The 185,559-nt window shown below is 42.8% G+C and carries 187 protein-coding genes and 2 pseudogenes; 116 read left to right on the forward strand and 73 right to left on the reverse strand.

Annotated features, from left to right (window positions below; all coding sequences use genetic code 11):
- The first annotated feature begins 314 nt into the window (after positions 1–314).
- Together AC1DV1_RS11250 and AC1DV1_RS11255 are read left to right on the forward strand one after the other, a co-directional pair.
- Complete coding sequence (locus AC1DV1_RS11250) at positions 315–1,379, forward strand: glycoside hydrolase family 5 protein (protein ID WP_477358842.1); 1,065 nt, start codon at positions 315–317, stop codon at positions 1,377–1,379.
- Between the two features lie 62 nt (positions 1,380–1,441).
- The gene (locus AC1DV1_RS11255) at positions 1,442–2,422 is read left to right on the forward strand and encodes an acyl-ACP desaturase (protein WP_477358846.1); all 981 of its coding nucleotides are present in this window, start codon (positions 1,442–1,444) and stop codon (positions 2,420–2,422) included.
- Between the two features lie 166 nt (positions 2,423–2,588).
- On the opposite strand, the gene AC1DV1_RS11260 is transcribed toward AC1DV1_RS11255, so the two are convergent.
- Both AC1DV1_RS11260 and AC1DV1_RS11265 read right to left on the reverse strand, forming a co-directional pair.
- A complete protein-coding gene (locus tag AC1DV1_RS11260) occupies positions 2,589–4,208 on the reverse strand; it encodes a mechanosensitive ion channel family protein (protein ID WP_477358849.1) in 1,620 nt (539 codons plus the stop codon).
- A gap of 46 nt (positions 4,209–4,254) precedes the next feature.
- Positions 4,255–4,581 (reverse strand): hypothetical protein, encoded by a 327-nt coding sequence (locus tag AC1DV1_RS11265; RefSeq protein WP_477358853.1) that lies wholly within the window; start codon positions 4,579–4,581, stop codon positions 4,255–4,257.
- A 187-nt stretch (positions 4,582–4,768) separates the two neighbouring features.
- Here AC1DV1_RS11265 and AC1DV1_RS11270 point away from each other — a divergent pair, with 187 nt between their 5' ends.
- A complete protein-coding gene (locus tag AC1DV1_RS11270) occupies positions 4,769–5,788 on the forward strand; it encodes an aldo/keto reductase (RefSeq protein WP_477358856.1) in 1,020 nt (339 codons plus the stop codon).
- A 71-nt stretch (positions 5,789–5,859) separates the two neighbouring features.
- A complete protein-coding gene (locus AC1DV1_RS11275) occupies positions 5,860–6,453 on the forward strand; it encodes a hypothetical protein (RefSeq protein WP_477358859.1) in 594 nt (197 codons plus the stop codon).
- A 5-nt stretch (positions 6,454–6,458) separates the two neighbouring features.
- Here the strand turns inward: AC1DV1_RS11275 and AC1DV1_RS11280 are convergent, their stop codons facing one another.
- The 4 genes from AC1DV1_RS11280 to AC1DV1_RS11295 form a co-directional block, all read right to left on the reverse strand.
- Entirely contained in the window at positions 6,459–6,734 is a 276-nt protein-coding gene (locus tag AC1DV1_RS11280) for a hypothetical protein (protein ID WP_477358862.1), read from the reverse strand.
- A 120-nt stretch (positions 6,735–6,854) separates the two neighbouring features.
- Positions 6,855–7,619 carry a DUF4846 domain-containing protein gene (locus AC1DV1_RS11285; protein ID WP_477358865.1) on the reverse strand — a complete coding sequence of 255 codons (765 nt, stop codon included), beginning with the start codon at positions 7,617–7,619 and terminating at the stop codon, positions 6,855–6,857.
- The gene (locus tag AC1DV1_RS11290; RefSeq protein ID WP_477358867.1) at positions 7,616–8,338 is read right to left on the reverse strand and encodes a M23 family metallopeptidase; all 723 of its coding nucleotides are present in this window, start codon (positions 8,336–8,338) and stop codon (positions 7,616–7,618) included. Before AC1DV1_RS11290 ends, AC1DV1_RS11285 begins: the two co-directional genes overlap by 4 nt.
- Before the next feature lie 46 nt (positions 8,339–8,384).
- Positions 8,385–8,951, reverse strand: coding sequence for a pentapeptide repeat-containing protein (locus tag AC1DV1_RS11295; RefSeq protein WP_477358870.1), 567 nt, complete (start codon positions 8,949–8,951; stop codon positions 8,385–8,387).
- Positions 8,952–9,288: 337 nt separating this feature from the next.
- Between AC1DV1_RS11295 and AC1DV1_RS11300 the strand changes: the two genes are divergently transcribed.
- Positions 9,289–9,900: an RDD family protein gene (locus tag AC1DV1_RS11300; protein ID WP_477358873.1), complete on the forward strand. Its 612-nt coding sequence runs from the start codon at positions 9,289–9,291 to the stop codon at positions 9,898–9,900.
- A 13-nt stretch (positions 9,901–9,913) separates the two neighbouring features.
- Here AC1DV1_RS11300 and AC1DV1_RS11305 read toward each other — a convergent pair whose 3' ends face one another.
- Entirely contained in the window at positions 9,914–10,129 is a 216-nt protein-coding gene (locus AC1DV1_RS11305; RefSeq protein WP_477358876.1) for a hypothetical protein, read from the reverse strand.
- A 37-nt stretch (positions 10,130–10,166) separates the two neighbouring features.
- On the opposite strand from AC1DV1_RS11305, the gene AC1DV1_RS11310 reads away from it, so the two are divergent.
- From AC1DV1_RS11310 to AC1DV1_RS11325, 4 genes are all read left to right on the forward strand, one after another.
- Positions 10,167–10,361 (forward strand): DUF2683 family protein, encoded by a 195-nt coding sequence (locus AC1DV1_RS11310; RefSeq protein WP_477358879.1) that lies wholly within the window; start codon positions 10,167–10,169, stop codon positions 10,359–10,361.
- Positions 10,352–10,609: a Txe/YoeB family addiction module toxin gene (locus AC1DV1_RS11315; protein WP_477358882.1), complete on the forward strand. Its 258-nt coding sequence runs from the start codon at positions 10,352–10,354 to the stop codon at positions 10,607–10,609. The genes AC1DV1_RS11310 and AC1DV1_RS11315 overlap by 10 nt, the downstream gene beginning before the upstream one ends.
- A 188-nt stretch (positions 10,610–10,797) precedes the next feature.
- Positions 10,798–12,846 carry a (E)-4-hydroxy-3-methylbut-2-enyl-diphosphate synthase gene (gene ispG / locus AC1DV1_RS11320; protein ID WP_477358886.1) on the forward strand — a complete coding sequence of 683 codons (2,049 nt, stop codon included), beginning with the start codon at positions 10,798–10,800 and terminating at the stop codon, positions 12,844–12,846.
- A 9-nt stretch (positions 12,847–12,855) separates the two neighbouring features.
- Positions 12,856–13,773 (forward strand): helix-turn-helix domain-containing protein, encoded by a 918-nt coding sequence (locus AC1DV1_RS11325; protein WP_477358889.1) that lies wholly within the window; start codon positions 12,856–12,858, stop codon positions 13,771–13,773.
- Positions 13,774–14,263: 490 nt separating this feature from the next.
- Here the strand turns inward: AC1DV1_RS11325 and AC1DV1_RS11330 are convergent, their stop codons facing one another.
- The 3 genes from AC1DV1_RS11330 to AC1DV1_RS11340 form a co-directional block, all read right to left on the reverse strand.
- Positions 14,264–14,665, reverse strand: coding sequence for a VOC family protein (locus AC1DV1_RS11330; protein ID WP_477358892.1), 402 nt, complete (start codon positions 14,663–14,665; stop codon positions 14,264–14,266).
- 15 nt (positions 14,666–14,680) lie between these two features.
- Positions 14,681–15,076 (reverse strand): energy transducer TonB, encoded by a 396-nt coding sequence (locus AC1DV1_RS11335; RefSeq protein WP_477358895.1) that lies wholly within the window; start codon positions 15,074–15,076, stop codon positions 14,681–14,683.
- Between the two features lie 125 nt (positions 15,077–15,201).
- A complete protein-coding gene (locus tag AC1DV1_RS11340; protein WP_477358898.1) occupies positions 15,202–15,519 on the reverse strand; it encodes a hypothetical protein in 318 nt (105 codons plus the stop codon).
- Positions 15,520–15,688: 169 nt separating this feature from the next.
- On the opposite strand from AC1DV1_RS11340, the gene AC1DV1_RS11345 reads away from it, so the two are divergent.
- Positions 15,689–20,005 (forward strand): hybrid sensor histidine kinase/response regulator, encoded by a 4,317-nt coding sequence (locus AC1DV1_RS11345; RefSeq protein WP_477358901.1) that lies wholly within the window; start codon positions 15,689–15,691, stop codon positions 20,003–20,005.
- Positions 20,006–20,099: 94 nt separating this feature from the next.
- The gene (locus AC1DV1_RS11350) at positions 20,100–21,836 is read left to right on the forward strand and encodes a thiamine pyrophosphate-dependent enzyme (protein ID WP_477358904.1); all 1,737 of its coding nucleotides are present in this window, start codon (positions 20,100–20,102) and stop codon (positions 21,834–21,836) included.
- A 7-nt stretch (positions 21,837–21,843) separates the two neighbouring features.
- Here the strand turns inward: AC1DV1_RS11350 and AC1DV1_RS11355 are convergent, their stop codons facing one another.
- Genes AC1DV1_RS11355 through AC1DV1_RS11370 form a run of 4 tightly spaced genes read right to left on the reverse strand, consistent with a single transcriptional unit; the run spans position 21,844 to position 26,642 of the window.
- Positions 21,844–23,154, reverse strand: a complete 1,311-nt coding sequence (locus AC1DV1_RS11355; RefSeq protein ID WP_477358907.1) for an acetylxylan esterase — start codon at positions 23,152–23,154, stop codon at positions 21,844–21,846.
- 24 nt (positions 23,155–23,178) lie between these two features.
- Positions 23,179–24,066, reverse strand: a complete 888-nt coding sequence (locus AC1DV1_RS11360; protein WP_477358910.1) for a hypothetical protein — start codon at positions 24,064–24,066, stop codon at positions 23,179–23,181.
- Positions 24,067–24,076: 10 nt separating this feature from the next.
- Positions 24,077–25,435 (reverse strand): acetylxylan esterase, encoded by a 1,359-nt coding sequence (locus tag AC1DV1_RS11365; RefSeq protein WP_477358913.1) that lies wholly within the window; start codon positions 25,433–25,435, stop codon positions 24,077–24,079.
- Positions 25,410–26,642: an acyltransferase family protein gene (locus AC1DV1_RS11370; RefSeq protein ID WP_477358916.1), complete on the reverse strand. Its 1,233-nt coding sequence runs from the start codon at positions 26,640–26,642 to the stop codon at positions 25,410–25,412. The genes AC1DV1_RS11365 and AC1DV1_RS11370 overlap by 26 nt, the downstream gene beginning before the upstream one ends.
- Before the next feature lie 167 nt (positions 26,643–26,809).
- Here AC1DV1_RS11370 and AC1DV1_RS11375 point away from each other — a divergent pair, with 167 nt between their 5' ends.
- Positions 26,810–27,682, forward strand: a complete 873-nt coding sequence (locus tag AC1DV1_RS11375; RefSeq protein ID WP_477358919.1) for a hypothetical protein — start codon at positions 26,810–26,812, stop codon at positions 27,680–27,682.
- A gap of 32 nt (positions 27,683–27,714) precedes the next feature.
- On the opposite strand, the gene mnmL is transcribed toward AC1DV1_RS11375, so the two are convergent.
- The 7 genes from mnmL to AC1DV1_RS11410 all read right to left on the reverse strand — a co-directional run bounded on the left by mnmL (position 27,715) and on the right by AC1DV1_RS11410 (position 34,540).
- Complete coding sequence (gene mnmL / locus AC1DV1_RS11380) at positions 27,715–28,668, reverse strand: tRNA modification radical SAM protein MnmL/YtqA (RefSeq protein WP_477358922.1); 954 nt, start codon at positions 28,666–28,668, stop codon at positions 27,715–27,717.
- 77 nt (positions 28,669–28,745) lie between these two features.
- The gene (locus AC1DV1_RS11385) at positions 28,746–29,525 is read right to left on the reverse strand and encodes a DUF5995 family protein (RefSeq protein ID WP_477358925.1); all 780 of its coding nucleotides are present in this window, start codon (positions 29,523–29,525) and stop codon (positions 28,746–28,748) included.
- Between the two features lie 112 nt (positions 29,526–29,637).
- Complete coding sequence (locus AC1DV1_RS11390) at positions 29,638–30,474, reverse strand: DUF7003 family protein (protein ID WP_477358928.1); 837 nt, start codon at positions 30,472–30,474, stop codon at positions 29,638–29,640.
- Between the two features lie 175 nt (positions 30,475–30,649).
- Positions 30,650–31,645 (reverse strand): MBL fold metallo-hydrolase, encoded by a 996-nt coding sequence (locus AC1DV1_RS11395; protein ID WP_477358931.1) that lies wholly within the window; start codon positions 31,643–31,645, stop codon positions 30,650–30,652.
- Positions 31,646–31,721: 76 nt separating this feature from the next.
- Positions 31,722–32,552 (reverse strand): alpha/beta hydrolase family protein, encoded by an 831-nt coding sequence (locus AC1DV1_RS11400; RefSeq protein ID WP_477358934.1) that lies wholly within the window; start codon positions 32,550–32,552, stop codon positions 31,722–31,724.
- Between the two features lie 10 nt (positions 32,553–32,562).
- Positions 32,563–34,089 carry a GNAT family N-acetyltransferase gene (locus AC1DV1_RS11405; RefSeq protein WP_477358937.1) on the reverse strand — a complete coding sequence of 509 codons (1,527 nt, stop codon included), beginning with the start codon at positions 34,087–34,089 and terminating at the stop codon, positions 32,563–32,565.
- A 76-nt stretch (positions 34,090–34,165) separates the two neighbouring features.
- Entirely contained in the window at positions 34,166–34,540 is a 375-nt protein-coding gene (locus AC1DV1_RS11410; protein ID WP_477358940.1) for a DoxX family protein, read from the reverse strand.
- A gap of 167 nt (positions 34,541–34,707) precedes the next feature.
- On the opposite strand from AC1DV1_RS11410, the gene hemA reads away from it, so the two are divergent.
- The gene (gene hemA, locus AC1DV1_RS11415) at positions 34,708–35,934 is read left to right on the forward strand and encodes a glutamyl-tRNA reductase (protein WP_477358943.1); all 1,227 of its coding nucleotides are present in this window, start codon (positions 34,708–34,710) and stop codon (positions 35,932–35,934) included.
- A 173-nt stretch (positions 35,935–36,107) separates the two neighbouring features.
- On the opposite strand, the gene AC1DV1_RS11420 is transcribed toward hemA, so the two are convergent.
- The 4 genes from AC1DV1_RS11420 to AC1DV1_RS11435 all read right to left on the reverse strand — a co-directional run bounded on the left by AC1DV1_RS11420 (position 36,108) and on the right by AC1DV1_RS11435 (position 39,490).
- Complete coding sequence (locus AC1DV1_RS11420) at positions 36,108–37,106, reverse strand: ABC transporter ATP-binding protein (protein ID WP_477358946.1); 999 nt, start codon at positions 37,104–37,106, stop codon at positions 36,108–36,110.
- A gap of 163 nt (positions 37,107–37,269) precedes the next feature.
- Entirely contained in the window at positions 37,270–38,118 is an 849-nt protein-coding gene (locus AC1DV1_RS11425) for an outer membrane beta-barrel protein (RefSeq protein WP_477358949.1), read from the reverse strand.
- 30 nt (positions 38,119–38,148) lie between these two features.
- The gene (locus AC1DV1_RS11430) at positions 38,149–38,958 is read right to left on the reverse strand and encodes a hypothetical protein (RefSeq protein WP_477358952.1); all 810 of its coding nucleotides are present in this window, start codon (positions 38,956–38,958) and stop codon (positions 38,149–38,151) included.
- Positions 38,918–39,490: an RNA polymerase sigma factor gene (locus AC1DV1_RS11435; RefSeq protein WP_477358955.1), complete on the reverse strand. Its 573-nt coding sequence runs from the start codon at positions 39,488–39,490 to the stop codon at positions 38,918–38,920. Before AC1DV1_RS11435 ends, AC1DV1_RS11430 begins: the two co-directional genes overlap by 41 nt.
- Positions 39,491–39,654: 164 nt before the next feature.
- Here AC1DV1_RS11435 and AC1DV1_RS11440 point away from each other — a divergent pair, with 164 nt between their 5' ends.
- The 6 genes from AC1DV1_RS11440 (at position 39,655) to vapC (ending at position 43,016) form a co-directional block, all read left to right on the forward strand.
- The gene (locus AC1DV1_RS11440; protein WP_477358958.1) at positions 39,655–39,885 is read left to right on the forward strand and encodes a hypothetical protein; all 231 of its coding nucleotides are present in this window, start codon (positions 39,655–39,657) and stop codon (positions 39,883–39,885) included.
- A gap of 2 nt (positions 39,886–39,887) precedes the next feature.
- Complete coding sequence (locus AC1DV1_RS11445) at positions 39,888–40,211, forward strand: type II toxin-antitoxin system VapC family toxin (protein ID WP_477358961.1); 324 nt, start codon at positions 39,888–39,890, stop codon at positions 40,209–40,211.
- Between the two features lie 62 nt (positions 40,212–40,273).
- Positions 40,274–41,539 carry a metal-dependent hydrolase family protein gene (locus AC1DV1_RS11450; protein ID WP_477358964.1) on the forward strand — a complete coding sequence of 422 codons (1,266 nt, stop codon included), beginning with the start codon at positions 40,274–40,276 and terminating at the stop codon, positions 41,537–41,539.
- A 28-nt stretch (positions 41,540–41,567) separates the two neighbouring features.
- A complete protein-coding gene (locus tag AC1DV1_RS11455; RefSeq protein ID WP_477358967.1) occupies positions 41,568–42,335 on the forward strand; it encodes a hypothetical protein in 768 nt (255 codons plus the stop codon).
- Positions 42,336–42,429: 94 nt separating this feature from the next.
- Entirely contained in the window at positions 42,430–42,609 is a 180-nt protein-coding gene (locus tag AC1DV1_RS11460) for a type II toxin-antitoxin system VapB family antitoxin (protein WP_477358970.1), read from the forward strand.
- The gene (vapC, locus tag AC1DV1_RS11465) at positions 42,609–43,016 is read left to right on the forward strand and encodes a type II toxin-antitoxin system VapC family toxin (protein ID WP_477358973.1); all 408 of its coding nucleotides are present in this window, start codon (positions 42,609–42,611) and stop codon (positions 43,014–43,016) included. The genes AC1DV1_RS11460 and vapC overlap by 1 nt, the downstream gene beginning before the upstream one ends.
- Here vapC and AC1DV1_RS11470 read toward each other — a convergent pair whose 3' ends face one another.
- The 8 genes from AC1DV1_RS11470 to hemC form a co-directional block, all read right to left on the reverse strand.
- Positions 43,017–43,550 carry a CopD family protein gene (locus AC1DV1_RS11470; RefSeq protein WP_477358976.1) on the reverse strand — a complete coding sequence of 178 codons (534 nt, stop codon included), beginning with the start codon at positions 43,548–43,550 and terminating at the stop codon, positions 43,017–43,019.
- Between the two features lie 81 nt (positions 43,551–43,631).
- Positions 43,632–44,657 (reverse strand): uroporphyrinogen decarboxylase, encoded by a 1,026-nt coding sequence (gene hemE / locus AC1DV1_RS11475; protein WP_090643151.1) that lies wholly within the window; start codon positions 44,655–44,657, stop codon positions 43,632–43,634.
- Positions 44,658–44,822: 165 nt separating this feature from the next.
- The gene (locus tag AC1DV1_RS11480) at positions 44,823–45,344 is read right to left on the reverse strand and encodes a hypothetical protein (protein WP_477358979.1); all 522 of its coding nucleotides are present in this window, start codon (positions 45,342–45,344) and stop codon (positions 44,823–44,825) included.
- Between the two features lie 3 nt (positions 45,345–45,347).
- Positions 45,348–46,055, reverse strand: a complete 708-nt coding sequence (locus AC1DV1_RS11485) for a response regulator transcription factor (RefSeq protein WP_090643161.1) — start codon at positions 46,053–46,055, stop codon at positions 45,348–45,350.
- Positions 46,056–46,211: 156 nt separating this feature from the next.
- Entirely contained in the window at positions 46,212–47,081 is an 870-nt protein-coding gene (locus tag AC1DV1_RS11490) for a sensor histidine kinase (protein ID WP_147052978.1), read from the reverse strand.
- Between the two features lie 39 nt (positions 47,082–47,120).
- Positions 47,121–48,491, reverse strand: a complete 1,371-nt coding sequence (hemL, locus tag AC1DV1_RS11495) for a glutamate-1-semialdehyde 2,1-aminomutase (protein WP_477358982.1) — start codon at positions 48,489–48,491, stop codon at positions 47,121–47,123.
- A 168-nt stretch (positions 48,492–48,659) separates the two neighbouring features.
- Positions 48,660–49,631 (reverse strand): porphobilinogen synthase, encoded by a 972-nt coding sequence (gene hemB / locus AC1DV1_RS11500; RefSeq protein ID WP_477358985.1) that lies wholly within the window; start codon positions 49,629–49,631, stop codon positions 48,660–48,662.
- A 343-nt stretch (positions 49,632–49,974) separates the two neighbouring features.
- Positions 49,975–51,570, reverse strand: coding sequence for a hydroxymethylbilane synthase (hemC, locus tag AC1DV1_RS11505; RefSeq protein ID WP_477358988.1), 1,596 nt, complete (start codon positions 51,568–51,570; stop codon positions 49,975–49,977).
- A gap of 279 nt (positions 51,571–51,849) precedes the next feature.
- On the opposite strand from hemC, the gene AC1DV1_RS11510 reads away from it, so the two are divergent.
- Positions 51,850–52,848, forward strand: coding sequence for an NAD(P)H-quinone oxidoreductase (locus tag AC1DV1_RS11510; RefSeq protein WP_477358991.1), 999 nt, complete (start codon positions 51,850–51,852; stop codon positions 52,846–52,848).
- On the opposite strand, the gene AC1DV1_RS11515 is transcribed toward AC1DV1_RS11510, so the two are convergent.
- Positions 52,833–54,179: an SGNH/GDSL hydrolase family protein gene (locus tag AC1DV1_RS11515; RefSeq protein WP_477358994.1), complete on the reverse strand. Its 1,347-nt coding sequence runs from the start codon at positions 54,177–54,179 to the stop codon at positions 52,833–52,835. The two genes, AC1DV1_RS11510 and AC1DV1_RS11515, sit on opposite strands and share 16 nt — an antisense overlap.
- 275 nt (positions 54,180–54,454) lie before the next feature.
- Here AC1DV1_RS11515 and atpD point away from each other — a divergent pair, with 275 nt between their 5' ends.
- From atpD to ilvA, 15 genes are all read left to right on the forward strand, one after another.
- Positions 54,455–55,960, forward strand: coding sequence for a F0F1 ATP synthase subunit beta (atpD, locus tag AC1DV1_RS11520; RefSeq protein WP_477358997.1), 1,506 nt, complete (start codon positions 54,455–54,457; stop codon positions 55,958–55,960).
- Positions 55,961–56,046: 86 nt separating this feature from the next.
- Entirely contained in the window at positions 56,047–56,301 is a 255-nt protein-coding gene (atpC, locus tag AC1DV1_RS11525) for an ATP synthase F1 subunit epsilon (RefSeq protein WP_477359000.1), read from the forward strand.
- A gap of 525 nt (positions 56,302–56,826) precedes the next feature.
- Positions 56,827–58,536 (forward strand): dihydroxy-acid dehydratase, encoded by a 1,710-nt coding sequence (ilvD, locus tag AC1DV1_RS11530; RefSeq protein ID WP_477359003.1) that lies wholly within the window; start codon positions 56,827–56,829, stop codon positions 58,534–58,536.
- 106 nt (positions 58,537–58,642) lie between these two features.
- Entirely contained in the window at positions 58,643–60,382 is a 1,740-nt protein-coding gene (ilvB, locus tag AC1DV1_RS11535) for a biosynthetic-type acetolactate synthase large subunit (RefSeq protein ID WP_477359006.1), read from the forward strand.
- Between the two features lie 42 nt (positions 60,383–60,424).
- Positions 60,425–61,027 (forward strand): acetolactate synthase small subunit, encoded by a 603-nt coding sequence (gene ilvN / locus AC1DV1_RS11540; protein ID WP_477359009.1) that lies wholly within the window; start codon positions 60,425–60,427, stop codon positions 61,025–61,027.
- 215 nt (positions 61,028–61,242) lie between these two features.
- Positions 61,243–62,301: a ketol-acid reductoisomerase gene (ilvC, locus tag AC1DV1_RS11545; RefSeq protein ID WP_477359012.1), complete on the forward strand. Its 1,059-nt coding sequence runs from the start codon at positions 61,243–61,245 to the stop codon at positions 62,299–62,301.
- 222 nt (positions 62,302–62,523) lie between these two features.
- Positions 62,524–63,936, forward strand: a complete 1,413-nt coding sequence (leuC, locus tag AC1DV1_RS11550) for a 3-isopropylmalate dehydratase large subunit (RefSeq protein ID WP_477359015.1) — start codon at positions 62,524–62,526, stop codon at positions 63,934–63,936.
- A gap of 259 nt (positions 63,937–64,195) precedes the next feature.
- Complete coding sequence (locus AC1DV1_RS11555) at positions 64,196–64,606, forward strand: GxxExxY protein (protein WP_477359018.1); 411 nt, start codon at positions 64,196–64,198, stop codon at positions 64,604–64,606.
- Positions 64,607–64,722: 116 nt separating this feature from the next.
- A complete protein-coding gene (leuD, locus tag AC1DV1_RS11560; protein ID WP_477359021.1) occupies positions 64,723–65,310 on the forward strand; it encodes a 3-isopropylmalate dehydratase small subunit in 588 nt (195 codons plus the stop codon).
- Positions 65,311–65,373: 63 nt separating this feature from the next.
- Positions 65,374–66,177 carry a class I SAM-dependent methyltransferase gene (locus tag AC1DV1_RS11565; RefSeq protein ID WP_477359024.1) on the forward strand — a complete coding sequence of 268 codons (804 nt, stop codon included), beginning with the start codon at positions 65,374–65,376 and terminating at the stop codon, positions 66,175–66,177.
- Positions 66,178–66,224: 47 nt separating this feature from the next.
- Positions 66,225–67,298 (forward strand): 3-isopropylmalate dehydrogenase, encoded by a 1,074-nt coding sequence (gene leuB, locus AC1DV1_RS11570; RefSeq protein ID WP_477359027.1) that lies wholly within the window; start codon positions 66,225–66,227, stop codon positions 67,296–67,298.
- A gap of 22 nt (positions 67,299–67,320) precedes the next feature.
- Positions 67,321–67,707 carry a hypothetical protein gene (locus AC1DV1_RS11575; protein ID WP_477359030.1) on the forward strand — a complete coding sequence of 129 codons (387 nt, stop codon included), beginning with the start codon at positions 67,321–67,323 and terminating at the stop codon, positions 67,705–67,707.
- A 3-nt stretch (positions 67,708–67,710) separates the two neighbouring features.
- The gene (locus AC1DV1_RS11580) at positions 67,711–68,493 is read left to right on the forward strand and encodes a class I SAM-dependent methyltransferase (RefSeq protein ID WP_477359033.1); all 783 of its coding nucleotides are present in this window, start codon (positions 67,711–67,713) and stop codon (positions 68,491–68,493) included.
- A 233-nt stretch (positions 68,494–68,726) separates the two neighbouring features.
- Positions 68,727–69,893, forward strand: a complete 1,167-nt coding sequence (locus AC1DV1_RS11585) for a 2-isopropylmalate synthase (RefSeq protein ID WP_274211852.1) — start codon at positions 68,727–68,729, stop codon at positions 69,891–69,893.
- A gap of 2 nt (positions 69,894–69,895) precedes the next feature.
- On the forward strand, positions 69,896–71,146 hold the full coding sequence (gene ilvA, locus AC1DV1_RS11590; RefSeq protein WP_477359036.1) for a threonine ammonia-lyase IlvA: 1,251 nt from the start codon (positions 69,896–69,898) through the stop codon (positions 71,144–71,146).
- Positions 71,147–72,051: 905 nt separating this feature from the next.
- On the opposite strand, the gene AC1DV1_RS11595 is transcribed toward ilvA, so the two are convergent.
- Positions 72,052–74,286, reverse strand: coding sequence for a glycosyl hydrolase family 28-related protein (locus AC1DV1_RS11595; RefSeq protein WP_477359039.1), 2,235 nt, complete (start codon positions 74,284–74,286; stop codon positions 72,052–72,054).
- Between the two features lie 593 nt (positions 74,287–74,879).
- Between AC1DV1_RS11595 and AC1DV1_RS11600 the strand changes: the two genes are divergently transcribed.
- Positions 74,880–75,890 carry a hypothetical protein gene (locus tag AC1DV1_RS11600; protein WP_477359042.1) on the forward strand — a complete coding sequence of 337 codons (1,011 nt, stop codon included), beginning with the start codon at positions 74,880–74,882 and terminating at the stop codon, positions 75,888–75,890.
- A 269-nt stretch (positions 75,891–76,159) separates the two neighbouring features.
- Here AC1DV1_RS11600 and AC1DV1_RS11605 read toward each other — a convergent pair whose 3' ends face one another.
- The gene (locus AC1DV1_RS11605) at positions 76,160–76,699 is read right to left on the reverse strand and encodes a hypothetical protein (protein WP_477359045.1); all 540 of its coding nucleotides are present in this window, start codon (positions 76,697–76,699) and stop codon (positions 76,160–76,162) included.
- 1,154 nt (positions 76,700–77,853) lie between these two features.
- Here AC1DV1_RS11605 and AC1DV1_RS11610 point away from each other — a divergent pair.
- From AC1DV1_RS11610 to AC1DV1_RS11635, 6 genes and pseudogenes are all read left to right on the forward strand, one after another.
- A complete protein-coding gene (locus tag AC1DV1_RS11610) occupies positions 77,854–78,801 on the forward strand; it encodes a heme-binding domain-containing protein (protein ID WP_477359048.1) in 948 nt (315 codons plus the stop codon).
- A 4-nt stretch (positions 78,802–78,805) separates the two neighbouring features.
- On the forward strand, positions 78,806–79,273 hold the full coding sequence (locus AC1DV1_RS11615; RefSeq protein ID WP_477359051.1) for a hypothetical protein: 468 nt from the start codon (positions 78,806–78,808) through the stop codon (positions 79,271–79,273).
- The gene (locus AC1DV1_RS11620; RefSeq protein WP_477359054.1) at positions 79,270–80,316 is read left to right on the forward strand and encodes a sensor histidine kinase; all 1,047 of its coding nucleotides are present in this window, start codon (positions 79,270–79,272) and stop codon (positions 80,314–80,316) included. The genes AC1DV1_RS11615 and AC1DV1_RS11620 overlap by 4 nt, the downstream gene beginning before the upstream one ends.
- Complete coding sequence (locus tag AC1DV1_RS11625) at positions 80,297–81,064, forward strand: LytR/AlgR family response regulator transcription factor (protein WP_477359057.1); 768 nt, start codon at positions 80,297–80,299, stop codon at positions 81,062–81,064. Before AC1DV1_RS11620 ends, AC1DV1_RS11625 begins: the two co-directional genes overlap by 20 nt.
- A 119-nt stretch (positions 81,065–81,183) precedes the next feature.
- Positions 81,184–81,438, forward strand: a complete 255-nt coding sequence (locus AC1DV1_RS11630; protein ID WP_477359060.1) for a hypothetical protein — start codon at positions 81,184–81,186, stop codon at positions 81,436–81,438.
- 688 nt (positions 81,439–82,126) lie between these two features.
- Positions 82,127–82,291: pseudogene (locus AC1DV1_RS11635) on the forward strand (ATP-binding domain-containing protein); the annotation flags it as partial.
- Positions 82,292–82,341: 50 nt separating this feature from the next.
- Here AC1DV1_RS11635 and AC1DV1_RS11640 read toward each other — a convergent pair.
- Positions 82,342–83,235 (reverse strand): MBL fold metallo-hydrolase, encoded by an 894-nt coding sequence (locus tag AC1DV1_RS11640; RefSeq protein WP_477359063.1) that lies wholly within the window; start codon positions 83,233–83,235, stop codon positions 82,342–82,344.
- Positions 83,236–83,617: 382 nt separating this feature from the next.
- On the opposite strand from AC1DV1_RS11640, the gene AC1DV1_RS11645 reads away from it, so the two are divergent.
- Positions 83,618–86,026 (forward strand): ABC transporter permease, encoded by a 2,409-nt coding sequence (locus AC1DV1_RS11645; RefSeq protein WP_477359066.1) that lies wholly within the window; start codon positions 83,618–83,620, stop codon positions 86,024–86,026.
- A 90-nt stretch (positions 86,027–86,116) separates the two neighbouring features.
- A complete protein-coding gene (locus AC1DV1_RS11650; protein ID WP_477359069.1) occupies positions 86,117–86,467 on the forward strand; it encodes a nuclear transport factor 2 family protein in 351 nt (116 codons plus the stop codon).
- A 130-nt stretch (positions 86,468–86,597) separates the two neighbouring features.
- Here the strand turns inward: AC1DV1_RS11650 and AC1DV1_RS11655 are convergent, their stop codons facing one another.
- The gene (locus AC1DV1_RS11655; protein ID WP_477359072.1) at positions 86,598–87,857 is read right to left on the reverse strand and encodes an NAD(P)-binding domain-containing protein; all 1,260 of its coding nucleotides are present in this window, start codon (positions 87,855–87,857) and stop codon (positions 86,598–86,600) included.
- 127 nt (positions 87,858–87,984) lie between these two features.
- On the opposite strand from AC1DV1_RS11655, the gene AC1DV1_RS11660 reads away from it, so the two are divergent.
- Together AC1DV1_RS11660 and AC1DV1_RS11665 are read left to right on the forward strand one after the other, a co-directional pair.
- Positions 87,985–88,737: a hypothetical protein gene (locus tag AC1DV1_RS11660; RefSeq protein WP_477359075.1), complete on the forward strand. Its 753-nt coding sequence runs from the start codon at positions 87,985–87,987 to the stop codon at positions 88,735–88,737.
- 166 nt (positions 88,738–88,903) lie between these two features.
- Positions 88,904–89,527: an NUDIX hydrolase gene (locus AC1DV1_RS11665; RefSeq protein ID WP_477359078.1), complete on the forward strand. Its 624-nt coding sequence runs from the start codon at positions 88,904–88,906 to the stop codon at positions 89,525–89,527.
- Between the two features lie 65 nt (positions 89,528–89,592).
- Here AC1DV1_RS11665 and AC1DV1_RS11670 read toward each other — a convergent pair whose 3' ends face one another.
- The 4 genes from AC1DV1_RS11670 to AC1DV1_RS11685 all read right to left on the reverse strand — a co-directional run bounded on the left by AC1DV1_RS11670 (position 89,593) and on the right by AC1DV1_RS11685 (position 93,015).
- On the reverse strand, positions 89,593–90,294 hold the full coding sequence (locus tag AC1DV1_RS11670; RefSeq protein WP_477359081.1) for a carboxypeptidase-like regulatory domain-containing protein: 702 nt from the start codon (positions 90,292–90,294) through the stop codon (positions 89,593–89,595).
- A 200-nt stretch (positions 90,295–90,494) separates the two neighbouring features.
- Positions 90,495–91,481, reverse strand: coding sequence for a LiaI-LiaF-like domain-containing protein (locus AC1DV1_RS11675; RefSeq protein WP_477359084.1), 987 nt, complete (start codon positions 91,479–91,481; stop codon positions 90,495–90,497).
- Between the two features lie 4 nt (positions 91,482–91,485).
- Positions 91,486–92,079 carry a PspC domain-containing protein gene (locus tag AC1DV1_RS11680; RefSeq protein ID WP_477359087.1) on the reverse strand — a complete coding sequence of 198 codons (594 nt, stop codon included), beginning with the start codon at positions 92,077–92,079 and terminating at the stop codon, positions 91,486–91,488.
- Between the two features lie 231 nt (positions 92,080–92,310).
- Entirely contained in the window at positions 92,311–93,015 is a 705-nt protein-coding gene (locus AC1DV1_RS11685) for an SDR family oxidoreductase (RefSeq protein ID WP_477359091.1), read from the reverse strand.
- A gap of 213 nt (positions 93,016–93,228) precedes the next feature.
- On the opposite strand from AC1DV1_RS11685, the gene AC1DV1_RS11690 reads away from it, so the two are divergent.
- From AC1DV1_RS11690 to AC1DV1_RS11715, 6 genes are all read left to right on the forward strand, one after another.
- Positions 93,229–93,960, forward strand: a complete 732-nt coding sequence (locus tag AC1DV1_RS11690; RefSeq protein ID WP_477359094.1) for an MlaE family ABC transporter permease — start codon at positions 93,229–93,231, stop codon at positions 93,958–93,960.
- On the forward strand, positions 93,957–94,709 hold the full coding sequence (locus AC1DV1_RS11695) for an ABC transporter ATP-binding protein (RefSeq protein ID WP_477359097.1): 753 nt from the start codon (positions 93,957–93,959) through the stop codon (positions 94,707–94,709). The genes AC1DV1_RS11690 and AC1DV1_RS11695 overlap by 4 nt, the downstream gene beginning before the upstream one ends.
- A gap of 186 nt (positions 94,710–94,895) precedes the next feature.
- Positions 94,896–95,249, forward strand: coding sequence for a four helix bundle protein (locus AC1DV1_RS11700; protein WP_477359100.1), 354 nt, complete (start codon positions 94,896–94,898; stop codon positions 95,247–95,249).
- Between the two features lie 149 nt (positions 95,250–95,398).
- Positions 95,399–96,289: a class I SAM-dependent methyltransferase gene (locus AC1DV1_RS11705; RefSeq protein WP_477359103.1), complete on the forward strand. Its 891-nt coding sequence runs from the start codon at positions 95,399–95,401 to the stop codon at positions 96,287–96,289.
- Between the two features lie 123 nt (positions 96,290–96,412).
- Complete coding sequence (locus AC1DV1_RS11710) at positions 96,413–97,480, forward strand: hypothetical protein (RefSeq protein ID WP_477359106.1); 1,068 nt, start codon at positions 96,413–96,415, stop codon at positions 97,478–97,480.
- A gap of 177 nt (positions 97,481–97,657) precedes the next feature.
- Positions 97,658–98,620, forward strand: coding sequence for a Gfo/Idh/MocA family protein (locus tag AC1DV1_RS11715; RefSeq protein WP_477359109.1), 963 nt, complete (start codon positions 97,658–97,660; stop codon positions 98,618–98,620).
- A 518-nt stretch (positions 98,621–99,138) separates the two neighbouring features.
- Here the strand turns inward: AC1DV1_RS11715 and AC1DV1_RS11720 are convergent.
- The gene (locus tag AC1DV1_RS11720; protein WP_477359112.1) at positions 99,139–99,987 is read right to left on the reverse strand and encodes a metallophosphoesterase family protein; all 849 of its coding nucleotides are present in this window, start codon (positions 99,985–99,987) and stop codon (positions 99,139–99,141) included.
- Positions 99,988–100,041: 54 nt separating this feature from the next.
- Positions 100,042–101,283 (reverse strand): alkaline phosphatase family protein, encoded by a 1,242-nt coding sequence (locus AC1DV1_RS11725; RefSeq protein ID WP_477359115.1) that lies wholly within the window; start codon positions 101,281–101,283, stop codon positions 100,042–100,044.
- Between the two features lie 126 nt (positions 101,284–101,409).
- On the opposite strand from AC1DV1_RS11725, the gene AC1DV1_RS11730 reads away from it, so the two are divergent.
- Together AC1DV1_RS11730 and AC1DV1_RS11735 are read left to right on the forward strand one after the other, a co-directional pair.
- The gene (locus AC1DV1_RS11730) at positions 101,410–103,083 is read left to right on the forward strand and encodes an ArnT family glycosyltransferase (protein ID WP_477359119.1); all 1,674 of its coding nucleotides are present in this window, start codon (positions 101,410–101,412) and stop codon (positions 103,081–103,083) included.
- Between the two features lie 56 nt (positions 103,084–103,139).
- Positions 103,140–104,357 (forward strand): serpin family protein, encoded by a 1,218-nt coding sequence (locus AC1DV1_RS11735; RefSeq protein ID WP_477359122.1) that lies wholly within the window; start codon positions 103,140–103,142, stop codon positions 104,355–104,357.
- Between the two features lie 122 nt (positions 104,358–104,479).
- On the opposite strand, the gene AC1DV1_RS11740 is transcribed toward AC1DV1_RS11735, so the two are convergent.
- Positions 104,480–106,948, reverse strand: a complete 2,469-nt coding sequence (locus tag AC1DV1_RS11740; protein ID WP_477359125.1) for a M1 family aminopeptidase — start codon at positions 106,946–106,948, stop codon at positions 104,480–104,482.
- 164 nt (positions 106,949–107,112) lie between these two features.
- On the opposite strand from AC1DV1_RS11740, the gene AC1DV1_RS11745 reads away from it, so the two are divergent.
- Together AC1DV1_RS11745 and AC1DV1_RS11750 are read left to right on the forward strand one after the other, a co-directional pair.
- Complete coding sequence (locus AC1DV1_RS11745; RefSeq protein ID WP_477359128.1) at positions 107,113–107,367, forward strand: type II toxin-antitoxin system Phd/YefM family antitoxin; 255 nt, start codon at positions 107,113–107,115, stop codon at positions 107,365–107,367.
- 67 nt (positions 107,368–107,434) lie between these two features.
- Entirely contained in the window at positions 107,435–107,629 is a 195-nt protein-coding gene (locus AC1DV1_RS11750; protein WP_477359342.1) for a Txe/YoeB family addiction module toxin, read from the forward strand.
- Between the two features lie 78 nt (positions 107,630–107,707).
- Here AC1DV1_RS11750 and AC1DV1_RS11755 read toward each other — a convergent pair whose 3' ends face one another.
- Complete coding sequence (locus AC1DV1_RS11755) at positions 107,708–109,129, reverse strand: C45 family autoproteolytic acyltransferase/hydolase (protein ID WP_477359131.1); 1,422 nt, start codon at positions 109,127–109,129, stop codon at positions 107,708–107,710.
- Positions 109,130–109,265: 136 nt separating this feature from the next.
- Positions 109,266–110,291 (reverse strand): hypothetical protein, encoded by a 1,026-nt coding sequence (locus AC1DV1_RS11760; protein ID WP_477359134.1) that lies wholly within the window; start codon positions 110,289–110,291, stop codon positions 109,266–109,268.
- A 330-nt stretch (positions 110,292–110,621) separates the two neighbouring features.
- Between AC1DV1_RS11760 and rplC the strand changes: the two genes are divergently transcribed.
- The 31 genes from rplC (at position 110,622) to AC1DV1_RS11915 (ending at position 126,546) form a co-directional block, all read left to right on the forward strand.
- Complete coding sequence (gene rplC, locus AC1DV1_RS11765; RefSeq protein WP_477359136.1) at positions 110,622–111,239, forward strand: 50S ribosomal protein L3; 618 nt, start codon at positions 110,622–110,624, stop codon at positions 111,237–111,239.
- 1 nt (position 111,240) lies between these two features.
- Complete coding sequence (rplD, locus tag AC1DV1_RS11770) at positions 111,241–111,873, forward strand: 50S ribosomal protein L4 (RefSeq protein ID WP_477359140.1); 633 nt, start codon at positions 111,241–111,243, stop codon at positions 111,871–111,873.
- Between the two features lie 2 nt (positions 111,874–111,875).
- Positions 111,876–112,166 carry a 50S ribosomal protein L23 gene (gene rplW, locus AC1DV1_RS11775; protein WP_090643376.1) on the forward strand — a complete coding sequence of 97 codons (291 nt, stop codon included), beginning with the start codon at positions 111,876–111,878 and terminating at the stop codon, positions 112,164–112,166.
- An 8-nt stretch (positions 112,167–112,174) separates the two neighbouring features.
- The gene (gene rplB / locus AC1DV1_RS11780; protein ID WP_477359143.1) at positions 112,175–113,002 is read left to right on the forward strand and encodes a 50S ribosomal protein L2; all 828 of its coding nucleotides are present in this window, start codon (positions 112,175–112,177) and stop codon (positions 113,000–113,002) included.
- Positions 113,002–113,268 (forward strand): 30S ribosomal protein S19, encoded by a 267-nt coding sequence (gene rpsS, locus AC1DV1_RS11785; protein ID WP_076377419.1) that lies wholly within the window; start codon positions 113,002–113,004, stop codon positions 113,266–113,268. The genes rplB and rpsS overlap by 1 nt, the downstream gene beginning before the upstream one ends.
- Before the next feature lie 6 nt (positions 113,269–113,274).
- Positions 113,275–113,703 carry a 50S ribosomal protein L22 gene (gene rplV, locus AC1DV1_RS11790; RefSeq protein ID WP_477359146.1) on the forward strand — a complete coding sequence of 143 codons (429 nt, stop codon included), beginning with the start codon at positions 113,275–113,277 and terminating at the stop codon, positions 113,701–113,703.
- 6 nt (positions 113,704–113,709) lie between these two features.
- Positions 113,710–114,624, forward strand: a complete 915-nt coding sequence (gene rpsC, locus AC1DV1_RS11795; protein WP_477359149.1) for a 30S ribosomal protein S3 — start codon at positions 113,710–113,712, stop codon at positions 114,622–114,624.
- Between the two features lie 48 nt (positions 114,625–114,672).
- Positions 114,673–115,095 (forward strand): 50S ribosomal protein L16, encoded by a 423-nt coding sequence (gene rplP, locus AC1DV1_RS11800; RefSeq protein WP_090643396.1) that lies wholly within the window; start codon positions 114,673–114,675, stop codon positions 115,093–115,095.
- Between the two features lie 125 nt (positions 115,096–115,220).
- Positions 115,221–115,430: a 50S ribosomal protein L29 gene (gene rpmC / locus AC1DV1_RS11805; RefSeq protein WP_090643399.1), complete on the forward strand. Its 210-nt coding sequence runs from the start codon at positions 115,221–115,223 to the stop codon at positions 115,428–115,430.
- 20 nt (positions 115,431–115,450) lie between these two features.
- Positions 115,451–115,705: a 30S ribosomal protein S17 gene (gene rpsQ / locus AC1DV1_RS11810; RefSeq protein WP_477359152.1), complete on the forward strand. Its 255-nt coding sequence runs from the start codon at positions 115,451–115,453 to the stop codon at positions 115,703–115,705.
- 1 nt (position 115,706) lies between these two features.
- Positions 115,707–116,075 (forward strand): 50S ribosomal protein L14, encoded by a 369-nt coding sequence (gene rplN, locus AC1DV1_RS11815; protein ID WP_073405786.1) that lies wholly within the window; start codon positions 115,707–115,709, stop codon positions 116,073–116,075.
- Positions 116,076–116,077: 2 nt separating this feature from the next.
- Complete coding sequence (rplX, locus tag AC1DV1_RS11820) at positions 116,078–116,422, forward strand: 50S ribosomal protein L24 (protein ID WP_147052923.1); 345 nt, start codon at positions 116,078–116,080, stop codon at positions 116,420–116,422.
- Positions 116,422–116,985 (forward strand): 50S ribosomal protein L5, encoded by a 564-nt coding sequence (rplE, locus tag AC1DV1_RS11825; protein ID WP_090643407.1) that lies wholly within the window; start codon positions 116,422–116,424, stop codon positions 116,983–116,985. Before rplX ends, rplE begins: the two co-directional genes overlap by 1 nt.
- Complete coding sequence (rpsN, locus tag AC1DV1_RS11830; RefSeq protein WP_090643411.1) at positions 116,978–117,247, forward strand: 30S ribosomal protein S14; 270 nt, start codon at positions 116,978–116,980, stop codon at positions 117,245–117,247. The genes rplE and rpsN overlap by 8 nt, the downstream gene beginning before the upstream one ends.
- Positions 117,248–117,447: 200 nt before the next feature.
- On the forward strand, positions 117,448–117,846 hold the full coding sequence (rpsH, locus tag AC1DV1_RS11835) for a 30S ribosomal protein S8 (protein WP_477359155.1): 399 nt from the start codon (positions 117,448–117,450) through the stop codon (positions 117,844–117,846).
- A 16-nt stretch (positions 117,847–117,862) separates the two neighbouring features.
- On the forward strand, positions 117,863–118,420 hold the full coding sequence (rplF, locus tag AC1DV1_RS11840) for a 50S ribosomal protein L6 (protein ID WP_477359158.1): 558 nt from the start codon (positions 117,863–117,865) through the stop codon (positions 118,418–118,420).
- Between the two features lie 5 nt (positions 118,421–118,425).
- Complete coding sequence (rplR, locus tag AC1DV1_RS11845) at positions 118,426–118,779, forward strand: 50S ribosomal protein L18 (protein ID WP_259097369.1); 354 nt, start codon at positions 118,426–118,428, stop codon at positions 118,777–118,779.
- Between the two features lie 12 nt (positions 118,780–118,791).
- A complete protein-coding gene (gene rpsE / locus AC1DV1_RS11850; RefSeq protein ID WP_090643427.1) occupies positions 118,792–119,310 on the forward strand; it encodes a 30S ribosomal protein S5 in 519 nt (172 codons plus the stop codon).
- A gap of 6 nt (positions 119,311–119,316) precedes the next feature.
- Positions 119,317–119,496 (forward strand): 50S ribosomal protein L30, encoded by a 180-nt coding sequence (rpmD, locus tag AC1DV1_RS11855; RefSeq protein WP_147052922.1) that lies wholly within the window; start codon positions 119,317–119,319, stop codon positions 119,494–119,496.
- Positions 119,497–119,500: 4 nt separating this feature from the next.
- Positions 119,501–119,947 (forward strand): 50S ribosomal protein L15, encoded by a 447-nt coding sequence (rplO, locus tag AC1DV1_RS11860; RefSeq protein WP_477359161.1) that lies wholly within the window; start codon positions 119,501–119,503, stop codon positions 119,945–119,947.
- A 7-nt stretch (positions 119,948–119,954) separates the two neighbouring features.
- Entirely contained in the window at positions 119,955–121,295 is a 1,341-nt protein-coding gene (gene secY / locus AC1DV1_RS11865; RefSeq protein WP_147052921.1) for a preprotein translocase subunit SecY, read from the forward strand.
- A 6-nt stretch (positions 121,296–121,301) separates the two neighbouring features.
- Positions 121,302–122,093, forward strand: coding sequence for a type I methionyl aminopeptidase (map, locus tag AC1DV1_RS11870; RefSeq protein ID WP_477359164.1), 792 nt, complete (start codon positions 121,302–121,304; stop codon positions 122,091–122,093).
- A gap of 63 nt (positions 122,094–122,156) precedes the next feature.
- Entirely contained in the window at positions 122,157–122,375 is a 219-nt protein-coding gene (gene infA, locus AC1DV1_RS11875) for a translation initiation factor IF-1 (RefSeq protein ID WP_090643449.1), read from the forward strand.
- Positions 122,376–122,382: 7 nt separating this feature from the next.
- Positions 122,383–122,499 (forward strand): 50S ribosomal protein L36, encoded by a 117-nt coding sequence (gene rpmJ / locus AC1DV1_RS11880; RefSeq protein WP_074487407.1) that lies wholly within the window; start codon positions 122,383–122,385, stop codon positions 122,497–122,499.
- An 89-nt stretch (positions 122,500–122,588) separates the two neighbouring features.
- Positions 122,589–122,966 (forward strand): 30S ribosomal protein S13, encoded by a 378-nt coding sequence (rpsM, locus tag AC1DV1_RS11885; RefSeq protein WP_090643454.1) that lies wholly within the window; start codon positions 122,589–122,591, stop codon positions 122,964–122,966.
- Between the two features lie 128 nt (positions 122,967–123,094).
- Entirely contained in the window at positions 123,095–123,484 is a 390-nt protein-coding gene (gene rpsK, locus AC1DV1_RS11890) for a 30S ribosomal protein S11 (RefSeq protein WP_090643458.1), read from the forward strand.
- A gap of 64 nt (positions 123,485–123,548) precedes the next feature.
- Positions 123,549–124,157: a 30S ribosomal protein S4 gene (rpsD, locus tag AC1DV1_RS11895; protein ID WP_477359167.1), complete on the forward strand. Its 609-nt coding sequence runs from the start codon at positions 123,549–123,551 to the stop codon at positions 124,155–124,157.
- A 95-nt stretch (positions 124,158–124,252) separates the two neighbouring features.
- On the forward strand, positions 124,253–125,245 hold the full coding sequence (locus AC1DV1_RS11900; protein ID WP_090643464.1) for a DNA-directed RNA polymerase subunit alpha: 993 nt from the start codon (positions 124,253–124,255) through the stop codon (positions 125,243–125,245).
- A gap of 197 nt (positions 125,246–125,442) precedes the next feature.
- Positions 125,443–125,988 (forward strand): 50S ribosomal protein L17, encoded by a 546-nt coding sequence (gene rplQ, locus AC1DV1_RS11905; RefSeq protein WP_477359170.1) that lies wholly within the window; start codon positions 125,443–125,445, stop codon positions 125,986–125,988.
- A gap of 70 nt (positions 125,989–126,058) precedes the next feature.
- Positions 126,059–126,313: a type II toxin-antitoxin system HicB family antitoxin gene (locus AC1DV1_RS11910; RefSeq protein WP_477359173.1), complete on the forward strand. Its 255-nt coding sequence runs from the start codon at positions 126,059–126,061 to the stop codon at positions 126,311–126,313.
- A 14-nt stretch (positions 126,314–126,327) separates the two neighbouring features.
- Positions 126,328–126,546 carry a type II toxin-antitoxin system HicA family toxin gene (locus tag AC1DV1_RS11915; protein ID WP_477359176.1) on the forward strand — a complete coding sequence of 73 codons (219 nt, stop codon included), beginning with the start codon at positions 126,328–126,330 and terminating at the stop codon, positions 126,544–126,546.
- A 107-nt stretch (positions 126,547–126,653) separates the two neighbouring features.
- On the opposite strand, the gene AC1DV1_RS11920 is transcribed toward AC1DV1_RS11915, so the two are convergent.
- Positions 126,654–127,190: a GNAT family N-acetyltransferase gene (locus AC1DV1_RS11920; RefSeq protein WP_477359179.1), complete on the reverse strand. Its 537-nt coding sequence runs from the start codon at positions 127,188–127,190 to the stop codon at positions 126,654–126,656.
- Positions 127,191–127,913: 723 nt separating this feature from the next.
- On the opposite strand from AC1DV1_RS11920, the gene dnaK reads away from it, so the two are divergent.
- On the forward strand, positions 127,914–129,815 hold the full coding sequence (gene dnaK / locus AC1DV1_RS11925) for a molecular chaperone DnaK (protein WP_477359182.1): 1,902 nt from the start codon (positions 127,914–127,916) through the stop codon (positions 129,813–129,815).
- A 185-nt stretch (positions 129,816–130,000) separates the two neighbouring features.
- On the opposite strand, the gene AC1DV1_RS11930 is transcribed toward dnaK, so the two are convergent.
- The 3 genes from AC1DV1_RS11930 to AC1DV1_RS11940 all read right to left on the reverse strand — a co-directional run bounded on the left by AC1DV1_RS11930 (position 130,001) and on the right by AC1DV1_RS11940 (position 132,827).
- Positions 130,001–130,699, reverse strand: a complete 699-nt coding sequence (locus AC1DV1_RS11930; protein WP_477359185.1) for a response regulator transcription factor — start codon at positions 130,697–130,699, stop codon at positions 130,001–130,003.
- Position 130,700: 1 nt separating this feature from the next.
- The gene (locus AC1DV1_RS11935; RefSeq protein ID WP_477359188.1) at positions 130,701–132,305 is read right to left on the reverse strand and encodes a sensor histidine kinase; all 1,605 of its coding nucleotides are present in this window, start codon (positions 132,303–132,305) and stop codon (positions 130,701–130,703) included.
- Positions 132,306–132,419: 114 nt separating this feature from the next.
- The gene (locus tag AC1DV1_RS11940; protein ID WP_477359191.1) at positions 132,420–132,827 is read right to left on the reverse strand and encodes a hypothetical protein; all 408 of its coding nucleotides are present in this window, start codon (positions 132,825–132,827) and stop codon (positions 132,420–132,422) included.
- A 146-nt stretch (positions 132,828–132,973) separates the two neighbouring features.
- On the opposite strand from AC1DV1_RS11940, the gene pdeM reads away from it, so the two are divergent.
- The 5 genes from pdeM (at position 132,974) to AC1DV1_RS11965 (ending at position 139,096) form a co-directional block, all read left to right on the forward strand.
- On the forward strand, positions 132,974–133,639 hold the full coding sequence (pdeM, locus tag AC1DV1_RS11945; RefSeq protein ID WP_477359194.1) for a ligase-associated DNA damage response endonuclease PdeM: 666 nt from the start codon (positions 132,974–132,976) through the stop codon (positions 133,637–133,639).
- Between the two features lie 162 nt (positions 133,640–133,801).
- Entirely contained in the window at positions 133,802–134,584 is a 783-nt protein-coding gene (locus AC1DV1_RS11950; RefSeq protein WP_477359197.1) for a succinate dehydrogenase cytochrome b subunit, read from the forward strand.
- 160 nt (positions 134,585–134,744) lie between these two features.
- A complete protein-coding gene (locus AC1DV1_RS11955) occupies positions 134,745–136,679 on the forward strand; it encodes a fumarate reductase/succinate dehydrogenase flavoprotein subunit (protein WP_477359200.1) in 1,935 nt (644 codons plus the stop codon).
- A 125-nt stretch (positions 136,680–136,804) separates the two neighbouring features.
- Positions 136,805–137,590: a succinate dehydrogenase/fumarate reductase iron-sulfur subunit gene (locus tag AC1DV1_RS11960; protein WP_477359203.1), complete on the forward strand. Its 786-nt coding sequence runs from the start codon at positions 136,805–136,807 to the stop codon at positions 137,588–137,590.
- A 132-nt stretch (positions 137,591–137,722) separates the two neighbouring features.
- Positions 137,723–139,096 (forward strand): hypothetical protein, encoded by a 1,374-nt coding sequence (locus AC1DV1_RS11965; RefSeq protein ID WP_477359206.1) that lies wholly within the window; start codon positions 137,723–137,725, stop codon positions 139,094–139,096.
- 60 nt (positions 139,097–139,156) lie between these two features.
- On the opposite strand, the gene AC1DV1_RS11970 is transcribed toward AC1DV1_RS11965, so the two are convergent.
- On the reverse strand, positions 139,157–139,909 hold the full coding sequence (locus AC1DV1_RS11970) for a hypothetical protein (RefSeq protein WP_477359209.1): 753 nt from the start codon (positions 139,907–139,909) through the stop codon (positions 139,157–139,159).
- Positions 139,910–140,696: 787 nt separating this feature from the next.
- On the opposite strand from AC1DV1_RS11970, the gene AC1DV1_RS11975 reads away from it, so the two are divergent.
- The 3 genes from AC1DV1_RS11975 to AC1DV1_RS11985 all read left to right on the forward strand — a co-directional run bounded on the left by AC1DV1_RS11975 (position 140,697) and on the right by AC1DV1_RS11985 (position 144,282).
- On the forward strand, positions 140,697–142,145 hold the full coding sequence (locus AC1DV1_RS11975; protein WP_477359212.1) for a circularly permuted type 2 ATP-grasp protein: 1,449 nt from the start codon (positions 140,697–140,699) through the stop codon (positions 142,143–142,145).
- 107 nt (positions 142,146–142,252) lie between these two features.
- Positions 142,253–143,188: an alpha-E domain-containing protein gene (locus AC1DV1_RS11980; protein ID WP_147052910.1), complete on the forward strand. Its 936-nt coding sequence runs from the start codon at positions 142,253–142,255 to the stop codon at positions 143,186–143,188.
- Between the two features lie 113 nt (positions 143,189–143,301).
- On the forward strand, positions 143,302–144,282 hold the full coding sequence (locus AC1DV1_RS11985) for a transglutaminase family protein (RefSeq protein WP_477359215.1): 981 nt from the start codon (positions 143,302–143,304) through the stop codon (positions 144,280–144,282).
- 215 nt (positions 144,283–144,497) lie between these two features.
- Here the strand turns inward: AC1DV1_RS11985 and AC1DV1_RS11990 are convergent, their stop codons facing one another.
- The 5 genes from AC1DV1_RS11990 to AC1DV1_RS12010 all read right to left on the reverse strand — a co-directional run bounded on the left by AC1DV1_RS11990 (position 144,498) and on the right by AC1DV1_RS12010 (position 148,631).
- Positions 144,498–144,986, reverse strand: coding sequence for a TlpA family protein disulfide reductase (locus AC1DV1_RS11990; protein WP_477359218.1), 489 nt, complete (start codon positions 144,984–144,986; stop codon positions 144,498–144,500).
- Positions 144,987–145,028: 42 nt separating this feature from the next.
- Positions 145,029–146,048 (reverse strand): Gfo/Idh/MocA family oxidoreductase, encoded by a 1,020-nt coding sequence (locus tag AC1DV1_RS11995; protein WP_477359221.1) that lies wholly within the window; start codon positions 146,046–146,048, stop codon positions 145,029–145,031.
- Positions 146,049–146,159: 111 nt separating this feature from the next.
- The gene (locus AC1DV1_RS12000; RefSeq protein ID WP_477359224.1) at positions 146,160–146,840 is read right to left on the reverse strand and encodes a metal-dependent hydrolase; all 681 of its coding nucleotides are present in this window, start codon (positions 146,838–146,840) and stop codon (positions 146,160–146,162) included.
- A gap of 104 nt (positions 146,841–146,944) precedes the next feature.
- A complete protein-coding gene (locus AC1DV1_RS12005) occupies positions 146,945–147,259 on the reverse strand; it encodes a YbaB/EbfC family nucleoid-associated protein (protein WP_147052802.1) in 315 nt (104 codons plus the stop codon).
- Between the two features lie 154 nt (positions 147,260–147,413).
- Positions 147,414–148,631 (reverse strand): serine hydrolase domain-containing protein, encoded by a 1,218-nt coding sequence (locus AC1DV1_RS12010; RefSeq protein WP_477359227.1) that lies wholly within the window; start codon positions 148,629–148,631, stop codon positions 147,414–147,416.
- Positions 148,632–148,742: 111 nt separating this feature from the next.
- On the opposite strand from AC1DV1_RS12010, the gene AC1DV1_RS12015 reads away from it, so the two are divergent.
- The 3 genes from AC1DV1_RS12015 to AC1DV1_RS12025 are packed head-to-tail and all read left to right on the forward strand — an operon-like array spanning position 148,743 to position 151,103.
- A complete protein-coding gene (locus AC1DV1_RS12015) occupies positions 148,743–149,744 on the forward strand; it encodes a tetratricopeptide repeat protein (RefSeq protein ID WP_477359230.1) in 1,002 nt (333 codons plus the stop codon).
- Between the two features lie 40 nt (positions 149,745–149,784).
- Entirely contained in the window at positions 149,785–150,807 is a 1,023-nt protein-coding gene (locus tag AC1DV1_RS12020) for a tetratricopeptide repeat protein (RefSeq protein WP_477359233.1), read from the forward strand.
- 2 nt (positions 150,808–150,809) lie between these two features.
- On the forward strand, positions 150,810–151,103 hold the full coding sequence (locus AC1DV1_RS12025; protein ID WP_477359236.1) for a hypothetical protein: 294 nt from the start codon (positions 150,810–150,812) through the stop codon (positions 151,101–151,103).
- 75 nt (positions 151,104–151,178) lie between these two features.
- Here the strand turns inward: AC1DV1_RS12025 and AC1DV1_RS12030 are convergent, their stop codons facing one another.
- Both AC1DV1_RS12030 and AC1DV1_RS12035 read right to left on the reverse strand, forming a co-directional pair.
- Positions 151,179–152,396: a CehA/McbA family metallohydrolase gene (locus tag AC1DV1_RS12030; RefSeq protein WP_477359239.1), complete on the reverse strand. Its 1,218-nt coding sequence runs from the start codon at positions 152,394–152,396 to the stop codon at positions 151,179–151,181.
- 184 nt (positions 152,397–152,580) lie between these two features.
- Entirely contained in the window at positions 152,581–154,437 is a 1,857-nt protein-coding gene (locus AC1DV1_RS12035) for an alpha-amylase family glycosyl hydrolase (RefSeq protein WP_477359242.1), read from the reverse strand.
- Between the two features lie 202 nt (positions 154,438–154,639).
- Here AC1DV1_RS12035 and AC1DV1_RS12040 point away from each other — a divergent pair, with 202 nt between their 5' ends.
- The 5 genes from AC1DV1_RS12040 to AC1DV1_RS12060 all read left to right on the forward strand — a co-directional run bounded on the left by AC1DV1_RS12040 (position 154,640) and on the right by AC1DV1_RS12060 (position 158,997).
- Positions 154,640–155,422 (forward strand): LytR/AlgR family response regulator transcription factor, encoded by a 783-nt coding sequence (locus AC1DV1_RS12040; protein ID WP_477359246.1) that lies wholly within the window; start codon positions 154,640–154,642, stop codon positions 155,420–155,422.
- A gap of 188 nt (positions 155,423–155,610) precedes the next feature.
- Positions 155,611–157,005, forward strand: a complete 1,395-nt coding sequence (gene fumC, locus AC1DV1_RS12045) for a class II fumarate hydratase (protein ID WP_477359250.1) — start codon at positions 155,611–155,613, stop codon at positions 157,003–157,005.
- Between the two features lie 227 nt (positions 157,006–157,232).
- A complete protein-coding gene (locus AC1DV1_RS12050; RefSeq protein WP_477359253.1) occupies positions 157,233–157,661 on the forward strand; it encodes a hypothetical protein in 429 nt (142 codons plus the stop codon).
- Positions 157,661–158,455, forward strand: coding sequence for a S1/P1 nuclease (locus AC1DV1_RS12055; protein ID WP_477359256.1), 795 nt, complete (start codon positions 157,661–157,663; stop codon positions 158,453–158,455). The genes AC1DV1_RS12050 and AC1DV1_RS12055 overlap by 1 nt, the downstream gene beginning before the upstream one ends.
- 98 nt (positions 158,456–158,553) lie before the next feature.
- Entirely contained in the window at positions 158,554–158,997 is a 444-nt protein-coding gene (locus tag AC1DV1_RS12060; protein WP_477359259.1) for a low molecular weight protein-tyrosine-phosphatase, read from the forward strand.
- Between the two features lie 667 nt (positions 158,998–159,664).
- Here the strand turns inward: AC1DV1_RS12060 and AC1DV1_RS12065 are convergent.
- On the reverse strand, positions 159,665–160,174 hold the full coding sequence (locus AC1DV1_RS12065) for a GNAT family N-acetyltransferase (protein ID WP_477359262.1): 510 nt from the start codon (positions 160,172–160,174) through the stop codon (positions 159,665–159,667).
- 430 nt (positions 160,175–160,604) lie between these two features.
- On the opposite strand from AC1DV1_RS12065, the gene hisS reads away from it, so the two are divergent.
- Positions 160,605–161,978, forward strand: coding sequence for a histidine--tRNA ligase (hisS, locus tag AC1DV1_RS12070; protein ID WP_477359265.1), 1,374 nt, complete (start codon positions 160,605–160,607; stop codon positions 161,976–161,978).
- Positions 161,979–162,454: 476 nt separating this feature from the next.
- Here hisS and AC1DV1_RS12075 read toward each other — a convergent pair whose 3' ends face one another.
- Positions 162,455–163,060 carry a hypothetical protein gene (locus AC1DV1_RS12075; RefSeq protein WP_477359268.1) on the reverse strand — a complete coding sequence of 202 codons (606 nt, stop codon included), beginning with the start codon at positions 163,058–163,060 and terminating at the stop codon, positions 162,455–162,457.
- 235 nt (positions 163,061–163,295) lie between these two features.
- Complete coding sequence (lon, locus tag AC1DV1_RS12080; RefSeq protein WP_477359271.1) at positions 163,296–165,770, reverse strand: endopeptidase La; 2,475 nt, start codon at positions 165,768–165,770, stop codon at positions 163,296–163,298.
- Positions 165,771–166,135: 365 nt separating this feature from the next.
- On the opposite strand from lon, the gene AC1DV1_RS12085 reads away from it, so the two are divergent.
- The 3 genes and pseudogenes from AC1DV1_RS12085 to AC1DV1_RS12095 all read left to right on the forward strand — a co-directional run bounded on the left by AC1DV1_RS12085 (position 166,136) and on the right by AC1DV1_RS12095 (position 167,935).
- Positions 166,136–166,777 carry a tetratricopeptide repeat protein gene (locus tag AC1DV1_RS12085; protein ID WP_477359274.1) on the forward strand — a complete coding sequence of 214 codons (642 nt, stop codon included), beginning with the start codon at positions 166,136–166,138 and terminating at the stop codon, positions 166,775–166,777.
- Positions 166,778–166,831: 54 nt separating this feature from the next.
- Positions 166,832–167,667: pseudogene (locus AC1DV1_RS12090) on the forward strand (Rpn family recombination-promoting nuclease/putative transposase).
- Positions 167,668–167,671: 4 nt separating this feature from the next.
- Positions 167,672–167,935: a hypothetical protein gene (locus AC1DV1_RS12095; protein WP_477359277.1), complete on the forward strand. Its 264-nt coding sequence runs from the start codon at positions 167,672–167,674 to the stop codon at positions 167,933–167,935.
- 7 nt (positions 167,936–167,942) lie between these two features.
- On the opposite strand, the gene AC1DV1_RS12100 is transcribed toward AC1DV1_RS12095, so the two are convergent.
- Together AC1DV1_RS12100 and gpmI are read right to left on the reverse strand one after the other, a co-directional pair.
- Positions 167,943–168,503, reverse strand: coding sequence for a hypothetical protein (locus AC1DV1_RS12100; protein ID WP_477359282.1), 561 nt, complete (start codon positions 168,501–168,503; stop codon positions 167,943–167,945).
- A complete protein-coding gene (gene gpmI / locus AC1DV1_RS12105; RefSeq protein ID WP_477359285.1) occupies positions 168,490–170,013 on the reverse strand; it encodes a 2,3-bisphosphoglycerate-independent phosphoglycerate mutase in 1,524 nt (507 codons plus the stop codon). Before gpmI ends, AC1DV1_RS12100 begins: the two co-directional genes overlap by 14 nt.
- Positions 170,014–170,199: 186 nt before the next feature.
- On the opposite strand from gpmI, the gene AC1DV1_RS12110 reads away from it, so the two are divergent.
- The 5 genes from AC1DV1_RS12110 (at position 170,200) to AC1DV1_RS12130 (ending at position 174,129) form a co-directional block, all read left to right on the forward strand.
- Positions 170,200–170,598, forward strand: a complete 399-nt coding sequence (locus AC1DV1_RS12110) for a DUF4783 domain-containing protein (protein WP_477359288.1) — start codon at positions 170,200–170,202, stop codon at positions 170,596–170,598.
- 279 nt (positions 170,599–170,877) lie between these two features.
- Positions 170,878–171,723 (forward strand): carboxylating nicotinate-nucleotide diphosphorylase, encoded by an 846-nt coding sequence (gene nadC, locus AC1DV1_RS12115; protein ID WP_477359291.1) that lies wholly within the window; start codon positions 170,878–170,880, stop codon positions 171,721–171,723.
- A 127-nt stretch (positions 171,724–171,850) separates the two neighbouring features.
- On the forward strand, positions 171,851–172,498 hold the full coding sequence (gene plsY / locus AC1DV1_RS12120; protein ID WP_477359295.1) for a glycerol-3-phosphate 1-O-acyltransferase PlsY: 648 nt from the start codon (positions 171,851–171,853) through the stop codon (positions 172,496–172,498).
- 5 nt (positions 172,499–172,503) lie between these two features.
- Entirely contained in the window at positions 172,504–173,307 is an 804-nt protein-coding gene (locus AC1DV1_RS12125; protein WP_477359298.1) for a M48 family metallopeptidase, read from the forward strand.
- A 96-nt stretch (positions 173,308–173,403) separates the two neighbouring features.
- On the forward strand, positions 173,404–174,129 hold the full coding sequence (locus AC1DV1_RS12130) for a YqjF family protein (RefSeq protein WP_477359301.1): 726 nt from the start codon (positions 173,404–173,406) through the stop codon (positions 174,127–174,129).
- Positions 174,130–174,142: 13 nt separating this feature from the next.
- Here the strand turns inward: AC1DV1_RS12130 and AC1DV1_RS12135 are convergent, their stop codons facing one another.
- The 7 genes from AC1DV1_RS12135 to AC1DV1_RS12165 form a co-directional block, all read right to left on the reverse strand.
- Positions 174,143–175,405, reverse strand: a complete 1,263-nt coding sequence (locus tag AC1DV1_RS12135; protein WP_477359304.1) for an anthranilate synthase component I family protein — start codon at positions 175,403–175,405, stop codon at positions 174,143–174,145.
- An 81-nt stretch (positions 175,406–175,486) separates the two neighbouring features.
- Positions 175,487–175,852, reverse strand: a complete 366-nt coding sequence (locus tag AC1DV1_RS12140) for a hypothetical protein (RefSeq protein WP_477359307.1) — start codon at positions 175,850–175,852, stop codon at positions 175,487–175,489.
- Between the two features lie 113 nt (positions 175,853–175,965).
- Positions 175,966–177,243, reverse strand: coding sequence for an adenylosuccinate synthase (locus AC1DV1_RS12145; protein WP_477359310.1), 1,278 nt, complete (start codon positions 177,241–177,243; stop codon positions 175,966–175,968).
- The gene (locus AC1DV1_RS12150; protein ID WP_477359313.1) at positions 177,243–177,869 is read right to left on the reverse strand and encodes a nucleotidyl transferase AbiEii/AbiGii toxin family protein; all 627 of its coding nucleotides are present in this window, start codon (positions 177,867–177,869) and stop codon (positions 177,243–177,245) included. Before AC1DV1_RS12150 ends, AC1DV1_RS12145 begins: the two co-directional genes overlap by 1 nt.
- The gene (locus tag AC1DV1_RS12155; RefSeq protein ID WP_477359316.1) at positions 177,824–178,117 is read right to left on the reverse strand and encodes a DUF6922 domain-containing protein; all 294 of its coding nucleotides are present in this window, start codon (positions 178,115–178,117) and stop codon (positions 177,824–177,826) included. Before AC1DV1_RS12155 ends, AC1DV1_RS12150 begins: the two co-directional genes overlap by 46 nt.
- 2 nt (positions 178,118–178,119) lie before the next feature.
- Positions 178,120–178,587, reverse strand: a complete 468-nt coding sequence (locus tag AC1DV1_RS12160) for a Fur family transcriptional regulator (protein WP_477359319.1) — start codon at positions 178,585–178,587, stop codon at positions 178,120–178,122.
- A 192-nt stretch (positions 178,588–178,779) separates the two neighbouring features.
- Complete coding sequence (locus AC1DV1_RS12165) at positions 178,780–181,002, reverse strand: RelA/SpoT family protein (protein WP_477359322.1); 2,223 nt, start codon at positions 181,000–181,002, stop codon at positions 178,780–178,782.
- A gap of 108 nt (positions 181,003–181,110) precedes the next feature.
- On the opposite strand from AC1DV1_RS12165, the gene AC1DV1_RS12170 reads away from it, so the two are divergent.
- From AC1DV1_RS12170 to bshB1, 3 genes are read left to right on the forward strand one after another with little or no spacing between them, the layout of a single operon-like run.
- On the forward strand, positions 181,111–181,725 hold the full coding sequence (locus tag AC1DV1_RS12170) for a DUF4294 domain-containing protein (RefSeq protein WP_477359326.1): 615 nt from the start codon (positions 181,111–181,113) through the stop codon (positions 181,723–181,725).
- A gap of 2 nt (positions 181,726–181,727) precedes the next feature.
- Positions 181,728–182,228: a glutathione peroxidase gene (locus tag AC1DV1_RS12175; RefSeq protein WP_477359329.1), complete on the forward strand. Its 501-nt coding sequence runs from the start codon at positions 181,728–181,730 to the stop codon at positions 182,226–182,228.
- A gap of 13 nt (positions 182,229–182,241) precedes the next feature.
- A complete protein-coding gene (gene bshB1 / locus AC1DV1_RS12180) occupies positions 182,242–182,961 on the forward strand; it encodes a bacillithiol biosynthesis deacetylase BshB1 (protein WP_477359332.1) in 720 nt (239 codons plus the stop codon).
- A gap of 78 nt (positions 182,962–183,039) precedes the next feature.
- Here the strand turns inward: bshB1 and AC1DV1_RS12185 are convergent, their stop codons facing one another.
- Positions 183,040–183,477 (reverse strand): hypothetical protein, encoded by a 438-nt coding sequence (locus AC1DV1_RS12185; RefSeq protein ID WP_477359335.1) that lies wholly within the window; start codon positions 183,475–183,477, stop codon positions 183,040–183,042.
- Between the two features lie 197 nt (positions 183,478–183,674).
- A complete protein-coding gene (gene lat, locus AC1DV1_RS12190; protein ID WP_477359339.1) occupies positions 183,675–185,006 on the reverse strand; it encodes an L-lysine 6-transaminase in 1,332 nt (443 codons plus the stop codon).
- Positions 185,007–185,559 lie beyond the last annotated feature (553 nt).

Consider the following 185,559-nt stretch of genomic DNA (forward strand, 5'->3'; position numbering starts at 1 on the left):
TATAAGTGAGGTATTTTTCCTTACAATAAATATTTGTATACCAACATCGGGCTCATATATAAAATAGACTATACTAAAAAGCGGGTAAAGGAATATACTCATCCAATCAATGTTGTTAGTTTGGAACCACGCTTTTTTTGAGGTCTCTTTGATTAACTCTTCTTTTGTAATTTGAACAAACATTATTCGCTATCTTGAAAATATAAATTAAAATGAAGGCTTGAACTAATTAATTGGTGATGAATATAATATGCTTGCGAAACAAAAATATATGTTTTAAGCTGCTTTTAAACTTTTTGTTAATATTATTATGCATGACAACAAGCTGCCCAGTTGCAAAAAGCAGTCCAAAATATATGCAGGTGCGGGCACTCGCCTTCAGGCGGGCTGCAAGCCTTAACAATGGTATCAGTTTTTCATGGCTCGAGCAAACATGGAACAAAAATCCGCTAAGCCAGGGCGCTATAAAAGATGCTGATTTTGCGTTGCTGAAAAGGCTTGGTTTTAGGAGCATACGGCTCCCAATAGCTTTTACATACTTTGAAACGGCACACATACCAACCGAAGAAATATTGGGATACATTGATAAAGTGGTTAAGCAATGCCATAGGTACGGATTTAAATTGGTATTGGGTTACCATTATGGCAATTTAAATGATACAAACAGCAATGCCGAAACCCTGAAAATTATCAATTTATGGGCGAAACTTGCTAAAAGGTATGCGAATGTGAGTGCCGATGATTTGTTTTTTGAATTATATAACGAGCCACCCCACATGAACCCCAATGTGTGGAAAGATGTAGCCTATAATGTTGTAACAGCATTGCGTAAAGTTGATAAAAAACGCACGTTTATTATTGGCGCCAGCAATTATAACAGCATATATGAATTAAGCCGTTTTGTAAGGCTTGCCGATGAAAATATTATATACACATTTCACTTTTACGAACCTTTCTTTTTTACCCACCAGGGGGCCAGTTGGGTAGGCAACCAGGTTGCCACAACCGGGGTATCATTTCCTTATAGTGCGGAAAATTTTCCAGTACTTGATCCCAGGGCCAAAGGTACCCCCGGCGAAAGTAACCACGAAATGTACCGGCGCGATGGTAACGAACAGTCGGTAAATGATAAGCTGCAAATTGTGAAGGAATGGGGCGATAAATATGACGTGCCAATAATATGCGGCGAATATGGCGTGTATAATAAATACGCAGATTTAGGCAGCCGGTGCAGGTATATTAAAGCTGTGAGGTCGGCACTAAAAAAACTGGGTATTCCAGGGATGCTTTGGGACTATAATGGTTCCTTTTCGATATTCACGGGCAAACCTTCGACGGATAATTTGCCTGCGTGTATGAAAGACGCAATAGCTTATTAAGCCTTAAAATGATATAACTTTATTGTGGTTTAAATGTTACCTTTGAACACTAATAATTTGTTATGGAATTTTTTGTAGAAAAACGCAGGGAAGTAATGAGCCACATTGAAAAATTCATGCTCGAAAAGATGTATGATTTTTTAAAACCTGTTGATACGATATGGCAGCCCTCTGATTTTTTACCCGATTCTTCAAGAGATACCTTCTTTAACGAAATTAAAGAACTACAGGAAAGCGCACAGGGGCTGAGTTACGATCTTATTGCTGTATTAGTAGGCGATACCATTACCGAAGAAGCGTTGCCAACCTACGAATCATGGCTTACTATGGTTGATGGTGTTTCGAAGAATGAAGATGGCGGCTGGATGAAATGGACACGCCACTGGACTGCCGAAGAAAACCGCCACGGCGATTTGCTTAACAAGTACCTTTATTTATCGGGCCGGGTTAATATGCGCATGATGGAGGTATCTACCCAATACCTTATTGCCGATGGTTTTGATATAGGCACAGGTACCGATCCGTACCGCAACTTTATATATACCTCTTTCCAGGAGCTGGCAACCAACGTTTCGCACAGGCGTGTGGCATCGCAGGCTAAAAAAGATGGCGATACTTTATTGTCAAAAATGTGTGGTGTAATTGCAGGCGACGAGGCGCGCCACGCCAAAGCCTACAAATACTTTATCGAAAAAATATTTGAGGTTGACCCTAACGAAGCCATGATAGCCTTTGAGGATATGATGCGTAAAAAAATTGTAATGCCGGCCCACTTCCTGCGCGAAGTAGGTTTAAAAATAGGCCAGACTTTTGGTCACTTTACCGATGCCGCCCAGCGTTTAGGTATTTATACCGCTATTGATTATGTTGACATATTAAAAGAGCTGATTGAAGACTGGCACATTGAAAGTGTTACCGACCTTAACGAAAGCGGCGAAAAAGCCCGTGATTATATCATGAACCTGCCAACCCGTTTACTACGCGTTGCCGACAGGATGAAAAACCCCATGCTGGAGTACAAGTTTAGCTGGATAAACGGATAAGGTTTTAAACCCATAAGATTTTTGTAGAGACGCATTACATGCGTCTTTTTTTTGTTTAGGGATATATGGTCTTCCCAATAGTATCCGGACGTCCCGATAGGGCAAAAGGGCGGAAGACCCGCGGTGAAACGAAAGCGAAATGAAACTTGTTTTGCATTAAATGTGTCTACTCCACCTTAAACCCCGGTTTAGCATACCCTTCGGCCACATATCCTCCCGGAATCTGGATATGGTTGCCATCCCTTAACGACGTGTAATGCGGCGACATGATCTCCACACCGGCTTCGTTAAACTTATCCTGTATGTTTTGATGCAACCGCGAATAAATGCCGGCCATTTGGTTTGATAAAGCGGTATAAGCGTTAAGCTGGTAACTCACATTAAAATCGTTGAGTGCGGTTTGCAGTACAAAAGGTTTTTTATCGGCCAGGATACCATCCGTAGCTTCGGCAGCAGCTATTAAAAGATTGTGCACTGTTTGCCAGGGAACATCGTAACCAATAGTAACTGTAGTATTTAGTATCAGCCCCATGGTATTAGCCACAGTAGTATAGTTGGTGGTGTGGCCGCTTAATATGGTGGCGTTTGGTATTGTAATGTCTTCGTTTTTGATGGTGCGCAGGCGGGTAACCAACAGGTTTTTTTCTACCACATCGCCCATAACCTCACCCACTTTTATGCGGTCGCCAATTTTGTAGGGGCGCATATAGGTAAGCACAATGCCCGCTACCATGTTGGATATGGCCGACGATGACCCTAACGAAAACAATATCCCCAGGAAGACAGTAACCCCTTGAAAAATCTTTGAATCGGAGCCTGGCAAATAAGGGAAAATCACCACAAACATAAACGCGAAAAGCAACACCCTGATAATGTTATAAGTTGGCATGGCCCATTCGGCATAAAAACCTTTAATAGTAAAATTGCCCAGGGCTATTTCGTTGGCTATAAATTTTACCAGCTTAACAATATAACGGGTTACCAGGTAAATAACCGCAATGGTAAGCAGGTTGGGGATATAATGTACAATAGCCAGCAATATGCTTTTAAATGGCGTAACCACATAGCCCAGCAACTGTACCGAAATGGGTTTTGAGGATGGAAAAATATAAAACAATACAGGTAGTGCAAGGTACACCAGCAAAATAATAACAACGATACGTGCTATGCGCAGCAAGCCGGTAACAACGGGCAGCAGCCGGTGCGCGTAAACCACTGGCGCTCCCTGTGATGCCAGTTTATCCATCCGGGTTTCCCAGGCCTTTAATAGTTTTAGCTTTAACCAGCGCGAGGCTTTAAACAGTGCCCATATAAGCGCTATTAACAGCACAATAACGGCTGTGGCTTCTAAAATATTAACTACCACCTGTTTGGTGCCATTATTGGTAAAGTAGTTGCCCAGTTTTTGTTTAAGGATGAGTAAATAGCTGGCGGCAAGTTGCGGGCGGTTAAGTTCGGTAAAAGTAGCATCCTGGTTATTTATGGCCATCACAATTTGCGAGCTGTAATAAATAACCGATAATGTACTGTCGTTTTTTAACGTAAGCGAATCGGGGTTAAAATCCATCCGCGCTACGAGGGCCTCAATCCGTTTGGTAACTACGGCGGCGCGTTCCTGCACGTTAAACAGGCCCTGCCCGGTATACAATTTAAGCAGGGTATCGCGGTTAATGACAACCGGCTCGCCCCGCAAAGGGTCCGGCGCTTTGGCTTTAACAGGCGCTTGCGCGTTCAGGTTGACCGATGCTAATAAAAAACAGATCAACAGGTACCATATATTACGCATAGGTAGTTTTTCTGTTAAAGCTAAAAATTATATTTCAAATTTTCGCTTAGCCTTCCTGCACAAGGTCGGTGCCGTACTTACCCGCCACATCGGCAAACAGGTCGTTCAGGATAGATTCTACCGTCAGGGAGTTTACATCGTCAACATAGTGTTCATTACGGGTAATATGTAGTTCCTGCCCAACTATCTCAAGTTTGAACAAAACACCATCGTACAAATCATGCTGGCTTATCTCAATAACATCGTTATGCCCGCTGATGGCAAAGTTAACATCAACCTGCCTGCGTTCGTGAAAAAGCGCGTTAAGCTTATGCTGCAATATGTTAAATAACTCGTGGATATGTATCGGGGTATGGAGTGTTATAATTTTCATGGTAATACATTTGTATTGTTTAATATTACAAAGCACCTTTGTTATTGTTTGAGCCCCACCCAAACCCTCCCCCAAAAGGGAAGGCTTTAAATTTTCTTACTTAGGTGTATGGGGGCTAACTGATAAAATCGATAAACTAAAAAATAAAAATCTCCCCCTGAAAGGGGGAGATTTAGAGGGGGCTCCTATGAACTACAAATTACTCGGCCGATCGGGCCTTAAAGTTTCTGAACTGTGCCTGGGCACTATGGGTTTTGGCACCGAAGGCGGCTGGGGTGCCGATGCGGCAACCAGCTTTGCCATTATGGATGCCTATGCTAACGCAGGAGGTAATTTCCTGGATACCGCCAATGTTTACAAGCTGGGCACCAGCGAAAAGATCATAGGCGATTATATGAGCAATCACGACCGTGATTATTTTGTGCTGGCAACAAAGTATTCCTTAAAGGATAACGTAACCAACCCCAATGCATCCGGCAACAGCCGTAAAAACATGATGCGCAGTGTGGAGGAAAGCCTGAAACGCCTGAAAACTGATTTTATTGATGTTTTGTACCTGCACATATGGGACAATATTACCCCCATTGATGAGGTACTGCGCGCTATGGACGACCTTATAAAACAAGGTAAAATTACCTATGCCGCTATAAGCGATACGCCCGCCTGGGTGGTAGCCAAAGGCAATACCCTTGCCGAACTCATAGGCTGGAGCCAGTTTATAGCCTTACAGGTTGAGTACAGCCTGCTGGCCCGCACTGCCGAGCGCGAGCTGATACCCATGGCCAAACACTTTGGGATGACGGTTACACCCTGGGCACCGCTTGCCGGAGGCGCACTTACCGGTAAATATTTAAAAGGCGATAAAGGCCGCATAAAACCCGAAAGTAACCGGCTGAATGCCCGCGCCGAAAAGATTACAAAAGTAGTGATGGAAGTTGCGGCCGAATTGGGTGTATCAGAAAGCCACGTTGCCCTAAACTGGACCCGCCAGCAATATTTTTCGTGCATCCCCATTGTGGGTGCTACCAAGGTAGACCAGCTGCTTGATAATTTAAAAACAGTTGATGTTACCTTGAGCGCCAACCAGATGAAACGGCTGAGCGATGCCAGCGCAATTGAATTAGGTTTCCCCGGCGATTTTTTTAACGAAGAGGCAGTTAAAAATAACAGCTTCGGCGGGTTTTATGACAGGGTGGAGAAAAGGTAAATAAATTTTAATAATAGTTTTTTGAGCTATATATTTAGGCGAAGCTTTATCACATATGCTTTGCCTTTTTTATGAAAAAACCTATCCTTTTATTACTGTTGCTATTTGCTGTTTTTAAAAATGTTAAAGCCCAGGAACTGGTATCTTCAGAACAATTTCAGAAGCTGATAGGTTATTTAAATGATGAAAACTGGAAAGATGCCGCCGATTTATCTGAAACCTATTTGAAAGCTATTCCCGATGATAAAATTGATTGGGATGCTGCGGCCATTGTTAGATATATGTGCCTTACTTCCGAATCGGGATTGATGAATTTAGGAAAAATTACCCAGCAGGAGGCCTTGAAAAGAGTAAGCAGCTTTGCTGGCCATACAATTATTTTTCCATGGCGGTCAGTAACTGTTGCTTTCGGTATGAATAAAATAATGCCTCATAATGATAAAGCTGACACCTTAATGGTTACCGCCACCAATAGGAAGGCCACGTCGATATTTGCCTTTGAATATATAGTACCGGTGCCGGGAATATCGTTGGATGATTTAAAAAGCTTTGCAGGTAAATCCTGTAGGGTTAACGGCACATTAAAATCGGTAAGTGTTGAAGGACATATATTGCCGAGATATAGGTTATTGATTGATAAAGCAAGTTTGAAATTTGGCGAATAAACCCTTTATTGAAGGGGTTGGCCATCATTGGTATGCGTCTCGTGATGTGCGTGGTGGTCATGGCGCGTATCCTTGTGATTATCCTGCTGAAGATTTTGTTGCTTTGTACGTTTCCGTTTAAGATAACGTCTTAAGCGACTGAAAGCCAGTTGTGCTTTTCTAATAAACCGCGAATCCCAGTGATCGAATTTTCCCATTAAGGCCATAGTGCCAAATATGATGAAGCCACCTATAACCACGATAACAAAAATGTGCAGGCCATTTATAAAAAACTCTCTCATGATCATTATTGGTTAACTATACATTCAATAGCAATACCCATGCCCCTTTTTGTAAATGCAATTTACCTGAACGGTGCATGCAAATGTATAAGGAGAATGTAGGCTAATAAATGACGGCGATCACTCAAAACGTTTTAAGTATGCAGGGCTCACCAATTCGCCATAAAGGATGTTGGCTGGTTCATCAAGGCTAAACCAGGGGTTTTCCTGGTATTGGAGCAGTTGGATGCTTTGGGCAGGCATGTAGCTTTGCGCCAGCAGGAATTTTTTATGATGGGCGGCATCCTCTATTACATCCATCACTATAAAACAATGCCCCGGCGAGCCGCCTTTAATAAACACATCGCCGGTTTTTAAGGTTGATGGATTGCTTACGGTTTTCAATTCCTTTTGCAGCGATAAGGTGCCGGCATAGCTAAATACCAGGGTCATGTACCGCATAAAGTTATCGTAACTATAATCTTTTTTGGCTTTTAGTATCCAATGATCATTATTGTAACGGTAACCATTGGCATAATGCACAAAATCGCAGCGGAAACCACTGGTAAAGTTGAAGGATATGTCATCGTACTTCTTCTGGCTGTACAGGTACTCGCCGCGCAGGCGCATTACAGCATCGGCACATTGCTGCAGGTCGTATTTACCAACACTCAAATCAACTATGCCCGCGGTATAACCCTCCGTACGGGCCACCTTACCCTGGTAGGTAAGGCATTGCGATCCATTAGGTTTCAGCGGTACATTCTGTAGCCAGGCACTGAAGCTACCGGGCGCTACGGCACTTTGTTTATAACCTGTGGGTGGCTTAAAACGGGTGATAACATTATCGGTTTTAACCGGGCTGCTCATCAACCCTATTATTATGAGCATTAAAATCGCCTTCATAATGTTTTAGCTTTTTTTAATTGCTGATAAGGGTTAAAGGGCACAGGGATATCATCAACCAGCCGGAAGGCCGAAAAATGCAAATGTGTTGGCGAACGCTTTTTATAAGCGTTGTAGCCGGTGCGGCCAACCTCGGCTATTTTTTGGCCAGGCTTAACTTCGTCGCCGGGTTTTACAAAGATGGCGCTGTTATGGGCGTAGTAGGTAATTACTCCTGAATAGTTGTGATATATCCAAATGTACCTGCCTCCACGCAAACTGCTTGCCGGCTCCCATTCATTACTACAGGCGATAATAATGCCATCGTCTGCCGCCACCACATTTACTGGTTTTTGGGTACGGTCATCTATACAATCCTGGTTTCTATCGTTAATAAAAATATCGTGCGCTGGGTGGGCAGCGTGTTTATTGCCGTCGATATAACGATATCCTTTGTCAAAATAGCCATCACCATTGCCACCTACGGCGTGATAGTTATAACCCTGTAAAGGAAAAATCCATGCAGGTTCACTTATCCTGACTTCGCTGCGTGTTATCAGTGCGTGTTGAATGTGGGCAATCAGTTCTTTGAATTGTTGGGCTGCTAAGGCCTTTGTTGTTGGTGTTTTTAACACTTCGCTATTGAAGCTATTGAATTTAGCGCAGGCAATCTCAATCTCTTGAGCCGTCGCCACAAAACAGGCTGCCAATAATCCAACAAATAGTACAATTTTTCGCATAAGGTTTATCTTGGAGAATACATATAACTAAATATCTGCCAGAATATTATCCCTCAATTTTAATATCGTATTTGGCCAGCAGGCCAGGCAGACCATGGAGCGAGAACATAGCTTTTTTAATCATATTATCATCCGGGTCGATGGTGTAGTTGTAGGAGCTGCGCAGGTCGGCTCCTTTGAGTATCGTGCGGCTGAAAAAAGCCCGGTTAAGGTTGCAGTTGATGAATTTGGCTTCGGTTAAATCTGCTTCGGTGAGGTCGGTCTCCGTCATGGAGCAATCGGTAAACCGGCCTTTTTTGTTTTTCTTTTTGTAAAAGATGGCGTTATCTAAAATGCAGTTCTCAAAGTACACTTCGAACAGAAAGTCGCGGGCTTTGCCAAAGTTTAGTCCGCTCAGTTTGCAATCTTTAAACCGGATATTCTGGAAACCGGTATCGGTGGCATCGGCCAGCGCCAGGTTGCAGCCATCAAATACACAGTCGATAAAAACTAAACCGTACAGGTTGGCATGAGACAGATCGCAGCTAACGAATTTACAGTTTTCGTACGTATGGTTGCGGCCGGTAAGCTGCGTGGCAGGGGCTTTGGTAAATGTTTCGTCCTCGTAATGCATGGTAGAATAGTATCAAGTCGCAAGTATCAAGTATCTTGAGAAGTATCAAGTAGCGAGTATCAAGTATCAAGATTTTTTTTGGATAGTTGAGCGCGAAATAATAAATAAAAGGCAAGGTACTTGATGGAAAAAGTAGCAAGTATTTAGTATCAAGTATCAAGATTTTTTTGGATAGTTGAGCGCGAAATCTTAAATAAAATGCAAGGTGCTTGATGGGAAAATTTGAATTAAATGACAATACTTTTTAAAAGTCTTGATACTTGATACTCGCTACTTGATACTAATTTATTTGTAACTTTTCGCACCAAAAGTATTCTTAACAGAAAATCTCCTGCACATGCATCCAAACTACATTTTAGTGATCAATGGCAAGCCCGAAGGGCCTTTCAGTATTGATGAGCTAAAAGCCCGGAAAATAAAACCTGCCGACTTTGTAAAAACGCACGAAATGCCCGATTACAAGGAAGCCCAGGAAATTGCCGAACTGCGGGAACTTTTCGGCTTTGCCAAACCCGCCCTGCTTATGCAGTATTTCGGTAGTTTTGATCAGCGATTGCTGGCTTCATTTTTAGATTGGTTTATAATTTTTGGCGCATTTGTGGTGGTTATTTTTGTGGTGGTATTGTTGATATTGCAGGATAAGGAAACGCGCATGACAGCCAGCTTTGGCTTATTGGCCTGCATACCATTTGCTAAAATTATTTACCACATGGTGATGGAAAGCTCGGCCAAACAAGCCACCTACGGCAAACTGATGCTCAAAATAAAGGTGGTGGACATGAATGGCGACCGCATTACGTTTGGCAAAGCCGTAGCCCGTAACCTGTGCAAAATATTCTCTGTACTTACTTTTTTTATCGGCTACCTCATGGCCTTTTTTAACAAGAAGCAGCAATGTTTACATGATATGATGGCCGGCACACTGGTGATTAAGGAGAGGTTGTTTTGAGGGGGATAGTTAATCAGGCTTTCAGAAATTTGGCTTTGATGGTTTCGAAGGAAACGTATTTGGTTGTATCATCTTCCTCCTCATCCAACATTTTATCTATCATACTTTTGTACCCTTCGGTTACTTCGAGTGTTAAATGTCGCTTATGTAATAAATCCTCAAAGTCGGTTATCGGAATAATTGCAGCGGTTTTTTCGCCTTTATAATTAGTTATAAATTGGGGCTTCATTCATCAAATTTAATCAATTAAATGCTTAAATTTGAATATGGAAACGCTAATTGTACATCCGCAAAATAAAGAGCAACTGGATGCTTTAAAAGCTTTTATGAAAGCACTTAAAATTTCATTTGAGGCCGAAAAACCTTATGATCCTGAATTTGTGGCGATGATTTTGCAAGGAGAGGAAGATATCAAAGCCGGAAAAGGAATTAAGGTTGATATAGATAATCTATGGAAGTAGTTTTTACTCCTAAAGCTTTAACTCACCTTGATGAATGGCGACAAAGTGGCAACGTTGGTATTCAAAATAAAATTCACGAACTTCTTGTCTCTATAAAAGAGTCGCCTTTTAAGGGAATTGGTAAGCCGGAGCCATTGAAACACAAACTTTCGGGTAAATGGTCAAGGAGGATTAATGGCGAACACAGGATTGTTTATAGTTTGGACGGTAATACTATAAACATATACTCATTAAAAGGACACTATTAAAAGTCTATCTACCTTATCCTTACCAACCGATACTTCAATTTACCCAAAACCAATTCTGTTGAGTCGTTATTTTGGGTACATCTAAAATGCAGATTTATCCTAACCGTCCCATTAATTTATCATTTACATCCAAACAACTTATTCCCCAACATAATCGTTAAATTTGCAGCTTATTAATTATCCGCTGCATGAATACTGATGCTGTTAAATTGCTGCAAGGCCGTTATTGTAATTCGTTAACCCAATATTCGCGTTTTGTTACCCGCGAGGTAAACATTGGCGATGTGCCCATGGGCGGTAATAACCCCATCCGCATACAAAGCATGACTACTACCGATACCATGGATACTATGGGTACGGTTGAGCAATCTATCCGTATGGTTGATGCCGGCTGCGAGTATGTACGTATTACTGCACCCAGCATTAAAGAGGCCAAAAACCTGGCCGAGATAAAAAAACAGCTTCGCGCCCGTGGGTACAATGTACCCCTGGTGGCCGATATCCACTTTACGCCAAATGCTGCCGAGGTAGCTGCCCGTATTGTCGAAAAAGTACGCGTTAACCCCGGCAACTACGCTGATAAAAAGAAATTCGACCAGATAGATTATACCGACCTGGAATACCAGGGCGAACTTGAACGCATTTACCAAAAGTTTGCGCCACTGGTAAACATTTGCAAAGAGTATGGCACCGCTATGCGCATTGGCACCAATCACGGTAGCTTAAGCGACAGGATCATGAGCCGTTATGGCGATACCCCGCAGGGCATGGTTGAATCGGCCATGGAATTTATGCGTATGTGCGAAACGCTGAATTATTATAATTTGGTAATCAGCATGAAATCGAGCAATCCGCAGGTAATGGTGCAAGCCTATCGCCTGCTGGTAGAAACCATGGTTGCCGAAGGCATGAACTACCCCCTGCACCTTGGCGTAACCGAGGCCGGCGACGGCGAGGATGGCCGCATAAAATCAGCCGTAGGCATAGGCACCCTATTGGAAGACGGCCTTGGTGACACCGTCCGCGTATCATTAACCGAAGAACCAGAAGCAGAAGCACCGGTGGCTATTGAGTTGGTGAAACGCTACTCTTTGAGGGAAAAGGTTAAAGGCGAAAGGTTAAAGGCAAAAGGCAATGAGATTATTACAGATCAGAACCTTTCACCTTTAACCTTTTCCCTTTCACCTCAACAACACAGCCCCTACGAATACAAAAAACGCCACACCTATGAGGCCAATGCTTTCATTGGCGGACACATGGTGCCAAGGGTAGTGCTTGATCTGTCAAAAAAGAACCTGAAAGATCCTGGTATTATGGCGGATGCCGGTTATATCTACTCGGCGTTGCTTGATAAATATAACATGGCCGAGCAATCGGTTGATTTTGTTTACCTGGCTGATGAATTGCCCTCGTTTAATTTACCGGGCAACTTAAAACAACTTTATAACTACCAAACCTGGTTAAAACTGGCCGATAAAACCCTTTGTCATCCATTATTTACACTGAAAGAATATATCGGGGCCACTAACAAAACATCAGCATTAAACATGGTGAAACTTTTTCCGGAAGATATTGATTCGGAAGACTTTGGCTCGTTACCGTTTGATAATTCGCTGGTATTCGTTTTAGAAACCAACGCCCTGCACGGCATGGCCGACCAACGCGGATTCTTTTTCAAAATGGAAGAACTGGGATTGGATGTGCCGGTTATAGTAAAAAGGAGTTATGAGTTTGGAGTTATGAGTACTGAGTCGGAACATGAAAACTCAGCACTCAAAACTCAAAACCTACAACTATTTGCCGCCACCGACCTTGGTGCTTTATTGGTTGATGGCTTTGGCGATGGCATTTGGATTGAGGCACCTGAGGTTGATACCAAAGTGATCACTTCTACCGCCTTTGGTATTTTGCAGGCTACACGCTCGCGCATTTCCAAAACAGAATATATCAGTTGCCCAAGTTGCGGGCGTACCTTGTTTGATTTGATGATTACCACGCAGATGATCCGCAGCCGCACAAGCCATCTTAAAGGCTTGAAGATTGGTATAATGGGCTGCATTGTAAATGGTCCCGGCGAAATGGCGGATGCTGATTATGGCTATGTTGGTTCGGGTACTGATAAAATCACCCTTTACCGCGGTAAAGAAGCCGTAAAGAAAAACATCAGCGCGGCAAACGCTTTAGATGAACTTATTGGCATCATTAAGGACGACGGAAACTGGGTTGAGCAGGAATAAACCTAATGTATGAGCGATAAGATCACCGTTTTAGATATTCCATCAACGCTAAAAAAACACCTGGCATCGGTAGGTGATAACGCGCCAGATTTTGGAATTATTAACGACGGTTGGAACCAGGACGATTTTGCAGTGCTCAATAACCAGCCGGGCCTTACGCATGGCCTGCCTGTTAAAACAGATTATTATTCGGTTATTTTATGTTTAAGGGGCAGCTGTAAAAAAACAATCGGCCACTTCGTGTTCGAGGTGTATACCAATTCTATCCACCTGGTATCGCCCCAGTTTATAACTTCCTATGAAGATGCCTCGCCCGATTTGTTATTGTACGAGGTGTTGTTTAAAAAAGAATTCCTGACCAATAACCTGCTTAAGGAAAACATACTGGATAACCTGCTGGAGGTAAACCCCGATTATCCGCCAATTTATGGTCTGTCGCAAAAAAACTGCGCCTCGTTAAAAGCCCTTTACGAAAAAATAAGCGACGAAAGCCGGGAGAAAGGCGCTTTTCATTTACCTATATTACGGTTGCTGTTAACAGATTTACTTTACGAAATGAACCGGGCTTGCGAAAACTGCCTGCTGCATTCAACCCGCCACCTCAGCAAACAATATCAGCTGGTTTATAAATTTAAAAAGCTGGTTGAGGATCAGTTCCTGACCCTTAAAACGGTGCAGGAATATGCCGATGCTTTGTTTATATCGGCAAAATATTTAACCGAAATTGTAAAGGCCGAGACAGGCCAAAACGCCCTGCATGTTATCCATAACCGGATGTACCTGGAAGCGCAATACCTGCTCTCGTCGTCTGGCCTCAGCATAAAAGAAATTGCCGAGCGACTGAACTTTGATAACAGTTCGCATTTTAGTCGTTTTTTCAAACGTTTTGCCGGTAATAATCCCTCGGAGTTTAAGCAGCTTCAATAAAATTCTCTCCATTTAGCTCACCCCAATCGCCGTTATGACTATCGGCTGACGGTAATAACCGGCCTCAGGAAAAATTGGTTGTTAAAACCGATTTATTGAGATTGATGCGCCCTGCTATGCGCAGTACCTTTGATATGTCAATCAAACAACACGATCATGAAAAAGGAAAACATAGAACTCATAAAAAGCAGGTTACTGCAATTGTACTTTGGTACCTACCAGATATTAACTATCATTTACAGGTAATAATAAAGCTTAAAGCAGAATGCTTAAGGCTCAAAGCCGATGCACGGTTGTAACAGCCGGCTATATATACATAAATAATTAAGAACTATAGGTAACAAACACTACAAAAACAAGCAGCCGTTAAAAGGCTTCACTATATATTGGTACATAAAAAAGGGGCAGACTTATAACAAGTTTGCCTTTTTTGTTTTTAATTAATAGCATTGGTAAAAGGAAACAATGGCGCTTCGCGTTTTACTAACAGTCAGGCCTTTGTTCCGGGTATCGGGTTGTGGCACAGCTCCCACAAATTATCTTCCGGGTCGGTAAAAAAGCCGCTGTATCCACCCCAAAATGTTTGCGCGGGCCTCTTTACAATCGTGGCTTTTAACCTGGCCAATACCATAAAATTATCGTCGACTTCCTTTGCTGAATCAAGGTTGATGGTGAAATAACAACTGTTATTCTTTTCTCCGTGCGATGGTATCCCGGTATAATCAGCAAACAACGCCTCGGTGCACAATGTAAGTACAGATGTTTTCAACTTCAGCATTAAAACACTTTCGTTTTCGGCGAGTATTTCCCAGCCTAAAACACCGGTATAAAATAGCTTTAATTGCTGCAAATTTTTAGCAGCGATAGTAACAGCGCTAAGTACTTGCTTCATAAATAGAGTCGGGCTTCAACTGAAAGTAACTGGCGTGGTGTAGGCTACTCTGCGCGCAACGCCATTTTGCGAACCCGGCTTCCATTTTGGCGAAAGTTTGATAACACGCACTGCCTCTTTATTAGCCTCGGCACTAAGCCCTTTAATTACTTTAATATGGTTTAGCTTTCCAGTCTTTTCCACAACAAAATACACCAAAACTTTGCCTGATACCCCTTTTAATGGCCGCAATTTTGATTTTATAAACGCCGTAAGCTTATCCTGCCCGCCCGGAAACTGAGGCAGCACTTCGCCAGGCTCCGCGGTAACGGTGTTGGTTTTAACTGTATCCTTTTGTACATTGGCAAATGAATGTTGTCCTATAAAACAAAAGGTAAAAATTGCGATGATTGGTGCAAGGTTAAATTTCATATTCCCTGGTATTAAAGTAAATTCTGTATTTATATTTTATCTGCAAACCCTACCATAACAATAAAATACACACTTTGTTGGCATATGGATAATTTGTTTAATTGGATTGGCATGTTACTAGCTTGTTAATCAATAGTGTTAAACTCTGCAAACATGTTTCCGGCCTCGGCAAGGCTGTTTAGGTTTACATAGTCGCATACCTCTGCATACTCGGCCCACAACTGGTGTACAACAGGGTTGGCATGTGCCTGCCTGATGGCATCGGCCGATAGCCACTCAAAAACTTCTATTACGGTGCCATCAGCGGCTTCCATAATTATGGCTTCGCGGTTAGTAACAAGCCCTTCGGCCCTTAAACGCCGTACATGGGTTTTGGTGAGTTCTTTCAACTCCAGGGCTTTGCCGGGCTTGGGTTTGTAAGCTACAATAACTATGCGTGCCATAAGGGTTTTATTAAATATAATAATATGAACCGGATCTTGATGCGCTTGTTCATATACGCCTAAGTGTCAATTTTTTAATAAATATATAAAATGTTACTTAATGCCAACTTTACTTAAAAGCAATCGTATAAAAACAGCATAAAGCTAAATTAATTTTTTTTATATAGTGATGATTAAACCGCACAGATGGTTTACATTTTTGGTTGGGGGGCTTGTATTGTTTGCAGGCCTTTTATCCCCGAAAGATGGTAAAACACAAGCGCCCGAAATAAAATTTAAGCAAATCAGTATCGAGCAAGGCTTGTCGAACAGTTATGTTTTTGCAACGCGGCAGGATAGCCGTGGCTTTATGTGGTTTGGCACACAAGATGGCTTAAACCGTTACGATGGGCAACAAATGGTTGTTTACCGCAACATCCCGGGCGATAAACATAGTTTGAGTGACAACCTGATCAAGTATATTTACGAAGACAGCAACAAGGTTTTATGGATTGGCACATTAAACGGACTAAATAGCTTTAACCCGTATAGCAATACATTTACGCGTTACAATCACGAGGCAAAAAATAAAAATAGCATTAGCGGAAGCATGATAGCTTGCATTTTGGAAGACACACAGCATATTTTATGGGTGGTTTCTGAAGATGGCGGCCTTGATATATTTAACCGGCAAACAAAGCTGTTTACTCATTTTACCCACAACAAAAAAGTTGGCAATAGCATTAGTGCGGGAGCTGTCCATTACATTTTAGAAGACAGGCAGAACAGGCTTTGGATAGCAACTGATTCTGGTTTAAATGTGTACAACCGCCGCACAAAAAAATTCAGCCTGATAAAAAACAAATTTGGCCCCACAGCTAATGATATACAATCTATGCAGCTGGCCCGGCATGGTAAACTTTGGCTGGCCACTAAAACTGCCGGGGCGATTGTTTTCGATCCGCAAAATAGTTCCTTTAAGCAGTATCAACATATTCCGGGATCGGCTGGTAGCCTATCGGGCAACGAAATAACACTTGCGGGTTTGCTTATTGACCACGACGGCCATGTTTGGATAGGTACCATCAACGAAGGACTTAATCTTTATAATCCGGCAGATGACAGCTTTTACCACTATACCCATAAGTTTTATGATCCGACAAGCCTTGCACAAACCTCGGCATCGGGTTTGTTTGAAGATAACCAGGGCAACTTATGGGTTGGTACGGGCCGCGGAGGTATCAGCCTGTACACACCGGCTGCCAACAGGTTTAACACTTACCGGCAGGAAAAAGCCCCCAATAGTTTAAGCTTCAGCGATGTTAAGTCGTTTTGCGAAGACAGCGAGGGTAATATCTGGATTGGTACCGATGGGGGCGGGCTAAATCTTTTTAACCGGGAGAAAGCATCGTTTAAACATTTCAGATACAACGAGGCCGACCCGGCCAGCATTGGGTCGGATGCTGTGCTTGATATTACCGAAGACCGCGATAAAAACCTATGGATAAGTACCTGGGCCGGCGGGCTAAACCGGCTCCGCCCGGGGAGCACCAGGTTCACTCGTTTTAAAAATAATCCGAATGACACAACAACCATTAGCTCGGATATGGTATTTAAAACCTTCCAGGATAGCGAGGGTAACCTGTGGGTAGGCACTTTTGGCGGGGGGCTTAACCTGCTGGATGCTAAAACCCACCAATTCAGGCGTGTTACCAAAGACCCTGATGGCGTTACCAGTTTTTTAGGCAATAACGTTTTTGTGATTAACCAGGATAAAGCCGGCAATGTTTGGTTTGGCGGCGACGACGGCGGGTTAAACTGCTATAATTTAAAAACCAGGCGGTTCTCGCATTATTTTAATGGATCGGCCAAGAAGCCCGATATCAGGGTAATATTTACCGATCATAAAGGACGCTTGTGGATCGGTCAAACGGGCTTGTATCTTTTTGATGTGAAAAAAAACGCATTTGCTCCTTACAGCCAACAGCCAGAGCTGCTTGATGATGTGATTAAGGGTATAACCGAAGATGAATTTGGCAACCTATGGGTGTCGGCTAATGACGGCTTGTCTATGTTTAACCCGGATAAGCACACCTATAAAAAATTTAATATTCATGATGGGCTGCAGGGGATTGAATTTGAATCCAATTCGTTTTTAAGGGCAAAAGATGGCGAAATGTTTTTTGGCGGTACAAAAGGGCTTACTACTTTTTATCCTAAAAACATCAAAATCAACACCTTTCTTCCGCCTGTTTTTATTACAGGGCTTCAAATTTTTAATAAAACCATCGTTCCGGGGCAAAAGGATTCGATATTAAAAACCGATATTTCTTTAACCAGGCAACTGCAGTTAAACTACAAACAAACATCACTTACGTTTGAATTTAACGGGCTGAATTATGTAATACCCGAAAATAACAGCTATGCCTATAAGTTGGAAGGGTTTGATACAAGCTGGACAACTGCCGATGCCACAAAAAGAGCTACCTATACCAATCTTGATCCGGGTACTTATACATTCAGGGTAAAAGCGTCAAACAACGATGGCTTTTGGAACCCCAAAACTGCTTCGGTTCAAATTATTATAACCCCCCCGTACTGGCAAACGCTTTGGTTCCGTATTTTGGCTGTGCTAACCTTTATCGTTGGCATTTATTCCTATTACCGCCACCGTATCGATGGTATCAGCAAGCAAAAAATAGCGCTTGAAAAGCAGGTTAAAGAACGGACTGCCGATATTGCCAATAAAGCCGAAGAACTGCAAACGCAATCAGAAGCACTACAGGCGCAGGCCGAAGAACTACAGGCGCAATCAGAAGAATTACATTCGTTAAATACCGAATTGACTATAAAATCAGATAAACTGCTTGAGCAGGCCGATGACCTGACAGTGCTTAACCAGCTGCTTACCGAACAAAAACACCAGGAACATTTGGCCCGCGAAGAAGCCGAAAAAGCTAACCTGGCAAAAAGTACTTTTTTGGCCACCATGAGCCATGAGATACGCACGCCAATGAATGGTGTTATAGGAATGGGATCATTACTGGCCGAAACCAACCTTGACAGCGAGCAGCGCGAGTATACCGATACGATTATCAATTGCGGCGAGAGCTTGCTGAATGTGATTAATGACATCCTTGATTTTTCTAAAATAGAATCAGGGAAAATTGAAATTGAACATGAGGATTTTGTGCTTCGTAAAAGCATAGAAAATGTGATGGATGTGTTCTCGACCAAAATTGCCGAAAAACATATTGATTTAATTTACGAAATAGATACGGATGTACCGGCATGTATTGTGGGCGACGAGCTTAGGCTTAAACAGGTTTTGATAAACCTGGTAAGTAACGCCATAAAGTTTACCGAGAAGGGAGAAATATTCATAAGGGTGTTTGCTGCATCAAAACCTCATGACGGTAATATACTGATAGGCTTTAGTGTTAAGGACACCGGTATTGGCGTTCCTGAAAACAAGTTATCAAATTTATTTAAGCCTTTTAGCCAGGTAGATTCTTCAACCACCCGAAAATATGGCGGTACCGGGCTTGGTTTGGTAATTAGTAAAAAGCTTGTTGAGTTTATGGGCGGCGAGATATGGGTTCAAAGCCTGCCTTCAGAAGGTTCGGTTTTTAACTTTACTATTAACGCCGGGGTAAGTAATGCCAAAGCGCCCCGCGACGATATGTATACTACCGTGGGTTTTACGGGGGTGCATGTATTGATTGTAGATGATAATAAAACCAACCTCAAAATTTTAAAAAACCAGCTTGAAAACTGGGAAATGAAAGTTACTGCAACTACTTCGGGTAAAGAAGCCCTTAACCAATTGATAACAGACAATAGCATACAATTGGTTATTACCGATATGGAAATGCCCGGGATGGACGGCGTTGGCTTAACCAAATCAATAAAGAGCATTAATGAATTAATGCCGGTTATTATGCTTAGTTCAATAGGCGACGAAAGCAGGAAAAAATTTCCGGGATTGTTTACTGCTATTTTAATAAAGCCCGCTAAGCAGCAGTACTTATTTAACAGCCTGCAAATAGCGTTAAACTTAAATAATAACACCCCGTTGCCTGAAGATAAAAGCAAACAGATGCTTTCGGTTGATTTTGCGGTGCAAAACCCGCTTAAGATACTTGTTGCAGAAGATAACCCTATAAATCAGAAATTGATACAGCGCATTTTAATTAAGCTGGGTTACGTACCAGAAATGGTTCAAAATGGTTTTGAAGTTTTGACTGAAATGGAAAAAAATGATTTTGATGTAGTACTGATGGACATACAAATGCCTGGGATGGACGGACTGGAAACAACCGCCAACATCAGAAAAAACAACAGGCCGCAACCCTATATTATTGCTATGACGGCAAATGCTATGGCCGAGGATAAAGAAATATGCCTGCAAGCCGGCATGGATAACTACATTGCCAAGCCGATGAAGCTGAACGAGATCATTGATATGTTGAAAAACGTTTCGGCCACTTATAAGCAAAAAGCCTGATGGCCGTGTAAAATATTTTATCAGCAATAACGGATAAATTGCAAACCCTTGCCCTGTAATTTGGTTAAGCTATACGGAGATAATCAAAATTACCATGGCAAAAAAAGTTGCAGACCAATTGGTGCAGATGTTGGTAGATGCCGGCATCAAAAGAATTTACGCGGTAACAGGCGATAGCCTTAACGAAGTAAATGATGCCGTAAGGCGCGAAGGCAGTATTCAGTGGGTTCACGTTAGGCACGAGGAAGCCGGTGCCTATGCCGCAGGTGCCGAAGCACAGCTAAACGGACTTGCCTGCTGCGCCGGCAGCAGCGGACCGGGCCATGTGCATTTAATCAATGGGTTGTATGATGCCCACCGCTCGGGTGCGCCGGTTATAGCCATTGCATCAACAATTGCAAGCTTTGAGTTTGGTACAAACTATTTCCAGGAAACCAATACCACTAAGCTATTTGATGATTGCAGTTATTATAACCAGATAGCCACCACACCAAAACAATTGCCGCGCATGCTGCAGGCCGGCATCCAAAGCGCCTTGCATCAAAAGGGGGTTGCCGTAATTGGTCTGCCGGGAGATTTATCCGGAATGGATGCCGTTGAAATAGAAACATCAACTCAAAACTTTAACATTATCCCGCTTATCCGACCCACAGATGCCGACTTACAAGAGTTAGCCGCGTTGGCTAACCGTTATAATAAGATCACTATTTTTTGCGGTATCGGTGCCGCCGATGCGCATGACGAAGTAGTGGAGTTATCACAAAAACTGAATGCTACGGTAGCCTATTCGTTTCGTGCTAAAATGGATATCCAGTATGATAATCCTAATGAAGTGGGCATGACGGGCTTGCTTGGCCTGCCATCGGCTTACCACAGTATGCATGAGTGCGACCTGCTGATCCTGCTGGGTACCGATTTTCCGTATACACCGTTTATGCCTGCAGATTGTAAAATAGTGCAGGTAGATATTAAGCCCGAACGACTTGGCCGCCGAGCCAAAGTTGATATTGGTTTATGCGGAACTGTGAAAGATACATTGACAGCGTTGATGCCACTCATTACCCAAAAACAAGATGACAGCTTTTTGCAGGCCCAGCTAAAAGTGTATGCCGATGTAAAAGACAAAATGCAAACCTATGTGGACGATAGCGGCGAAACCGATAAAATTCACCCAGAATTTGTGGCTCATGTACTGGATAAACTTGCCGCCGAGGATGCGATTTTTACAGTAGATACGGGCATGTCATGCGTGTGGGGTTCGCGTTATATTAATGCTACCGGCAGGCGTAAAATGATAGGCTCCTTTAATCATGGATCGATGGCCAATGCTATGCCCCAGGCTATAGGCGCGGCGCTTGCGCGGCCAGGGCAGCAGGTGATAGCCCTTTGCGGCGACGGCGGCCTTTCGATGCTTTTAGGCGATCTGGCAACCATTGTTCAATACAAATTGCCTGTTAAAATCATTGTTTTCAATAACCGCTCATTGGGCATGGTAAAGCTGGAGATGGAAGTTGCCGGCCTGCCCGATTGGCAAACCGATATGTACAACCCCGATTTTGCACTGGTTGCCCAGGCTATGGGCATTAAGGGCTTTACCGTTACCGAGCCCGGCGATGTAAGACAGGCTATAAGTGATGCCCTTGCTTTTGACGGCCCCGCGTTGTTAAACGTTTTTACCGACCCTAACGCCCTGGCCATGCCGCCGAAAATTGAACTGAAACAGGTTGCAGGCATGGCCGTTTCCATGACTAAATTAATGCTTAACGGCCATATGGACGAGGTATTGGATACCGTTAAGGCCAACTATAAGCATTTGAAGGATTTGTTGTAATGTTGTTTTAAAACAAGCCAAACTTATCCCGCATCATGTGACCATCTTTCAGCACATAGGTTGTGGCTACTTCGTGGCCAAGGTCTTTAAAAACCATTATCCTGCGGTACTTGCCGGGGATGAGGTTGTAAAAAGCATATTCGTTGTTAGGGGGGGCCAGGTGGTCGAGCAAACCGATACCCAGCAGGATGGGGGTTTGAATGTTTTGCGCAAAGTTTTTGATGTCGAAGTAATCCAGGTTGTCTAATACCTTATCAAATTTAACCCCTTTTTCGCCTGCATATTTGTGTAAATCGTACATAGGCCAGTCTTCCTGGTCGGCAAGGTTGCGGATATCACTCAGGATAGGATTTTGTGATGAGATGAGTTGCACTCGATTATCCAACCCCGCTACCGCAGCGGCAAAGAAACCGCCCAGGCTACCACCGGATACCTCAATACGTTTAGGGTCAAGCTCGGGCCGCGAATAGATGAAATCAATGGCGCGGATACAATCCATAATGGCTCCACGGAGAACGTATTTGTTTTTATCCTCAGCATTCAGGCTAATATAATCAGGTCTTTTAGGATGAATTACATCGCGGCTGTTGCCCTGGCCACGTACGTTAAGGGTAATAATGGCAATATCATCATCCTCACCTAACATGGGTTTTAAATCAACCTGGTAGCCCGGCAATGCTAAAAGGGTGGTAAAACGCCTGTTCTTGATAGTGGTTTTAGGGATTGTTAGCCAGCCGCGAACAGTGATATTGTCCAGCGAGCGCATCTCTATTAAGTAAACCTTGCGGTTTTCTGTTTCCTGATCGGCTTTTTCGGTCATCTTGAATTGCGGATTAACCGCAGCTAATTCGCTTTTGGTAGTTTGCCAAAAACTGTCAAAATCAGCAGGGCGGCCATGCTGCGATTGGATCTCTTCCGGGCGGATGCCAAACACACGGCGTGTTGTATCGTCATAATCAGATACATTGATCATAAAATTGATCTTGTAAAATCCCGGTTTTTGCTCGGGTATGGTAAAATCGAAGCTGGTGTTGCTGTGTTTGGACAGGCTTACTTTCCTGCTTTCTTTTGCAACTGTACCCCCGGCTGGCGTAAGGGCTATGTAAGATACGGTACCTGTTTGTGGTGCATCGGTAGCATTTTTTACCGTAAAGGTATAACTGGCCTGGCCGCTAAAAATGGCATCTTTACTGCCCGCAATAAGCGTGGTTGATACTTCCTGATCGGCCCTATGAACAGTTGTTTTAGCATTCGCGCTGCCCATTATTAACAATATGGCGAGTTGTAACACCAGGATAATGGATTTTAGGCTGTTCATAATTCGTATCAAATATATATTATACTACCGGGTATCTAACCTGTAATTCAACGATGCCGAAAGGCTTGTTCCTGCACCTGTATTGCGGCCGGTTATAAAAGTTCCGCCGGTTAAAAACAGCGATAAGTTTTTAGTAAATGCATGCCCGTAGCTTGCCGACACCTGGTTAAACGCAAAGTTTTTACTGGTATTAGGATTGGCCGAAATAAGTGGGTTAGGATTTATAAATGAATTATTGCTGGTGGCGTAAAAGCCGCCAATACTTATCGAAAGCTGCTCCTTGAATTTTTTGTCGAGTGTTAAACCAAAGGTTAGGTTATACCTGTCCTGGAAAACCGATTCGCTTCCAAAATATTCGCGAACGGCATTTTCGGCAACAAAATAGCTTTGTTTGCCAAACAAATGCCCACTGCCGGCAAAGGCAAGCTTAAGTTCCGATCCATAGTATCCATAGCCCAGGCTTGCATTATTGCGGTAGGTAGGGATTATACCGGTCGCTTTTATACTGAAATAGTATTTGTAATTGATGTTGGCCAGGTAATATTTCAGGCCGATTTCAATATCCTGTAAACCCGATGTGGTGATGGCATGGGTTAGGCTATCGGTACTAAAGTAGTTCATGGAATAGGGCACCAGGGCAGATAGGGTAAACTTTCTGCTGATGCCATATTCGCTATAAAACGCGTAACTTACAGAATGAAAACGCCCGTTATCATCAAATGCCCGCCGGTGGCTTGTTGAATCGAATTGTTTGTTAGCAAAAAAGTAACTTACCGATGGCGATAAAATAAACCGGCCCGGCCTTACCGGAAAGCCATCGGCATAGCCGTTGCGTGGCGCAAAAGCCATTAGTATTGCCACTGCAAGCAGGTATTTAAATAGCTTTTTGTTAAGGGTTGTGTTTTTATCCATAGGTATATCTTTAAAATAATCCAAAGGTATCGCGCATCCAGGCACCTTCGTAATCCTTATATTTTTGGCTCACCTCGTGTCCCAGGTCTTTAAATACCATAACTTTTTTATTGGTATTTAGCGAGTTGTAAACCGCAAAGCCGTTGCCCGGCGGCACATAGGGATCAAGCAAACCCAAACCCAACAGAATAGGGCACTTAATATCAGTTGCAAAGTTTTTTGTATCGTAGTATTCCATGTTATGCAAAACCTGCTCAAATGTTACACCAGGTTTGCCGGCAACATATTTCCTGATATCTTTTATTGGCCATTCAACGGTACCAACCAAATTGTGCACATCGCTCAGGATAGGGTTTTGGGCCGAGCAAATGGTTACCCGGTTATCCAATGCTGCAAGAGCAATAGCCAGGTAGCCGCCCATACTGCCGCCTGTAGCCAGGATTTGATCGTGCCTTAACTCCTTACGCGAGTAAATAAAATCAACCGCACGTACACAATCCATAATTACGCCCCGCATCACATATTTATCCCTGTCTTCAATATTGTATGATATGAAGGCATCGCGTTCGGTATGTATAACATCGCGGCTATTGCCCTGGCCCCTGGTATTAAGCGTGATGATCACCAGGTCATCGTCGCGCCCTACAATAGGTTTCAAACTCACCTGGTAGCCCGGTAACCCTAAAAGTACCGAAAATTGTTTGTTTTTGTTACTGTTTTTAGGAACGGTCATCCAGCCGCGGATAGTCAGGTTATCCAACGATTTCATTTCAATGAGGAAAACCCTGCGGTTATCAGTATTTTGTGATGGATCCTCAGTTACCTTAAATTGTGGTTTTACTTTAGCCAGTTCGGCTTTGGCATTCGCCCAAAAGCTATCAAAATCAGCAGGTTTTGCAAATGCAGATTTAATCTCGTCGGCCCTGATACCAAAGGCCCGGCGGGTGGTATCGTCATAATCAGATACGTTGATCATCATATTAAGCTTATAAAACCCAGTTTTAAGCGCGGGGATTTCAAAGCTGTAGTGCTCCGCGCTTTTTTTGGCAATTTTTACGGGTTTTGAAAGGGCTTTAACCTTTACACCCTTTTCGTCGGTAATAAGGTATGATACGGTGCCTTCCTGTTGGGTATCATAGGTGTTTTTTACGTCGAAGGTGAATGATGCAACCGAATTAAATATACCCTCTTTGTTATTAATATTTAATATGGTTGATACGCTTTCCTCATCTTCTTTTTTAGGGTTAACAGGGGAATCGTGCTGCGCAAATACCTGCTGAAAAGCTAATAACGCCCCGATTAATATTAAGTATCTTTTTAATTTACGCACCATAATATATTCACTAAGCATTGATGTTTTCCGGTTCATTTTCGGGCTTACGCGATTTGTTTTTAATCAGAAAATCTGATTTACGGATATAATGGTTTAAAGGTTCCTCTATTAGTTTGAATAAAGTGATTGAAATTATGTTTAAAACGATAAAAGCATACACAAGGTTTAAACTATCGTACTCAAATGGCGAATGCCACTCCACCCCCCATTTATCATAAAGTGCAAAAGTATAATCATTAAGCCAGTTAAAGCCAAAATGTAAAAAGTTGTACATGTAACCCAAGTGTACCAGGTAAAATATATAAGAGCTTTTGCCCAGCAGTTCCACAAACGGGGTGGCCAGGATCTTTTTCAGCAAGGTTGTCTCGGTAAGTATACCATAAAAAAACAACGTAATTGATAAAGCCAGCAGGTAGTTGTTGGTGATAATGCCCAACGGGTTATGCAGGCCGGCTTCCTGTCCCTGAGGAATAGGTAGCACCGACATGATCCATACGCAAACGAAAATCAGGATAAAGCCCAGGTAGGTGAGTTTCTTTTTGCTGTTACCATCCGGTTTTTGTCTGCGTACAATAAGGGCAAGCTGTATGCCCGCAAAAAACTCAAAGCACCGGCCCAAAAAGGTATACAACATCATGAAAGTGAAGTTGCCAAAAAAGCCATACCAGTTAACATGGCTAAATATTAATACAAGTACAACGCCCAGACCGGTAACAGCAATGGGCTGGATATAAAACTTTTTGTATTTGGTAGCTATCAGGAAAATGAAAGGCGCCGAAAAGTAAAAGCATTCTTCAACCGTTAACGACCAGCCCTGCGCTACGCCGGTAAATTTAAGCTGATCAAAAAAGCCCCGCAAAAAAACAATGTTCATCAGGAACATGGCTATAGGGTTATGCCCGGCAGTAACAATTTGATTGTTGGTAAAATAAAAGGCAATGAAAGCGCCGATGGTTAAAATGGCATACATGGGATATATGCGTGCAACCCTGTTTTTAAGGTACTGCTTAAACCAGTCTTTGGTAAGTTTAAAACTATCAAAATACCTGAAAGCAATTAAAAAACCCGATAATACAAAGAAAATTGTAACCCCAATGTGGAACTCGTTAAAAAAGCGTTGCACAGAGTGAGGAAATTTTTCATCAAATACATACGCAAAGTGCGATATAAAAACCAGGTAGGCAGCCATTGCGCGTACACCGGTTAGTGCTGGAATATAATTTTGTTGCGCTCGTTGTGACAAAACGTATCTAAGTTAGAAATTTTCGATGGAATTTTTCAACTATGGGTTAACAAAACTGGTACCAAACAGGAATATAACAGGCACGTCTATTTGTTATCCACGCCAAAATAGCTATCGCAATGTTGCAAATTGAAAATATTTTATATTTTAGTTGCTTACTAGACTTTATGCGCAAACTATTACCATCGTTGCTTTTGCTTTTTTGTTTTAATAACCTGCGGGGGCAGGAAATCATAGAACAATTTTTAGGCATTGATAATTTTCCGAATAAATTTATTATAGCAAACAAGGTTGTACGTAGAGTTAAGTATGAATATAAACTGAACGGCCATGGTATTGCTGATTCTACTTATATGGGAGCCATAAATTTCAATTATAACAATGAAGGGCATCTTACCGACCAGGTTCACTTTGATAAAGACAATTATTTGGACGAGAAATACATGTATTTTTACTATGATTTTGGCTTGATTAGCAAAAAGATTGAATACGAATACCCTAAGCGAAAGTTGTATCCCGAAAGTTTAAACATGACTCATGAGTTTGCTTATGATAGCATAGGCAGATTGCAATATCATGTAAGTTATAATCAGGATACATTGTTTGTAAACCGTGATAAAAGAGATTATGATGCTAAGGGACGCCTTTACCGGATTACAAAGACGACTAATAATTTACCTACATATGTATCCAATATGGCCAGTTACAATGAAGATAATAACCTGGAAGTGATAGACTACTTCTACAAACAAAATACGCCTGACTTTAGCTATAAGATGAACACAGATACAACAGAGCAGGGAGATAAAATTATCAATATATCTAAAATTGTACCTGGAAAAGATGAGGATTATTGGTGCACCTACAAATTTAACCGCTATAATCAATGCACTGAAATAATAGGGTTTGACGTTGTTGGTTTGCAGAAAACCAAGTACACCGAAAAATTAATATATAACACAGACGGCACTTTGTATACCATGATTTTTTATATCAACAAAAAGATGCGCAGGATGTATAAGTTTTACTACCATAAATAGCAATGAGTTTGGTGTTGCTATCGTGAAAAGGATTAAACCAACGCACTTCCCTGTACCACACCACGGCTCAGTATTCTTTGATCAATATAATATTGGATCTCCGATTTTTTTAAGCCCCAGTTTGGTGCTATCAGCAGTTCGCGGTCGCTTAAGCCAAACAGGCGCTGGATCACGATATCGGGGCGAACGCGGGGAAGTAGTTCGCATAAAAAGTCGGCATATTCGTCAATGCCAAATAGTTTAAACGGTTCGCGTTTGTATTTTACACCCATTACCGATCCTTCTACAATATGCAGGTGATGGAATTTTACAAATTTTATCTGCGGGAAACGATTTATCTCATCGGCATATTTAAGCATCATTTCATGTGTTTCCCAGGGGAAACCAAAAATGGTGTGCACACAAATATCCAGTTTGCTGTTCTCAACCAATTTAAGGGCTTTTACCAATTCCTCGTGATCGCAGCCACGGTTTATCTGGCCCAGGGTTTCGTTGTATATCGATTCCATGCCCATTTCAAGGTCAACGTCAAACCTATCGGTGTAACTTTCCAGCAGGGCAATTTTTTCGGCATCAATACAGTCGGGGCGTGTGCCAACGCTCAGGCCAACAATATCTTCGGTGCCGTAGCTCAGCGCCTCATCGTACATCATTTTTAAATAATGCGTGGGGGCATAGGTATTGGTGTTGGGCTGAAAGTAGATGATAAATTTATCGGCCTTATTGCCTTTGCGGGCACGTTCCATGCCTTCTATCACCTGCTGGCGTACCGTAGGGGCATTGCGGCTAACCGATGGGGTAAACGAATCAACATTGCAATAGGTACAGCCGCCATAGCCCTTGCTGCCATCGCGGTTGGGGCAGGTAAAGCCGCCATCAACAATTACTTTAAATACCCGGTGGCCTTTATATTTTTCTTTAAGCCAGGGGCCGTAATTGTTGTAACCCTTTTCCCAAACCGCTGTTTTCTCTCCTGTTAATTGCATTGTGCCGCAAAGATAAGGAATTTGTTGCAGCTGCGTATTGCGGGAAATTACAGACGATAAGTCATTTACCTTAACAATCAGTTCACTTTCAAATAAGCCTTTTTATACTCATTTAGTACGGTGGTTATTTTTGATGGATTTCTCCACTCAAATAAATGGATTATCCAAACCGTAAAGCTTAACAAACCTACCGGGGCTACAATGCCCAGGCCAAGTTTGTTGATATCGGCATCGCGGCTGCTTACCAGGTTAAGGTAATCCTGGCCGCTTCGCGTATAAAGATCCTCGGCAAAACACCAGGCGCCATCGCGGGCATTACCAAGAGCAAATTGAATTAGGATGGAGTTGTTCTGCGCGTGCAAACCGGCTAATGACATTAATGGGGATACCTGGTTTAGCTCGGTAATAACCTCATAAGTGAGGGCAGATAAAATGGTGTTAATGGCATTAAAATCGTTATGCACCTGGGCCAGTGGTTGGTTAAAAGCCTGCGCGGTTTCAACAACTGCAATACCCAAATCAAGGTTAATATGCGCGTTCATGCCGATAAGCAAGTGTTGCAGTACCATTTTTCGGGGTTTATCAAATATGCCGAAAGCAAGCGTCCACGATGCCGAGGGCTGTTGTTTTTGCTGCCATTGACGATAGGCCGTAATATATCGGCTTGCAAAAGTAACATCCAGTTGCTCCATTCTTTTGCCATCCTCAAACTCGCCGGCCAATATTCCCTCCTTTACTTTACAGGTTACTTTGTGGTACAGGGCAGCAAAATACCCGGCCCGGCTGCCGGTTTGTATGGCATCGGCAATGATGGTTTCCAGTTGTGTTATAATTTCATCAATAGTTGTAGCTTGCATAGGTAATTGGATATTGCCAGGTGTTTAATGGAGCTAAATATAGCTTAATAAGCTGGCAAAACTGCAAGCGCATGTGCCTATACAATTTGTAGATGATGACAGGTATATAGCCTTACAGGGAGCCGGATTCCGGCCAGTTTTTCCAATGCGAATTTGGTGCGATGGTTGGTTGGTATAAAGAAATATCGCCGGTAGCAATTACTGCCGCCAATTGTTGCCATGTTTCGTAACTGCCGGGGCGGTTATTTTCCCACTCTTCCATATTAAACCGGGCTGTTTTTTCCTGATGCTCCCTGATCATGTTTTGAATAAATTCCTGCGTGAGATCGAACATGCTAAGCCTTTCGGCAGAGTCAAAAGGAGACCGCGTTTGGGTAAACTCTTTATGGTACCACTCATCAAGCACCAATATTTTTTTAAGACCGGGCGGGATTGATTTGTATAGCTCCTCATCAGTAGCCCTGAAAAGGTGGGCGTGATCAATTACTGCCAAACGTGCGGCCTCTATTATTTGTATTTCATCGGGCTCGTATTCGGCCAGGGTTATCCCTGCTTTATCGTAATCTGCCTTGTTGAATGAAAGCGGAACTTTTTCGCCTCGTACAATCCAGAAGTCGGCATCCGGGAGCAGTGCTTCAATGTCGGTGGTTGAGTCAAAAGATTTATCGTCGATGGGATAATTCCTATAGGTATTAACAGAATGGCCATCGTAGTTTTCAAGGTTGATAAGGCAGTTGCCAAAGTAAAAAAGTTCGGAAGTGATATATGTACCCCTCGGATTGTAACCAAGTACTTCGGCTGCTACTGCCCACTCGTCATTATCTCCACGGAAGATGTTCAGCCTGCTGTCGATAAGGAAAATATACGGGTGGCTTAGCGTTATGAAATAGTTATAACTAATAGCATTGCTGTGATCAAGCGTATGTAGGATATCGGCGGGGTGAAGCATAACCTGGTTGTTTGTTGCATGAAGTTACGATATGGAAGATGAATTTTGCAGTTTGTTCAAGAAAAATATATTGGATAGATCCCTGAATTAGCGACGTACCGACGGGCTATAAACCTCAAAAGCCGGTTTCGTAAAACCAGCTTTTGTTTGAATTTTTAAATCGCTTTCCTGGGTGCTACATAAACTTTTTCCACCAGGCCGAATTATAAGGGCCTTTAACTTCGGTGGGCTTACCCGGTTCGGGTACAAAAAGGTCTATCTTTTTATCTTTGGCAAATTTTTCCAAACGTTCAACCGGCTCGTACCAGGCGTGTGGCGCCAGGTTAAACGTGCCGTAGTGTATAGGCATCATGAGCTTGCCTTTTAGGGCTATGTGGGCATTTGTAGCATGATCGGGACCCATGTGGATATCCGGCCAGTATTTGCCGTAGGCGCCTACCTCAAGCATCGTTAAATCAAACGGGCCAAAGGCCTTGCCAATCTCTGCAAAACTGGGCGACCAGCCAGAGTCGGCTCCAAAATAAATATTATGTTTTGGGCCTTTTATTACAAAGCTTGCCCAAAGCGTTTCGTTACGGTTTACCACGCCCCGGCCCGAAAAATGCCTTGATGGGGTAGAGGTAACAACAACCTGGTTCCCTATCAACACGCTATCGCCCCAATCCATCTCAAATACAAAATTCTTAAATATGCCCCATTTTTCAAGATATTGGCCTACACCAACCGAACAGTAAAAAGGGATATCGGTTCCTGCAAAAAATTTAATCGTATCCTTATCCAGGTGGTCGTAATGGTCATGCGAAAGCAGCACCGCATCCAGTGGTGGCAAATCTTGTAATGCAACGGCCGGTTTAAAAAAGCGCTTCGGCCCAAAATATTTGGAAAATGACGCCCTATCGCCCCAAACCGGGTCGGTAAGGATACGTTTGCCATCTATTTCAATCAATATGCTGGAGTGGCCAACCCAGGTAATGCGCAGGCCGCTTTCCGGCGCGTCGTTATAAATTGTAACGTCGGTTTTAAACGGACCTATCGGTTTTTTTGGAGAGTTCTCGGCTTTATTGCCCATATACTCGCGTAAAATGGGAATCATTTTTCCAAAACCTGCCTCGTCGGTAGGGATAACGTTGATGTATTTTTTTGCCTTTTTGCGGGATCCTTCTAAACTCATGGAAACAATAATAGTACTTATACGGGGTGTGATAACTTTAACACAAAAAAGTTACGATAGATTGTTGCTGCCGGTTTTATTTACTTAAAAATGATATTGTTGTATCGCAAAATGCAATTAGCGATGCGGGCAAAACATCGCTTAAATAAGGATGGACACCGCCAAAAGTATGGTCGCCGCCAGGCAAAATAAAAAACTCAGCATCGGGATGTGCTGCATACAATTCTTCGGCATGGCTTAACGGAACGGTGGGATCTGCATCGCCGTGCATCAATAGCCAGGGCTGCTTAACTTTTACTGCCTGTGCCAATATATCCAGGCGTTTAGGATGCTTATCCAAATCGCCCAGCAGGGTAGATTTTAAGGGCATTTGTTGGCCTGTACGTTTATTGGGCATGTAAATAATGCCCTGCAAACGCCATTGTATTTCTATTTCTTCGGGCCAAAGGTTATAAAAGCTTGATATAGACGCCATGGTAACCAGTTTTTTTATCCGGCTATCCTCTGCCGATTTAATGATGCTGATACCGCCGCCCATGCTGTGGCCAATAAGGTAAACCCCACTGGCCGTTGCCATGCCCGATCCGCTACAGGCAAAATCAATAATGGTATCCAAATCCTCCAGCTCTATCGAAAAGGTATTATCGCTAAAAGCTATCAGGTCGGCAAAATCAAGCGGGTTATCAGGCGTGGTACCATTATGCGAAAAATTGAATTTAAGGTATTTAAACCCGGCATTGGCAAAGTAGGCGGCCACTAAATTATGCGTGCCCCAGTCTTTAAAACCTTTAAAGCCATGTGCGAAGATAACTATTGGTGCATTTTTAAAAGCGTCATCGTAAGTTACGTCTATCAGCATGGGCCGGCCTTTGGCACCGGGGAGTGTATAATTATCTTTACGGATCATGGGGTTAAAACTATACTTTTTTCCCGTTAAAAGTAATATTATACAAATCGGTCCGGCGGTCTTTCAAATTTTGTACGCTGCCGTATTCATGCAGTTCACCCAGCAGTGAAAGGTCTACGTCGGCTATTACAATCATCTCGCTGTTTGGCGTGGCTTCAGATTGAATTCCGTTGGTAGGGAAGCCAAAATCCGACGGCGTAAATACCGCCGACTGTGCGTAGCTGATGCCCATATTATTTACATTGGGCAGGTTGCCCACGCAGCCCGCTATGGCCACATAACATTCATTTTCGACGGCCCGCGCCTGCGAGCAAAACTTAACCCGGTTATAGCCGTTTTGGGTATCGGTTAAAAATGGTACAAACAGGATCTGCATGTCCTGGCTGGCCAGTATCCGCGATAACTCCGGGAACTCCACATCGTAACAAATCAGGATGCCTATTTTGCCGGCGTCGGTTTCAAATACTCTAACCTCGTCGCCGCCACGAATACCCCATGAACTGATCTCGGATGGGGTAGGGTGAATTTTATAAACCTCTTCCATGCTGCCGTTGCGCCTGAACAGGTAGGATACGTTGTATAACGAATCTTCAAAAATGGTAGGCATGCTGCCCGCTATAATGTTTACATTGTATGATACCGCCAATTTTGAAAATTCTTCGATGATGGGTTGGGTATATTTGGCCAGTTCGCGCATGGCTTTGGCACTGTCCATGTGGTTGTAATCGGCCATCAATGGAGTGCCGAATAACTCGGGGAACAGTATAAAATCTGCCTGGTAATCGCTTACCGCATCTACAAAATATTCGGCATGTTTTAACAGTTCGCTAATGTTATTGTACGGGCGCATCTGCCATTGCACCAGGCCTATGCGTACCACTGTTTTTTGATTAATAGCGGTGTTTATTTCCTCATAATATACATTGTTCCACTCTATCAGCGTAGCAAATCCCTTGCTGCGGCTATCTTCGGGCAGGTAATTGCGCAACACTTTACGTACGTGAAAATCATTTGCCAACTGGAAGGATAGGGTAGGGTCATATATCTCCTTATATTTTACCTTATCAATATACTGGCGGGGGGTAAGATCGTTCTGGAATTTTTGATAATTAGGTATGCGGCCACCGGCAATAATGCTTTTCAGGTTCAGCTTTTCGCACAGGGCTTTGCGGGCATCATAAAGGCGGCGGGCCAGGCGCAAGCCGCGGTATTTTGGATGGATAAATACATCTATGCCGTATAAAACATCGCCCTTATCGGTATGGGTTTTAAAGGTACTATCGCCGGTAATTTGTTTGTAGGTATGGTTATCGCCAAATTTTTGATAATCGACAATGATGGCCAACGCGCAACCTACCACCACATCGTTCACGGTTACACAAATTTGCCCTTCGGGGAATATTTTGATGAGCTTCTTAATGGAGTTGGCGTCCCAGTAATCCTCATCCATATCCATGTATGCCGATTTCATCGACTTTTTTAATTCCTGGTAATCCTGTACTTCCAGGTTACGCATTTCAACACTTTGCAAATCCATATTGTACTTTTAAGATGCTGTATCCTTAAATAAAAAACCCGGTGATTTGTTTTGTCCTTAAGATAAGCCTTTGATGTTAATTTTTGCGGTGCCACCAAACCCACAGCATCAATACCGGTTGTAAAATTAAGCGTCCCCAGGCAAAAAGTGGTGTTACGGTTATGTTACCTAATTTAAAAGGCGCATCAATAAGCATTTGGATATGAACCGGTAAAAACGCAGCCAGCATCAGCATAATACCATATACCGCCCAATGCCTTGTTTTGGGCCATATCAGCATAAGCGCAAATGATATTTCTGCTATCCCGGCAATAATGTTCATTAAAACCGGGAAGGGTATATAATGCGGAATGATTTGGATGTAGGATTCGGGGTTTATGAAATGATTTATGCCCGCAAACGTATAACCAACCACCAGTATGAACAGGCTAACCTTTTTTAATAAATGCATTTGTTCAATATACATAATTTTGCGATGTATTGTTTTGAGCAGTTTTTATGTGGTTTTTCGGTCATTTTGGCTAATTTATAACCATTCTAAATACTTCTGTTTGACAAAGTGTTGACATTGCATCGCATATATAGTGATATTTTTGTTCGGTCAAATTTAAAACTGCTTTGAAGTATTTAAAGGTTATTGCTTTTACACACAAACAGATTGAACTGAAGGAAATAGGAAGATTGGTGGTTTGCCAGGAAAATCTAACTGAAAAGCTTCAACAGGTTAAAACTCAATTTGGAATACCGGAAATATTCTATCTGGCTACATGTAACCGTGTGGAATTTGTTATGACTACCCCACAGGTAGTTGATAAGAACTTTGCCAAACGTTTTATTGAAGCTTTTAACACCGAGCTGTGTGAAAACTCCCTGAGCACTTTCATGGATGGCGCTTCTATTTATGAAGACCAGGAAGCTATGGTACACCTGCTGCGTACTTCATGCTCGTTAGAGAGTTTGATAGTTGGCGAAAAGGAGATACTGGCCCAGCTACGCAAAGCCTACGAACACTGCAAAGAAGCAGGCCTTACCGGCGATGGACTGCGCATGATCATGAATTGTGTGGTTAAAACAGCCAAGGAAGTTTATACGCATACCAATATTTCAAAAAATCCTATTTCGGTTGTCTCGTTAGCTTATCGTAAGCTTAAAGATTTAAACCTTTGCTCAAACGCCCGTGTATTGATTATCGGGGCCGGCGAAACCAACCGCAATTTATCTAAATACCTTCAAAAGCATAAGTTCAGCAACTTCGCGGTTTTTAACCGTACTGTTTCAAAGGCGGCTGAACTGGCCAAAGACTTAAACGGTGAGGCATTTGACCTGGAGGCGCTTAAGACATACAACAAAGGCTTCGACGCCATTATCACCTGCACATCGGCAGTTGAACCTATCATCACTACCGAAATTTACCAATCGCTGCTTAATGGCGAAACCGGCAAAAAAACCATCGTTGATTTGGCCATCCCTAACGATACCGCTCCCGAAGTTTTAGAACAATTTCCAGTTAACTTTATCGAAGTACATTCATTAAACGAGGTTGCCAAACGTAACCTGCAGGAGCGCTACCACGAACTGGTACACGCCGAAGGTATTATTGAACAAAATATAGCCGAGTTTTTAACCCAACTGAAACAACGCCGCATTGAAGTGGCCATGCGCCAGGTGCCCGAGAAGATAAAAGAGATCCGCAACACGGCCATCAATTCTGTTTTTGCTGATGAAGTACAAAGCATGGACCAGCAATCGCGTGATATCCTGGAAAAGGTGATTAACTACATGGAGAAAAAATATATCAGCGTGCCCATGATTATGGCTAAAGATATATTGATTAATGAGAATTGATTTCCATTAATTTGCAGCTGCAGCGGGTTTAAAGAAGTATAACCCGTGGTAATACATAAATTAAGCTTCCAGCTTAATTTACCCTAATAATTTTCATGGACGATAATTTAAACTGGAAGCTTAAATGGTGTAAACCACGAGTTACGCTTCGCTAAACTCGTGGCGGCTATTAATTAATACTCCAGCCACTTCCAAAACCTTACAGAAACCATATCTCCTTCTTTGTAACTATCGGGTTCTCCGTTTGATACGCGGAGCAGTACGCCCTCTTTTTCGAGTATCAGGTCTTCATAAAAACCACGGAAAAGGATTTGTTTTATTGTCCAGCTTTTGGTTGATGAGATCAGTTTGATCCTTATCCAGTCGGGATAAATTACCACATGTTCTTTTATGGTTTCGATACCGCAAATCTGCGCGTCGGCAGCGCTAAGCACGTTACAGTTGCTTAACAGTTGGGCGGTATACAAATGCTGCGGGTGTTGATACAACGTTTTTGGATGTCCCTGTTCCACAATTTGCCCGTTTTTTATCACTACCAGTTCATCGGCCATAGATAGCACCTCGGCCGGGTCATGCGACACCATGATCACTGTAATACCAAGCTCTTTTACAATTTGCCTGATGTCCTGCTGCAAACCCTCGCGGAACGAGGTATCAACCTGGTTAAACGGCTCATCCAGTAATAACACCTGCGGGCGGGTAATTATGGCTCTTGCAATGGCCACGCGCTGCTTCTCGCCGCCACTCAGGTCGGCCACCCGTTTGTCGGCCATGTGGAGCATGTTAAGCTGTGTTAAAATTTGCTCGGTTTTTTCCTTTTTTGCCTTTAGGTCGGTTGCCGGCAGCATGGCCGCTACGTTATCCCAAACTTTGGCAAACAGGTTCAGGTCGTCGGTATGTTGGGTAACCATTTTCATGGCATCGTGGCCGGGAATCAGTTTTTCTTCGGGACCCCAAATGCGGTCGCCTTTAAACTTAACAATGCCTTCATCAGGAGAAAGCAGACCGTATAATAATCGCAGCAGCGTGCTTTTCCCGCTTCCGCTTTCGCCAATAATAGCCGTTATTTTTCCGGGTTGGATAGAGATATTTGTAGTTTTAACACCGGCCGCCTGTTTACCGGGATATATTTTACTTACTGCAATAGCCTGCAAAAAAGGGATGTCTGACATTAAGGCAAAGATAGTAGGATTAAGTTGATTAAGTAAGTGGTTGATTGGGTTGAGTAGTTGATTATCCTGGATAAATAAATTATCTGATAACCCTATTTTAACTCAATTAACTCATTCTAACCTAATCAACCCAATCCAACTTAATCAACCACTCACCATTTCATTAAAATCCCAGCGTCAACCCGAAGCTGAAATTCCTCAACCCTTCCTGGGCGGGGCTGTTTTCAAACATATCATTAAAGTAGTATTTGGCGTAGATGCCCATGATGCCGTAGCCCATGCGGATGAATGCGCCTTTGCGCAGTTTGGCAAAATGGTAATCGTCATCAAATTTTTGCTTGCCGCGTTCTTCGCTTATTTGTTTTACGCGTCCGTTAAGCAGGATGCCAACCTCGGGCCCAACAACCAGGCGGAAGTAGTTACCACGGCTATCCTCATGACTGCGATAGTAGAATGATAAAGGGATGCGCAGATAGCTTGACGAAAAACGGTTTTTGCTGAAGTGGATGCTATCCGGCAAAAAAGTTAACACAGGCGCATTACGTTGTATGGTAATATCCTGGCGCAGGCGAATGTTGGTCCAATCAAACCCACCCGAAACATATATTTTAAAGGCGCTGTTAAAACGGTAACCAAACTGCACCACATCAAAACCAAAGTTGGCTGTTTTAGCCTGGCGGTAACTGAGGAACTTATTTTTTTCAGATAAAGTAAAGCTGCCGTTGTCAACCAGGGTAGCAAAGCCAAGGTCGATCCTTGAAAAGGTAATGCCGAAAGAAAAACCGGGGGCTTTTGTCCTTTGTACCTTTGTGCTGTCGTTGCTATATGGAGATACATAGGGCACATCGCGACCAAGCCCTAATTTAACTTTGATATGTTTTTTGGTTACAATAGTGGTATCTGTACCCGTTTTGGTCGAGTCGACTATAGTGGTTGTGGTAGTTGTGGTGGTTTGGGCAAAGCCGTAGCTTGCTGCAACGCATAGCATTGCCGTTAAAATTAAGCGTTTCATATTATCGGGTATATATTTTTTCTTTAGATTTTATTTTTCTTTTTTTACTTTAATGATGCCCAGGTTTACACCGGTAATGGTGGCATCGTCCTCATCGGTATTGCTAAATTCAATGATCTTATCTTTGCGCTTATCAACAGCGGCAATCATTACATTAAACACATCGCCCAAACTGCGGATCTTATGCTTTTTTGCCGGCGTTGCTGGCTTAATAGTTGCCACTTCTGTTGGGGCAACGGGCGATTTAATACTTGCAAAAGCCGGCGTTTCGTCAATATGTTTTTGGAATATCCTGGTAACTGTATCTGGCTGTACAGTAACTTTTACTTCCTGCTTGTTAGTTGCCGATGCTAATACCGGCTGCTGATCGTCGGGCTTTGCAATATCCCTGGCAGGCGCGGCTGTAACCGGGGCTGTTGTAACCGCTTTTTTATTCGGTTTGTGTATGCTGATAGCCGCTAAACTATTAGCCGGGGCTGCCACCGCCTTCTCTGGCTGTTTACCGGCAGCAGTTTCGGGCTGTGTTGCCTGGATCGGCCCGGCAACCGTTTTTGGTTGTATCGGATGGCTGACACCTGCCAGCCCATCTTTTTTAGGGTTGATTGTTTTTACTTCTTTAGGGATAAATAAAACACCGGCGGTTATCATTAAAACCGCTGCCGCGGCAATACTCAGGTATGGCAGCCATACCTTTTTGCGTTTGCCTGCATCCAATTCGCCGGTAATCCCTGTCCACACGTTTGCAGATGGTTCTATCTCGTAGTCGTTTAATGCCGATTGAAATAGCTTGTCCAAATCCTTATCCTGCATATCCATAGCTTTTGCTCTCCATTTTTGCAATTTGTTCTTTTAATATCGTTCTCGCCCTTGATAGCTGCGATTTTGATGCCCCTTCGGTGATGCCTACAATTTCGGCAATTTCTTTGTGTGCATAACCCTCCAAAGCATACAGGTTAAATACAATACGGTAACCCGGTGCCAGTTGCTGTATCAGCCCCATCAGCACTTTGGCATCAAGATTGGCGGCAGCTATCGGGTTAACCGATGGCTCGGTGCCTGCTTCGTCTATATCAACCACCTGCATCATTTTGTGGTGCTTGCGATAGTATTCAATAGAACTGTGTACCATGATGCGCCTTACCCAACCTTCAAATGATCCATCTGCCCGGTAATCAGCCATTTTGCCAAATACTTTTATAAACCCGTTTTGCAGCATGTCTTCGGCCTCCATTCTATCGGTAGCGTAGCGCATACACACGGCCAGCATTTTACCCGCCAATTGTTTGTATAACAATTCCTGTGCCTTACGTTCGCCCGCTTTGCAGCGTTCAACCAATTGTTCGATAGTATATTTAGGTTCCAAAAACATCATTTAAAAGTAAGATGGTAACCTGGGGCAAATGGTTGCATGGGGTTTGAAATATTTTTTAGTTGGGCGACTACGCTTTTATAACTTGTTTTTATTGAATAGCAAAGTAATCATTTGTAATCGGGTTTGAATAATTGTATTTTTGAATGAGGCTAATAGAAAAAATCATGGAACTGATACTAAAATCTAATAATGAACAAAGCATTGCTAAGATTATAGCTTTGGCGAAAAGGCTGAATGTTATTGTTGAAAAAAAAGATGCAGACAGTAATAGCAACGACAAAGCTGCTATAAAAGAAAGGATTTTAAACTTTAAAGCGTCAACACCCTCTCCCTTTGGTGATGCTGTAGCTTGGCAAAACGAACAGCGAGAGGATCGTGATCTGCCGTTTTCCTAATCATGATTTCATTAATCGACAGCAATATTCTCATTTATTCTTTTTTATCTGAGTATCAATACTTACGGGAGATTATCACTAATGAGTTTTCCTGTATTTCTGAAATATCAAGGGTTGAGATCCTTGGATTTCACGGTTTGAAAAAAGACGATGAAAAATATTTTCTTGACATATTTGACGTTATCACCATTATCGCCCCCTCGACCGAAATATTTGACTGCGCAATACAGATTCGAAAATCTCATCGATTGAAGTTGGGCGATAGTATTATTGCTGCTACAGCATTAGTTAATGGCCTGACTTTATACACACGAAATGTTTTCTGATTTTGATAAGGTTACGGGTTTAAAATGTGACAATCCTATAAAGTAAGCTATCTTTATTTATAATGAAGAAAACAATAGCCACAATAATACTCCTCATTTTTTGCCTGCCCATATTTGCCCAAAAAACTGAAACCTATATATTACTTAAACCCGACCGTGTTTTCGACGGTGAGCAGATGCACGCGGGCTGGTGGGTACTGGTAAACGGTAATCGTATCGAAGCAGCAGGAGAACCCGCTACAATAAAAATACCTGCCAATGCTAAGGTGATTGACCTGAAAGGCACAACCCTGATGCCCGGCCTTATTGAAGGCCACTCACACCTTTTCCTGCATCCCTATAACGAAACTGCCTGGAACGACCAGGTACTTGGCGAAAGCCGTGCCGAGCGTACCGCCCGTGCGGTTAACCATGCCCGTGCAACTTTGATGGCCGGCTTTACTACCGTGCGTGACCTGGGAACCGAAGGCGCTGCCTATGATGACGTGGGATTGAAAACTGCGATTGAAAAAGGCATAATCCCCGGCCCCAGGATGTTGGTGGCCACCCGGGCAATTGTGGCTACCGGCAGTTATGGCCCTAAAACTGAAGTGGCCGAAGCCAGCATAATTAAAGGCGGCGAAGAAGCTGATGGTATTGATGGCATTACCAGGGTGGTGCGGTCGCAAATTGGCCATGGCGCAGATGTAGTGAAAATTTATGTGGATTATCGCTGGGGGTTAAACAGTACCGCAGCCCCAACTTTTACTGAAGAAGAGTTGAAGGTAGCTGTACAGGTTGCTAAAAGCAGCGGCCGTACGGTTGCTGTACATTCGTCAACTACCGAAGGCATGCGCCGGGCCATAGCGGCAGGCGTAACTACCATTGAGCATGGCGACGGCGGAACACCTGAACTGTTTAAGCTGATGAAAGAAAAAGGCATAGCTTTATGCCCAACCCTCAACGCTACGGAATCAATTTCGGGCTACAAAGGCTGGAAGAAGGGCATCGACCCGGATCCCGCGGGAGTAAAGCAAAAGCATTACATTTTTACCGAGGCATTAAAGGCCGGTGTTACTATTTGTATGGGCGGAGATGTTGGTGTATTCGGCCACGGCGATAATGCCCGGGAAATGATATTAATGGCCGAGTACGGCATGAAACCGTTGGAGGTGTTGCGCTCGGCAACATCAGTTAATGCCTCAGTTTTTGGATTGAAGGATTTGGGGAATATCAAGACCGGATACCTGGCAGATTTAGTTGCCGTTAATGGTAACCCGGTTGAGGATATGAAAGCTTTGAAGATGGTGAAGTTGGTGATGAAAGATGGGGTGATTGTAAAAGAATAATTGATATTTTTACGTACAACCATATCACATGCAATATTCAACCTTTTTTAAAAAGCAATCAGCAGCGCTTATCGATATTTACCAGGAGCGTTTCACAAAAACTATCTGGCAGGCTGTTTTATTGACGGGCGTTAGCTTTATAATAACTGCGGTAATTTCAAATTATACCCAGTATGATCAAAGTGCAAAAAATATCCCCGTAAGTGTATTAAGCTTTTTTAGTCTCCGTTTTAGTTTCAATGAAACTTATAGCATAGTTGATAATGCCAAGTCCATTTTTATTTTTTTTGTGTCCATTTTTTCGATTAGCCAGGTTGGTAAGGTAACGTTTAAGAATATAGCCTGTTTAACAGCGATATTGTTTATATGTTGTTTGTTAGACCTTTCATTTTTCCAGTTAAAAGGACAACTACACCACGGTATAGATAACCGGTATTTGGAAAGATGGAGCAGTGCGGTCATTTATATTTTAAGGCTTTACACGCCATTAGTGTTATTTGCCTTAACCATTCAAATTTGTATTTCGGGGGCAAAGTTTAATGCCAGGAACATTGTTTTCCTGTTTATCACATTGTATTTTTTTAACGAGATGACCTTTTTAGTGATATCGTTAATGAGGACTTGTGTTTTTGAACTGTTACTATGCCTGTTTAATTCAAAAACATCACATTTTATTGCAGAAAGTGTTTTAGGTGCCGGATTGATGGCATCGTTCGTTATAGGCTATCATTGCGCTATGACTGGTCCGTTTGTTTTAGAGCAAGAGGCTGTAGAAGATGCGGAGGAAGGTATTTGAAAGATAACATATAACTATGCTCTATTTGCATTGAGCAGTAATCATAAGGTTGTACTTTTAGATAAAATGTGTATCTTTATTGAAATTTGTGTGTATGAGAACAAATATTGATATCGACGATACGTTGATGGCCAAAGCTCAAAAGTTAAGCAGTATCAAAACCAAAAAAGGTATAATTGAGGAAGCTTTAAAACTGTATGTTACTATAGAAAATCAAAGGAAATTTGCTGCTTTGAAAGGGAAAATCGAAATGGATGATACTGCTTTTGAATAATGGAAACTATCCTTATTGATACATCTGTTTGGGTTAATTATTTCAAGGACGTGGATACGAATGCCAGTAGATTTCTTACTAATAATCTCACGAACGTGATTTTGGCTACTTGTCCAACAATAGTTCAGGAGGTTTTGCAGGGTGTTGTTTCTGATAGTGATAAAAGAAAGGTCAATTCGCATTTTGATACATTAACTAAACTGATTGAAGATCCTTACGAAGCTGCTGTCGAAGCTTCAGAATTATATCGGCTTTTGAGAAAAAAAGGGGTTACGATTCGCAAACCTAATGATTGTTTAATAGCTGTATATGCTATGAGAAATAAAATCTCATTGTTGAACGACGACAGGGATTTTCAATTCATAGCCCAACACTCATCGTTGAAAGTAATGAGCTTTCATGAATGATCATTTCTTCTCTCTGAACCGCTTATAAATTTTCACCGCAATCATTAATATCACGCCCAGCGATACTATTCCCACAACTCCAAATATCCAGCTTAAGCCATCTTTTTTAACGGCAAGAAACACAATTGCGAAAAGTAAAATGGTGGCCAACTCATTCCACAGGCGTAATTGAGTTGATGTCCATTTAAAAACACCTTTACGCATTTGTTTCATTTTGTGCTGGCAGATGTAGTGGTAAATTATAAGCCCGATAACAAAACCAAGCTTTATGGGTAGCCACGCCATTAGCATAAAGCCTGGTTTTATATAAACCATGGTTATCCCCGCCGCAAGTACCAGGAACATGGAGGGTACTGCTATAATATACCATAGCTTCTTCTCCATAATCTCGAATTGGGCCGATAGGATACTGCGGTCTGGCTCGGGCTTGGCTTGTGCCTCGGTATGGTAAATAAACAGGCGCACCATATAAAATAGTCCCGCCATCCAGCAAACTACAAAAATGATATGTATGGCGAGAACGTATTCGTACATGAAGCCCCCTAACCCCCTAAAGGGGGAATTTTTTGATTTGCATTTTTTTATTACCCCGACTATAATTCCCCCTTTAGGGGGTTATGGGGCGTATTCCTTTATAATCTCTACCGCGTATTTCACATTATCAAACGGGATATCGGGCATAATGCCGTGGCCCAGGTTGAAAATGAAGCCTGGCTCGTCCTTCATCCGGTCGAACAGGCGGTATATGCGGTCTTTAATTACTTTTTTATCGGCGTATAATATATGCGGATCAAGATTACCCTGTACGGCTACACCGGCAGGTAAACGCTTTTTGATATCCAGTAGGTCCACATTCCAGTCAATTGATACCACATCCGGCTTAGCTTCGGCCATTAACGGCGCAAAAACCGAGCTGCCTTTACAGAACGATATCACCGGGATATCCTTACGGTTAAGCTTGCTGATGATCTGTTGGATGTAGTAGTGGCTAAACTCTTTATAATCATCCCATGCCAAAGCCTGTGCCCAGCTATCGAAGATCTGTACTGCGTTTACGCCGGCTTCAATTTGCAGGTTTAAATAGTCGGCTGTAACAGTGGCGATTTTTGATAACAGCTGATGGGCCATTGCCGGCTCATTGTGCAGCATCAGTTTGGTGAGCTTAAAATCTTTTGACGATCCGCCTTCAACCAGGTAGCTCATCACGGTAAATGGCGCACCTGCAAAACCAATCAGCGGGATACTGCCATTTAAACGCTGCTGAATCACCTTAATGGCATCAGCAACATATTGTAATTTATCGCCTACATCGGTTTGCAGGTTATCAATATCTTTTTGGGTACGTACAGGGTTGGCAAACTTGGGGCCTGTGCCGGCATTGAAACTCAAATCGCCGCCCATAGCTTCGCCGGTAACCAGTATGTCCGAAAACAGGATGGCGCCATCAATGCCCAATAGATTAACCGGCAACATGGTAACATCGGCAGCAAGCTCCGGTGTTTTGCACATTTCCAAAAAGGAATACTTGTTTTTTATGTCCCAATATTCTTTCATGAAACGGCCGGCCTGGCGCATCATCCACACCGGTGGCCGTTCTGTTTTTTCGGAAAAAGCTGCCTTTATTAATAACGAATCTCTCATATCTTTTAGAAGAGAGCAAAAGAGTCAAGAATCAAGAGTCAAGAATTAAGACTTTGGGTTGCCGGTAACAGTACTGGCGATGTGCGGAGCGAATAGTTAGATCAACTTTACGCTTTGCATTTTCATGTCTTGATTCTTGATTCTTGACTCTTGATTCTATATACTCTATTTTTGTTTAATCTCCTTGTGAAGTTTGTTTATAACATCCTTCATTTTGGCGGTAATTTTATCGGCATGCAGCTCGGCCAATTGCAGGTAGGCTTTGGCTTTATCGTAATCATTATGCCTTATACTTATATTTGCCACCGTAACCAACGCGGCTACATGGTCGTTTACAGATCGCAGTGGGTATTGGGCTGCAATCTCATAATGTTGTTCGGCTGCTTTAAAATCCTGTTTTTGCACACATATGCCGCCGTAAATAAATTCATAATAACCCCGGCGCTTTTTACTGAGCCATTCGGGTTTGCTGATTTCTTTTAACGATGCCTCTGCCTTATCAAATTCCTTATGGTGAAAATATTTGGCCGCAACAACCAGGGTTCCCTGTTTAAAGTAATCCCATATTAGCAACAAAATCATCATAGCAGCAACAGCCGCAAGCTCATAAATGCGCAGGTACAGCAGCAAGCCTAACGATAGCAGGAAAACAAATGCAATAAATATGCGCACCCGGTTACTGAACATTAATTAGTGCTGATTATCGGTAAATTTATAGCCTACACCACGGATGGAGTGAAAATAAACCGGGTTTTTAGGATCTGGTTCAAAATACTTACGGAAGGTTAGGATAAAGTTATCGATAGTACGGGTTGATGGGTATACATCATAGTTCCAAACAGTTTCCAGTATCTGCTCGCGCGATACGGCATCGTTACGGCGCTCAATTAAAAGCTTTAGTAACATGGTTTCTTTTTTGGTAAGCGGAGTGATAGAACCATCTTCATTCACCAGCTCAAACGAGTTAAAGTGGATGGTTTTTTCGCCAATTTTGTAGCTGTTAAACTCTTTAAGGTCATCGCCTTTCAGGCTGCGTTTTACCAGGTTGTTCACCCGTAAAATAAGCTCTTCCAGGTTAAACGGTTTGGTTAAATAATCGTCGGCCCCTTTTTTAAGCCCCGAAATTTTATCCTCATTGGTGTTTTTGGCTGTAAGAAACATGATAGGCACCTCGGTATTTTCAAGGCGGATGGTTTCTGCAACCACAAAGCCGTCAATTTCGGGCATCATTACATCCAAGATAACCAGGTTAAAACGCTCTTCTTTAAACAACTGTAAAGCCTTTTTACCATTTTTTGCTGTCGAAACTTTATAACCTTCCAGCTCAAGGTTAAGTTTAATGGCTTCCAACAAATGCTCTTCGTCTTCGGCTAATAGAATTCTTTTTTTGTTAGGCATCGTCTGACTCATAATTTTAATACACTAATTTGATAAGCATTAATTCACACTCATTAAATCGAATTACACGAATCACTATTCAAGTTATTTACACATTTTACTATTCAAACTATATAAGCAGATTAGTGAAATTTGATATAATTTGTGCAATTGGTGTTATCCAAATACAACTTCAAAAATACTACCAGCGGGGCGGTTGTCTTTCACCTTAATACTGGCGTGGTGCTTATCCAGCACCTCTTTTACTATATAAAGGCCCAAACCGGTTCCCTTGGTGTTGCGGGTTTCCTCGCTGCCCACACGGTAAAAACGGTCAAAAATACGGGCTTTTTCATTATCGGCTATGCCAATGCCCTGGTCGGCTACCTCCAGGTATACCTTATCATCTTTTGAAAATAACTTAACAACCACTGCCGAGCATGGGCTGGAATATTTTACAGCATTCTCTATTAAATTGGTTACCACGGATGTAAGCGCAAACTTATCGCCGGTGATTTCAATTTTGGGTTCAATCTCGGCATCGATAATCATTTGGTTGCAATCGCATTTGCTGATTTGCAAACGGTTTACAATGCTATCTACCAAAACCGAAAGATTAAAGCTTGCTTTAGGAAACGTGTATGATTGGTTTTCAATTTTGGAGGCCAGCAACATATTCTCTACCATATCATCCAGGCGCTCAACATCATTCAACGATTTTTCTATAAAATCAAGTACCTGTTCTCTGGTCAGGTTGCGCTTCTGAATGGTTTGCAGCAGAATTTTTATTGATGCCAGCGGCGATTTCAGTTCGTGTGTTACCGAAAGCAAAAAGTTCTTTTTTTGCTCCTGCAGCTTACGCTCTTTATTGATGGTTTTGTGCAGGCTAACCGCGCCCAGCGTAAATACCAGTATAAACATCGATCCCTCGCATAGTACCATACTGATAGGCCTTGCGTGAGGCGTTACCAACATATACCCCCACCATACCAGTTGAGCAACGGCATAGATGATGAGCGCGTAAAAAATTACAAATGTCCTTTTCATTTTATCTGTTGTCGGGTTTCTGTTGCCAGTTGCCTGTTTTTACTTATTACTGAAAACCAGGTCAAGGCTATCAAAAATAGCGCGTTTGGTTTTTTCTAAATCAATTTTGGTATGGGCCGATGATATAAAACCAACTTCGTAACCTGATGGACCCAGGTAAATACCCCGGTTTATCAGTTCGCGGTGGAATTTTTTGAATTTTTCCATGCTTGCTGCATCAATATCTTCGGCTTTACGAATATACTCTTTATCTGTAAAAGCAAACCAGAATATCGATCCGATACCAAACACCTTAAATTTATAGTTACGGGCTGTAGCAAAACGCTGTATGGCCTCGGTAAATTCTTCTCGTTTATTATTCAGGTCGCGGTAAAAACCCATGCGCAAAAGTTCGGTCAGCTGGGCAATACCTGCCGCCATAGCTACCGGGTTGCCAGATAATGTGCCGGCCTGGTAAACACCGCCATCCGGCGATACATTACCCATAATTTCGGCCGATGCGCCATAGCAACCAACAGGCAAGCCACCGCCAATGATTTTACCATAGGTAATAATATCCGGCTTAATTTGGTAATAGCCTGCCGCGCCTTCAAAACTAACCCGGAAACCCGAAATTACTTCGTCAAATATCAGCAGCGTGCCGTTTTGGGTACATATATCGCGCAAAAATTGCAGGTATTCTTTTTCCTGTAACAGCAAACCGTTATTGGCCGGGATAGGTTCGATGATGACGGCTGCAATCTGGTCTTTAAATTCATTAAAAGCCAGGGTAAGAGCTTCCTTATCGTTCAGGGATACTACGATGGTTTCGTCAACAAATGCCTTTGGTACGCCGGCTGATGACGTTTCGCCAAAGGTAACCAGGCCCGATCCTGCTTTAACCAGCAAAGCGTCGGTATGACCATGGTAGCAGCCTTCAAATTTCAGGATCTTATCGCGTTTGGTATAACCCCTTGCCAACCTGATAGCCGACATAACCGCTTCGGTCCCTGAACTTACAAAACGCAGTTTTTCAATAAATTTATTGTTCTTCAGGATCAATTCGGCCAGCTCATTTTCCAAAGCGGTTGGTGCGCCAAAAGACATACCATTTTGCATTACCTCTATCACCTTCTCCCGTACTTTGGTATTGTTATGACCAAGGATGAGCGGCCCCCACGAGCAACAGTAATCAATAAACTCGTTGCCATCGGCATCCCAAATATGGCTGCCATCGCCTTTTTGAATAAACAAGGGTGTGCCATATACCGATTTAAACGCCCTCACCGGCGAGTTAACCCCACCCGGAAAGTAAGTTTTAGCCTTAGCATACAGTTCGGCGCTTTTCTCCCTGCTAATATCCGGCTTCCCCGTAGTATTCACCGGTTCATTAGCCTCGCCCGAAAACATCTTTTTTATTGAATCTAACATTTTTATAAGTCAAAAATCAAAATTCAAAAGTCAAAAATTCAGTGTTTGTTTCGAATTTTTACTTTGAACTTCAACTTGTTTACAACCAAATTAAAGACCAAGAATCAAAATTTAAAAGTCAAAAAATTCAGGTTCATTTTGAATTTTTACTTTTGAATTTTGACTTTATCAAAGCCATTTATTCTCCAAAACTTCCTTGGCATGATACGTCAATATCGCGGTGGCGCCTGCCCGGCGGATGCTGGTAAGCACCTCGGTTATGGCGCGCTGCTCGTTGAGCCAGCCGCGTTGTACAGCTGCTTTTATCATGGCATATTCGCCGCTTACGTTGTAGGCGGCAACGGGTAGTTCGGTATTATCTTTTATTAGTTTTATCACATCCAGGTAGGGTAGGGCCGGTTTTACCATTAAAAAGTCGGCGCCTTCCAGCTCGTCTAAGTTGGCCTCTATCAATGCCTCGCGCTGGTTGGCCGGGTTCATCTGGTAAGTTTTTTTATCACCAAACTTGGGTGCCGAATTTAAGGCATCCCTGAACGGACCATAAAAAGCACTTGCATACTTGGCCGAATACGACATGATAGAAACGTTGGTAAAGCCGTTTTGGTCCAATACTTTCCGAATGTATCCAACACGGCCATCCATCATGTCTGATGGGGCAATAATATCGGCCCCACATTGTGCGTGTGCCAAAGCCATTTTGCCTAAAACTTCCAGTGTTTCGTCGTTCAATATTTCGCCATTTTTAACAATGCCGTCATGGCCATCGCTGCTATAAGGGTCCATCGCCACATCAGTAACAACACAAGCCTCCGGAAAGTTCTTTTTAACTTCGCGAATAGCGCGCAGGTACAAGCTTTCTTCGCGGTAGCTTTCGGTAGCCATGGTATCCTTAAGGGTTTCATCAATATTGGGGAACAAATCAAATGATTTTAAACCCAGCTTCATACAGCTTTCAATTTCGCGCAGTAAATTATCTACCGAGTACCGGTAAATACCCGGCATTGATGCTACCTCGCTTTTTTGGTTCTCGCCATCGATAATAAACAGGGGGAATATCAAATTGGCCGCACTTATGTGCGTTTCCTGCACCATTTGGCGTATTACTTCACTTTTACGGTTTCTACGTGGTCGTTGTAACATGTTATAGCTGATACCCCGGTTTCGGAAACTGCCTTGCCGGCCGGAGGAGCGCAAAGTTATATAAACCCTTACAATTATGTACGCTATAAACTCATTAAAGGTAATTTATGGCGTAAAGATGATTTTACAGAAATGTTTGTACAAGCAAAATATTTTATAGCTGTATATTTCGTAACTGCCTGATAAGCAATAGGGATTGATGAATTGATCCCGGTAATGGCGGTTGGTAGCGGGAATTTTGCCCAAAGGTTACGACGATGTGTAGAGAGACACCCAGGTTGATAGTGAAGTATATTAAGCATTAAATACCCGGACCATGGTATTCATGGTCCGGGTATTTTTTTTAACACCTGTTGGTTAAACAGGTTGTTCCAAAAACGGCTTCGGCCAGACCTACTTCGTCGGGCGAAAACGGTAGTGTGTAGCGGGTGCCCATTTCGTCGAATTTTTTGCCTGTTGATTTACCAATGGCTATTACCTGTTGATTGGGTTCTAACAGGTTATCCTGGAAATAAGCCTCAACGTTAGATGGGCTGGTAAAAACCAGAACATCAGCGCCGGTTCCTTCTACTTCTTCTTCAATTACAGTTTCGTACACCGTAAGGTCGATTATTTTGGTTTCGGCAGATAAGCCTTGTTGTATGCTGCGTAATGAGCCTTCGGCGCCGGGGAACAATACTTTAGTACCGTTGGCCAATGTTGCAAAATCTGCCGCAACCTCGGCGGTATCGCCGCTTTCGCCAACATAAGCCGCGAAATGGCCATTGCGGCGCAAGGTATCTTCAGATCCTGAGCCCATTACACCAAATTTTACTTTTGAGGGTAATTGCGGCTTTAGTGCAAAGAAATACTCTACCGCGTTTTTACTGCTGAAAAATATCCAGTTGATATCTCTTAAAATATAGGGATCAAGCTTATTGATAACGGGTACCGTGCGGATAAGCGAACGGGCATCTATATTAATACCATGTTTTTCCAATGCCTTGCGGAAATAGCTTTGCTCCGAAAGATCGCGGGTTATAAATACACTTTGGGCCAGTTTGCGGTTAGTATCAAACATAGCCACAACCTTTTGGGCAAGGCCATCGGTTGTATCCGATTTCAGGAATACCCTATCCGGGAATTCATCACCTTCATCGGCTTTTGAGGTAAATACCTGGTATACATCATCCTCCTTGCGGCAATAGCAGCCCAGGGGCAGGTGACAGCCACCGCCAAACAGCTTTAACACGGTACGTTCAACAGCCAATTCCTCGGCTACAGCCGGGTGGTGCAGTGCTTGCAGGGCTTCAAAAAGTTCCTGGTCAACCTCACGTATCTGTATGGCCAAAGCGCCCTGTGCAGGTGCAGGGATCAGCTCGGCAGGGGTTAGTTCCTCTACGTGAAATTCGCTTAAATCGATATTTAAACGGCTTACACCGGCCTTGGCCAGCATAATGGCATCATACTTTTCGTCGCGTAGTTTGCCTATGCGGGTAGGTACGTTGCCGCGTAATTCTTCTATCTCCAGGTCGGGGCGGTAAGCCAGTAACTGGGCCTTGCGCCTGTTGGATGATGTGCCAACAATAGCTCCGTATTTAACAGATAACTTTTGATGTACATCTACACAATCTTTCAATATCAGCAACAGTTCAGATGGATCTTCCCGTTCTGAAACTGCTGCGATGATGAGTCCCGGAGGGTTTTCGGTCGGCAAATCTTTATGCGAGTGTACCGCAAGGTCGATGGTGCCGGCTAATAATTCTTCTTCTAATTCTTTGGTGAAAAAACCTTTACCTTCCAGCTTATCAAAGCTGAGGTTGAGGATACGGTCGCCCTGTGTTTTAATGATCTTTAACTCGGCGGTAATGTTGATGGCGGCAAGGCTATCTTTTACAAAATTGGCCTGCCACAGCGCTAATTCGCTGCCACGTGTTCCTATTATCAGTTTTCTGTCCAAAAGAATGATTGTTTGCAGGCGCAAATTTAATTTTTTATCAGCATGAAAAGGTACAACAAGTACACGAATTTTTTCTGATTGCAACAATATGACGGTTAGGTGTGGGTTTAAAGCCCTACCAACCGGTTATTTATTAAACAATACTGTTTTGATTAAGTTTATCTTTGGGGTTAGTCCTAAGTCTCAAGTCCAAAGTCAAAGTTTGAAGAAATATCACTTTTGGCTTCAGACTTGAGACTTAGTACTTCAGACTAAAAAGAAATACATCATTTCATTAAAATGAAAGCAGTTATTATAACACGCCCCGGCGATCCATCGGTGTTACAGGTACAGGATAGGCCGCTGCCAGCTTATGCTGATAACGAAGTATTAATTAAGGTATTGGCCGCGGGAGTTAACAGGCCGGATGTTTTTCAACGTAAAGGGAATTATCCGCCACCTGCCGGCGCGCCACAGGATATTCCGGGTTTAGAAATTGCCGGCATTGTGGTGGCTATTGGTGCAACAGTAACTCACCTGATGGTTGGCGATAAAGTTTGTGCCCTGGTTGCAGGCGGCGGTTATGCCGAATATTGTAATGCCCCCGAAGAACAATGCCTGCCGATACCCGAAAATCTTTCGTTTACAGAAGCAGCCTCGCTGCCCGAAACGTTTTTTACCGTTTGGAGCAATGTGTTTGATCGTGCCGGTTTAAAGGGTGGCGAAACATTATTGGTTCATGGTGGCTCAAGTGGTATTGGCGTTGCCGCTATCCAAATGGCCAACGCACTGGGGCATACCGTATATGTAACAGCCGGATCGGAAGATAAATGCCGCTTTTGTGAGGCTTTAGGCGCGGCAAAGGCTATTAACTATAAAACGGAAAACTTTGCCGACAATATTAACGATATCACTAAAAGCAAGGGTGTTGATGTGATACTGGATATGATAGGCGGCGATTATACAGCGGGCAACATTAAATCGCTGGCTGTTGAAGGGCGTTTGGTGCTTATTAATACCATGAACGGCAATAATGTTCAGGTTGACCTTGCCCAGGTGATGCGAAAACGGCTTATAATTACCGGCTCAATGCTGCGCTCGCGCGAGGTGGAATTTAAAGGCGCTATTGCACATAAATTGAAAACTKTTATTTGGCCGTTGTTGGTATCCGGCCGAATAAAGCCCATTGTAAATGCTGTATTCCCTATTGTCGAAGCCGCAAAAGCCCACCAACTTATGGAAAGCAGTGGGCATATTGGCAAAATTGTGCTTGACTTTGGCGATCAGTTGGCGCTGTAATCAGAGAGTTTGGCTTCTTTTAAAGCGGTGCCATATTTTGCGTTGGTAACCGCCACATAGTTATTTGCTAAAATGGCGTTGCCGCGCGGGCTTAAATGAACGCCATCCAAAGAAAACAACCCTCCGGTTAAATAATTTGACGAAACAGTGACGCCTTGAACAGTAGTGCCGTTTTTAACCTTATTAAAAAAGGCGTAGGCATCAAATAGGGCAAGCGCCTTGGCTGATGCCAAAGTGCGGATAGAGGTGTTATAAGCGCTAATGTAATCAGATGTGATAGCTTTTTCGTTAACATCGAGTATCCATTTATTTTCGATAGGGGCATAGGACGATAAACCATAATACTGCAATCCGTGCGCGGTTGAAACCTGTTTGCCTATCTGGGCAACGTTAAGGCTTAATAATAATAAGTCTGCTGCCGTTGCAGCACGAACCTCGTAACCGTCCTGGGCAACATCCGAACTTTGTTTGGCTTCAATATATAATTTATCAAAGGCGGGATTGGTAGCTTTCGTTTTATTTAATACATCGGCCAGCGTCTTCGCAGTAAAAAATGGCAGTGCGCTTACGTCCGGAATGGTGGTTAATACTCCTTTTGCTCCGTTAGCGGTCAATTTGTTTACCAGCAGGGTATATGTTGTGTTAAATGTTGTTTTGTCTGTTAAGGCCGATGGTTTTACTCCGCCGCCTGCTGCATATCCAAAAACATCGTTGGCACCCAAATTAAGGGTGAAAAAGCCGAATGGTTTGCTGGTAACAAAATCTACATAACTGGTATTATTTGCCGGGGCGCTTAATGGCAGTAATCTTTCAAAATACCTGTTGGTGTTTCCGGTTTGTACGTTGCCTATGTCGGCCACTTTTAACCCGGCTACGCCAAAATTGTCATTATCGCCAGTGAACTTGCTTAGCAATTGCACGTTACCTACACCGCTAATATTGATGTTGTCGCGAATAGCAGTTTTTAAGGTGTCTCTTACAATCAGGGGCTGTCCGTTGGCGTCGGTCCCTTTTAGCTCCATAAAGCCTGTGCCGTTCATCTGGGCAATACTAAACAACGGCTGATTAAATGTTTTTAAACCCGCGCCCTCCAGGCTGCCTGCAAAAATATTGGGAAAGGAGTTGTAAATTCCCCAGTTATATAAGCCGTCGTTGGTATAACCGGCAGTTTGTGAATCGCCTATGGCGATGTACCGGCTGTAAAAGCCGGTATTGGTAGCCGGCGTGCTTCCGCTTACCTCTGCTTTTTTTTCCGGACCAATTGTAGTGTCAAGTTTGCATGCCGAAAAAAATAGCAATGCAGAAAAAAATAAAGCCCCCGCTAATCTCATAACTCGTTTTTGATAATTAATAGTATATATATTTAATTAGAAGTTATTTTTACGCGGCAACTATTTGTTTTGTTGCGTAATACGATTATTATTTGGGCAATTATTCGGGGGGATTTTTTTTATTTAGCTATGCCACTTAAAAATCGCTTTCTAAATGTTGACTTTCTATTTTAAAATTGGGATAGAAACTTTATCTTTGCGCCTCTGAAATAGCATCTTATATTTTACAAGCAGGATACTATTAAAAAGGAAAATTCTTAAACACCAGGTTATATATGCCAAACATTGGAAAAATATCACGGATCATCGGTCCGGTAGTTGACGTAAGTTTCGCTGATGACGCTCATCTCCCTAAAATTTATGACGCGTTAGAGATCACGAAAGATAATGGCCAAAAAATCATTTTAGAAGTTCAGCAGCATTTAGGTGAAGATCGTGTACGCGCGATTGCGATGGATTCAACAGACGGATTGCTACGTGGCATGAAAGTTTTGGATTTGGAATCGGCTATCAAAATGCCAATTGGCGAAAACATTAAAGGCCGTGTATTTAACGTAGTAGGCGATGCTATCGATGGTATACCAAATCTTGACAAAACCAATGGCCGCCCTATTCACAATACTCCTCCGCGTTTCGAAGACTTGTCTACCGAAACTGAAGTATTGTTTACAGGTATCAAAGTAATCGATTTGCTGGAGCCTTATGTAAAAGGTGGTAAAATTGGATTATTTGGTGGTGCCGGTGTAGGTAAAACAGTATTAATTCAGGAGCTTATCAACAACATCGCGAAGGCTTATGCAGGTTTATCTGTATTTGCTGGTGTTGGCGAGCGTACACGTGAAGGTAATGACCTTTTGCGCGAGATGCTTGAAGCAGGCATTATAAAATATGGTGATGCATTTATGCATTCAATGGAAGAAGGTGGCTGGGATCTATCTAAAGTAGATACCGAAATGATGAAAGATTCAAAAGCAACCTTCGTGTTCGGTCAAATGAATGAGCCTCCTGGTGCACGTGCGCGTGTAGCTTTATCGGGCTTAACTATTGCCGAGTATTTCCGCGATGGTGATGAGGATGGCAAAGGCCGCGATATCCTTTTCTTTATCGACAACATTTTCCGCTTTACACAAGCAGGTTCCGAAGTATCGGCGTTATTAGGTCGTATGCCATCTGCGGTAGGTTACCAGCCAACACTGGCAACTGAGATGGGTACCATGCAAGAGCGTATTACTTCAACCAAACGTGGTTCAATCACATCTGTACAGGCCGTTTACGTACCTGCGGATGACTTGACCGACCCTGCACCGGCAACAACATTTGCCCACTTAGATGCTACAACAGTACTTTCGCGTAAAATTGCAGAGCTTGGTATTTACCCTGCTGTGGATCCTTTGGATTCTACATCACGTATCTTAAGCCCGGCTATTTTGGGCGACGAGCATTACAATACCGCTCAACGTGTTAAAGAAACTTTACAACGTTACAAAGAGCTTCAGGATATTATCGCCATCTTAGGTATGGACGAGTTATCTGAAGAAGATAAACTGGTTGTATCGCGTGCCCGTCGTGTTCAGCGTTTCCTTTCTCAGCCGTTCCACGTTGCGGAGCAGTTCACCGGTTTAAAAGGTGTATTGGTTGACATTAAAGATACCATCAAAGGTTTCAACATGATCATGGATGGCGAAGTTGATGAGTACCCAGAGGGTGCATTCAACTTAGTTGGAAGCATTGAAGATGCCATTGAAAAAGGTAAAAAATTATTGGCAGAAGCCAATAACTAATAGAATCAAGACATTAGAGTCAAGAATCAAGAGAAGAGAAAAAAAAGTCTTAACTCTTGATTCTTGACTCTTGAATCTAAAAAGAAATGACTTTAGAAATTCTTACTCCCGATAAAAAGATCTACGAGGGCGAAGCCACATCGGTTACCGTACCTGGTACCTTGGGATTATTTGAGATATTAAACCACCACGCGCCTATCATATCAACCTTACAGGATGGTAAGCTGATTGTACGTGGAGGCAACGCCGGTAAAGAAGAAGTATTTTTTATCAAAGGCGGCGTAGTTGAAGCATTAAACAATAAGGTCATTATTTTAGCCGAAGGAATTCTGCATAAATAAACTATACCCTTATTTTTCAAAAAAAAACGTCCGGGTATAGCACCCGGACGTTTTTTTTTGAATGAATTTTTTTCTTAACAAAGTTGTTTTTATCGAGGGAATAAAGAAGATAGAATTGGTATGTCAAATGGCAAATTCAAAAAATAATGTGGTATACGTCATCTTCATATCGGCACATTTAAAATCTGCACATATGAAGGCACATTTAGCAAACTTTTTCAGTCACCACCGCCATTTCAGGAAGAAAATCGGCAATTTACTATGCATGCATAAAATATGTACCGAATACCGTTTTGAACTTTGGTCTATTTTGTTAAAAATTATGTTCTTTTAATTGTTGTAAATGCGTAATTTTATACTGTTAAAATAATAAATTAAGATATATTATACTTTTTGAAAAAATAAATCCTGACTATTGTTATTCGCGGTTGCTATATCTACCTTACGTTTATTGATTCGAGCAATCATATAAACCTGGTCAACAACAAGAATATTTTATAAAAACTTCTATCATACCAAATAAAAATGAGTTCATCATCAGATACTACAGCGGCTATAGAATTGAATAAGTATAGCAAAACTTTTACCCAGGATCCAACACAGCCGGCCGCGCAGGCCATGCTTTATGGTATTGGGTTAACAGATGATGATATGCGCAAAGCCCAGGTTGGTGTGGCAAGTATGGGTTACGATGGTAACACTTGTAACATGCACCTGAACGATTTGGCTAAGATAGTTAAACAAGGGATCTGGGATGAGGATATGGTAGGCCTGATATTCCATACCATTGGTGTAAGTGATGGCATGAGCAACGGTACCGAAGGTATGCGCTATTCTTTAGTGAGCCGCGATATTATTGCCGACTCCATTGAAGCTGTTACAGGCGCGCAGTATTATGATGGTTTAATTACTTTGCCTGGTTGCGATAAAAACATGCCTGGTTCTATTATGGCTATGGGGCGTTTAAACCGTCCGTCAATTATGGTATACGGTGGTACTATTAAACCGGGCCATTGGAAAGGCGAAGACCTGAACATTGTATCGGCATTTGAGGCTTTAGGCAAAAGGATGGCCGGTACTATTGAGGATGTTGATTTTATGGGCATCATTAAAAATGCCTGCCCAAGCGCAGGTGCCTGCGGTGGTATTTATACAGCTAATACGATGGCCGCAGCTATTGAGGCTTTGGGTATGAGCTTGCCTTACTCATCATCAAACCCGGCATTAAGCGAAGATAAAAAAGCTGAGTGCCTGGCAGCAGGCAAGGCTATAAAAATATTGTTAGAGAAAGACATCAAACCATCAGATATCATGACCCGCAAAGCATTTGAAAATGCTATGGTGGTAATTATGGTATTAGGCGGCAGTACTAACGCCGTGCTGCACATGATAGCGATGGCTAAAAGTGTAGATGTAAAGGTAACTCAGGACGATTTCCAAACAGTAAGTAACCGTATCCCGGTATTGGCCGATATGAAACCAAGCGGTAAATACATGATGGAAGACCTGCACAACATTGGCGGTGTACCGGCAGTAATGAAATATTGTTTGGCGCAAGGCTGGTTACACGGCGATTGCCTTACCGTTACCGGTAAAACCATTGCCGAAAACCTGGCAGATGTACCCGAACTGGAGTTTGATACACAAAAAATTATATGGCCGGTTGAAAAACCAGTTAAAGCTACCGGTCACTTACAGATACTTTACGGCAATATTGCCGAGGGTGGCAGCGTAGCCAAGATCAGCGGTAAAGAAGGTACCCATTTTGAAGGCCCGGCCCGCGTATTTGATGGCGAGTTTGAACTGATACATGGCATACAAAGCGGCCGAGTCAAAAAAGGTGATGTGGTGGTTATCCGCAACGTAGGCCCTAAAGGCGCACCAGGTATGCCCGAAATGCTTAAGCCAACATCGGCCATTTTTGGCGCGGGTTTAGGCAGCTCGGTAGCATTAATTACCGATGGTCGCTTTAGCGGTGGCACACACGGTTTTGTGGTAGGCCACATCACCCCCGAAGCTTTTGACGGGGGCGCAATAGGCTTAATTAACGACGATGATAAGATCATTATTGATGCAACAACAAACAGGATCAATGTGATATTAACCGACGAAGAAATGGCAGCCCGTAAAGCAGCATGGCAACAGCCCGCTTTAAAGGTATCCAAAGGCTTATTATACCGCTACGCCAAAACAGTAACATCGGCAGCAGAAGGTTGCGTAACAGACGAAATGTAGAGAGAAATTGTACGTATGACGTTTTAAGTTGTACGTGAATGAAAAGTTAATAAAAAACAAAACGTAGAACGTAAAACGTTCTACGCAAAACAAAAAATAAGCGGTTATGGAAGCTATACAAGAAGTACTTACTGAAACAAAACCTACAGAAACCATTGTTGAAGTTTCAGGATCGGTAGCATTATTGGAGGCATTGATTGTTGAAGGTGTTGATACCATCTTCGGTTATCCGGGTGGTGCAATTATGCCCATTTATGATGCTTTGTTTGATTACAATGATAAGCTGAACCATATCCTGGTGCGCCATGAGCAGGGCGGTATCCATGCAGGGCAGGGCTATGCGCGGTCATCGGGTAAGTGCGGTGTTGTGTTTGCAACCAGCGGTCCCGGCGCTACTAACCTGGTAACAGGCCTGGCCGATGCCCAAATTGATAGCACACCATTGGTATGTATCACCGGCCAGGTTTTTGCGCACCTTTTAGGTACCGATGCTTTCCAGGAAACCGATGTAATCAATATTACTACACCGGTAACCAAATGGAACTACCAGGTAACCGATGCTAACGAGATTCCTGAAGTGATAGCCAAGGCATTTTACATCGCCAAAAGTGGTCGCCCCGGACCAGTATTGATCGATATTACAAAAAACGCGCAGATCCAGTTATTTAACTATAAAGGTTATACACCCTGCAATCATATCCGTAGCTACAGGCCTAAGCCTATAGTTCGCCCGCAGTATATCCAGGAAGCTGCCGCTTTAATTAACCAGGCCAAAAAACCGTTTATTCTTTTTGGACAAGGCGTGATTTTGGGCAGTGCCGAGCAGGAGTTTAAAACTTTTGTTGAAAAAAGTGGTATCCCTGCAGCATGGACTGTTTTAGGAGCCGGCGCTATCCCAACAGATCACCCTTTAAATGTGGGGATGCTGGGCATGCACGGTAACTACGGACCAAACGTATTGACCAACGAATGCGACGTATTAATTGCCATAGGGATGCGTTTTGACGACCGGGTAACAGGTCGCCTTGATAAATATGCTAAACAGGCAAAAGTTATCCACCTGGATATTGACCCTGCCGAGATTGACAAAAACGTAAAATCAACGGTACCTGTTTGGGGCGATTGTAAAGAAACGTTGCCGTTGCTTACCGCAGCTGTTGAAGCCAAACAACATACCGAATGGCTGGCTAAATTTAATGACTACACCCGCCAGGAGGTTGAACAGGTAATTGAAAAAGAACTGAACCCAACTACGGCCGAAATGACGATGGGTGAAGTAATTAAACAACTGAACGAAATTACCAAAGGCGAAGCTATCATAGTTACCGACGTTGGCCAGCACCAGATGGTGGCCTGCCGTTATGCTCAATTTAACAATACCCGCAGCAACGTTACCAGTGGTGGTTTAGGTACCATGGGTTTTGCCTTGCCGGCAGCCATTGGCGCTAAATTTGGCGCTCAGCATCGTACGGTGGTAGCTATTATTGGCGACGGCGGTTTCCAGATGACCTGCCAGGAATTGGGTACTATTATGCAAAGCGGCATCGATGTAAAAATCATCATCCTGAATAACCGTTTCCTGGGTATGGTAAGGCAATGGCAGGAATTGTTTAACTCGCGCCGTTACTCGTTTGTCGATATCCAAAGCCCGGATTTTGTGGCGCTGGCAGCAGCATACCGCATCCCCGGCAAATGTATCGACGACCGTAAGGATCTTCCATCGGCATTAAATGAAATGCTGAGCAACAAAGGATCGTTCCTTTTAGAAGTAATGGTTACTAAGGAGAATAACGTATTCCCGATGGTACCGCAAGGTTGCAGTGTAAGCGAGATCAGGTTAAAATAGGCCCCCTAACCCCCTGAAGGGGGAACTTAAAAAAAAGAAATCATGACCCAGGATACAGAAAAACAGGAATTTAACATCACGGTTTATACAGAAAACCAGATTGGTTTATTAAACCGGATAGCCATTATATTTACGCGCCGTAAAATCAATATCGATAGTTTGAATACTTCTCCATCTGAGATTGAAAGCATTCACCGTTTTAATATTGTGATTACCGAATCGGAAGATGTGGTACGCAAACTTACCCGCCAGATAGAAAAACAGGTGGAGGTATTAAAATGCTACTATCATACTAACGAAGATGTTATTTGGCAGGAAATGGCGTTATATAAAGTATCGACGGACGTAATTGCCGAGAAGGTAAGTGTTGAGCGTTTATTACGCGAAAACGGTGCACGTGCCGTTGTGATCCGTAAAGATTATACGGTGTTTGAAACCACTGGCCACCGCGAGGAAACCGATAACCTCATCACTATTTTACAACCCTACGGCCTGATTGAGTTTGTGCGCAGCGCCCGCGTTGCAATTATTAAAGATAGTGACGGATTTAACCGTAAATTGCGCGAGTTTGAGCGCCTTGAACCGGGCGAAGACGTTATTGAGAACGAATATTTAAACCAGGGACAAAAAGTATTTACGATGTAAGTTTTGAGGTGAAAGGCTAAAGCTGAAAGGCAAAAGGTCAGGGCCCCTATAAAAAAAGCGTCATTGCGAGGTACGAAGAAATCCCCAACTATACAGGACAAGCTTTCAGGTTAAGCAATGTCAAAAATAAATTAGAAAACTTAAATTACTCATAAAATCAAAATCGGTGAAATCATCACAAATCGGTGAAATCCCAAAAAACAAACAATAAAACAATGGCAAAATTAAATTTCGGCGGTACCGAAGAAAATGTGGTTACCCGCGATGAGTTCCCTTTATCAAAAGCTCAGGAAGTACTAAAAGATGAAGTTGTAGCAGTAATTGGCTATGGCGTTCAAGGTCCGGGTCAGGCGCTAAACCAAAAAGACAATGGCATCAACGTTATTGTTGGTCAGCGTAAAGGCACTAAAACATGGGATAAAGCTGTAAGCGATGGCTTTGTACCGGGCGAAACCCTTTTTGAAATTGAAGAAGCTTTACAAAGAGGAACAGTAATTTGCTACTTATTAAGCGATGCTGCACAAATTGCTTTATGGCCAACTGTAAAAAAACACCTTACTCCGGGTAAAGCGTTATACTTCTCGCACGGGTTTGGTATTACTTTTAACGAGCAGACTGGTATTGTTCCTCCTGCTGATGTTGACGTATTTTTGGTTGCACCTAAAGGTTCAGGTACTTCATTACGTCGTATGTTCCTTCAAGGCCGTGGCTTAAACTCAAGCTACGCTATTTTCCAGGATGCAACAGGTAAGGCATTTGAGCGCGTTATCGCTTTAGGTATTGCTGTTGGTAGCGGTTATTTATTTGAAACCAACTTCAAAAAAGAAGTATTCAGTGATTTAACCGGCGAACGTGGTACGCTGATGGGTTGTATCCAGGGTATTTTTGCTGCTCAATACGAAGTATTGCGTGCAAATGGTCACTCTCCGTCAGAGTCTTTCAACGAAACTGTTGAAGAACTTACCCAATCATTAATGCCTTTAGTTGCAGAAAATGGTATGGATTGGATGTATGCCAACTGCTCAACCACCGCACAACGTGGTGCTTTGGATTGGTGGAAAAAATTCCGTGATGCCACTAAACCGGTATTTGAAGACCTATACAAAAGCGTTGCAACAGGTGTTGAGTCGCAAAAATCAATCGATTCAAACAGCAAAGAAGATTACCGCGAAAAACTGGATGCTGAATTAAAAGAATTACGCGAAAGCGAATTGTGGCAGGCAGGTAAAACTGTACGCAGCTTACGCCCTGAAAACCAGGTTGTAGAAGCTTAGGTTTAGTAGTAAGTAGTTAGTATCAAGTAGTAAGATTTTTTTACTTGCATGGTACTAACTACTTTATACTATAATACAGTATCAAAGTAAAGCTGGCCGCTCATGTAGCGGTCTCGATACTTAATACTAACTACTTGATACTATAATGCCGTATCAAAGTCAAGCTTGCAGCTTACGCAGCTGTCTTGATACTTGATACTTACTACTTGATACTATAACACCATGGGACAAACATTATTTGATAAGATATGGGATGCGCACGTCGTCAGTAGCAACGAGGGTTTTCCGGATATTTTATACATCGACACACACTTCATACACGAGGTAACCAGTCCGCAGGCATTTGATGGTTTGCGCACACGGGGGTTACCGGTTTTCAGGCCAAAACAAACCGTGGCCACGGCCGATCATAACGTTCCTACAATTGATCAGCACCTCCCGATAAAAGAAGAACTTTCCCGCTACCAGGTTGATATGCTCACCAAAAACTGTGCTGAATTTGGTATCGAGCTTTATGGTTTAGGTCATCCTTTCCAGGGTATAGTACACGTAATAGGGCCCGAGCTGGGCATCACCCGTCCCGGTGGCACTTATGTTTGCGGCGATAGCCATACGTCAACACACGGCGCCTTTGGTGCCATAGCGTTTGGTATAGGCACATCACAGGTTGAGCAGGTAATGGCAACCCAATGTTTGCTGCAATCGCGCCCAAAACGCATGAAAATTGAAGTAAATGGCACGTTGCAAAAAGGCGTTGGAGCCAAAGATATTATCCTGTACATCATTTCGAAAATTTCGGCCGCAGGCGGTACAGGTTATGCTGTGGAGTATGCAGGCGATACCATCCGCGCGTTAAGCATGGAAGGCCGCATGACCATCTGTAACATGAGCATCGAAATGGGTGCCCGTTGCGGGTTGATAGCCCCCGATGATACAACGATTGAATATGTAAAAGGCCGCGAATTTGCCCCTAAAGGCGAAGAGTGGGACAAAGCAGTAGCTTACTGGAAAACTTTATACTCAGATGCAGATGCAGCCTTTGATGAAGTATTATCCTTTAAGGCCGAAGATATTGAGCCAATGATTACCTACGGAACAAACCCCGGTATGGGCATTGGCGTTACACAACACGTTCCCGAAACTGCTTCGTTTGAAGCAAAAGAGCAGGGATCATACAAAAAAGCCCTTGATTACATGGGGCTGCATGATGATGAACAATTATTAGGCAAACCTATTGATTATGTATTCATCGGCAGCTGCACCAACTCGCGCATAGAAGATTTGCGCCAGGTGGCCGAATTTGTAAAAGGCAAACACAAAGCAGATAACGTAGTAGTATGGGTAGTTCCCGGCTCTAAACAAGTACAGGAACAAGCCATCCGCGAAGGACTGGATAAAATATTTGATGCCGCAGGCTTCCCGCTTCGCGAACCAGGCTGCAGCGCATGCCTTGGCATGAACGAGGATAAGATCCCGGCAGGTAAATACTGTGTATCCACCTCCAACCGTAACTTTGAAGGAAGACAAGGGCCAAATAGCCGTACCTTTTTAGCCAGCCCGCTAACTGCGGCAGCGAGTGCCATTACGGGGAAGGTGACGGATATTAGGAGCTTTTTGAAGGAATCAGTTGTCTGAACCGGAATTAAACGAATTTATTGAATTAACAGAATTTCAGAATGTGGCTTCGAGAAATTCTAAAGATGTCTGAACTGGAATTAAACGAATTTATTGAATTAATAGAATTTTAAAATAGTGCTTCGAGAATTCTAAAGATGTCTGAACGAGAATTAAACGAATTAATGAATTTATAGAATTTTAAAATGGCGCTTCAAAAATCCTATCATTCGTGTAATTCTAAGAATTCAACAAATTCCGGTTCAGAAAAAAATAACAAATGGACACCTCTAAAAAGACGCCCGACGAATTTAAAGATTGCACAAGCCGAATCATTGGTTGTGCAATGCGGGTGCATTCTTTTTTAGGTAATGGTTTTCAGGAAGCCATCTACCAAAGGGCGTTGCAAATAGAAATGGCTTTAGAAGGCTTGGTGTTTACAAGAGAAATGGAAATGCCAATCTTTTACAGAAATGAACAGATTGGTACAAGGCGGGTTGATTTTTTTGTAGAGGGTGAGATAATGGTGGAACTGAAAGCAATTATTTTTTTAGAAGATGTTCACCTTGCACAAGGTATTAATTATCTCGAAGCATACAATATCAAGACAGGTTTACTTATAAATTTTGGAAGTAAAGGCCTGCAATTTAAAAGATTACTGAATAAAAAATATAAACCGGAGAATGTATGAGCCGGAATTCATCGAATTAAAGAATTAACAGAATTTTAAAATTCTAATTCAATAAATCCTAAAATTCGTGTAATTCTAAAAATTCKACAAATTCCGGTTCAGAAAAAAGAAACATCATGGCAACCAAAATATTCAAACACATACAAACCAGCGTGGTGCCTTTGCCTATCGAGAATATCGATACGGACCAGATTATCCCTGCGCGGTTTTTGAAGGCTACTACCCGCGAGGGCTTTGGCAATAACTTATTTCGCGATTGGCGTTTTGATGGCGATGATAACCCTAAACAGGATTTCGTGCTGAACAATCCCAACTATAGCGGCAAGATCCTGGTTGCAGGCAAAAACTTTGGTTGCGGCAGTAGTCGCGAGCATGCGGCCTGGGCCATTGCCGATTATGGCTTTGATGCCGTGGTAAGCAGTTTTTTTGCCGATATTTTTAAAGGCAACGCCCTTAACAATGGCTTGCTGCCCGTACAGGTGAGCGAAGATTTTTTAAAGAAGATATTCGACGCGGTTTATGCCGATGAGCACGCCGTAGTTGAAATTGACCTGGTAGACCAGTTCATCCGCCTGGTAACAACCGGCGAGCAGGAAAGCTTTGAGGTTAACCCCTACAAAAAGGCTTGCATGACCAACGGTTACGATGATATCGACTACATCCTGAGCAAAAAGGAATTGATAGCCGAATTTGAAAATAAGTAGTGAGTTATAAGTGCTGAGTTATGAGTTTTAAAATGACCCAATGACCAGCGGAGCAATGACCTAATGACAATAGTAAACAAGCATATTCACCGGGAAGGCAAAGGCACCGCCAAGTTATTTGACGAACGTAGTTTGGCTAATGATTATGCAACGCTCGCTTCTGCCCTAAAACCTGGTTTGCGGGTGTTGGATGTGGGTTGTGGTACGGGGGCGATATCTAAAGATATAGCCGCTAAAGTTGGGGATACCGGTCATGTTACGGGCATTGATAATACGGAGTATTTTATACAAAGCGGCAGGGAAACCTATGCTTCGGTAAAAAACCTTGATTTGATTTATACCGACCTGTTTGCTTTTGAACCTGAAGAAAAGTTCGACCTGATTGTAGCCGCAAGGGTTTTACAATGGCTCAATAACCCGGTGGAGGCATTAAAAAAAATGTATTCCCTTTTAAAACCGGGTGGCACGGTGTCGATATTAGATTACAACCACGAAGCATTGGAATGGCAGCCGCAACCGCCACCAAGCATGCTGCGGTTTTATGCTACCTTTTTAAGATGGCGCGGGGATGCCGGCATGAACAACCACATAGCCGAAGACCTGCCCGGATATTTTGAAGAAGCCGGTTTTACCAACATCGCGGAGTTTAACGCCGACGAGGATTGCCAAAAGGGCGAGGAAAACTTTACCAACAAAGCGGGCATCTGGGCTAAAGTAGCCATGTCGAAACAAATGGTAGAGGAAGGTTATATTGATGATGAGCTACGCTTGTTAGCGATAGATGAGTACACCGAATGGGTAGCAACCGATGCCGAACGTATGGTCATGAAACTGAAAGAAATACGCGGCACAAAACCGCAACTATAATATTAAACTATAACAAAACATTCCCCCTTTAGGGGGTTAGGGGGCGCATGAAAAAACACATTTTAGTAATACCCGGCGACGGGATAGGTCCCGAGGTTACCACCTGGGGTAAAGCGGTTTTAGAAAAAATTGGCCGGGATTTTGGCCATGAGTTTACTTTCGACGAAGCCCTGATGGGCCACGCCGGTATCGAGGCTACGGGTAACCCGCTGCCCGACGAAACTTTGGCAAAAGCAAAAACCAGTGATGCCATTTTATTTGGCGCCATCGGTCACATCAAATATGATAATGATCCATCGGCCAAGGTACGCCCCGAGCAGGGATTATTGAAGATCCGTAAAGAATTGGGATTGTATGCCAACCTGCGCCCTATCATGTTATTTGATGAGCTGCTGGGTGCATCGAGCCTTAAACCGGAAATTTTGAAAGGTACCGACATACTTTTCTTCCGGGAACTTACCGGCGACGTTTACTTTGGCGAGAAAAAACGCAGTGAAGATCGCAATACGGCGTCAGATCTGATGATCTATTCTCGCTATGAAGTAGAGCGCATCGCCATTAAAGCTTACGAAGCTGCCATGGTTCGTGGTAAAAGATTATGTTCGGTTGATAAGGCCAATGTGCTGGAGGCTTCACGCCTGTGGCGCGAGGTGGTACAGGAGATGGCCAAAAACTATCCCGAGGTTGAAACCGAACACATGTTTATTGATAATGCCGCTATGCAGCTGGTTAAAAATCCTAAAAAGTTTGATGTGGTATTAACCGCCAACCTTTTTGGCGATATTTTAACCGATGAAGCATCGCAGATAGCAGGTTCGATGGGCATGCTGGCATCGGCATCAATTGGCGATGGTACCGGCTTTTTTGAGCCTATCCATGGTTCGGCACATGATATCGCCGGCATGGACAAAGCCAACCCGTTGGCATCTATATTATCTGTAGCTTTGATGTTGGAGATTAGCTTCGGCCTTAAAGACGAAGCCAAACTCATCACATCGGCTATCGATAAAACGCTGAAAGAAGGCTACCGCACCGGCGATATTGCCGATGCAAAAACCGACAAGAGCAAGATTTTAGGCACCAGGGCGATGGGGCAAAAAGTGCTGGAGTATTTGAGTTAAATTCAAAAATAAAAAGTCAAAAATGACGGGGTTTAAAGTATTTATCTTGTTGTTTTTCCTCTTTTGTGGCTATGCAGCCAATAACGGAAGCGGAAGTTTTGGCTTTATAGAGTTTTTAGCAATCACTAACATTGATGATTACGAAACATCCGAACGGCTGGTACTGGTGCTTACAGTAATAGCCCAGGCAGCAGGAGTTTTCGCGCTCATCACCTCAAATAACCGTTTGATGCTGGCTTCGGTAATAGCATTAAGCGTGGTGGTAATTATGGTAACAATTGCTTCGGCAGACGCCATAGGCAAAGTAATATGGGTTAACAGCCTGTTCCTGATAACTGCAGCTATTTATATAGTACTGCACTTCAGGAGCAAAAAAACACACGTCATCGATCCAAAGTCAAACCAATGACTAATGACCAATGACACAATGACTAATGATATGAAGTGGAACGCTGATTTATACGACCAGAAACATGCCTTTGTATTTCAATACGGGGAAGATGTTTTGGCTTTACTGGATGTTAAACCCGGCGAACATATCCTGGATATTGGTTGCGGCACGGGCCACTTAACCAAACAGATACAGGATAAAGGTGCCATTGTAAAAGGTACCGATTATTCGCCGGATATGATTGCGCAGGCAAAAAAACTGTTCCCCGGTGTTGATTTCGCGGTAGAGAACGCCGCCGATTTTTATACCGAGCAAAAGTACGATGCCGTTTTTAGCAACGCGGCGCTGCATTGGGTTTTGGATGCCAATGGCGCTATCAAAAGTGTTTACAATGCCCTGAAACCCGGCGGCCGTTTTGTGGCCGAAATGGGCGGCAAAGGTAACGTAGCCAAACTACTGGAAGCCATCCGCCTGGTACTGCAAAATCATGGATATCCTGATAAAGCCGAAACCAAGGTATGGTATTTTCCGTCCACAGCCGAATACGCCAAACTACTGGAAGACCACGGCTTCCGGGTAACCTTTACGGCCCATTACGACCGTAAAACCCCGCTGCAGGATGGCGATCAGGGCGTAGCCAAATGGGTAACCATGTTTGGCGCCCAGTTTTTAGAAGGCATTCCCGAAGAAGAAAAAGAACAAATATTAAAAGAAATAACCCACAAACTGGAACCATACTATAACGAAGGCGGCCAATGGTATGCAGATTATAAAAGGCTGAGGTTTGTCGCTATAAAAGAATAGCTCCTTTTAGTATCAAGTAGCAAGTATCAAGTAGTAAGATTTTTTTAGGCTACTCCACAACTTGTTTCTTTATACTAAACCAACGATAACAAGTACGTCTTTGATCTGCATTTTTTAAAAACGTTTTGATTGACGATATTTATAGATTAATAACAAATTGAAGTAGCAACACATCGCGTAGCAGGAGCAATCTTACTACTTGATACTTACTACTTGATACTAAAAAAAAGAATATGTTACACGATCCCAACCGCGTTTATGTTTTTGATACCACGCTTCGCGATGGCGAGCAGGTACCAGGGTGCCAGTTAACCACCCCCGAAAAGATTGAGATAGCAAAAGAACTGGAACTACTGGGCGTGGATATTATTGAAGCCGGTTTCCCGGTTTCAAGTCCGGGAGATTTTCAGAGTGTTGTCGAGATCTCGAAGGCAGTAACCAACCCTACCGTTTGCGCGCTTACCCGTGCCAACAAGGGCGATATTGATGCCGCTATCGAATCATTAAAATATGCCAAACACCCGCGTATCCATACCGGTATCGGCTCGTCGGATATGCACATCAAGCATAAATTCAACAGTACCCGCGAGGAGATTTTGGAGCGTGCGGTAGAAGCCGTAAAATATGCCAAACGTGCGGTGGAAGATATCGAGTTTTATGCCGAAGATGCAGGCCGCGCCGATGTGGTTTACCTGGCCCAGATGGTCGAGGCTGTTATTGCCGCCGGTGCTACCGTGGTAAATATCCCCGATACCAATGGCTATTGCTTGCCCGACCAGTATGGCGCCAAGATCAAATTTCTGAAAGAGAACGTTAAAAATATCGATAAGGCCATTATCTCGGTACATTGCCATAACGATTTGGGTTTGGCTACCGCCAACTCCATAGCCGGCTTACAAAACGGTGCACGCCAGATAGAAGGTACCATCAATGGCATTGGCGAACGCGCGGGCAATACCTCTATCGAAGAAGTGGTCATGATATTGAAAGTGCACCAGGTGTTGGGTTTGAAAACCAATATCGATTCTAAACGGTTTTATGAATTAAGCCAGATGATCCGTACGCAAATGCGCATGCCGGTGCAGCCCAATAAGGCTATTGTGGGCAGCAACGCCTTTGCACACAGCTCGGGCATTCACCAGGATGGTTTCCTGAAAATGCGCGAAAATTACGAGATCATTCGCCCTGAAGATGTAGGCTTTCCGAGCGCCACAATAGTGCTAACCGCGCGCAGCGGCAGGCATGCTCTGAAGTTCCACCTGGAACGCCTTGGCTTTAGTTTGGATAAAGAGGAACTTGCCCAGGTATACAACAAGTTTTTAACGCTTGCCGATGTCAAGCTTGATATAAATGACGAAGACCTGCAGGGCTTAATGGCCCACAGGCTGGTAAAAAATTAATAATGGAAACCGAAACCAAAAACCTGCTCGATTTCGATTCGGCTTACGAACGATTGAAAGGGGTTGTTAAACGCACCCCACTGGAGTATAATGCCGGCTTATCGGCCAAATACGAGTGCGAACTATATTTAAAACGCGAAGACTTACAAATAGTACGCTCGTACAAACTGCGCGGCGCTTATAACATGATAAGCCAGCTTACGCAGAACGAGCTTGACCGCGGCGTAGTGTGCGCCAGCGCGGGCAACCACGCGCAGGGCGTAGCCTTTAGCTGTAGCCGACTGGGTACCAAAGGCGTAATTTTTATGCCCGAAATTACCCCCAAGCAAAAAGTTACCCAAACCGAAATGCACGGCAAGGGCAATATCGAGATCATTTTAACCGGCGATACTTTTGACGATTGCCTGCGCGAGGCCTTGTTATACACCGAAGCCCACCAGATGACGTTTATCCCGCCCTTTGATAATTACCGCATCATAGAAGGCCAGGGAACAGTAGGGGTAGAGATTCTGCAGGACCTGCCCGGTATCGAAGCCATCATAATGCCCATAGGCGGTGGCGGCTTAGCGGCCGGCACAGGCACCTACCTTAAACAACACGTACCGGGCATTTACCTGGCAGGGGTAGAGCCCGAAGGCGCCCCATCAATGCTGGAAGCTTTTGAACATGGCGGGCCGACTACCTTAAAAGAGATTAACCGCTTTGTTGATGGCGCTGCCGTAAAATGCGTAGGCAAGCTCACCTACAACCTATGCCAACAAGTGTTAGACGATATGCTGCTGGTGCCCGAAGGCAAAGTGTGTACCACCATACTGAAACTATACAACGAAGACGCCATTGTGGTGGAGCCTGCCGGTGCCCTATCGGTAGCTGTGCTGGATGCCTGCAAGGATAAAATAAAAGGCAAAAAAGTGGTTTGCGTTATCAGCGGGGGCAACAACGATATTGCCCGCATGCAGGAGATCAAAGAAAAATCGCTGCTGTACGAAGGTTTGAAGCATTACTTCATTGTCCGTTTCCCGCAACGCCCGGGAGCCTTGAAGCTGTTTGTGAACAACGTTTTAGGCCCGGCGGATGATATTACCCGTTTCGAGTTCATCAAAAAAACCGAAAAAGAAAACGGCCCCGCCCTGGTAGGCATCGAACTACGCAACGCAGGCGATTACCCCGCCCTCCTTAACCGCATGGCAGCACACCGTTTCGACGTTATCGAGTTGAATAAAGATCAAACGTTGTTTGAGTACCTAGTGTAGGGGGGAGGTGAAAGGCAAAAGGCGAAAGGCTTGAGGTGAAAAGGGCCGGCCATGCTGAGCCTGTCGAAGCACGCGGGCAAAGGCCTCGCCGCCATGCATAACCGCCATGCTTCACCCACCCGTCATTATAAGGTACGAAGCAATCCCCGACTATGCTACCAAGCCCAGTTGCTTACCCCAAAAACATCAAAGCCTCCCGAAGCCAAAAACTCCGGGAGGCTTTTTGTTTACCCCAAAGTCATGCCGAACTTGTTTCGGCACCCCACTGGACAGGTAACCTACACGCAAATCATTAGCTGTCCCCTTGGGGTCTCTCAACGAGGACCCTGAGGTGTACCCGATCATCTCGCATAAACGCGGCTTGGAGATTGCGACTGCCTTTGTACACCGCAGGGGCCTCGTTGAGAGACCCCGCGGGGACAGAAATGACATAATTGTAAACGGGGCTTTTGTAGAGACGCAACATTTTGCGTCTCCCGCATGCAAATCACACATGCAAATTGAGCCTGTAAATTTTGAATGTCCTGGGGGAGACGCAAAATATTGCGTCTCTACATTAAAAAATAACATTGATAATCAATAACTTGAAATCATGTCATTATAAGGCACGAAGCAACCTCCTCGCATGCCGTCAAGCCAGTTGATTACCCCAAAATATCAAAGCCTCCCGAAGCCAAAAACTCCGGGAGGTTTTTTGTTTACCCCAAAGTCATGCCGAACTTGTTTCGGCACCCCACAGGACAGGTAACCTACATGCAAATCATTAGCCGTCCCCTTGGGGTCTCTCGTAGAGGACCCTGAGGTGTCCCGATCATATCGCATAAACGCGGCTTAGGGATTGCGACTGGCGTTGTACACCGCAGGGTCCTCGTTGAGAGACCCCGCGGGGACAGAGATAAGCAGATTTAATTGATTTTAATCCAGCTTAGGCCATCACTTTCTAATTGATAAATTGTTCCATTCGCCAGGTCTGTTATAGGGGCTCCGCTCGCATCTAAAATACTGGACACAAAGCTCCACTTATAAGTTGGTGACGTATTCCGATTCCATATAGTTAACTTATAGCCTGGATAGTCTGTTGCTTGGGGCAATGTAATAAGCCGGTTCCCGGTTAACGAAGGTAACTTTACAAATTGCTTGACATTAGTTACAACATAGTTTGAGGTGCCGGACGAAATAACAGTATCATTGTTGATAACAGTGCCACCCATAGATTGGTTACAAGGGGCTTTTGCACCGCTTACTGCATTGTAAAACAAATTTGGAACATTTGCTCCGGGCTGTAAAATTTGCGAGCTGGCATATTTTACATTTAGCCCATTCCAAAACAATACGGGGTTAGCATTGTTTTTTAATAATAGTAAATCGCCAAGTGCATATAACTCCCCATTGGAGTTTGCAATAGTAGGCTGATTGCATGCACCGTGTATAGATATCATAGCAGTACAACCACCGTCTAACACCACCAGATTTTGTTGGTCAATAGCTGTCACCACTAATTTTTTAGCAGAAACTGTAGTTGATGCATTAATTGAAAGGGTTACCTGTGTTGATGATACATATGCGGCAATGGTTGTTGTTAACACAGCACCCGATGCTCCGGCACCTGTTACATTTACTACTTTGCCAACGTCGGCAACAGTAAATCCCGCCGAAAGGGAAGTTAATGAGTTAGATCCACTGTTTATTGCACCGTCATTAACCATCAAAAAGCTAAAAGGGTTGTTTATCCCGTTTTCACCCTTCAGGTTTATAAATACACACGTATCCACGTTAATTGTACTTGTATAGCCATTAATATATATCAAACCACCCTTATTACCATCGCCAGATATATTAATAAAGCTCATGGATTGTAAAGATGATTTAGCGTAAGGCGACAACGTATTTGTGTATTGACTTATAACGATGCCCGGTCCGCCATTCCTGTTAAATTTTATATTTTGCAGGTAACCAGGGTCGCCGCCGTCCGGAAGTTCAATACCTCCCTCAGGAAATAAGGAGACAGCGAGATTTGCCAATATGCTGGTGTCCTGAAACGCTGTAGGGGTTGATGTGCTGCCGCCGCGGCTCGAAAAATCAGACCTTAGCGAAATACCAAACCCTTGGGTATTGCCCGTGTAACCCAGTAAGCATAGGTCGCGTATTGTACCATACCAAAAGTTTCGTTGGTTTAAGCTTTTAAAATTGCCTGTAACTGTAATCAGAGAACCGTTTGCAGCCGGCACCGGCATTTGACACAAGCATGTTCCGGAATTTCCAGAATAATCCGTTGAACCATTTTCTCCAAACAGCGTAACCCCATAAGGGATAGTTATTTGCGAAACGAGGTAATTACCCACCGGAATAAAGATATTTTTATTCCGGTGACTTGTACTTGCATAATCTATGGCACTTTTTATCGCAGGGGTGTCATCCGAACGATAAACTACTACAGTTGCCCCCGTAACGGCAGGAATAGTGGTTGAAGCATCTTTTAAATTTACCGTTGTCGCTGACGTAAATGCAGAGATCGTAGTGTCTAAAAGGCCTGATGATGGCCCCGCGCCGGATATTGTTATTCTTTTTCCAACGTCTGCACTTGTAAATAGCGCGGAAGAAGACTGTAGCGTTGATCCACTAAATATGGCCCCATCATTAAGTATCATCAATCCATAAACGGTAATAGTAGCTCCAGAAATGCCGGGGTCTGAAGGAAGTGCTACTTTTACTGTATGGAGGTCTTTGTAACCTGTTATGTAGGTAGATATAATTGGAAGCGTTGCACCGGGGCCAGATATAGTTATCATATTGCCAACATCCGCTGCGTTAAAAAGATTGTAAGAAGAAGTTACTGTAACAGCACCTTCCCAAACCCCGGTAGAAGCACTTGGATTCAATTTTACGCCTCCCATTGCTCCAAACCATTTCACATTAACTATGTCAGAATCCATTCTTATCCATGTCCCCGACGGTGTAACCCCTGTATTGCTTACCAAGATGGTACCACCATTGTCAGCAAGGCCGGTGCCTGACCCAGCCCAGTAAAAAAAGCCGTCTCCCCCGTCGCCGATAGAAGCATAACCTTCAACAAAAACAGTTTCATTTCCCGCAGTGTAACTAAAATTTCTTAATGCTGTATAATTGGCGATTGTTGTCATGAAAGTAAGGTTAAAGGTATATTATAAGATTTAAGGTTTTATTTTTTCTAATGTATGAAAAGTATAAACTAATCTCATGGATAAGTTCATAAAAAATAATAAGCAGGAAAAACAGTCAGGGCTTCGTTCAAAGTGTCGTTGAAACGTCAGGGCACTAAGTTGTGGGAGTAATAAGTGATAAGACTTGTGGTGTAGGGTCTCTCGGCGATCTGCTGATGAATACGCAATATATGACTCGTACCTACGGCACTCATTCATCTGCTGTATATTTTACCACGGGTTAAAACCCATGGCTACAATATTGGCCGAACCTACGGTTCTTTTTTGGACTTTATTAACGATGCCCTTCAACCTGGCGCTACAATATTGCAGGAGCGGCGCCTGGTGTTGCCTGGTAAATGAAATCATAATTGCCGCTAAGAGCCGTAGGCTCACAACATGTTGTAGCAACGGGTGTTAACCCGTTGGATGAATAAACAATAGCAATGGAGTGCCATGGGCACGGCGCATATTAACCGCCGGGCATCGCCGCGATCAGGGAACGAAGGTATATCGGGAATATTTGCTTAACTTTGGATATCTAAACCCTAATCATGAAGTTCAAATATTGTATTTTCCTCCCTGTATTTATTGTATTGCTTATAGCATCCTGCAAAAAGGAAAATAGCCCAAATCCTGGAAACACTTTAGATATATATGTGGCCGGCTCGGTTTACCCCGCCGGCGATTATACAAACACAACGGCTGCATTTTGGAAAAACGGCATAGTTAAGCAGATACCCGTACCCAACTCAAAAAAATCGTGGGCAAATGCCATTGCTGTTCTTGGTACTGATGTATACATTGCCGGAAATACGATCAGCAGCAATTCCAACGCTTTTCAAGCTACGGTTTGGAAAAATGGGGTAGCCACATTGCTTACATCCGACCCATCGGGCGGCGAGGCAAGGGCTATTGCCATAAGTGGTAATGATGTGTATATAGCCGGATATTCGAGGGATGCAAATAATCACCCTGTGGCAACCTATTGGAAAAATGGGGTAAAAACTGTAATAGGCGAAGAAGATTCGGAAGCAAGCGCTATTGTGGTTAAGGGCACTGATGTTTACATGGCTGGCAATATGTTTGTATATGACACGCCCAATAGTGGCAATCAATGGGCAGCCACCTGGAAAAACAAGACAATTACAAAGTTAAATTCAACTAACAGTGTAGATGCAAACGGTATGGCATTTATAGGTAATGATATGTATGTAACAGGTAATATTGTTTATTGGAAAAATGGTATCGAAACGAAATTATCAAGCAGTTCAACAAACGTTAACATAAGTTCTGTTGCTGTAGATGGTGCTGATGTTTACCTGGGAGGTACTGAAAGTAATGTAGCCTCATATACCGGTAATACGGTAACCTATTGGAAAAATGGAATTCCGGTAACACTCGGTGATGTGGGATTTATTGAAGTATATGGCATCGCAGTAAATGGTCAGGATATCTATTTAGCCGGCTTTATGGATCGCGCTGCAACGGTTTGGAAAAATGGCAAGCCCGTTCAACTTTCCCAAAATAGCAGTGCATCTTGCATCGCTGTGGTATCGCGGTAAAAACTCGCCCTTGTTGTGTTCTCCCCCGCACTTTGTTGGGAAGTGTTCGGAAGATTTTTAGGCTCTCCCCAAAGGCAGAGAGGGTTTTCACCGCGCTGCCGTAAAATGCGCCTGTGAACACCGGATTTTAACCCCTACCTCCACCTTCCCCAGGGAAGGAATCGCACGTTCCCCCGCTTTTTTATTCCTTCCGAACACCTGTGGACACAACTCCAACAACGGCTTTGGACGATAGCGTAATGGCTTCTTTTCTGAGTAGGATCATTTTCTTAAATATGACAATCCACAATCTTCACTTCGCAACCAAGGCGGTCTTCAAATTCGGCTATTACGCTATCTTTTAATTCGGGCCAGTTCCAGAAGGTAAAGCCCAGGTTGCTGAAACCCCAGGTTGGTTCAATGTCGTAGTCGTTAAGGTCGGCAACCTGGTTACATAGCGGGCAGGTTAGGCTGGGGGTGCCCTGTTCGTGAAAATCATTAAGGTCCCAGCCTGCTTCTAAAATATCGTCGCCACAATTGGGGCAAACAAAGCTGTCGAGGCCATTTGCACCGGCATGAAAAACGGTATTTTCGGTAATTACTTCAAGGCCGCAAACAATTAGGCCGTAGGGGAGGTCTCCGGACTCGTCAACCAAAGCTTTGGCGTTTTTGCCAATAGGATAGCCAAGGCCCTTGCCCAAAATACAGTCGGTTTTTACCGGTTCCACAGCCCCGATACCAATGAGCCAGTCGACAATGGTTTTGGCTTTTATCAATCTGTCGGGATATTGGGTAAGTTTTGGAACTATGGAGGTACTGTTATCGCTCATGAGGGTTTAAATTTAAACCAATATAGGAATTGTTATTTACTATAGGCTGTGGGGTGTGTTTGAAAAGTAATCAAAGCTCTCGTTTTCCCTACCCGCCGGCAGTGGAGTTTCGGGCGAAAACGGCCAAAACGATGGTGGCCTGTGCGGTTGCAGGGCATAGGGAGTTTTTGCGGTGGTTTAATTGTCTGAACCGGAATTTTTCACATGTAAATGATTTTTCAAAGGTGTTCAAGAGGGCTGCGCCGTTCACAGAATTAAAGAATTAGCAGAATACATAGCGAAAGATTTTATAACCCTCCGCGAGGACGTTGAAAGCTCTCGTGTTCCCTTCCCGGCAGCAGAGCAGTTTCGGACGAAAAGGGCCAAAACGATGGTGGCCTGTGCGGTTGCAGGGCATAGGAAGTTTTTGCGGTGTGTGGGCGTGAGCTTAGGTGCAAAATAATTCCAGCCCAGGTTTTGGCCGTTTTGTCCCGATTAAAATCGGGATGCGGCAAAGAAGCCTTTCTGCTGACAGCCGTTTAGTTACTTTGCGGCTTCGAACGGCGAAGCCCTCTTGAGCCCCAACAAAAATAAACAACAGCGAAAAACTAACAGCCCTCCCGCTGCAACTGAGCGGACCAATGCTGTCGAGTACAACTAAATAATGTAAAAAAATGCGGCTAACATATTGGCCGAAACTATAGTTCTTAGCTGATGAACGTACGCATCGCTGTTCAAATATCTTTTAACACCGGTACCAACCATGTGTTATCTACGAGGATCGGTTTAGCAAATGGGAAACAATAGATAATGCGAAGGCATGGAAGGAAAAAAACAAGCCGCAAACACCCTCGCGGTATTTGCGGCTCAACCTAAACCTATGAAAATATTCTTACTATGAAAAGAACATAAACAGGCATTCAAACCCGGTGCCAACAGGCAAAAATCGCATGTAGATGCTCAAAAAGACATTTTTAGCCATGCCCTTTTTCCACACTATGGAAAATGTTGTCTTTTTTGGAAAAAATGTTCCCGGCCTGGTTAAGGGAGGTGCCGCCATAAATCCTCGCCCCGGCCATTGCCGGGTTTAACCCTCATTACGCCGCCGTCACCGGTTTGCCGTTGAAAACTTGTAACTTAACTTATTACTTTACATTTATTAAAGCTACAACGCTATGAAAAATAAGGTATTTAAAAAGCTGCTGGTGCCGCTGGGGGTATTGCTCATTATCTTTTTGGTAATGCAATCCATACGTCCGGCGCTGCCCAACCCGCCGGTAAAAAAGGATTTTGAGGCACCGGCCGATGTGAAGAATATACTGGTAAGGGCCTGTTACGATTGCCACTCCAACCAAACCAACCTGCGCTGGTACGATAAGATACAACCGGTTTACTGGCAGGTTGCCGCGCACGTAAAGGATGGCCGCAAGGTGCTCAACTTTTCTGACTGGGGCAGCCTGGCCTCGGCCGACCAAAAGGCCAAACTTTGGGAGGCGGTTAACCAAATTATTGCCGGGGCCATGCCAATTAAAAGCTACGCCTTTGTGCACCCCGATGCAAAAGTTTCCGGGAATGACATAGTTGTACTAAAAAACTATCTTGCCGCTATGGTGCATGATAAACCGGCCGATACCGCCCAAACCAACGCGCTATTTAAGCAGGTAAAACAGCTTGCCCCAATAGCGGCAGCCAGCCACAATTTGCCTGAAGCATTAAATGGTATCAGCTATATTCCCGATTATAAAAACTGGCAGGTGGTTACCACATCAGACAGGTTTGACAACGGCACCATGCGCGTGATTTTTGGTAACGATGTAGCCATTAAAGCCGTTAAAAACCACCAGGTTAACCCATGGCCAAACGGTACCATATTTGCCAAAGTGGCCTGGGATAAACTACAGGATAAAGAGGGCAACGTACGCACCGGGGCTTTTAAACAGGTTGAGTATATGATTAAAGACGACCAGAAGTACGCAACCACCAAAGGCTGGGGCTTTGCCCGTTTTAAAACCCTTAAATTGGTGCCCTATGGTAAAACCGTGCTTTTTGCCAACGAGTGCGTAAGCTGCCATAAGCCCATGAGTAATAACGATTTTGTATTTACCCTGCCGGTTAAAAATTAAACAGATGAAAAAATTAAGCATTTTAATAATGGCCCTGGGTTTGCTTTTTGCAGCATGCCAGTCGCCAACCCCTGCCGGGCAATTGCTCAATGCGGATGCATCGTTGCCCGCATCGCATACCATATCTGGTAAAGGCCTTAAAGTGATCACGTCGTTTATCAATAACAGGCAGCATACCATGGCCACCCTGTATGGTAACGCGGCAGCCCTGCAAAGCGGAACTAAACCAATTGCGGGGGAAGAGCTTACCCTGATCGCCTGGAAACAAAAGGAGGACGAACATTGGTTTGGCGCCAAAATTCCGGGAGCCATCAGCTCGTTAGAAACAATAAAGATACTGCCGGGAGATAACAAAAATGTAGTAAGCTATCAACGGTTTGTGGGCGCGGCTTTAACTGCCGACAGGGATACACTGGGCAATGCCGGCAGGATAGCGTTTATGCTGGCGCAGCAACCATCTGTAATGCCATGATATTTGAGCACGACTTTAACATCAGGAATGCCAGTGTGTTTAACGTGCCGGCACGCATCATTTGGTTTAGCGCCATGTTTATGGGCATACTGGCGTCTATCCCTAAAATATTGCAGCTTCACACCACCATCCCCGAAATTTTGGTGGACTGCCTGGTGGCTTTTTTATTTTCGCTGTTTGTTTGGTATTACAACATTTACAGTCTGCCCAAATTTTCGGCCAGGCGGATAACTACCCGCTTTTTTAGCTTGCGGTTGTTAAGGAGCCAGTTGCTGGGCATTGTGCTGATGATTATATTGGTTATAGTTACGCAGTTTGCATTTTTTGGCATAAAACCGGTATCTATGATGCTGATGTATGAGTTCAGGGGCATCCTGATTAACCTTACCATATACATGTTTTTGCACCTGCTTTATCAAAGCTATAACAACCAACTCATCGGCATCGAATTGGAACGCAGCAAGGCCGATAACCTGAGCGCTCAATATGAGCTTTTAAAGCAGCAGGTTAATCCTCATTTTTTGTTCAATAGCCTCAATACCCTTAAATCGATGGTAGATATGGGCGATGAGCAGTCGTCGGACTTTATCCTAAAGCTTTCCGATTTTTACCGTTTTACCCTCGAAAACCGAAAAGAAAATCTCATCCCCTTAACAGAAGAACTGGCCATTTTGGATGCCTACATGTACCTGTTAAAGGCCCGTTTTGAGGACGGCATCCAACTGGAAACCAACATCAGCCAGGAGCATTTAAACAGTTACGCACCACCATTTACGTTGCAGCTGCTGGTAGAGAACGCCATAAAACATAACGTTGTTTCGCTTGAGCAACCCCTGCATATGCGGCTATATTCCAACGGCGATCATCTGGTGATCGAGAACGCCATAGCGGCAAAAAAGAATAGCGAACCATCTACCCAAATGGGGCTCGAAAACATCAACCAGCGTTATCTTCACCTGCTGGGTAAAACAATCAATGCAGATGCAGGCAATAATTTTTTTAAAGTAACATTACCGGTGATTTATGAACGTACTAATCATTGAGGACGAGCTGAAAACGGCGAGGGCTTTAGAGAAGCTCATCACCGGCATCAAGCCAGGTGTCAGGGTGCTGGCATCGCTGCAAAGCATTAAGGCATCGGTTAATTTTTTAGCCACCAACCCGGCCCCCGACCTGATATTTATGGATATCCAGCTATCCGACGGTATTTCTTTTGAAATATTTAAAGAAACAAAAGTGACATCGCCGGTTGTGTTTTGTACCGCTTATGATGAATACGCCATACAGGCGTTTAAAGCTAACGGGATAGACTATATCCTTAAACCCTTCTCAAAAGAAACCATCACCGAAGCTTTCAATAAGGCCGAAATGTTATCCAACTTTTTCCAGCTAAATGAAAACGCCGGGAAAGGGATAGAAACGTTGTTGCAGCAACAGCAGGTGCTGAACGGCAAAAAAAGTTTCCTGGTTTTTAAAAACAATAAGTACCAACCTGTGCCGACAGCCAGTATCGCCTATTTTTATATCCGTAACGAAATTGCCCACCTGGTTACCTTTGATGGAGCGGAATTCGCGCTTACCATGCCGCTCGACGAAATTCAGCGCCTGCTAAACCCCGAAGATTATTACCGCCTGAACCGGCAGTACCTGGTAGGTTTTGCCGCTGTAAAAGAGGTAGAACATTATTTTTCGCGCAAACTGCTGCTTAAGCTTACCCTCCCCACTACCGAGGACCTGATTGTAGGTAAGGACAAATCAACCTCGTTTTTTAACTGGCTTAATAACAGGTAGGGGGATTATGGGCAGGAGAGGCGAATTTTATACCACTCCCGGAGCTGCCTGTTTTGGGAATAATATTTACATGGATTAGCTTAGTTTAAGTGCTTACCTTTGATTATACCTTTTAAAATATGCCCCCACGCCAAACCATTTCCTTTTTCGATAAGCTGAGCAAACAGGTAATCAGCATACAGGTTGCCGGCTCGGCGCAGCTGCCGCAAAGTGCGGGGTATTTTAATACGGATACCAACCAGGTTTTATTAGGGAGGGATCGATTTAGCGAATGGGAAACATTAACCGGCCACCTGGAGCGGCAAATAGAATTTATTTTAAGCTTGCAAAAAGTGAAGGGGGAGGAGAGCCAAGAGATTAGAGTCAAGAATTAAGGCTTTTGGCCAGGGTATGATCGCCCTCTTTATAGCCTGCGCTGCCTGGAGTATTGCAGCTGCTGGAATATCGCCGGCCTTCGAATGATTTTAAGCTTCGGCAATTTCAGCCACATGTTGCAATTTTAAAGCCGGGTATTACTGGTTTTCCGGGCGGGTCTTTCAAGAAAATTTACATGGAGTTTCACTTCTGTTTTTTTGTGTGAATTTTTGTATCATTTGTTGAAATTATTGCTGCTTTTTTGTTAAAAAAGCGGCAATAAATGACTTGTTTTTAGCTATTTATTACGCGTTTAAGAGGCATCTGAAAATATAAAAAGGACGGGTATATTTGTAATGATTACAAGCAAAAAACAGCCCCCCGCACGACAACGGGTTAGACAACGCAAACGCATCTAAATAGCTAATGGCATGGGCTTATGGCGCAGGGAAGATATAAGCATCAAACTCACCTTGTTTTATTGGCTGATCCCGGTTAAATTATCCGGCTACCGAAAGGCCTTTTATTAGTCAACAACAGGCACAGGTATTTGGATGCGCCTGAATTACGCAATAATTTTAGTGTTAACCATGATTAAATATAAAATATTGATTATCAAATATTTATAAATTATTTTATCTGAAATGTGTTAAGTTATGTTAACCCAATGAGTACGTTAACTGGCTTAAAGCCAGCTACGGCTACGCGGTTACCTGTCACAAGGCCCAGGGTGGGGAATGGGCAAACGTGTACCTTTTCCTTGAAAAAAGTATGTACGCCATGCCTTATTCCGAATTGTGCAATTGGTGGTATACCGCCGTAACCAGGGCCAAAGAGGAGCTAAACCTGGTCAGCAACTGGTGGGTACGGTAGGGGCTTTAAGTATACGCGCTTTAAAACTCCCCCTTCAGGGGCAGAGGGGCTTAGCTCAACTCCTCATAAGCAGCAGTTAATCCGCGTTCAATACCGTCGCCTTGCCACTCGGGCGCGCCGGGGATAGTTTTAGCGGTCATGATCTCGTCTTTTGATTTGCCCGCTTTAATACTGCTACCCACATAGGTTACCAGGCTTTCCATAAAATGCTGCATGGCTTTTACATCGTCTATATTGCCGGTCACCTTCAACGGATCGAGCGCGTGGCCGAAAACGAAAATAGTGTTTTTATCAAACTGTTTGGTGGCTGCCTCCAGGGTGGTTATCCAGCTTTTACATGATGCACCGGCGCTGCGATCAACAAACGGGAAACGGCGGTTAAAAACCAAATCGCCGGTATGTACCACGTTGGCATTTTCAAAGTGAATAAAACTATCGCCATTGGTATGGCCCGCGCCAAAGTAGTGCGCGGTGATATGCTCATCGCCCACTTTGGTTTTCCATTTATCGGTGTAGGTAATGTTAGGGTAAAGCTGCTTGTCGTCGTTATTTTGTTTGGCTGCGGCGGCTTTTTGATTGGTAAGCGAATTGGCATGCGCGGCTACATTGGCTGCAATGCCTTTAAAAGAGATGTTGCCGCTGGTATGATCGCCGTGGTGGTGGGTGTTAATAAGCCATTGAAAAGGTTTATCCGATTTCTTTTTCAGTTCGGCAATAACGTGAGTAGCTTGTTCAGGGAACTCAGCATCAACCACTACTATACCTTCTTTATTTACCAGCCAGGCAATGGTGCCGCCCTTTTCGGCAAACATGCCCACGTTACCACGCAAGGTTTTAAACTGAAAGGCTGGGTCCTGCAGTAAGGCGGCCAGGCTTCTTTTTCCGAATAATGCGATTGAGCCCGCGGCAAGGGCTGTTGTAGTTAAAAATTTACGGCGTTCCATAGGGTTGTTCATTAGTTCACTGGTTCATTAGTTCATTGGTCTTGTATGGTGGCCAATGTGGGAAATGGGTTTAGTAAATTTAGGTATTTTAATACTGAAGTATCAAGTCGTTAGCATCATGTATCAAGATTGATGCATTGCGCCATAACATACCCAACCAGATGCCGCATGTAAATACCAATGAACTAATGAACGACCGCCGCAAATATCAATGAACTAATGAACGATCTCGAGCTAATGAACCGGTAAACCAATAAACGACCACCTGCAAATACCAATGAACTAATGAACCAGTGAACTAATGAACCAAAGAGTTAAATAATGTTAACACCTCCATTTACCTCGTACAATCAAATTATCTTTATGTGATAAAACAAACCTTATGTTGAAAAACTACTTTAAACTGGCCTGGCGTAACCTTTGGAAAAATAAGGTATTCTCGATAATCAATATTTTTGGGTTGTCTGTGGGGATAGCTTTTACCATGCTTATCGGCGCATATATATGGGGGCAGGTGCAGGTAAACCACCAGCTTAAAAATTTCAAGAATCAGTATATTTTAACCAGCAAGTGGAAAGATGCGGGGCAGGGAAATGAAATTGCTTCGGCTGGGCAAATGCCCCGGGCTTTGCGTGATAATTACCCTAACCTGGTTGCCAACTATTACCATTTTGATGGTGTAACCACTAACGTATCAAAAGGCGATAAACATTTTAGGGAGAGCCTGCAGTTGGGCGATAGCACCTTTTTTAATATGTACGGCTTTAAACTGCTGTATGGTGATACCAAAACAGCACTGAATGATCCGTTTGCCGTGGTGTTAACCCAAAAAATGGCCCTGAAATATTTTGGCAGACTTGATGTGGTTGGGCAAACCATCAATTTTGAAAGTTTTGGTGGCGAAAAGCACGATTTTACCATTAGTGGCGTACTTGGCGATGTGCCCAAAAACTCGGTAACCAACCTTGATCAGAACAATAATTCTGATTTCTTTTTTACGGTAGCTGCAGCCAGATTTTTTAAACGGAACCTGGAAGGCTGGACAAACTTCAGCACGGTAGGTTATGTAGAGCTGAAGGACGGCGTTACCGCGAAAGATCTGGAGCAACCCCTACGCGATTTGATGAAGCGCAATGCGCCGGCCGATATCAGTAAAAGCCTTACAAACATTGCCGTTCCGCTGAAGGATTATTACCTGGATGGCTGGGGTGGCGCTGCCAAACGGATGTGTTATATACTGGGCTACATCGCCTTGTTTATCTTATTGATGGCTATTATCAATTTTGTAAATATCTGTATCGGGCGCTCTTCGGGCCGTATGAAGGAGATGGGTATCCGTAAGGTGTTGGGTGGTTTGCGGGGGCAACTGATCTGGCAGTTTTTAACCGAGTCGGTGCTGATGGTTTTAATAGCTACAGTTATTGCATTGGTGTTTTATAGTCTTTGCAGGCCATATTTTAGTAATGTTTTGGGCGGGCAAATTAGCGGGCTTTTTGCTTTTCCATGGTATTTTATGGCGATACCCGTTTTGTTTGCAGTTTTGGTTGGGATAGTGGCCGGTATTTACCCGGCGCTGGTGTTATCCGCTTTAAAATCTATCGATTCGTTAAAGGGTAAGCTGGCGTCGGTAAAGGAAGGTGTGCTGTTTCGTAAAACACTGGTGGGTTTCCAGTTTGGTACGGCAGCTATTGTATTTATCGGGGCGCTTATTGTTTCGCAGCAAATTAACCTGTTTTTTAACGGCAAGTTGGGATATAGTAAAGATTATGTGGTGTATGCCCAGTTACCAAGGGATTGGTCGGTAAAAGGGGTGCAAAAAATGGAATCGGTAAGGGAGCAGCTGGCACAAATGCCCCAGGTAAACAGTGTGTCGCTTTCGTGGGATATACCGAACGGACAAAACGGTGGCAACTACCCGGTGTATAAACAAGGTGGCAACCCCGCACAATCTGTTACAGCTACGGGTTTAATGGTTGACAACCAATACGCGGCAACCTATAATATACCCATGCGGGCAGGTACTTTTTTTAAACCGGTTTTTATTGTGGCAGATACCACGCAGGTGGTGATTAACGAGTCGCAATCCAAAATGATGGGGTACAAAAGCCCAGGCGATGCCATCGGACAAAAAATTATGCAGCAGGGTAGTAATATCCCATTAACCATCTGCGGTGTTACTGGCGATTTTCATTTCGGATCGATGCATGACCTGATGCCGCCCATTACTTTCATGAACGTAAACTATACAACCTATTACCGCTATTTTTCGGTGAAACTAAAGCCTGGGGATATGCAGCAAAGCCTTGCCGTCCTGCAAAAAAAGTGGAGCGAACTATTACCCGGCGCCCCTTTTGAATACAATTTTGTTGATGATGCCCTTAAAAAACTTTACCAGTCAGAAATTCAACTGAAACAGGCGGCGTATATAGCCACCATATTGGCCATTATCATCGTGCTGTTAGGTGTATTGGGGTTAATATCATTAAGTATACAGAAACGTACCAAAGAGATAGGCATCCGGAAAGTATTGGGCTCGTCGGTTACCGGTATCATCGGTTTGTTTATGCAGGAGTTTTTAGGGGTGATAGTTATTGCCTGCCTGGTGGCCTGCCCGCTGGCCTACTGGATGATGAGCAGCTGGCTTAGTGATTATGCATACCGGGTAACCATTGGCCTGAATCCGTTTATGGCAGCTATTGTGTGTCTTACGCTGGTGACGGCTATTTTGATAGCCATCCAAACAATTAAAGCAGGTTTAGATAGCCCAGTTAAGAGTTTGAGGAGCGAATAGATTAGTCATTGGTCATTTCGCTGCGCTGCCATTGGTCATTGGATGGTGATAAATGCTATACAATTAGCACATGTATAAAACGATTGCATTATGCTTCACGAAAATGATATTAAACAACTATATGCCGATTTTAATAAGCGGGATATCGACAGTGTCTTGAAACTATTTGATGCCGATGTTGAATGGCCCAACGGATGGGAGGGCGGCTATGTTCACGGGCACCGGCAGGTACGCGATTACTGGACAAGGCAATGGGCAGAAATTGATCCGCTGGTTATCCCTGTTGGTTTTGATGGCCTTGCCGACGGCCGGTTGCAGGTTGAGGTAAAGCAAATTATTAAAGATAAAAACGCCCAATTAATTGCCGAAGGAGCTGTCATGCATATCTACACTTTTAGGGATGGATTAATCAGCAGGATGGATATTGAAATGGTTAGCTGATTTAGCCTTCCCCTATACTAATGCAGCCAAAGTAATACCACCTATATATACAAAGGGCAGAAATATCAGCTTAGTTTAGCCTTAAATTGTTGGATGCAGGTATAGGTTATTGGTGAACTCCCAAATCAAACTACTCCATCATCAGCCTTCTGATCAGCTCTGCGCTTTGAGCCTTGCCTTCTTCCAGCCTGTGGCTGAAAAAGGATTGTACTTCGTTGAAGTGCTTTTTGTAGCCCTCCATATCACCGTAACCAATAATGGCCGACCATTCCCTTACTGCCGAGTGGAACTCCAGATCATCGCCCCGGATGGTTTTATCGTACAGGGCGGTTTCGATCGATTCTTCTAATAGTTCTTCGTTTTTAAACAGGTATTCGGCAATGCCAAGCCTTAGCCGGAAGGGCGGGGTTTGGCAAATGAGGTTGTCATAAGGGTTTACCCCCAGGTGGTACCAGGCATCAACCATGCTCAGTATGCTCAGGTGTGAGTTGGGTTTCTGATGATCGGCGTGTTGCGACAGCGAAAACTCTTTCATCACGGTATCGCTCAGCATAATAGGTTTGCGGCTTTCATGAAAAACAAAATCGCGGGCTTTGTACAGGCGCTCCCTGAAGGTTTGCGCCTCTTCTTTGATCATGAGCTTAAATAATTCCGATTCTGACTCCGAGTAGCGTTTTACCTGCTGGCGCGCGTAGGGATTTAAAATGGCCAGCCCGGCGTATACGTGTGCTTTATAGCTAAAAATACGCAAGGTGGTCAGGATCTTCACGTTGTCGATACCACCCAGGTACGATGCGTTTTCCCAGGGAAAAAAGCCGGCGGCTTTCCAGGCGGTGCCCATGCTTTCAAAACCTACGTGGGTAACGGCCTGGGTATCGGCCACAATTTTATCGTGCTCGTGGTAATCGGCAATCTCTACAATATCGCTGCCAATAGCTGTAAACAAATCATACATGCGCTGGTAAGCATCTGCTTTTGCCCGGTGCGGAATCAGGATAAGCGTTTGCCCTTTTGGTTCAAAGCCCGGCCCGTGCATGGCATGAAAGGTAATGATTTGCACATCGGCGGGCAGGTATTTTTCAAATATGGCTATCTCGGGGTGCTTAACAGATGTTTGGCCGGCCACAATGGCCCCGTACTTGGTAAGCGGACCGCACTCGGCTACCACCTGCTCCAGTTTGTCGGCCTCGACTGAGTAAATAACCAGGTCGTTTGTACGGGATACGTCGCGCGCGCTATCCATTATGGTGATGCCAAAGGGGCTAAGTTCGTTTTCGAGCTTGTCGCGGTTTTCGGGTAAATCGCAGCCGCAAACGGTGTAACCTGCTTTTGCAAAAGCTTTTGCATACAAACGCCCCATGTCGCCCAACCCAATGATGCCTATATTCATGCTGCTAATATAACTATGAGTAGCAAAATTCCGTACGAAACCTTACATTAGCGATCAGAAACATGGAGGATAATAAAATAAAAACCATTAAAATCCTGTTTTGTTAACAACAGGTACCTAATTTTACATGATGAACAAGCATTCTATATTCCGTATCTCTGTTTTAATGGTCATAATTTTAGGCATCAGTGATATGGGCTTTGCCCAGGATACTGTTAAAAAAGCTGCTGCTAAACCGCCTGCCGCCAAAACTGCTGTTGTAAAACCGGTGGTTAAATATGGCGCGGCCACACCTGCAGGCACTGCTAAACCTGCAATCACTCCCCCCAAGTATAACTATCAACCCCGCCCTACAGCTGCCGATTCGGCCCTGGCGAAAGACAAAAGTCTGAACGGACAATATCAATACTTGTTAAGTAAATTATTCCATTACCAGCAACCTTTGGTATCGGCTTTATGGAAAAACCTGCAGGATACTTTAAAAACGGAGCGCCGCAATCTTAAAGAAGCGCAGGCCAAATTGGCCGCGCAAACTCAGGATATTACCGGCCTTAAAACCGATGTAGCCACCAAAAGCCAAACGCTTTCCGAATCAAACGCCAAACGTGATGAGATAAACCTGGCTGGTATAAGCTTTACCAAAGCCACCTACAATTTAATGATGTGGGGCCTGGTAATTGTTTTTGGCCTGGCAGCCGCCATTGTGATAGCCCGCTCGGGCGCACATAGCCGCGAAGCCAAATATCGCATAAAACTGTACAACGAACTTGACGAGGAATACAAAACCTACAAAGCCAAAGCCAACGAAAAAGAAAAGAAACTGGCCCGCGAACTGCAAACCGAGCGTAATAAGCTGGATGAGTTGTTAGGCAGAGGGTAGGCTTTTGATGTGCAGATTTCAAATTTCAGATGTGCGGATGTTTTCTCAGTGTTATTTCGAACTATTTGGGAATCCCGCGTGCTAAACACTCATTAAGTTGGCCACCTGTTATATGAGATGCTGAAATAAATTCAGTATGACCTTTTTTCTCTTATAATTTCCTTTGATGAACAATACAGAAATTTTAACCCTTATAACCCGCCTGCGTTCGGTGGCCGATGTGGGCTTGTTGTATGCCAAGAACGGGTATGATATTGAACGTTATGCCGAGTTACAACATATTGCAATTGAAATGCTGGATAACGTTACCGGTTGGGGCATAGATGATATTAAGCTTAACTTCCCGATGCCGCATGATTACCCTACAGTAAAAGTTGATGTACGCGGGATGTTATTAAATGCCGATGGTAAAATATTGCTGGCTAAGGAAAGCGCCGATGGCAAGTGGAGCCTGCCGGGGGGCTGGGCCGATGTGGGTTACAGTGCCAAAGAAGTAATTGTTAAAGAATTTGAAGAGGAAACCGGGCTGGAGGTAGTTGCCGATAGATTATTGGCGGTATTTGACAAAAAAATGCACCCCCACCCACCGCAGCCCTTTTACGTTTACAAAATGGTGTTTCACTGTAAAACAGTGTCAACCGCTGTTAACAAAGGGTTTGACATGCTGGGTGTTGAATATTTTGATATCGATAACCTGCCGGAACTATCAGAAGACAGGATATTGAAAAGCCAAATAGAGTTGMTTTATCAAAAGATCATCAGCGGGAATCTGGCGGTGGAGGTTGATTGAGCGCGGATTATTAAGACCTACGAAGTTTCAAAAACTTCGTAAATCTCTGATCGACTGCAAGCCGCCTACTGCAAACTGCCCGGTGCCGGCGCTAGTTGAGGTAAAGCTTTTTTATTGGCAGGCAAGGCCTTGTATTTCTTATAAGCATCGTTGATATAGGCCGTCATACTTGGGGCATTGTTGTTTTTGAGGAAAGCATAGCTTGGGCGATATAACGACATGAAGTTTTCCAGTTCGGCACCCCGTAATGGTATCACACTTTTTACATAATCTACGTTAAATGCTTCGTCAATTTGCTGCTCTTCTTCAGCACGCTGGAAATATCTTTTTAAGCGTCTCGCATCCTTTCCCTCTTTACTGAACCAGGTTGATGGCGACATTACAAATACTTTGCTTTTGGTGTAAACCTCGGGATATTCTTTATGCGGGTCGAATGCTTCTTTGGTAGCGCTTACGTTCACCTGCCTTAGCGATATGGTTTGCGATATCATATCTACCCGTTTTGGCCTCATATCAGTGATGTACAACGTATCTGATACATAGCCCGGTGCGTTGAATATTAGTGTATGGCCCGTTGCTGTGCGAATGCTGAAATTGCCATTGTTATCGGTAATCGTGATCTGTTTGTTGGTAACATCTTTTACAAAAACATTGGCCAGTTTTTCGTTTTTACTTTTTTCATAAACCGATCCTTTTAACACATCCTGGGCTTGCACATGTGCAGTTATAAATAGGCTAATTATCAATATTAGGTAGTTCGGTTTCATGGTAGTTGAATTATGCCGTAAAATAAACTTATTTTTTGAGCATATGGTTTTCAATTTAACATATTTAAATATAGGTGGTGGTTTAATGACAGAGATGTGAGGTTTGCCCGGATAGTAGACGGCACAAAAAAACCGCCTCATTTTCATGAAGCGGTTAATAGAATATATATTAGTTCTGTCCCGGTAATGGTTGGGCAGGTTTAATAACGGTTCACTTTAAAATCGGCCAGGGCACCACTTATGTGAATGATGATCTTGTTTTTTGCCGAACTGAAGCCTTCTGTTTCGTAAGTATTATCATCTTTTTTGGTAAAACCTTCAAACTTATTTGAAGATAAACCTGTATTGGCCTCAATACTACAGGCTGCCTCTTTTGGCACATTGATAGTACTTTCAGACATGCCTGTTGCAATCTCTACATTTGTACTTACTAAAGGCATTCCAAGTTTCACGTCAAATGATGCTGCGCCGCCTTTTAAAGTTACACTTTTTATTTTAAATTTACTCAAATCAAAATTTACTTTTGTTGCGCCTGTTTCTACATTAATATCCCAGATAGGGTTTGGGTTTAGTTTGATATCGGCGGTGTTTGATTTGTTATCGTCCGAATCAAAGTGCCAATCCTTGTTATTGCTTTTCATTCTAAGGTTTAATACATAAACCGAATCTACCAAATCGTTAGTGAATTCATATTTGCCGTAAAACTCCTTTGTTTCGGCCTTAAATAGCTGGTTGGTGGTATCGTTCAGCGTATAAGTGGTAGCTCCTCCGCTAATATTCAGTCGTGCCAGCCTAGCATCCGGGGTATAATCTTTATTAAAAGTGCTGCTGCCTTCAATTTTTGTTACACCATGATCGGTATTTGTGCTGTCGCTGTCATCGTTGTTGTCGTTATCATGGTCGTCATCAAAGTTGATAAAAGTAGTGGGCCAAAAATGATAGCGGTTACCAAAGTTGCCAAATAGCAGCAGCGAGAACCCACCAATTATTACGGCCAGTTTTACCACTGTTGCCAAAGGCGACCGATTACCCGCAAATACCAGGTTTACGCCACCTATAATTAAAAATATAGGCCACAGGTAAAGTATATTCATCCATTGAAAATGGAAAATATGGAAGTTATGGAGCAGGAATATGGCTCCTATGCATACCAGGATTGTTCCGGGAATAAGTCTGTCGGTTTTCATGGTTTTATATAATTGGAGGGGTGTTGTTAAAATTATCGTCTTTTTTCTCTTCGGTGTTCAGCGGCTGTTCAGTTGTGTTTGCTTCGGGTTCAGCAGTTGTATTTTGCCAGCCTTCTTTTTCCCATGGCTGCCTCTTTTGTCCGGATGCGATCATCGCCAGGCCACCAACTACAAGAATTGCGGGCCATAGCCTTGCTACATGCCAGAAACGAAAGATACCTAATTCATGAAACAGGAACACTGCGCCGAAAAATATAAGGATGCAGCCAAAAATGATACCAGCAGGTGTTGATGTTTTTTTTGGGAATACCGGCTCAAAAGGAGCACCAGGACTTGCCGGTCTATTGGCGTCAAAAGGAGTAAACGGCTGTTGTGGCGGTACACGATAATCGACATTGGGGTTAAAATAGCCTACGCCTTTGTTTGGTATAACTATCCACAATACGATATAGGCCATAAAGCCGGTGCCCATAAATATAAAGGTGAGTACAAATAGTGCGCGTATAATAGCAACATCCATATCAAAGTACTCGGCCAGGCCGGCGCAAACGCCGCCTATTTTCTTCCGGTATTCATCCCGGTAAAGTTTCTTTTCCATAATTTTATTTAAATATCGTTCAGTTGTGATTGTTTGATGATATAAAGGTATATATGGTGGCTCAAAACGCCTATATATTATAGGTTAGCAGGGGCAACAAGTCGGTGAACTGCCGTGTTTCAGCGGTGAAAAAGTTTTGAGTGGTGAGTAGTGAGTGGTGAGTCGAGTATTTGAGTTTTAGCCAGCTACTTTTAAACCCAATACTCAAAACTCAATACTTAAAACCAACACCTACAACTGGCCTGGCGCAGGTTTAATGATAATCTCGTCTACATTGGCGCCGGGGCTCATCCTGTAAATATTGATGATTGCCGATGCTATGTCTTCGGGCAAAACCATGGTGTTTTTATCAACAACAGCATCCTTCCATGAATCAGTTAAGGTTGATCCTGGGATTATTGCCGTTACCTTTACGCCATGCTCCTGCGTTTCAAGCCTCATTATTTTTGTTAAGCCTAACAACGCGTATTTGGTTATGCTATAGCTGCCCGCTTGTACAACGGGGTTTAATGCAGCTACCGAGCAGATATTAAAAAAATGCCCCTTATGTGCAGCCATCATGGTTTTGCCAAAAAAGCGATAAAGCTCGTAAGTTGGCATCAAGTTGGTTTTTAGCTGTTTATCAAATGTGTCGTCGGCATCGTCCAATATGCTCGATGGGATAAAAGTGCCCAGGTTATTTACTACAACATCAATAAAACCAAGTTCCTGCTGCGCGGCGGTGGCGAAGGCCAGCAGCTGGGCCTTATCACTGCCATCTGCAACTTGCGCAAAAACTTTAATGCCAGGGTTTGATCTGTTAAGCAAATCCGCGAATTCAAATAATTCTTTTTCATTTCGTGAACAAATTGCCACGTTTAATCCTTCATTAGCGAAGGCCACAGCAATGGCGCGGCCCATGCCTTTTGTTGAACCGGTGATGAGGGYGTTTTTCATGATGATGTGCTATATTTTTTTAGTTAAATGTTCGTTATTGCAGCGTCGGGCTTAGCGGCGCAAGTTTTTTTGTTGTTTTAAAAGCTTTACGGCACTAAATTACGTAAGCTGTATTAATAGCTTGCAAAAACCGCCTATTTTAGGCAATTAAACAATAGCGGCTGGGATGCTAAATTTAAAAATGTAATTTTATCCAATTTTTAACATATACCTATGATTCAAAGTTTAGGCAGATATATACTTTTATTACGTTTAAGTTTTCGAAAACCCGAAAAATTTTCGGTGTACTGGGCCGAGGTAATGCGCGAGATGGTGTCGGCCGGTATTGGCTCTTTGGGCATCATCATGATCATCTCGGTTTTTATTGGCGCAGCGGTAACTATTCAAACAGCTTTTCAGTTAATCTCTCCTTTAATTCCCAAATCGGTTGTAGGTGGTATCACCCGCGATAGTATGGTTTTGGAATTTAGCCCAACTATATCATCGCTGGTGCTGGCCGGTCGTATTGGTTCAAGCATGGCATCGCAAATAGGCACCATGCGCGTTACCGAGCAGATAGATGCTTTGGAGATAATGGGTGTAAATGCGCCAGGTTACCTGATATCACCGAAGGTAATAGCAGGTGTTACCATGTTTCCGCTGCTGGTAATCGTATCTATACTGTTGGGTTTTATAGGTGGCTACATCGCCTGCTTTACATCAAGCGAAGTTACAACTGATGATTTCCTGATTGGCTTACCCGATGGCTTTAACACCGTAATTATTACCGTATGTATGGTTAAAGCAGTTGTATTTGGCTTTATTATTACCACCATATGCAGTTACCAGGGCTTTTACACATCAGGGGGGGCCCTTGAAGTAGGCCAGGCGGCAACACGCGGGGTTGTATTTAGCTGCGTAATGATACTCATGTTCGATTTAATTATCTCCCGCCTCTTCCTATGATAGAAATACAAGACATCTATAAAAAATTCGGAGAAAACGAAGTACTTAAAGGCATCAGCTCCACTTTTGAACCCGGGATCAACAACCTTATAATAGGAGGATCAGGATCCGGAAAAACAACATTATTAAAATGTATTGTTGGGCTGCACGAACCAACAAAGGGCGATGTACTTTTTAACGGTGAAAACTTTACCGACATGGGCTTTGAGCAGCGCGTACCCATCCGAACGCACATAGGCATGCTTTTTCAAAACTCGGCTTTGTTTGATAGTATGACGGTAGAGCAGAATATCATGTTCCCGCTTAATCTGTTTACCAACCAAACACGCGCTGAGAAACGCGACCGGGCTAACTTTTGCCTGGAGCGTGTTAACCTTGCGGGTAAAAACAAGCTTTACCCATCAGAACTATCCGGCGGGATGAAAAAGCGTGTGGGTATTGCCCGCGCTATATCTATGCAACCCAAATACCTTTTTGTTGATGAGCCAAACTCGGGTCTCGACCCGGTAACTTCTATCCTGATAGATGACTTAATCAGCGAGCTTACCGTAGAGTATAACATGACCACAGTTGTAGTAACACACGATATGAACTCTGTAATGGGTATAGGCGACCATATTGTTTTCCTGCACCAGGGTAAAAAATGGTGGGAGGGAAGCAACAAAGAAATTGCCCACACCGACAACAAAGAACTTAACGACTTTGTATTTGCCAGCCGGTTTATGAGGGCAGCGAAAGCAAAGCTTTGATTAGTAGTAAGTATCAAGTAGTAAGTAGTAAGATTTTTTTACGAGTATCAAGTACTTAGTAGTAAATATCAAGATTTTTTGATTGGTTAATTTGAATTAATTGCCAATACACTATTTTTAATTGGCACAAACTTCATATCACACGAGGGCAGCCGTTTTGATACTTACTACTTGGTACAAAAAAATATGCACAATTTTAAAGAGTTAAAGGTTTGGAAGGCAGGTATTGAAGTATCCAAAATTACATTTCAAACGTGCAGGGCGTTTCCTTCCGAAGAAAAGTACGGTTTGATATCGCAAATGGTTCGGGCAGCCATTTCGATTCCATCAAATATTGCAGAAGGTTGCGGCAGAAAGTCAAATAAGGAATTATATCAATTTCTAAATATAGCATTAGGTTCATCTTTTGAACTCGAAACCCAATTCATTATCGCAAAAGAATTTGGTTATGTTACACAAGAAGCACAAGACATGGTGTGCACTCAAATCAACGAAATTCAAAAGATGATTCGCGGCTTTCAAAAAAGTCTTGTTATTTAGTATCAATTACCCGGATGTTTGTCGGAATTTAAAATTGATTGGAATGCATTTCCCTGCACCAATCTTCTATCCAAAAAAAGATACTAAATTTGCGCCATGCAAGTGCAGCGGTCTTACTACTTACTACTTGATACTCAAATCTAAAAAGAATGATTCAACTACTTACCCCAACGCACTGGAAAGATTACGAGCTGATTGATTGCGGCGATTTTGAAAAGCTGGAGCGTTTTGGGAATATTATATTAATACGTCCCGAGCCGCAGGCGGTTTGGAGCAAAGGCTTACCGGCATCTGAGTGGCAGCGCTTACACCATATAAAATTTAAGGGACGGTCGGCTACGGCGGGTGACTGGGTGAAAAAAGACCAGAAAACGCCCGACCGCTGGCACATTGAATACAAGAACAATGATGCAGCCATTAAATTTCGCCTGGGTTTAACTTCGTTTAAACACCTGGGTATTTTTCCGGAGCAGGCTGTTAACTGGGATTACATAACCCAAAACATTAAGCGTTTTAAAACCCCGCAGCCCAAAGTACTCAATCTGTTTGCTTATACGGGCGGGGCATCGCTCATTGCGCAGGCAGCCGGTGCCGATACCACGCACGTGGATTCTATTAAACAGGTAGTTACCTGGGCTAATGAAAACCAGGAGATATCGGGTTTAAGTAATATCCGCTGGGTGGTTGAAGATGCGCTAAAATTTGTAAAGCGCGAATTAAAGCGCGGCAAAAAATATAACGGCATTATACTTGACCCACCTGCTTATGGCAATGGCCCTAACGGCGAAAAATGGAAGCTGGAAGATAATATTAACGAGATGATGGCCGATGTGATGCAGTTACTTGATCCGGAAGAACATTTCCTGATTCTGAATACTTATTCGCTTGGTTTTTCATCGGTAATTATCGAAAACCTGATAAAAAGCGCTTTCCCGAAGGTTCAAAACCTTGAAATTGGCGAGCTTTACCTGCAGGCCACCGCGGGGGCAAAACTGCCACTTGGGGTTTTTGGAAAGTTTCATAAACTTAAAAGTAATTAATTATCAATATTTATATTTGCCGCAAACTAAAGCGGCTTTTATTGCTTTATAAGTAGCTGAAAATTAGTTTGCATTTACAATACATCTTACATACACCTGCCATTTACCGAACTTCGAAGACACATGAAATTAAAAAACGTCCTACTATCTGCCACCCTGTTCTTATCGTCTATTATACTATTATCGGGCTGTTCGCAAAACGACAAAACCGGAAAAACAGATAGTAAGAAAACCGCCGCTAAAACCGATTCGGCCAAAGGCGAAGCCGCTGACACCCTGAGTGTAAAAAAATCAGAATACCCGCCAATAGATCATAAGCTGTACGATTCGCTGATGAAGTTTAATGCTCATGGCGATACCACAGGCAGGTGGCCGGTTAAAAATACCCCATATCCTGTAGGTGGGGCCATTTTGCCATTTAAACGTGTAGTAGCTTTTTACGGTAACCTATACAGCAAAAAGATGGGTATTTTGGGCGAATTACCTCCAAAGGAAATGCTTGCCAAATTAAAAGGCGAAGTAAAAAATTGGGAAAAGGCCGATCCCAAAACACCGGTGCAACCTGCGTTACACTATATTGCAGTAGTAGCACAAGGCGATGGCGGTAAAGATGGCAAATTCCGCTACCGGATGCCGTTTAAACAAATTGACAGTGTGTTGGTATTGGCAAAAAAAGCGCATGCCATTGTGTTTTTGGATGTGCAAGTTGCTTTGAGCAATATACAGGCCGAGTTGCCTTTATTAGATAAATATCTGGCGATGCCACAGGTACACTTTGGTATGGACCCTGAGTTTTCGATGAAAGATGGCAGCAAGCCTGGTCGTAAAATCGGGACTTATGATGCGGCGGATATCAACTTCGTATCAGATCACCTGGCAAAAATTGTGAAAAAGAACGGCCTGCCGGCTAAAATTTTAATAGTTCACCGCTTTACCAAAAAAATGGTAACCAATTACAAAAACATCAAGTTACACCCAGAAGTACAGCTGGTAATGGATATGGACGGCTGGGGCGAACCTGATTTGAAAACGGGTACATACCGCTATTTTATTAACCAGGAGCCGGTACAGTTTACAGGCTTTAAATTGTTTTACAAAAACGACATCAAAAAAGCTCCTCACCACATGCTAACTCCAGAGGAGGTTTTATCAAGATATAAACCGTATCCTATTTATATTCAGTATCAGTAGTGAAGGGTGAATAGTTCTAAGTCTTAAGTCAGAAGTCTTGAGTTTTAAGCCGAACTGAAAAGTCTCAGGTAAGAAATATTTATATTTTTAACCTGGGATTTTTTCTTTTGAATACTTTTGGTGTTGGACCAATTACTAACTTAGGACTTAGACCTCGGGACTTAAGACTTAAAAAAGATGATCAAATTCGGAATTATTGGCTGCGGGCGGATAGCCCAAAGGTTTATGCAGGGCTTTGCGGCGGTTGATGGTATAGCGTTGGTGGCATCTTACTCAAGGCGTGCCGTTACGGTTGATGATTTTGTAAGTAAGTACGGGGGGATGGCCTGCTATAGCCTTGACGATTTACTGGCAAGTGATATTGATGCCGTTTATATTGCAACCCTGCCGGATAGCCATGCAGCATACAGCATTGCTGCCCTTAAGGTCGGGAAGCATGTGCTTTGCGAGAAACCAGCCACCGTAAACTTAGCCGAACTTGATGGGGTTTTGGAAGTGGTTAAGGCAACAGGCTTATTATTTATGGAGGGAATGAAACCGCCCTTTTACCCTTTATATACCAAATTAAAAGAATACCTGGCAACAGATCCCATTGGGCCGGCCGGTTATGTACGTGCCGGGTCGGCTGTTGCTGATTGCCCGCCCGATCATCCAAATTATAACCTTGAACTTGTTGGCGGCAGCTTAATGGGTATAGGTATTTACGAAGCCTTTTTGGCTATAGACTGGCTTGGCGATTTGCAGGATGTACAAACCATGGGGCGATTTGGGCAAACAGGGATAGATATGTTTGCTATATTCCAGACGATGCACAAAGGCGGGTATTCACAGTTGTATGCGGGTTTTGATTTGCATGGTAAAGGTGATGCGCTGATAGCTGGTCCGCTTGGGCACGTTACCATTCACAAAAACTGGTGGAACCCGGCAATCGCTACCATTGATTATTTGGATGGCCGTTCGGTTGAAATCAATGAGCCATATACGGCCGGAGGTTTAAACTACGAACTGGAACATTTTTGTAACCTGATAAGATGCGGCGCAACGGAAAGTCCCATAATTCCGCACCAGATGTCGCGCCAGATGATAGATATGATAGATAGGGCACGGGCACAGGTGGGGTTGAAATACCCTGGGGAATAGAGTCAAGAGTTAAGGCTTTTGCTACTGCCAACTGTCGCGGGGTTTTAACCCGTGACCAACATGGTTTCAGCTTTCAGCTGAACTGCGAAGCCACAGGCTTCGGCCAGGTTTACCCACGAGTTGCGCTACGCTAACCTCGCGGGAGATAAGGCATCTAATTGGGTTAACATAACTTAACACATTTCAAATATATTTTTTATAAATATTTGATAATCAATGTTTTGTATTTTATCATGGTTAACACTAAACTGAGCGCAATTTAGGCGCACCCCAATATTTGTACCTGTTGTTGGCCCATCCAGGTCCCTTTGGTACCTGGATCATTTAATATCAGCAACAAAAACAAGGTATCGGTTGAGGCTTATATCTTCCCGACGCGATAAGCTTATTCCGTTAGCGCTAACTGTTGTGGGGTTTTAACCCGTGACCATGATGGTTTCAGCTTTCAGCTGAACTGCGAAGCCATTGGCTTTGGCCAGGTTTGCCCACGAGTTACGCTGCCCTAACCTCGCGGAAGATTAAAACTTATTTGAATTCAGCATAGGGTTTTGGCTGGCATTTACCTGGTAGGTATAAATAGCGTTTTGCTCATGTATCTCCACTATCCGGTATCCCTTGTAGTCGGTACCCCAGTTGCCGCCAATATGGGAGTCAAAAAAATGCGGGAACTTGTTGCCCGTATAACGCACGCCGTCCAACAGGTGATCGTGCCCATGAAATGCGGCTTTTACGTTGGGATATTGATGAAGTAGCTCAATAGTTTCGGGGCAATCCACAAATACATCGTTTTTATTCCAGTTTATCGGCGGGATGTGCAGCACAACTAATACAATTTTTTTATCGGTAAACTTATCAAGAGCAGCTTTTATAAATACATTGTCGGGGCAAATGTAGGTTCCTTTGGTATCGGCGGTGTTGGCCAGTACAAAACCGATATCGCCAAACTCAACGGTGTACTTATCCTCGTAACCAAAGCTGCTTTTCCAAATCGAGGCATCGGCAAAGTCATGATTGCCCGGTATGGTATGATAGGGCATACTCAGTTTATCAAAATATCTAGATTTAATTTCGGGCAGCAGGTCGGGGCGGTTATGTACCAGGTCGCCGTTTATAATAACCATATCCAGGTGATTTTTATCGTGGTCCTGGTTAAGCCACTTAACCATATTGCCCGTGTTGGCGGCAAAATCGGTTCCTGGCTGACCGTAGTGAATGTCGGAGACGAGGGCAAAGCGTAGTTTAAGTTTGTTTTTAGGCCCGCGCAGATAGCTGTTGTCTGTATTGGCGAATGAGTTAACAGCCGGTAATAAAGTTAAAGCCGCCATGCCGGTAAGGCTTGTGCCTATGAAGTTTCTGCGTGTGCTCATTTAAGGGGGGGTGAAGTTTAAATTTTTAGATAATAGCGTTCCTATCTTTATGGTCTATTTAACAACCACCCAACGATTCACCGTATTCAGTTCGCCTTCAATAACGACCTTGTAGAAGTTAGATGGCATGTTTTTTACATCGATTAAAGCATGTTCGGTAGTAACCGGTACTTCGGCCAATAATTTATATTCATCGGCTTTGCCTTCTTTATAATTATTGGCAGCGGCTACCCATATCTTTACCTTGCCTTTGCCATCCATGGCTTTCCAGCTTACATCAAGTGAACCCTGAGTTAAATTGGCTTCGGGCTGGGCCACAGACACCGAGCCGATGAGCGAAATTCCATCTACCTCGCGCAATTGTGCTTCAGGTACTTTTACATTTAAAAAGCTATTGATGGATGGGGTAATATCCACAATGCCTGGGGTATAATACTTAGCGTAATTATTTAAAGGCGTGTAGCTGGTTACCATCCAGGTGCTGCGTTGGCGTGTGGTTTGGCCGCCATGGCCTTTACCGGTTTGCTCATCACGTCCATGGTCTGTAGTTACAAATATCACCCAATCCTCTTTAAAGTTTTTTTGGCGATATTGAATAGCTTGCCAGATGCGGCCAACCTGGGCATCCATTTTTTCGATAGCATCATAATATTGGGGGCTATCGCCGTAACGGTGCCCCATATCGTCTGTATATTCCAGGTACACCCATGATAAATCTGGCGCTTTATCTTTAATGCAGGTGGCTGCCGAAGATGCCACTTGCTCATCTATCAGGTGCATATAATTACCGGCTTTATCGTGCGGGAATTTTACGGTATCCAATTCGTATCCATCATAAGCATAATCCGGGTGAATGTTGCCGGCTTCGGGCAGGTTATCTCCAATGAGTTTGGTGCGGTTATCGGTCCAGCTTGAAAATACGGCGGTTTTTTTATTTGGGAAAGCGTTTTTAAACATCCGGAAAATGTTCCAGTAGTTGTAGTTAGGTGCTTTAATATCGTTGCCCCAAACGTTGTGCTTATTAACCCATGTAGTTGTAAGCAAACTGTTGTAGCCGTTGGCAGATATAGTAGGTGTCTGCGAGTAGCCGCCTTTTTCGCCACCAACATGCGCCCGCAAATAAGTGCCCTGCGCTGCTATTAGTTTAAGATTGGGCGTATTTAGTTTTTCGATAACATCGGCAGGAATGCCATCGGCAATAATAAATACCGCTTTTTTAACCCGAGTTTGGGCGTTTAAAGTAATGGCTGCCAGGCAAAGCAGGCTAAAGAATAATAGTGGAGTACGCTTTTGCATTATAATGTATTAATGTGCTAAGCTAAGATGATGAAAAAACCGCTGAGTTAATAAATTGTTATGTTTTGGCTTAACATATATGTATACCAAAGCCCGATTGGCATTTTTTTTATCTTTACAACACAAATGACCCCAGATACCGCAACAACCCAAACAAAATGGATTTACCTTTTTATAGGGATGGCGGTTGTTATCAATTTCACCGGTCTGTTTACTATCATCATGGGCCCCGACCCAAGCCTTTATGCAACCATCGCCAAAAATATGGTGCTGCGTAATAATTACACCGACCTGTATGCCTGGGGTACCGACTGGCTGGATAAACCGCATTTTCCATTTTGGGTAATTGCCTTGTTTTTTAAATGTTTTGGCTTTAAAACATGGGCGTATAAACTGCCGGCTATATTGTTTATTATGATGGGTGTGGTTTATACCTACTATTTGGCAAAGGCGTTATACCATAAACAGATAGCGTTGTGGGCGGTGTTGATATTACTTACCGCCCAGCATATCATCCTATCCAATACTGATGTACGGGCCGAAGCTTATTTAACAGGGCTAATTATAGCAGCTGTGTATCATTTTTATAAGGCGCAGAACGGCAATAGTATTTGGCACCTGGTGCTGGCCTGTGTGTTTACAGCCTGCGCAGTGATGACAAAAGGGATGTTTGCCCTAATCACCATTGGTGGCGCTATTGTTGGTCACCTGCTAATTACCCGGCAATGGAAACAGCTGTTTCACTGGCGATGGTTGTTGGCTATAGTGCTGGTACTTATTTTTATATTGCCTGAAATCTGGTGCCTTTACCAACAATTTGACCTCCATCCCGAAAAGGTTGTATTTGGCCGTACCGGTGTATCGGGTGTTAAATTCTTTTTTTGGGATAGCCAGTTTGGTAGGTTTTTTAATACCGGGCCCATTAAAGGCAGCGGCGATCCGTCGTTTTTTGTTCATACAACGCTTTGGGCCTTTTTGCCCTGGTCGCTTTTGTTGTTTGTAGCTGTATTCCAGTTTATCAAAAAAGGGGCAAAAAATGTGAAAGCATGCGAGTGGTATTGCATCTGTGGAGCTTTACTTACGTTTTTATTATTTTCGGCATCTCAATTCCAGCTGCCGCATTACCTGAATATCGTATTCCCATTTTTTGCCATTATAACCGCCCAATATCTTTATGGCCTTGCATCTCCTAAAAACATTAAGGCCATACAAATCACCCAAACAGTGGTTATAACAATTATGCTGATTATTATAAGCGCATTAGGTTACTTTTTTAGGCCATCGGCCTTTAACTGGCTAACCGGGGCTATTATTTTGGTGTTTGTGCTGTTGCTGTTGTTTTTGCCCGGCCGCGTTTCCACAGGCATGCAGCAAACCATTTTTAAAACAGCGCTGGCATCATTTATTGTAAACCTGTTTTTAAACCTGTGCTTTTACCCGGCCTTGCTGCTTTACCAGGGAGGCAGCCAGGCGGCTATCTACATTAACCGGAATAACCCGGACAAACTCCCCGTATATGTAGCTGCAGGCCAGTTTCATGATGATTTTAACTTTTACCTGGAGGCTTCTTTTAAAGAAACCACCCCGGATGGCGTGGCTAACCTCCCTAATCAATTAATACTGTATGCCGATGCAGGCTTGTTGAAGGAGTATGTTAAGAAAGGGTTTAATGTAAAGCCGCTAAAAATCTTTAAAAGTTATGCAATTACCCACCTGGCCCCTGCATTTTTAAACAAGGCAACCCGCGATAAGGAATTATACGATATGGAGGTAGCCATCATTCAATCGCCAAAAAAATAAAACAGGTGTAACGTTTAGGGGGGAGTTTATCGTAATGTAGATATAAACCTATCTTTATGATCCGTAAAACACTTACCATCCTAAGCTTATCACTCGTTGTAATTAGTGCCTGTAAAAAAATTAACAGCAACCCCGACACCGGTAAAGATCTTGTATTGACCACTACAGAGCAGCAAAAAGTTGCAGCAGATAATGCATTTTCCCTTAAGCTGTTTAAAGCCACGTTGAGCGGGAATGGTAATAATAACCTTTTCCTGTCGCCACTGAGCGTGAGCATGGCTATTGGTATGATCAGTAATGGAGCTGCTGGCCAAACCCTACATGATATTCGCAATACAATGGATTTTAACAATTTTACTGAAGACCAGGTAAATAGTTATTACCACAAAATGATAACCGAGCTGCCGCAACTCGACTCAAAAACCACGTTAAAGTTCGCTAACTCCATTTGGTATGCCAATGGCTTTACACCTATGGCTGCATTTTTAAATACAAGTGAGGCCAACTATAGCGCCCGGATTGAATCGGTAGATTTTAAGAACGCGGGTACAAAAGATGTTATCAATAATTGGGTGAGCAACGCCACCGACGGTAAAATTGCTACAATCATAGATAAATCGACGGATGGTGCAATAATGTACCTTATCAACGCCATTTATTTTAAAGGTAGCTGGGCAAACAAATTTGATGCGGCTAAAACCCAAAAAAGTGTTTTTTACCTGCCTTCAGGCGGTACTGTGCAGGCCGATTTCATGAATCAAAGTTATGTGCCTTTAAATACCAACATTGTTAACGATGCCCGGGTGCTGGAATTACCTTATAACAATAAAAAATTTAGTATGGTAATAGTAACACCAACTTCTCAGTCGGTACAGGAATATGCCGCTGGCCTCGATTCTGCCAAATGGCAAAGTTTGATGACTGGTTTATCCGGCAGTTATGTTGATGTAAGCATGCCCAAATTTAAGTTTAGTTATGATAAGGAGTTAAAGGATGTTTTATCAACGCTGGGCATGGCTAATGCATTTAGTGACCTTGCCGATTTTACCCGGATCAGCACGGGCGGGCTGGTTATTAGCGAAGTAAAACATAAAGCTTTTATTGAAGTAGATGAAGAAGGAACAACAGCTGCTGCCGCAACATCGGTAACTTTTGTTGCCACCGCCGTTTTACCTTATAACTTTAAGTTAGACCATCCCTTTATTTTTGCTATCCGCGAAATGAAAACCGGATTGGTATTGTTCACGGGAGTGGTAAATGACCCTACAAAATAGTGTAGTGTTAAGTCATAAGTACCCAATCTTAAGTTCTAAGTCAAAAAGAGAAGAAAATCAACTTTTGACTCAGGACTTATTACTATTAACTTAAAAGTAGCTTTAAAACAGAGTATAACCAATTACTTTGCCTTATTAATCCCGGCAATCGCGTCATCAATTGCCTTTGCCGAGGTGCCATCGTTTAATCCGGCCCTTTGAGTTTTTAACTTGATTAATACGGCTATAATCTGCGGGCCAATGTACTTTTTAAATTCAACGCCCAGTTTTTTTATCTCGGTAATCCCTTGCAGTGCATGTTCCTGGCTTTTTATCCTGCCTATATAGGCAGCAAATTTGTCGGTAAGCTTATACCGTGATTCTTGAAACCGGCTCATGTAAAACGTGAATATGTAATCCCATTTGTCGTCCCCGGCATTTGCAGTATAAACGGTGAATAGGGCGTTGGTTAAATCTCCTTCATTATCTTTCTCGTAGCGTGGTGCCAACGTCATTGCCTCGGCGGGGTTTACTTGGTTTATCGCCCATAAAGCGGCGCCCTGTACGGCGTATGATTGGCTTTTTAAAGCTTGCTTTAATAGTTCAAGGTCGGTGTTTTTTTTATATTTCCCCAAAAGTACAATGGCCTGGGCTTGTGCTAATGGGTTATCGTCTTTTTGGGCAATGCCAACAATCAAGGGGTACGCCGCGGTGCGGATGGTATCGTTATCCATGTTTAAAGCACGCAGGGCTTTAAGGCGTAAACCAAAGTATTTGTCTTTTAAAGCACCGATTAATATCCTTTGGCCTAACGGCGTTTTTTGCGACGATGTTGCTGCTTCAATAGCCTCGTAACGATCAAGATATAAAGGAGCCTGTTCGTATTGGAATGCATACTCGTCCAGGGTTTTATGATCAGTTTTTTTGGCAAGCAACAGCTTGTCGCCATCAACGTTTACCAGGTCGGGTTTTAACGGCAGGGTGTAAGTTAAGGTATCTGCCTTACCGCGCATCCAAACCTGGTGACGTTCTTTTTTGCCAGCTACGTAAATATCTACCGCAAACGGCAGTGTGAAAACTTGCCCGCTTTGGGTTTGTTGCAGGTATATGGTTTGCTTTTTACTGCGCTCATCCCAACTATAGCTAATGTTTAGCTCCGGGTGCCCGGCGCCGTAATACCATTGGTTAAAAAACCAATTCAAATCAAGGCCACTGGCCTCCTCCATAGCCAGGCGAAGTTGTTGGGCTTCGGCATTTTTGAAGGCGTTTGTTGTCAGGTAAATATTCAGTCCTTTATAAAAAGCATCGTTCCCTAAATAATGGCGCAGCATATTCAGTATGCGGCCGCCTTTTTGGTAGGTAACGCCATCAAATACATCCTGGCTATCGTTATAATAAAAACGCACCAGGTTTTTTGTGGCATTTTGGGGGCTGCCCAGGTAACCTTGTAAGCCCTCCTGGATATGTTCATCCGCGGCATCCTGGCCGTAGCGGTGTTCGGCCCAGAGTATTTCACCCAGGTCGGCAAATGATTCATTGAGGGTAAGGTTGCTCCAGCTTTCGGTAGTTACATAATCGCCAAACCATTGGTGAAACAGTTCATGGATGCTGCCAAAATCGTTATGAATCCGGTCAACTAGTTCGCGCCTGGTGGCCTGGGCACCTTCGCCGGTCATCATAGCCGTTGTATTTTCCATAGCTCCGCTTACATAGTCACGCACGGTAATTTGCGCGTATTTATTCCACGGATAATCCACCCCGGTAATTTTTGAAAAAAAGCTCATGGCATCCGGCGTAAAACCAAATATATCTTTTGCGTAAGGCGCATACTTGGGCTCAACATAGTAGCTTACCTCTTTGCCGTGCCAACTGTCTTTGTAAATCGCGAAATCGCCCACGGCCATCATAAACAGGTAAGGCGCATTGGGCAGTTCCATTTTCCAGGTATCGGTGCGGGTATTGCCGGCATTGACTTTTTGTGATGCCAGCCTGCCATTTGATAAGGTAACATATTTGGCCGGAACCGTTATGCTGATTTCGCTGGTTGTTTTTTGATTGGGTTTATCAATGGTAGGGAACCAGGCCGATGAACTTTCCGGCTCGCCTTCTGTCCAGATCTGGATTGGCTTATTTTTTTCCGTACCATCGGGGTTAATAAAATACAGGCCTTTCCCGTGCTTGCGGGAGGTTTTTAATTCATTGGGTTTGGCTGTGTAATTGATGAATAGCGTGTAGCTTTCGTTGTTATGATAAACCCTATCTAACTTAACTGCAACGGTAAGGCTGTCGTAACTAAATTTAAGTGGATATTTTTTACCATTTTTTACAACGGAAATGTTTTTCAGGTCCATCCCCTTGGCATCCAGCCTTAAGGTATCGGTTGAGTAAAAGTGAGGTTTTAGCGTAAGCCACTCTTTACCGTATAGGTAGCGTTTTTTATAATCAAAACTTACCGCCAGTTTGGTATGCACCAGGTCATTAATCTTAGCCGGCGTTTCCTGGTATGTAGTTGCGATTGGGTTTGCAGGCTTTTCCTGGGCAAATACCTGGTTAAAAGCGCCAGGGGTAGCTAAACCGGCGCAAAACAGCGAGGTTACAAAAAGCTTTTTCATATTCATTCGATTTGGTACGAACAAATATATGATATTGTATAGTACTATTTATAACATAGTACTATTTATTTATTGATTTAGCTCATCATGTGTTGCGACAATGGAAATGGCTGGTAAATTCAATTTAAAATACTTAAATTTGTACTTAATTAAGTACTTAAGCTATGGAGGTTTTAAATTATACGGAATTTCGGAAAAACCTTGCCCGGAATTTAGATAAAGTAAATGACGATGCCGAAGTTGTTATTGTATCGCGGAGCAAAGGCAAAAATGTGGTAGTAATTGGGCTTGATGAGTATAATGCAATGACAGAGACATTACATATTGTTAAAAGCGAAGCAAACAGGAAGCGCTTGCAGGATGCGATTGACGAAATGGATAGCGGAGCCTTTTATCAGCACAAATTAATAAACGATTAAATTGGAATTGGTTTGGCAAACCCAAGGCTGGGAAGATTACTTACATTGGCAGCAAGCCGATAGAAAGGTGTTGGATAGAATTAATGCGCTAATTAAAGAATGTTTGCGCTCGCCATTTAAAGGTATTGGTAAACCCGAACCCTTAAAAGGAAATTTTGCCGGCTGCTGGAGCCGCAGGATAACCGACGAACACCGTTTGATTTATAAAGTTAAAGACGGCCGGTTGCATATTTTGCAATGCCGATACCATTATCAAATTTAAAACAAAAAGGCCTTGCAATGTTTCCAACCTGCAAGGCTTTTTTGTGTTCAGTCATTTTGAATTCTACAAATTCTGATTTTATTTAGCCGCAAACAACGTCCACGGATAGGCTTTCATATCCCGTAAATATTTGGCCTGGTAGTTATATTCGGGGTGTTGTTTCAGGAAGGGTGCTGCCAGGAAATCGTCGCCGCCTGGGTGCCCCATATGCGCCCATAGCTGTAATTTGCTAATCATATCGGCAGTAGCCACTTTGCCTTGTACGGCACCCATGGGGTAGTAGGGGCCTTCGCTCCACTCCGGGCAGCCTTTAGGGTCTTTATCAACATGGCCGTCAATAACGCAACGGTTTAGCGCGGTTTTATTGTCGAGCGCGTCAAAAGTATCGCCTTCAATAGTTTTACCGTTATCGGCATTAAGTTTGCCTTTGTAGTTAACACAAACTAGTTTTTCCATGCGCAGTTTGCGGGCATTTGGCGAACTTGTTTTGTTGTTTACATCAAATGTGGTCTCCTGTTTAATCAGGTTAGGGTCGGCCGGGAAGTTTGAGCCTATCATGGCGGTATCTTTTGATCGCCATACTTTCATGGTTTTAAGGCCCAGCTCCAGTTTGGCCACTTCGTTTGTTTTAGTATCGCCAATGAGCCAGTCGTTAGCGTAACCGCCATTATTATCGGTAGTCATTATCTTAATCACGTCATCAATGCTATTACTATACTGGGCGGCTTTGCGGGCGCGTACAAACTCGGGGGTGCGGGTGGTATCGAAGCCTTTAAAGCCGGTAATGGTAGTTTCGGTTATCACAATGCCGCTGCTGGTTTCTACAAAATCATCGCCGCTATGGATAAAGCCAGGCGCGGTATCCATCAATATATGGTTGCCCTTTTCGGGAACGATATCTGCAATTATGTTCCAGCGTTCACCTTCAATATAATCCGTCCAGTTATTATGGCCTATCACTATTTTACCATCTTTGGTATATTTTCCTGTAGCTATAAAGGCGCTGCAATTTCCCGGTGCTTTGTTATCGCCGCTGCCGGGTTTTACTTTGTTCATCAGGCCCGGCACATAATATTGGGCAAGCTCGATGTTGGCATTAAGCGCGGTGATATCCAGGGTATCATATTTCATTCCTTTGGCCTGTAGGCCTTCGGTTATACCACGAATCTCGTCCTGGTATTCTTTACCAATTTTACCCCACATAAACCGGGCCGATGCCTTGCGGTAAAAGGCCCAGTCCTTTTTGCTGGTATAGGGCAGGTAATACTGCATTACCTTTATTAAGGTATCAATTTCTTTAGATAGGAGGTAGCCGTGCTGATAACCGATATCGGCAGGCGAACCCGCCAGGTGCACGTAAATCCATCCGTTTTTGTCTTCGCGGGAGGCTTTGCCCATGCGGTCATGCGCTACGGTAGTTTTTTCTGTGGGTTTTTGCTTGCAGGCAAATAACAGGGTGGTGATAAAGATGATTGAAAGCGTTTGGGGGAAGTATTTCATCGTGTTTAACTGCTTAATTGTTAGATGGATGAATATAGGGAAAGAAAATGGCGATAGCAACAGGAGTGGCAGCTAATTCCGGCCCCACGATTTATGCCTGTGCGGTATAAGCGCACAGGATATTACCCTTCAAATATCAGTTAAGTGCTTTTACGCAATTATTTATCATTTCGGCAAATGCTTCGTAATTGTCAATGTTCATTAATATGGTGTTAGCCATTTTGCTTTTACCGTACAGCTTATCTACCTGCACCGGTTCTTTAAAAGATATAAGGAGGTTGCCACTGCTTTTTATTATTCCCCCTTTAAAGTAAATATCATCTGAATGGTAATCGTTAACAATTTTGTTTATGGAGCAGATGTTAGCGATATCAACTATAGCTCGCCAGCGTAAGCCTGTGCGTAAAAGAAGCGTGGTTTGGTTAATTTCCACTCGTCTTTTAATTACTGCAGATAGATCGGCAAGCAGGAAAATAACACCGTAAAGAGTAAGTCCCGTAACGATCATAGCCGCCAAATGGCTCCATTTTAGCAGCAGCAGGTGAAAGGCAAATGTTTCGACCATAATGGCCACGAAGAGGATGCACCAAATAGCTATGTAACCAAAATCCTTATGCGTACTAAATGAACGACTTTGGGTGAGCGTGGGTTTTTCTTTTTTCCATGATAGCAGGCCATATTTTAATACAGCCAATTCCGAAGCGATAACTTTTACGCCTAACGAGTCGCCCATGGTGCTGGCCATTGCAAGTCGTAAATTGTAGATGGGATCGGGAAGTAGCTCCTTTTGATATTTGTAGGCCAATCGTAGTTTATTGATTTTGGTAAGGGCATAAATAACAAACAGGAGTTCGGCAAGGGCCGACAGTTTACGGATTTGCAATATGTACGCTTTTTGCTGTGCAGGAAGTATCAGGTAGGCAATCACCGAGCATATACTTACAACAAACAACAGCCGTTTTGCCGAAGTTTGCGAGGGGCGAATAATTATAAAGTAGTATAAAACAGGAAAAGTAACGATAAAATCGGCCAGCAGGCCGTCTGCAACTTTGTTCCTCATGTTTAATGCCACCGCATGCAGTAATGCCCATCCGCCTAAAAATATCAAAATGGCTATTATGGTAATTAAAATAACGTTTCGGGTGAGTGAGGTTATGGGCATAATGCTGCTTTTAAAGATATGGTTTTATGTGGCACTCCTGAGCTAACGCGCGTAATTTTGACATCCGATATTTCTGCTCAGGTGCACCTTTATTAACGCCCGGCAAAATACGATAAACTACTTTACTTTTGCACCAATATAAATCAATTAGCCCCCAACAAGATAGCCCGGAAACGCAGGTTAAAACAAGTATATAAAATTTATAAAAAAATAACTCACTAACTATTTGATTATTACTGTAAAGTTTCTATCTTTGCCGTCCCTTTCGGGGGGAATAATATGTCTTGAACGAAGCCCTACTGCTTCGATGGACACAAATAAATTAAAGAAATGTCAGGAATTATTGGTAAAAAAGTAGGAATGACCAGCATTTTCGACGAAACAGGGAAGAATATTCCTTGCACCGTAATCGAAGCTGGCCCTTGCGTGGTAACACAAGTTAAGTCTGTAGATACAGACGGATATGCTGCTGTACAGCTGGCATATGGCGACAAAAAGGAAAAAAACACTTCTGGTCCGTTAAAAGGACACTTCCAAAAAGCCGGTACAACTCCAAAGCGTAAGCTTGTTGAATTCAAAACTTTCCAGGACGAAAAATCATTAGGTGATACCATCACTGTTGATATTTTTGCTGCGGGAGATTTTGTTGATGTAGTTGGTACTTCAAAAGGTAAAGGATTTCAGGGTGTGGTAAAACGTCACGGTTTTGGTGGTGTGGGTATGCAAACTCACGGTCAGCATAATCGTTTACGTGCGCCAGGATCTTTGGGTGCGTCATCATGGCCGTCGCGTGTATTTAAAGGCATGCGCATGGCAGGTCAAACCGGTAACGTTCGTGTTAAAGCACAGAACTTACAAGTGATTAAGGTTTACGCTGAGCAAAACCTGTTGGTTGTTAAAGGTTCCATCCCCGGAGCTAAGGGTTCATTCGTAATAGTGGATAAATAAGATGGAAGTAAACGTATTAAACGTATCAGGTAAAGAAACAGGTGCCAAGGTGCAACTTCCTGAGTCGGTATTCGGTATTGAACCAAACGATCACGCGATCTATCTTGATGTTAAGCAGTTTTTAGCTAACCAACGTCAGGGTACACACAAAGCAAAACAGCGTAACGAGATTGCAGGTTCAACCCGCAAATTATATAAACAAAAAGGTACAGGTGGTGCCCGTGCAGGTAGCGTTAAATCTCCATTATTTAATGGTGGTGGTCGCGTTTTCGGTCCGCAGCCCCGCGATTACAGCTTCAAGTTAAACAAGAAGTTAAAATCACTGGCCCGTAAATCGGCTTTATCATACAAAGCAAAGGATAACAACATTTTAGTATTGGAAGATTTTAATTTTGATAGCATCAAAACTAAAAACTACATTAAAATGGAAGCTGACCTGAATGTTACTAATGACAAAACATTATTAGTAGTAGCAGCAGCTGAAAACAACAATGTGTATTTATCAAGCAGAAACCTGAAGAAAACGAAAGTAATTTCGGTTGAGCAGCTAAACACTTATGATGTGTTAAACGCTGGTAAACTGTTATTAACTACAGGCGCTGTTAAAACTTTGGAGGAAGCATTAGCTAAGTAATTATGGAAATTTTAAAGAAACCCCTACTTACTGAAAAAGTAACTCAATTAACCGAGAAACTTAACCGTTATGCTTTCAAAGTTGATCACAGAGCAAACAAAATTCAGATTAAAGGCGCCATTGAGGCAATGTATGGTGTAAACGTTAAGGCGGTAAACACCATGAAATACGTCGGAAAACTTAAAACTCGCAATACTAAGGCAGGCGCCGTATCTGGCCGTGCTGCTACGTATAAAAAAGCGATCATTACGTTAAATGACGGGCAAACAATTGATTTTTACAGCAATATATAATTATAGAGATGGCAGTAAAGAGATTTAAACCGGTTACACCGGGTACCCGCTTCAGAGTTGATGTATCTAACTCAGATATCACAACAAACGTTCCTGAAAAATCGTTGGTTGAAGCAGCCAACACCAGATCGGGCGGTCGTAACAACACCGGTAAAATGACTATGCGCTACATGGGTGGTGGTCATAAACAAGCATACAGGCTGATTGATTTCAAACGTAATAAATTTGACATCCCGGCAAAAGTGGCAACTATCGAGTACGATCCTAACCGTTCGGCACGTATAGCACTGTTACATTTTGTTGATGGTGAAAAACGATACATGATAGCTCCGGAAGGCTTAACAGTTGGAACGGTAGTTGTAGCCGGCGAGACAGCTACTCCAGAGGTTGGTAACACCATGCCTTTGAAGAACATCCCGTTAGGTTCTATCATCCACAACATTGAGTTAAACCCAGGCCAGGGTGGTGTTATTGCCCGCAGTGCCGGTACTTATGCCCAGCTTTCGGCGCGCGATGGTAAATATGCCATCATCAAATTGCCTTCAGGCGAAACACGTATGATATTGTCAACTTGTTTGGCAACTATCGGTACCGTTTCAAACGGCGAAAGAGCAAACGCGGTGTTAGGTAAAGCAGGCCGCAAACGTTGGTTAGGCCGCAGGCCGCGTGTTCGTGGTGTTGCCATGAACCCGGTAGATCACCCTATGGGTGGTGGTGAGGGTAGAGCCTCAGGTGGTCATCCACGTTCACGTAAAGGTTTGTTAGCTAAAGGCTACAAAACTCGTGATAAGAAAAAAGGGTCGGATCGTTATATCATTGAAAGAAGGAAAAAATAATGGCACGTTCAATTAAAAAAGGACCTTATATTGATCATAACCTGGAAAGAAAAGTTCTGACCTTGAATGAATCAAGCAAAAAATCAGTTGTAAAAACATGGTCACGTCGTTCCATGATCTCTCCTGATTTCGTTGGTCACACATTCGCAGTACACAATGGTAACAAGTTTATCCCGGTGTATGTAACAGAAAACATGGTTGGTCACAAGTTGGGAGAATTTGCTCCAACCCGTACATTCCGCGGTCACGCAGAGAAGAAAAAATAACAGGCAATGGAAGCAACAACAAAAATTAAAAAGTCTGTACTAATCAGGCAACAAAAAGAAGCTGCAAAGGCCCTTACCGGTGGTGCATCTGTTGCCAAGTTACAGGACTGCCCAACTTCACCACGCAAGATGCGTTTGGTAGTTGACCTGGTTCGTGGTAAAAATGTATTTTCAGCTTTAAGTATCTTAAAGTTTACTAATAAAGAAGCTGCCATCCGCGTAGAGAAATTATTAGTATCGGCAATTACTAACTGGGAAGCAAAAAACGAAGGTAAAAAAGCCGAAGATCATGGCTTGTTTATTAAAGAAATCTCAGTAGGCGGTGGCCGTCAGCTAAAAAGGTTACGCCCTGCTCCGCAAGGAAGGGGATACCGTATCCGTAAACGCTCAAACCATGTAACACTGGTTGTGGATAGTAAAAACGAAAACAATTAATTTGAAATGGGACAGAAAGCACATCCAATAGGTAACAGATTAGGAATCATCAGAGGTTGGGATTCTAATTGGTTCGGTGGCAATCATTATGCCGACAAATTAGTTGAAGACGAAAAAATCCGCAAATACCTTTCAGCACGTATCGCTAAAGGTGGTGTATCAAAAGTGGTTATCGAACGCACATTAAAACGCATCACTGTAACTATCCACACTGCCCGTCCGGGTATTGTGATTGGTAAAGGCGGTGCCGAAGTTGATAAGATTAAAGAAGAGTTGAAAAAACTTACCAAAAAGGAAGTTCAGATCAACATCTTTGAAATTAAACGCCCTGAGCTTGATGCACAATTAGTGGCAGAAGGTATTGCAAAACAATTAGAAGCACGTATCTCTTTCCGTCGTGCCATGAAAACTACTATCGCTTCAACCATGAGAATGGGTGCTGAAGGTATTAAGATCATGACATCAGGCCGTTTAGGTGGCGCTGAGATGGCACGTAGCGAACAATATAAAGAAGGAAGAATTCCTTTGCACACTTTCCGTGCTGATATTGACTACGCATTAGCAGAAGCATTAACTACTTATGGTAAAATAGGTGTTAAAGTATGGATCTGTAAAGGCGAAGTTTACGGCAAACGCGATTTATCACCAAACATTGGTGGTGCAAGCAGCGCAAGCGGTAAAGGTGGCAGGCCAGATGGTGCTCCGGCATTCGGTGGTCGTGATAACGCTCGCGGTGGCGAACGTGGTGGCGAACGCAGAAATGACAGGAAACCAGGTGGTGGCGATCGCAGAGGCGGTCCTGGAGCAAGTGGTCAAGGTGGTCCTCGTGGTGGCGGTAACAGCCGTCCGGGTGGTCCAGGTGGCAGCCGTCCAGGTGGTCAAGGTGGCGGTAACCGTCCAGGTGGCCCAGGAAAGAGATAATTATAAAATAGAAAGACAAATATCGTAACGATATAAAAGCTTAAGAAAATGCTACAGCCAAAAAGAACGAAGTTCAGAAAGATGCAAAAAGGCAGGATGAAAGGTTTAGCCACTCGTGGTGCTGAACTTTCATTCGGATCTTTCGGTGTAAAATCACTCGAAGCGGCATGGATAACCAGCCGCCAGATCGAGGCTGCACGTATTGCTGTAACACGTTTTATGAAACGTGAAGGTCAGGTGTGGATCAGGATTTTCCCTGACAAGCCTGTAACCAAGAAACCAGCAGAGGTACGTATGGGTAAAGGTAAAGGTGCTCCTGAGTACTGGGTAGCGGTAGTACGCCCCGGAAGGATCATTTTTGAGGCCGAAGGTGTGCCTATGGAAGTTGCTAAAGAGGCTTTGCGCCTTGCAGCACAAAAACTTCCGGTACAAACAAGATTTATTGTACGTAGGGATTACGTAGAAGCATAAATTGGAAGAGTTGAAAAGTTGTAAAGTTTTCTCATGTTGTAAAGTTAGATGCCGAACTTTCAACCATCAAACCAAAACAATACAACGTTGAAACTTTCTACTATTACAACAAATAACACAAGAAGATGAAGAACTCAGAAATTTTGGGACTATCTACAGAAGAACTGGTAGCAAAAATCGGCGAGGAAAGGTCAACCCTTACCAAATTGAAATTTGCTCACGCAGTATCGGCTATCGAGAATCCATCCCGTATAACAAAGGTACGCAAGGGAATTGCTCAGTTAAATACTGAATTAACAAAACGCAAAGCGGCGTCGGCTTCTGAAAAGAATTAATTTTTTAAGCATTCAGAAAAATGGAAAGAAATTTAAGAAAAACACGTACCGGCCTGGTGGTTAGCAATAAGATGGAAAAATCTATTGTAGTGGCTGTTGAGCGTAAAGTGAAACACCCTATCTACGGTAAATTCGTGAAAAAAACCACAAAATTTATGGCTCATGATGAGACCAATACTTGTGGCATTGGCGATACCGTATTGATTATGGAAACCCGCCCGCTGAGCAAGAGCAAAAACTGGAGAGTAGTTCAAATTTTAGAAAGGGCTAAATAAGATGGTACAACAGGAATCAAGATTAAACGTAGCCGATAACAGTGGCGCTAAAGAAGTTTTAGTGATCCGCGTGTTAGGTGGTACCGGCAAAAGGTATGCATCTATAGGCGATAAGATAGTAGTAACCGTAAAAAGCGCTTTACCATCAGGTAACGTAAAAAAAGGTACTGTATCAAAAGCCGTAGTAGTACGCACCAAAAAAGAGATCCGCAGAAAAGATGGTTCATACATCCGTTTCGACGATAACGCAGCTGTTTTGTTAAATAACCAGGATGAGCCAAGAGGCACACGTATCTTTGGCCCTGTTGCAAGAGAACTGCGTGAGAAACAATTTATGAAAATTGTATCATTAGCACCGGAGGTATTGTAATCATGGAAAAGAAAAAAGTTGCAACACCAGGCAAACTGAAAATTCGCAAAGGCGACCTGGTAAAAGTTATAGCCGGCGATTCAAAAGGATCGCAAGGTAAAGTAGTTGAGGTGATAATAGCAAAAAACAGGGCTGTTGTTGAAGGTGCCAATATGGTATCAAAACATACCAAACCTAATGCTGCTAACCCTAACGGCGGAATTGTTAAACAAGAAGCTGCTATACATATTTCAAACCTTGCGCTGGTTGACCCTAAATCAGGTAATACAACCCGTGTTGGCCGTAAATTGAACGATGCCGGCAAATTAGTAAGGGTAGCAAAAAAATCAGGGGAGGAAATTAAGTAATGACTTACGTACCAAGATTAAAAACAAAATACAAGGACGAAATTCGCACCGCACTGAAAGATAAATTTCAGTACAAAAGTGTAATGCAGGTTCCTAAACTGGAGAAAATTGCCATTAACCAGGGTGTTGGCGGTGCTACTACCGATAAAAAACTTATCGAGAACACCATCACCGAGTTAACAACCATCACTGGCCAGCAGGCAGTATCTTCAAAATCTAAAAAAGATATCTCGAACTTTAAATTGCGTAAAAATATGCCGGTTGGCGTACGTGTTACCTTGCGTGACAACACAATGTATGAGTTTTTAGATCGTTTAATCGCTGTTGCCCTGCCACGTATCCGTGACTTTAAAGGCATCAACGACAAAGGTTTTGACGGCAGAGGTAACTATACTTTAGGTATTACAGAGCAAATTATATTCCCTGAGATAAATATTGACAAAATCAATAAAATCCAAGGTATGGATATTACCTTTGTAACCTCCGCAACAAACGATGTTGAAGCATTGGAGTTGTTGAAACAATTTGGATTACCATTTAAAAATCAAAATAGCAATGGCTAAAGAAGGTGTAAAAGCTCGTGAAGTAAAGCGCGCTAAATTGGTTGCTAAATACGCAGAGAAAAGAGCAGCCCTTAAAGAAGCCGGCGATTACGTTGGTTTAGATAAATTACCTAAGGCATCATCTCCGGTAAAATTACACAACCGTTGTAAATTAACCGGCCGCCCACGTGGTTACATGCGTCAGTTTGGTATTTCACGCGTAACATTCCGTGAAATGGCTCTTGATGGCAAAATCCCGGGAGTAAAGAAAGCAAGCTGGTAATTTTTCAGTAGCAAGTATATAGTATCAAGTAGCAAGACATACCTTGCGAACGGTATTAAAGAGTAGAGGTAGTTAGCATCAAAAAACAAGACAAAATCTTGATACTTGATACTAACTACTTGATACTATAAAAGAGAATTAACCGATGGAAGGTCGTCCCGGATGTTACGGGAAGGAAACCACTATCATAACCCAATAAAATGAATACAGATCCAATCGCAGATTATCTTACAAGAGTAAGGAATGCTATTAAAGCCAACCATAGGGTTGTTGAAATTCCTGCATCAAATCTGAAAAAGGAAATCACCAAGGTGCTTTTCGACAAAGGTTACATTGCCAATTACAAGTTTGAAGACAGTACAGTACAGGGCACTATTAAAGTGGCTTTAAAGTACCACCCGATAACTAAAATTTCTGCTATCCGTAGCATTACGCGCATCAGTAAACCAGGTTTGAGGAAATACGCAGGCATGGATAAAATGCCAAGAGTATTAAATGGTTTAGGTATCGCCATCCTGTCAACTTCTAAAGGCGTAATGTCTGATAAAGAAGCCCGTCAGCAAAATGTAGGTGGCGAAGTTTTATGCTACGTTTATTAATAGGAGAAATTAAGCAATGTCAAGAGTAGGAAAAGCACCGATAGCAATGCCAGCAGGAGTAACCGTTACCGTATCAGCAGATAATGTTGTTACCGTAAAAGGCCCTAAAGGTGAGTTGCAGCAAGCGGTTGATAGCGATATCACCATTGCACAGGAAGATGGTCAGTTAGTGGTTCAACGCCCGTCTGATCAAAAACGTCACAAAGCATTACATGGTTTATACCGTGCGCTTATCAACAACATGGTAGTAGGCGTAACCGAAGGTTACAAAATACAACAGGAGTTGGTTGGTGTAGGTTACCGTGCTACAAATACAGGTAATACATTAGATTTAGTGTTGGGTTACTCTCACCACTATGTATTTGAATTGCCAACAGAAATTAAAGTTACAACCACTGCTGATAAGGGTAAAAACCCAACTATCATACTTGAATCAATTGACAAACAGTTAATTGGCCAGGTAGCTGCAAAAATACGTTCGTTACGTACTCCAGAGCCTTACAAAGGTAAAGGTATTAAGTTTGTAGGCGAGATATTGAGAAGAAAAGCAGGTAAATCAGCATCTAAAAAATAATCGTCATGGGAGCTAAATTATCAAGAAGAGACAGGATTAAAAAAGGTATCAGAAAACGCCTTTCAGGATCAACAGAGCGTCCTCGCCTGTCAGTATTTAGGAGCAATAAAGGTATTTACGCGCAGATCATTGACGATTTAACCGGTAAAACTATCGTATCAGCATCATCTTTATCAAAAGATTTCGTTGCAGCTGATGGCACAAAGTCTGATCAATCAGTAGCCGTTGGCAAACTGGTAGCTCAGAAAGCTATCGCAGCGGGTATTAAAGATGTGGTTTTCGACAGGAACGGTTATTTGTACCATGGTCGTGTTAAGTCACTGGCCGAAGGTGCACGTGAAGGTGGTTTAAACTTTTAATCGAAAAGAGAAATGTCAACAATCAACATAAAAAGAGTAAAAACAAGCGAGATCGAATTAAAAGACCGCTTGGTAAGCATACAGCGTGTTGCCAAAGTAACCAAAGGTGGCCGTACTTTCAGCTTTTCTGCCATCGTGGTAGTAGGTGATGAAAACGGTGTTGTAGGTTACGGATTAGGCAAAGCAAAAGAGGTTACCGAAGCAATTGCAAAAGGTATTGATGATGCTAAAAAGAACCTGGTAAAAGTTCCTATTATCAACAACACAATCCCTCATGAGCAAATTGGTAAATTCAGCGGTGGTTTTGTTTTCTTGAAACCAGCAGCAAACGGTACCGGTGTTATAGCAGGTGGTGCAATGCGTGCAGTATTAGAGTCTGCAGGTATTCACAACGTGTTAGCAAAATCAAAAGGTTCATCAAATCCGCACAACGTGGTTAAAGCAACCGTATCTGCGTTATCACAATTACGTGATGCTCATACTGTAGCACAACAACGTGGCGTTAGTTTAGGTAAAGTATTTAACGGATAATCAGTCATGGCCAAAATCAAAATAACTCAGATTAAGAGCGTGATCGACAGAAGTGAGCGCCAAAAAAGAACCGTAGAAGCATTAGGCTTGCGTAAAATTAACCACAGTGTGGAAGTTGAGGCAACTGCAGCTATAATTGGTATGGTTAGAAAAGTTAACCACCTGGTAGCAGTAGAAAATATTTAATATCATGAATTTAAGTAATTTAAAACCTGCAGAAGGTTCTACTAAAAATAGGAAAAGAATTGGCCGTGGTACAGGTTCTGGCCGTGGCGGTACGTCAACCCGTGGCCATAAAGGCGCTGGTTCACGTTCAGGTACAAGCACCAAGGTAGGTTTTGAAGGCGGTCAGATGCCTTTACAACGCCGTGTGCCTAAGGTTGGTTTTAAAAACCCTAACCGTGTAGAGTATACTGGTGTTAACCTTGATGTATTGCAAGAATTAGTAACAAAATACACACTTGATGTTGTTGATTTTGATACCTTGAAATTACATGGTTTGGTATCTCGTAACGACCTGGTTAAAATCCTGGGCCGTGGCGAATTAACTGCCAAATTAGAAGTTAAGGCACATGCATTTACTGCTACAGCTCAAAAAGCTATTGAAGCAGCTGGTGGTACCATAGTTAAGCTATAATTTTAGGATGAAGAAATTTTTCACCACATTATCCAATATCTGGAAAATAGAAGATTTAAGAGTGCGTATTATAAACACACTCTTATTTCTTGTAATATATCGTGTAGGTTCCTTTGTGGTACTACCGGGGGTTAATCCTGCGTCAGTAGCTAACCAAAAAGCAGAAGGATTAGTAGGATTGCTGAATATGTTTTCAGGAGGCTCGTTTTCACATGCCTCTATTTTTGCATTGGGTGTAATGCCTTATATTTCGGCTTCAATTGTGGTGCAATTATTGGGTATCGCGGTGCCTTATTTCACCAAATTACAAAAAGAGGGCGAAAGCGGCCGTAATAAACTTAACCAGTGGACCCGTTACCTAACCATAGGTATCACGGCTTTACAGGCTATAGGTTATTTAAAATCGCAGATATCTCCTGAGGCTATGCTGATCAGTAACCCATTCTTTACTGTGCTTAACATGTTTGTTTTAACGGCAGGTACATTATTTGTAATGTGGCTGGGCGAGAAAATTACAGACAAAGGGATTGGTAACGGTATATCGCTTATCATCATGGTTGGTATTATAGCCCAATTACCAGGCGCATTTTTAACAGAGTTTACCTCACGTACCAGCGGTACAGGTGGTTTAATTACATTCATTGTTGAAATTGTAGGCTTAATTGGGGTTGTAATGTTTACTATCCTTATTGTACAGGGCACCCGTAAAATTGCGGTGCAGTACGCTAAGCGTATAGTAGGTAATAAACAATATGGCGGCGTGCGCCAGTATATACCGTTAAAGGTAAATGCTGCGGGTGTAATGCCTATCATATTTGCGCAGGCGTTAATGTTTATACCGCAAACCGTACAACAGTTTATGCCAAACATTTCATCAAATGGTATACTAATTGCGTTATCAAATTATAATTCATGGCAGCACAACACGCTGTTTGGCGTGTTAATTATCCTGTTTACTTACTTCTACACAGCTATTACGGTTAACCCTAACCAGATGGCTGATGATATGAAGAAGAACGGTGGGTTTATCCCTGGCGTTAAACCAGGTAAAGCAACTGCGGATTATATAGATGGCGTAATATCAAAAATTACCTTACCCGGATCTGTTTTTCTGGCTATCATCGCAATTATACCGGCAATTGCCAGTTTAGTTGGTGTATCTCCAATTTTCGCAAGATTTTTTGGTGGCACATCGTTAATCATCCTGGTAGGTGTTGTGTTGGATACATTGCAACAAATAGAAAGCCACCTGTTGATGCGCCATTACGATGGTTTAATGAAAACCGGACGGATTAAAGGACGTACAGCAATGCCTGCTGCTGCCGGAACAAGTCCGACAGCGATCTAATAAGGAATGTCAAAAATAATTTACAAGTCTGCCGAGGAAATAGAGTTGATCCGGGAAAGCGCGCTGCTGGTGTCAAGAACACATGCAGAGGTTGCTAAAGTAATAGGCCCGGGTGTTACGACTATAGAACTCGACAGACTTGCTGAAACCTTTATACGCGATAACGGCGGTATCCCCGCTTTTTTAAACTACGGCGGGTTTCCCTACTCCCTCTGCATATCATTAAATGACCAGGTAGTGCATGGTTTCCCCGGAAAACATGTACTGGTAGAAGGTGATTTAGTTTCTGTTGATTGCGGTGCCATATTAAACGGTTTTGTAGGCGACTCGGCTTATACTTTTGCTATTGGCGAAGTAAGCGACACAGTAAAAAAACTCATGCGGGTAACCAAGGAGTGTTTGGACCTGGGTGTTGCTAAAGCTGTTGTAGGCATGCGGATAGGCGATATAGGCTACGCGATACAGGAACACGCCGAGAAGAATGGCTTTGGAGTTGTTAAAGAGCTTGTGGGGCATGGCGTGGGGGTTAAACTTCACGAAAAACCCGAAGTGCCTAACTACGGTAAACGTGGATCGGGTATTAAGCTTGAAGAGGGGATGGTAATTGCCATTGAACCAATGATAAATGCCGGCCGCGCCGGTGTTAAATTTTGGGATGATGGATGGACCGTATCAACTGTAGATAAAAAAGCATCTGCTCATTATGAGCATACTGTTGCTATAGGCAAAGGAAAACCCGACATTTTATCGACGTTTGAGTATGTTGATAATGTTTTAAAAGAAAAGAATAATAATTAAATAATTTTTATTAATTTTGCATCCCGGTTTTAGGGCGGATAATTAAGTAAAAATCAACAAAATATGGCTAAACAATCTTCGATCGAACAAGACGGTACAATTAGAGAGGCATTGTCAAATGCAATGTTCAGGGTTGAGCTGGAGAACGGTCATGAGATTATAGCCCATATTTCCGGCAAGATGCGTATGCACTACATCAAAATTTTACCTGGCGACAGGGTGAAATTAGAAATGAGTCCGTACGATTTGAGTAAGGGTAGAATAACCTATAGATATAAATAAAAAAGAGATGAAAGTTAGAGCATCCATTAAAAAACGCAGCGCAGATTGCAAAATCATTCGCCGTAACGGGAAACTTTACGTTATTAACAAGAAGAATCCTAAGTACAAACAACGCCAGGGCTAAGAACAATTTTGAATTGGAGAATGTTGAATTACTGATTAGTAGTATTCGATAATTCAATAATTCGATAACTCAATAAATTAAGATAAAATATGGCAAGGATATCAGGTATTGATTTACCAAAGAATAAAAGAGGAGAAATCGGACTTACTTACATTTTCGGTATAGGCCGCTCAACAGCTCAAAAGATTTTGACTGAGGCAGGTATCGATTTTAATACAAAAGTACAGGACTGGACCGATGAGCAGTTAGCCTCAATCCGTGGAATCATCAACGATCAGATTAAAGTGGAAGGTTCACTTCGTTCAGAAGTGCAATTGAACATTAAACGTTTGATGGACATTGGTTGCTACCGTGGTACACGTCACCGTAAAGGTTTACCATTACGTGGTCAGCGTACTAAAAACAACTCACGTACCCGTAAAGGAAAACGTAAAACAGTTGCTAACAAAAAGAAAGCTACTAAGTAGTAAATAACGATTGGTTAGCGGCGGGTAGTTATATACTTTAAGCTTTCCAGGAATAAAAATTATAATCACGATTGGTGGGTCAGGGTTATTCTATAGCCCAGTAATTCATTAATTCAATAATTAAAAAAATGGCTAAAAGTAAAAAAGTTACCAAAAAGCGCATTGTGATTGTTGAGCCGGTTGGCGAAGCACACATCAATGCTACTTTTAACAACATCATCATCACCCTTACCAACAAAACCGGACAGGCTATTTCATGGTCATCTGCAGGTAAAATGGGTTTCAAAGGTTCAAAAAAGAACACCCCTTATGCTGCCGGTCAGGCTGCTGCCGATTGCGGTAAAGTTGCTTATGACTTTGGTTTGCGTAAAGTAGAAGTGTTTGTAAAAGGCCCTGGTGCTGGTCGTGAGTCGGCTATCCGTACTTTGCAAACTGCAGGTATCGAAGTTACCACTATCAAAGACATTACGCCGCTTCCACACAATGGTTGCCGTCCGTCTAAAAGAAGAAGAGTTTAATTAACAGATTTTAAAGCTAAGATTCTACAGCTACAGGCTGTAAGATACTTTAAAAATACACAAAATGGCCAGATATACAGGACCTAAGTCCAAAATTGCACGTCGTTTCCGTGAGCCGATTTTCGGTCCGGATAAAGCGTTAGAACGTAAAAACTATCCACCGGGAATGCATGGCGCTTCAAAACGTCGTGGAAAACAATCTGAGTATTCAACTCAGTTAATGGAGAAACAAAAAGTTAAATACACTTACGGTGTATTAGAGCGTCAGTTCGAAAACTTGTTTCACCGCGCTTCGGCTAAAGAAGGTATCACAGGTGAAAACTTGCTGAAATTCTTAGAAGCCCGTTTAGATAACGCTGTTTATCGTTTAGGTATATCACCTACACGTTCAGGCGCCCGTCAGTTGGTTAACCACAAACACATTAATGTTAACGGTGCTGTTGTAAACATCGCATCATATGCATTAAAAGCTGGTGACGTTATCTCTGTACGTGAAAAATCTAAAACATTAGAAGCTATTACTACGTCAGTAGCAGGTAGAAGAATCAACAAATACAGCTGGTTGGCTTGGGATGCAAATGAATTAACAGGCACATTCCTTAACTATCCTAACCGCGATGAAATTCCTGAAAACATTAAGGAGAACCTAATCGTCGAGTTGTATTCAAAATAATAAAAATAATTATCCAGGGGATGGTTGGCATATTCTGTCAATCATTTTCGTGGTTAAAATCATTTCAATTAGTAAACAATAAATAAAGGATATAAATGGCAATTTTAGCATTTCAAAAACCAGACAAGGTTATCATGCAAAAAGCAAATGATTTTGATGGTACGTTTGAATTTCGTCCGTTAGAACCAGGTTTTGGTGTAACCATTGGTAATGCTCTGCGTCGTATCTTACTTTCATCACTCGAAGGTTATGCAATTACTTCAGTACGTTTTTCGGGAGTAACGCATGAGTTTTCAACCATCAAAGGTGTTGTTGAAGACGTAACCGAGATCATCTTGAACCTTAAACAGGTTCGTTTTAAAAAGACTGGTGAATCTGGCGACAGCGAGAAAATATTTGTTATTATAAATGGCCAGGATGCTTTTAAAGCCGGAGACATTACTAAATTCTCCAACAACTTTACAGTATTAAATCCTGATCTGGTTTTATGTAACATGGACTCATCGGTAACGCTTGAAATCGAGCTTACTGTTGGTAAAGGCCGTGGTTACGTGCCGAGTGAAGAAAACAAAAATCCTGATGCAAATGTTGGCGTTATCGCTATCGACTCTATCTATACGCCGATAAAGAACGTTAAATATACCATCGAAAACTATCGTGTTGAGCAAAAAACCGACTATGAAAAATTAGTATTGGATATTGCTACTGATGGTTCTGTTCATCCTGAAGATGCTTTGAAGGAAGCTGCAAAGATCCTTATCCAGCACTTTATGTTGTTCAGCGATGAAAACATGATGTTAGAAGCACAGGCTAAAGAAGAAACTAAAGAAGTTGATGAAGAAATTTTGCACATGCGCAAGATCCTTAAAACTGAATTGGTTGATCTTGATCTTTCTGTACGTGCATTAAATTGCCTTAAAGCTGCAGACATCCGCAGCCTGGCCGATTTAGTATCGTACGATGTTGCTGATATGTTAAAGTTCAGGAACTTTGGTAAAAAATCACTGACTGAAATTCAGGACCTGGTTAAATCAAAAGGCTTATCTTTTGGTATGAACCTGTCTAAATTTAAGTTAGACGAGGAATAAGTCTTTAAGTCTTGAGTTCTGAGTGTTGAGTTTATCTCTGTCGCTCGGAACTCAAGTCATTTATAGGGTAGTTAGTTTTTTAGGGTTTTAAACTCACTACTCGTCACTTAAAACTCAATACTATTAAATAGCGAAGGCATAATTCCGAAGGCTTGAGTAAATCGCCGGACGGTATGCACGTGAAATAATTTAAAACAATGAGACACGGAAACAAAAACAATCACTTAGGCCGTACTACCAGCCATCGCAAGGCGATGCTGTCAAACATGGCAACTTCGCTTATCCTACACAAGCGTATTACTACAACATTAGCTAAAGCAAAAGTTTTGCGCGGTTACATCGAACCACTTTTAACTAAATCAAAAAGCGATACTACTCACTCTCGTCGTACAGTGTTTAGCTACCTGCAAGATAAAGATGCTACAACAATCCTTTTCCGCGAGATTGCTGAGAAGATTGCTAACCGCCCGGGTGGTTACACCCGTATCATTAAGTTAGAAAACCGTTTAGGTGACAACGCCGAAATGGCGATCATCGAGCTGGTAGATTATAACACTGTTTACGGTGTTGATACTGCCGCAACTGCTAAAAAATCAACACGTCGTCGTGGTGGTTCAGCAAAAGCTAAAACAGCAGCCCCAGTTGCAGCTGAAGAAGCAGTAGTTGTTGAAGAAGCTAAAGAAGCACCAGTTGCTGAGGCTCCTGTAGCCGACGCTCCGGAAACTGAAGAAAAAGGAGAATAATTATCCTTTTTGTTTAGATATAAAAACGCCCTGCTCATTTGAGCAGGGCGTTTTTTGCTTTAAAGATTTATTGATAAATTTGAACAAAACGAATAAAATGAAAAAGTATCACTTCCCGATCGTAGTAGAAATAGATGAGGACGGCGTATATATAGTTTCGTGCCCTACGTTTAAAGGTTGTCACTCTTACGGAGCCACTATCGACGAAGCTTTGGACAATCTGAGGGAAGTAATCGAGTTGTGCATGGAAGAACAGGAAACGGAAAGCACAAATCAATTTATCGGCGTTCGGGAGATTGAAATAAGTGTGCCTATTTCGGCATAAGCGATAAATTACCCGTGTTAAGTGGCAAAGAGTTTGTTGCTTTGTTAGAGAAGCTTGGGTTCATTGTTATTCGTGTTAAAGGGTCACATCATAGAATGAAACACCCGGACGGGCGGATAACCGCTATTCCGGTTCATAAAAATGATTCCATACCTAAAGGCTTATTGAGGAAGATTATCAGGGAAGATGTGATTGTTTCTGTGGAGGAGTTTAATAAACTGGTTCAAAAGTAAAATCAAATTAATTTGTTTCGGTGTTAATAAACGCCCAGCTCGAATGAACTGGGAGTTTTATTTTGTTATTTTGACACGATTTTCTGGATTGAACAGGATTGACAGAATTACCAGATAGGTGGTTTTCTATTCAATCTATAGGTCAGCAATCCTTCTATCTCCTCCACCTGCTCAAAGCCACACTTATCCATTAGCCTGCGCGATGGCAGGTTATCGGCGTAAGTATGCACAATAATGGCTTTTACAAACGGATGCGTAAATGCCCAGTTTATCATCGCCTGAATGGCCTCTGTCGCGAAGCCCTTGTTGTGCTGGTTGCCATCAATCATGTAGCCTATCTCTGCTTCGCCATTATCATTTGGATAGCCCGCGAAGCCCATCCCGCCGACGGATGTGTTTGTGCTCTTAAGTACCAGTTCCCAATCGGTATACCACGTATATTTATCGGGGTAGGCGAGGGTATTGGGTAGCCAGAAGTTGTCCAATGCATCAATGATTTCGGCATAATAAAATGGATCAACAAGCATAAAGGAAGGTGTCAATCCCATGGAAATCTCCATCAGCGCACGGTCCTGCCTCAGCAACAAAAGCTGCTGGTACGTTAACGGTATTAGTTTTAACCGTTCAGATTCTATAAAAAACATTTGATTTGTTTAGGAATTAAATAACAATAGTAAACCAGTTCTCTTTTTTAAAGTGAAGGTTAAGCTCTGCGGGCAAAGCTTTTGCTATGCAATTCCAGGCGTAGTAATTAGCCCGATTTGATTTGTATGTAACAGAGGCGTTTTGTTTATTAGGATAAAGATGGGGATTTAGTTTGTAAATAACTAATGCTGTATTTAATACAATCTGCGTTAGGGGCAGTAGCGGATACCGGCCCGAGCCTAAGGCCGTGTGTGCGTATGAGCGGATGACCCGGCCGCAGGCAACGCCCTCGTTAGTTGATTAGGTGGAATAGGGAGTGGTTGATTAGGTTCTGAGTTATTTAAAATTCCAGATATCCGCCGGTTCTATTTTAGTTGTTTTACCCGATTTTAATCGTTTTCACTTTTCTGCATCTTAGCAATAAATGTTATGCTGTAGGGGTTATTCTTATTTTTGTTCTTTTCTTTCGGGTTGAACTTTATTGGCAGATTTTTCATAATACTAACCTAAGGTTTAAATGTAGAATTAATGAAGACCTTTCGTCTCTTACCTTTCTTCTTTCACCTCCAACGAAGCGATTTCTGCCAACCTGTCACCACAGTTTATGACTTTTCTGACGCAATAATTGTCATCCTGACCATATGCCCTGCCAAACGGGTTTGGCACAAACGTTGATAAATAGGAGTTGTAGTAAATTAATAAAATCAAGAAAAAACAATCATATGTCTAAAATAATTGGAATCGACTTAGGAACAACAAACTCCTGCGTGTCTGTAATGGAAGGTAACGAACCTGTAGTTATAGCAAATAGCGAGGGAAAACGTACTACGCCATCCGTTGTAGCTTTTATTGATAACGGCGAGCGTAAAGTTGGTGATCCGGCTAAACGTCAGGCAATCACTAACCCTACAAAAACCATTTCGTCTATCAAACGCTTTATGGGTAACCAGTTTAACGAGGTTACTAACGAGGCTGCACGCGTACCTTACAAAGTGGTTAAAGGTGATAATAACACCCCACGTGTTGAAATTGGCGACCGTAAATACACTCCACAAGAGATTTCGGCCATGATTCTTCAGAAAATGAAGAAAACTGCCGAAGACTTTTTAGGAACTGAAGTTACTGAAGCCGTTATTACTGTACCTGCTTACTTTAACGATGCACAACGCCAGGCAACTAAAGAAGCCGGTGAAATTGCTGGTTTAAAAGTTCGCCGTATTATTAACGAACCTACTGCTGCTGCCTTGGCTTATGGCTTTGATAAAGCACACAAGGATATGAAAATTGCAGTTTTTGACTGCGGTGGTGGTACGCATGACGTGTCAATCCTTGAATTAGGTGACGGTGTATTTGAAGTAAAATCAACCGATGGTGATACTCACTTAGGTGGTGACGACTTTGACCAGGTAATTATTGACTGGTTAGCTGACGAATTTAAAAGTGACGAAGGTATTGATCTGCGTAAAGATCCAATGGCTTTGCAGCGTTTAAAAGAATCAGCCGAAAAAGCTAAAATTGAGTTGTCGAGTTCTGCACAAACAGAAATAAACTTGCCATACATTACCGCTGCCGATGGTATGCCTAAACACCTGGTTAAAACTTTAACCCGTGCTAAATTTGAGCAACTGGCAGATAGCCTGATTAAACGTACTATTGAGCCTTGTAAAACAGCATTGAAAAATGCAGGTTACAGCACATCAGATATCGACGAAGTTATCCTGGTAGGTGGTTCTACACGTATCCCTGCTATTCAGGAAGCTGTTCAGAAATTCTTTGGCAAAACTCCATCAAAAGGTGTTAACCCTGATGAGGTTGTAGCTATCGGTGCTGCTATTCAAGGTGGTGTATTAACAGGCGAAGTTAAAGATGTGTTGTTGTTAGATGTTACCCCGCTTTCATTAGGTATCGAAACAATGGGCGGTGTAATGACCAAATTAATTGAGTCGAACACAACTATCCCTACAAAAAAATCTGAAACTTTTTCAACGGCCAGCGATAGCCAGCCATCTGTTGAGATTCACATATTACAAGGCGAGCGCCCAATGGCTGCGGGTAACCGTACTATAGGTCGTTTCCACCTGGATGGTATTCCACCAGCACCCCGCGGTGTGCCTCAGGTTGAAGTAACTTTTGATATTGATGCCAACGGTATATTGCATGTATCTGCTAAAGATAAAGCAACGGGTAAAGAGCAAAAAATCCGCATCGAAGCTTCTTCAGGTTTAACTGATGCCGAAATTAAAAAGATGAAGGACGAAGCGGAAGCTAATGCCGATGCCGACAAAAAAGCACGTGAAGAAGTTGAAAAACTTAATGGTGCCGATGCGCTTATCTTCTCGACAGAAAAGCAACTGAAAGAGTACGGTGATAAAATTGGCGCTGATAAAAAAGCTCCTATCGAAGCTGGTTTAGCTAAGTTAAAAGAAGCTTACGCTGCTAAAAACTTTGATGCTATTGAAGCCGCTCAAACTGAACTGAACGCTGCATGGGCAACCGCATCTGAAGAGATGTACAAAGGTGCTGCCGATGGTGGTCAGCCTCAGCCAGAAGCTAACGCCGGCGCACAAGATCATGGCGACACCGTAACTGATGTTGACTTTGAAGAAGTAAAGGACGAGAAATAATATCAAGTTTCGTTTAATATATAGCAAAGCCCGGTTGAAGAAATTCAGCCGGGCTTTAGTGTTTTTATAGGAACGATGCAACCTCGGCACTATTAAAACAAACTTGACAGGTTAAATGGGTTGTATAAATGGAGAGATTCTTTGGCGCTTTATTATAGACTAATTACGAGTTATTGATAATAACTTTACCACACCAGCTTATACCCCAAACCTCTCACCGTAATAATCTGCACGTTGGGATCGGCCTTTAAATGGCTGCGAAGTTTGCTGATAAAAACATCCAGGCTGCGGGCGTTAAAAAAGCTGTCGTCGCCCCAAATTGTTTCTAACAGCATTTTGCGCGGGATTACTTCATGCTGATTTTTACAGAGCAGATTAAGGATATCACTTTCGCGGTTGGTTAGCTGCCAGTTGTTGATACCCTGCCGAACGGTATTTTTAAGCGGAGTAAAAGTGATATTGCCAATTTGGTAACTATCGTTTAATGGTTTTACCTGCCGCGCGGGCCTTAATAAACGGTTGTCGCTCAGCAAAACCTTAATGCGCACAACAAGTTCCTCCACGCTAAATGGTTTTTTCAAATAATCGTTGGCTCCCGATTCAAAACCGGCCACTACATCTTTTGGCTGCGACCGGGCGGTTAAAAAGATAATAGGCGTAATGTTGTCAGTCTCGCGTACCCTTTTAGCTACCTCAAAACCATCCATCTTGGGCATCATAATATCAAGCACCAAAATATCGGGCTTGTGGTTTTTATAGTTCGCCAGGGCTTGTTCGCCATTGGCGCATAAAGTAACGTCGAAGCCGGTTTCTTGCAAGCTTTCGCGCACTATGTGGGCCAGCGCCAATTCATCTTCGGCAAACAGGATGCGTGTTTTATCCATTTTATAAAGGTATTGATACTATAAATTCGCTGCCTGCATTTACTTCACTTTTTACGGTTACGATGCCTCCATGCGCTTCTGCAATATATTTCACATAGTTTAAGCCAAGGCCGGTACCTTTTACGTTGTGTATGTTACCGGTAGGTACACGGTAAAATTTTTCAAATATCCTGTTTAGATGAGCTGTAGGGATACCAATACCGTTATCCTGAATAGTAAATACCGCCATATTATTACTTTTGGTTAGGGTTATATTGATAATGGCAGGTTGGGCGCTATACTTCACCGCATTATCCAAAATATTGATCAATACATTTTTAAAATGCAGCTTATCGGCAGTAATATCAATTATGCCTGCTTCATTTTTATAAGTAATGGTTGTGGCCTTATCCGTTTTTGATCTTTCTGCAGTTATTAATTCATTTACAAGCGCGTCGATATTAATGTTCTCCTTAATGAGTTTAACCTCATTATTCTCAAAAGCGGCCACATCAAGCACTTTGCTCACCAACTCATTCAGCCGGGCCAATTCATTTCGGGATGTTTCCAGGTAGCGTTGTGTTTTTTCGGGATCATTTAATACATTATACTTCTGCATTCCCTCAATAGCCACGGTAATGGTAGCAATTGGTGTTTTTAGCTCATGGGTCATGTTATTGATGAAATCGTCTTTAAGCTCGCCCAGCGCTTTTTGCTGGTTTAGGGTTTTTATAATATAGTAGAAACAGAAAATAGTAAACAGCACCAACAATACCGATAACAGCAACACCGTCATCATACTTTTTAAAACTGCCCGCTGCGGGTTATAAAATCTTGCGCTGGTATATAAATGATTGAAAATATTATGGTTAAGTTCTGTAAACCCGTGGTAAAAATATGGATACTCCGTGGTTTGGCTATAGTTTGAATTTGGCTTGCTCAATGCCGCCGGGATGGTTGAAAAGCTTAATTCAAATGGCGAGTACATGTGCATTTTTTCTAATTCGGCAGTATAATAGTTATGCAGCTTTAAACTGTCGGCCTGTCTGTAATTCTTAGGCATTTCGTACATGCCGCTTTTAACAATTTGGTGATGAGCAAAAATACTGTCGCGTGGCACATTACTATGGGCCTTTAAATAGGCATCAATTTCATCGTGGTGGGTCATAATATCATCCATTTCCAATATGTTATTAATGCTATTCATAAAAGAGGGCACATAAAATGACATTTCGGTAAGCACCTCTGGTATGGTTGCCTTATGATTTATTTTTTGGCGGTAAAAATCAATGATATTATTAGTTGTGTGAAAGGGCTCGCCAAATCCGGTATGCGCTGTGGTAATCATTATCCCAACTTGTTTGTGGATGGTGTCGGCTTCGCGGAGGGTATCAAACTTGATAACAACGGATGGGTCCGAAAGCCGCTTCACCAGTACTATTCTGATTGAATCGAAGTAATCCTTTTTGCAGCCATCCAAAGCCTGCTGCATGGCTATGTCTATTTGGGTATCAAACCTTTTTTTATTTACCTGGTAGGCATTGATACTCCAATAACATTGAAATATAATGATGCCGGTTAATGATAGTACAACTAGTGCTAAGGCAATTTTAAGCTTACGTTTCATATTAAATTGATTGATGAAGGTAAAGCTAATTACACTTCAAAAAACCAAGGCAATCTGTTAACATTGCTTAACATTAAATAAGATAGCTTAAAAAAAGCAATAACGCACCTAAGGCTATTGTTTTTTAAGGGTGTAAATAAAGTTGTAGGTGCCCAGGGTTTTCGTCCATACCAGGCTATCGCCTTTGGTGCTTTGTTTAAATGTGCCGTTTAACAGCAAACTCCAGTTGAAATTGGCGGTATGGGCAAGGCTATCGGTAAAGGTTATTTCATTACCTGCTATTACGTAACTACCCCTGCTTGTTTGTGCTGCTGTGGAACCACCCTGGTAATTATTACCGCTGATAACAATTTCGGCGGTACCGTCAAGCAAGCCCGATCTATCGGTCATGGATGCTGTATTTAAACTCTTGAACGAACCTTTGTATGTTCCCTGTAATTGTTGGGGCGTAATTTTATCATCTTTACAGGCGGCTATCATAAAACAGGCAAATGAAAAAATTAAAAGGCGGTGCGCTTTCATATAATTGATTTTATTTAATTACGGTTAATTATCAGGTTGTGTTACAAGTGATTGAAAATATTAAAATTAAGCCGCACCCTTGTACATTCAATTACAAGAGCTTATCAAGTTGGCCTCCGAAATAAATTCATAACTTTGTTGTTGTTATGATGATTAGTGTGGCAACTCCCTTTAATTTACTCAACCAGGATCTGTTATTGCTGCCTCAAAAAGCCATTTACTGGCAACAGCAAAAAGCTTTAATAATAGCCGATGTGCACTTTGGTAAAGTGGGGCACTTCCGCAAAGCAGGGATAGCTGTGCCCCGTGATATGGAACAAAGCGACCTGGCCACGCTATCTGACTTGGTGCATGAGCACAAGCCCGAAAAACTCATTTTTCTTGGCGATCTGTTTCATAGCGATATGAATAACGATTGGGATTGGTTTATTCTTTGGCGCAGCCAGTTTCCGGGATTGCAAATCATCCTGATAAGGGGAAACCATGATATTATTGCCGATAGTAACTACCAAAAGCTCGACATTGAATTGCATAACGAATTATTGATTGGCCCCTTCCTGATGCTGCACCATCCCTTGCCCGACGATAAGCTGCAAAACGCGGACGGTTATGTTTTTTGCGGACACATCCACCCTGGTGTAAACCTGAGCGGTAAAGGCAGGCAAAGCATAACCTTACCCTGCTTTGCGTTTGGCAGCAGGCAGGCAATATTCCCGTCATTTGGTAAATTCACCGGTAAAATAGCCATCCACAGCCGACAGGCAGATAAAATTTTTGCCGTATTGAAAGATAAAGTAGTCGCGATAGCCTAACGCGCGTTTCATTTACAGCTTATTTTACGCCGTAATTTTTGTGTAATTATATTGTAATTTCTTAGATTGATTCTAAATAACTTTTTAGGGGTTAATAAGCCGGATGCATTTATATCTTTTGGCATATAATAGATACTTTTGCCCAAATAAATCTAATTCATAATGAGCGAAATTAAACAAACCTTTAACTCATCGCTGGGCAAAAAGCTGATCATGGCTTTAACAGGCTTGTTTTTGTGTACTTTTATTATTGTACACCTTGGGGGCAACCTGTTGCTATTTAGCAACGATAACGGTTTTGGTTTTAATGTGTATGCCAACTTTCTTACACATTTTGCACCAATTGAAGTAATTGCGTATATCCTATACCTGTCTATAGCGGTACATGCGCTTTACGCATTAATTATTACGGTTAAAAACCGCAAATCACGCCCGGTGGGTTATGCTATCCAGCCAAAATCTGATGCTACCTGGTCGTCAAAAAACATGGGCCTTTTGGGCTCAATCCTGTTGTTGTTTATCGTTATACACATGGGCGATTTTTGGTTTCGCTACCATAATGACAAGGAAATGGGCTTTAAAGAGTACCGCACCGACTTGGCAACAGGCAAAACAACCGAATCTGTTTACACACCTGTTTCGGAGGATTTTAATCATTCCGTTTCTGTTGAAAACAATGTAGAAATTGTAAGGGTAAAAGATTTGCATGCACGCGTGGTATTTAGCTTTAGCCATTTATGGTATGTAGTATTTTACGTGATTGCCATGGGTGCACTATCATTCCACCTGTTGCATGGTTTCCAGAGCGCTTTCCGCACACTGGGTTGGGTACACCGTAAATATACACCTATTGTATATGCTATTGGCACCTGGTTTTTTGCAGTAATTATCCCACTGGGCTTTGCCGCTATGCCGGTATATTACTATTTTGTAGTTAAAGGTTGATTAAGTTAAATGAGTTGATTAGGTTGATTAAGTTGAATGGTTAATTAAGTTAAATGAGTTGATTAAGTTGGAAAATAAACACCCTTTCAAACTCACTACTCAATACTCACCACTCACAACTCACCAAACCAACCACTCACTAATATAAAATATAAAAGAAATGAGTTTAGATGCTAAAATTCCAGAAGGCCCATTAGCCCAAAAATGGAGCAAGCATAAATTTGACCTGAAGCTGGTTAACCCGGCCAACAAGCGTAAATACGATATTATTGTTGTAGGTACCGGTTTGGCAGGCGCATCAGCAGCAGCCTCATTGGCCGAGCTTGGTTATAACGTAAAGGCTTTTTGTTTCCAGGATAGTCCACGCCGTGCGCACTCTATTGCAGCACAGGGTGGTATCAACGCTGCAAAAAACTATCAGAACGACGGCGACAGTGTGTTCCGTTTGTTTTATGACACTATAAAGGGTGGCGATTACCGTGCCCGTGAAGGCAACGTATACCGCCTTGCCGAAGTATCAGTAAATATCATCGACCAATGCGTAGCACAGGGTGTTCCTTTTGCACGCGAATATGGCGGCTTGCTGGATAACCGCTCATTTGGTGGTTCGCAGGTATCACGTACGTTTTATGCACGTGGCCAGACAGGGCAACAATTGCTTTTAGGCGCATACTCGGCATTGAACCGCCAGATACACGCCGGCAAGGTAAAAATGTATACCCGTACCGAAATGCTTGATGTGGTAACCATTGATGGCCATGCCAAAGGTATTGTTACCCGTAATATGATCACCGGTTCAATTGATACACATGCAGGTCATGCAGTGTTGTTGTGCACAGGGGGATACAGCAATGTTTTCTACCTGTCAACCAATGCAATCGGCTCAAACGTAACGGCTGCCTGGAGGGCTCACAAACGTGGTGCATTCTTCGGTAACCCTTGCTATACCCAAATTCACCCAACCTGTATCCCGGTAACCGGCGATCATCAGTCGAAGTTAACGCTGATGTCTGAGTCATTAAGAAATGACGGACGCGTTTGGGCGCCAAAAACAGTAGAAATTGCCGAACAGTTACGCAAAGGAACAATTAAAGCCGACCAGGTAAAAGAGGACGACCGCGATTACTTCCTGGAACGTAAATACCCTGCTTTTGGTAACCTGGTACCGCGCGACGTGGCTTCACGTAACGCCAAAGAAATGGTTGCAGAAGGTAAGGGCGTAGGAGGCTCGGGTTTCGCGGTATTCCTTGACTTTGCCGACGCCATCAAACGTTTAGGCGAGGATACTGTTAGGGCAAAATATGGTAACCTGTTTGATATGTACATACAGATTACGGATGAAAATCCATACAAACAACCAATGCGTATTTACCCGGCTGTACACTATACCATGGGTGGCCTTTGGGTTGATTATAACCTGAGCACAACCGTACCTGGTTTATATGCTTTGGGCGAATGTAACTTTAGCGACCATGGCGCCAACCGTTTGGGCGCTTCTGCTTTGATGCAGGGCTTATCTGATGGCTACTTTGTGATCCCTTTTACCCTTGGTGATTACCTGGCCAAACTTGGCCCTAAAAAGGTAGACACCACGCACCCTGCCTTCGAAGCTACTAAAAAGGACGTAATAACTTATATCAATAAATTGCTTGCTTTAAAAGGCAATAAAACTGTAAACGAGTATCACCGCGAGCTTGGCCACATTATGTGGGAATATTGCGGTATGGCCCGTACAGCAGAGGGTTTAACAAAAGCCAAAGGTTTGATCCAGGCATTGAAAGCCGATTTCTGGGTGAATGCCATTGTTACCGGTGAAAACGAAGAAGTAAACGCTTCATTGGAAAGGGCCGGCCGTATTGCCGACTTTATCGAGCTTGGCGAACTGATGGTTGATGATGCACTGATGCGTAACGAATCATGCGGTGGCCACTTCAGGGTTGAATCGCAAACGCCAGATGGTGAGGCATTGCGCGACGATGACAACTTCGCGTTTGTAGCTGCCTGGGAATTTAAAGGCGAAAACCAACCGGAAGATTTACACAAAGAACAACTGGTATTTGAAGCAGTTCATTTATCGCAACGAAATTATGCTTAGTAGCTGCGCAGTAGCAAGTATATAGTATCAAGTAGTAAGACTTAAAAACTCATACAACCAATACAACTACTTGATACTTGATACTAACTACTTGATACTAACATTTGATACAAAATCTTAAAGAGATGAGTAACGGAAATATGAACCTGACGCTGAAAGTATGGCGTCAAAAAAATGCTCAAACATCGGGCAAATTCGTGACTTACAAGGCTGAAAATATTTCGCCCGATATGTCATTTTTGGAAATGCTTGACGTTGTTAACGAAAGTTTGACCCATAAAGGCGATGAGCCAATTAACTTTGATCACGATTGCCGCGAAGGTATTTGCGGTATGTGCTCGTTATATATCAATGGCCACCCGCATGGGCCAAAGCGTGGTGTTACTACCTGCCAGCTGCACATGCGTACCTTTCATGATGGCGAAACCATCACGATTGAACCGTGGAGAGCTTCAGCATTCCCGGTTGTGAAGGATTTGGCAGTTGACCGTTCGGCGTTCGACAGGATACAGCAGGCTGGCGGTTATGTATCGGTAAATACCGGCGTAACAACCGATGGTAATGCCATCCTTATCCCGAAAGTTATTGCCGACGAGGCATTTAACTCTGCTACCTGTATTGGTTGCGGTGCCTGTGTTGCAGCATGTAAAAATGCTTCGGCGATGTTGTTTGTATCTGCAAAAGTTACCCAGCTGGGCTTGTTACCGCAAGGCCAGCCAGAGCGTTATAGCCGAGTACAATCAATGGTGGCCCAAATGGACGAAGAAGGATTTGGCAGCTGTACCAATACCGGTGCCTGCGAAGCTGAATGCCCTAAAGAGATCAAGCTTACTAACATTGCCCGCATGAACAATGATTTCTTTAGCGCTAAATTGTTCAGGGAAGAAGAAATTCATGATGTAAAACACTAGGCTGTTTTAACTTGATAATAAAACAAAAGGCCTGGAGTTTATCCGGGCCTTTTGTTTTATAAATGCAATTATTAATTTAAACGAAACAAAATTAATGAGAACGGGTTAGTAGGTAAACAATTATGATTTTTTATGAGAAAATTTACCCTACTACTGTCAATAACTATTTTGCTTTTTGGTGCCTGTAAAAAAGATTCAAACTCAATTAACAACAATACCGATACCAGCCGGAAAACCGATACCCTCTCCGGTTCCATTACTACCAGCGTAACATTGGATGCCAATAAGAACTATTATTTAAAAGGGCAGGTTTATGTTAAAAACAATGCAGTACTTACTATTCCGGCGGGCATTACCGTTTACGCCGAAAAACAGGATGCTGCCGATAAGAAAACAGTACTGGTGATAACCGAGGGGGCAAAATTAATTGTTAATGGCACAGCAGATAAACCCGTGATATTTACGTCTGCAGCTACCGCAAAATCGCCCGGCGATTGGGGCGCGATAATACTTTTAGGCAGTGCGCCTACCAACACCGGCACAGGTAATGTTGCCGGTTTGCCCGTATCCGACGACACCAAATACGGCGGTACAAATTCTGCCGATAATTCGGGCTCTATTACTTATTTGAGATTGGAATACGCAGGTGGCATAAACCCGCCCGCCGAAGACGAATGGGTTGTTGATAAAGCAAGCGGACTGTTAATGGCCAGTGTAGGCTTGGGTACAAAAGTTGATAATGTAATGGTTAAATACTCCAATGATGATGCCTTTCAATTTGTAGGCGGAACAGTAAATGCCACTCATCTTTTGGCGTACAATAACGGAGACGACGATTTTGATTTTGATCTTGGTTATACTGGCCACCTGCAATTCTTGATTTCGTATCGAACCAAGGCCTCATCTCCGGCTTTAAGGGCAAACGGGTTTGAAAGTTATAACGATGAAGTTCCAACTGCCAATGCTCCCTTAACCCGTCCGGTGGTCACAAATATGACTATTATAGGTCCGCAGGGGATGGAAACGGTAAAAACTAATTTGAACCAGGCTGTATATATGCGCAAAGGTACCAGGCTTGCTATCAGGAATTCGATTGTAGCCGAGTATCCACAGGGAGGGTTCATGGTATGCCCCAGAACAAGACCTGTGATTTTAAGTAATAATAATGCCGAATTCAGGAGTAACCTGGTACAATCAGACACGACGGCGCGTGCCTTTTCCCGCGACCTTGACTACATTGTAGTCGCCGATCCTGAATTAACGGTATTTGAAACAAATATCGTTAATAAAAACACGGTTATAATTGCGTCAACAGATTTTAAACTTAAAGCAATGTACACGGGCAGCACACCTGATCTCACCCCGTCAGAAGGCTCTCCGGCTTTAAACGGCGCTGATTTTACGGGGAATGATTTTAACAATTCATTTTTTACTAYGGTTACCTATCGCGGCGCTATTGGCACTTCAAACTGGGCGGGAGCAAGTAATTGGGCTAATTGGAAATAATAAATCTTTAACTACGTGAAACAAGATAGGGCTTCGGATAGCAACTCCGGAGCCCTTATCTTATTTTCTGGCGGTTAAAGATCCCTTAAGGGGCCATGTAGGTTGCGCGTCTGTTTCCATAAAAAAATCACTTTTATTGCCGGCCAAGGTTTGCATATAATTATGCAGCATGTTGCCGGCCTTTATAACCGCATTTTCACGACCATCTGTTTGATAACGATTATCGGTAAGCCGAATAACCTGAACCCTGGTGTTTTGCCATCTGGTGATACTGATGCTCATAAACCACGAATAATAAAAGCTATAATTTATTCGAAGTAATTCCCACTGCGTGTTATACTGATTGGTGTCCCCATTAAGTTCAACTGTGTATAATTGAAACTGCTGATCGGTTATCGTTTGCAAAGCCAGCGATGAATTATCGCCCCCACAATCGTTATACTTATCTTCATATTCCTTTTTAAGGTCGTTAAAATCAATAATGTATTCTATATACAGGTCGTGATATAGCTCATGCGTAGCAATCAGCGCCCGGCGGTTACGGGTTGCGCCATCACGGATATGCTGGCTAAAACTTAAATGGGCACGTTCTTCAATTTCGCTTTTGGTGCGGCCGCATTCGCTGCAAAACATGCCATCTTTGTATTCCTGAACATTAAACTCGTACTTTTTCCGCCTGGCGTCGATTTTTGACTTAATCTTTTCGAATTTCACTTTACACCCATCGTCGGCATTGTCGGCCAAAACAGAAGTTTGCGCCGATGCAGAGCGGTAACTTACCAGGAAAATGATAATACCTAAAATAGTTTTCATGTTCAAAAAAACCGAAAATCTTGAAACTGGATGGTTTAAATAGGGTGGGCTTTATTGTAAGCTTACTACCAATTTAAGCAGAATATTTTTGATATGTTCAAAACCGGAATATTATTTAAAAAAACAAAGGTATTGGTGCCGTCGATTATTGGGGTGTTAGGGATAAAAATGAACCCGGATTATATTGGGTGCGGCCGCCTGCCTGTGTTAGCTTGGCAATTACTTGTTTTACTGGCTGCACCTTGTTAATCAACCAACCTTTTTTCAATAAATTTTGTGGTATCGCTTTCACCTTCGCCGCCAATTTTCGTTAACTTTATCGGGAACGCGATCCTTGATATTTGAAACACAGAATCGGTGCTAAACCTATTGAAGAATATATTGAAACTCTCTGATGTAGTATCAACTGCGTTGAGGTTTGTCGTTGTTTTAGCGGGCAGCGCGCCTTTTTTCCATTTGCAATTATTGTTAGCAGAAACCAACAATAACAGTGTCACATATAACAGCCCATATTTCTTTATGATTTGAAATAACACGAAAATTGTATCAGTTGTTATGCAACAATATACTGCCTGCCACTAATATTTTAGGTGAAGATAATCAGCCATTAAAATAAGTTTTGTCAGTATAAATTGCCATATCAATACCTAAACTTTATGAAAAATGAAAAATCAATCAAAATAATCGTAAAAAATTCAAAATAATTTCCTTTTTTATCAAAAACACTTCATAAATTACATTTTTAAAAAATAACTGATTAATAATCTTTAAATCTTCACAATTTCACATGCAGGAATCAGCTTATTTTGATAAATATAACCCAATAGGTGGTGTTTGGGACGAAATGTATGGCCTGGACAACAATGTTCGTGAACATTATCGCAAGGTAATTGAATATATTTCGCAGGAGTCGGCCGACGATTTGAACAAAAAAGAGGAGCTGGCCAAACGTCTTTTTATGAGCCAGGGTATCACCTTTACGGTGTACAACAGCGGCGAGGGTATTGAAAAGATTTTCCCCTTCGACATTATTCCGCGCATTATTACCGCCAGCGAATGGGCTTTTGTAGAAAAAGGTATTAAACAGCGCCTTACCGCGCTAAACCATTTCCTGAAGGATATATACAATAACCAGTTTATTGTAAAAGATGGTATTGTGCCTATTGATATCATTTACTCGTGCCCGCACTTTTTGCGCGAGATGTACCAATTGAAGGTACCTTATGATATCTATGTGCATATCTCGGGCATCGACCTGATCCGCGACGAGGACGGTACTTTTTATGTGCTGGAGGATAATTTGCGCACCCCATCGGGCGTGAGTTACATGCTGGAAAACCGCGAAATAACCAAACGTTTATTTCCGGATTTGCTGCCCCAGTGCGGCGTACGGAGTGTTACGGAATACCCTACCATATTGTATAAAAACTTGCTGGCATTATCTCCACGGCAAATCTCAAACCCCACTATCGTGTTGTTAAGCCCGGGTATTTATAACTCGGCTTATTTTGAGCATACCACCCTGGCCCGACTGATGGGCGTTGAACTGGTGGAAGGGCGCGACCTGGTGGTAAACAACCACAAGGTTTATATGAAAACCACCACAGGCCTGCAGCAGGTAGACGTAATTTATCGCCGGGTTGATGATGAGTATTTAGATCCGCTGGTATTTAACCCCGCAAGTATGCTGGGTGTAGCAGGCATTATGGGCGCTTACCGTAAAGGTAACGTAGCCATCGTAAATGCTGTTGGTACTGGTGTGGCCGATGATAAAGCGGTTTACGTATACGTACCAGACATGATCAGGTATTACCTGAACGAAGAGCCTATACTGAAAAATGTACCCACACACCAGCTGGGGAACCCCGACGAACGGGAGCATGTTTTTAAAAACCTGAATAAAATGGTAGTTAAAAAAACCAACGGCAGCGGTGGCTACGGCATGCTGATGGGACACGCGGCATCGGAAGAGGAAATTGAAGAGTATAAAAAAGAGATACTGAAAGATCCGCGTAATTTTATAGCACAACCTACCATTAGTCTTTCGGCAGCGCCATGTTACATGCAGGGCTCGTTAAAACCACGCCGCATCGATTTAAGGCCTTACGCATTGTACGGCCCGGATGGTATTGAGATTGTACCCGGCGGACTAACCCGTGTGGCTTTAAAAGAAGGCTCATTGGTGGTAAATAGCTCGCAGGGTGGGGGCAGTAAGGATACGTGGGTGCTGGCATAAAGCCCCCAGCCCCCTGAAGGGGGAGTGAAAATAGTATAGTTGAATTTTAAATAAACATCCCCCTTATCGTTCCCCCTTCAGGGGGGTAGGGGGCTTAAAGAGCTAATATGTTAAGCAGGGTTGCAGCAAGTTTTTATTGGTTAAGCCGTTACATTGAGCGCAGCGATGGTATGCTGCGGATGCTCAAAATTAATTATGCCTCTTCGCAGGATACCGTACAGGAATTTACCTGGGAACCGGTGATCAGGATTTTTGCCGGAATTAAAGAGACGGAAATTGAAAAACTGGAGAATGACAGCCGGGCAGTTTTAAAATACATGGTTACGGGTAAAAACAACCCTAACTCGATACTGAACATTATAACCCTGGCCAGGGAAAACGCGCGTGGCGTGCAGGAGCATATCTCCAAGGATCTTTGGCAATGCCTTAACGAGTATTACCATACTGTAAAAGATTCGCGCCTGGAGCGCTCCCTACAGCGCGAGGACCCTATTGGCGTGCTTGATATATTGATAAAACAGGTAATGCTTTATTACGGTACAGCAGAAATTACGATGGAGCGTGGCGAAGGCCGCAGCTTCATGAATATTGGCAAATACCTGGAGCGGGCCATCCAGTCGGTAGATATCTTGGATACCAAATTCAGCTCGGTAAGCGATAACCCCGATTTGCTGACAGACACCACCTATTGGAAACATCTTTTACTATCATTAGGCGGATATGAACTTTATCTGAAAACCTACCGCGAGGGTTTTGAGGCAGAAAACGTTTTGGAACAGGTAGCATTGAATAACGATTTCCCCCGCTCGGTTATCTACTCGGTAAATAACATACACCGTTATTTTGACAGGTTGAAAAATGACAGTAACGTAGATACCTTCCGCGAGATGTCATTCCAGATAGGCAGGTTGCAAAGCCGGATTAAGTACAGTTCGGTAAAGAGCATCCGTGATGAAGGGCTGCATTTATTTTTAACACAAACCAGGAAAGAACTTTATGGCATTGGTAACTCATTAAACGAATATTACTTTGCAAACTCATAATCTTGATTTGAAGATTTGAGAATTTGAAGATGAATGAAAGAGCGATTTGATTGGATAGGCCGACATGGCATTTTCAAATTTTCAAATCCTCAAATTAACTAATTCAAAAAAACATGCCCGACTTTAAGATACAGCATATTACTAAGTATAGTTACGAAGGAATGGTACGCGATAGCGCCAACCAGATTGTACTTTATCCTATTAAGGACGAATACCAGGATGTAACACACCATGAGCTTAATATAACCGGCAACCCGGTGGTAGATACCCATATTGATTATTATGGCAATGAGATAGGTAGCTTTACCTATAGCGAGCCACATTCGGTAATGGTTATCAATTCAAAATTAAGCGTAACCACCAGGCAGCGGCCATTACCCGTTACGGATATTTTCCCAGACCAACAGTGGGAATATCTTAAACACATCCAGTACATGGTGCCTTATATCGACTTTTTGAAACAAGAATATTTTGAAGGCTTGCCTGAACTACAGGTTATTGTAGACCAGGAACGCGCTTACGATGATACACCATTCCAGATAGCGCTGCGCTTTTGTGGCTATGTATATCAAAACTTTGAATATATTAAGGGAGTAACCACCGTTGAAACTACGCTTGACGAGGTTTGGAAACTAAAAGCCGGTGTTTGCCAGGATTTTGCGCACATTTTAATGGTGATGCTGCGCCTGCTAAAGATACCTGCGCGCTACGTAAGCGGTTATATTTGTACCAATAGCAGCACTATGCGCGGCGAAGGTGCCACCCATGCCTGGGCCGAAGCCTACATCCCGGATTATGGCTGGCTGGGTATCGACCCTACCAATAATTGCATTGCCAATGAAACCCATGTGCGTTTGGCCGTTGGTCGTAATTTTTCAGATTGCTCGCCGGTAAAGGGCGTTTACAAAGGCACATCCGGCCATAAACTGGAAGTAGCGGTTAGTGTGGATGATGACGAGAGTACTTTTACAAGTATTGATGATAAAGCCCATCACGATAATGCCATAGAGCATCGTGCCACCGATAACACAGCTAAAAACAGCTATCAAAGGCACATGGAGATTATTCAGCAGCAGCAACAACAACAACAGTAGATGTGCAGATATGCAGATTTCAGATGTGCAGATGCTGGTAGCGTTTGATAGATGTTTTGATTTTAATTATACCAATGTCATTAAAAACAACAAAGCCTTACGAGTTTAACACCGCAAGGCTTTGTTATTTGCATCAGATTTTTAGATATATTGAAATCTCCCAAATCAAAAAATCATCTGCACATCTGAAATTTTGCATATTTGCACATCTAATTTCACACCTTCTTAATGGCATCCATCAGCACGGGAATTTTGGGCACCTTATCATAAGCCTGGGCAAGTTTTCCGTTTTTATCATAAATGGCAATGTATGGCGTGGTTTGCACATGGTAATAGCGTTGCACTACGTAAGTATACCCCTCGGTACCTATAATAATATTGTGATACTTAGCCAAATCAAAATCGCGCTGAAATACCTGTATGGCCTTTAGCTGGTTCACAAAAGTGATCATTACAATTTGTACCCCTTTTAGCTTATCCAGTTCGGGTTTTAAATCATACATCAGGTGCTGGCAGTGGCTGCAATCCGGCGAGAAATAAATCACCATCACCGGCCTGTTCTTTTTCAGGTCGGCAGGCGTTACGTAAACGCTGTCGGTAGTTAATATGTGGTATGGTGCAATTTTGCTATTGGCAGGCATGGTTTGCGCCTGGCTGCAGCCGGCCGCCACAATAAGGCAAAGCAACAAACATATTCTTTTCATTATGTTGATATAAATTTTCATTAAAGCATAGTTACGATATTTTTAGCTTTCCAGCAATTCTATCTGCCAGGCTATATCTTCTTCGGTTACCGGGAATAACGCATTTTCGCGTATTGTATGATACACGGCATCAAATAAACCATTATAATTACCTTTGTCTGACGGAACCCATTCTACTGTTTTCTCATTATCAAGTCCCATCAACACCAGTTTACCCTCGCTACCTTCGGGTTCAACACCAAAACCTGCTGCATCGGGCATTATTCCGGCGTCAAGTTGTGCCTCCTGTACATCGGTACGCAACTTTACAAAACTGCCCAATGTGCCATGTACAACAAAGCCCGGCAAATGTTCGGCAATCAACAGGCCCGACGTTAGATAAACGTTTAATTGATTGGGATAGCTTAGGTGAATGTGAAAATAATCATCTACCTGCGATCCGGGCCGGTGTATGGCCGTTGTTTTTACGTAACTCAACGGCCGGCCAAAAATACTAATGGCGTTGTCAACCAGGTGTGCCCCCAAATCGTAAGTTAAGCCATTACCGGGCGTGTCTTTAGTCTCTTTGAATTGTTTTACACCGATAGGCATACGATACCTGTCGAGCCTGAAATGTACCTCTATCAGCTCGCCCAGGCGACCACTTTCAATCACCTTTTTTACGGAGATGAAACCACTATCATACCTGCGGTTGTGGTAAATCATTACTTTTAAACCAAGCTGCCTGCCCAAATCAAATAGCGCCTTCACTTCGGCCGAAGTAACCGCTGCCGGTTTTTCTATCAGCACATGTTTGCCAGCATTTAATGCACGCGTGGCATAGTCAAAGTGGGTGTTGTTTGGCGTATTAACAATAATCAACTCAAGTTCGTCATCATTTAGCAGTTCATCTACAGTATTGTAGCTAACTACATCAGGATATACTTTACCCGCCTTTTTTTCATGGCGTTCTACAACTGCTTTAAATGTAAAGCCAGGATTGGTTGATAAAAACGGCGCATGAAAAATACGGCCCGACATACCATAGGCCATAAGCCCGGTTACTATTGGTTTTGTTGACATTGATATTTATTTGCCTTTAGTTATAGGGTAAAAATAAGATTATTTGTGAGACGTTTATTTAAGATTGACAAAGTTGGTGTTCAATGACATAAATAAAGAAAGCTCGTTTACCTACAAATCAACAGTTTCGCCAATAGCCGGCAACTTTAAATTTAACCCGGCTTTGATGAATTTTTCTCTTACCTCGTCTTTATCAATTTTAATAACATCAAAAGAATCGTAATGAATACCTATGATGTTTTTACAGTTAATAAAACCTGCAGCTTTAATAGCATCGTCGGCGCCCATGGTGTAGTTATCGCCGATGGGGAAGTAAGCCCAGTCAAGGTTTTCATCTTCCAGCAGCTTCATATCGTAAGTAAGTGCTGTATCACCCGCAAAATAGATTTTTTTACCGTCGATGGTTAACAAAAAACCTGCGGGGTTGCCACCTGCGGCGCCATCAGGCATAGTGCTGGAATGTACCGCGTTCACCATTTTAACCCGGCCAAAATCAAAGTTAAAACCACCGCCTATATTCATGCCATGTACGTTGTCAATACCTTTGCCGTTAAGCCAGTTGGCAATTTCGGCGATGCAGATAACTTTGGCGCCACTGTTTTTTTGCACCTCTATCAGGTCGGCAACATGATCGCCATGTCCGTGTGATACCAGGATATAATCTGGTTTCAGGCTTTGCAAATCAACATCCTTGGCCAATGGGTTGTATGTTATAAATGGGTCGAACAAAAGTTTGGTGCCGGTACTCAATTCTATCCCGACAGTTGATTGTCCGTAAAAGGTAGTTTTCATTTTTATTAGTTTTGAGTTTTAAGTGATGAGTGTTGAGTTAAATAATGAGTCGGCAGTTTGAGTTAATAAGAAAAAACTTAAAACTCAGAATTCAAGGCTCAGAACTATTTTCCAAACAAGTTTCCTAAACCCGGCATTCCGCCAAACATATCTTTGGTCATGGCAGCCATTTCGGCCTGGCTTACGTTATCGGCTTGTTCCATGGCTTTGTTAAAAGCTACAACCAATAACTCTTCCAGTTCTTCCTTGTCGGCATCAGCCAAAAAATCGGGGTTGATATTGATTGATTTTACCACTTTGTTGGCATTGGCCGTTACCACAATTTTGCCGCCCTCGGCGCTGCCAGTTACCGTAATGGCATCCAGGCGTTTTTTCGATTCGCCAGCCTTTTGCTGGGCTTCCATTATTTTATCAAACATAACTTTATAGATGTGCAGATATGCAAATGTGCAGATTACAGATGTGCAAATATGCAGATGATAATTATTAATATTACTAATACTTAAATTTTACAATTCAAAACCAAAAGGTTTGATACTAAGTTGCTTTACACAACTCACAACTCACAACTCATCAATCATCACTCGTATCACCATTACCGTTGTACGCGCTTTTACGTACAATAGGCATGCCGGCGGCTTTAAACAGGTCATCAAGTTTTAGCAGGCTGCCATTGGCTAAGTTTGATAACAAAACAATAGTAATATCGTTTTTCATATCGCGCAGGTAAATGTGCCTGAAACCATGCCACCAGCCGGTATGGTAAATAACCTGCTGGCCTGGCGCCGTAAAGGTGCGCCAGCCGTAACCATAGCTAAAGTGGCCGTGCAGCATAGGATTACGCGGCACGTAGGCCGAATCGAGCGTGGCTTGTTTCAGCAATATGCCGGCACGCAGCGCCCTGTCAAACAGGAAAAGATCTTTAACAGTACTATATATACCTTTATCGCCAACAGGCCCATCTAAAAAGTTTTGGGCCACCGAATACCTCCACTGGCCACGGTCGTGTCCAACTACGTGTACCGGTATTTTATCATAAACCGCTTTGGAGTAAACCGCAGTGTGCAGCATACTGGCCGGCTTAAATACATTATCTTTCATAAACTGGGCATATGATACGCCGCTCACTTTTTCGATAATAGAGCCCAGCACCATGAAGTTCGAATTATTGTATAAAAAGCGCTTGTTGGGTACATTGAATGGATGCGGTTTATAATCGGCAATCATTTTCATTGCATCCATATTAGTAAGGCCTTTCCTTTGATTCAGATGCTGGCTTCGGTATATATCGTCAATAAAATACACATAATTCATCATACCCGAGCGGTGCGTAAGCAGCAAACGAATGGTAACACCATCGTACGGAAAATCCGGAAAAAACTTTTTTACATCATCATCCAGTTTCAGCTTACCGCGTTCCATCAGCATCAAAATGGCTGTTGAGGTCATGGTTTTGGTAACCGAGGCCAGTTCAAACTGCGAGCCTATTTGCAGGCTGTCGCGGTGCAGGTAGTCGGCCCAGCCAATAGCATTTTCGTAAATGATTTTTCCTTTTTTGGCTACCAGCACATTGCCGTTAAATGCGCGGGTACGGTGCAACTCCTGCATTACCGCATCTATTTTTTTATCGGCGTTTTTGGAGTTGTAGGCCAGCAAGGTAACCGTATCCAGTGGTTTGGCGGTGGCAGGGCCGGCGGCGCTTTGCGCTTTATCTTTATTTTTTGACGAACAGGCTGTTAAAATCAGCAGTAAGGACGCGAACGAAAGGGTACTCTTGTACAATAACTTCATAGATCAGAATCTCACACTTAAAACGAATGCGAAAATTAGAAATTATACAGCAGGTTAACATTAAAGTTTTTATTTTTTTCGTTTAGTTCATACTCTTTGTATGTTTAATGTATGAATATTGTTAAAAAACTCAGCCTGTTGATGTCCGTTTTACTATTTTCGGTTGCTGTTCAGGCCCAGGATACCGATGTTGCGGGGTTGATAAAACAAGGCATCCAGCTCAATAATCAGCATGATTATGCCGGTGCTATCGAAAAATATAAACTGGCTTTAACAACCGAACCTGATAATGCACAGGCCAATTATCAGATAGCATTCAGCTTGAATGCATCGGGTAAGGGTACCGACGGAATCCCCTACCTGGTTAAAGTAACCAAAACCAACTCCAATTTTACCGGCCCGGCATTTGAACTGTTAGGTGGTATTTATGACAGCAGCCACCAACCCCAACAAGCCATTGATGCTTATAAAGAAGGCCTGAAAATAAAGCCCGACTACCAGCCTTTGTATTTTAACCTTGGCATAGCCTATTTCCGCGCCAAACAATTCGCCGAAGCCGAGCAGGCGGCCATAGAGGCTATTAAACTCGACCCCAAACATGCCAACAGCCAGCGGCTGTTCGGCCTGGTAACTTTTCATCAAAATAAAAGGGCAGCAGCGCTGATGGGCTTTTGCAGCTATTTACTCATGGAACCCGAAGGCCCGCGCAGCGATGAGGCCTATACCAATATGCAAAGCATTTTAAAAGGCGGCACGCTTAAAACAGAAGATGCCAAAGCGGAGGCATCAACCATAGCCTTGAACAGGGCCTTGAATGCTGCCATTGCAAAAGCAAAACCAGGTTTAACCCCTGCCGATGTATTGGAAAATCAGCTAAAGTCGATTTTTGAAACAATTGGGCAATTGGCCGAAAAGCAGGTAGGGAATGATTTTTTCAGACATTACTATGCGGATTTTTTTTACAGCCTTAGTAAAACCACCAATATGCCCGCGTTTGCAAGGCTGATGGGTTTAAGCGCAGATAAGGAAGCTAACAAACAGTGGCTGCAGAAAAATGAGGATAAGCGTAAAGCGCTGGATACTTGGGTTGCGGCGACGGAAAGAAAATTTTAAAAATCCTTTTTTTAATTAAAACTGCTTCCTAAATTTAGGCATGAAAACCTATCACAAATTCCTTTTGATTATTTTATTTATTGCTTACGCGCCGGTGGCTTTCGGACAGACTAAGGACAATGCCAAAGCTTTGTTAAAGGAGGGCATTGCCCTGCACGATGCCGGCAAATACGATGAAGCCATTGCCAAGTATAAAGAGGCTTTAAAAATAGATCCTGAATATTCAAGTGCCTACCACGAAATTAGTTACAGCCTTTTTAGTTCGGGCCGGGGAAAGGAGGCTATAGCTTACCTCGAAAAGTTGCTCGCTTTAGATCCAAAATCCGGTGGCGCTTATGATATGTTGGGCAGCATTTATGACGATGACAAGCAGCCCGATAAGGCTATCGAATATTATAAAAAAGGGATAGCCGTCGATCCGCAATATCAGCGGCTGCATTATAACCTGGCGATAACCTGTCTGCGTCAAAAAAAATACGCCGAATCCGAAAATTATGCGGTGGAGGCTATTAAGCTCGATCCAAAGCATGCCAGCAGCCAGCGCGCTTATGCTATGGCTACTTTTTATGAAAACAAACGCGGGGTGTCACTTTTGGCATGGTCTAGTTTTTTAATGCTTGAACCACAAACCAAAAGGTCGGCCGAGGCATACCGGTATGTTCAGTATATCATCAATTATGGTGTAAAGCAAACGGGCGAAAAAAACGTGACCATTAATATATCAACTGATGATTTAAGCGGCGCCAATTTACTGATGCCGATGGCTATAGTTAACGCCACATCGGGCAAAAAAGATCTAACTAAAACTGATTCTCTTACCCTGCAGCTCAAGGCGATTTTTAGTATTGCCAATACTTTTGAAGACAAGAAAGGCGACCCTTTTTATAAGAACTTCCTGGGTGATTATTTTAAAAAACTTTCCGAGACGGATAATATGCCCGCCTTTGCCCGCCTGATTAGCCTGGGTGCAAACCAGGAAGAAAACCTGCAATGGTTTAAAGATAACAACGCCAAACTATCAGCCTTGGATGCCTGGGTAACAGCTACAAAAAGGGAGTTTTGATAATGAGGATAAGCCAACGGATGCTTTCGGTAACGCTGATTGTGCTTGCGGTATTGACCTTGTTTTTTGCCTATGGTTGGGTAAACAACATGGTGAGTTACAAATACCAGGTACAGGATTTTCAGCTTAAGGGTAATGATGCTTTTGCCGGGTTGGATGAAGAGCAAATAAGCATATTGCACACCATTGTTTTTTGTAAGATAGCTGCTATAACAAGTTTTGTACTGTTAATACTTGTTTTGATAGTGAATGAAAAAGAGCCCGCATTTAATGGCAGGGCTTATTACACAAAATAGCATAATGCCTGCACATGGTGTAAGTTTGTTTTTACACCATATGCAGGCATATTTATCACAGACCCGCTTTTCCCATCAAAAATTAGGATCAAAATTAAAGAATATCGGGTTTGATAAGCCAACCATATTACCGCTCAGGGCCACTGATCCGGGAACCTGCGGGTAGGGTGTAGGTGTGCCTTGTACTTCTACGCGGTAATAGCTGCGCTCAACGGTTGCAGGCGAATCTGTAAACTCAATCGCCGGCGTTTTACCCGTGGTTTTAAAGCTGCCAAAGGGATTGCCGTTTTTTATGATGTTAATAGTGTACTCTCCATTGGCTGGCACTTTGCCGCTTAGCTGAACGCGGAATTTTACTGGTTTGCCTGTGGCTTTGGCATTATCGCCCATCATCATATCCATTTTATCATCCTGGTTTATATCGGCATAAAACTCAACACGTGGGGCATACGGGTTCTGGCTAATGCACACCCGCCCGTTGTTAAGGGCGTCAATAACCGCCTGCGTGGCGCGTGCCGTGGCAAATACCCATGTGGTCGGAGTGCCCACATAGTTGGCCTTGGCCTGGTAGCTGTTTTTGGTTTCCTTATCCGGCGAATCAGGAACGCCATGGTGGGCATCGCTGCCGCCGCGGCCGGTAAGCTTGCGGCCGGATGACAGCATGTCGTCCCAGATCATGATGGCATTGGCATTTTTCGACCAGATAGCCGAGTTCCACACCTCGATTGAATTAACTATATCGTACGAATACCCGAAATGATCTTTCCCGCTTGGGTGGTTGGCCGATAGGTGGATGCCCAACTGTTTTTTTACGGCGCCTACCACCACATCGCGCTGATCGCGCACGTCATATAGCTTTTGATGATCATAAGGCACGGCAGAGAAGGCATTACCATGGCCACGGGTTGTTGTCCACTCGGCGCTGTAAAGCAGCAGCACCGAGTCTGATTTAAATTCAGGGTCGGCCCAGGTGTGGTGGGCTACGTCGCCGTTTACATGGTTGTCGTGGTCGGTAATGGCTACAAAATCAATCCCCGCCGATTTAGAAAAGGCAATGATTTTGGCGATGGGGTTATTGGACGATTCGGTACTATGCCGCGAGTGCACATGCAGTTCGCCCTTGAGCCAAACGCCCTTGCTCAGGCTGGCAATTGGCGGCAGCTGGCCAACTTCGGTTGCTGCCCAGGGGTTGATGTGGGGTGCCTGGGCTAATGCTGCAGTGCAGGCAAATGTGCCGATGATAAGCAGCAAAGTATTTACCAGCGTCGTTTTTTTGTAATTGTTAAAAGTCATATCAAATGATTAAAGGGTAGTATGTTTGGGCGGCAAACTACCCCACGCATATTAACTCAATGTTAGCGCCCGCAAAATGAATAAGATTGTGACAATGCTATTTTTTTTAAGGGTTATAAACTGCACTAAGTTTAACGATTTACCCGAAAGTGTTAGCAGGTGCCTGGCACCTGCTAAAATCAAACTAATTACTCAACTCTAAAATCCACATACGCATTGCAGGTATGGTAGTTTTTTCGGTTGTGTTTAGCAAGTTGCCGGTTATTACATTTTGGGCTTTGGTAAACCCTGCTGTCCTTTCAATATATTTGCCAAAATCAATTGTGTTTTCCTTTTTTGCAGTGTTCATAATACACATTATCGTTTGTTTGGTATCATATCTGAAATAGACATATAGTCCGTTAACCGGTATATAGTGCATCATTTTTCCGGTTTTTAATGCTGATGAGGTTTTCCGGAAAGTGCCCAGTTTTTTAACAATATTTTGAACGGCGAGTTCATCGGCGGTAAGACCTTCGCCGGTAAATGCGTTTTTTTTATCCGTGGTCCATCCACCAGGAAAATCAGCTCTCACCAAACCATCGGGGTTGGTAAAGCCTTTTAAAAGCACTTCCGATCCGTAGTATAACTGCGGAACACCCCTGCACGTTAATAACCATTCATAGCCAATTTTCTGCTTTTCAACATCCTCGCCGACAACCGAAAAAAAACGGGGCTCATCATGGTTATCCAGCAAAAGCACATTATGGGTTGCATCTTTATTTAAAAAATCGCTGCTTAAGGTATAATACAATTTATTAACTCCATCAGTCCAATCAAATGGCTGCATCAGCGCCGGGATAATGCCAAAATACAGGCATTGAAAATCCACCGAGCCTTGCAAATTACTTTTGAAAGGTAAATTGAAATTGTTCTGATTAAAATACGATTGATTGGCAACGCCAAATACCCTTGTTTCGCCAAATAAAGTAAGCTTAGGAAATTCGTCCATAATGGCTTGATTGCACAGGTTAGCAAAATCCATGTCGTTGTAGGTATAGGTATCTATCCTTATCCCGTCGATTCCAAACTTTTGCACATACCAGATGATATTTTGGATCATATAGTTTGCCATAAATGGGTTAGAGTGATTAACATCCGGCATTTCGGCGGTAAACCAGCCATCTGTCATTTTCTTTTTATCTGATGGTGCCGCGTACGGATCAAACTGGGTTTGTTCCCTGTAATTCGTTTGGGTAAATTGGGGCCAACGGTGCATCCAGTCTTTTGCCGGAGGATCCTGCTCCAAAAAATGGTAAAGGCCGGTATGGTTGTATACCACATCCATGATCAGTTTCATCCCGTTTTTATGCAGCGTATTGCTTAATTGTGCATAAAGAGAGTCGCTTCCATAGCGGGGATCAATTTTATAATGATCGGTAATGGCATAACCGTGTTCGGTGCGGTTGGGCATGTTATTTTCCATTACCGGCGTAAGCCATAAAGCGGTTACGCCAAGGCTTTTAAAATAGTCGATATGATTTAATATACCCTGAAAGTCGCCGCCGTGTCTTAAGTACATCGAATCGCGGTTCAGCGACTGATCCCTCATTCCGGTTATTCTGTCATTTTTTGTATCGCCATTACTAAACCGGTCTGTCAGCAGCAGATCTATAAAGTCAGCCGAAGTTACCCCCTGCGCATAGCTACTGCCGTTGCCCAGGGGTTTTGCTAATAACGGCCATGGTAATATCGAAGAATTAACACCATCTCCAAAAACGATTTTTACCAATCCCGGCTTTGCGGCAGGGCTGATAGAGATATCAACGGCCGTATATTTTAGGTTGGGGAAATGATGAGTTTGGAGTACGGTGATACCAGGGTAATTGATTTTGATTTTTTGCTGAGATAAAGTTTTGTTTTCGCTTCTGATTAATAATTGAACATGGTTCATTTTCATGCCAACCCACCAATTGGTAGGGTAGATGTTGGTTTGCTGCCCATACAGATTTAAATATCCGAGTATGGTAATAAATAATAAGGTTAAAAGATTTTTCTTCATGATGATTTAATGAGATTATTAATTGGAAGGGCAAAGTAAATGTTGAGCTGAAATACACCAATTTTTGATGCAGACAGCGGAAAAAGGAGGGCGAACGACAGTTAAGGCCGGATAGTTTTAAAGTAAATGCGCAATACTTTTATGGTGGCCCTGCTAATTTTATTACTTTTAAAACGTGCCACGCTTAATAGGTAAAAGGAAATTGAAGAGGATAGAATTGTATACCCTGTACTGGGTTGGCTACTTATTGCTGTTTACAATTCTGCAGGGGCTTTCGGCCGGCGACTTCTTTACCGTTTTTAGAAACGAGTTCTTTAGTTTAACCCCCAAGGTTTTTTTTGTTGCCATAGTTGTAGAAACGTTGATGGCAGATTTGCTTTTCCGGCAAAAAATTATCCGTTTTATAGTGGTGTATGTTTTGTTAATGGCGGTATTCGCACTGTTGTTACGTCTGATAGATAATTACGTTATTCTAAAATATTTTTTGACCGCCTGGACAAAAGAGCCTCTATTGAGTATTGGCCCCTTTTTATATAATTGTATTAAGCTTCAGTTTGTGCTCGCTGTACCTTTTTGCGTTAAATTATACCAGCTATTACATTCAGAAAAAGTAAAGGCTCTGCAAATTGCGGTTGAAAAAGACACCATTGAGCATGTGTTGATAGTTCCTGGTGATGAAGATGCCTTTCTTTCGGTTAAATGCGAACGCCGGATGGTAAAGATTAAATTTAACGATATATGCTATGTTGAAGCACAGGGCAACTACCTTGTTATTTTTACCTTAACCGCAACCTATAAAACCTACTCATCCATATCAGAACTGGAAGATAAATTGCCGGGAGTACTATTTGCAAGGGTACATCGGTCGTTTATTGTTGCTTTAAATAAGATTGAAAGTCATAACAACAGCGAGATAACTATAGGAGATAAAGAGATTCCAATTGGCAGGTCCTATATTTCTAAGGTTCGGGAGATCTTATCGTAATAGTAACATGATTGTAAAATCGACCTGATGGGGCAGTAGCGTCACTTGATAAAATAATTGAAATTAAAACAGAGCCGGCGGTCTATACGTCAACCACCGATGTTGCCCCTCCATCACAAAAAGATTACCATTTCCCCATCTCCCGCATCAGATAAAAACATAACTTTGCCCCTGCAAAATTTAACATCATGAGTTTTAGGACCGAACACGATACAATGGGCGAGGTACAGGTACCTGCCGATAAATACTGGGGAGCACAAACGGAAAGATCACGCAACAACTTTAAAATTGGTCCGGAGGCATCTATGCCCAAAGAGATCATCGACGCGTTTGCCTATCTGAAAAAAGCTGCCGCTTATACCAATACCGACTTAGGTGTACTATCTGCCGAAAAGCGCGACCTGATAGCACAGGTTTGCGACGAGATTTTGACAGGCTCGCTGGCAACAGAATTTCCACTGGTTATCTGGCAAACAGGCTCGGGCACACAATCAAACATGAATGTGAACGAGGTTGTGGCCAACCGCGCCCACGTATTGCAAGGCAACAAACTGGGCGAAGGTAAAACGTTCATCCATCCAAATGATGATGTAAACAAATCGCAATCATCAAACGATACCTACCCAACTGCCATGCACATTGCGGCATATAAAATACTGATGGATGTAACCATTCCCGGTGTTGAAAAACTGCGCGATACCCTGCAATTAAAAGTAGAGGCTTTTAAATCGGTAGTAAAAATTGGCCGCACCCACCTGATGGATGCTACGCCGCTTACGTTAGGTCAGGAGTTTTCTGGCTATGTATCACAACTAAACCACGGCCTTAAAGCCCTGCGTAACACACTTGATCACCTGTCCGAGCTTGCCCTTGGCGGTACGGCAGTAGGTACCGGCATCAATACCCCAAAAGGTTATGATGTTAAAGTGGCCGAATACATTGCCCAATTTACCGGCCTGCCCTTTATCACTGCCGAAAATAAATTTGAGGCCCTGGCTGCACACGATGCTATTGTAGAGAGCCATGGCGCGCTTAAACAAATAGCCGTATCGTTAATGAAAATAGCCAACGATATCAGAATGCTGGCTTCCGGTCCGCGTTCGGGCATTGGCGAGATCCATATCCCCGATAATGAGCCGGGTTCATCCATTATGCCGGGCAAGGTTAACCCAACCCAAAACGAAGCCGTTACCATGGTAGCAGCGCAGGTAATGGGTAACGATGTAACCATTTCTATCGGCGGCTCAAACGGTCATTACGAACTGAACGTTTTTAAACCGGTTATGGCTGCCAACTTCCTGCAGTCGGCAAGGTTAATTGGCGATGCCTGCGTGTCGTTCAATGATCATTGCGCTGTAGGTATCGAGCCAAATTATGCCGGTATCAAAAAACACCTCGAAAACTCGCTGATGCTGGTTACCGCGCTTAACCCGCACATTGGTTATGAAAATGCTGCCAAAATTGCCAAAACCGCGTTAAAGGAAAACAAATCCCTGCGCGAAGCCGCTATTGGCCTGGGCCTGTTAACCAACGAGCAGTTTGACCAATGGGTTATACCCGAAAATATGATAGGTAGCTTATAAGAAGCCTCACCCCAAACCCCTCTCCTTCAGGAGAGGGGCTTTTGATTTACTGCTTTTGAATAGCAAGTTCAAATATGCCAAACCGTTTTTTTAGCTTTCAACTTCCAGCTTTTACCCCAAAACAGGCCTTTCGATTTCAGCCTTCAACTTTCAGCAAAAAAGCTTTTTTCTTCTTCGCTTTCTGCTTTCTGCTTTTCGCTTTTGGCTCATGTAGTATGAACCCTAACATGCAAAAGCCAGGATTAACTTATTTGCAGGGCGAGTGGAAGCAGGATTCGGTTCCGGCAGAGAAGCGTTTAGTTACCTATTCGCTATACCACATTAAATTTAGCTGCGATTCGTTTGTGATGAAGATAAGTACCGTAAGCAAGGTAAACTACGGCGCAGATACCTGTATGAATAAAGGCCATTGGGACGAGTACATTCGCGGCACCTATTCGCAAAAGCAGGATACCCTGCATCTTAAAGGCGAATTTTGCAACGCCAACCTGAGTTACAAAGACGAGAAAACGTGTTTCCGCTGGGGCGATTATGAGGAGTTTTTTAAAGTAAAACAACCTACAGATTCGCTCATTCAATTTACAAGCACATCAAACGTAATCCCTATACAGGCGCGTTTGGTTAAACGAGCAAGCTGCATCCCAAAACCACTATAATGAAAACATCAATCTTAAAAAAAATCGTTTTTTTTGTAGCCATATGCTACATCCCGGTGCAAAGTATGGCATGGGGTACCAATGGCCACCGCATTTGCGGCCAGATAGCCGATAGCTATTTAACGCCCAAGGCACGCAAAGCCATACAGGCCATTTTAGGCGACGAATCGATAGCGATTACCAGCAACTGGGCCGATTTTATTAAATCCGATCCTGCGTATGGCTACCTGTACAACTGGCATTTTATTGATTTGGATAAAGCTTATACCTACCCCGAATTACAAACCTATTTAAAGGCCGACACAGCTACGGATGCCTATACCAAAATGAATTTTTTGATAGCCGGCCTTAAAAATAAAAGCACAACCAAAGCCAACAAACTGCTTTACCTGCGCATGCTGATTCATATTGTTGAGGATGTGCACCAGCCATTTCACACCGGCCACACCAGCGACAAAGGCGGTAACGACTTTAAAGTACAATGGTTTGGCAAGGACAGCAACCTGCACTCGGTTTGGGATAGCCAGCTGATAGATAACCAGCAATTGAGCTATACTGAATATGCCACCTGGATAAATTACAGCACCCCCGCCCAGCGCGTAGCCCTGCAAAAAGACCCCATAAGCCAATGGCTGTTTGAAAGCAACCAACTGGCCGAAAAGTTTTACGCCGACATTAAACCAGGCGATAACCTTACTTACAAATACAATTTTAACCACATAGCCGCCCTGAACCAACAACTCCTTAAAGCCGGCATCCGCCTGGCCGGTGTGTTGAATCAGTTGTTTGGTTGATTTTGGAGGCGAAAGGTAAAAGGTTAAAGGCAAAAGGTTAGGCAGCCCGATCCAAAAAACCTTTCGCCTTTTACCTTTCACCCTTTACCTTAAAGAGAATGAAAATACTAATGGTATGCCTCGGTAACATCTGCCGTTCGCCGCTGGCCGAGGGGATAATGCAGCACCTGAGCGATGAGCAGGATTTGGGCTGGCAGGTAGATTCGGCAGGTACCGGTAATTGGCACGTAGGCGAGGGACCCGACAGGCGGTCGACCCGCGCGGCCCGAAACCACGGCATTGATATCAGCAACCAAATTTGCCGCCTGTTCAGGCAAAGCGATTTTGACGAGTTTGATCATATCTTCGTGATGGATAAATATAACCTCAGCGACATCCTGAACATGGCCCGTAACGATGAACATGCGCAAAAAGTAAAGCTCCTTTTAGGCGATAAAATTGTACCCGACCCATACCACGACGATACCCAGTTTGAGCCGGTGTTTGAATTGATAGAAGGTGGCTGTAAGGATATTATAAGGGAGTTGACGGGGAAAAATTAAGGCATCGTTGCTGATTATTAATTCGTTGTTCCCAATTTTTTGACTGCCGACTTTCGACTGCCGACTTCTGACTTTTGACTTATCCCATGGCGATGCCTTCTGCCCGGGCTCTTTGCTCATACTGCACAGGCCTTAGCCACATTGGCCGGTATCCGCGTCAATCCCTATCGCGTTTGTCTGAACCTGAATTTTTAGAATTAAAGAATAAACAGAATTTAGCTGTACATCGTCTCGTCGTTTATCTGTTCGTAATTTTTCGAATTCACGAAACTTAACTGCGGCTTTTCCCTATTATTTAGTTTTCGTGTTCCCCAATGTGTCAGCAGAACAGCTTCGGGTGAAAACGGTCAAAACAATGCGGGGCCGTGCGGCTGCAGGGCATAGGAAGTTTCTGCACGTGTGTGGGTCTATGTGGGTGAGGGCAAAATAATTCCAGCCCAGGTTTTGGCCGTTTTGCCGGGCAAAGGCCTTGAGCGCAAAGAAGCATTTCTGCTGACTTGATTTATTCGCTTATTATTTGTTTTTTTTTGGTGCTCATTATCTCGCTATGCTCGGTCTCGGTTACTTTGTATCAAGACAAAGTAACAAGCCCTCCCGCGGCGAATTAGCGGGCCGATGTCAATTATTACAAAAAAATCTCGTTGTACTCCCTAAAGCAATGTAGTAATTAAATCGCGCCTTTTCTCACCCTAAAAAACGGCAAATCCTCTCCATACCAAAAAGCCTCACCAAAACGTTGCATGCCGGCTTTTAACAAAACCTTTTGTGAAGCCGCGTTTTGGGGATGGGTAACGGCTGCAATTTCAGTCAATCCAACTTTATTGAAACCGTAGTCAATTAAAGCTTTTGAAAGTTCAGTGGCAATGCCTTGTCCCCAGTATTTGAAATGCAGGCGGTAGCCCAATTCAATTTTATCACCTTCCGATTCGCTGGGTTTTAGCATGCATACGCCAATGAAATCATTATCGGCTACGTTGAAAATTCCCCAGCGGCCCAGGCCGGTTTTGTTTTTGTAATCCTTTAGGGTATCCTTAAACACCTGCTTGCTTTCGGCCGGGGTGCGCTTCTTTACGTATTGCGTAAGGCGTTCATCCTCGTCCATAACAAGGGATAAGGCTTCGTCGGCAGCAGTAAATTCGCGGATCAGCAAGCGGGGTGTTTGTGTGATAATGTTCATGGCCTTCAAAAATATGGTAATTGGGCATTGGTTGGCATTGCGGATGGTAAAAAGAGTGTCATATAAAAGGTTCGGGATCGTTTGTCTGAATATTCGATCAGGTATTGCACAGGTTTAAGGGTTACGATCGTGCGTCTTCAATCGCGGTGCCCAACGTAGTATCCATATATTCAAACTGGGTTAACATAACTTAACACTTTTTAGAAATATTATATAATAAATACTTGATAATCAATTGTTTGTGCTTTTTTCATGGTTAACACAAAATCTGTTGTTTTTACTGGTTAAACGCATTCAAAAGGTGTTGCCAGCAGTTGAAAATTCAATGGCATTCAAAGGGCTATTTTTTCGTTTTTGTGGGCAGCCTGTAACCGCGTGCCTACATCCAACTTTGCAAAACGTATAATTTGCTTTTTTGTACATTTGCCGCATGGCATCCATCAAACCATCCGTACCAAAAGGCACCCGCGATTTTTCACCTGTTGAAATGGTGAAGCGTAACTACATTTTCGATACTATTAAAAGCGTGTTCCGTAAATACGGCTATCAGCAGATAGAAACCCCTACGATGGAAAATTCATCCACGTTGTTGGGCAAATATGGTGAAGAGGGAGATAAACTGATTTTTAAAGTATTGAATAGCGGCGATTACCTGGCCAAAGTAAATCCCGAAAAGCTGGCGGTGCTTAACTCGAATGCGGTGGCCTCAGATATCTCTGAAAAAGCCCTCCGCTACGATTTAACCGTGCCCTTCGCACGTTACGTTGTAATGCACCAGAACGAGATCACCTTCCCGTTCAAACGCTTCCAGGTTCAACCCGTTTGGCGTGCCGACAGGCCACAGCGTGGCCGCTATCGCGAATTTTACCAGTGCGATGCTGATGTGGTTGGCTCAGATTCTTTGCTGAACGAGGCAGAGTTTATACTGATATATGACGAAGCTTTAGGCAAATTAGGACTTAAAGATTTTACCATCAAGATCAACAACCGCAAAATCCTGACCGGGATAGCCCAGATCATTGATAAGGCCGACAACATTATTGACCTTACCGTTGCCATCGACAAGCTGGACAAAATAGGCCTGGATGGCGTAACCAAAGAATTGATAGACCGTGGCTTTACCGAAGCCGACATCGAAAAAATAAAACCGGTTATTTTGCTGGAGGGTTCAAACACTGAAAAGCTACAAAGCCTGCGCGAGGCACTGGCCCAGTCAGAGATGGGCCTTAAAGGTTGCGACGAGATAGAAATTGTTTTTAAATACATTGAAAGCTGCCCGCTGCAAACCGCAACACTTGAACTGGATATAACCCTTGCCCGTGGCCTAAATTATTACACAGGGGCCATATTTGAGGTAAAAACAAACGAGGCAGCCATGGGCAGCATCGGCGGCGGCGGCCGGTACGATGACCTTACCGGTATGTTTGGCCTCAAAGGCCTTACCGGCGTAGGTATCTCCTTTGGTGCCGACAGAATTTATGATGTCTTGGAAGAGCTAAATCTTTTCCCAACCGCGGCCAACCAAAGCACCCAGGTGCTGATATGTAACTTTGATAAGGAGGGCGAAACCTACGCATTGCCATTATTGCAGCAATTGCGTCGCCAAAATGTTAACACGGAACTTTACCCGGCCGGCGCCAAAATCAAGAAACAGCTGGATTATGCCAATAATAAAAATATCCCCTACACTGTAGTTATCGGTGGCGATGAAATGCAAAGCGGTTTATTAACTTTCAAAGATATGGCCAGCGGTGTGCAGGAGAAATTAACTGCGGAAGAGATTGTTAGCAGGATTGCGAGGTAAATAACTACTGTCTGCATTCCTTACGGGTTTGGATAATGGCATTCCTTCCAGATTTTTTATGCTCAGTAGTAAAATTCGCGGCTTCTGAACGGGTTGATATTCAAAAATAAAACACTGTCATCCTGAGTAACCTTTATTTGTGCACAATGATCGCGTTGCAAATGATGTTTTTTTTTAATTGATAATCAGTAAGTTACAAATGTATCAATGGCAGCCTGTCGAAGGGTCGCACGGAGAGGCCTTTGCCCACTATGCTTCGACGGGGCTCAGCATGACAGCCTATTTTATGATGTCATCCCTCCTTCAGAATTGCTCGGATTTTAATACTCAGGATGAAAGGAAAATAGAATATATCATGGATGACGTGTTTCCGGTATCCTACTTGCTGATCTATATGCAAATTTGGGCAGTATGTCTGCTGTCCTGCGGGATCCTGAAATAATCTGGATGATATTTTTGACGTTGCCCTGAAAAATTTATTTAAAGGTGTAGCCTACGCTAATGCCGCCGGCTGCAATAATGCCCTCGTCGTAAAATATAGGTACAAACCCTATTCGCAGGTTGATGCCCCGTTCCTGGGGTTGGTAGCGGTAGCCTATTGTTGCGGTGCCAATAAAGCCTGTAACCCTGTCGAAAATGAAGGTTTTGCCATTGCTGTTACCGTGCGAGTTTAAAAAGGTAGTACCGCCGCCGAGTTCAATCAGGCTGTTACCTTTTCCAAACAGGTAATTGATTTGTATCGGTACCGAAAAAACGTTATTGCCATCGGTAGCAAAGTAACCGGCACCAACTCTAAAGCCCAGGCCGTTGCGCCTGTGGCCAAAGCGCATATCGTAATTTACTGTTAGTGCCAGGCCAGGCCCGCCAACCTCAAAAAAAGCGGTTTGGGCACGGTCGCCTTCCGGTTCAGAACTGGTTGAATCAACCTTGGTGGTATCTATAACAATCTTTTTGGTGCCTGTTGGATGCGATTTTTTAACAGTATCCGTCATATTAGGCTCAACAATTTGTGCTGATGCCCCAAGGCCGGACAATAGGAGCAGAGTCAGAATTATTCCGTTAAGAGTAAAAAATTTCTTCATTCTTTAGGTAAGTAGAATTAATATACAATTCATGTTGTATTACGCTTACGGGCAATAAAAGGTTTCAAAAATGATGGTTTGCCGGTTTAGGCAGTGGTGTTGGTTTGATTATCAGTTAAATAAATCACGATTAAAATAAACATCAGCCGGGCCTATTTAATTGATTTTAACAATGTATAGCTTATACAAACAAAAAAAGACGCCATATCAGGCGCCTTTTTTTGTAATTTTTGTTTTAATTTAAAACCGGCTTGCTTTCTTCCTTAATCGTAAGGTCAAGCGGTTCGGTTACTTTTTCTTCCAGTAACGCAAGCTTAATCACATCGCGCATATCGGTTACATAATGAAAATTTAAATCTTTTATATAATCTTCTTTAATTTCCAGGATATCTTTCTGGTTTGATTTACAAAGGATGATCTCTTTAATATTAGCGCGCTTTGCCGCCAGTATTTTTTCCCTGATGCCGCCAACGGCCAAAACTCGGCCGCGTAAGGTTATCTCGCCTGTCATGGCCAGGTTGGGTTTTACTTTACGTTGCGTAAACGCCGAAACCAGGGCTGTAAGCATCGTTATACCTGCCGATGGGCCATCCTTAGGCGTAGCACCTGCCGGCACGTGCACATGCACATCCCAAAGGTCAAAAAGTTTTGGGTTGATGTCAAAATAACCGGCATGTGCCCTTAAATATGCCAGGGCAATGGTTACCGATTCTTTCATCACATCGCCCAGGCTGCCGGTAAGCGTTAAACGGCCTTTACCGGGACTTAAGCTTGCTTCGATGAACAGAATGTCGCCGCCTACCGATGTCCAGGCCAGGCCTGTTACAACGCCGGCTACATCGTTGCCTTCGTAAAGGTCTTTGTCAAATATTGGCGCGCCCAATATTTTTTCGATGTCTTTTTTATTTACAGCGGGACTGTAAGGCTCTTCCAGGGCGATGTTTTTGGCAATACCACGCACTACCGAACCAATCTTTTTCTCCAGCGCACGTACGCCCGATTCACGGGTATAATCAACAATGATTTTTTCGAGGATCTCGCTTTTAAGCGCAATGTCTTTTAATTTTAAGCCATGTGCCTCGCGCTGTTTGGGTACAAGGTGTTGTTTTGCAATTTCTATTTTTTCTTCAATGGTGTAGCCGTTCACCTCAATAATCTCCATCCTGTCTAATAGCGCAGGCTGGATACTGCTCAGGGAGTTGGCAGTTGCAATGAACATTACATTTGAAAGATCGAAATCCATCTCTACGTAGTGATCATAAAAAGTGCTGTTCTGTTCGGGGTCAAGCACTTCTAATAAAGCCGAAGAAGGATCTCCGCGAAAATCGTTTCCTACTTTATCAATCTCGTCTAAAATAAAAACAGGATTTGCTGCGCCTGCTTTTTTTACCGATTGGATAATGCGGCCCGGCATGGCGCCAATATAAGTTTTACGGTGGCCACGAATCTCGGCTTCGTCGCGGATACCGCCCAAAGCCATGCGCACATATTTGCGGCCCAAAGCCTTGGCGATAGATTTACCCAGCGAGGTTTTACCAACTCCGGGAGGGCCAACCAGGCAAAGGATCGGCGCTTTCATATCGCGCTTTAACTTAAGCACGGCCAGGTATTCAATAATGCGTTGTTTAACCTTATCCAAACCGAAATGATCTTTATCCAAAACCTTTTGAGCGCGTTTCAGGTCGAAGTTATCTTTAGTAAACTCGTTCCAGGGCAAATCAAGCAATAACTCCAGGTAGTTTATTTGTACCGAGTAATCTGCCGCGGCAGGGTTGGTACGGGCAAGTTTTTCCAACTCTTTGGTAAAATGGTCTTTAACCTCTTTAGCCCATTTCTTTTTAACGGCACGCTGGCGTAAACTGTCTATCTCTAAATCAGGGGAATTACCGCCCAACTCTTCCTGTATAGTTTTAAGCTGTTGATTTAAAAAATAATCGCGTTGCTGTTTATCCAAATCAACACGTACTTTGCTTTGAATCTGGTTTTTTAACTCCAGCATCTGCAAATCAAGTGTAAGGTGTTCCAGTACCAGGTTAATCCTTTCGCGCAAACTGGCAACCTCCAGCAGGCGTTGCTTGGCCGCCATATCGGCATTCATGTTTGATGATATAAAGTTGATCAAAAATGAAGTGCTTTCAATATTACGGATAGCAATGCCGGCTTCGCTGGGGATATTAGGCGATAGCTGGATAATATTCATGGCCATGTCTTTTATAGACGATACCATGGCTTTAAACTCTTTGTCCTCTTTTATTTTGGTTTCGTGAAAAGGCTCAACGGTTGCTTTAATATAAGGTTCTGACTGAACCTCATCCTTTAAAACAAAACGTTTTTTACCCTGCAGAATAACGGTGGTGTTACCATCGGGCATTTGCARCATTTTGATGATGAGCGCAATGGTACCTACTTTGTTTAACTGGCTAAAATTGGGGTCTTCAATACCCACATCCTGTTGCGCAACCACCCCAATCATCCGGTTGCCTTTATTGGCATCACGAATAAGTTTGATTGATTTGTCGCGGCCAACGGTTATCGGGATTACAACCCCCGGGAACAGCACCGTATTGCGCAGCGGCAAAATAGCCAGTATATCAGGCAATTGCTCGTTGTTCATTTCCTCCTCGTCTTCGGTAGACATTAGAGGAAAAAACTCCGAGTCTTCGTTTATAACAGGTAAAGCGTTTTTAAAATCGAATGGATCGAAACTCATTAATATATTTTTTGTGTAGAAAATAACGTCATGTTGTCAGCCCATAAAATTGCAGGGCTTGTAATATACAGGTAATTGATGGTTAAAACCTGTGCTGCATTATGTTTCAAGAGCTGTGCCAAGTTATGTTAATAACAAATAACAATTGATTTGGTGCTGTAATGTTTTGATTATGTGGTAATTGTAAATTTAACACCAATTTTTTAAATAAACATGATTTTGTTGTTAAAGATGAAAAAAAGTCATAGTATCGCTTTCCCGATTGAGCTGCCCGATGTAATTATTTTTAATAAATTTAATTTTGGCATAATAATTCGAGGTAATGTTAGTTAATGATATACAATTTGTTCACCATTAATCCGTTGATGAGGCTTTCAGTCATTTTACCGTTCCTGCTACTGTCAACCATTGAAACTACATTGGCGCAGAGTGCTTATGTAAAAATGGGGCAGCAAGCTGTTATGGACGGCGATTTCAGATCGGCAGTTGCACACCTTGAAAAAGCCTGCATTACCGATTCGACCAATGCTAATGCCTTGTGGATGTTGGGCTATTCTTACTATCACAGCGATAACTACAAAAAATCAATAGCAGCCTATACCCGCGTAATTGCCATAAAACCGGCTGATGCTACTGCTTACTATTACAGGGCCCGCGCAAAAAGCTATTTGGGTAAAGATAACCAGACTAAGGATGCCGATAAAGAGTTATATTTATTGGGAGCGATTGTCGACCTTACCAAAGCCATATCTATCAACGATGATCCGGGTGATAGTAAATACTACCAAAACAGGGGTATAGCCTACCGCGATTATGGGATGTTCAAGCTTCAAACAAATTCCCGCTTTTATGACAGAAGCCGCGGTATAAATTCATTAAAAGCTTCTGTTGCCGATCTGGAAAAGATATTGAATGCCAACCCCGGCCGAAATGATATCGCCGCACTCATTGATCAGTCTAAAGAAAAACTGACCCAGGCAAGCTTAACCGCGGCTACCAAGCATTAAAATTGGTGTATAAGCTTTATATTTGGCTATGCCTGACAATAACCTGCCTGTTACATCGATCCTTTAGTTGATTTTGCTTTTAAAAAGATTTTTGGCAGTGAGCCTAATAAAGACCTGTTGATTGCTTTTTTAAACGAGGTTTTCAGAGGCAGCAAACATATCGTCGATCTGAGTTACAATAAAATGAGCATCCCGGCGATTTACGTGATGAGGGCGGTGCTATATTTGATCTGCTTTGCACCGGTGACAATAATGAGCGCTTTATAATTGAGGTGCAAAGGGGCAGGCAAGGTTATTTTAAAGAAAGGGCTTTGTTTTATACCAGCCGCCTGATAAGCGACCAAGCGCCCAAAGGCAGGCGCAGCGACTGGGCTTATAACCTAACCGGGGTTTACCTGGTTGCCTTATTGGAAGATTTTACACTCGAAGTAAGTAATTCAACCGCATACCTGCACGATATTAGTTTATGTAACAGGGATACAGGAGAAATATTTTACGATAAATTGGGTTATACGTATATTGAATTACGTAATTTTGTTAAAGACGGTACCAAACTGGAAACCGATTTAGACAGATGGCTGTATGTATTAAAAAATATGAGCCAGATGGATAAGATACCGGTTTACCTGCGGAAGCCGGTATTTGAAAAACTATTTAACATTGCCGAATATACTAACCTGACAAAGGAGGAAAAAAACATGTACGATAGCAGCTTAAAATACAAGTGGGATAATAAGAATGTGCTTGACTATGCCACGAAAGAAGGTATGGAGCGGGGCGAGCATAAAAAAGCATTGGAAATTGCCCGTGAGTTTAAAAAGATGGGATTAAGCGCAGAGGATATCGCCAAGGGTACCGGTTTGTCAATAGCAGAAATAAACGAGTTATAATTGCATGTACGATAGCAGCCTAAAATACAAATGGGATAATAAGAATGTGCGTGACTATGCCATGAAAGAAGGTATGGAGAAAGGGATGAAAATTGGAATTGAGAAGGGTATGGAGATAGGCATTGAGAAAGGGATGGAAATAGGCATAAAGAAAGGCGAGCGTAAAAAAGCATTGGAAATTGCCCGTGCATGTAAAAAAATTGGAATGAGCACTGAAAATATTGCCAGGGGTACCGGGCTGTCGATTGAAGAAATAGAAAGCTTGTAATAAAAGCCTACTTCTTTAAAACTCCCTTTATCCTATATAAATTCTTCCCCATCAGCCTCACCTGCTGCGATTTTTCTATCTGGTAAACCGAATCTGGGAAGTAGCTTAATTTTTCGCGGGTTTCATAAAGCAGGTTTTTGGTATGATTGAATATTACAATCCATTTTACTTTATCGCCGTCTTTTTTAATCATCACCTCGGTGGTACGCAAATCAGGTGTTTTAGCCCGGTAAATAATAAGCGAATCGGTGTTTAAAATGCTGTAGCTGTTTTTCCAGGCCGGGCGGTTAATGTCTGAAAGGATAAATAGGTTAAATTCCTGCCCCCAGTTGGCAATTTGTACGGTTTTGTTTTCTGTTACTCCGTTGTGGGTAACAGTTTTGTCAACCTGCGGATTTAGCTTGGTTAGCGTGGCCGTGTCGGCTTTAAAATACCCAGCTATATCAAAATACTTCAGGGTACCGTTTGATTGCGTTTTATCGGGCCTGCAGGCTTGTAAACCCGATAAAAGCAAAATGCCACCCAATAGGGTGGCATTATATGTTAGTTTCAGTTTATACCAATACATTACCGGTCATTTCCGCGGGGATATCAACCCCCAGTATTTTTAAAATGGTAGGTGCAATGTCGCCCAGTTTGCCATCGCTTACACGGGTTACATCTTTGTCTATTATGATACAAGGTACCAGGTTGGTGGTGTGAGCGGTGTTTGGTGTGCCATCATCATTAATCATGTAGTCGGCATTACCGTGATCGGCAATGATGATAAAGCTATAACCATTGGCTAAACCAGCCTCAACAACTGCTTTTGTACAGGCATCTGCCGTCTCGGCAGCTTTAACAACGGCGCTAAAAACACCGGTGTGGCCAACCATATCGGTATTGGCAAAGTTCAGGCAAACAAAATCGGGCCAGCCGCTTTCCAGTTCAGGAATGATGGCATCGCGAATACCTGCCGCGCTCATCTCTGGCTGCAGATCATAAGTGGCCACTTTAGGCGATGGTACCAGCAAGCGTTTCTCGTTATCAAACTCACGCTCGCGCCCGCCCGAGAAAAAGAAGGTTACGTGTGGGTATTTTTCGGTCTCGGCAATACGGATCTGCGTTTTGCCTGCATTCTGCAAAATTTCGCCCAATGTTTTGGTCAGGTCTTCTTTATTGAAAACCACCTGTACATTTTTAAACGTTTCATCATAGGGTACCATGGTGATGTAACGGATGTTTAACGGGTGCAGGTTGTATTCCGGGAACGACTTTTGAGTTAGCGCCAGGCTAATCTCGCGGCCCCTGTCTGTACGGAAGTTAAAGCATATAACAACATCACCATCTTTTATAACTGCCAAAGGCTTACCATCAGCATCAACCCTTACTATTGGTTTAATGAATTCGTCGGTAACCCCATCTTCGTACGATTTTTTGATCAGGTCGGTTATGTGCTGCGTGGCTTCACCTTCGCCGTTGACCATCAGGTCATAAGCCAGTTTAACGCGTTCCCAGCGGTTATCGCGGTCCATAGCATAGTAACGGCCAATGGTAGTAGCTATTTGTGCAGATGTGCCTGCTATATGTTGTTCCAGTTCGGTAATAAAACCTAAGCCCGATTTAGGGTCGGTATCGCGTCCGTCTAAAAAGGCATGAATAAATACATTGTTTACATCCAGCTGTTTTGCTGCATCGCAAAGGCCCTTTACGTGCCTGATGTGTGAGTGAACACCGCCATCAGACACTAAACCGATGAAGTGAACATCCTTGTTGTTTTGTTTGGCATATTCAAAAGCATCTTTTAAAACCGGGATGGTAGGTAATTCATTATCTTCAACAGCTTTATGAATGCGGCCCAATTCCTGGTAAACCACGCGGCCTGCGCCAAGGTTCATGTGCCCAACCTCGGAGTTGCCCATTTGCCCGGCCGGCAAGCCTACCGCCATACCAGATGCTTCCAGTTTAGAATTTGGGTAAGTTTGCAGCATCATGTCAACAAAAGGTGTGTTGGCGGCAAGTATAGCGTTCGATTGATCGTTACGGCCGTAACCCCAGCCATCGAGGATAATTAATGCGAGTTTTTTTTTATTTTCCACATTGCAAATATAAATGCAACAATGTACTTATGGCTATAAATTTTGAATTTAGATTTATACTTACACCGTGCTGATTGTTAAGATAATAATTGAGGGCAAAAACAGTTATATCTGAACATTACGCTAAAAAAAGCTCCTCTTTTTTGTCTGGTGTAACTTTAAACCGTTTTTTCACGTATTTATGATATGAAGTTACTTTACCTGTCGTCGTTTATAGTTTTGTTGCTGATGCCTGGCATGGTAGCGGCCGATGCCATGGATAATGTGGCTAATTTGATAAAACAAGGTAATAGTAAAGAAATAGGCAAGCTGTTTGCCCCAACCGTAGAGATGACTGTAATGGCCGAAGAGCAATCATATTCGCAAACCCAGGCCACATCTGTTCTCAGCGATTTTTTTACTAAACATAAGCCACAAACAATAAAGCTGCTCCACAAAGTAAACTCCAGCGCCAGCATTCAACTTGGTGTATATATTTTAACCACTGCCGATAAACAGGAATACCGTATTGCCTTTACCCTGAAAGATGTGGGCGGCACCATGCGCATCATCGAATTGGGGATTGAGGACGAGAAGGTGAAGTAGACTTTTGAATTTGAGGATAAAGCAATTTGAAAATTTGAGGATTTGAAAATTTGAAAATGTGGAAGAGTTGCCGAACCTGGGTTAAGCAGATTGGCTTGTAATTACATTTTGTGATAAGTTGTTAAAATTACTCGTTGATTTCTATCACTAAACAAAATAAAGTTGAAAGCCTGAAATTGATTGGTTTCTAAATTTTCTTTTTTCATTTTCAAATTCTCAAATCTTCAAATTCTCAAATTAAAAAAAACGTTACTTTTGGGGCTTAAAAAAGTAATTATCTTGGATAAAGAACTTGTTGACCAGTTTATAATTAATGCTTTACAAGAGGATGTTGGCGATGGTGATCATACCTCCCTATCAACCATTCCCGCCGAAACAACAGGCAAAGCACAGCTTTTGGTAAAAGACGAAGGCATTTTGGCCGGTGTTGAATTGGCTATTGAGATATTTAAAGTGGTTGACCCCGACCTTAAAGTGACCATTTTTTTACAGGATGGCGCTGTTGTTAAGTACAAAGATGTGGCGTTTGAAGTAGAGGGCAGCGCCCGCAGTATCCTGGTTGCCGAGCGTTTGGTACTGAATTGTATGCAACGAATGTCGGGAATTGCTACAAAAACCCGCGAGATAGTTGATTTGTTGAAAGGCACGAATACAAAAGTTTTAGATACCCGTAAAACAACCCCTGGTTTACGCTACCTTGAAAAATGGGCCGTAAAAATAGGTGGCGGCGTTAATCACCGATTTGGTTTGTATGATATGATATTAATTAAAGATAATCATGTTGACTACGCCGGGGGGATAAGGCAAGCCATTGAAAGTGCAAATCAGTATCTTATAGATAATAATAAAAAGCTTGCCATCGAAATTGAGGTGCGTAACCTGGAAGAATTGGACGAGGTATTGCAAACCGGCAACATAAACCGTATCTTGTTAGACAACTTTAACTTTGCCGAACTGCGGCAGGCAGTTAATATTATTAACGGCCGGTTTATAACTGAGGCATCGGGTGGTATAACAATTGATACAATACGCGAATACGCGGATTGCGGGGTTGATTATATTTCTGTTGGAGCGCTCACGCATTCGGTAAAAAGCCTCGACCTTAGTTTAAAGGCTGTAAAGTAAATTTATGGTGCATCCTTGTTTTAACATTTGAGTTAAGACCGGGCTGTCGGAATCTGGCTATTAAAGCAAGCGTTTAAATTATGATTAGCGTTTTAGTACGGTATCAATTTTGTAATATTGCAGGTAAATGATCAACGTATACTCAGTTTCGGCGCTCATCCTTGCTTATCTCTGCGGGTCTATCCCAACAGCTGTCTGGATTGGCCTTGCGTTTTATGATATCGATGTAAGAGAGTATGGCAGTGGCAATGCAGGCGCAACCAATACCTTCAGGGTACTGGGCAAACAGGCTGGTATCCCTGTAATGCTGCTTGATATTTTGAAAGGGTGGACGGCTACTAACCTTGCTTTTTTTATCGGGGTATCTACTACCGGGGCTTACAATTCTGCGAGTTATATGAACTACGCGCTGGCTTTAGGGGTAGCTGCAGTTATGGGCCATTTGTTCCCGATATTTGCCGGTTTTAGGGGCGGTAAAGGTGTTGCCACTTTATTTGGAATGATTTTGGCTATACATTTGCACGCCGCTTTATTGTGCGTGTTGGTATTTGTTGTGGTGTTGTTACTTACAAAGTATGTGTCGCTTAGCTCCATTGCTGCGGCCTTTACCTATCCTATAGGGGTCTCGTTTGTTTTTCCCACCTCTATAAGATCGGTTGTTATATACGGAATGTGTATTTGCATGCTCATCCTGGTAACGCATCAAAAGAATATCGAACGTTTATTAAAGGGCACCGAATCGAAAGTTAATTTTTTAAAGAAAAAAGCTGCCTGACCATTATGAAAAAATTCCTGCCTGCATTTTTAGCAACAACACTGGTTGTTGCCCTGTTCTCCTGTTCAACTGTGCCGCTTACCGGCCGTAAACAATTAAGTTTGGTTGGCGATGCCGAAGTAAACCAATCGGCAGCCGCGAGTTACAGCCAACTATTATCAGATCCTAAAACCAAAGTAATTAATGGCGGAACCGATGTGCAACGTATCAAACGCATTGGTAATAACCTTGCCGTAGCTATCGAAGCCTATTTAAAAAGCAACGGGTACGGCGATCAATACAGCTTTCAATGGGAGTTTAACCTCATCCAGAGCCCCGAGGTAAACGCATGGTGTATGCCTGGCGGTAAAGTAGCTGTATATAGCGGTTTGCTGCCGGTGGCCAATACCGATGCTTACCTGGCAGTAGTTATGGGGCACGAAATCGGCCATGCTATTGCCCGGCACTCTGCCGAACGTATTTCGCAGCAAACATTAGCGCAATTCGGCGGTTCGCTGGCCGGCGTTGCCGTGGCAAAACAATCGCAGGTAATGCAAAGCCTTTTTAGCCAGGCTTATGGTGTAGGTACCCAGGTTGTTTTGTTGAAATACTCGCGCGACCAGGAATCGGAAGCTGATCGCCTGGGCTTAACTTTTATGGCAATGGCCGGGTACGATCCGCATAATGCAGTTGCGTTTTGGCAACGTATGGCCGCTCAAAACAAAGGCGGCTCGCCCCCCGAATTGCTAAGTACACACCCTTCTGATGCTACCCGCATAGCCAACATTCAAAACCTGATACCCGAGGCTATGAAGTATTATAAAAAATAGTTTTGAGTTATGAGTAGTAAGTTTTGAGTTAATTTATGGCATGCTACAAATGTCGATGAACTCACTACTCGACACTTAAACCTCATCATTTAATTTATGCCCAAACCTCAATTCTTAAAAGCGCAGTGGAAAAACCTGGTAATGATAAATTACGAGATGGAGCCCACTATTCTCGATCCCTATTTACCACCCGGCACCGAGCTTGACTTATGGCAGGGCAAGGCTTTGGTAAGCATGGTAGGCTTTATGTTTTTAGATACAAAGGTATTGGGCATCAAATGGCCATGGCATGTGGATTTTGAGGAAGTGAACCTTCGTTTTTACGTAAGGCACTTTAACGGAACAGAATGGAAGCGTGGAGCCGTTTTTGTAAGTGAAATAGTACCTAAACCAATAATAGCAGTTATTGCTAACAATTTATACAAAGAACATTATAGTGCCATGCCCATGCGCCACAGCATACTGGAAGCCGGAGACCACACCCAGTTTTTATACGAGTGGAAGTTTAAAGGCAAATGGAATAAGCTTGGCGCAACCGCCAGCAATCAATTACTGGATATAACACCTGGTAGTGGCGAAGAGTTTATTTTTGAGCATTATTGGGGATACAATAAACTTTCGGCCACAAGCACTATGGAGTACCAGGTTGAACATATATCATGGCAAACTGGTAAGGTTAAAGATTATGTTTTTGATGCTGATGTGGCAGGGTTATATGGTGAAGCATTTAAGCCTTATTTAGTGAAAGAGCCGGTTTCGGCGTTTTTTGCCGTTGGATCTGATATTAAGGTGAGGGTGGGGGATAAGATTGTGGTAAAATAGTAAAGTTCGGATGCTATCCTCCCAAAACCTCCAGTACCGCCTTTGCTTTCAATAAACATTCCTCGTACTCCTTCTCTGCGTCGGCATGATAAGTAATAGCGCTGCCTGCATGGAAAGATAAGTATCCGTTATCTGCGTTGTACAGCAGCGATCTGATCACTACGTTGAAATCAAAATCATCATCCGGGCCAAAGTACCCTACCGCGCCGGAGTAGATACCGCGTTTACTGCGTTCATATTGCTCCATCAATTGCATGGCGCTTATCTTAGGCGCACCGGTCATGCTGCCCATAGGGAAGCTGTTTTTAATGGCCTGTATGAGAGATAAGTGCTCCTGTAGCTCGCACACAACGGTCGATATCATTTGGTGCACCTGGCGGAAGCTATGTATGCCGAAAAGCTCTTCGGTTTTAACAGTTCCCTGTTTGGCCGATTTGGTAAGGTCGTTGCGTACCAGGTCAACAATCATTACATTTTCCTGTAGTTCTTTGGGATGGTTGCGTAATTCTTGCTTAACAAGTTCATCGGCCTCTAAATCGTCGTGCCTTTTGGCCGTGCCCTTAATGGGCTGGGATATGAGTTTATTACCTCGTTTTGCTAAAAAACGTTCGGGCGAGGCACCAATTATGTAGTTGTTATTCCATTTAAAAAAAGTTGAAAATGGATTGGGCGATAAACTATTAAGCTGCGTAAATACGCTCAAAGGATCAACACGTACATCATCAGCAAAAAACTCCTGGCAAAAATTGGTTACATAAATATCGCCCCTGGTAATATGCTCCTGTATGCCGGTTACTGCATCAATATATTCCTGTTTTGTAAACCTGCTTTTTAAATGTATCGATGGCTGTTTATCATGTGTAATTAACCCAAGCTCATCAATCCGGCTCAAAACATGTTGAGGATCGTCGCTCATAATCTCCGCTTTATTACCTTTAATAATGATTAGGTGTACCGGCGCAAAAAAGTACAGGTCGGGAAAGTCGAGTCCGTCGAAGTTTTGTGAGGATAATTTTTCGACTTCATTTTTCAAATCGTAGCCCAAAAAACCGCAAAGCCAACCTGGGTTAGCTTTACGAAAAGCTTGTAACTGATCAAACGCCGTGCCTGTGCTCGCCGTTATTTCTTCCGTGCTGCCAATTGCAATCAGGGTGTCGAATTTGGTGTAGGGGTCATCAAAGCCATTCGAGTCGAGGTAACATGCCGAATTGTATGACGATGCCCATTGCAGGGCTTTAAGCTTGAAATTTTGCAGATCATTTACCTGTACTATCACCCTGCAAAAATAACCAAGTTAATTAAAAAAGACCGGGTAGCCGGCCTTTAAATACTATATGATCAATACAAGATTAATAACTTATATTTCATTGTTTTTCTCCCGCATCCAACTATCAAAACCTGTTTTTTGATTATGAAGGGTGATTGCCAGAAATATTGCCAATAACACCCCTAAAGAAATATTAAAACACAGGAAAAGAACAAAAACTACCAGGATGCCATAAATATAGTAACCAAGTTTTTTGATGTCTTCATCATATAATTCATATGTTGCCAGCTTGGTGCCTAAGTAGCTTGAATAAATAAGCAGTGCCCATGATACTATGCTTAAATACATTTGCCACTGGCCAACAACAACAGCGCCGTAAATAGCCAATAACAAACTTAATGAGCAGCACACCAATGCAATGTACGATACAGTTTTTAGAGTGGAAGGTTTAAACATTATATGATAAGGTTACGATATAAATAAAATAAAATATCAAAAGCTAATATAAATAAAAAGGACCGATTTGATTCGGCCCTTATAATATTTGTTTTAAAACAGGTTGTTTACTTTTAGTGCAGCACCAAAGTCTGCTTCCTGTCGGGCCCAACAGATAAATATTTTACAGGTACGCCCAATTCCGCCTCCAGGTAATCAATGTATGATTGCAGTTTGGCAGGGATTTCAGACAACTCAGTAATACCTGTTAAATCTTCGTTCCAGCCATCAATTTCCTTTAAAACCGGTACCGGGCTTACCGAGCAGATATCATAAGGCATATAATCAATGGTTTCGCCTAAATAGTTGTAGTGGGTACAAGCGTAAATTTTATCAAAACCGCTTAATACATCAGCTTTAGTCATTACCAGTTGGGTAACGCCATTAAGCATTATAGCGTATTTTAAAGCCGGCAGATCAATCCAGCCGGTACGGCGGGGCCTCCCTGTGGTGGCGCCAAATTCGTGGCCTATACGGCGTAATTCTTCGCCTGTTTCGTCTTCCAGTTCGGTAGGGAACGGGCCGCCCCCAACACGGGTACAATAAGCTTTAAAAATACCTATCACATCGCCAATTTGCTGTGGAGCTATTCCTAAGCCGGTGCATGCACCAGCAGCCGTAGTATTTGACGAAGTAACAAACGGATAGCTTCCAAAATCAATATCCAGCATGGCGCCCTGAGCGCCTTCGGCCAAAACTTTTTTGCCTTTTTTAATATAGTCGTTCACCAGGTGCTCCGAATCAACCAGTGGAAATTGCTTGATAAAGTCAATGGCTTCAAAAAACAAAGCTTCGCGTTCAGAAAAATCGGCAACCTCGCCGTACATGGCTGTAAGCATTGAAGTATGTTTGTCAACCAGTTTCTGGTAACGTTCTTTAAAGTCGGGCAGGGTGATATCGCCGATGCGTAAACCGTTCCTGCCGGTTTTATCCATATAAGTAGGACCGATACCTTTTAAAGTCGAGCCGATTTTACCTTCGCCCATTTTCTTTTCAGATGCGGCGTCAAGCAGTTGATGGGTAGGCAATATCAGGTGCGCTTTTTTGGCAATCAGCAGGTTCTTTTTAGCCAACAGATCGTGCCCTGCATCTTTCAGTTTATCTATTTCCTTTTTAAGGGTAATAGGGTCAATCACTACACCATTACCAATAAGGTTCATGGTATTTTCAAAAAATATACCTGAAGGAATAGTATTCAAAACGAATTTTTTACCGTCGAATTCCAAAGTATGCCCGGCATTTGGGCCGCCCTGGAAACGTGCAATCAGGTCGTAACCTGCGCTAAGCACATCAACAATTTTTCCTTTACCTTCATCGCCCCATTGGAGGCCTAATAATACGTCAACAGCCATTAATTTATCGTTTGAATATATCTATTAAATTTTTGTATGATATCTTTTTTGATTTTATCCCACTTTAATTTTTTAAAACTATAAGGATCTGAATCCAAATCTGCTTCAACAAAATAAGTGATAGATTTAATAATCATTATCGTTGAATTATTTGGATACCTGGCTTGATAAAATGAAAACATTTGATCAAACGAAAAATGTTCCAATAACTCGTGTAAATCCCAAAAGTCCTTTTTTGCCCCTCGTCCTGCTATTGCGTTTAATTTCAGGGCAATAATTTCTTCCAGGGAGGCAAACCTAATACCCTCTATATTATTACTGGCAAAAGTGAACTTTTCAAACGTATGTACAAAATCTACTTTTACGTTATTTATATAAGTGAACAACAAACGGGGGCTGGTTTTTTCTTTTGAGAAAAATTGAAAATTGCCGGATAGCTTAAAGTTAATTAAATCGCTATCAAAGGGTTCGTCGGTAAAAAGATCAAGATCGATAGATGCCCGATGACCTAAAAGTAAAGATAGCGCTGTACCACCAACCAGTCTGAATTGCTCCAGTTCTGGCAGAGTCATTAATTCTGTCAGTAAACCCAAAGTTGCGGGTTCAACTGTTTCTTTATATAACATTTAAAGTCCTTAGGTTCAAGATCGAAAATGGCACAGCAAAAATAAATTTCTTTGTCGCCAATCCACTTAGCATTTACAATTTCTTTTTTGATTTTATCATCACCATAAAATTTCTTTAGAGCGATAAAGTCCTCAAAAGATCCGCGGTCAACAACCTTTTCAATAACAAAACGCGCATTCTTTTCATAGTCGATATTATCCATATCAACATCCCAAAATGCCTGTTTGCTTAAAATAGGTTTGTTCATGGTTATACCCTTCTGTCGCAATTACCTTCACGTAATTTGGCACAGTTACCGTAAAGGTTTAACGAGTGGTGTTTAATGTCGAATTTTAAAATATCGCCCATCATACTCTGTATCTGCTGAATCCGCGGGTCGCAAAACTCCACTACTTTGCCGCAGTCGATGCAAATGATGTGGTCATGCTGTTTGTAGCCGTATGATTTTTCAAATTGGGCCATGTTTTTGCCAAACTGGTGTTTTGTTACCAGGTCGCATGATACCAGCAGTTCAAGCGTGTTATATACCGTAGCGCGGCTAACACGGTATTTTTTATTTTTCATGTGGATATAAAGGGATTCCACATCAAAGTGATCTGAGCGCGAGTAAATTTCTTCGAGTATTGCAAAACGCTCCGGCGTTTTGCGCAGGTTTTTATTCTCAAGGTAAGCCTCAAAAATTTTTTTAACCAATGCTATAGTATCCGGTTGGGCCATAATGGTCTGTTAAGCAGGCAAAGTTATTAATAATTTGGTTAAGATAGAGTCAAGAGTCAAGAATCAGGAATTAAGAAAAATTTGTGTTTCGCCTGGCGACTCCTTCTGTCATCTGTAACTGGTTTCAGACAAGAATAAAAAAATCAAGACTTTCTCCATCTTGATTCTTGACTCTTAATTCTTGATTCTTTTTCAAGACGCTTTTTCAATCACCGAATCAAATCTGTTAACGCCGGTAACGCCTTTAATCAGTTTTATTTTTTTGATCAGGTTGTCAAGGTGGTTGGTATCGTTTACGTAAACCATTATCGATCCTTCAAAAATTCCGTTGTCACTATCAACCGTAATGGAGCGGATATTTACCTTAAAATCGGTTGATATAACAGTGGTGAGTTTATTAATTAATCCAACTTCGTCTATACCGGTTATTCTTAACCCGGTTAAAAATGCAAGCTCCTGCTGGTTGGTCCAGCGGGCTTTTACAATCCGGTAGCCATAGTTAGCCATCAGTTTGGCGGCATTGGGGCAGTTGGTGCGGTGTATTTTAATGCCATCGCTCACGGTAACAAAGCCAAATACATCGTCGCCGGGGATAGGGTTACAGCAATTGGCCAGTTTATAGTCAATTTTCTGCATGTCCTCACCAATCAGCAGCATATCGCTGTCTTTCGATTTCAGGTTACGAATGAGGTTTYGAACTTGTTCCTGTTCAATTTTATCCTGGGGCTTGTTCTCAACATTCTTTTCAAAGGCCTGATATTCCTTCAGGTCTTTCATGTCTATCACGCCCTTGGCAATGTTATAAAACAGGTCCTGGGTTGATTGCAGTTTGAAAAAATAGCTCAGTTTGTGCAGATTTTCGGAGTTGTAAGTGATTTTAAGCGATTTCATTTTACGCTCCAGAATCTCTTTGCCGTCCTCCGCAATTTTTCGCTTTTCTTCTTTTAAAGCCGATTTTATTTTGGCTTTAGCTTTTGCGGTAACCACAAAATTTAGCCAATCCTCTTTAGGGGTTTGCTTGCCCGAGGTGATAATCTCTACCTGGTCGCCATTTTGCAGTTTATAACTTAATGGCACCAGTTTATGGTTCACTTTGGCGCCAATACAACTGGCGCCCACATCGGTGTGTATTTCAAATGCAAAATCCAGGGCAGTTGCATTAAGCGGCAACTGGATAAGCGCACCTTTTGGGGTAAAAATGAAAATTTCATCGCTGAATAAATTCATCTTGAAGTCGTCGATAAAATCCAGGGCGTTGGTGTCGGGATTTTTAAGCATATCCCTTACCTTTTGCACCCATTGATCAAGCCCGCTATCGGTTGATGATTCCTTGTATTTCCAATGCGCGGCAAAACCTTTCTCGGCAATCTCGTTCATGCGTTTGGTACGTATCTGCACTTCAACCCATTGCCCGCGCGGGCCCATAACGGTGGTGTGTAATGATTCGTATCCATTTGCCTTGGGCGACGAAATCCAATCGCGCAGCCTGTCGGGGTTGGGACGGTATTGGTCGGTAACTATACTGTAGGCCTTCCAGCAATCGGCTTTTTCCTGGTCGGGGGCGCTATCTAAAATTATCCTGATGGCAAAAAGATCATATACCTCCTCAAAAGGGATCGATTTTTTCTTCATCTTATTCCAGATGGAGTGAATAGATTTTGGCCTGCCAAACACATCTGCATGAATTTCCTGGGCCTGTAGCGCTTTGTTAACAGGCTCAATAAAATCGCGGATAAAACGTTCTCGTTCAGCTTTCTTTTCGTTTAGTTTCTTTTTGATGAACTGGTAAGTTTCGCGCTCCATGTATTTCATGGATAGGTCTTCCAGTTCAGATTTTATGGCATATAAACCCAATCTGTGGGCCAGTGGAGCATACAGGTACACGGTTTCTGACGATAGTTTAAGCTGCTTATCGCGCGGCATAAACTCCATGGTGCGCATGTTATGCAGCCTATCGGCCAGTTTAATGAGTATCACCCGCACATCATCGGCCAGGGTAAGCAGCATTTTACGGAAGTTCTCGGCCTGTAACGAGCTGTTGGTATCAAATACGCCCGATATTTTGGTTAAGCCATCAATAATTTTGGCCACCTTTTTGCCAAACTCCATCTCAATTTCGTCAAGCGTCATGTTGGTATCTTCTACCACATCATGAAGCAGGGCGCACACAATTGATGTTGTACCCAGTCCAATCTCTTCGGCGGCTATCTGGGCTACAGCAATAGGGTGATATATATAGGGTTCGCCGCTTTTACGGCGCATATCTTTATGGCTTTCAAGCGCCATATCAAACGCCTTGCGTATCATGCGTTTATCGCCCTTTTGCAGGGTCGATTTACAGGCGCGCAGCAATGCGCGATATCTTTTTAGTATCTCATTCTTCTCGGCTTCCAGATCAATCTCTATCTCTTTCATATATGATATAGACGGTATAAATAAGATAAACTTGTAATTGAAAATTATTATTACAGATTATATTAAAATACCACAAAAATTTCCTTTAATTTTGTTTTAAGTAAAAATATGAAATTTATTGGTTTTCTGTTGATGTTTTGTTGCTTAGTGGGCAAGGTAAGTGCCCAGACAGATAAACCTGCACCTATGGTATTGGGCAAAAATGATACCATAAGAGTGGCCGTAACCGATGTTGACGGACAATTAATACCCTGGGTGGTTTGCCCGCCGATAAGAATTGTAGATAGCCGCATATTTGCTAACGATGCAGATAGGGATAATTATCGCCGGTTGCGTTATAACGTAATGAAGGTGTTGCCTTACGCCCGTTTTGCAGGCCAGCGGTACGCAAAATTGCAGCGCGACCTTGCCCTTAMCGGGGATAAGAAAAAACAGAAAGAATTGATAAGCACCTGCGAGGGTGAAATAAAAACATTGTTTGATAAGGAAATTAAAAATCTGACAATTAGTCAGGGTGAAGTTTTGATCAAGCTGATTGACCGCGAAACCGGGCAAACCAGCTATACTATGGTTAAGGAACTTAAGGGTGGTTTTAAGGCATTTATGTTTCAGTCTGTAGCCAGCATATTTGGCCATAACCTTAAGGAGACTTACGACCCCGACGAGCAGAGAGATATCGAGGCCATACTTACCCAGGCCGGATATAATTCCACTAACTACTGATAATGGACAACACAAGCGTCTACAAGTTTAACGTTCAAAAGTTAAACGGTGATGATATTAGCCTGTCGGCTTATAAAAGTAAGGTACTTTTAATTGTTAATACCGCCTCTCAATGTGGCTTTACACCACAGCTTAAAGATTTGGCCGAATTGAAAAACCAGTTCAAGGATACTGATTTCGAGATATTGGCCTTCCCCTCAAATGATTTTGGCGGCCAGGAGCCTTTGGAAGGCGCCGCTATAGCTGCTTTTTGCGAAAACGTTGGTGCAAACTACCCGGTATTTGATAAAATCAGGGTGCGCGGGCCTTTTGCACATCCCCTATACCAATTTTTTGCCGATAAAAAAGCAAACGGAAAACTTAAATCGGTACCCAGATGGAATTTTCATAAGTTTTTGATTGATAGGGACGGACACGTTACCGACTTTTACTTTCCGTTTACCAAGCCCACATCGTCAAAAATCCGGAAAAAGATTGAGCGCCTTTTGGCGGCAACTCATTAACACAAACACAACAATGAAGTTAGATATTTTAGTTTTATCGGTACATCCTGATGATGCCGAACTTGGATGCTCGGGCACCATTTTAAAACACGTTGCCTTGGGTTATAAGGTAGGTATTGTTGACCTTACCCGCGGTGAATTAGGTACCCGCGGATCGGCCGAGATACGAGAGCAGGAAGCCGCCGCCGCAGCCAAAATACTGGGTCTTGCGGTAAGAGATAACCTGGCTATTCCGGATGGTTTTTTTGAAAATACGCGGGAGTATCAGTTAAAGATAATTGCCGCTATTCGTAAATATCAGCCTGAAATTGTAATTACCAACGCTTATCATGACAGGCACCCAGATCACGGCCGCGCCAATGAGCTGGTAGAGGCATCTGCGTTTTTAGCGGGCTTGCGCAAGATAGAGACGTTTGAGAATGGAGAACCGCAACAGGCATGGCGGCCAGAAATGGTGCTGCACTTTATTCAGGATAACTATATTAAACCAGATATTTTAATTGATATTACCGAATACTGGGATAAAAAGGTGGAGAGTATTTACGCTTATGGTTCGCAGTTTTACAACCCCGAATGGGAAAATGAACCCCAAACTTATATATCTACCCCAGAGTTTATTAACGTAGTTGCTGCGCGTGCCAGCGAATTTGGTAAAAGCATTGGCGCTAAATATGCTGAAGGCTATACCAGTAGGAAAATTTTAGGCGTGGATAATTTATTTGCTTTAAAATAATATATTATTTAACTGAAAATAAAATAAGCCGCTATTTTAAACAAATAGCGGCTTATTTTATAATATTGGTTTGTCTATTTAAGCTTTGATGTATTCAAAACGATTGTTTTCATTGCTTCTTTCCCGTCTTAGTTTATTTTCATTTGCCAATTTTAAAAGGATGCCCGATAACTCCGAAGTTTTGAAATCCGAATCAAATTGCTCTTTACAATAGTTAGCTATTGATGAGATGGAACGCTGTTCATCAAAAAAGTCGGTGCTTAGCAATTGGTTCAATATTTTTGTTGCGCCTGGCTTTTTACGCCCCCCAGTGGCAGAACTTTCATCGTCTAAGCGTAATTTACGGCCTTTTTTACTAAAAATTTCAGAACCATCGGCATCTGCTCTCTCCGACTCAATCATTACATCCAGCAGCCTATCAATGATGCGTACCTGCACGGCTTCTGACTGAAATGAGTTAACAACTTCTGCAACTTCAACAAGTTGTTTTTTTAATTTCTCTATATGTTTGCTCATGATGAACTAGATTTGATTCTAACAGGAATGGACAAATCTAACGGGAATAATAATTAAAAATATAGCGTATTTTGGTAAAAAAATAGCTTATGTTAATATTTCACCCCTTTTTGGAGTCAACAATTCCTAAAACATATATTAAATATTAGGATACGGTGTTTGTAGTTCAGCTGTTTTTTTAAATACGTTATTGTCAATTATAGGGTTTTAGCTATTTTCTCCAGCATTTCAAGTCCGGTATCTATATGGCTTTTTTCAATAATAAGCGCTGGCCTAAAACGGATACTTTTATCACCGCAGCCTAAATACATGATATTATTTTCCAGCCCTTTGTTGATGAAATTATCGCGCTTGTTTTTGTCGGGAAAATCAAAGGCTGTAAGCAGTCCCTTGCCACGCACATTGCCGATGACAGGCATCCTGGCCGAAATATCGCTGAGCTGGTTTTGCAAATAGTCGCCCATTTCGGCGGCATTTTGGCAAAGACTATCTTCGGCTATTACTTCCATTATTTTTGATGACCGTACCATATCAACCAAACTCCCTCCCCAGGTTGAGTTAATGCGCGATGATACATGGAATACATTATTCTCAATCTCGTCAACCCGGTTGCTGCACAATATGCCACAAACCTGCATTTTTTTACCAAAGGCCAAAATGTCTGGCCGTGCTTTGGGGCCAAAATGCTCATGACACCAAAATTTACCTGTAAGGCCAACGCCGGTTTGCACTTCGTCATAAATGAGCATAGCCTCATATTCATCGGCAAGCTCGCGCAGTTTTTCTAAAAATTCCTTACGTACGTGGTTATCTCCGCCTTCTGATTGTACGGGTTCAATAATAATAGCGCAAACGTCATCTTTATTATCTTCAAAAGCTTGTCTGATCTGGGCTACAGACAATTGCTCGCGTTGCAGCAAATCTTCATGATTGGCGTCACTATACGGGAAATTCATATAGGGTACAGATACCCTTGGCCAGTCAAACTTGGCAAACCATTTGGTTTTATTGGGCACCGTATTGGTAAGGCTCAGGGTATAGCCCGAGCGGCCATGAAACGCGTGTTCAAAGTGTATCACTTTAAAGCCGCGCTCTTTGGTATAGCCCCTGGCAAAATTCTTTTGCACTTTCCAGTCCATGGCAACCTTTAGCGCGTTTTCTATGGCTAATGAACCGCCTGCAATAAAAAAAGCGTGTGGTAAATAATCAGGAATGCCAACTCTTGAAAAGGTTTCAACAAACTGCGCGTATTGAGTAGTATATATATCGGAGTTGGACGGGTTGGTTAAGGCCGCCAGCATCAGGTTTTTTTTGAATTCTTCGTCGTTCACCATTTTGGGGTGATTGTAGCCTAAAGGTACCGACGCGAAGCAGGTAAAAAAATCAAGTAGTGTCCGGTTGTTCTTCGAATCGTAAATATATACGCCCTTACTTTTTTCCATATCAAAAGTGAGATCGAAGCCATCGGCAAGTACATGCTTCTGCAACGAAGCCTGAACGTTTTGGGGTGAAACAAGTAGGTTGTACATATCAATTTTGGTTTATACAAATCTACTAAAAAGCCCCAAAAAACAAAATTTAGGCGGTTTTTGAACCGATTGGGTGAAAAGTATGTTTAAATTGTTTAAAGTTACTTTTTGTACCAAAGCCGAAAATAGTATAGGGGCATAGACTACATTTTTTTGATTTTAAATCGCTTGATCCTATTTTAATCTGCCCGAAACAGCGTAAGACAATGTGGTGTATTTAAGTTTTAAACTAAATATAATCTGTTTGAATATTTACAGCAGAATTGTGAATACCTGATTTTACAGAAAAAATCCTGTTAATCCTGTAAAATCMTTAAATCGTGTTTAAACGCAAAAAGAGGCCGTATCATAAATCAAATGATGCGGTCTTTTTATTTTACGGCGGATAAATCGATTTCAAGTAGTTTTTTGATGTTGATTTCGAACTAACGAATATTATTGATTAAGAACGAGTGAAAAGAAGGCCTTTAGGCAGCTTTTTTTCTTAGGTTTTGTGCGATTGAAAGTAAGCCCCATTCTATCGCTACTTTTTCTTTCCCACGGAGCATGAAGC

Source organism: Mucilaginibacter sp. P4_D1, from assembly GCF_056401935.1.

Bases quoted from the DNA above. Each gene is read 5' to 3' on its own strand.
- AC1DV1_RS11660 (WP_477359075.1), top strand. From the start codon at position 87,985: ATGATGAACAAGCATTCTATATTCCGTATCTCTGTTTTAATGGTCATA.
- AC1DV1_RS11290 (WP_477358867.1), bottom strand. From the start codon at position 8,338: ATGCGAAAAATTGTACTATTTGTTGGATTATTGGCAGCCTGTTTTGTG.
- AC1DV1_RS12060 (WP_477359259.1), top strand. From the start codon at position 158,554: ATGAAAATACTAATGGTATGCCTCGGTAACATCTGCCGTTCGCCGCTG.
- rpsK (WP_090643458.1), top strand. From the start codon at position 123,095: ATGGCTAAAAGTAAAAAAGTTACCAAAAAGCGCATTGTGATTGTTGAG.
- AC1DV1_RS11720 (WP_477359112.1), bottom strand. From the start codon at position 99,987: ATGAGCACACGCAGAAACTTCATAGGCACAAGCCTTACCGGCATGGCG.
- AC1DV1_RS12175 (WP_477359329.1), top strand. From the start codon at position 181,728: ATGGACAACACAAGCGTCTACAAGTTTAACGTTCAAAAGTTAAACGGT.
- atpC (WP_477359000.1), top strand. From the start codon at position 56,047: ATGACTTTAGAAATTCTTACTCCCGATAAAAAGATCTACGAGGGCGAA.
- AC1DV1_RS11275 (WP_477358859.1), top strand. From the start codon at position 5,860: ATGAAAAAACCTATCCTTTTATTACTGTTGCTATTTGCTGTTTTTAAA.
- AC1DV1_RS12035 (WP_477359242.1), bottom strand. From the start codon at position 154,437: ATGAAGAAAAATCTTTTAACCTTATTATTTATTACCATACTCGGATAT.
- ispG (WP_477358886.1), top strand. From the start codon at position 10,798: ATGAATACTGATGCTGTTAAATTGCTGCAAGGCCGTTATTGTAATTCG.
- rplO (WP_477359161.1), top strand. From the start codon at position 119,501: ATGAATTTAAGTAATTTAAAACCTGCAGAAGGTTCTACTAAAAATAGG.
- AC1DV1_RS12160 (WP_477359319.1), bottom strand. From the start codon at position 178,587: ATGGCCCAACCGGATACTATAGCATTGGTTAAAAAAATTTTTGAGGCT.
- pdeM (WP_477359194.1), top strand. From the start codon at position 132,974: ATGATGATTAGTGTGGCAACTCCCTTTAATTTACTCAACCAGGATCTG.
- map (WP_477359164.1), top strand. From the start codon at position 121,302: ATGTCAAAAATAATTTACAAGTCTGCCGAGGAAATAGAGTTGATCCGG.
- hemE (WP_090643151.1), bottom strand. From the start codon at position 44,657: ATGAGAGATTCGTTATTAATAAAGGCAGCTTTTTCCGAAAAAACAGAA.
- AC1DV1_RS11310 (WP_477358879.1), top strand. From the start codon at position 10,167: ATGGAAACGCTAATTGTACATCCGCAAAATAAAGAGCAACTGGATGCT.
- AC1DV1_RS11335 (WP_477358895.1), bottom strand. From the start codon at position 15,076: ATGAAATTTAACCTTGCACCAATCATCGCAATTTTTACCTTTTGTTTT.
- AC1DV1_RS11280 (WP_477358862.1), bottom strand. From the start codon at position 6,734: ATGAGAGAGTTTTTTATAAATGGCCTGCACATTTTTGTTATCGTGGTT.
- AC1DV1_RS11515 (WP_477358994.1), bottom strand. From the start codon at position 54,179: ATGAGATTAGCGGGGGCTTTATTTTTTTCTGCATTGCTATTTTTTTCG.
- AC1DV1_RS12025 (WP_477359236.1), top strand. From the start codon at position 150,810: ATGAGGATAAGCCAACGGATGCTTTCGGTAACGCTGATTGTGCTTGCG.
- rplQ (WP_477359170.1), top strand. From the start codon at position 125,443: ATGAGACACGGAAACAAAAACAATCACTTAGGCCGTACTACCAGCCAT.
- AC1DV1_RS11995 (WP_477359221.1), bottom strand. From the start codon at position 146,048: ATGTCAACAAAACCAATAGTAACCGGGCTTATGGCCTATGGTATGTCG.
- AC1DV1_RS12075 (WP_477359268.1), bottom strand. From the start codon at position 163,060: ATGAAGAAATTTTTTACTCTTAACGGAATAATTCTGACTCTGCTCCTA.
- rpmD (WP_147052922.1), top strand. From the start codon at position 119,317: ATGGCCAAAATCAAAATAACTCAGATTAAGAGCGTGATCGACAGAAGT.
- AC1DV1_RS11470 (WP_477358976.1), bottom strand. From the start codon at position 43,550: ATGTACGAATACGTTCTCGCCATACATATCATTTTTGTAGTTTGCTGG.
- AC1DV1_RS11675 (WP_477359084.1), bottom strand. From the start codon at position 91,481: ATGAAAACCGACAGACTTATTCCCGGAACAATCCTGGTATGCATAGGA.
- AC1DV1_RS11435 (WP_477358955.1), bottom strand. From the start codon at position 39,490: ATGATGTTTTTGGAACCTAAATATACTATCGAACAATTGGTTGAACGC.
- bshB1 (WP_477359332.1), top strand. From the start codon at position 182,242: ATGAAGTTAGATATTTTAGTTTTATCGGTACATCCTGATGATGCCGAA.
- AC1DV1_RS11955 (WP_477359200.1), top strand. From the start codon at position 134,745: ATGAGTTTAGATGCTAAAATTCCAGAAGGCCCATTAGCCCAAAAATGG.
- AC1DV1_RS11295 (WP_477358870.1), bottom strand. From the start codon at position 8,951: ATGCATTACGAGGACGAAACATTTACCAAAGCCCCTGCCACGCAGCTT.
- hemB (WP_477358985.1), bottom strand. From the start codon at position 49,631: ATGTTACAACGACCACGTAGAAACCGTAAAAGTGAAGTAATACGCCAA.
- AC1DV1_RS11260 (WP_477358849.1), bottom strand. From the start codon at position 4,208: ATGCGTAATATATGGTACCTGTTGATCTGTTTTTTATTAGCATCGGTC.
- AC1DV1_RS12010 (WP_477359227.1), bottom strand. From the start codon at position 148,631: ATGAAGTTATTGTACAAGAGTACCCTTTCGTTCGCGTCCTTACTGCTG.
- AC1DV1_RS11595 (WP_477359039.1), bottom strand. From the start codon at position 74,286: ATGACAACAATCGCCAATTATACAGCATTAAGAAATTTTAGTTACACT.
- lat (WP_477359339.1), bottom strand. From the start codon at position 185,006: ATGTACAACCTACTTGTTTCACCCCAAAACGTTCAGGCTTCGTTGCAG.
- rpsN (WP_090643411.1), top strand. From the start codon at position 116,978: ATGGCTAAAGAAGGTGTAAAAGCTCGTGAAGTAAAGCGCGCTAAATTG.
- AC1DV1_RS11330 (WP_477358892.1), bottom strand. From the start codon at position 14,665: ATGAAGCAAGTACTTAGCGCTGTTACTATCGCTGCTAAAAATTTGCAG.
- AC1DV1_RS12000 (WP_477359224.1), bottom strand. From the start codon at position 146,840: ATGAAAACTACCTTTTACGGACAATCAACTGTCGGGATAGAATTGAGT.
- rplF (WP_477359158.1), top strand. From the start codon at position 117,863: ATGTCAAGAGTAGGAAAAGCACCGATAGCAATGCCAGCAGGAGTAACC.
- AC1DV1_RS11680 (WP_477359087.1), bottom strand. From the start codon at position 92,079: ATGGAAAAGAAACTTTACCGGGATGAATACCGGAAGAAAATAGGCGGC.
- AC1DV1_RS12125 (WP_477359298.1), top strand. From the start codon at position 172,504: ATGAAAAAATTCCTGCCTGCATTTTTAGCAACAACACTGGTTGTTGCC.
- AC1DV1_RS11270 (WP_477358856.1), top strand. From the start codon at position 4,769: ATGAACTACAAATTACTCGGCCGATCGGGCCTTAAAGTTTCTGAACTG.
- AC1DV1_RS12030 (WP_477359239.1), bottom strand. From the start codon at position 152,396: ATGACTTTTAACAATTACAAAAAAACGACGCTGGTAAATACTTTGCTG.
- AC1DV1_RS11715 (WP_477359109.1), top strand. From the start codon at position 97,658: ATGATCAAATTCGGAATTATTGGCTGCGGGCGGATAGCCCAAAGGTTT.
- rpmC (WP_090643399.1), top strand. From the start codon at position 115,221: ATGAAGAACTCAGAAATTTTGGGACTATCTACAGAAGAACTGGTAGCA.
- AC1DV1_RS12100 (WP_477359282.1), bottom strand. From the start codon at position 168,503: ATGTATTGGTATAAACTGAAACTAACATATAATGCCACCCTATTGGGT.
- AC1DV1_RS12150 (WP_477359313.1), bottom strand. From the start codon at position 177,869: ATGTTATATAAAGAAACAGTTGAACCCGCAACTTTGGGTTTACTGACA.
- rplE (WP_090643407.1), top strand. From the start codon at position 116,422: ATGACTTACGTACCAAGATTAAAAACAAAATACAAGGACGAAATTCGC.
- AC1DV1_RS11305 (WP_477358876.1), bottom strand. From the start codon at position 10,129: ATGAAGCCCCAATTTATAACTAATTATAAAGGCGAAAAAACCGCTGCA.
- AC1DV1_RS11585 (WP_274211852.1), top strand. From the start codon at position 68,727: ATGTTACACGATCCCAACCGCGTTTATGTTTTTGATACCACGCTTCGC.
- AC1DV1_RS11745 (WP_477359128.1), top strand. From the start codon at position 107,113: ATGGAGGTTTTAAATTATACGGAATTTCGGAAAAACCTTGCCCGGAAT.
- hemL (WP_477358982.1), bottom strand. From the start codon at position 48,491: ATGTTAGATTCAATAAAAAAGATGTTTTCGGGCGAGGCTAATGAACCG.
- AC1DV1_RS11610 (WP_477359048.1), top strand. From the start codon at position 77,854: ATGAAAAATAAGGTATTTAAAAAGCTGCTGGTGCCGCTGGGGGTATTG.
- AC1DV1_RS11490 (WP_147052978.1), bottom strand. From the start codon at position 47,081: ATGAAAAGGACATTTGTAATTTTTTACGCGCTCATCATCTATGCCGTT.
- AC1DV1_RS11600 (WP_477359042.1), top strand. From the start codon at position 74,880: ATGAAGTTCAAATATTGTATTTTCCTCCCTGTATTTATTGTATTGCTT.
- rpsC (WP_477359149.1), top strand. From the start codon at position 113,710: ATGGGACAGAAAGCACATCCAATAGGTAACAGATTAGGAATCATCAGA.
- AC1DV1_RS11575 (WP_477359030.1), top strand. From the start codon at position 67,321: ATGACGGGGTTTAAAGTATTTATCTTGTTGTTTTTCCTCTTTTGTGGC.
- AC1DV1_RS11625 (WP_477359057.1), top strand. From the start codon at position 80,297: ATGAACGTACTAATCATTGAGGACGAGCTGAAAACGGCGAGGGCTTTA.
- AC1DV1_RS11740 (WP_477359125.1), bottom strand. From the start codon at position 106,948: ATGAAAAAGCTTTTTGTAACCTCGCTGTTTTGCGCCGGTTTAGCTACC.
- AC1DV1_RS11620 (WP_477359054.1), top strand. From the start codon at position 79,270: ATGATATTTGAGCACGACTTTAACATCAGGAATGCCAGTGTGTTTAAC.
- AC1DV1_RS11670 (WP_477359081.1), bottom strand. From the start codon at position 90,294: ATGAAACCGAACTACCTAATATTGATAATTAGCCTATTTATAACTGCA.
- AC1DV1_RS12065 (WP_477359262.1), bottom strand. From the start codon at position 160,174: ATGAACATTATCACACAAACACCCCGCTTGCTGATCCGCGAATTTACT.
- AC1DV1_RS11375 (WP_477358919.1), top strand. From the start codon at position 26,810: ATGCGCAAACTATTACCATCGTTGCTTTTGCTTTTTTGTTTTAATAAC.
- AC1DV1_RS11300 (WP_477358873.1), top strand. From the start codon at position 9,289: ATGCATCCAAACTACATTTTAGTGATCAATGGCAAGCCCGAAGGGCCT.
- rplX (WP_147052923.1), top strand. From the start codon at position 116,078: ATGGAAAAGAAAAAAGTTGCAACACCAGGCAAACTGAAAATTCGCAAA.
- vapC (WP_477358973.1), top strand. From the start codon at position 42,609: ATGGAAACTATCCTTATTGATACATCTGTTTGGGTTAATTATTTCAAG.
- AC1DV1_RS11410 (WP_477358940.1), bottom strand. From the start codon at position 34,540: ATGCATTTATTAAAAAAGGTTAGCCTGTTCATACTGGTGGTTGGTTAT.
- secY (WP_147052921.1), top strand. From the start codon at position 119,955: ATGAAGAAATTTTTCACCACATTATCCAATATCTGGAAAATAGAAGAT.
- AC1DV1_RS11900 (WP_090643464.1), top strand. From the start codon at position 124,253: ATGGCAATTTTAGCATTTCAAAAACCAGACAAGGTTATCATGCAAAAA.
- ilvC (WP_477359012.1), top strand. From the start codon at position 61,243: ATGGCAAAATTAAATTTCGGCGGTACCGAAGAAAATGTGGTTACCCGC.
- AC1DV1_RS11385 (WP_477358925.1), bottom strand. From the start codon at position 29,525: ATGCAAGCTACAACTATTGATGAAATTATAACACAACTGGAAACCATC.
- AC1DV1_RS11395 (WP_477358931.1), bottom strand. From the start codon at position 31,645: ATGAGTTTAGAAGGATCCCGCAAAAAGGCAAAAAAATACATCAACGTT.
- AC1DV1_RS12095 (WP_477359277.1), top strand. From the start codon at position 167,672: ATGTACGATAGCAGCCTAAAATACAAATGGGATAATAAGAATGTGCGT.
- ilvB (WP_477359006.1), top strand. From the start codon at position 58,643: ATGGAAGCTATACAAGAAGTACTTACTGAAACAAAACCTACAGAAACC.
- rplP (WP_090643396.1), top strand. From the start codon at position 114,673: ATGCTACAGCCAAAAAGAACGAAGTTCAGAAAGATGCAAAAAGGCAGG.
- AC1DV1_RS11565 (WP_477359024.1), top strand. From the start codon at position 65,374: ATGACAATAGTAAACAAGCATATTCACCGGGAAGGCAAAGGCACCGCC.
- AC1DV1_RS12055 (WP_477359256.1), top strand. From the start codon at position 157,661: ATGAAAACATCAATCTTAAAAAAAATCGTTTTTTTTGTAGCCATATGC.
- AC1DV1_RS11710 (WP_477359106.1), top strand. From the start codon at position 96,413: ATGAAATTAAAAAACGTCCTACTATCTGCCACCCTGTTCTTATCGTCT.
- AC1DV1_RS11920 (WP_477359179.1), bottom strand. From the start codon at position 127,190: ATGTTTTTTATAGAATCTGAACGGTTAAAACTAATACCGTTAACGTAC.
- AC1DV1_RS11605 (WP_477359045.1), bottom strand. From the start codon at position 76,699: ATGAGCGATAACAGTACCTCCATAGTTCCAAAACTTACCCAATATCCC.
- rplB (WP_477359143.1), top strand. From the start codon at position 112,175: ATGGCAGTAAAGAGATTTAAACCGGTTACACCGGGTACCCGCTTCAGA.
- AC1DV1_RS12155 (WP_477359316.1), bottom strand. From the start codon at position 178,117: ATGAACAAACCTATTTTAAGCAAACAGGCATTTTGGGATGTTGATATG.
- AC1DV1_RS12085 (WP_477359274.1), top strand. From the start codon at position 166,136: ATGAGGCTTTCAGTCATTTTACCGTTCCTGCTACTGTCAACCATTGAA.
- AC1DV1_RS11350 (WP_477358904.1), top strand. From the start codon at position 20,100: ATGGCAAAAAAAGTTGCAGACCAATTGGTGCAGATGTTGGTAGATGCC.
- AC1DV1_RS11615 (WP_477359051.1), top strand. From the start codon at position 78,806: ATGAAAAAATTAAGCATTTTAATAATGGCCCTGGGTTTGCTTTTTGCA.
- rplW (WP_090643376.1), top strand. From the start codon at position 111,876: ATGGAAATTTTAAAGAAACCCCTACTTACTGAAAAAGTAACTCAATTA.
- AC1DV1_RS12110 (WP_477359288.1), top strand. From the start codon at position 170,200: ATGAAGTTACTTTACCTGTCGTCGTTTATAGTTTTGTTGCTGATGCCT.
- rpsH (WP_477359155.1), top strand. From the start codon at position 117,448: ATGAATACAGATCCAATCGCAGATTATCTTACAAGAGTAAGGAATGCT.
- AC1DV1_RS12185 (WP_477359335.1), bottom strand. From the start codon at position 183,477: ATGAGCAAACATATAGAGAAATTAAAAAAACAACTTGTTGAAGTTGCA.
- AC1DV1_RS11930 (WP_477359185.1), bottom strand. From the start codon at position 130,699: ATGGATAAAACACGCATCCTGTTTGCCGAAGATGAATTGGCGCTGGCC.
- AC1DV1_RS11950 (WP_477359197.1), top strand. From the start codon at position 133,802: ATGAGCGAAATTAAACAAACCTTTAACTCATCGCTGGGCAAAAAGCTG.
- AC1DV1_RS11985 (WP_477359215.1), top strand. From the start codon at position 143,302: ATGCCCGACTTTAAGATACAGCATATTACTAAGTATAGTTACGAAGGA.
- AC1DV1_RS11455 (WP_477358967.1), top strand. From the start codon at position 41,568: ATGCAATATTCAACCTTTTTTAAAAAGCAATCAGCAGCGCTTATCGAT.
- AC1DV1_RS11960 (WP_477359203.1), top strand. From the start codon at position 136,805: ATGAGTAACGGAAATATGAACCTGACGCTGAAAGTATGGCGTCAAAAA.
- rplC (WP_477359136.1), top strand. From the start codon at position 110,622: ATGTCAGGAATTATTGGTAAAAAAGTAGGAATGACCAGCATTTTCGAC.
- AC1DV1_RS11700 (WP_477359100.1), top strand. From the start codon at position 94,896: ATGCACAATTTTAAAGAGTTAAAGGTTTGGAAGGCAGGTATTGAAGTA.
- AC1DV1_RS12015 (WP_477359230.1), top strand. From the start codon at position 148,743: ATGAATATTGTTAAAAAACTCAGCCTGTTGATGTCCGTTTTACTATTT.
- AC1DV1_RS11975 (WP_477359212.1), top strand. From the start codon at position 140,697: ATGCAGGAATCAGCTTATTTTGATAAATATAACCCAATAGGTGGTGTT.
- AC1DV1_RS12145 (WP_477359310.1), bottom strand. From the start codon at position 177,243: ATGGCTGTTGACGTATTATTAGGCCTCCAATGGGGCGATGAAGGTAAA.
- AC1DV1_RS11340 (WP_477358898.1), bottom strand. From the start codon at position 15,519: ATGGCACGCATAGTTATTGTAGCTTACAAACCCAAGCCCGGCAAAGCC.
- rpsD (WP_477359167.1), top strand. From the start codon at position 123,549: ATGGCCAGATATACAGGACCTAAGTCCAAAATTGCACGTCGTTTCCGT.
- AC1DV1_RS12050 (WP_477359253.1), top strand. From the start codon at position 157,233: ATGCAAAAGCCAGGATTAACTTATTTGCAGGGCGAGTGGAAGCAGGAT.
- AC1DV1_RS11485 (WP_090643161.1), bottom strand. From the start codon at position 46,055: ATGCCTAACAAAAAAAGAATTCTATTAGCCGAAGACGAAGAGCATTTG.
- dnaK (WP_477359182.1), top strand. From the start codon at position 127,914: ATGTCTAAAATAATTGGAATCGACTTAGGAACAACAAACTCCTGCGTG.
- rplV (WP_477359146.1), top strand. From the start codon at position 113,275: ATGGAAGCAACAACAAAAATTAAAAAGTCTGTACTAATCAGGCAACAA.
- atpD (WP_477358997.1), top strand. From the start codon at position 54,455: ATGCCAAACATTGGAAAAATATCACGGATCATCGGTCCGGTAGTTGAC.
- leuB (WP_477359027.1), top strand. From the start codon at position 66,225: ATGAAAAAACACATTTTAGTAATACCCGGCGACGGGATAGGTCCCGAG.
- AC1DV1_RS11755 (WP_477359131.1), bottom strand. From the start codon at position 109,129: ATGAAATACTTCCCCCAAACGCTTTCAATCATCTTTATCACCACCCTG.
- AC1DV1_RS11355 (WP_477358907.1), bottom strand. From the start codon at position 23,154: ATGAACAGCCTAAAATCCATTATCCTGGTGTTACAACTCGCCATATTG.
- AC1DV1_RS11420 (WP_477358946.1), bottom strand. From the start codon at position 37,106: ATGTCAGACATCCCTTTTTTGCAGGCTATTGCAGTAAGTAAAATATAT.
- AC1DV1_RS11325 (WP_477358889.1), top strand. From the start codon at position 12,856: ATGAGCGATAAGATCACCGTTTTAGATATTCCATCAACGCTAAAAAAA.
- AC1DV1_RS11630 (WP_477359060.1), top strand. From the start codon at position 81,184: ATGCCCCCACGCCAAACCATTTCCTTTTTCGATAAGCTGAGCAAACAG.
- rpsM (WP_090643454.1), top strand. From the start codon at position 122,589: ATGGCAAGGATATCAGGTATTGATTTACCAAAGAATAAAAGAGGAGAA.
- rpmJ (WP_074487407.1), top strand. From the start codon at position 122,383: ATGAAAGTTAGAGCATCCATTAAAAAACGCAGCGCAGATTGCAAAATC.
- rpsE (WP_090643427.1), top strand. From the start codon at position 118,792: ATGTCAACAATCAACATAAAAAGAGTAAAAACAAGCGAGATCGAATTA.
- rplN (WP_073405786.1), top strand. From the start codon at position 115,707: ATGGTACAACAGGAATCAAGATTAAACGTAGCCGATAACAGTGGCGCT.
- AC1DV1_RS11690 (WP_477359094.1), top strand. From the start codon at position 93,229: ATGATTCAAAGTTTAGGCAGATATATACTTTTATTACGTTTAAGTTTT.
- hisS (WP_477359265.1), top strand. From the start codon at position 160,605: ATGGCATCCATCAAACCATCCGTACCAAAAGGCACCCGCGATTTTTCA.
- rpsS (WP_076377419.1), top strand. From the start codon at position 113,002: ATGGCACGTTCAATTAAAAAAGGACCTTATATTGATCATAACCTGGAA.
- AC1DV1_RS12140 (WP_477359307.1), bottom strand. From the start codon at position 175,852: ATGTTTAAACCTTCCACTCTAAAAACTGTATCGTACATTGCATTGGTG.
- AC1DV1_RS11480 (WP_477358979.1), bottom strand. From the start codon at position 45,344: ATGTTCAGTAACCGGGTGCGCATATTTATTGCATTTGTTTTCCTGCTA.
- AC1DV1_RS11935 (WP_477359188.1), bottom strand. From the start codon at position 132,305: ATGAAACGTAAGCTTAAAATTGCCTTAGCACTAGTTGTACTATCATTA.
- AC1DV1_RS11695 (WP_477359097.1), top strand. From the start codon at position 93,957: ATGATAGAAATACAAGACATCTATAAAAAATTCGGAGAAAACGAAGTA.
- ilvA (WP_477359036.1), top strand. From the start codon at position 69,896: ATGGAAACCGAAACCAAAAACCTGCTCGATTTCGATTCGGCTTACGAA.
- AC1DV1_RS11400 (WP_477358934.1), bottom strand. From the start codon at position 32,552: ATGATCCGTAAAGATAATTATACACTCCCCGGTGCCAAAGGCCGGCCC.
- AC1DV1_RS11555 (WP_477359018.1), top strand. From the start codon at position 64,196: ATGGACACCTCTAAAAAGACGCCCGACGAATTTAAAGATTGCACAAGC.
- AC1DV1_RS11980 (WP_147052910.1), top strand. From the start codon at position 142,253: ATGTTAAGCAGGGTTGCAGCAAGTTTTTATTGGTTAAGCCGTTACATT.
- mnmL (WP_477358922.1), bottom strand. From the start codon at position 28,668: ATGCAATTAACAGGAGAGAAAACAGCGGTTTGGGAAAAGGGTTACAAC.
- AC1DV1_RS11250 (WP_477358842.1), top strand. From the start codon at position 315: ATGACAACAAGCTGCCCAGTTGCAAAAAGCAGTCCAAAATATATGCAG.
- AC1DV1_RS11445 (WP_477358961.1), top strand. From the start codon at position 39,888: ATGATTTCATTAATCGACAGCAATATTCTCATTTATTCTTTTTTATCT.
- plsY (WP_477359295.1), top strand. From the start codon at position 171,851: ATGATCAACGTATACTCAGTTTCGGCGCTCATCCTTGCTTATCTCTGC.
- AC1DV1_RS11645 (WP_477359066.1), top strand. From the start codon at position 83,618: ATGTTGAAAAACTACTTTAAACTGGCCTGGCGTAACCTTTGGAAAAAT.
- AC1DV1_RS11580 (WP_477359033.1), top strand. From the start codon at position 67,711: ATGACCAATGACACAATGACTAATGATATGAAGTGGAACGCTGATTTA.
- AC1DV1_RS11255 (WP_477358846.1), top strand. From the start codon at position 1,442: ATGGAATTTTTTGTAGAAAAACGCAGGGAAGTAATGAGCCACATTGAA.
- AC1DV1_RS11265 (WP_477358853.1), bottom strand. From the start codon at position 4,581: ATGAAAATTATAACACTCCATACCCCGATACATATCCACGAGTTATTT.
- rplR (WP_259097369.1), top strand. From the start codon at position 118,426: ATGGGAGCTAAATTATCAAGAAGAGACAGGATTAAAAAAGGTATCAGA.
- rplD (WP_477359140.1), top strand. From the start codon at position 111,241: ATGGAAGTAAACGTATTAAACGTATCAGGTAAAGAAACAGGTGCCAAG.
- AC1DV1_RS11730 (WP_477359119.1), top strand. From the start codon at position 101,410: ATGACCCCAGATACCGCAACAACCCAAACAAAATGGATTTACCTTTTT.
- AC1DV1_RS11640 (WP_477359063.1), bottom strand. From the start codon at position 83,235: ATGGAACGCCGTAAATTTTTAACTACAACAGCCCTTGCCGCGGGCTCA.
- AC1DV1_RS11970 (WP_477359209.1), bottom strand. From the start codon at position 139,909: ATGAAAACTATTTTAGGTATTATCATTTTCCTGGTAAGTTACCGCTCT.
- ilvN (WP_477359009.1), top strand. From the start codon at position 60,425: ATGACCCAGGATACAGAAAAACAGGAATTTAACATCACGGTTTATACA.
- AC1DV1_RS11760 (WP_477359134.1), bottom strand. From the start codon at position 110,291: ATGCCCATAACCTCACTCACCCGAAACGTTATTTTAATTACCATAATA.
- AC1DV1_RS11360 (WP_477358910.1), bottom strand. From the start codon at position 24,066: ATGGATAAAAACACAACCCTTAACAAAAAGCTATTTAAATACCTGCTT.
- AC1DV1_RS11405 (WP_477358937.1), bottom strand. From the start codon at position 34,089: ATGGATTTGCAAAGTGTTGAAATGCGTAACCTGGAAGTACAGGATTAC.
- AC1DV1_RS11345 (WP_477358901.1), top strand. From the start codon at position 15,689: ATGATTAAACCGCACAGATGGTTTACATTTTTGGTTGGGGGGCTTGTA.
- AC1DV1_RS11725 (WP_477359115.1), bottom strand. From the start codon at position 101,283: ATGCAAAAGCGTACTCCACTATTATTCTTTAGCCTGCTTTGCCTGGCA.
- rpsQ (WP_477359152.1), top strand. From the start codon at position 115,451: ATGGAAAGAAATTTAAGAAAAACACGTACCGGCCTGGTGGTTAGCAAT.
- infA (WP_090643449.1), top strand. From the start codon at position 122,157: ATGGCTAAACAATCTTCGATCGAACAAGACGGTACAATTAGAGAGGCA.
- AC1DV1_RS11365 (WP_477358913.1), bottom strand. From the start codon at position 25,435: ATGAACCGGAAAACATCAATGCTTAGTGAATATATTATGGTGCGTAAA.
- AC1DV1_RS12005 (WP_147052802.1), bottom strand. From the start codon at position 147,259: ATGTTTGATAAAATAATGGAAGCCCAGCAAAAGGCTGGCGAATCGAAA.
- ilvD (WP_477359003.1), top strand. From the start codon at position 56,827: ATGAGTTCATCATCAGATACTACAGCGGCTATAGAATTGAATAAGTAT.
- leuC (WP_477359015.1), top strand. From the start codon at position 62,524: ATGGGACAAACATTATTTGATAAGATATGGGATGCGCACGTCGTCAGT.
- AC1DV1_RS11735 (WP_477359122.1), top strand. From the start codon at position 103,140: ATGATCCGTAAAACACTTACCATCCTAAGCTTATCACTCGTTGTAATT.
- AC1DV1_RS12020 (WP_477359233.1), top strand. From the start codon at position 149,785: ATGAAAACCTATCACAAATTCCTTTTGATTATTTTATTTATTGCTTAC.
- AC1DV1_RS11650 (WP_477359069.1), top strand. From the start codon at position 86,117: ATGCTTCACGAAAATGATATTAAACAACTATATGCCGATTTTAATAAG.
- AC1DV1_RS12130 (WP_477359301.1), top strand. From the start codon at position 173,404: ATGCCCAAACCTCAATTCTTAAAAGCGCAGTGGAAAAACCTGGTAATG.
- AC1DV1_RS11315 (WP_477358882.1), top strand. From the start codon at position 10,352: ATGGAAGTAGTTTTTACTCCTAAAGCTTTAACTCACCTTGATGAATGG.
- AC1DV1_RS11460 (WP_477358970.1), top strand. From the start codon at position 42,430: ATGAGAACAAATATTGATATCGACGATACGTTGATGGCCAAAGCTCAA.
- AC1DV1_RS11425 (WP_477358949.1), bottom strand. From the start codon at position 38,118: ATGAAACGCTTAATTTTAACGGCAATGCTATGCGTTGCAGCAAGCTAC.
- AC1DV1_RS11390 (WP_477358928.1), bottom strand. From the start codon at position 30,474: ATGCTTCACCCCGCCGATATCCTACATACGCTTGATCACAGCAATGCT.
- AC1DV1_RS11990 (WP_477359218.1), bottom strand. From the start codon at position 144,986: ATGAAAAGAATATGTTTGTTGCTTTGCCTTATTGTGGCGGCCGGCTGC.
- AC1DV1_RS11655 (WP_477359072.1), bottom strand. From the start codon at position 87,857: ATGAATATAGGCATCATTGGGTTGGGCGACATGGGGCGTTTGTATGCA.
- fumC (WP_477359250.1), top strand. From the start codon at position 155,611: ATGAGTTTTAGGACCGAACACGATACAATGGGCGAGGTACAGGTACCT.
- AC1DV1_RS11940 (WP_477359191.1), bottom strand. From the start codon at position 132,827: ATGAAAGCGCACCGCCTTTTAATTTTTTCATTTGCCTGTTTTATGATA.
- AC1DV1_RS11440 (WP_477358958.1), top strand. From the start codon at position 39,655: ATGGAACTGATACTAAAATCTAATAATGAACAAAGCATTGCTAAGATT.
- leuD (WP_477359021.1), top strand. From the start codon at position 64,723: ATGGCAACCAAAATATTCAAACACATACAAACCAGCGTGGTGCCTTTG.
- AC1DV1_RS11705 (WP_477359103.1), top strand. From the start codon at position 95,399: ATGATTCAACTACTTACCCCAACGCACTGGAAAGATTACGAGCTGATT.
- AC1DV1_RS11285 (WP_477358865.1), bottom strand. From the start codon at position 7,619: ATGAAGGCGATTTTAATGCTCATAATAATAGGGTTGATGAGCAGCCCG.
- AC1DV1_RS11450 (WP_477358964.1), top strand. From the start codon at position 40,274: ATGAAGAAAACAATAGCCACAATAATACTCCTCATTTTTTGCCTGCCC.